This is a genomic window from Micromonospora purpureochromogenes, assembly GCF_900091515.1.
GTDB classification, from domain to species: Bacteria; Actinomycetota; Actinomycetes; order Mycobacteriales; family Micromonosporaceae; genus Micromonospora; species Micromonospora purpureochromogenes.
In genome coordinates this window covers 3,162,615-3,388,776 of record NZ_LT607410.1, presented here as the reverse complement: position 1 = coordinate 3,388,776, position 226,162 = coordinate 3,162,615, and the positions used below count along the sequence as shown (strand labels likewise).

Annotated in this window: 203 protein-coding genes, 3 pseudogenes and 2 riboswitches (2 of these 208 only partly in view); of the genes and pseudogenes, 68 read left to right on the top strand and 138 right to left on the bottom strand. The window is 73.9% G+C overall.

Going from position 1 to position 226,162, the window contains the following annotated elements:
• The 8 genes from GA0074696_RS15695 to GA0074696_RS15660 form a co-directional block, all read right to left on the bottom strand.
• A protein-coding gene (locus GA0074696_RS15695; RefSeq protein ID WP_088961795.1) for a DUF1622 domain-containing protein crosses the window boundary here: on the bottom strand, positions 1-85 show its 5' portion. 290 nt of this gene lie to the left of the window's left edge; 85 of the gene's 375 nt are visible here — the first part of the coding sequence; the start codon lies at positions 83-85; its stop codon lies off the left edge, out of view.
• 110 nt (positions 86-195) lie between these two features.
• On the bottom strand, positions 196-780 hold the full coding sequence (locus tag GA0074696_RS15690) for a TMEM165/GDT1 family protein (RefSeq protein WP_088961794.1): 585 nt from the start codon (positions 778-780) through the stop codon (positions 196-198).
• Positions 781-1,039: 259 nt separating this feature from the next.
• Positions 1,040-2,005, bottom strand: coding sequence for an L-histidine N(alpha)-methyltransferase (gene egtD, locus GA0074696_RS15685; protein ID WP_088961793.1), 966 nt, complete (start codon positions 2,003-2,005; stop codon positions 1,040-1,042).
• A gap of 59 nt (positions 2,006-2,064) precedes the next feature.
• Positions 2,065-2,811 carry an ergothioneine biosynthesis protein EgtC gene (gene egtC, locus GA0074696_RS15680; protein WP_088961792.1) on the bottom strand — a complete coding sequence of 249 codons (747 nt, stop codon included), beginning with the start codon at positions 2,809-2,811 and terminating at the stop codon, positions 2,065-2,067.
• A 16-nt stretch (positions 2,812-2,827) separates the two neighbouring features.
• On the bottom strand, positions 2,828-4,165 hold the full coding sequence (egtB, locus tag GA0074696_RS15675; RefSeq protein ID WP_088961791.1) for an ergothioneine biosynthesis protein EgtB: 1,338 nt from the start codon (positions 4,163-4,165) through the stop codon (positions 2,828-2,830).
• A complete protein-coding gene (egtA, locus tag GA0074696_RS15670) occupies positions 4,162-5,397 on the bottom strand; it encodes an ergothioneine biosynthesis glutamate--cysteine ligase EgtA (protein ID WP_088961790.1) in 1,236 nt (411 codons plus the stop codon). Before egtA ends, egtB begins: the two co-directional genes overlap by 4 nt.
• 152 nt (positions 5,398-5,549) lie before the next feature.
• On the bottom strand, positions 5,550-6,317 hold the full coding sequence (locus GA0074696_RS15665) for a hypothetical protein (RefSeq protein WP_088961789.1): 768 nt from the start codon (positions 6,315-6,317) through the stop codon (positions 5,550-5,552).
• A gap of 16 nt (positions 6,318-6,333) precedes the next feature.
• On the bottom strand, positions 6,334-6,969 hold the full coding sequence (locus GA0074696_RS15660) for an RNA polymerase sigma factor (RefSeq protein WP_088961788.1): 636 nt from the start codon (positions 6,967-6,969) through the stop codon (positions 6,334-6,336).
• A 528-nt stretch (positions 6,970-7,497) separates the two neighbouring features.
• On the opposite strand from GA0074696_RS15660, the pseudogene GA0074696_RS15655 reads away from it, so the two are divergent.
• Positions 7,498-8,885, top strand: a pseudogene (locus tag GA0074696_RS15655) (protein kinase domain-containing protein).
• A 104-nt stretch (positions 8,886-8,989) separates the two neighbouring features.
• Positions 8,990-10,252 carry a nucleotide sugar dehydrogenase gene (locus tag GA0074696_RS15650; RefSeq protein ID WP_088961787.1) on the top strand — a complete coding sequence of 421 codons (1,263 nt, stop codon included), beginning with the start codon at positions 8,990-8,992 and terminating at the stop codon, positions 10,250-10,252.
• A gap of 46 nt (positions 10,253-10,298) precedes the next feature.
• Here GA0074696_RS15650 and GA0074696_RS15645 read toward each other — a convergent pair whose 3' ends face one another.
• From GA0074696_RS15645 to GA0074696_RS15620, 6 genes are all read right to left on the bottom strand, one after another.
• Positions 10,299-12,779, bottom strand: a complete 2,481-nt coding sequence (locus GA0074696_RS15645; RefSeq protein ID WP_088964596.1) for an ABC transporter permease — start codon at positions 12,777-12,779, stop codon at positions 10,299-10,301.
• 5 nt (positions 12,780-12,784) lie between these two features.
• The gene (locus GA0074696_RS15640) at positions 12,785-13,561 is read right to left on the bottom strand and encodes an ABC transporter ATP-binding protein (RefSeq protein WP_088961786.1); all 777 of its coding nucleotides are present in this window, start codon (positions 13,559-13,561) and stop codon (positions 12,785-12,787) included.
• Between the two features lie 149 nt (positions 13,562-13,710).
• Entirely contained in the window at positions 13,711-14,376 is a 666-nt protein-coding gene (locus GA0074696_RS15635; RefSeq protein ID WP_088961785.1) for a response regulator, read from the bottom strand.
• The gene (locus GA0074696_RS15630) at positions 14,373-15,602 is read right to left on the bottom strand and encodes a sensor histidine kinase (RefSeq protein WP_088961784.1); all 1,230 of its coding nucleotides are present in this window, start codon (positions 15,600-15,602) and stop codon (positions 14,373-14,375) included. Before GA0074696_RS15630 ends, GA0074696_RS15635 begins: the two co-directional genes overlap by 4 nt.
• 81 nt (positions 15,603-15,683) lie before the next feature.
• On the bottom strand, positions 15,684-16,331 hold the full coding sequence (locus GA0074696_RS15625) for a pentapeptide repeat-containing protein (protein ID WP_157745961.1): 648 nt from the start codon (positions 16,329-16,331) through the stop codon (positions 15,684-15,686).
• A gap of 92 nt (positions 16,332-16,423) precedes the next feature.
• Positions 16,424-17,101, bottom strand: coding sequence for a DUF305 domain-containing protein (locus tag GA0074696_RS15620; RefSeq protein ID WP_088961782.1), 678 nt, complete (start codon positions 17,099-17,101; stop codon positions 16,424-16,426).
• 138 nt (positions 17,102-17,239) lie between these two features.
• Here GA0074696_RS15620 and GA0074696_RS15615 point away from each other — a divergent pair, with 138 nt between their 5' ends.
• The gene (locus GA0074696_RS15615; RefSeq protein ID WP_088961781.1) at positions 17,240-18,721 is read left to right on the top strand and encodes an LVIVD repeat-containing protein; all 1,482 of its coding nucleotides are present in this window, start codon (positions 17,240-17,242) and stop codon (positions 18,719-18,721) included.
• A 60-nt stretch (positions 18,722-18,781) separates the two neighbouring features.
• Here the strand turns inward: GA0074696_RS15615 and GA0074696_RS15610 are convergent, their stop codons facing one another.
• Positions 18,782-19,777, bottom strand: coding sequence for a linear amide C-N hydrolase (locus GA0074696_RS15610; protein WP_088961780.1), 996 nt, complete (start codon positions 19,775-19,777; stop codon positions 18,782-18,784).
• Between the two features lie 114 nt (positions 19,778-19,891).
• Here GA0074696_RS15610 and GA0074696_RS15605 point away from each other — a divergent pair, with 114 nt between their 5' ends.
• Positions 19,892-20,113, top strand: a complete 222-nt coding sequence (locus tag GA0074696_RS15605; protein WP_088961779.1) for a DUF2188 domain-containing protein — start codon at positions 19,892-19,894, stop codon at positions 20,111-20,113.
• 103 nt (positions 20,114-20,216) lie between these two features.
• Here the strand turns inward: GA0074696_RS15605 and GA0074696_RS15600 are convergent, their stop codons facing one another.
• The 6 genes from GA0074696_RS15600 to GA0074696_RS15570 all read right to left on the bottom strand — a co-directional run bounded on the left by GA0074696_RS15600 (position 20,217) and on the right by GA0074696_RS15570 (position 26,764).
• Positions 20,217-21,149 (bottom strand): PfkB family carbohydrate kinase, encoded by a 933-nt coding sequence (locus tag GA0074696_RS15600; RefSeq protein ID WP_088961778.1) that lies wholly within the window; start codon positions 21,147-21,149, stop codon positions 20,217-20,219.
• Between the two features lie 95 nt (positions 21,150-21,244).
• Entirely contained in the window at positions 21,245-22,846 is a 1,602-nt protein-coding gene (locus GA0074696_RS15595) for an asparagine synthetase B family protein (RefSeq protein WP_088961777.1), read from the bottom strand.
• 5 nt (positions 22,847-22,851) lie between these two features.
• Positions 22,852-23,820 carry a hypothetical protein gene (locus GA0074696_RS15590; RefSeq protein WP_088961776.1) on the bottom strand — a complete coding sequence of 323 codons (969 nt, stop codon included), beginning with the start codon at positions 23,818-23,820 and terminating at the stop codon, positions 22,852-22,854.
• A gap of 98 nt (positions 23,821-23,918) precedes the next feature.
• Positions 23,919-24,719, bottom strand: coding sequence for an isocitrate lyase/PEP mutase family protein (locus GA0074696_RS15585; protein WP_088961775.1), 801 nt, complete (start codon positions 24,717-24,719; stop codon positions 23,919-23,921).
• Positions 24,716-25,693 (bottom strand): cytochrome P450, encoded by a 978-nt coding sequence (locus GA0074696_RS15580; protein WP_157745959.1) that lies wholly within the window; start codon positions 25,691-25,693, stop codon positions 24,716-24,718. The genes GA0074696_RS15585 and GA0074696_RS15580 overlap by 4 nt, the downstream gene beginning before the upstream one ends.
• A gap of 330 nt (positions 25,694-26,023) precedes the next feature.
• On the bottom strand, positions 26,024-26,764 hold the full coding sequence (locus GA0074696_RS15570) for an ArsR/SmtB family transcription factor (RefSeq protein WP_088961773.1): 741 nt from the start codon (positions 26,762-26,764) through the stop codon (positions 26,024-26,026).
• Positions 26,765-26,896: 132 nt separating this feature from the next.
• On the opposite strand from GA0074696_RS15570, the gene GA0074696_RS15565 reads away from it, so the two are divergent.
• Both GA0074696_RS15565 and GA0074696_RS15560 read left to right on the top strand, forming a co-directional pair.
• Positions 26,897-29,122 (top strand): family 43 glycosylhydrolase, encoded by a 2,226-nt coding sequence (locus tag GA0074696_RS15565; RefSeq protein WP_088961772.1) that lies wholly within the window; start codon positions 26,897-26,899, stop codon positions 29,120-29,122.
• Positions 29,123-29,389: 267 nt separating this feature from the next.
• Positions 29,390-29,902, top strand: a complete 513-nt coding sequence (locus GA0074696_RS15560; RefSeq protein WP_231925445.1) for a nuclear transport factor 2 family protein — start codon at positions 29,390-29,392, stop codon at positions 29,900-29,902.
• Positions 29,903-30,004: 102 nt separating this feature from the next.
• Here GA0074696_RS15560 and GA0074696_RS15555 read toward each other — a convergent pair whose 3' ends face one another.
• The gene (locus GA0074696_RS15555) at positions 30,005-30,436 is read right to left on the bottom strand and encodes a nuclear transport factor 2 family protein (RefSeq protein WP_088961770.1); all 432 of its coding nucleotides are present in this window, start codon (positions 30,434-30,436) and stop codon (positions 30,005-30,007) included.
• Between the two features lie 212 nt (positions 30,437-30,648).
• Here GA0074696_RS15555 and GA0074696_RS15550 point away from each other — a divergent pair, with 212 nt between their 5' ends.
• On the top strand, positions 30,649-31,434 hold the full coding sequence (locus GA0074696_RS15550) for an SDR family NAD(P)-dependent oxidoreductase (RefSeq protein WP_088961769.1): 786 nt from the start codon (positions 30,649-30,651) through the stop codon (positions 31,432-31,434).
• Between the two features lie 77 nt (positions 31,435-31,511).
• Positions 31,512-32,057: an acetyl-CoA carboxylase biotin carboxyl carrier protein gene (locus GA0074696_RS15545; protein ID WP_157745956.1), complete on the top strand. Its 546-nt coding sequence runs from the start codon at positions 31,512-31,514 to the stop codon at positions 32,055-32,057.
• Positions 32,058-32,111: 54 nt separating this feature from the next.
• Here GA0074696_RS15545 and GA0074696_RS15540 read toward each other — a convergent pair whose 3' ends face one another.
• Positions 32,112-32,894, bottom strand: a complete 783-nt coding sequence (locus GA0074696_RS15540; protein WP_088961767.1) for an AfsR/SARP family transcriptional regulator — start codon at positions 32,892-32,894, stop codon at positions 32,112-32,114.
• Positions 32,895-33,657: 763 nt separating this feature from the next.
• Between GA0074696_RS15540 and GA0074696_RS15535 the strand changes: the two genes are divergently transcribed.
• Positions 33,658-35,271, top strand: coding sequence for an FAD-binding oxidoreductase (locus GA0074696_RS15535; RefSeq protein WP_088961766.1), 1,614 nt, complete (start codon positions 33,658-33,660; stop codon positions 35,269-35,271).
• Positions 35,272-35,357: 86 nt separating this feature from the next.
• Here the strand turns inward: GA0074696_RS15535 and GA0074696_RS15530 are convergent, their stop codons facing one another.
• The 4 genes from GA0074696_RS15530 to GA0074696_RS15515 form a co-directional block, all read right to left on the bottom strand.
• Positions 35,358-36,707, bottom strand: coding sequence for an acetyl-CoA carboxylase biotin carboxylase subunit (locus tag GA0074696_RS15530; RefSeq protein ID WP_088961765.1), 1,350 nt, complete (start codon positions 36,705-36,707; stop codon positions 35,358-35,360).
• Between the two features lie 2 nt (positions 36,708-36,709).
• On the bottom strand, positions 36,710-38,416 hold the full coding sequence (gene accD / locus GA0074696_RS15525) for an acetyl-CoA carboxylase, carboxyltransferase subunit beta (RefSeq protein ID WP_088961764.1): 1,707 nt from the start codon (positions 38,414-38,416) through the stop codon (positions 36,710-36,712).
• 42 nt (positions 38,417-38,458) lie between these two features.
• Positions 38,459-39,601 carry an acyl-CoA dehydrogenase family protein gene (locus GA0074696_RS15520; RefSeq protein WP_088961763.1) on the bottom strand — a complete coding sequence of 381 codons (1,143 nt, stop codon included), beginning with the start codon at positions 39,599-39,601 and terminating at the stop codon, positions 38,459-38,461.
• Between the two features lie 139 nt (positions 39,602-39,740).
• A complete protein-coding gene (locus GA0074696_RS15515; protein ID WP_197700714.1) occupies positions 39,741-40,364 on the bottom strand; it encodes a TetR/AcrR family transcriptional regulator in 624 nt (207 codons plus the stop codon).
• A gap of 268 nt (positions 40,365-40,632) precedes the next feature.
• On the opposite strand from GA0074696_RS15515, the gene wrbA reads away from it, so the two are divergent.
• From wrbA to GA0074696_RS15480, 7 genes are all read left to right on the top strand, one after another.
• Positions 40,633-41,238 carry an NAD(P)H:quinone oxidoreductase gene (gene wrbA / locus GA0074696_RS15510; RefSeq protein WP_088961761.1) on the top strand — a complete coding sequence of 202 codons (606 nt, stop codon included), beginning with the start codon at positions 40,633-40,635 and terminating at the stop codon, positions 41,236-41,238.
• Positions 41,239-41,303: 65 nt separating this feature from the next.
• On the top strand, positions 41,304-42,317 hold the full coding sequence (locus GA0074696_RS15505; protein WP_157745954.1) for a DUF6081 family protein: 1,014 nt from the start codon (positions 41,304-41,306) through the stop codon (positions 42,315-42,317).
• 59 nt (positions 42,318-42,376) lie between these two features.
• Complete coding sequence (locus GA0074696_RS15500) at positions 42,377-42,838, top strand: lipocalin-like domain-containing protein (RefSeq protein WP_197700713.1); 462 nt, start codon at positions 42,377-42,379, stop codon at positions 42,836-42,838.
• Entirely contained in the window at positions 42,835-43,767 is a 933-nt protein-coding gene (locus GA0074696_RS15495; RefSeq protein WP_088961759.1) for an NADP-dependent oxidoreductase, read from the top strand. Before GA0074696_RS15500 ends, GA0074696_RS15495 begins: the two co-directional genes overlap by 4 nt.
• 86 nt (positions 43,768-43,853) lie before the next feature.
• Entirely contained in the window at positions 43,854-44,789 is a 936-nt protein-coding gene (locus GA0074696_RS15490) for an alpha/beta hydrolase (RefSeq protein WP_088961758.1), read from the top strand.
• A gap of 85 nt (positions 44,790-44,874) precedes the next feature.
• Entirely contained in the window at positions 44,875-45,906 is a 1,032-nt protein-coding gene (locus GA0074696_RS15485; protein WP_088961757.1) for a DUF6081 family protein, read from the top strand.
• Between the two features lie 29 nt (positions 45,907-45,935).
• The gene (locus tag GA0074696_RS15480; protein ID WP_088964594.1) at positions 45,936-46,916 is read left to right on the top strand and encodes an aldo/keto reductase; all 981 of its coding nucleotides are present in this window, start codon (positions 45,936-45,938) and stop codon (positions 46,914-46,916) included.
• Positions 46,917-46,959: 43 nt separating this feature from the next.
• Here GA0074696_RS15480 and GA0074696_RS15475 read toward each other — a convergent pair whose 3' ends face one another.
• The 9 genes from GA0074696_RS15475 to GA0074696_RS15430 all read right to left on the bottom strand — a co-directional run bounded on the left by GA0074696_RS15475 (position 46,960) and on the right by GA0074696_RS15430 (position 57,008).
• Complete coding sequence (locus GA0074696_RS15475) at positions 46,960-48,876, bottom strand: flavin-containing monooxygenase (protein ID WP_088961756.1); 1,917 nt, start codon at positions 48,874-48,876, stop codon at positions 46,960-46,962.
• A gap of 39 nt (positions 48,877-48,915) precedes the next feature.
• Complete coding sequence (locus GA0074696_RS15470) at positions 48,916-49,497, bottom strand: flavin reductase family protein (protein WP_088961755.1); 582 nt, start codon at positions 49,495-49,497, stop codon at positions 48,916-48,918.
• A 33-nt stretch (positions 49,498-49,530) separates the two neighbouring features.
• On the bottom strand, positions 49,531-50,691 hold the full coding sequence (locus GA0074696_RS15465) for a hypothetical protein (RefSeq protein ID WP_157745952.1): 1,161 nt from the start codon (positions 50,689-50,691) through the stop codon (positions 49,531-49,533).
• A 53-nt stretch (positions 50,692-50,744) separates the two neighbouring features.
• Complete coding sequence (locus GA0074696_RS15460; RefSeq protein WP_231925443.1) at positions 50,745-51,689, bottom strand: MBL fold metallo-hydrolase; 945 nt, start codon at positions 51,687-51,689, stop codon at positions 50,745-50,747.
• Positions 51,686-52,657, bottom strand: coding sequence for an aromatase/cyclase (locus GA0074696_RS15455; protein ID WP_088964592.1), 972 nt, complete (start codon positions 52,655-52,657; stop codon positions 51,686-51,688). Before GA0074696_RS15455 ends, GA0074696_RS15460 begins: the two co-directional genes overlap by 4 nt.
• 318 nt (positions 52,658-52,975) lie before the next feature.
• The gene (locus GA0074696_RS15445) at positions 52,976-54,196 is read right to left on the bottom strand and encodes a ketosynthase chain-length factor (RefSeq protein ID WP_088961753.1); all 1,221 of its coding nucleotides are present in this window, start codon (positions 54,194-54,196) and stop codon (positions 52,976-52,978) included.
• Complete coding sequence (locus tag GA0074696_RS15440) at positions 54,193-55,458, bottom strand: beta-ketoacyl-[acyl-carrier-protein] synthase family protein (RefSeq protein WP_172894301.1); 1,266 nt, start codon at positions 55,456-55,458, stop codon at positions 54,193-54,195. The genes GA0074696_RS15445 and GA0074696_RS15440 overlap by 4 nt, the downstream gene beginning before the upstream one ends.
• A gap of 195 nt (positions 55,459-55,653) precedes the next feature.
• Positions 55,654-56,304: a mycothiol-dependent nitroreductase Rv2466c family protein gene (locus tag GA0074696_RS15435; protein ID WP_088961751.1), complete on the bottom strand. Its 651-nt coding sequence runs from the start codon at positions 56,302-56,304 to the stop codon at positions 55,654-55,656.
• A gap of 176 nt (positions 56,305-56,480) precedes the next feature.
• Entirely contained in the window at positions 56,481-57,008 is a 528-nt protein-coding gene (locus GA0074696_RS15430) for a 2'-5' RNA ligase family protein (protein WP_088961750.1), read from the bottom strand.
• 86 nt (positions 57,009-57,094) lie between these two features.
• Between GA0074696_RS15430 and GA0074696_RS15425 the strand changes: the two genes are divergently transcribed.
• Positions 57,095-58,534, top strand: coding sequence for an RNA-guided endonuclease InsQ/TnpB family protein (locus GA0074696_RS15425; protein ID WP_331716540.1), 1,440 nt, complete (start codon positions 57,095-57,097; stop codon positions 58,532-58,534).
• A 40-nt stretch (positions 58,535-58,574) separates the two neighbouring features.
• Entirely contained in the window at positions 58,575-59,003 is a 429-nt protein-coding gene (locus tag GA0074696_RS15420) for a nucleoside deaminase (protein ID WP_088964591.1), read from the top strand.
• Between the two features lie 3 nt (positions 59,004-59,006).
• Here GA0074696_RS15420 and GA0074696_RS15415 read toward each other — a convergent pair whose 3' ends face one another.
• Entirely contained in the window at positions 59,007-59,612 is a 606-nt protein-coding gene (locus tag GA0074696_RS15415; RefSeq protein ID WP_088961748.1) for a response regulator transcription factor, read from the bottom strand.
• Entirely contained in the window at positions 59,609-60,760 is a 1,152-nt protein-coding gene (locus tag GA0074696_RS15410; protein ID WP_088961747.1) for a sensor histidine kinase, read from the bottom strand. Before GA0074696_RS15410 ends, GA0074696_RS15415 begins: the two co-directional genes overlap by 4 nt.
• Positions 60,761-60,893: 133 nt before the next feature.
• On the opposite strand from GA0074696_RS15410, the gene GA0074696_RS15405 reads away from it, so the two are divergent.
• Together GA0074696_RS15405 and GA0074696_RS15400 are read left to right on the top strand one after the other, a co-directional pair.
• Positions 60,894-61,730 carry a hypothetical protein gene (locus tag GA0074696_RS15405; protein ID WP_231925390.1) on the top strand — a complete coding sequence of 279 codons (837 nt, stop codon included), beginning with the start codon at positions 60,894-60,896 and terminating at the stop codon, positions 61,728-61,730.
• Between the two features lie 66 nt (positions 61,731-61,796).
• Complete coding sequence (locus GA0074696_RS15400; RefSeq protein ID WP_088961746.1) at positions 61,797-63,590, top strand: DEAD/DEAH box helicase; 1,794 nt, start codon at positions 61,797-61,799, stop codon at positions 63,588-63,590.
• A 69-nt stretch (positions 63,591-63,659) separates the two neighbouring features.
• Here GA0074696_RS15400 and lon read toward each other — a convergent pair whose 3' ends face one another.
• The 5 genes from lon to GA0074696_RS15375 form a co-directional block, all read right to left on the bottom strand.
• Positions 63,660-65,990: an endopeptidase La gene (gene lon, locus GA0074696_RS15395; RefSeq protein WP_088961745.1), complete on the bottom strand. Its 2,331-nt coding sequence runs from the start codon at positions 65,988-65,990 to the stop codon at positions 63,660-63,662.
• Between the two features lie 38 nt (positions 65,991-66,028).
• On the bottom strand, positions 66,029-66,271 hold the full coding sequence (locus GA0074696_RS15390) for a hypothetical protein (protein ID WP_088961744.1): 243 nt from the start codon (positions 66,269-66,271) through the stop codon (positions 66,029-66,031).
• Positions 66,272-66,325: 54 nt separating this feature from the next.
• Complete coding sequence (locus GA0074696_RS15385; RefSeq protein WP_088961743.1) at positions 66,326-67,663, bottom strand: putative manganese transporter; 1,338 nt, start codon at positions 67,661-67,663, stop codon at positions 66,326-66,328.
• Positions 67,664-67,729: 66 nt separating this feature from the next.
• Positions 67,730-68,599 (bottom strand): manganese catalase family protein, encoded by an 870-nt coding sequence (locus GA0074696_RS15380; protein ID WP_088961742.1) that lies wholly within the window; start codon positions 68,597-68,599, stop codon positions 67,730-67,732.
• Between the two features lie 87 nt (positions 68,600-68,686).
• Positions 68,687-69,421 carry a sensor histidine kinase gene (locus tag GA0074696_RS15375; RefSeq protein ID WP_157745948.1) on the bottom strand — a complete coding sequence of 245 codons (735 nt, stop codon included), beginning with the start codon at positions 69,419-69,421 and terminating at the stop codon, positions 68,687-68,689.
• 65 nt (positions 69,422-69,486) lie between these two features.
• Between GA0074696_RS15375 and GA0074696_RS15370 the strand changes: the two genes are divergently transcribed.
• Together GA0074696_RS15370 and GA0074696_RS15365 are read left to right on the top strand one after the other, a co-directional pair.
• Positions 69,487-70,125, top strand: a complete 639-nt coding sequence (locus GA0074696_RS15370) for a response regulator (RefSeq protein ID WP_088961740.1) — start codon at positions 69,487-69,489, stop codon at positions 70,123-70,125.
• 139 nt (positions 70,126-70,264) lie between these two features.
• Entirely contained in the window at positions 70,265-70,612 is a 348-nt protein-coding gene (locus GA0074696_RS15365; protein WP_088964589.1) for a histone-like nucleoid-structuring protein Lsr2, read from the top strand.
• Positions 70,613-70,742: 130 nt separating this feature from the next.
• Here the strand turns inward: GA0074696_RS15365 and GA0074696_RS15360 are convergent, their stop codons facing one another.
• The 3 genes from GA0074696_RS15360 to GA0074696_RS15350 form a co-directional block, all read right to left on the bottom strand.
• Positions 70,743-71,267, bottom strand: a complete 525-nt coding sequence (locus GA0074696_RS15360) for a DinB family protein (RefSeq protein ID WP_088961739.1) — start codon at positions 71,265-71,267, stop codon at positions 70,743-70,745.
• A 205-nt stretch (positions 71,268-71,472) separates the two neighbouring features.
• Positions 71,473-72,774, bottom strand: coding sequence for a hypothetical protein (locus tag GA0074696_RS15355; protein ID WP_088961738.1), 1,302 nt, complete (start codon positions 72,772-72,774; stop codon positions 71,473-71,475).
• 311 nt (positions 72,775-73,085) lie between these two features.
• Positions 73,086-73,964 carry a hypothetical protein gene (locus tag GA0074696_RS15350; RefSeq protein ID WP_088961737.1) on the bottom strand — a complete coding sequence of 293 codons (879 nt, stop codon included), beginning with the start codon at positions 73,962-73,964 and terminating at the stop codon, positions 73,086-73,088.
• A gap of 168 nt (positions 73,965-74,132) precedes the next feature.
• Here GA0074696_RS15350 and GA0074696_RS15345 point away from each other — a divergent pair, with 168 nt between their 5' ends.
• Positions 74,133-75,221, top strand: a complete 1,089-nt coding sequence (locus GA0074696_RS15345; RefSeq protein ID WP_231925389.1) for a DICT sensory domain-containing protein — start codon at positions 74,133-74,135, stop codon at positions 75,219-75,221.
• A gap of 25 nt (positions 75,222-75,246) precedes the next feature.
• On the opposite strand, the gene GA0074696_RS15340 is transcribed toward GA0074696_RS15345, so the two are convergent.
• Positions 75,247-76,086 carry a phytanoyl-CoA dioxygenase family protein gene (locus GA0074696_RS15340; protein ID WP_088961735.1) on the bottom strand — a complete coding sequence of 280 codons (840 nt, stop codon included), beginning with the start codon at positions 76,084-76,086 and terminating at the stop codon, positions 75,247-75,249.
• A gap of 138 nt (positions 76,087-76,224) precedes the next feature.
• Between GA0074696_RS15340 and GA0074696_RS15335 the strand changes: the two genes are divergently transcribed.
• Positions 76,225-77,004, top strand: coding sequence for a helical backbone metal receptor (locus GA0074696_RS15335; protein ID WP_088961734.1), 780 nt, complete (start codon positions 76,225-76,227; stop codon positions 77,002-77,004).
• Here GA0074696_RS15335 and GA0074696_RS15330 read toward each other — a convergent pair.
• Positions 76,988-77,686 (bottom strand): CBS domain-containing protein, encoded by a 699-nt coding sequence (locus GA0074696_RS15330; protein WP_088961733.1) that lies wholly within the window; start codon positions 77,684-77,686, stop codon positions 76,988-76,990. The genes GA0074696_RS15335 and GA0074696_RS15330 overlap by 17 nt on opposite strands.
• A gap of 234 nt (positions 77,687-77,920) precedes the next feature.
• Between GA0074696_RS15330 and GA0074696_RS15325 the strand changes: the two genes are divergently transcribed.
• Both GA0074696_RS15325 and GA0074696_RS15320 read left to right on the top strand, forming a co-directional pair.
• The gene (locus GA0074696_RS15325) at positions 77,921-78,472 is read left to right on the top strand and encodes a DoxX family membrane protein (protein ID WP_088961732.1); all 552 of its coding nucleotides are present in this window, start codon (positions 77,921-77,923) and stop codon (positions 78,470-78,472) included.
• Positions 78,473-78,651: 179 nt separating this feature from the next.
• Complete coding sequence (locus tag GA0074696_RS15320) at positions 78,652-79,029, top strand: FKBP-type peptidyl-prolyl cis-trans isomerase (protein ID WP_088964588.1); 378 nt, start codon at positions 78,652-78,654, stop codon at positions 79,027-79,029.
• Positions 79,030-79,151: 122 nt separating this feature from the next.
• Here GA0074696_RS15320 and GA0074696_RS15315 read toward each other — a convergent pair whose 3' ends face one another.
• Positions 79,152-79,520, bottom strand: coding sequence for an STAS domain-containing protein (locus tag GA0074696_RS15315; RefSeq protein ID WP_088961731.1), 369 nt, complete (start codon positions 79,518-79,520; stop codon positions 79,152-79,154).
• A 172-nt stretch (positions 79,521-79,692) separates the two neighbouring features.
• Between GA0074696_RS15315 and GA0074696_RS15310 the strand changes: the two genes are divergently transcribed.
• On the top strand, positions 79,693-80,718 hold the full coding sequence (locus tag GA0074696_RS15310) for an SMP-30/gluconolactonase/LRE family protein (protein ID WP_088961730.1): 1,026 nt from the start codon (positions 79,693-79,695) through the stop codon (positions 80,716-80,718).
• Positions 80,719-80,985: 267 nt separating this feature from the next.
• Here the strand turns inward: GA0074696_RS15310 and GA0074696_RS15305 are convergent, their stop codons facing one another.
• The 5 genes from GA0074696_RS15305 to pdhA form a co-directional block, all read right to left on the bottom strand.
• Positions 80,986-82,257, bottom strand: coding sequence for a L,D-transpeptidase (locus tag GA0074696_RS15305; protein WP_088961729.1), 1,272 nt, complete (start codon positions 82,255-82,257; stop codon positions 80,986-80,988).
• Between the two features lie 196 nt (positions 82,258-82,453).
• Positions 82,454-84,133 (bottom strand): right-handed parallel beta-helix repeat-containing protein, encoded by a 1,680-nt coding sequence (locus tag GA0074696_RS15300; RefSeq protein WP_088961728.1) that lies wholly within the window; start codon positions 84,131-84,133, stop codon positions 82,454-82,456.
• A 109-nt stretch (positions 84,134-84,242) separates the two neighbouring features.
• Positions 84,243-85,628, bottom strand: a complete 1,386-nt coding sequence (locus tag GA0074696_RS15295; protein WP_088961727.1) for a dihydrolipoamide acetyltransferase family protein — start codon at positions 85,626-85,628, stop codon at positions 84,243-84,245.
• Positions 85,625-86,641 carry an alpha-ketoacid dehydrogenase subunit beta gene (locus GA0074696_RS15290; RefSeq protein WP_088961726.1) on the bottom strand — a complete coding sequence of 339 codons (1,017 nt, stop codon included), beginning with the start codon at positions 86,639-86,641 and terminating at the stop codon, positions 85,625-85,627. Before GA0074696_RS15290 ends, GA0074696_RS15295 begins: the two co-directional genes overlap by 4 nt.
• A complete protein-coding gene (pdhA, locus tag GA0074696_RS15285; RefSeq protein WP_172894654.1) occupies positions 86,641-87,846 on the bottom strand; it encodes a pyruvate dehydrogenase (acetyl-transferring) E1 component subunit alpha in 1,206 nt (401 codons plus the stop codon). The genes GA0074696_RS15290 and pdhA overlap by 1 nt, the downstream gene beginning before the upstream one ends.
• Positions 87,847-87,918: 72 nt before the next feature.
• Here pdhA and GA0074696_RS15280 point away from each other — a divergent pair, with 72 nt between their 5' ends.
• Positions 87,919-88,425 carry an Lrp/AsnC family transcriptional regulator gene (locus GA0074696_RS15280; RefSeq protein WP_088961724.1) on the top strand — a complete coding sequence of 169 codons (507 nt, stop codon included), beginning with the start codon at positions 87,919-87,921 and terminating at the stop codon, positions 88,423-88,425.
• A gap of 27 nt (positions 88,426-88,452) precedes the next feature.
• Here the strand turns inward: GA0074696_RS15280 and GA0074696_RS15275 are convergent, their stop codons facing one another.
• Complete coding sequence (locus GA0074696_RS15275; RefSeq protein ID WP_088964587.1) at positions 88,453-89,424, bottom strand: DNA polymerase domain-containing protein; 972 nt, start codon at positions 89,422-89,424, stop codon at positions 88,453-88,455.
• Between the two features lie 121 nt (positions 89,425-89,545).
• On the opposite strand from GA0074696_RS15275, the gene GA0074696_RS15270 reads away from it, so the two are divergent.
• Positions 89,546-90,166, top strand: coding sequence for an L-threonylcarbamoyladenylate synthase (locus GA0074696_RS15270; RefSeq protein WP_088961723.1), 621 nt, complete (start codon positions 89,546-89,548; stop codon positions 90,164-90,166).
• Between the two features lie 13 nt (positions 90,167-90,179).
• Here GA0074696_RS15270 and GA0074696_RS15265 read toward each other — a convergent pair whose 3' ends face one another.
• The 4 genes from GA0074696_RS15265 to GA0074696_RS15250 all read right to left on the bottom strand — a co-directional run bounded on the left by GA0074696_RS15265 (position 90,180) and on the right by GA0074696_RS15250 (position 94,644).
• On the bottom strand, positions 90,180-91,415 hold the full coding sequence (locus tag GA0074696_RS15265; RefSeq protein ID WP_088961722.1) for an RNA-guided endonuclease InsQ/TnpB family protein: 1,236 nt from the start codon (positions 91,413-91,415) through the stop codon (positions 90,180-90,182).
• Positions 91,416-91,566: 151 nt separating this feature from the next.
• A complete protein-coding gene (locus tag GA0074696_RS15260) occupies positions 91,567-92,115 on the bottom strand; it encodes a hypothetical protein (protein WP_088961721.1) in 549 nt (182 codons plus the stop codon).
• 137 nt (positions 92,116-92,252) lie between these two features.
• Positions 92,253-92,579, bottom strand: coding sequence for a hypothetical protein (locus GA0074696_RS15255; protein WP_088961720.1), 327 nt, complete (start codon positions 92,577-92,579; stop codon positions 92,253-92,255).
• Positions 92,580-92,682: 103 nt separating this feature from the next.
• Positions 92,683-94,644, bottom strand: coding sequence for a Xaa-Pro dipeptidyl-peptidase (locus GA0074696_RS15250; protein WP_088961719.1), 1,962 nt, complete (start codon positions 94,642-94,644; stop codon positions 92,683-92,685).
• Positions 94,645-94,823: 179 nt separating this feature from the next.
• On the opposite strand from GA0074696_RS15250, the gene GA0074696_RS15245 reads away from it, so the two are divergent.
• The gene (locus tag GA0074696_RS15245) at positions 94,824-97,073 is read left to right on the top strand and encodes a WD40/YVTN/BNR-like repeat-containing protein (protein ID WP_088961718.1); all 2,250 of its coding nucleotides are present in this window, start codon (positions 94,824-94,826) and stop codon (positions 97,071-97,073) included.
• A gap of 63 nt (positions 97,074-97,136) precedes the next feature.
• Here GA0074696_RS15245 and GA0074696_RS15240 read toward each other — a convergent pair whose 3' ends face one another.
• A complete protein-coding gene (locus GA0074696_RS15240; protein WP_088961717.1) occupies positions 97,137-97,376 on the bottom strand; it encodes a hypothetical protein in 240 nt (79 codons plus the stop codon).
• A gap of 138 nt (positions 97,377-97,514) precedes the next feature.
• Between GA0074696_RS15240 and GA0074696_RS15235 the strand changes: the two genes are divergently transcribed.
• The 4 genes from GA0074696_RS15235 (at position 97,515) to GA0074696_RS15220 (ending at position 101,346) form a co-directional block, all read left to right on the top strand.
• Entirely contained in the window at positions 97,515-98,246 is a 732-nt protein-coding gene (locus tag GA0074696_RS15235; protein WP_088961716.1) for a histidine phosphatase family protein, read from the top strand.
• Positions 98,230-99,099, top strand: coding sequence for an NAD(P)H-hydrate dehydratase (locus GA0074696_RS15230; RefSeq protein ID WP_088961715.1), 870 nt, complete (start codon positions 98,230-98,232; stop codon positions 99,097-99,099). Before GA0074696_RS15235 ends, GA0074696_RS15230 begins: the two co-directional genes overlap by 17 nt.
• 145 nt (positions 99,100-99,244) lie before the next feature.
• Positions 99,245-100,729 (top strand): S8 family peptidase, encoded by a 1,485-nt coding sequence (locus GA0074696_RS15225; RefSeq protein ID WP_088961714.1) that lies wholly within the window; start codon positions 99,245-99,247, stop codon positions 100,727-100,729.
• Between the two features lie 116 nt (positions 100,730-100,845).
• The gene (locus tag GA0074696_RS15220; RefSeq protein WP_088961713.1) at positions 100,846-101,346 is read left to right on the top strand and encodes a hemerythrin domain-containing protein; all 501 of its coding nucleotides are present in this window, start codon (positions 100,846-100,848) and stop codon (positions 101,344-101,346) included.
• A gap of 47 nt (positions 101,347-101,393) precedes the next feature.
• On the opposite strand, the gene GA0074696_RS15215 is transcribed toward GA0074696_RS15220, so the two are convergent.
• Both GA0074696_RS15215 and GA0074696_RS15210 read right to left on the bottom strand, forming a co-directional pair.
• Positions 101,394-102,263, bottom strand: a complete 870-nt coding sequence (locus tag GA0074696_RS15215) for a metallophosphoesterase family protein (protein ID WP_088961712.1) — start codon at positions 102,261-102,263, stop codon at positions 101,394-101,396.
• Positions 102,264-102,319: 56 nt separating this feature from the next.
• On the bottom strand, positions 102,320-103,126 hold the full coding sequence (locus GA0074696_RS15210; RefSeq protein WP_088961711.1) for an SDR family NAD(P)-dependent oxidoreductase: 807 nt from the start codon (positions 103,124-103,126) through the stop codon (positions 102,320-102,322).
• Between the two features lie 128 nt (positions 103,127-103,254).
• Positions 103,255-103,344: riboswitch (ZMP/ZTP riboswitch) on the top strand.
• A gap of 18 nt (positions 103,345-103,362) precedes the next feature.
• Between GA0074696_RS15210 and GA0074696_RS15205 the strand changes: the two genes are divergently transcribed.
• Complete coding sequence (locus tag GA0074696_RS15205) at positions 103,363-104,799, top strand: glycine hydroxymethyltransferase (protein WP_088961710.1); 1,437 nt, start codon at positions 103,363-103,365, stop codon at positions 104,797-104,799.
• 184 nt (positions 104,800-104,983) lie between these two features.
• Here the strand turns inward: GA0074696_RS15205 and araB are convergent, their stop codons facing one another.
• The 6 genes from araB to GA0074696_RS15175 all read right to left on the bottom strand — a co-directional run bounded on the left by araB (position 104,984) and on the right by GA0074696_RS15175 (position 111,089).
• The gene (gene araB / locus GA0074696_RS15200; protein ID WP_088961709.1) at positions 104,984-106,642 is read right to left on the bottom strand and encodes a ribulokinase; all 1,659 of its coding nucleotides are present in this window, start codon (positions 106,640-106,642) and stop codon (positions 104,984-104,986) included.
• A 67-nt stretch (positions 106,643-106,709) separates the two neighbouring features.
• Positions 106,710-106,970 (bottom strand): hypothetical protein, encoded by a 261-nt coding sequence (locus GA0074696_RS15195; RefSeq protein WP_088961708.1) that lies wholly within the window; start codon positions 106,968-106,970, stop codon positions 106,710-106,712.
• A 56-nt stretch (positions 106,971-107,026) separates the two neighbouring features.
• Positions 107,027-107,986, bottom strand: coding sequence for a carbohydrate kinase family protein (locus tag GA0074696_RS15190; protein WP_197700851.1), 960 nt, complete (start codon positions 107,984-107,986; stop codon positions 107,027-107,029).
• Positions 107,987-108,040: 54 nt separating this feature from the next.
• Complete coding sequence (locus GA0074696_RS15185; RefSeq protein WP_172894299.1) at positions 108,041-108,883, bottom strand: ATP-binding cassette domain-containing protein; 843 nt, start codon at positions 108,881-108,883, stop codon at positions 108,041-108,043.
• A complete protein-coding gene (locus tag GA0074696_RS15180) occupies positions 108,880-109,908 on the bottom strand; it encodes an ABC transporter permease (protein ID WP_088961706.1) in 1,029 nt (342 codons plus the stop codon). The genes GA0074696_RS15185 and GA0074696_RS15180 overlap by 4 nt, the downstream gene beginning before the upstream one ends.
• A 98-nt stretch (positions 109,909-110,006) precedes the next feature.
• Positions 110,007-111,089, bottom strand: a complete 1,083-nt coding sequence (locus GA0074696_RS15175) for a substrate-binding domain-containing protein (protein WP_088961705.1) — start codon at positions 111,087-111,089, stop codon at positions 110,007-110,009.
• Positions 111,090-111,323: 234 nt separating this feature from the next.
• Here GA0074696_RS15175 and GA0074696_RS15170 point away from each other — a divergent pair, with 234 nt between their 5' ends.
• The gene (locus tag GA0074696_RS15170; protein ID WP_088961704.1) at positions 111,324-113,870 is read left to right on the top strand and encodes a glycoside hydrolase family 32 protein; all 2,547 of its coding nucleotides are present in this window, start codon (positions 111,324-111,326) and stop codon (positions 113,868-113,870) included.
• A gap of 85 nt (positions 113,871-113,955) precedes the next feature.
• Positions 113,956-115,011 (top strand): LacI family DNA-binding transcriptional regulator, encoded by a 1,056-nt coding sequence (locus tag GA0074696_RS15165; RefSeq protein WP_088961703.1) that lies wholly within the window; start codon positions 113,956-113,958, stop codon positions 115,009-115,011.
• Here GA0074696_RS15165 and GA0074696_RS15160 read toward each other — a convergent pair.
• The 5 genes and pseudogenes from GA0074696_RS15160 to GA0074696_RS15140 form a co-directional block, all read right to left on the bottom strand.
• Positions 114,989-116,332: an aminotransferase-like domain-containing protein gene (locus GA0074696_RS15160; protein WP_231925388.1), complete on the bottom strand. Its 1,344-nt coding sequence runs from the start codon at positions 116,330-116,332 to the stop codon at positions 114,989-114,991. The genes GA0074696_RS15165 and GA0074696_RS15160 overlap by 23 nt on opposite strands.
• 3 nt (positions 116,333-116,335) lie before the next feature.
• Positions 116,336-117,484: an alpha-hydroxy acid oxidase gene (locus GA0074696_RS15155; protein WP_088964584.1), complete on the bottom strand. Its 1,149-nt coding sequence runs from the start codon at positions 117,482-117,484 to the stop codon at positions 116,336-116,338.
• 175 nt (positions 117,485-117,659) lie between these two features.
• A pseudogene (locus GA0074696_RS15150) lies at positions 117,660-118,580 on the bottom strand (alpha/beta hydrolase); the annotation flags it as partial.
• A gap of 8 nt (positions 118,581-118,588) precedes the next feature.
• Entirely contained in the window at positions 118,589-119,806 is a 1,218-nt protein-coding gene (locus GA0074696_RS15145; RefSeq protein WP_088961702.1) for a cytochrome P450, read from the bottom strand.
• A gap of 62 nt (positions 119,807-119,868) precedes the next feature.
• Complete coding sequence (locus GA0074696_RS15140; RefSeq protein WP_088961701.1) at positions 119,869-121,179, bottom strand: SGNH/GDSL hydrolase family protein; 1,311 nt, start codon at positions 121,177-121,179, stop codon at positions 119,869-119,871.
• A 332-nt stretch (positions 121,180-121,511) separates the two neighbouring features.
• Here GA0074696_RS15140 and GA0074696_RS15135 point away from each other — a divergent pair, with 332 nt between their 5' ends.
• The 4 genes from GA0074696_RS15135 to GA0074696_RS15120 all read left to right on the top strand — a co-directional run bounded on the left by GA0074696_RS15135 (position 121,512) and on the right by GA0074696_RS15120 (position 134,342).
• Positions 121,512-123,071: a class I adenylate-forming enzyme family protein gene (locus tag GA0074696_RS15135; RefSeq protein WP_088961700.1), complete on the top strand. Its 1,560-nt coding sequence runs from the start codon at positions 121,512-121,514 to the stop codon at positions 123,069-123,071.
• Positions 123,068-124,342, top strand: a complete 1,275-nt coding sequence (locus tag GA0074696_RS15130; RefSeq protein WP_088961699.1) for an MFS transporter — start codon at positions 123,068-123,070, stop codon at positions 124,340-124,342. Before GA0074696_RS15135 ends, GA0074696_RS15130 begins: the two co-directional genes overlap by 4 nt.
• Before the next feature lie 118 nt (positions 124,343-124,460).
• On the top strand, positions 124,461-133,820 hold the full coding sequence (locus GA0074696_RS15125; protein ID WP_172894297.1) for a SpvB/TcaC N-terminal domain-containing protein: 9,360 nt from the start codon (positions 124,461-124,463) through the stop codon (positions 133,818-133,820).
• Between the two features lie 57 nt (positions 133,821-133,877).
• Entirely contained in the window at positions 133,878-134,342 is a 465-nt protein-coding gene (locus GA0074696_RS15120; protein ID WP_088961697.1) for a hypothetical protein, read from the top strand.
• A gap of 49 nt (positions 134,343-134,391) precedes the next feature.
• Here GA0074696_RS15120 and GA0074696_RS15115 read toward each other — a convergent pair whose 3' ends face one another.
• Positions 134,392-134,916: a hypothetical protein gene (locus GA0074696_RS15115; protein WP_088961696.1), complete on the bottom strand. Its 525-nt coding sequence runs from the start codon at positions 134,914-134,916 to the stop codon at positions 134,392-134,394.
• Between the two features lie 204 nt (positions 134,917-135,120).
• Between GA0074696_RS15115 and GA0074696_RS15110 the strand changes: the two genes are divergently transcribed.
• The gene (locus GA0074696_RS15110) at positions 135,121-136,518 is read left to right on the top strand and encodes a BTAD domain-containing putative transcriptional regulator (RefSeq protein ID WP_088961695.1); all 1,398 of its coding nucleotides are present in this window, start codon (positions 135,121-135,123) and stop codon (positions 136,516-136,518) included.
• Positions 136,500-136,973, top strand: a complete 474-nt coding sequence (locus tag GA0074696_RS15105; protein WP_088964583.1) for a nucleotidyltransferase domain-containing protein — start codon at positions 136,500-136,502, stop codon at positions 136,971-136,973. The genes GA0074696_RS15110 and GA0074696_RS15105 overlap by 19 nt, the downstream gene beginning before the upstream one ends.
• Position 136,974: 1 nt before the next feature.
• Here the strand turns inward: GA0074696_RS15105 and GA0074696_RS15100 are convergent, their stop codons facing one another.
• Both GA0074696_RS15100 and GA0074696_RS15095 read right to left on the bottom strand, forming a co-directional pair.
• Entirely contained in the window at positions 136,975-137,304 is a 330-nt protein-coding gene (locus tag GA0074696_RS15100; RefSeq protein WP_088961694.1) for a hypothetical protein, read from the bottom strand.
• Between the two features lie 42 nt (positions 137,305-137,346).
• Positions 137,347-137,697, bottom strand: coding sequence for a hypothetical protein (locus tag GA0074696_RS15095; RefSeq protein ID WP_088961693.1), 351 nt, complete (start codon positions 137,695-137,697; stop codon positions 137,347-137,349).
• Between the two features lie 475 nt (positions 137,698-138,172).
• On the opposite strand from GA0074696_RS15095, the gene GA0074696_RS15090 reads away from it, so the two are divergent.
• Positions 138,173-139,402: an IS110 family RNA-guided transposase gene (locus GA0074696_RS15090; RefSeq protein WP_088961692.1), complete on the top strand. Its 1,230-nt coding sequence runs from the start codon at positions 138,173-138,175 to the stop codon at positions 139,400-139,402.
• A gap of 114 nt (positions 139,403-139,516) precedes the next feature.
• Positions 139,517-140,098, top strand: coding sequence for a GNAT family N-acetyltransferase (locus GA0074696_RS15085; protein WP_231925387.1), 582 nt, complete (start codon positions 139,517-139,519; stop codon positions 140,096-140,098).
• Positions 140,099-140,199: 101 nt separating this feature from the next.
• Here GA0074696_RS15085 and GA0074696_RS15080 read toward each other — a convergent pair whose 3' ends face one another.
• From GA0074696_RS15080 to GA0074696_RS15070, 3 genes are all read right to left on the bottom strand, one after another.
• Positions 140,200-141,387, bottom strand: a complete 1,188-nt coding sequence (locus tag GA0074696_RS15080) for a zinc metalloprotease (RefSeq protein ID WP_231925386.1) — start codon at positions 141,385-141,387, stop codon at positions 140,200-140,202.
• Positions 141,388-141,772: 385 nt separating this feature from the next.
• Positions 141,773-142,987: an RNA polymerase sigma factor gene (locus GA0074696_RS15075; RefSeq protein ID WP_088961691.1), complete on the bottom strand. Its 1,215-nt coding sequence runs from the start codon at positions 142,985-142,987 to the stop codon at positions 141,773-141,775.
• Positions 142,987-143,469 (bottom strand): YciI family protein, encoded by a 483-nt coding sequence (locus tag GA0074696_RS15070; RefSeq protein WP_231925385.1) that lies wholly within the window; start codon positions 143,467-143,469, stop codon positions 142,987-142,989. The genes GA0074696_RS15075 and GA0074696_RS15070 overlap by 1 nt, the downstream gene beginning before the upstream one ends.
• 322 nt (positions 143,470-143,791) lie before the next feature.
• Here GA0074696_RS15070 and GA0074696_RS15065 point away from each other — a divergent pair, with 322 nt between their 5' ends.
• Both GA0074696_RS15065 and rph read left to right on the top strand, forming a co-directional pair.
• Positions 143,792-144,454: a tetratricopeptide repeat protein gene (locus tag GA0074696_RS15065; RefSeq protein WP_088964580.1), complete on the top strand. Its 663-nt coding sequence runs from the start codon at positions 143,792-143,794 to the stop codon at positions 144,452-144,454.
• Between the two features lie 689 nt (positions 144,455-145,143).
• Complete coding sequence (gene rph / locus GA0074696_RS15055) at positions 145,144-147,741, top strand: rifamycin-inactivating phosphotransferase (RefSeq protein WP_088961688.1); 2,598 nt, start codon at positions 145,144-145,146, stop codon at positions 147,739-147,741.
• A 97-nt stretch (positions 147,742-147,838) separates the two neighbouring features.
• On the opposite strand, the gene GA0074696_RS15050 is transcribed toward rph, so the two are convergent.
• Positions 147,839-148,816 carry a DUF1152 domain-containing protein gene (locus GA0074696_RS15050; RefSeq protein WP_231925384.1) on the bottom strand — a complete coding sequence of 326 codons (978 nt, stop codon included), beginning with the start codon at positions 148,814-148,816 and terminating at the stop codon, positions 147,839-147,841.
• A gap of 101 nt (positions 148,817-148,917) precedes the next feature.
• Positions 148,918-149,358, bottom strand: a complete 441-nt coding sequence (locus tag GA0074696_RS15045; protein WP_088964579.1) for a VOC family protein — start codon at positions 149,356-149,358, stop codon at positions 148,918-148,920.
• A 283-nt stretch (positions 149,359-149,641) separates the two neighbouring features.
• Between GA0074696_RS15045 and GA0074696_RS15040 the strand changes: the two genes are divergently transcribed.
• Positions 149,642-149,974, top strand: coding sequence for a TfoX/Sxy family protein (locus GA0074696_RS15040; RefSeq protein ID WP_088961686.1), 333 nt, complete (start codon positions 149,642-149,644; stop codon positions 149,972-149,974).
• 143 nt (positions 149,975-150,117) lie between these two features.
• Here GA0074696_RS15040 and GA0074696_RS15035 read toward each other — a convergent pair whose 3' ends face one another.
• Together GA0074696_RS15035 and GA0074696_RS15030 are read right to left on the bottom strand one after the other, a co-directional pair.
• Positions 150,118-150,597, bottom strand: coding sequence for a hypothetical protein (locus GA0074696_RS15035; RefSeq protein ID WP_157745944.1), 480 nt, complete (start codon positions 150,595-150,597; stop codon positions 150,118-150,120).
• A gap of 86 nt (positions 150,598-150,683) precedes the next feature.
• Positions 150,684-151,193 carry an SLOG cluster 4 domain-containing protein gene (locus GA0074696_RS15030; protein ID WP_231925383.1) on the bottom strand — a complete coding sequence of 170 codons (510 nt, stop codon included), beginning with the start codon at positions 151,191-151,193 and terminating at the stop codon, positions 150,684-150,686.
• A gap of 96 nt (positions 151,194-151,289) precedes the next feature.
• Between GA0074696_RS15030 and GA0074696_RS30800 the strand changes: the two genes are divergently transcribed.
• Positions 151,290-151,436: a hypothetical protein gene (locus GA0074696_RS30800; RefSeq protein ID WP_157745942.1), complete on the top strand. Its 147-nt coding sequence runs from the start codon at positions 151,290-151,292 to the stop codon at positions 151,434-151,436.
• Between the two features lie 45 nt (positions 151,437-151,481).
• On the opposite strand, the gene GA0074696_RS15025 is transcribed toward GA0074696_RS30800, so the two are convergent.
• Positions 151,482-152,477: a S1 family peptidase gene (locus GA0074696_RS15025; RefSeq protein ID WP_088961684.1), complete on the bottom strand. Its 996-nt coding sequence runs from the start codon at positions 152,475-152,477 to the stop codon at positions 151,482-151,484.
• Between the two features lie 266 nt (positions 152,478-152,743).
• Here GA0074696_RS15025 and GA0074696_RS15020 point away from each other — a divergent pair, with 266 nt between their 5' ends.
• Positions 152,744-153,439, top strand: coding sequence for an SGNH/GDSL hydrolase family protein (locus GA0074696_RS15020; RefSeq protein ID WP_088961683.1), 696 nt, complete (start codon positions 152,744-152,746; stop codon positions 153,437-153,439).
• 66 nt (positions 153,440-153,505) lie between these two features.
• Here the strand turns inward: GA0074696_RS15020 and GA0074696_RS15015 are convergent, their stop codons facing one another.
• The 12 genes from GA0074696_RS15015 to GA0074696_RS14960 are packed head-to-tail and all read right to left on the bottom strand — an operon-like array spanning position 153,506 to position 164,736.
• On the bottom strand, positions 153,506-154,864 hold the full coding sequence (locus GA0074696_RS15015) for a hypothetical protein (RefSeq protein ID WP_172894295.1): 1,359 nt from the start codon (positions 154,862-154,864) through the stop codon (positions 153,506-153,508).
• Positions 154,861-155,835 (bottom strand): alpha-ketoacid dehydrogenase subunit beta, encoded by a 975-nt coding sequence (locus tag GA0074696_RS15010; protein ID WP_088961682.1) that lies wholly within the window; start codon positions 155,833-155,835, stop codon positions 154,861-154,863. Before GA0074696_RS15010 ends, GA0074696_RS15015 begins: the two co-directional genes overlap by 4 nt.
• The gene (locus GA0074696_RS15005; RefSeq protein ID WP_088961681.1) at positions 155,835-156,806 is read right to left on the bottom strand and encodes a thiamine pyrophosphate-dependent dehydrogenase E1 component subunit alpha; all 972 of its coding nucleotides are present in this window, start codon (positions 156,804-156,806) and stop codon (positions 155,835-155,837) included. Before GA0074696_RS15005 ends, GA0074696_RS15010 begins: the two co-directional genes overlap by 1 nt.
• Positions 156,803-157,600: a DUF3050 domain-containing protein gene (locus GA0074696_RS15000; protein ID WP_088961680.1), complete on the bottom strand. Its 798-nt coding sequence runs from the start codon at positions 157,598-157,600 to the stop codon at positions 156,803-156,805. Before GA0074696_RS15000 ends, GA0074696_RS15005 begins: the two co-directional genes overlap by 4 nt.
• Position 157,601: 1 nt before the next feature.
• Positions 157,602-158,531: a phytanoyl-CoA dioxygenase family protein gene (locus GA0074696_RS14995; protein ID WP_088961679.1), complete on the bottom strand. Its 930-nt coding sequence runs from the start codon at positions 158,529-158,531 to the stop codon at positions 157,602-157,604.
• Positions 158,528-159,637: a 4-hydroxyphenylpyruvate dioxygenase gene (gene hppD / locus GA0074696_RS14990; RefSeq protein ID WP_088961678.1), complete on the bottom strand. Its 1,110-nt coding sequence runs from the start codon at positions 159,635-159,637 to the stop codon at positions 158,528-158,530. Before hppD ends, GA0074696_RS14995 begins: the two co-directional genes overlap by 4 nt.
• 59 nt (positions 159,638-159,696) lie before the next feature.
• On the bottom strand, positions 159,697-160,950 hold the full coding sequence (locus GA0074696_RS14985) for a beta-ketoacyl-[acyl-carrier-protein] synthase family protein (RefSeq protein WP_088961677.1): 1,254 nt from the start codon (positions 160,948-160,950) through the stop codon (positions 159,697-159,699).
• Complete coding sequence (locus tag GA0074696_RS14980; protein WP_088961676.1) at positions 160,947-162,566, bottom strand: class I adenylate-forming enzyme family protein; 1,620 nt, start codon at positions 162,564-162,566, stop codon at positions 160,947-160,949. Before GA0074696_RS14980 ends, GA0074696_RS14985 begins: the two co-directional genes overlap by 4 nt.
• A complete protein-coding gene (locus GA0074696_RS14975) occupies positions 162,563-163,054 on the bottom strand; it encodes a beta-ketoacyl synthase chain length factor (RefSeq protein WP_088961675.1) in 492 nt (163 codons plus the stop codon). Before GA0074696_RS14975 ends, GA0074696_RS14980 begins: the two co-directional genes overlap by 4 nt.
• Positions 163,055-163,059: 5 nt before the next feature.
• The gene (locus tag GA0074696_RS14970) at positions 163,060-164,232 is read right to left on the bottom strand and encodes a beta-ketoacyl-[acyl-carrier-protein] synthase family protein (protein ID WP_088961674.1); all 1,173 of its coding nucleotides are present in this window, start codon (positions 164,230-164,232) and stop codon (positions 163,060-163,062) included.
• Positions 164,225-164,470, bottom strand: a complete 246-nt coding sequence (locus GA0074696_RS14965; RefSeq protein WP_088961673.1) for a hypothetical protein — start codon at positions 164,468-164,470, stop codon at positions 164,225-164,227. Before GA0074696_RS14965 ends, GA0074696_RS14970 begins: the two co-directional genes overlap by 8 nt.
• Positions 164,470-164,736: an acyl carrier protein gene (locus GA0074696_RS14960; protein WP_088961672.1), complete on the bottom strand. Its 267-nt coding sequence runs from the start codon at positions 164,734-164,736 to the stop codon at positions 164,470-164,472. The genes GA0074696_RS14965 and GA0074696_RS14960 overlap by 1 nt, the downstream gene beginning before the upstream one ends.
• A 17-nt stretch (positions 164,737-164,753) precedes the next feature.
• Between GA0074696_RS14960 and GA0074696_RS14955 the strand changes: the two genes are divergently transcribed.
• On the top strand, positions 164,754-165,383 hold the full coding sequence (locus GA0074696_RS14955) for a 4'-phosphopantetheinyl transferase family protein (protein ID WP_088961671.1): 630 nt from the start codon (positions 164,754-164,756) through the stop codon (positions 165,381-165,383).
• Positions 165,384-165,418: 35 nt separating this feature from the next.
• Here GA0074696_RS14955 and GA0074696_RS14950 read toward each other — a convergent pair whose 3' ends face one another.
• Complete coding sequence (locus GA0074696_RS14950) at positions 165,419-166,810, bottom strand: class I adenylate-forming enzyme family protein (RefSeq protein WP_088964576.1); 1,392 nt, start codon at positions 166,808-166,810, stop codon at positions 165,419-165,421.
• A 123-nt stretch (positions 166,811-166,933) separates the two neighbouring features.
• Complete coding sequence (locus GA0074696_RS30795) at positions 166,934-167,113, bottom strand: hypothetical protein (RefSeq protein WP_157745940.1); 180 nt, start codon at positions 167,111-167,113, stop codon at positions 166,934-166,936.
• 52 nt (positions 167,114-167,165) lie between these two features.
• Between GA0074696_RS30795 and GA0074696_RS14945 the strand changes: the two genes are divergently transcribed.
• From GA0074696_RS14945 to GA0074696_RS14920, 6 genes are all read left to right on the top strand, one after another.
• Positions 167,166-167,873 carry a hypothetical protein gene (locus GA0074696_RS14945; protein ID WP_088964575.1) on the top strand — a complete coding sequence of 236 codons (708 nt, stop codon included), beginning with the start codon at positions 167,166-167,168 and terminating at the stop codon, positions 167,871-167,873.
• A gap of 6 nt (positions 167,874-167,879) precedes the next feature.
• Positions 167,880-168,449, top strand: coding sequence for a MauE/DoxX family redox-associated membrane protein (locus tag GA0074696_RS14940; RefSeq protein WP_088961670.1), 570 nt, complete (start codon positions 167,880-167,882; stop codon positions 168,447-168,449).
• Positions 168,446-168,985 carry a thioredoxin domain-containing protein gene (locus GA0074696_RS14935; protein ID WP_088961669.1) on the top strand — a complete coding sequence of 180 codons (540 nt, stop codon included), beginning with the start codon at positions 168,446-168,448 and terminating at the stop codon, positions 168,983-168,985. Before GA0074696_RS14940 ends, GA0074696_RS14935 begins: the two co-directional genes overlap by 4 nt.
• Entirely contained in the window at positions 168,982-169,995 is a 1,014-nt protein-coding gene (locus tag GA0074696_RS14930; RefSeq protein WP_172894293.1) for a peptidoglycan-binding domain-containing protein, read from the top strand. The genes GA0074696_RS14935 and GA0074696_RS14930 overlap by 4 nt, the downstream gene beginning before the upstream one ends.
• A complete protein-coding gene (locus GA0074696_RS14925; RefSeq protein WP_088961668.1) occupies positions 169,992-170,171 on the top strand; it encodes a hypothetical protein in 180 nt (59 codons plus the stop codon). Before GA0074696_RS14930 ends, GA0074696_RS14925 begins: the two co-directional genes overlap by 4 nt.
• A 114-nt stretch (positions 170,172-170,285) precedes the next feature.
• Entirely contained in the window at positions 170,286-170,756 is a 471-nt protein-coding gene (locus GA0074696_RS14920) for a hypothetical protein (protein ID WP_197700850.1), read from the top strand.
• Positions 170,757-170,767: 11 nt separating this feature from the next.
• Here GA0074696_RS14920 and GA0074696_RS14915 read toward each other — a convergent pair whose 3' ends face one another.
• The 13 genes from GA0074696_RS14915 to GA0074696_RS14855 form a co-directional block, all read right to left on the bottom strand.
• A complete protein-coding gene (locus GA0074696_RS14915; protein ID WP_157745938.1) occupies positions 170,768-171,334 on the bottom strand; it encodes a hypothetical protein in 567 nt (188 codons plus the stop codon).
• Positions 171,335-171,452: 118 nt separating this feature from the next.
• Positions 171,453-172,394, bottom strand: a complete 942-nt coding sequence (locus GA0074696_RS14910) for a hypothetical protein (protein ID WP_088961666.1) — start codon at positions 172,392-172,394, stop codon at positions 171,453-171,455.
• A gap of 267 nt (positions 172,395-172,661) precedes the next feature.
• Entirely contained in the window at positions 172,662-173,288 is a 627-nt protein-coding gene (locus GA0074696_RS14905; protein ID WP_088961665.1) for a TetR/AcrR family transcriptional regulator, read from the bottom strand.
• 84 nt (positions 173,289-173,372) lie between these two features.
• Positions 173,373-173,693 carry a DMT family transporter gene (locus GA0074696_RS14900; protein ID WP_088961664.1) on the bottom strand — a complete coding sequence of 107 codons (321 nt, stop codon included), beginning with the start codon at positions 173,691-173,693 and terminating at the stop codon, positions 173,373-173,375.
• 75 nt (positions 173,694-173,768) lie between these two features.
• A complete protein-coding gene (locus GA0074696_RS14895) occupies positions 173,769-174,872 on the bottom strand; it encodes a hypothetical protein (protein WP_088961663.1) in 1,104 nt (367 codons plus the stop codon).
• Between the two features lie 255 nt (positions 174,873-175,127).
• Positions 175,128-176,378: a beta-ketoacyl synthase N-terminal-like domain-containing protein gene (locus GA0074696_RS14890; RefSeq protein ID WP_088964572.1), complete on the bottom strand. Its 1,251-nt coding sequence runs from the start codon at positions 176,376-176,378 to the stop codon at positions 175,128-175,130.
• Positions 176,379-176,392: 14 nt separating this feature from the next.
• Positions 176,393-177,661 carry a beta-ketoacyl-[acyl-carrier-protein] synthase family protein gene (locus GA0074696_RS14885; RefSeq protein WP_088961662.1) on the bottom strand — a complete coding sequence of 423 codons (1,269 nt, stop codon included), beginning with the start codon at positions 177,659-177,661 and terminating at the stop codon, positions 176,393-176,395.
• Positions 177,658-178,062 carry a cupin domain-containing protein gene (locus GA0074696_RS14880; RefSeq protein ID WP_088961661.1) on the bottom strand — a complete coding sequence of 135 codons (405 nt, stop codon included), beginning with the start codon at positions 178,060-178,062 and terminating at the stop codon, positions 177,658-177,660. Before GA0074696_RS14880 ends, GA0074696_RS14885 begins: the two co-directional genes overlap by 4 nt.
• Positions 178,055-178,765 carry an SRPBCC family protein gene (locus GA0074696_RS14875; RefSeq protein WP_088961660.1) on the bottom strand — a complete coding sequence of 237 codons (711 nt, stop codon included), beginning with the start codon at positions 178,763-178,765 and terminating at the stop codon, positions 178,055-178,057. The genes GA0074696_RS14880 and GA0074696_RS14875 overlap by 8 nt, the downstream gene beginning before the upstream one ends.
• A gap of 21 nt (positions 178,766-178,786) precedes the next feature.
• Entirely contained in the window at positions 178,787-180,388 is a 1,602-nt protein-coding gene (locus GA0074696_RS14870) for an acetyl-CoA carboxylase biotin carboxylase subunit (RefSeq protein ID WP_088961659.1), read from the bottom strand.
• Positions 180,389-180,398: 10 nt separating this feature from the next.
• Entirely contained in the window at positions 180,399-180,935 is a 537-nt protein-coding gene (accB, locus tag GA0074696_RS14865; RefSeq protein WP_088961658.1) for an acetyl-CoA carboxylase biotin carboxyl carrier protein, read from the bottom strand.
• On the bottom strand, positions 180,932-182,647 hold the full coding sequence (locus GA0074696_RS14860; RefSeq protein WP_088961657.1) for an acetyl-CoA carboxylase carboxyltransferase subunit alpha: 1,716 nt from the start codon (positions 182,645-182,647) through the stop codon (positions 180,932-180,934). The genes accB and GA0074696_RS14860 overlap by 4 nt, the downstream gene beginning before the upstream one ends.
• The gene (locus tag GA0074696_RS14855) at positions 182,644-182,985 is read right to left on the bottom strand and encodes a TcmI family type II polyketide cyclase (protein WP_088961656.1); all 342 of its coding nucleotides are present in this window, start codon (positions 182,983-182,985) and stop codon (positions 182,644-182,646) included. The genes GA0074696_RS14860 and GA0074696_RS14855 overlap by 4 nt, the downstream gene beginning before the upstream one ends.
• A gap of 407 nt (positions 182,986-183,392) precedes the next feature.
• Here GA0074696_RS14855 and GA0074696_RS14850 point away from each other — a divergent pair, with 407 nt between their 5' ends.
• From GA0074696_RS14850 to GA0074696_RS14825, 6 genes are all read left to right on the top strand, one after another.
• Positions 183,393-184,196 carry an AfsR/SARP family transcriptional regulator gene (locus GA0074696_RS14850; protein WP_088961655.1) on the top strand — a complete coding sequence of 268 codons (804 nt, stop codon included), beginning with the start codon at positions 183,393-183,395 and terminating at the stop codon, positions 184,194-184,196.
• A 120-nt stretch (positions 184,197-184,316) separates the two neighbouring features.
• Positions 184,317-184,664 (top strand): TcmI family type II polyketide cyclase, encoded by a 348-nt coding sequence (locus tag GA0074696_RS14845; protein WP_088961654.1) that lies wholly within the window; start codon positions 184,317-184,319, stop codon positions 184,662-184,664.
• A 241-nt stretch (positions 184,665-184,905) separates the two neighbouring features.
• Positions 184,906-185,892: a hypothetical protein gene (locus tag GA0074696_RS32420; protein WP_088961653.1), complete on the top strand. Its 987-nt coding sequence runs from the start codon at positions 184,906-184,908 to the stop codon at positions 185,890-185,892.
• A gap of 578 nt (positions 185,893-186,470) precedes the next feature.
• Entirely contained in the window at positions 186,471-187,676 is a 1,206-nt protein-coding gene (locus GA0074696_RS14835; protein WP_088961652.1) for a low temperature requirement protein A, read from the top strand.
• A 102-nt stretch (positions 187,677-187,778) separates the two neighbouring features.
• Complete coding sequence (locus GA0074696_RS14830) at positions 187,779-187,985, top strand: hypothetical protein (protein ID WP_088961651.1); 207 nt, start codon at positions 187,779-187,781, stop codon at positions 187,983-187,985.
• Positions 187,986-188,163: 178 nt separating this feature from the next.
• The gene (locus tag GA0074696_RS14825; RefSeq protein WP_088961650.1) at positions 188,164-189,123 is read left to right on the top strand and encodes a TIGR03557 family F420-dependent LLM class oxidoreductase; all 960 of its coding nucleotides are present in this window, start codon (positions 188,164-188,166) and stop codon (positions 189,121-189,123) included.
• A gap of 33 nt (positions 189,124-189,156) precedes the next feature.
• Here the strand turns inward: GA0074696_RS14825 and GA0074696_RS14820 are convergent, their stop codons facing one another.
• The 5 genes from GA0074696_RS14820 to GA0074696_RS14800 all read right to left on the bottom strand — a co-directional run bounded on the left by GA0074696_RS14820 (position 189,157) and on the right by GA0074696_RS14800 (position 196,436).
• On the bottom strand, positions 189,157-191,130 hold the full coding sequence (locus GA0074696_RS14820) for an APC family permease (protein ID WP_088961649.1): 1,974 nt from the start codon (positions 191,128-191,130) through the stop codon (positions 189,157-189,159).
• 242 nt (positions 191,131-191,372) lie between these two features.
• The gene (locus GA0074696_RS14815; protein WP_088961648.1) at positions 191,373-191,765 is read right to left on the bottom strand and encodes a hypothetical protein; all 393 of its coding nucleotides are present in this window, start codon (positions 191,763-191,765) and stop codon (positions 191,373-191,375) included.
• A gap of 40 nt (positions 191,766-191,805) precedes the next feature.
• Positions 191,806-192,555, bottom strand: a complete 750-nt coding sequence (locus GA0074696_RS14810; protein ID WP_088961647.1) for a phosphotransferase — start codon at positions 192,553-192,555, stop codon at positions 191,806-191,808.
• Positions 192,556-192,628: 73 nt separating this feature from the next.
• Positions 192,629-193,399: a DUF5995 family protein gene (locus tag GA0074696_RS14805; RefSeq protein ID WP_088961646.1), complete on the bottom strand. Its 771-nt coding sequence runs from the start codon at positions 193,397-193,399 to the stop codon at positions 192,629-192,631.
• A 115-nt stretch (positions 193,400-193,514) separates the two neighbouring features.
• Positions 193,515-196,436, bottom strand: a complete 2,922-nt coding sequence (locus tag GA0074696_RS14800; protein WP_088961645.1) for a helix-turn-helix transcriptional regulator — start codon at positions 196,434-196,436, stop codon at positions 193,515-193,517.
• Between the two features lie 190 nt (positions 196,437-196,626).
• Here GA0074696_RS14800 and GA0074696_RS14795 point away from each other — a divergent pair, with 190 nt between their 5' ends.
• Positions 196,627-199,002: an adenylate/guanylate cyclase domain-containing protein gene (locus GA0074696_RS14795; RefSeq protein ID WP_088961644.1), complete on the top strand. Its 2,376-nt coding sequence runs from the start codon at positions 196,627-196,629 to the stop codon at positions 199,000-199,002.
• Between the two features lie 44 nt (positions 199,003-199,046).
• On the opposite strand, the gene GA0074696_RS14790 is transcribed toward GA0074696_RS14795, so the two are convergent.
• The 4 genes from GA0074696_RS14790 to GA0074696_RS14775 form a co-directional block, all read right to left on the bottom strand.
• Entirely contained in the window at positions 199,047-199,631 is a 585-nt protein-coding gene (locus GA0074696_RS14790; protein WP_088961643.1) for a dienelactone hydrolase family protein, read from the bottom strand.
• Positions 199,632-199,678: 47 nt separating this feature from the next.
• Entirely contained in the window at positions 199,679-200,107 is a 429-nt protein-coding gene (gene paaI / locus GA0074696_RS14785; protein WP_088961642.1) for a hydroxyphenylacetyl-CoA thioesterase PaaI, read from the bottom strand.
• Position 200,108: 1 nt separating this feature from the next.
• Positions 200,109-201,416, bottom strand: coding sequence for a phenylacetate--CoA ligase PaaK (paaK, locus tag GA0074696_RS14780; protein ID WP_088961641.1), 1,308 nt, complete (start codon positions 201,414-201,416; stop codon positions 200,109-200,111).
• Positions 201,417-201,576: 160 nt separating this feature from the next.
• On the bottom strand, positions 201,577-202,014 hold the full coding sequence (locus tag GA0074696_RS14775; RefSeq protein WP_197700849.1) for a DUF6766 family protein: 438 nt from the start codon (positions 202,012-202,014) through the stop codon (positions 201,577-201,579).
• A 332-nt stretch (positions 202,015-202,346) separates the two neighbouring features.
• Here GA0074696_RS14775 and GA0074696_RS14770 point away from each other — a divergent pair, with 332 nt between their 5' ends.
• The 3 genes from GA0074696_RS14770 to GA0074696_RS14760 all read left to right on the top strand — a co-directional run bounded on the left by GA0074696_RS14770 (position 202,347) and on the right by GA0074696_RS14760 (position 203,790).
• A complete protein-coding gene (locus GA0074696_RS14770; protein ID WP_088964570.1) occupies positions 202,347-202,835 on the top strand; it encodes a FluC/FEX family fluoride channel in 489 nt (162 codons plus the stop codon).
• Entirely contained in the window at positions 202,832-203,194 is a 363-nt protein-coding gene (gene crcB, locus GA0074696_RS14765; protein WP_088961640.1) for a fluoride efflux transporter CrcB, read from the top strand. The genes GA0074696_RS14770 and crcB overlap by 4 nt, the downstream gene beginning before the upstream one ends.
• Positions 203,195-203,385: 191 nt before the next feature.
• Positions 203,386-203,790: a hypothetical protein gene (locus GA0074696_RS14760; RefSeq protein ID WP_088961639.1), complete on the top strand. Its 405-nt coding sequence runs from the start codon at positions 203,386-203,388 to the stop codon at positions 203,788-203,790.
• 63 nt (positions 203,791-203,853) lie between these two features.
• Here the strand turns inward: GA0074696_RS14760 and cobA are convergent, their stop codons facing one another.
• From cobA to GA0074696_RS30790, 14 genes and pseudogenes are all read right to left on the bottom strand, one after another.
• Positions 203,854-205,515, bottom strand: coding sequence for a uroporphyrinogen-III C-methyltransferase (gene cobA / locus GA0074696_RS14755; protein WP_088961638.1), 1,662 nt, complete (start codon positions 205,513-205,515; stop codon positions 203,854-203,856).
• Positions 205,512-206,108: a precorrin-8X methylmutase gene (locus tag GA0074696_RS14750; protein WP_088961637.1), complete on the bottom strand. Its 597-nt coding sequence runs from the start codon at positions 206,106-206,108 to the stop codon at positions 205,512-205,514. The genes cobA and GA0074696_RS14750 overlap by 4 nt, the downstream gene beginning before the upstream one ends.
• Complete coding sequence (locus GA0074696_RS14745) at positions 206,105-207,190, bottom strand: HoxN/HupN/NixA family nickel/cobalt transporter (RefSeq protein WP_088961636.1); 1,086 nt, start codon at positions 207,188-207,190, stop codon at positions 206,105-206,107. The genes GA0074696_RS14750 and GA0074696_RS14745 overlap by 4 nt, the downstream gene beginning before the upstream one ends.
• Entirely contained in the window at positions 207,187-207,378 is a 192-nt protein-coding gene (locus GA0074696_RS14740) for a 4Fe-4S binding protein (RefSeq protein ID WP_088961635.1), read from the bottom strand. Before GA0074696_RS14740 ends, GA0074696_RS14745 begins: the two co-directional genes overlap by 4 nt.
• Positions 207,366-209,075 (bottom strand): precorrin-3B C(17)-methyltransferase, encoded by a 1,710-nt coding sequence (cobJ, locus tag GA0074696_RS14735; RefSeq protein ID WP_088964569.1) that lies wholly within the window; start codon positions 209,073-209,075, stop codon positions 207,366-207,368. The genes GA0074696_RS14740 and cobJ overlap by 13 nt, the downstream gene beginning before the upstream one ends.
• Before the next feature lie 137 nt (positions 209,076-209,212).
• Positions 209,213-210,565, bottom strand: a complete 1,353-nt coding sequence (cbiE, locus tag GA0074696_RS14730) for a precorrin-6y C5,15-methyltransferase (decarboxylating) subunit CbiE (RefSeq protein WP_407940586.1) — start codon at positions 210,563-210,565, stop codon at positions 209,213-209,215.
• Complete coding sequence (locus GA0074696_RS14725; protein ID WP_088961634.1) at positions 210,562-211,713, bottom strand: cobalt-precorrin-5B (C(1))-methyltransferase; 1,152 nt, start codon at positions 211,711-211,713, stop codon at positions 210,562-210,564. The genes cbiE and GA0074696_RS14725 overlap by 4 nt, the downstream gene beginning before the upstream one ends.
• Positions 211,710-212,540 (bottom strand): precorrin-4 C(11)-methyltransferase, encoded by an 831-nt coding sequence (cobM, locus tag GA0074696_RS14720; RefSeq protein WP_088961633.1) that lies wholly within the window; start codon positions 212,538-212,540, stop codon positions 211,710-211,712. Before cobM ends, GA0074696_RS14725 begins: the two co-directional genes overlap by 4 nt.
• Positions 212,537-213,289 carry a precorrin-2 C(20)-methyltransferase gene (cobI, locus tag GA0074696_RS14715; protein ID WP_088961632.1) on the bottom strand — a complete coding sequence of 251 codons (753 nt, stop codon included), beginning with the start codon at positions 213,287-213,289 and terminating at the stop codon, positions 212,537-212,539. Before cobI ends, cobM begins: the two co-directional genes overlap by 4 nt.
• Entirely contained in the window at positions 213,286-214,650 is a 1,365-nt protein-coding gene (locus tag GA0074696_RS14710) for a cobyrinate a,c-diamide synthase (protein ID WP_088961631.1), read from the bottom strand. Before GA0074696_RS14710 ends, cobI begins: the two co-directional genes overlap by 4 nt.
• The gene (gene cobO / locus GA0074696_RS14705) at positions 214,644-215,255 is read right to left on the bottom strand and encodes a cob(I)yrinic acid a,c-diamide adenosyltransferase (RefSeq protein ID WP_088961630.1); all 612 of its coding nucleotides are present in this window, start codon (positions 215,253-215,255) and stop codon (positions 214,644-214,646) included. The genes GA0074696_RS14710 and cobO overlap by 7 nt, the downstream gene beginning before the upstream one ends.
• Positions 215,256-215,344: 89 nt before the next feature.
• Positions 215,345-217,641, bottom strand: a pseudogene (locus tag GA0074696_RS14700) (VWA domain-containing protein); the annotation flags it as partial.
• Positions 217,642-217,696: 55 nt separating this feature from the next.
• A complete protein-coding gene (gene cobN, locus GA0074696_RS14695) occupies positions 217,697-221,386 on the bottom strand; it encodes a cobaltochelatase subunit CobN (protein ID WP_088961629.1) in 3,690 nt (1,229 codons plus the stop codon).
• A 137-nt stretch (positions 221,387-221,523) separates the two neighbouring features.
• On the bottom strand, positions 221,524-221,676 hold the full coding sequence (locus tag GA0074696_RS30790) for a hypothetical protein (RefSeq protein WP_157745936.1): 153 nt from the start codon (positions 221,674-221,676) through the stop codon (positions 221,524-221,526).
• Between the two features lie 25 nt (positions 221,677-221,701).
• Positions 221,702-221,878, bottom strand: a riboswitch (cobalamin riboswitch).
• A gap of 401 nt (positions 221,879-222,279) precedes the next feature.
• On the opposite strand from GA0074696_RS30790, the gene GA0074696_RS14690 reads away from it, so the two are divergent.
• Positions 222,280-222,909: an MBL fold metallo-hydrolase gene (locus GA0074696_RS14690; protein ID WP_231925381.1), complete on the top strand. Its 630-nt coding sequence runs from the start codon at positions 222,280-222,282 to the stop codon at positions 222,907-222,909.
• 4 nt (positions 222,910-222,913) lie between these two features.
• Here the strand turns inward: GA0074696_RS14690 and GA0074696_RS14685 are convergent, their stop codons facing one another.
• From GA0074696_RS14685 to GA0074696_RS14670, 4 genes are all read right to left on the bottom strand, one after another.
• Entirely contained in the window at positions 222,914-223,249 is a 336-nt protein-coding gene (locus GA0074696_RS14685) for a hypothetical protein (RefSeq protein ID WP_088964566.1), read from the bottom strand.
• Positions 223,250-223,341: 92 nt separating this feature from the next.
• Complete coding sequence (locus GA0074696_RS14680) at positions 223,342-224,238, bottom strand: aldo/keto reductase (RefSeq protein ID WP_088961627.1); 897 nt, start codon at positions 224,236-224,238, stop codon at positions 223,342-223,344.
• Between the two features lie 80 nt (positions 224,239-224,318).
• Complete coding sequence (locus tag GA0074696_RS14675; RefSeq protein WP_088961626.1) at positions 224,319-225,530, bottom strand: MFS transporter; 1,212 nt, start codon at positions 225,528-225,530, stop codon at positions 224,319-224,321.
• A 96-nt stretch (positions 225,531-225,626) separates the two neighbouring features.
• Positions 225,627-226,162, bottom strand: partial view of an FUSC family protein gene (locus GA0074696_RS14670; RefSeq protein WP_088961625.1) — the 3' end only. The gene runs 589 nt beyond the window's last position; only the last 536 of its 1,125 coding nucleotides appear in the window; its start codon lies beyond the right edge, outside the window; its stop codon occupies positions 225,627-225,629.

The following is a 226,162-nucleotide window of genomic DNA, read 5'->3' as shown; positions in this document are numbered from 1 at the left end:
CGACGAAGATCACCACCGCCCCGACGATCTCCACCACGGTCACCGCGATGCGGTCGCCTTGGCGCAGGATCTCGTCCAGGTCCACCCGGGGGCGTTACCCGCCCCCGGCGGCGCTAGGCCGTGTCTCCCGGATCTTCGCCGGCCTGCGACGGACCCAGGCGGCGATCCGGGAGACACGGCCCAGTCTGTGCCGGGTCAGAGCTGGTCGACCGCCTCCAGGATCAGCCAGAGACCGCAGATGGCGAAGAGCACGGCGGCGCCGTACCGGATGGCCTTCTCCGGCAGGTGCCGGCCCAGCATCCGGCCCACCAGGATGGCCAGCGCGTCGGCGGCCACCATGCCCAGCGTCGAGCCGAGCCAGGTGCCGAACCAGCCGTACTTGGTGGCCAGCGTGATGGTGGCGAGCATCGTCTTGTCGCCCAGCTCGGCCAGGAAGAACGCGACACCGACCGCGATGACGGCCGACTTGCCGGTCTTCTCCGCCTTGCGCTTCTCCTCCTCGGTGAGCTTGTCCCCGCGCAGCGTCCAGACGCCGAAGGCGAGGAACGCCAGGCCGGCGATCAGCGAGATCCAGCCGGTGGGCAGGGCCGCGTTGAGCCCGTAGCCGATGGCCACCGAGGCCAGGTGGACGATCGCGGTGGCGACGGTGATGCCGATCAGCACCGGGACCGGCTTGAAGCGGGTGGCGAAGGTCAACGCCATCAGCTGGGACTTGTCCCCCAGCTCGGCGACGAAGATGACGCCGAAGCTGATCACCAGCGCGGCAAGAAAACCGTCCATGAGAACCTTCCCGATCATGCCGGGAGGAGGTACAGGGGCGCCCTCGACCCGGCTGCTACAGCCTGAGTCGAAGGTCTCGCCCGCCCCACCGGGGTGGGGCCGCGTGGCCGGATGCGAAACGCACCAGTGTGTCGACCACGACATTGGGGGCTACTCCCCTTCGCGCCCTCACCCTAGCCGATCACGCCGGCCGCCCGCCCCGACGGGTGCCGCAGGTCACCGCGCGCCGGGCCGTCGAGGTCGCCCCGCGGGCCGCCGGTCAGTCGGCCCGGGCCAGGTTCACCCCGAACAGGCCGTCCGGGTCGGTCCAGAACTGGCGTACGGTGAAGCCGGCCGCCGCCAGCTCCCGGGCGATCCCCTCCGGCCGGAACTTCGCCGACACCTCCGTGCGCAGCTCCTCGCCCGCGGCGAAGTCGACCGTCAGGTCCAGCACCCGGACCCGCATCGCCCGGTCGGCCCGCAGCCGCATCTCGATCCACTCCCGGTCCGGGTCCCAGCGCGCCACGTGGGTGAACGCCGCCGGGTCGAAGTCCGCGCCCAGCTCCCGGTTGACCACCCGCAGCACGTTGCGGTTGAACTCGGCGGTGACCCCGGCCGCGTCGTCGTACGCCGGGACGATCACCGCCGGGTCCTTGACCAGGTCGGTGCCGATGAGCAGCCAGTCGCCCGCCTCCAACGTCGCGCGCATCGCGGACAGGAACGCGGCCCGTTCGACCGGCAGCAGGTTGCCGATGGTGCCGCCGAGGAAGACCACCAGCCGCCGCCCACCGGTGGGCAGCCGGTCGAGCTGGCGGGTGAAGTCGCCGACGATGCCGCGTACCCGCAGACCCGGGTAGTCGGTGGCGATCTGCTCGGTGGACTGGCGCAGCGCGCTGACCGACACGTCCAGCGGCACGAAGGTGCCGAGCCCGCCCCGGCGGGTGAAGGCGTCCAACAGCAGCCGGGTCTTCTCCGACGAACCCGAGCCCAGCTCGATCAGCGTCTTCGCGCCGGTCAGCTCGGCGATGTCGGCGGCCCGCTCGGCCAGCACGGCCCGCTCCGCCCGGGTCGGGTAGTACTCGGGCAGCCGGGTGATCTCCTCGAACAGCTCGCTGCCCCGGGCGTCGTAGAACCACTTCGGTGGCAGCCACTTCTCCTCGGCGGTCAGCCCGGCCCGTACGTCCTCCCGCAGGCTGCGCCCCAGGTCCTGGTCCTCGAGGTAGATCTCCAACGGCTCCGCGCTCATGAGGTGTCCCTTCTCCTTCGGCGAACGTCCCTGTCTCCACCCGCGACCCTGCTGCGGCGTCACCCTCCCGCCAGGGCGCGCACGCGCACCGAGGTCGAGGTCGCCACCACCAGGTGCCGGTCCGGCAACGACCGCCAGCCCGGGTCGTCGTCGTGCGGCTCGGAGGCCAGCAGCACCGAGTCCGGCGTCGCGAGGACGGACATCGCGTGCCCCGCCGCGGTGGCCACCATCGTCCGGCCGTCGGTGAGCAGCAGGTTCAGCCGTGACCCGGGCGCGGCCTCCGTCACCTCCGCGACCGTCTCCGCGACCGCCTCCGCCGGGTCAGCGCCGGCCCGCAACCGGTGCCGGACCAGCGCCCAGAGCAGGGCGGAGTCGGTCGGGGCGTCGAGGGTGAGCAGGTCACGGACGGGCAGGGTGTCGGCGAGCGGCACCAGCGCGTCGGGCCAGCCCCGCACGACACCGTTGTGGCTGAACAGCCACCGGCCCTCGGCGAACGGCGCGGCGGCGGACTCCTGCACGGGCATGCCGACGGTGCCGGAGCGGACGGCGGCCAGCACCGCGCCGGCGAGGGTCACCCCGGCCAGCGCCGGCAGCGTCACGTCGCTCCAGATGGGCTGGGCCCGCCGGTAGCGCACCGGATCGCCCTCGCCGGGGTACCACCCGACGCCGAAGCCGTCGGCGTTGACGGTCCCGCCGCCGCGCATGTCCCGGGGTGCCCAGGACTGCCGGACCAGCGAGTCCGGCGGGTCGTACAGCAGGGCGCGCAGGCTCAGCGGGGGCCCGAGGTAGCCCAGGTGCCGGCACATCAGGCGGGGCCGCCGATCACCCGTGCGCCTCCTCGGGCCGGGCGTCGCGGGCGCAGCGGAAGCCGCTGAAGATCTGCCGCCGGATCGGGTAGTCCCAGTTGCGGAACGTGCCCCGGCAGGCCGCCCGGTCGGTGCCGAACGAGCCGCCGCGCAGCACCCGGTAGTCGTCGCCGAAGAACACCTCGGAATACTCCCGGTAGGGGAAGGCCGTGAACCCGGGGTGGCCCCGGAAGGTGCTCGACGTCCACTCCCAGACGTCGCCGATCAGCTGGTGCACGCCCAGCGGCGAGGCGCCCGCCGGGTAGGCGCCCACCGGCGCCGGCCACAGGTGCCGCTGCCCCAGGTTGGCGTGCTCGCCGGTCGGGTCCTCGTCGCCCCACGGGTACCGGCGGGAGCGGCCGGTGCCCGGGTCCCAGCGGGCCGCCTTCTCCCACTCCGCCTCGGTGGGCAGCCGCCGTCCCGCCCAGGCCGCGAAGGCCTCCGCCTCGTACCAGCACACGTGCACCACCGGCTCGTCGTCGCGGACCGGTGACCACCGCCCGAACCGCCGGTACGCCCAGCCGTCGCCGTCGCGCCGCCAGTGCATCGGCGCGGTCAGTCCCGCCTCGGTGCGGTGCCGCCAGCCCGGCCCGCTCCACCAGCGCGGGTCGTCGTACCCGCCGGCGGCGATGAACTCGCGGTACCGACCGTTGGTGACCGGCGCGGCGTCGATGACGTACGCGGGCAGCTCGACGGTGTGCGCGGGGCGCTCGTTGTCCAGCGCCCACGGGTCGGTGGAGGTGCCCATGGTGAACGGGCCCGCCGGCACCAGCACCTCGTCTTCGACCCGCGCCCGGGGCTCGGGCGGCGAGGGCGCGTCCAGGACCGCGGGCCCGGCGCGCAGCTGGTGGGTGGCGAGCATCGTCTCGTCGTGCTGCTGCTCGTGCTGCACGATCATCCCGAAGGCGAAGCCCTCCGCGACCAGCGGACGGTCGCTGAACCGGATGCCGTCCAGCAGGTCGAACACCTTGTCCCGGACCGTCGACACGTAGGCGCGCGCCTCGGCGGGAGGCAGCAGCGGCAGCGACGGACGGTCCTTGCGGGGCTGCTTGAACGCGTCGTACAGGTCGTCGATGTCGTGGCGGACCGGCTCGCGCCCGCCGACGTCGCGCACCAGCCAGAGCTCCTCCTGGTTGCCCACGTGAGCGAGGTCCCAGACCAGCGGGGACATCAGCGGGGAGTGCTGGCGGGTCAGGTCGTCGTCGTCCACCGCCTCGGTGAGCAGGGCGGTACGGGCCCGGGACCGCTCCAGCTCCGCCACGATCCGGCTGCGCAGCACCTCCGCCTGCGTGTCCGGCTGTTCGGTGGTGGTCATCGGTGCCCCCTCTCCGCGGCGGCCCGTCGCCGCCGGATTCCTCGGCTCGTCTCGTCGTGGGTGCCCGGCGGCAGGTCCAGCCGGTGCAGCGCCTCCAGCGCCAGGTCGAGCAGGGCGGTGGCCGCCGCGGCCAGCGGCGGGTCGGCCAGGCCGTACCGGGCGGCGGCGTGCCAGCGGTCGGCCACCGGCGCGGCGATCGCGCGGGCGGACCGCGCGGTGTCGGCGCGGTCGAGCAGCGCGGTCAGCACGGCGAGCGGGAGGATCCAGCCCGGACCGGGCTGGGCGTCCAGGTAGCGCACCTCCAGGTAGCCCCGCGGGCGGACCGGCGGGAACAGCGTGCTGACGTGGTATTCGAGGTCGTCCGTGGTCGGCGGGCGGGGCAGCGCCCCGTCGATCCAGTCGGCGAAGGTGATCCCCGGTGGCGGGGTCCAGTCCGGGCCGTCGTGGCGCACGCAGAGCAGGGGCGCGGCCAGCGCGTACTCCGTCCAGGCGGCGACCGGATCCTCGTCGGGCCGCCGTGGCGACCAGACCGGCCGGGTGCGGGCCGGGTCGATACCCAGCCAGGCGGCCATCCGCGCGGACGCCCAGCCGGTCCGCCGGCCGGCGTGCCGGTCGGCGGTGGCGAACGCGGCGACCAGCGGCGGCCCGACCATGTGCACGGTGGCCCAGCGGGCGGCCAGCTCGGCCGGTTCGCCCGCGTCCAGGCAGACCTGAAGGCCGGCGGTGCTGTACATCATGGTCCGCCCGGCGGGGCCCCGGCGATCGAAGACGCAGCGCATCGCGCGGTAGCGGGAGGTCTCGACCACCGGCTGCGGGGCCCGCCACGGGTCGATGCCGCTGCGGCCGAGCACCAGCCCGGCGCGCTCCAGCAGCGCTCTCAGCTCGGCCACGTCGGCCTCGGTGGCCAGGATCAGCGCGGCGACCGACGGTCGGGGCGCGGTGGACACCTCCACCTGCCCGCCGGGCTCCACGGTCACGCTGCTGCCGTGCCGGAGCGGCTGGGCGGGGCTGGTGTCGTCCAGGGTGACGGGGCTGTGCCGCCCCAGCGCCGCCCGCAGCCGCTCCCGGTCAACCGGTCGAGCGGGGTCGGCGGCGTCGTGCACGGTCCATTCCAGTTCGACGCCCGTGTAGACCGGTGGCCCGGTCTTGAAGCAGATCCGGCCCAGGTGGGCCGCCGCGGCGGCCTTCTCGCCGAGCACGGTCGTCCGGTGGAGCTCCGGGGACGTCACCACGAGATGGTCTCCTCCCGACCGGGGATCCGGCGGCACTGCCGGCGCGGGCGGCATCGACCGTGATCGGCCGGCCGCCGCGTCTCACCATCTTCTGTCTAGCAGATGGAATCCGTGGCCCCGGGCGGGAAGAAATTTCTGTGAAACCTTTTCGACTAATTATTCCGACTTGGGCGGGCGTCCGGGGTGGGCACGGCCGGGGCCGCGGGTGAGCGGGACGGCTTCGCCGTCGGCGATTCGTCCGCCTCCGGGGCCTGCTCCGGAAGCAGCTCCCGGCAGTACGCCTCGACCTTGCCCGCACCGCCGGCAGCGGCCACCAGATCGGCGAACGTGGGGCTGCGCAGCGCCTTCTCGCGCTGCGCAGCCGGCTTCGCCAGGTACGCCCGGCACTGCCCCGCCAGCCTCCCCTCAGAGGCCGGCTTGCCGGAGGCGCCGGGCTCCGGGGATGCGGCGGAGGGGCCGGCACCGGGTGCGCCGGTCGTCGGCCCGCCACCGGACGAGGACGGCGCCGCCGGATCGGAACCGGATCCGCCCGGCACGGAGGTAGGCGGCCGGGGCGCCGGGGCCGGCTCGTCGCCGCGGTCGAGGGTGACCGCGGCGAAGGCGGCGCCGGCCGTGGCGGTGGCGGCGATGCCGGCGACCCAGGCGACCACGCCCGTGGTCACCCGTCGCCGGCGCCGGGACGGCGGCGCGGGCGCCGGAGCGGACGCGCCCGCCGCGCGGGCGGCCCGGAACGCGGCCAGCGCGGCCTCCTCGCCGGCCAGCTCACCCGGGCGGGCCGGGGCGGCCGCGGCGGAGAGCAGTCGGGCCAGCGGCTCGTCACCGGCGGGCGGCATGTCGGCGGACCGGGCGGCGTCGAGCAGCCGCTCGGCCTCGGCCCGGTCGGCGGGCCGCTCGACGCCGTCGGAGCGGCGGAAGTTCATCCAGTTTCCCCTCACGTCATCCGTCCGCCGGCTCGGCGTGGGACGTGCTCGGCGTCTGCCGGCCCCGCCGCGGGTGGGGCGGGCCGGTCCGCTCGTCGCCACCGGACGGTTGGGGCAGGTCCTGACGTTCCAGCAGCGCGGCGAGCCGGCGCAGGCCGCGGTGCGCGGCGGTACGGACGGCACCCGGGCGACGCCCGAGCACCCGACCGGCGGTCTCGGCGTCCAGCCCGATCACCGCCCGCAGCAGCACGGCCTCGGCCTCCCGGGGCGGCAGCGTCGCGATCAGGGCCAGCGCGGCCTCCGTACCGATGGTCTCGCCGGCCCGTTCGGCCGTGTCGGCGTCCCCGGCCAGTTCGCTCAACGCCTGCACCGGCACCGGCAGCGAGGGACGGCGACGCTGGCGGCGCAGGTGGTCCATCGCCCGGTTCCGGGCGATGGTCACCGTCCAGGCCCGGAACTCCCCGCCGGTGAAGCTGGGCAGGTCGCGGGAGATCTGCAACCAGGTCTCCGAGGCGACGTCCTCGGCGTCGGCGCCGACGAGAGCGGTGAGATACCGCAACAGGCCCGGCTGGAGGCTGCGGTACAGGAAGCGGAAGGCCTCCTCGTCGCCGGCCTGCGCCGCGGCCACCGCCTCGCTCAGCTCACCGGTCATGCGTCCGCCGCCCCCGCCGTGACCGGCAGGCCGAGCGTGACGCACCTCCGGTGCGGCAGCCGAACCCCCTCGCGCACCAACAGCCCCCCGCTGACCCCATCGCACCCTGCCGAGCGGCCGGGCGGCATGTCTGACACACGCCGCGACAATACGGCGGTCGGCCGAATGCCGCACCGGCGCCATGGGCTGGCCCGAGTCGCGCTAACGGTAGGAGTCGATGGACAGGTGGACAAGTCGCCGCCTGGTGGGAAAACAGTGAGAAATATCTAGCTGAACTACCGGCGAGTCCGCGTGACGGAAATCGGCGGCGCGACGCCCCGGGGCAGGTCACAGCGGTGTGGGCGTCCCCGGTGGGGCGTTACGTCCGGCTTGCCGCCGCCACCTGCGGCCATTGTGACAGTAAGTCCGGGTTCCGTCACCCCCCGTTCGCCGGGCCGTCGTGGCGCTGGTACCGGCGCCGCCCCGGTGCCGAACCCGACCGGGATATCGCCGTGAGTTCTTTTCCGCTCCTCTGGGTACGGTATTCGGGTGTTGTCATCGGAGGTCGTGCTCAGCGGTCGCTACCGCCTGGACGAACGTGTCGCCACGGGCGGCATGGGCGACGTCTGGCGGGCCACGGACCTGGTTCTGGGCCGCCAGGTCGCGGTGAAGGTGCTGCTGCCGGCGCTGGTCTCCGACCCCGACTTCATCGCCCGGTTCCGCGCCGAGGCGCGGATCATGGCCGCCCTGCGCCACCCGGGCATCGTGCAGGTCTTCGACTGCGGCGAAGACCGCCTCGACGACGGCGGGCGCGCCGACTACCTGGTCATGGAGTTCGTCGAGGGCGAGCCGCTGTCCCGGCGGATCGAGGCCGCCGGCCACCTGGACGTCGCCGAGACGATGTCGATCGTCGCGCAGGCCGCCCAGGCGCTGCACGCCGCGCACGCCGGCGGGATCGTGCACCGCGACGTGAAGCCCAGCAACCTGCTGGTGCAGGAGGACGGCACGGTGGTGCTGGTCGACTTCGGCGTCGCCCGCTCCACCAACGTCACCAGCATCACCAGCACCAACGCGGTGCCGGGGACGGCGCTCTACATGGCGCCGGAGCAGGCGTCCGGCCGTCCCGTCTCCGCCGCCACCGACATCTACGCGCTCGGCGCGGTCACGTACTGCTGCCTCACCGGCGAGCCGCCGTTCACCGGCGACAACCCGCTCCAGGTCGCGGTGCGGCACCTGGACGACGAGCCGGCGGCGCTGCCGGAGGAGATCCCGGCGCCGGTGCAGGCGCTGGTGTCGCGGGCCCTGGCCAAGGACCCGGCCGACCGGTTCGCCACCGGGGCCGAGATGGCCGCCGCGGCCCGGGCCGCGCTGAGCGACGGCGCGGCGACGACCGCGTTCGTCCCCCCGGCGCTGCGCGGCGCGGCGGGCCCTGCGACCACCACCCAGAGCGACGTGCCGGTGCTCCCGACGGCCGCCACGTGGCGCCGGCGCGGGCCCGCGGTCGGCGCGGCTCACTGGTCGGCGCGCTCGCGGCGGTGCTGGTGGCGCTCACCGCGCTGGGCGCGGCGCTCGGCGCGGCCAAGGAGACCGGCGACGGGGCGACCAACATCAAGAGCACCTCGCCGGCGGTGGTACCGACCTACGAGGGGGAACCGTCGGCGAGCCCTGAGGAGACCGGCGTGGACCAGCCGAGCCGGCCGAACCGCCCCTGGAACCCGGGCAACCGGCCCTCGGCCACCGTCACGGTGACGCCGTCGCCGGGGCCGAGCGGGTCGGCCGAGCCGCAGCCGACCTCGGCGCCGACGACCACGCCGGCGAACCCGCCGACCACCACCACCGCGCCGGGCGACCCGCCGACCACCACCACCGCGCCGGCCGACCCGCCGACCACCACCACCGCGCCGCCGGACGAGGACCCGCCGCCGGCCGGCACCTGACCGGATCCGACACCGCCGCTGCCATTAGCCGCAAAATCGGACTTTAGACCTCATACAAGCCTTAAGCTCCCGGGCAGGAGTCACTTACTGCCACGGGAGCGAACGTGCGCGTTGAGAAGCTGGTCGTCATCGGTCAGGGGTACGTCGGTCTGCCACTGGCGATGCGTGCCGTCGAGGCGGGGCTGGACGTGGTCGGCCTCGACGTCGACGCCGACCGGGTCAAGCGGCTCGCCACCGGCGAGTCGTTCGTCGAGGACATCACCGCCGAACGGCTCGGCCGGGCGCTGGGCAGCGGCCGCTACCGGCCGAGCACGGAGTACACCGACGCCGAGGGCTTCGACATCTGCGTGATCACCGTCCCGACCCCGCTGCGTGACGGCGCTCCCGACCTCAGCTACGTCGAGCAGGCCGGCCACGGCATCGGCCGGTACGTCCGGGCCGGCTGCACGGTGGTCCTGGAGTCGACCACCTACCCCGGGACCACCGAGGACGTGCTCCGGCCGCTGCTGGAGTCGGCCAGCGGCCTGCGCAGCCCCGGCGACTTCCACCTCGGCTACAGCCCGGAGCGGATCGACCCGGGCAACCGCACCTGGCGGCTGGAGAACACCCCGAAGGTGGTCTCCGGCGTCGACGGCGCCTCGCTGCGCCGGGTCGACGACTTCTACCGGCGGCTGGTGGAGCGGACCGTGCCGGTGGACTCGACCCGGGTCGCCGAGCTGACCAAGCTGATCGAGAACACCTTCCGGCAGGTCAACATCGCCCTCATCAACGAGCTGGCGATCGCCTCACATCACCTGGGGGTCGACGTCTGGCAGGCGATCGACGCCGCCTCCACCAAGCCGTTCGGCTTCATGCCGTTCCGGCCCGGTCCGGGGGTGGGCGGGCACTGCCTGCCGATCGACCCGTGCTACCTGTCCTGGCAGGTGAAGCGGACGATGGGCCGGCAGTTCCGGTTCATCGAGCTGGCCGACGACATCAACCACCAGATGCCCGAGCACGTGGCCCAGCGGGTGACGGCCGGGCTGAACCGGGTGGGCCGCTCGGTGAACGGGGCCCGGCTGCTGCTGCTGGGCCTGGCGTACAAGAAGAACACCGGCGACATGCGCGACTCCCCCGCGGTGGAGGTGGCCCGGCGGCTCAACGACCTCGGCGCCGACGTGCGCGCGGTCGAGCCGTACGCCGAGCCGCAGCACATCCCCGGCGGGGTGACCGTGGTCGACCTGACCGAGCGGGAGGTCGCCGAGGCCGACGCGGTGGTCGTGGTGACCGACCACGACAGCTTCGACTACGACCTGGTGACCCGCCACGCCCGGTACGTCTTCGACACCCGCGACCGTTGTCGGGGCGCGGTGGTGGAGCGGCTCTGACCCGTACGGTGGTGGCCGGTCCCGCCCGGGACCGGCCACCGCCGGGTCACTCCGCGCCGAGTGCCTCGACCACCGGCCGGCCCAACGCCCGGCGGGCCGGCAGCACGGAGGCGAGCAGGGCGGCCAGCACCGCCACCGCGAGCATCAGCCCGAGCCGCCCCCAGGGCAGCACCAAAGTGAACTCCCCGCCGATCCTCGCCACGAAGGCCATCGCCCCGGCGCTGACCCCGGTGCCCAGCGCCATCCCGAGCACCGCCCCGACCAGCGCCATCAGCACCGCCTCGACCGCCAGCATGGCCCGCATCCGGCCCCGGGTGAGGCCGACCGCCCGCAGCACGGCGTTCTCCCGGGTCCGCTCCACCACCGAGAGGCTCAGCGTGTTCGCCACGCCGACCAGGGCGATCACCACGGCCAGGCCGAGCAGCGCGGTGACGAAGGCCAGCAGCATGTCGACCGTGCCGGTGAGCATCTTCTTGTAGGCGGCCTGGTCCATCAGGTTGACCGTCGGGTACCGCGCGACGACGGTCTCGACCGCCGCCCGGGCCTGCTCGGCGGGGACTCCGTCCGCGGGATCCACCTCGGCGAGGAAGCCGCGCCGGGTCGGGAAGAGCCGGGCGAAGTCGGCGTCGACCATGTCGACCACATGTCCCTCGGCCACCCCGGGGTCCGCCTGGGCGGCCTCTTCGGCGGTCACCACCGCGGCCACCCGGAAGGACCGGCCGGCGAGGGTCACCGGGGTGCCGACGGTCCAGCCGCGCGCCTCGGCGAGCTGCCGGTGCACCAGCACCGCGCCCGGGCCCAGCTCGCCGTCGTCGCCGGCCACCGTGCCGGTCAGGGTACGGCCGACCAGCGCCGGATGCGCGGCGCGGATCTCCACCCCGTCGACGACCCGGGTGCGCCGCTCGTGCACCACTCCCAGCTCCGGCCGGGCGGCCAGCTCGTCGGCGAGTGCCGCCGGCAGGTCGCTGCCGACGCCGGTGACCAGGTAGTCGACGCCGATCTGGGCGTCCACGGCGCGTTCGATGCCGACCTTCACGCTGCCGGCGCCGACCACGAACGCCGACACCAGACCGATCCCGATCACCAGCGCGGTGGCGGTCGCCGAGACCCGGCGCGGATTGCGGACGGCGTTGGCCACGGCCAGCCCGGCGGTGGCGCCGAGGAGCAGCCGGGCGGGCGCGCCGAAGAGCCGGACCAGGGCGGGCACCAGCACCGGGCCGTAGAGCACGATGCCGAAGAAGGTCAGCATCCCGCCGAGGGCGACCAGCGCGATCTGGCCCACGGTGGCGGCCACCGCCAGCGCGGCGACCCCGGCGGCGAAGACCAGCGCGCCGATCGTCAGCCGGACCCGGCCGGCGCGGCGGGTCACCTGCACGGCGGCGTCGGTCAGTGCGGCCACCGGGGCGACCCGGGTGCCCTGCCAGGCGGGTACGCAGGCGGCGGCCACGGTGATCGCGGTGCCCAGTGCCACGCAGAGCAGCACCGTCGACCGGGTCAGCATGACCTCGCCGGTCAGCGGCAGGTCCAGCGTGGACAGCCCCGCCGCCAGGCCGGCGGCCAGGCCGGCGCCGGCCAGCACCCCCAGCGCCGAGGCGCTCAGCCCGAGCACCGCCGACTCCAGCAGGGTGGCCCGGAAGACCTGCCCCCGGGTGGCGCCGACCAGCCGGAGCAGGGCGGTACGCCGGGTCCGCTGGGCGAGCACGATGGCGAAGGTGTTGGCGATGACGAACCCGGCCACCACCACCGCGACCCCGGCGAAGGTCAGCAGGATCATGCCGAACTGCTCCAGGTCGCGGACCGCGTCGTCCACCGCGTCGTCGAGGATCTGCTGACGGGACTTCACGGTCGCGCCGGTGGTGGTCACCCCGGCCAGCCGCTCGGCCACCGCCTCGCGGGACGTGCCCGGGGCGACGGTCACCATGATCCGGCCGTACCCCCGCTCCCCGGTCACCGCCAGGGCGTCGGCGCCGACCAGGCCGATGAAGGGTCCGCCGACGTCGCGGGCGGTGCCGGCCACGTCGACGGCGCCGACCAGGGTGTACGCCCGGGCGGCCCCGGTGGACCCGCCCACCTGGACCGGCACGCCGAGGGTGAAGCCCTCCTCGCGCACCGTGGACGCGTCGAGGACGACCTCGCCGGGACGGTCCGGCAACCGGCCGGCGGTCAGGTCGTACGAGCGCAGGGCCGGGTCGGTGGGGATCGCGGCGAGCACCCCGTAGCCGAGCACCGGGCGGCCGTCGGAGCCGACCACCCCGCCGGAACCGGTCAGCTCCCCCTCGGCGGCGGCCACCCCGTCGACCGCGCGCACCCGGTCGACCAGGGCGGGCGGGAGGGGGTCGGTCCCGGCGTACACGCCGAGGTCGGTGTGCCGGTCGAAGGTGCCGGCCCGCTCGTACGCGCCGGCCCGCATGCCGTCGGTGAGCATCAGGGTGCCGGCGACGAAGCCCACGCCGAGCACGATCGCCAGGGAGGAGAGCAGCAGCCGCAGCGCGTCGGCACGCAACGAGCGCAGGGTCAACCGGATCATCGCGGTCACCGCCCCCGCGCCGGGGCGACCGGGTCGAGGCCGGCGAGCGCGTCCAGGATCCGCTCGGCGGTGGGCGCGGCCAGCTCACGGACCAGCCGGCCGTCGGAGAGGAAGACCACCCGGTCGGCGTACGCGGCGGCCACCGGATCGTGGGTCACCATCACCACGGTCTGCCCGAGGGTGTCGACGGCCTCCCGGAGCAGTCCCAGCACCTCGGCGCCGGAGCGGGAGTCCAGGTTGCCGGTCGGCTCGTCGGCGAAGACCACCCAGGGGCGGGTGACCAGCGCCCGGGCGACGGCCACCCGCTGCTGCTGCCCGCCGGAGAGCTCGGCCGGCCGGTGCCCGAGCCGGTCGGCCAGGCCGACGGCCGCCACCACCTGCCGCAGCCAGGCCGGATCCGCCCGCCGGCCCGCGATGGCCAGCGGCAGGAGGATGTTCTCCTCGGCGGTCAACGCCGGCAGCAGGTTGAACTTCTGGAAGACGAAGCCGATCCGGTCCCGGCGCAGCAGGGTGAGCCGCTTGTCGTCGAGGCGGGCGGTCTCGGTGTCGCCGAGCCGGACGGTGCCCGCCGTCGGACTGTCGAGGCCGGCCAGGCAGTGCATCAGCGTCGACTTGCCCGAGCCGGACGGGCCCATGATGGCGGTGAACCGGCCGGCGGCGAAGTCGACGTCGACGCCGTCGAGGGCGACCACGCGGGCGGCGCCGCGCCCGTACTCCTTGCGCAGGCCGCGGGCGGTGACCGCGACACCGGTACGGGCCGGGACGGGTGGGGCGAGGGACATGCGGAGGGCTCCCCGTGCAGTCGGTGACCAGGACGTCTCCGACGCTATGGAGCGCCGCCCGCGGTGGCGTCCGCCCGCGCGGTCAAGGTCGGTACGCCCCAGGTCGCCCCCGACCGGGCGGACCCGTACGACCCAGGTCGTAGCGCCGGTCAGCCTCCCGGCGTGACCAGCCCGCTCTCGTAGGCCAGCACCACCGCCTGCACCCGGTCGCGGAGCTGGAGCTTGGCCAGGATCCGCCCGACGTGGGTCTTCACGGTCGCCTCGGCGACGTGCACCCGGCCGGCGATCTCGGCGTTGGAGAGCCCCTGCGCGACGAGCAGCAGGATCTCCCGCTCCCGGTCGGTGAGCTGGGCCAGCCGGGGGTCCTCGGTGGGCCCCGGTCCGAACCGGTCGGCGAACCGGTCCAGCAGCCGGCGGGTGATCGACGGCGCGACCACCGAGTCACCGGCGGCGACCACCCGGATCGCGGCGAGCAGCTCCTCCGGGGGCACGTTCTTGAGCAGGAAGCCGCTCGCCCCGGCGCGCAGCGCGGCGAACGCGTCGGCCTCGGTGTCGAAGGTGGTGAGCACCAGCACCCGGGGCGGGCCGGCCGGGCGGTCCCGGCAGATCCGACGGGTCGCCTCCACCCCGTCCATGGTGGGCATCCGGACGTCCATCACCACCACGTCCGCCTCGGTGCGGGCGAGCAGCCGCAGCGCGTCCGCGCCGTCGATGGCCTCGCCGACCACCTCCAGGTCCGGCTGCGAGTCCAGCACCATCCGGAACCCGGCGCGCACCAGCGCCTGGTCGTCCACGATCACCACGCGGACTGTCATGCCACCACCTCCGTCCCGGGGGCCGACGGTAGCGGCAGCCGCGCCTCGACCCGCCAGCCCCCGGCCAGCCGGGGACCGGCGACGAGGCTGCCGTCGTACACGCTGACCCGCTCGCGCATGCCGACCAGGCCGTGCCCGCCGGACGGCGCGGGACCGACCGGCGGGCGGCCGTGCCCGTCGTCGACCACCCGGACCACGACGGCGTCCGGGACGTGCTCCAGGGTGACCGTGACGCTCGCGCCGACCCCGGCGTGCTTGAGCGCGTTGGTCAGCGCCTCCTGCACCACCCGGTAGACGGTGAGGTCCAGGCCCGGGGGCAGCGCGGCCGGTTCGCCGGTGACGGTGTGTCGCACCCGCAGCCCGGCGTCGCGGAACCGGTCCAGCAGCGCGGGCAGTTCGGCGACCGCCGGCCGCCGGTGCTCCGGGTCGGCGGCGACGGCGGCGTCGTCCGAGGCCTCCGCCGTGGCGGGCGGCTCCGCCGGGCCGGGCTCCCGCAGGACGTCCACCAGCCGGCGCATCTCCTCCAGCGCCTGCCGGCCGGTGTCCGCGACCACCTTGACCGCGGCGCGGGCGGTCTCCGGGTCCTGGTCGAGCAGGTACCGGGCCCCGTCGGCCTGGACGATCATCACGGCCATGCTGTGCGCCACCACGTCGTGCAGTTCCCGGGCGATCCGGGCCCGCTCCCCCGCCACCGCGGCGCGGGCCTCGGCCTCCCGCTCGCGCTCCAGGGTGGCGGCGCGTTCCTCGAGGCTGAGCACGTAGAGGCGGCGGGTGCGCACGTTCAGGGCGGCGAGCCACACCCCGCCGGTGACCAGCGCGAAGTAGATGGCGGTGGCCCACCAGGCGGCGTTGCCGACGGTCTGCGAGGCGGCCAGCAGCACGCCGATCGCCGCGACGATCCCGGCCAGCACGCCGTCACGCAACCGCTCGGCGTACTTGACGACGCTGTAGAGGGCGATCAGCACGCCGATGTCGTAGGCCAGCGGCCCCCACCCGGCGATCACCTGCACCATCGCGAGCGCGGCCACCACGGCCGCCACCGCCGACGGGTGGACCCGGCGCCACAGCAGGGCGATCGCCATGGCGCAACCGACCAGCGTGGCGGGCACGCCGCCCGGCTGGCTGACCACGGCGGCCACGGCGAGCAGCGCCACCACGCCGGAGACGAGGACGTCGAAGGCGAGTGAGCGCAGCGGCCGGCCGAAGGCGGTGCGGTTCACGGTCACCGAGCGTACGGGGCGGGTCGCCGCCGCCGCCCGGCGCCGGCCGGCGGTTGGATCTCCCCGACGGTTCGCCTGACCTGGGGGCTACCGCGGGCGAGGTGCCACCCGCACGTCCTGCGCGTCCTGTGCCGAGAACCATGCCTCGAGTTCGGCACCGTCGAGCGGCCGGGTCGCGGCCTGGTCGACGAGGACCGGGCCGACGATCGTCCCCTTCGCACCCTCGAGCCTGCAGCCGAACATCTTCGCACCGCTGAGCACCGCAGACATGTTCCCCCCGCCCAAGGTGCACCAGCGCAGGCTGGAGAACGCGAGGTCGGCGTCCCGCAGATCGGTCTTGTAGAGCTTCGCCGAATTGAGGATCGCGTGGCTGAGATCGGCTCCCGCCAGAACGGCTTCGTCGAACTGCACGGAAAACAGCCGCGCCCTGGAGAATCGCGCGTTCCGCGCCGAGCAGCCGACCATTTCGGCCTTGGCCAGGTCGGAGAAGGAGAGGTCGGCGCCGTCGAGTTCGGCGTTGTTGAGGTTCGCGTCGCCGAGGTTGGCGTCCTCGATCCGGACACCGACCAGGCAGGAATTGCCCAGGTAGGCGCCCGCCAGGTCGAGATTGCTCAGGTCCGCCCCACGGAAATCGAGATGGTCGCCCGCCAGGTACGACGTGGTGTCCGCGGCAGCGGCGCCGAGCCACTCCTCGATCGCCGCTCTGGCGTCGGGACTGTCCGGCCAGCGGATCACGTCAGCGACGCTCCGCCTGTATCTGCTCACTTGTCGAACACCACCTCGCCGTCGCCCTTCCTTCCGCCGGCGGGGGCTCCCGACCGACCGCCTCAGACCAACTCCCGCAGCCGGTCGATCTCGACCGACTGCTCGGTGGCCACCGAGTTGGCGAACTCGTTGAGCTGCTGGTCGGCGCCGACGGAGAGCAGGTCGGTGGCCATCGTGACCGCGCCCTGGTGGTGCGCGGTCATCATCTGCACGAAGAGCCGGTCGAACTCCGCCCCCCGGGCGTCGGCCAGGCGGCGGATCGCCTCGGGCGACTGCATGCCGCGCATGGTGCCGTGGTCGTGGCCGGGCACCTCGGCCGGCAGGCCGCGGGCGCTGAGCCAGCCGCGCATCATGCCGATCTCCGGCCCCTGCGCGCCCCGGATCCGGTCGGCCACCGCCCGGACCTTCGCGCTCGCGGCCCGGTCCTCGGCGAGTTCCGCCATCTCCAGCGCCTGCTGGTGGTGCGGGATCATCATCCGCACGAACCAGACGTCGAGGGAGTTGTAGCGCGGCGGCGCGGTGTCGCGGACCTCCCCGGCCGGGCGGGCGACGGCCGACTCGCCGGGACGGCCGGGGACGATGACGGCGGGGCCGTCGGCCGGCGCCGGGGTGGCGGCGGCGGTCGATCCGGCGGTCGCCGGGGCGGGGCGGTCGGTGGGCCGCAGCGCGAGCCCGAGCGCCACCAGCACCACGGCCGCGACTGTGACGACGAGCAGGGTCCGTCCACGTCGGGCGGTCATGCGACTCCCCCTCCGGTCGAGGTCGCAGCGATGGTATCCATTGACGACCACCCTTTCATGTGACGTAGATCACATCGATGACCATCGCCGGAAGGTAAGGTGTCCACAATCATCAACCCCTGTCGAAGGGCCCTGCCGATGATCAGATTTTCCCTCCCCCGACGACGCCGGCTGAGAATCGTGAGCCTGGCCGCGGCCGGCCTCCTGGTGGCGAGCGTGGCCACCGCCCCGGCCGGCAACGCCGCCGTGACGCCCGACGCGGAGGCGGTCGCCACGGCCACCACCGCACAGACCGCCACGGCCACCACCGCCGGCCTCGGCGTGGACGAGATCTCCAGCAGCCCCAACCTGCGTCAGATCGCCAACCTGCCGAAGCAGGCGCCGTTCGACACCCTGGCCTCGCTCGGGACGGACATGGCCTTCCAGGGCCGGTACGCCTTCGTCGGCAACTACAACGGGTTCGTCATCTACGACATCGGCCAGCCCAGCGCCCCGAAGATCGTGTCGCAGGTGCTCTGCCCCGGGTCACAGAACGACATCTCCATCTACGGCGACCTGCTCTTCCTCTCCACCGACTCCTCCCGCACCGACGACTCCTGCGCGAGCACCGCGCAGTCGGCCTCGGTCAAGGAGTCCTGGGAGGGCATCAAGGTCTTCGACATCAGCGACAAGGCCAACCCGCGCTACGTCAAGGCCGTCGAGACCGCCTGCGGCTCGCACACCCACACCCTGGTCCCCGCCAAGGACCGCCGCTCGGTCTACCTGTACGTCTCGTCGTACAGCCCGCGGGCCGAGTTCCCGGACTGCCAGCCGCCGCACGACTCCATCTCCATCGTCAAGGTCCCGGTGAAGGACCCGACCGCCGCCGCCGTGGTGGCCACCCCGAACCTCTTCCCGGACGGCGGGTACGGAGGCATCCCGGGGCAGACCTCGGCGACCAGCGGCTGCCACGACATCACCGCGTACCCGGCGAAGGACCTGGCGGCCGGCGCCTGCATGGGTGACGGCATCCTGATGGACATCTCCGACCGCGAGGCGCCCCGGGTGATCAACCGGGTGCGCGACACGGTGAACTTCGCCTTCTGGCACTCGGCGACGTTCAACAACACCGGCACCAAGGTCGTCTTCACCGACGAGCTGGGCGGCGGCGGCGCGGCCACCTGCAACGAGGTCGTCGGGCCGAACCGTGGCGCGGACGCCATCTACGACATCACCGGTCGCGGTGACGCCCGGACGATGGTCTTCCGCAGCTACTACAAGATCCCGCGGGTCAACGCGGACACCGAGAACTGCGTGGCGCACAACGGCTCGCTGATCCCGGTGCTCGGCCGCGACATCATGGTCCAGGCCTGGTATCAGGGCGGCGTCTCGGTCTGGGACTTCACCGACTCGGCCGAGCCGAAGGAGATCGGGTTCTGGGAGCGGGGCCCGCTGTCGGACACCCAACTCGTGACGGGTGGCGCCTGGTCGACGTACTACTACAACGGGCGCATCTACTCCAGTGACATCCAGAAGGGTCTGGACGTGCTGGAGCTGAACGACTGGCGGACCTGGACGGCCGACCTGGTCCGGTTCCGCGAGCTGAACGTGCAGACCCAGGCCGGCTACCTGAGCTGGTAGGGCCACGTCGGAAGGGCCCGGTCCCCGTCGGGGGCCGGGCCCTTGCGGGTACGCCGGGGGTCAGTCCATCGGCAGCCGGTAGCGCCGCTCCTTGCCGGTCGCGGTGACCAGGCGCACCTCGCCGCTGCGCAGCCCGTACGTCACCGACCAGCGGGTGTGGCCCTGCCGTACCTGGTCGAGGATCCGCAGCGCCGCCGGGGCGTCCACTCGGGCGCCGGCGCTCTCCAGCGCGGCCGCGATGGCCCCGTAGCGGCGGTCGGCGCGGCGCTCCTTCTCGGACACCCCGACCACGGGCACGTTGGTCAGCGCCTGCCAGCGGCCCTCGCCGAACTGGACCCGCATCGCCCCGTCCACGAACTCCACCACGGCCGAGCGGCCGGTCGCGTCGGCGAGCAGGTAGTGCAGCGGCGGCCCGCCGTCGAAGTCCAGGTTGTACCGGCCGAAGACGGCCACCGCCTCGTCCACCGTGGCGGCGGAGTCGAGCACCAGCCGCAGGATGCGCACCGAGCCGACCGTGGGGCGGCCGGGCACCGGCGTGACCTTCGCGTGGTCGTCGGCGGCCAGGCCGACCGCGAGCCCGCGCTCGTTCATCCCGTCGAAGGGCAGCAGCGGCGCGTCCAGCAGCCGCCGGTCGCCGGTCGGGTCCGCGCCGATCCCGAGGTACGACAGGTCCACCAGGGACACCGAGGCGTAGCCGTCCGGCGGGTCGGTACGCAGCACCATCGCCGGGTTGGCCGCCCAGTCGAAGTTGCGGGCGAACAGCGGCCGGGCCGGGTCGCCGCTGGCGGCGAAGAGCGAGCAGCCGAACGGGCTCGCCTCCGGCTCCGCGTCGGTGCCGACCGTCGCGTCGTACCGGCCGACGTAGGTCATCTCGTACAACGGCAGTTTGTCGACCCGGCGCAGGCTGGCCAGGGTGCGCCCGACCTCGTCGGCGTCCTGCCGGGACGCGGCCGGCACCTTGTCGCCGGCCGGCGACGGCGGCGTGTCGTCGGTGCCGGCGCAGCCGGTGGTGGCGAGCAGCAGGGCGAGCCCGGCGCCCAGGAGAGTCCTCCGCATATCTCCGGAACGCTATGGGAGGGGCCAGAGGTTGTCCACCGGCCGCGGGCGACACCGGTTTTCCGTTTCGGGCATTCGGGTACCTGGATCCGGACGGACGAGAGGAGAGCGCCCATGAAGCGCAACGAATACCACGTGGTGCCGAACGCCGGCTCCTGGAAGGTCGAGCAGGGCAGCCGGAGCCTCGGCTCGTACGACACCAAGCACCGCGCGGTCGAGGAGGGCCGCAAGGTGGCGCACGCCAACGAGCCCAGCCAGCTCGTCGTGCACACCGCGGACGGGAAGATCGAGACCGAGTACACGTACCAGAACGACCCGTTCCCGCCCGCCGGCTGACCGGCGCTCCCCCTCCGGCGGTCTGCCGGGACCACCTGGTCACAGGCGGTTCCGGCAGGCCGCCGTTGATTTGTGTGGCGGTCATGGGGCCGCCGGTCACGCCTCAGCCGACGGGGATCCGGGCCAGCTGCGCGGCGATCGTCGCCTCGGTGAGTTCCGGCCGGCCCCCGGGCCGGCCCACGGTGGCTCCCGCCGCGGCCACCGCGCGCCGGGCGATCTGCTCGCGCGGCTCGCCCCGCAGCAGTCCGGCGGTGAGCGCGGCGACGAAGGCGTCCCCGGCGCCCGTGGTGTCCACCGTCGGGGTGTCGCTCAGCGGCACGAAGAGGTCGCCGTCGGGCCAGGCGAAGGCGTTGCCCACCCCGTCCACCTCCACGGCGATCAGGGACGGCCCACGCCCGAGCAGTTCCCGGGCGGCGCGCAGGCCGCCGGCCGCATCCGCCGGCGCGGTGCCGGTGAGCAGCCGCGTCTCGCGGGCGTCGGCGCGCAGCACGTCGGCGAGAACCAGCAGCTCGGCGGCCCCGGCCCGGTCCTTCGGCGCCCCATCGAGCACCACCAGGCGGCCCGCCCGGCGGGCGCAGCGGGCCGCGGCCAGCGCCGCGGGCAGGGGTTGCTGGAGCTGCACCATCACCGCCCGGGCGGCCCGCAGCAACGGCGCGGCGGCGAGCACGTCCTCGGCGGTGAGCAGGGTGCCCGGCGGCAGGTCCTCGACATAGTGCCAGCGGCCCTTCGCGTCGACCAGATCGACGATCAGGCCGGTCGCGGTGCCCGGTCGGCGACGCACCGCCCGCACGTCGACGCCGTCGGCACGGGCCAGGGCCAGCAGCGAATCCCCGACCTCGTCGTCACCGACGACGCCCAGCAGTCCGACGTCGACACCGAGCTGGGCCAGGCCGACGGCCTGGTTGGCCCCCTTGCCGCCGAGCAGCTCCCGCCGGCGCCGCACCGGGGCCGTTCCGGAGGCGGCCGGGACCTCGTCGACCAGCAGGACGAGGTCCCGGGCCACCTGACCCACCACCATCACGTCCGGTTCCGCCATGCCGGCCGTACTACCCGCCCGCGCCGCCGGCATGTCCGTCACTCCCGGCGTACCCCGTCATCCTCCGCCCGGGCCGGTCGGCGGGCGGCCGGGACTCAGCCCACCGACGCCTCGCGGGTGGGACGCGGCCCGACCAGCCGGCGGACCAGCGGGGCGGCGTTCCACTTCGCCGCCCCGACCAGGTCCCGGGCGTGCTCCAGCACGGTGTAGTCGGGTCGGGCCAGCCCGTCGGCGATGGCCCGGTCCAGGTCGTTGCCACAGCGGGTGAGCACGCTGTCGAAGTCGCGGCGGACCGGCTCCAGCAGGTCGTAGCCGAACCGGCGGTGCAGCCGGGAGAAGAACGGCTTGTAGAGCCGGGCCCGCTCGTGCAGACCCGAGGAGTACGACATCGGGTTCTTCGGCCGCCGCCGGATGTAGTCGGGCAGGATGTCGGCGAACGCCCGCCGGACGATCCACTTCTCCTGCCCGTCGCGCATCTTGAGCGCCAGCGGCAACCGCATCGCCAGCTCCACCACGCTGAGGTCGAGGAAGGGCACCCGGGCCTCCACCCCGTGGCCCATGCTGGCCCGGTCGACCCGCTGCAACTCCGTACGGCAGAGGTTGCGGATCTTGTGGAGGAAGAGCCGGCGGGCCCGGTCGGGGCCGGCCTGGTGGTACATCGGGTAGCCGCCGAACAGCTCGTCGGAGCCGTCGCCGGTGAGCACCACCTTGATCCCCAGCTCGCGCAGTCGCCGGAAGATCGGCACGGAGACCACCGCGTTGATGATGTCGCCGTACTCGGTCAGCTCGGAGATCCGGATCGCCTGCCGGACGTCGACCAGCCGGATGTCGCGCGGGCGCAGCTGGACCACCTCGTGCGGCACGCCGAGGTCGGCGGCGAGCCGCCGCGCGTACGCGACGTCGGGGCTGTCCGGCACCCCGACGGTCACCGCCACGCAGTCCGGATGCAGCTCGCGGACGTGCAGCAGCGCCAGCGAGCTGTCCAGGCCGCCGGAGAGCACCACCCCGACGGTGAGGTCGGTGTCCACCCGCATCCGGATGCTGTCGCTGATCGCGGCCCGGACGAGCAGGGCGGCCTCGTCCGGGTCGTCCACCTCGGGCAGTCCCTCGCCGAGGGCGAGCAGGTCGAGGTACGCCGCCAGCTCCACCCGCCCGTCCGGGTCGGCCCAACCGTGGTGCCCGGGCGGCACCTCGTCGACCGGGGCGCGCAGCCCGACCAGGGCCTTGACCTCCGAGGCGACGTGCAGGCAGCCGGGCGTGCGGGCCCAGTAGAGCGGCTTGACCCCGAGCGGGTCCCGGGCCAGATAGACCCGGCCGGAGGCGCGTTCGGCGACGGCGAAGGCCCACTCCCCGCGCAGCCGGTGCACCGCTTGCTCGCCCCAGCGCAGGAACGCGGCGAGCACCACCTCGGTGTCGCTCGCGGTGCGGAACGGGTGCCCGGCCCGGGTCAGCTCGGCGCGCAGCTCGTGGTGGTTGAAGACCTCGCCGTTGTAGCAGAGGACGTACCGGCCGTCGGCGGAGGTGAACGGCTGCACGGCCCGGTCCCGGTCGACGATCCGCAGCCGCCGTACGCCGGCGAGCAGGCCGGCCTCCTGCCGGGTCTCGGTGACCTCGCCCCGGGGGGTGAGGACGGCGAGCATCCGGCGGAAGATCGCCGGGTCGGCCTCGGGGCCGGCGCTGAGCGCGATGCCGCACATCCGCCTCAGGCCCCCATCTCCGCCTCGTAGGCCGAGCGCAGCCGGGCGCGGGCGCCCGGTGCCAGGCACACGTGCCAGGCCTGCCCCTCGTCGACCACGTTGATCTCACCGGCGGCCTGCCGGGCGAGCAGGATCTCGGCCAGGGTGTCCCGGACGCCGAAGCGCGCGAACCAGGCCATCTCCACGTCCACCGCCCAGCCGAGGCAGTGCCCGCTGGGCACCATCGCGGCGTACCCGAGACGGCGCAGCTGGTACTGGTGCTCGGCGCTGCGCACCAGGCTGGTCACCCAGAGCGGCGGGGTGGCCGGCGGGGTGGCCCGGGCCAGCTCGCGGGCCAGGTCGTTGAGGAGCGCCACCACCTCCCGCCGGGTGCGCCGGAACTTCACCCCGGCGGTGCGCGGGGTGGCGTCCGGGCGGAGCTTGCGGCGCACCGCCCGTACGCCCCGGCCCAGCACGGTGGCCGGCTGCTCCTGGTAACGGAAGGCGAGCAGCCCGCGCCGGCGCAGCCACTCCAGGTCGACCAGGTCCGGATGGGTGTCGACCTGGTCGTCGGTGAGGAAGGTGGTGGTGTCCCGCCACCACATCACGTCGATGCGGGAGAGCAGGTAGATCCGGACCAGCGCGGTGAGGTCGGTCGCCGAGGTCCGCTCGTTGGGCTGGTAGCGGGCCATCTCCAGCAGCAGCGTCTCGCGGGCGCCGATGAACCCCTGCGGGGTCGCGTCGAGCACCGCGGCGATCGCCGGCTCCCGCAACCGCTGGTCGAGCAGCACCTGGCGGGCCGCGCTGGACGTCGCGTCGGCGAGCGCCCCCACCTCCACCAGCAGCTCCGCCACGGCGTCGCGGTACGCGTCGAGGTCAGGCGGGGCGGTCGGCACCGCGCGGGCCCGGCCCGGCGTGGGCGACCGGCGCGCCGGGGCGGGCGAGGAGACGGACGGGCCGGGCTGGGGGCCGGAACTTCGGCTGGGCACGCGCATGGTCGGGTCCTCTCCCGGTACGACACGGTGCGGATGAACCTGAAACACACCGTAAGCACCCGGAACAGGGAAAGTCCGAGCAATCCTCCCATCCACCCCTAAGGGCGACGACCGGTCGCTGTCATCCGCTGCACGTCCGCGTACGACGGCAGCGCCGGATCCGGCTCCACCGTCCCCGTCCGGACGGCGTCGGCGGTGCGGACAATGGCGGCCAGCGCCGCCCGGAACAGCAGCGAGCCGGTGCTGACCCGGGCCACCCCGAGGCGGCCGAGCGCCGCCGGTGCCGGTCCACCGGGCTGGGCCAGGACGTTCAGCGGTGCGTCGACCGCGTCGGCCAGCCGCCGGACGACGTCCGGGTCGGCGACCCCCGGAACGAAGACGCCGTCCGCTCCGGCCCGCCGGTACGCCCGCACCCGCGGCAGCGCCTGCTCCAGTGGGTCGGGCCGGCCGAGCCACCAGGCGTCGGTGCGGGCGTTGACGAAGAGCCCGGGCACCCGGGCCCGGACCGCCTCGATCTTCGCCACCATCAGGGCGGGATCGGCGAGGCGGCCGTCGGGCCGCCCGTCCTCCAGGTTGATCCCGACCACGCCGAGGGCCGCCAGCTCGGCGGCGTACCCGGCGACGGCCGACGGGTCGTCGCTGAAGCCGGCCTCGACGTCCACGGTCACCAGCACCGGCAGCCGGACCAGCAGCTCGGCGAGGCGAAGGGTCTCCTCGGCGGTGGCCGCCAGCCCGTCCGGCCGGCCGGCGGCCGCGGCCACGCCGAGGCTGGTGGTGCCCACCGCCGGGTGGCCGGCGGCGGCCAGGGCGGCGCCGGAGGCGTGATCCCAGGCGTTGGGCAGCACCAGCGGCCGACCGGGGCGGTGCAGGGCGCGGAAGGCGGCGTGGCGGTCGCTCATCGGAGCACCGCCGGTCGGGTGCGCGCCGGTCCGAGTTCCGGTCGGGTCGCCGTGCCGGGGCGTTGGCGCAGCACGTTCACCACCCCGGCGGCCAGGGCCAGCGCGTGCTGTTCACCCGGGCAGCCGTGCGGCCCGGCGCCGAAGGTCAGCACCGACCGACCCGGCGCGAACCGGTCCGGCGCGGTGACCACCGCCGGGTCCCGGTTCGCCGCGTCGAAGCGCAGCACCAGCTCCGCGCCGGGCGGGACCGGCTGCCCGCCCACCCGGGCCGGGCGGACGGCGATCCGGCGGGTGGCGCGTACCGGTGGGTCGAGGCGCAGCACCTCGGCCAGCAGCGCCGCGGTGGGCACGGACGGGGGCACCGCCGGGGCGTACCGGGCGGCGGTGTCGATCAGCGCGGCGGTGGCGGCGCAGGCCTGCACCAGCAGCCCGATCCGGTTGGCCAGCGTCTCGGGCGGCCCCGCCGGGGACATCGCCACCAGCGCCGCCACCGCGCGGTCCGCGCGGCGCACCGCGGCCGGCCCCGCACCGGGCTGGTAGGCGGCGGCCACGACGGTCACCGCCGGCACCGCCGCCGGATCGGCCAGGCCGAGCCGCGCCGCCAGCACCCGCAGCGGTACGCCCCGAGCCAGCCGCGCCGCCCCGGCGAGCGGGTCGCGGTCGAGTTCCTCGGCGGTCAGCCGGGCGGCGTCGCGCCGCAGCCCGTCCGGCGCGCAGTCGGCGAGCGCGGCGACGGCGGCGGCCCGCCGGGCGGGATGCCGGTCCGGCCCGCTGAACCGGGCGACGGTGCCGCGCAGCCAGGCGAGGGTGTCGGGCGGTCCCGACGCCGCCTCGGGCACCCGGAAGTCCGGATCGGTGAGCACCGCGCAGACGTCGGCGTGGCGGGTCACCGACCAGACGCCGCCGTCGAGGGTCGGCGGGCCGCAGGCCGGGGTGTCGGGGCCGGGCGGGATCAGGGGCGTCGGGTCGCTCATCCGCCCGACGCTAGGGGCGGATCGCTTCGGCACCGACCGAACTCTGCCGGGCCGATGCCGGCCTCGGCGGCACTCTCGGGCCGGTGATGTCGGCCTCGGCCGGGTCAGGCGCGTCGGGGCTGCCCCGGTTCGGGCGGGACGACCGCCCGGGTCGGGCCGGCTCCGCTGGTCAGGCGCGCCGCCGCCAGCGGGACGACCGCCCGGGTCGGGCCGGCTCCGCTGGTCAGGCGCGCCGCCGCCAGCGGGACGACCGCCCGGGTCGGGCCGGCTCCGCTGGTCAGCGCGCCGCCGCCGGCGGGACGACCGCGCGGGTCGGGCCGGCTGGGCCGGTCAGGCGCGTCCGCCGCCGCCACCGTCGCGGCGGGGCGGCACCAGCTCGCCGGCGTCGATCCCCAGCACCTGGTGCAGCGCCGCCACGCCGGCCGGGGTGACCCGCACGCTGCGCCCGGTGCCGCGCGTCGTCCAGCCCAGCTCGGCGAAGCGGCGGCACAGCGCGGCGCCGAGCGCGCCGGCCAGGTGGGGACGGCGCTCCGTCCAGTCCAGGCAGTCCCGCACCAGGGGCCGCCGGCCGCCGCGCAGCGGCGCGACGCCGAGGTCGGCCAGCCAGTCCCGGCCGGCCGGGGTCACCGCGAGACCGTCCGCGCCGTCGAGCAGACCGCGGGTCAGCAGGGCGTCGCGCAGCCGGACGCCGAGCCGCCCGGCGAGGTGGTCGTAGCAGGTCCGGGCGTGGGCGAGGGCGGCGTCGGCGGTGGCCACGCGCAGCGATCCGGCCGGGCGGGGCGCCGGCGACGCGTGCCCGGCCAGGTCCTCGATCAGCTGCGCCACCGCCGGGTCCGCCAGCCGCAGGTAGCGGTGCCGTCCCTGGCGCTCCTCCACCAGCAGGCCGCCCCGGACCAGTCGGGTGAGGTGTTCGCTGGCGGTGGAGGGGGCCACCCCGGCAGCGCGCGCCAGCTCGCCGGCCGTCCACGCCCGCCCGTCGAGCAGGGCCAGGCAGATGCCGGCCCGGGTGTCGTCGGCGAGCAGGGCGGCCAGGTCGGCGAGGCGGCGGCCGTCGGTGGGCGCAGCGGTCATCCGCCAAGGGTGCCACGGCGACCCTTCGGTGGGCACCGACCAGTGCCGACACCTTTACAACGTTGTATTCATCGTTGTAGAACTGGACGGAATGACACACCGACCCCATTCACCCCAACCGAGGCAGGTCTGATGGGTCAACTCCGCCGCGGCGGCGCGCTCGCCGCCGTACTCGGTCTGCTCCTGGCGGCGGTCGCCTCCGCGCCCGCCACCGCCGGAGCCGACACCCCCGACCGCTACCGCAACCCGGTCTCCGCCGGGTTCGCCGACACCTTCGCCGACCCCGTCGTCGTCCGCGGCGACGACGGCTTCTGGTACGCCTACGGCACCACCGACCCGCTGCGCGAGGGCGAGAAGCGGTTCCACCGGGTGCCCACCGCCCGCTCCGCCGACCTGGTCGACTGGACCTACCTCGGCGACGCCTTCGGCCCCGACCAACGCCCGCCCTACGCCACGGCCGACGCCGGCTTCTGGGCCCCCGACGTGCGCCGGGTCGGCGACCGGTGGGTCATGTACGTGACCGTCACCGACACCACCGTCTCCCCCGACGGCGGCGACTTCGCCATCGGCGCGGCGACCGCCCCCACCCCGACCGGCCCGTGGACCTTCGCCGACCAGCCGGTGGTGGCGCCGCGTCCCGGCGGCGGCGGTGGCTGGCTCTGGACCATCGACCCGTCGGAGTTCACCGACGTCGACGGGAAGCACTACCTCTACTACGGCAGCTACTACGGCGGCATCTCGGTCACCGAGCTCTCCGCCGACGGGCTGCGCGCGGTCGGCGCGCCCACCCTGGTCGCCATCGACAACAAGTTCGAGGGCAGCTACGTGCTGCGCCACGACGGCTGGTACTACCTCTTCGCCTCCACCGCCAACTGCTGCGCCGGCCCGGCCACCGGCTACTCGGTCCAGGTGGGCCGCGCGACCAGCCCACGCGGGCCGTTCGTCGACCGCGACGGCATCCCGCTGACCGCCTCCCGGGCCGGCGGCACGCCGGTGCTCACCCAGAACGGCAACCGCTGGATCGGCACCGGGCACAACGGGTTCCTCACCGACCTGTCCGGGCAGGACTGGATCGTCTACCACGCCATCGACCGGGCCGACCCGTACCTGGACGAGCCGTTCGGCATCAACGAGCGGCCGATGCTGATCGACCGCCTCGACTGGATCGACGGCTGGCCGCGGGTCAACGCCGGCGCCGGCCCGTCCGACGGCGACCGCCGGGCGCCGGTGACCACCGCCCGGCTCGACGCCCGCTTCGACTCCCCGGCGCTGGGCGGCTGGACCGGCAGCGGCGCGTGGCACGTCGCTGACGGCCACCTCACCGGCACCGGCGCGCTGACCAGCCGCACGGTGACCGGCGGCGACCTGCGCGCGGAGGCCGACCTGCGGCTCACCGGCGCGGCGGCGGCCGGACTGACCGTCGGCCGGGTCGAGGTACGCCTCGACGCCGCCGCCGGCCGGCTCGTCGCCCGGGAGGCGGGCGGCGCGACGGCAAGTGCGCCCCTGCCCGCCGCTCTCGACCCCGCCGACCGGCACAACCTCGCCGTCGAGGTGCGCGGCCGGCAGCTCGTCGCCGAGCTGAGCCCGGCCCGGCTCGGTGACCAGCTCGCCGTGGTGTCGCTGCGGCTGACCCGGCCGACGGTCGGCCGGCTCACCATCATTGCGACCGGCGGCGCGGCGGAGTTCGACAACGTCAGCGTCGCCCGGCTGCACCGACCCGCCCCACGGGCGGTGCCGGAGCCCCGCGTCGGCGAGGTGCTGCCGGCGTACTCCGACGAGTTCGCCGACGGCCTCGACCCGGCGTGGCGCTGGGTCCGCGAGGATCCGGCGGCGACCGTCTCCGGTGGCGCGCTGCGCTGGCCGGTGCAGGCGGCGGACCTCACCGGCACCGGCAACACCGCCGGGGTGCTGCTGCGCGACGCGCCGACCGGCGACTACGTGGTCGAGACGAAGGTGACCCTCGACCTGGGCGAGGAGACGGTCCGCAACTACCAGCAGGCCGGCCTGGTCGCGTACGTCGACGACGACCGGTTCGCCCGGCTGGCCCAGGTGGCGATCTGGAACACCCGCCAGGTCGAGTACGGCTACGAGCTGCCCTTCGCCGGCCAGCCCGTCTACGGCGGGAACATCGTCGGCACCCCGGCCACCACCACCTGGCTGCGGCTGGCCCACCGGGTCGACCCGGCCACCGGCGAGCACGAGTTCCGGGCCGGCTCCAGCCGGGACGGGACGAGCTGGACGTGGGGCGGGGTGTGGACGTTCCCGGCGGACGCGACTCCACGGATCGGCCTGGTCGCACACGGCGGCGCGCAGCCGCCGGTGACGGCGGTCTTCGACTACGTCCGCTTCCACGGATGAGTCCCCGGCGGGTGCGCGCCGACGTGGCGCCGCACCCGCCGGGCCGGCCCTGCCCGGGCGCGCTTCGAGCCGAATTCGAGTCCGGTCTGGAATCCTGCATCGCGCCACAGCCGGTTCCGACTCGGCTAGAACGGAAGATGTCCACCGGCTCCGTGGGCCGGCCATCCGCGCCCGCGGCCGGCGTCGACCGGTGCCGTGACCGGAGCGCGCCGACGCACCCGACACGGCGGCCGCGACGACTCGACATCCAGGACTCTCGAGGTGACCATGACGCAGAACTCCACCGGCACGATCCGGACCGCACCGACGCCCGACGAGGAACTCGTCGCGCTCCGGCGTGAGCTCCGGGCCCTCACCGACCACCGCGAGATCTCCGAGCTGGTGGCCCGGCTCGGCAGGTGGCTGGACGGCCGCTGCCTCGGCGACGCGGACGCGCTGTTCACGCCGGAAGCGGTCGCCGTGACGCCGGGTGGCACCGACGAGGGCCGTACCAGCCTGGTCGAGCAGGCGCGGCAGCACCACGCCCACTACCACCGACTCCAGCACTCGATGGCGCACCTGCTCGTCGAGCAGGACGGCGACCGGGCGTCGGGGCAGGCGAACCTGACCGCCGTCTTCGTCGAGAACGACCCGCCCGCCGTCCGGGTCCTCGCCGGCGACTACCGCTTCCGCTTCGTCCGCACCGCCGACGGCTGGCGGTTCTCCCGCCTCGAGATCCGACCCACGTGGATGTCGACCGCATCGCAGGTCGTGCTCATCCCCCAGCCCGCCGGGGCCTGACCGGTCAGGCCACCCGGGCGATGGCACGTACGGCGCCGTCGCCCGGGCGGCACGGCCGCCCCACCCGGGCCGAGCGCGCCGGGCGACCGGCACGTCGCCGGTTCAGAAGAGCTGGTCGTGCTCGACCTTGCGGGAGCGCAGCAGCAGACCGCCGTCCTCGCCGCGCACGATCACGTCCCGGACGACGCAGCTCGGCGCGATGTCCGGCTTACCACCCGGGCGCGTCGTGATCACCAGCGCGTAGCAGGTCGAGCGGATGCTCCCGTCGTCCTGCGGTTCCAGGTCGATCATGTTGAACCAGTGCCGGCGCTGCACCGGGTCGTTCTCGAACTGCTTGTGGAACTCGTGCAGGTCGGCGGCGATGCCGGCCCGGGTCCGGGCGGGTTCGCGTCCGGGCGTGTGACCGAACTCCGCGTCCTCGGTGAACGTCTCGGCGTAGGCCTCCAACTTGCGTTCGTCGAGCTGGCGCATCTGCCGCGCGTAGAACTGCTGGACCTCCGTGTACAGCTCGGTGAACGAGGTGGACATCGGCATGGGTGACCTCCGGGATGGCTGGCCTGGACGGGGGCACCGGACGGCGGGCCCCGGCGGCACCACGATGACCGTCCGGACTCGAATCCGGCTCGAAGGCCGGGCGCGCGGCCCGGCCCTCGACGCCCGGCTCTCCAGGCACCCTCGACCGGTGTTCGAGGACGGACGGTGATCCTCGGCGTCGTCACAGTCAGCCGTGCGGTGAAGGGGAGCCAATGTCGGAGCAGAGCCAGCGGGTGGCGATCGTGTCCGGGGCCACCAGCGGAATCGGGCTGGCGGTCGCCCGGTCGATCGCTCGCAGCGGGGCACGGGTCTACATCTGTTCCCGCCGCGAGTCGGCGGTCGCGGACACCGTCAAGAGCCTCCAGTCGGAGGGGCTCGACGTCGACGGCCGTAGCTGCGACGTGCGGTCCTCGGCGGACGTCGCGCGGTTCGTGGGCGCGGCGGTGGAGCGGTACGGGCCGATCGACATCCTGGTCAACAACGCCGGACGCCCGGGCGGCGGCGCCACCGCCGAGATCGACGACGAACTCTGGTTCGACGTCATCAACACCAACCTCAACAGCGTGTTCCTGATGACCAAGCAGGTCCTCACCGCCGGCGGCATGTTGGCGCGCGGCTGGGGTCGCGTCATCAACATCGCCTCCACCGGCGGCAAGCAGGGTGTGGTCCACGCCGCCCCCTACTCGGCCTCCAAGCACGGCGTGGTGGGTTTCAGCAAGGCCCTCGGCCTGGAGCTGGCGAAGACCGGCATCACCGTCAACGCGGTGTGCCCCGGTTTCGTGGAGACCCCCATGGCCGAACGGGTGCGGGAGCACTACGCGGACATCTGGGGCGTAGACGAGGCCGAGACCCACGCCCGGATCACCGGACGGGTCCCGATCGGCCGCTACGTCGAGGTGGAGGAGGTCGCCGCGATGGTGTCGTACCTGATGGGGGACGGCGCCGCCGCGGTGACCGCGCAGGCGATGAACGTCTGCGGTGGGCTCGGCAACTACTGATGGGTCACGGGACACCGGCCCGGCCGGAGCCGGGTCGAGCAGCCGGAGCCGGCACGGTTTCGAGGAGAGGCACCGTCATGACGAGTGACAACACCCGGGCGCCGCACCGGGCGCCGGAGGAGACGCCCGATGACCACGACCCCCGGGCGATGCGGGACATGCAGGCCGCGCTGGAACTGGTCCGCAGCAGCACACTGGAACTGCTGACCGGTTTCGGCCGTACCCCGAGCGCCCTGCGCGTACGGGCCGGCGGCGTGACGGTCGAGGCCGAATGGCCGGTGGAATCGACGACCGCCCCCGCCGGCACCGACGCGCCCGTGGCGGTGGCGGTGGCGGCTGCCCGTGGCTCCACACCCGTCGCCGTCGAGCCGGACGGCCACCAGGTCCGCTCACCGGCGGTCGGGATCCTGTTCCACGCGCCGTCACCCGGCGCCCCGCCGTTCGTCTCGGTGGGCGACACGGTGACCCCGGGCCAGCAGCTGGCGATCGTGGAGGTGATGAAGCTGATGATTCCGGTCGAGTCCACGGTGCACGGCACGGTCAGCGCCGTGCTGCACGACAACGGCGAGCCGGTGGAGTACGACGACCCGCTCTTCCTCATCAACGTCACCGAGGGCTCCTGACCGGCCCGGCCCGCCCGGTCGTCGCCATCGCTGACGACCGGGCGGGCCGGATGGTCACCGGGAGGCCAGTCCGGCCAGCCGGCTGTCCTCCCCCTGCAGGACGGTCAGTTGCAGGCGTTGCACCTGGACGGTCGGCTCGACCCCGAGCTCACGGGCGAGGATGCCGCGCAGGTTCTGATATGCCTGCAACGCCTCCGCCCGGCGGCCCGACTCGTAGAGCACTTCGATCAACTGAGCGTGGAAGGACTCGTTGAGCGGATGGGCGGCGACGAGGGCACGCAGTTCCGCCACGAGCTCCAGGTGGCGGCCGAGCCGGCGCTCCGCGGTGATCCGCAGGTGGGTCGCCTGGAGTCGGACCTCGTCGAGGTGCGCGATGTGCGCGGCCAGCACCTCCCCGACCGCCAGACCGGCGAACGCCGGGCCCCGCCAGAGGTCGAGTGCCGTGCGGAGTTCACGCAGTGCTGCCTCCGGCTCGTCGTCGACCAACAATTCACGCGCCCGCTGCACGAGTCGTTCGAAGACGTTAACGTCCACGTCATGCGCCGCGATCCGCATGGCATAACCGGGCGCCCTGGTCGACACCAGGTCCTGACCGAGCGGTGACAACTCACGCGCCAACATCCGCCGGCCGTGGTAGATGTACGTCTGAAGGGTGGTGACCGCGCTGCGCGGCGGCTTCTCGCCCCACAATTCCCTAATGAGGGTGTCGACCGCCACCGCATCGGGACACCGGGCGATCAGCAACGCCAGCACCTGTCCGGTTTTCGACGGGCTCACATCGATTGGCCTGTCGTCATCCGTGATGATTTCCAGTGGGCCCAGAACGTTGAACCTCATACGTACTCCCCCGTCGCTCACGGTGATTCTGCCGCCGGTCTCGATAGACCGGAAGGACAGCCGGAAAGCGGTCTGATCCTCACCGCTCCGACCCCGATGAGAAGTCGGGACGCGCGGCCGATCCCCTTGTCACGGCCATGGCCACCCCCTCGGACCAGCAAAGTGGAGGGCCCTCCACTTCCCGCTACTGGGCGCCAGTTTACACATGCTCGCCACTCCTCAGCGCCATCTGTTTCGCGGTCGCCGAGGGTCCGGCTGGGACCATTTCCGCAGGAAGAGGCGCGATTTCTGGGCCACGGGCGGGGTGATTGCCCAACTGTGACGAACCGCACTGTCACATCGATGTCTGTATCCATCAGATATCGCGTCCCGACATACGTAAAGAAGGGGAAGATTCGGACACCGGAATTCCTTTCATCGTCAGCTATTCAGCAGATCAACGAAGTGGTGACGGAAAATCAACAGCACTCCCCCATTCGGGTGATCACATCGGACCTTCCGACGCTGTTTCGGAATTGACGTCGCGAATACCGTATTGATTGCGGCTCAGTGTTCCGACAGCACCCGAAGTACACGGGACCGGGCGAGCATCCACGGGGGTGGAATTCGGCACCCGCTCTCGGCCCGATCCGGGCCGACGGGCCTCACGTGCGCCGAAATCACGCGCGAACTCCGCGTCTCTTCCCGAACGGTCCGCCCGTGGCGATCTCCGGTCCCGCCGGACACGTCCGCGCACCCGAGAATGCGAATGGGAAGGAACGGCATGGCACACATCAGCAGGAGAAGCCTGCTCAGCGGCACCGCCGCGGTCGCGGGTACCGCCGTGGCGGGCATGGCCGCGGGAGCACCCGCGCAGGCCGCCACGACCACCACGACGCCCGCGCTGACCGTCACCCCGGGCGACCCGCGCTATCCCGATCTCGTCGTCGGCAACAACCAGCGGTGGGTCGCGACGCCCGACGCCGTACGGCTGGTCACCTCGTCGGCCCAGGTGCTGCAGGCGGTGCAGGAGGCGGTCGACGCCGGCAAGCGGGTCTCCGTGCGCAGTGGCGGGCACTGCTACGCGGACTTCGTCTACCACTCCGCCAGCAAGGTCGTCATCGACATGTCGGCGATGAACCGGATCTCCTACGACCAGAACCGCCAGGCCTTCGCGGTGGAGCCGGGGGCCCTGCTCATCGCCGTGTACGAGACGCTGCAGAAGGGCTGGAACGTCACCCTGCCCGCCGGCGTCTGCCCGACCGTGGGCATCGGCGGACACGCCACCGGCGGCGGCTACGGACTGCTCTCCCGCAGCCACGGCGTCGTCGCCGACCACATCGAGGCGGTCGAGATGGTCGTCGTCGACGCGAACCGCGTCGCCCGGCTCGTGGTCGCCTCCCGCGCCTCCACCGACCCGAACCGGGACCTGTGGTGGGCGTGCGCGGGCGGCGGGGGTGGCAACTTCGGCATCATCACCCGCTACTGGTTCCGCTCGCCGAACGCCTCCGGCACCATCCCCGGTCAGCAGTTGCCCCGTCCGCCACGCGAGGTGCTCGTCAGCAACGTGCCGGTGCCCTGGGTGGCCCTCGACCAGGCCAGGTTCACCACCCTCGTGCGCAACTTCGGTACCTGGTACGCGCAGAACGCCGGCGTCGACTCCCCGTACACGGCGCTGTCCGGGGTGGCGTTCATCCCGCACCGGTCCGCCGGGGGCATGGGACTGCTGACCCAGATCGACGCGGCCGTGCCCGACGCCGAGAAGCTGCTCGCCGACTACCTCGCCGCCGTCACCCGGGACACCGGTATCACCGCCCCGTACCCGCCCCGGCGGCTGCGGTGGCTGGCGGCCACCCGGCTCATCGGCACCAGCAACCCGGCCACCATGTTGGACCCGACGATGCGCAGCGCGGTGAAGTCGGCGTACCTGCGCCGCAGCTTCACCGACACCCAGATCGCGGCCCTCTGGCGGAACCTCACCCGCCAGGACTACGCGAACCCCAACGCGACCCTCCAGCTCACCGGGGTCGCCGGCGGCAAGGTCAACAAGGTGCCCACCACCGCCACCGCGTACCCGCATCGCAACTCGGCGTTCCTGGCCCTCTACGAGAACTTCTGGATCAACCCGGCGGAGGACGCCCAGCACGTGGGCTGGCTCCGCGACATCTACGGCCAGACGTTCGCCGCCACCGGCGGTTACCCGGTGCCGAACGACCAGACCGACGGCTGCTACATCAACTCGCCGGACATGGACATCCGCGACCCCGAGATCAACCGCTCCGGCGTACCGTGGTCGGCCCTGTACTACAAGGAGAACTACCCCCGGTTGCAGCAGGTGAAGGCCCGCTGGGATCCGACGAACTTCTTCCGGCACTCGCAGTCGATCACGCTGCCCTGACGCGATCGGCGCCGGCCCCCGAGAGGGGCCGGCGCCGAGAGCCGCGCCACGAGACGGCGGCGCCGGACCTGAATCCGGCGCCGCCGTTACCGTCGGTCCATCAGCTGGTCGACAAGGGCCGTGGTGTGCGTGGCGGTCCGGAACCGGGGATCGTCGAGCACCTGACGCAGGAAGTCCACCGTGGTGTGCAGGCGGGGCCCGGAGATGCGGAACTCGGCCAGGGACCGCAGCATGCGCGCGATGGCCTCGTCGCGGCGGGGTGCCCAGACCACCAGCTTGGCCAGGAGCGAGTCGTAGTTCGGCGGCACCTCGTAGCCGGCGTGCACATGGGAGTCGACCCGGACGAACGGGCCGCCGGGTGGCACGAACTCCGTCACCAGGCCGGGCGCCGGGGCGAAGTCCCGCGCCGGGTCCTCCGCGTTGATCCGGCACTCGATCGCCACCCCACGGGGCCGGATGTCGTCCTGCGTGAACGCGAGCGGCTCACCCGCGGCGATCTTGATCTGCTCCCGCACCAGGTCGATGCCGGTCTCCATCTCCGTCACCGGGTGCTCCACCTGGATCCGGCAGTTGACCTCCATGAAGTAGTAACTGCCGCCCGGGTCGACCAGGAACTCGAAGGTGCCGGCGCCGACGTAGCCGGCCGCGAGCGCGCCGTCGACGGCGGACCGTCCCATCCGCTCGGTGAGGTCGACGGGCAGCTCCGGCGCCGGCGTCTCCTCCACCAGTTTCTGGTGGCGTCGCTGCACGGTGCAGTCCCGCTCCCCCAGGTGCACGGCGCGACCGTACCGGTCGCAGAGCACCTGGATCTCCACGTGCCGGGCATCGCGGAGGTACTTCTCGACATACACCCGGCCGTCGCCGAAGAGCATCTGGGCCGTGGCCTGGGTCCTGCGGTACTCGTCGAGGAAGCTGTCCCGGTCGTGGACGACCTGCATGCCGCGGCCGCCACCGCCCGCGGCGGCCTTGACGATGACGGGGAATCCGATCGTCGCCGCCAGTTCCTCGGCCGCCTCGGGGCTCAGCGGGTGGACGCTGCCCGGCAGCAGCGGCAGGCCGGCGCGGGTCATCAGGGCCCGGGCCGAGGTCTTGTCGCCCAGCTCCGCCATCACGGAGGCGGGCGGACCGATCAGGGTGACGCCGAGCGATTCGCACGCGTCGGCGAAGTCCGGTGACTCGGAGAGGAACCCGTACCCGGGATGGATGGCGTCGGCGCCCGACTGCTCGGCGGCCTGGAGCACGGCGGCCGCGTTCAGGTAGCTGCGGGTGGGCGGCGCCGGACCGATCTGCACCGCCTGGTCGGCGACCTGGACGACGGCCGAGTCACGGTCCCGGGTGGAGTGCACGGCGACCGTCGGGATCCCGAGCTCCCGGCAGCAACGGGCGATCCGCAGGGCGATCTCGCCCCGGTTGGCGATCAGGATCTTCTTGAACATGCTCAGTGCACCTCTCCGCTGATCGTCAACAGCTCCGCCTCAACGGTCACGGCCGAGCCGAACTGGCGGAAGCGGGCCCGCCGGTCGGCGCCGAGCTGGTCGGGGGCGAGCGCGCCCAGCTCGTGCAGGCTCGCCCGCAGGGCCGCGCCGAGCAGCTCGGCCGCACGCAGCGGGTCGGCCCCCGTGCCGCCCTCCGGCTCCACCAGTACGCCGTCGACCACACCGAGGCGCAGCAGCTCCCGGGCGTCCAGCCCGAGCGCCGCGGCGGCACGCGGGGCCGCGGCCGGGTCCTTCCAGACGATCGCGGCGCAGCCCTCCGGGCTGATCACCGAATAGACGCTGCTCGAGAACATCAGCACCCGGTTGGCCACCGCGAGGCCGAGCGCGCCACCGCTGCCCCCCTCCCCGATGATCACCGTCACCACCGGCACCGACAGGAAGGCCATCAGGCGCAGGTTCTCGGCGATCGCCACCGCCTGGCCCTGCTCCTCGGCGTCCGCTCCCGGGTAGGCGCCGGGGGTGTCCACGAGCGTGACGATCGGCAGGTCCAGCTTCTCGGCCAGACGCATCAGCCGGGCCGCCTTCCGGTAGCCGGCCGGCACCGGCATGCCGAAGTTGCGGCGCATCAGCTCGGCCGGGTCGTGCCCCTTCTGCTGGCCGAGCACCAGCACCGGCCGGCCGTCCAGCCACGCGGTTCCACCCACCACCGCCGGACAGTCGCCGGAGATCCGGTCCCCGTGCAGCTCCTTGAAGTCGGTGAAGGCGAGGGACAGGTAGTCCAGCGTCGTCGGCCGGGTGAGGTCCCGCGCCTGGGAGACGTGCCGCCACGGGTCCGGCTCGGGCAGCGCACGGTGGTCACGGACGACCGGGTCCGCCGGCGCGGGGCCTGCGGAGCGTACGCCGGTGAAGGTGGACGCGCGCAGCAGCCGGCCCAGTTCCTGGCGCAGTCGCCCGCGCTCGACGATCATGTCGATCATCCCGCGGGCCAGCAGGAACTCGGCCGTCTGGAACCCTTCGGGCAGGACCTGGCGGATGGTCTGCTCGATGACCCGGCGACCGGCGAAGCCCAGCCGGGCCCCCGGCTCGGCGACGATCACGTCGGTGAGCGTCGCGAAGGAGGCCGCCACCCCGCCGTACGTCGGGTCGGTGATCACCGAGACGGTCAGCACGCCGGCGCGGTCCAGGGCGCCCAGCGCGGCGCTGGTCTTGGCCATCTGCATGAGCGACAGCGCCCCCTCCTGCATCCGCGCGCCGCCCGAGGCCGTCACGATGATCAGCGGCGTGTGCTCGGCCAGCGCCGTCTCGGCGGCGATGGTGATCAGCTCGCCGACGGCGCTGCCGAGGCTGCCGCCGAGGAAGCGGAAGTCCATCACCGCCATGATCGCCGGGACACCCTCCACCGTGGCCCGGGCGCAGAGCACCGCCTCGTTCAGTCCGGTGCGGGCGCGGGCGTCGGCGAGCCGGTCGGCGTAGGGCACCCGGTCGACGAAGCGCAGCGGGTCATTGCTGGTCACCGTGACCGCCAGCGGCTCGTAGCGCCCCTCGTCGGCCAGCATCCCGAGCCGCTGCTCGGCGGTGAGTGGCAGGTGCAGGCCGCACTCGGGGCAGACCCGGTGGTTGCGGATCAGGCGCTTGCCGTAGACCGGGGTGCGGCAACCCCGGCACAGCAGCCAGTCGGTGTCGGTGGAAACAGCTGTGGAGCGGGACATCGGGTTCTCCTCGCGACGGAAGCCGGTCGGCGGGCGCAGGGCTCAGATCTTGAACACCTGGTCCGCGTAGGCGCTGGCGGCGGGCGGGAACTGCAGCGCCACGTGACTGCTGGCGGTGTTGACGTCACGCCAGGCGCGCTGCATCGGGCTGCTGTTCGCGTGCCCGGACGTGCCGGCCGCCCGGAACAGCCGGTTGACCGCCTCGACGAGCAGGTCCATGGCGAGCGAGCAGTCCCGCAGGTTGCGGCTGGTCTCCAGCGGGGTGATGCCGGCGCCCTGGTCGGCGGCGGCCGCCGCCCGTTCCAGCAGCAGTTCCGCGGCGTCGATCTCGCCGGCGGTCCGGGCGAGGGTGACGTCCTGCTCGGTTCGCCGGGGCGGCACCGGGCCGGACCCGGCGGCGGAGCGGATCTTCTCGGCGACGTGGCCGGTCCAGGCCCGTTCCATCCCGCGCGCCGCGCCGAGCACGGGGGCGACGAACGACAGCCCGTTGACCGCCGGCAACGGCACCACGTGACAGGGCTCGGTGGAGGCGGCCGCGGCGCCGGTGAACAGGTGCGCGCGGTCGAAGGACCTGGCGTCCGGGACGAGGACGTCCCGCACGACGACGGTGTTGCTCCCGGTCGCGGCCATCCCCACGTTGAACCAGGTGTCGGTGATCTCGTAGGCGGCGCGCGGCACGGCGAACACCCGGGCCGCCGGCGGGCCGTCGGAGGGGATCTCGCCGCAGAGCAGGGCCCAGTCCGCGAAGCCCACGGCACTGATGTAGGCCCACCGCCCGGAGAGCCGCCAGCCACCGGAGACCGGCTCGGCACGGCCGGTCGGGCTCAGCGACCCCACCACCACCGTGTCGGGACCGTCCGCCCACACCTCCGCCTGGCCCTCGGCCGGGAGCAGCCCCGCCATCCGGCCCAGGTTCGCCACCAGGGAGGCGCACCAGGCCGTCGCCGTGCAGGCCTCCCCGATCCGGGCGACGGCGCAGGTCAGGTCGGTGAAGGTGCCGGCGTTGCCGCCGTGCCGGGTGGGCGCGAAGTGACGCGCGAACCCGGCGTCGATCAGGGCGCGCACGACGTCCGGGTCGAGCCGGCGGTCGGCCTCGGACGCGGCGGCGCAGCGCGCCGCCACCGCGGCGAGGTCCGCCACCGCGGTGGGCGTGAGACGGGTGGCCGGTGAACTCTGCTCGCGCATGGTGGATGCCTCCTCGGTCCGGACGGGACATCCGACGGCACCGTCGGCGGGGGCGGTTGGTCCCGCCGCCGTGCCGTGTCCCGCTCCGGACCATCGCCGGGGTCGGTCGAAGACGACTCGACCCCGGCTGGAGCACCGACTACAGGCCCAGGCCCAGCAGGTCGTCCAGGCCGGCCTTGATCGCGTCGACCGCGAACCCGCGCTCCCGCCGCTGGAAGGTCAGGAACGTGGCGGAGAGGGGGGCCAGCAGCGCCGCGGCCACGAAGTGGGCGTCCACCCCCGGCCGGGCGAGGCCGAGCAGCATCACCAGGTGGGTGTGGTAGATGGTGTACGGGCCACTGGTGAACCGGGCCGTCGGCGAGCTGGTCTCGGCGGCGACCAGCAGTTCCCGCTGTGCCTCGACCCGGTCGACGAGCGCGTGCAGGAACGCGCGGACGCGTTCGGCGGCCGGGCCGCCGGGACCCAGCGGCGGCGGGCCCTGCATGAAGGCGGACTGGAACTGCCGCTCCTCCTCGTCCAGCAGGGCGAAGATCAGCCCGGCCCGGTCACCGAACCTGCGGTAGACCGTGCCCACGCCCACCCCGGCCACCCGGGCCACCTCGTCGAGCGACAGGGCGGTGATGCCGGCCCGGGACACGATCCCCGCCGCCGCCGCCAGGATCTTGCGCCGGTTCCGCGCGGCGTCGGCGCGCTCGACCGGTCGACCGGCGATCGGCAGGCTGAGCGCCACGGGCGTTCGCTCGGCCGGAGGCTGTTCGGCCACCGTTGGCCCCTCCCTCGGTCGGCGCCGGCCGGTGCCACCCGGGGCGCGGGTTGCTCCATTGTGCCGGTGCTGCGGGAAAACCACCCGCAGGACCCGACCACCGCCGATCGGACGACGCCCGATCGGGCGAGGGAGGGGGACGGCAGGACGAGGGTCGTTGCACGCACGCGCCATGACGGTTACTCTCGGCACAAACGGAGGGGGTTCCGCTTAGCTTCGCGTGCTCCCCGCCGTCCTCTCCCCTCGCGTCGACAGCGGAAGGACGCCCATGACCACGAAGGTCGCCGTCATCTACTACTCCTCCACCGGCAACGTGCACGCCCTCGCGCAGGCCGTCGCCGAGGGCGCCGCCAAGGCCGGTGCGGAGGTACGCCTCCGTCGGGTCCCCGAGCTGGCCCCGGACGCCGCGATCGACAGCAACCCGGCGTGGCGGGCACACCTCACCGCCACCGCCGACGTCGAGGTCGCCACCCACGACGACCTGCGCTGGGCGGACGCCTACGCCTTCGGCACCCCGACCCGTTACGGCAACGTCTCCGCCCAGCTCAAGCAGTTCCTGGACGGCACCGGTCAGCTCTGGGCCGCCGGTGAGCTGTCCGGGAAGGCCGCGACGGCCTTCACCAGCGCGGGCAACATGCAGGGCGGCAACGAGTCGACCCTGCTCGCGCTCTACAACACGATGTACCACTGGGGTTGCCTGATCGTCCCGCCCGGCTACACCGACCCGAGCGTCTACGCCGCCCACGGCAACCCGTACGGCACGGGCCACGCCGGCGGCAGCGGCCTGCCGGGCGAGCAGGTGCTCGCCGCCGCCAACTACCAGGGGTACCGGCTGGCCACGGTCGGCGCCCGGCTGCTCGGCTCCGCCGTCTGACCCACGCCGCCCGCACGTCGCACGGTTCACCGTCGACGGAAACCCCCGGCACGAGGGAGCACCCCATGACAGACGTGGCACCGGCCCGGTCCATCGCGGAGGTTCCGCCTGGCCGCCTCTTCCACGACGAGTTCCACGACGGATTCCGCACCAGCGGGCCGGACGCGCGGTGGTCGCCCACCACCGCCGGCCCGCACGTCGCCGACGACGGCACGGTGCACACCTCGACCGAGGGGCTGCGGGTGGTCTCCGGGGGGCCCGAGGGGCGCCCGGTCTTCACCCGCACCGTCGCTCAGGACACCACGCAGGGCGCGGTCCCCGGCGTCCTCGACCACGTCAAGTGGCTCGTCTACACGACCCACCGGACGGCGGACGGCACCCCGGGCTTCGACGTACCGGCCGGACAGGTCCTCACCGGCACGGCCGTGGTGTCCGGACGCACCCACGGCACCACCGGACACCCCTTCGGTGACCAGGTCACCGACCCGGAGGACGATCTCCGGCTCGCCTCGACGGGGATCAACGCCGTCGATCCGGAGACGTACGTCATCTTCGACTTCCTGCTGACCAACCGGCGGGTGTACGCCTTCTACGAACGCCTCCCGTTCGCCCGCGCCGCGCTGGGCCGCTACGCGGCGTTCTCGTACGGCGTGCCGGTGGCCGACCGGTCACCGGAGGACGAGCACGAACTCGCCCTCTCGTACGACCGGGACGCCGGCGTCGTCCGCTGGCTCCTCGACGGGCGGGAGGTGTTCCGGGTCGACCGGATCGGTCACCACCTGCCCGGCCGGGAGCACCTGATGCTCGACCACGGCGGCACGGAGGCCCTGGTCGTGCCCCGCCAGCTGAACTTCGGCATGGGGATGCTCACCCTGCTCGACGGCGCCCTGCCCGGGCACTCCCCCGTCGGCCTGGTCCGGCTGGTGGCTGATCCCGGCTTCTACGTCGATCCGGTGGCCGGGGAGCCGACTCCCCAGCGGTTCGTCGACGAGGCGAGCCGCCCGGGCAGTCGGCTCTTCGGTCAGGGGGCGGAGCTGTCGGTCCGTCGCTACACGGTGCAGCGCGGTCCGGCCCGATGACCGGGGCCGACACCGCCACGCGGCCCGCGACGCCGGTCCCGGTGGAGAGGTTGGCCGGCGTGTGGCACCTCGTCTCCTACTTCGACGTGGACGACGAGGGACGCCGGTCGCCGGGCCCGCTGGGCGCGGCGCCGGCCGGCGTCCTCGTCTACACCGCTGACGGGCACATGTCGGTCAGCATGATGCGCACCGACCGTCGCCCCGCCGGTCCCGCGTCCGCGGTGGCCGGGCGGGACGAGGCGTTCATGGGGTACGCCGGCAGCTGGCGGCTGGTGGGCGACGAGATCCGCCACACCGTCCTGGTCAGCGCCCACCCGCACATGGTCGGCACCGAACTCGTCCGCGAGGCGGCCCTGGAGGACGACCTGCTCGTCCTGCACGGCACGTCGCTGATCTCGGGACGCGCGCAGCGACGCGTACTCACCTGGCGGCGCGCCGCGCCGCCACACCCGCCCGCCCCGCCGGCGCGGGCGACAACCACCGGTGCCACCGGCACCTCGGAAGGAAGCCGATCGACATGAAGGCCCTCATCGCACAGTCCTACGGACCCGTCGACCAGCTCGTGGTCGCCGAACTCCCGAAGCCCGACCCCGCACCGGGCCAGATCCTGATCCGGTTGCAGGCGGCGGCGCTCAACCCGCTCGACGTCAAGCTCGCCACCGGCGCCATGAAGGAATTCATGCCGGTCCAGCACCCGTTCGTGCTCGGCCTGGACGCGGCCGGGACCGTCGAGGCGGTCGGCGACGGGGTGACCCGTTTCCGCCCCGGCGACGAGGTGATCGCCTTCACCCACCCGGTCGGCGGCGCCGTCGCGGAGTACGCGTTGGCGCTGGACGGGCCCGAGGTGGTGGCCCGACCGCAGGCGCTCAGCCCGGTCGCCGCCGCCGCGCTGCCGGTCGCCGCGATGACCGCGGCGAACATCCTCGAACTGGCCGATCCGGCACCGGATTCCACGATGCTCGTCGTCGGCGCCACCGGCGGGGTGGGTTCGTTCGTCGTGCAGCTCGCCGCGCGGGCCGGCGTCCGGGTGCTGGCCACCGCCCGGCCGGACGAGGTCGACTACGTCCGCGGCCTCGGCGCCGCGGAGGCGATCGACTACACCGCCGCGGACACGGTGGAGGAGACCCTCCGGGCGCAGCCCGGCGGGGTGGACGTCGTGGTCGACCTCATCAACGCCGGGCCGGGGCTCGCCGCCACGGCGGCGGCGGTCCGGCCGGGTGGGCGCCTGGTGTCGCCGGCCGGCGGCCCGCCCGCCTTCGAGCGGGACGTCACGGCCGTCTACGCGCACATCGAGGCGAGCGAGGGGCTGCTGCAGCGCCTCGTCGACCAGGCGGCCGACGGCGGGCTGGCGGTGGAGGTCGGCGCGACGTACCCGTTCACCGAGGCGCAGCAGGCGGTGGCCGACTTCGTCGGCAAGCACACCCGGGGCAAGGTCGTCGTCACCTTCTGAGCGACCACGCTCCCCACGCCGTCCACCGGCCCCACCCGGGCGCCGGTGGACGGCACTTCCGGAACCGACCCGAGAGGCGGTAGGACGTGTACGCCTTCGATCCCGAACTGACCGAGCCGGCCAGCCGGTTGCCGAGAGTCGACTACGCCGACCTCGGAACGGCGCGGGCGGCCGCCCGCGCCATCGCGGCCCACCAGCAGCCGTATCTGCCGGCGGCGCCGGTGCGGGTCACGGACACCCGGGCGCCCGGTCCACCGGACGCCCCCGACGTGCCCGTACGGCTCTACCGCCCCGCCGCCGCCGGGCCGGTCCCGGCGCTGCTCTACCTGCACTGGGGCGGCTTCGTCATCGGTGGCGTGGACGGCGTGCACCACACCTGCGTCCGGATCGCCGACCAGGTGGGGGCGCTCGTCGTCTCGATCGACTACCGGCTGGCCCCGGAACACCCCTTCCCGGCCGCGCTCGACGACTGTCACGCCGTACTGGAGTGGGTGGCCAAGGAGGCCACCGAGCTGGGTGTCGACGCCGACCGGATCGGCGTCGGCGGGGAGAGCGCCGGCGGCGGCCTCGCCGCCGCGCTCAGCCTGGCCGTACGTGACCGTGGCGGCCCGGCCCTGCGGCACCAGTGCCTGCTCTTCCCCGCCCTGGACGACCGGCTCGACACCGTGTCGGCGCGGGCCTTCACCGACACCCCGATGTGGGACCGGGCCAACGCCCTGGTGAGCTGGGGCAACTACCTGCGGGGGCGGGCCGGCGCCGCCGACGTGCCGGCGCTGGCCGCCCCCGCCCGCGCCACCGACCTGTCCGGACTTCCCCCGGCCTTCGTGGTGGCCTGCGAGTTCGACCCGCTGCGCGACGAGGCGATCGACTACGCGCACCGGCTCATCCAGGCAGGGGTCCGCACGGAGCTTCGCTACTACCCCGGCACCTTCCACGCCTCGATCGCGGTCGCCGAGGCGGCCGTCTCCCGGCGGATCCTCGCCGACCAGGTGGCCGCGCTTCGTGCGGGCCTGGCCGCCTGACCGCGACGCCCGGTCGATCGTCCTCGCTTCCACCCCCTCCCTCGGTCCCACCGGTCGCGCGCCGACCGGGGTTAGGAGCACATCCGTGACCACCGTGTCGAACGCCGGCGTCCAGACCGTCGGCGAGGAGCCGTACCGGATCGTCTGGGACGACTTCCGGGACGGGTTCCACTGCGCCGGGCCGGACGCCCGGTGGAGCCTCTACGGTTTCGGCCCGCACGTCGGCGACGACGCGGAGGTCACCACCTCCGCCGACGGCCTGCGGGCGGTCTCGTCCGGCGTGCACCCGAGCACCGGGGAGCCGGCCTTCGTCCGCACCCTCGGGCAGGAGGCGCAGCACGGGCCGGTGGTGCCCGGCGCGCTCGACCACGTCAAGTGGCTGGCCTACCCGCAGCACCTGGCCGGTACGGGCGTGCAGGGCTTCGACGCCGTACCGGGGCGGGTGCTGTCGTTCGAGACGTGGCTCTCGGGGCGCACCTACGGCACGGCCGGCCACCCCTTCGGGGACCAGGTCGCGGACCCCGACGACGACCTGCGGCTGGCCTCCGTCGCGATGCCGGTCCTCGACCACGAGACCGCGATGGTCTTCGACTTCTTCCTCACCAACAAGCGGGTGTACGTGTTCTACGAGCGCCTGCCGCACGCGCGCGGCCAGCTCGGCGACTACGCCGCCTTCCTGCACACCGTGCCGGTGGCCGACCGGACCGTCGACGACGAGCACCATGCGGTGATCTCCTACGACCGGGCGGCCGGCACGGTGCGTTGGTTCCTCGACGGGGAGGAGGTCTTCTCCGTGGACCGCATCGGCCATCCCCTACCGTCCCGCGAGCACCTGATGCTCGACCACGGCGGCGAGCCGACGATCGTCGCCCCCCGGCAGCTCGCCGGAGGGATGGGCATGTTCACCATCCTGGACGGCGCGCTGCCGGGCCACAGCGCCAGCGGGCTGGTCCAGCTCACCACCGCGGACGCCCACTACGTCGACCCGGTCGCCGGCGCGCCGCGTCCGCAGTCCTTCCTCGACGGAAGCAGCCTGCCCGGCAGCCGGCTGTTCGGCCAGGGCGCTGAACTGCGGCTGCGCCGCTACGTGATCTCCAGCCAGCCATCACGACCGTGACGGCCACCGGAACCGAAGGGAAGACCCTGATGCAGAGCAGGACGCTCGGCGAGCGCCTCGTCACCTCCGCGCTCGGCCTCGGCTGCATGGGCATGAGCGAGTTCTACGGCGGCCGCGACGACGCCGAGTCGGTCGCCACCATCCGCCGGGGCCTGGACCTCGGCGTGACCATGCTGGACACCTCCGACATGTACGGGCCGTTCACCAACGAGGAGCTGCTCGGGAAGGCCATCGCCGGGCGGCGGGACGAGGTGGTGGTGGCCACCAAGTTCGGGGTGGAACGCCGCCCGGACGACGGCTACTTCGGCCTGAACAGCCGCCCGGAGTACGTGCGGCGGGCCTGCGACGCGTCGCTGCGCCGGCTGGGGGTCGACCACATCGACCTGTACTACCAGCACCGGGTGGACCCGGCGGTGCCGGTCGAGGAGACCTGGGGGGCGCTGGCCGAGCTGGTGGCGGCGGGCAAGGTGGGGCACCTCGGAATCTCGGAGGCGCCGGCCGACGTGGTGCGCCGCGCCCACGCCGTGCACCCCGTCACCGCGGGCCAGTACGAGTACTCGCTGTTCAGCCGGGAGCCGGAGGCGGACCTGCTGCCGACGCTGCGGGAGTTGAACATCGGCCTGGTCGCGTACAGCCCGCTGGGCCGGGGGATGCTGACCGGGTCGATCGCGAGCCTCGACCAGCTCGAGCAGGACGACTACCGGCGCGGGACCCCGCGCTTCCAGGGCGACAATCTCGACCACAACCTCGCCCTGGTGGCCCGGGTGCGAAAGCTGGCCGCCGAGCGGGAGGTGACCCCGGGTCAGCTCGCGCTGGCCTGGGTGCTGGCGCAGGGGCCGGACGTCGTGCCGATCCCGGGCACCAAGCGCCGCCGGTACCTGGAGGAGAACGTCGCCGCCCTGGGCGTCCGGCTCTCCCTCGCCGACCTCGCCGCCATCGACGCGTCGACCCCGCCCGGCGCCGCCGCCGGCGAGCGTTACCCGTCCGGCCCGCCGGTCGGTCACCGCTGACCCCGCGGCGGCGGCCGATCCGGCCGCCGCCGCGTTGGGGCGGTCAGCGGATCAGGTACTCGGACGGGTCGAACCGGCGGGTGCGACGCCAGTAGTCCTGGGCCGGGAAGGGCCAGTTCTGGGCAGAGCGGCCCGCCCGGTTGATGAACCAGCTGCTCACCTTCGACCAGCCCCAGGCCCGCAGCGCGTTGGCCTCGTCGACCCAGGCGTTGTGCCGCTCGAAGACCTCCGGCCGGACCTCCACGGCGCGGTGTCCGGCGGCGAGCAGCTGACGGACCGCGTCGACCAGGTAGGTCACCCCGCACTCGGAGAAGTAGATGATGCTGCCGCCCTGCCCCGACAGGTTGGTGTTCGGCCCGTACAGGCTGAAGAGGTTGGGGAAGCCGGGCACGGTCAGACCGAGGTAGGCCCGGGCGTCGCCGTTCCACGTCTCGTGCAGGTCCCGACCGTCCCGGCCGGTGACCCGCATCGGGGCGAGGAACTGCGACGCCTGGAAGCCGGTGCCGTAGATGAGGACGTCGACGGGGTGCTCGGTGCCGTCCGCCGTGCGTACGCCGCGCGGCGTCAGCCGCTCGATCGGGTCGGTGACCAGGCGCACGTGGTCCTGCTTGAGCGTCGACAGCCAGGCGCCGTTGTCCCGCAGCACCCGCTTCGCGCCGACGGGGTAGCGGGGCATCACCCGGTCGCGCAGGTCCGGTCGGTCGGCGAGCTGACCCTCCAGGTACGTCGCCAGGGTGGCCCGCAACTCCTCGTTGACCGCGGAGATCGCCCGCTCGGTGGGCGGGTAGTCCGGGTCGACGACCCACCCCTCCAGCACCCCGTGCAACCCCGGCGCCAGCAGCCAGAACCGTTGCCAGGCGGCGTAGTACGGCAGGTGCTCGTAGAGCCAGCGGGCGCCTGCGGGCACCGCGTGGTGGTAGTGCGGCGTGGGCCGCAGCCACGGCGCGTTGCGCTGGAAGACGACCAGTTCCCGGGCCTGCTCGGCCACCTCGGGGATGAACTGGAAGGCGCTGGCGCCGGTGCCGATCACCGCGACCCGCTGGCCGGTGAGGTCGACCGAGTGGTCCCAGCGCGCGGAGTGGAAGGCCGGGCCGGTGAAGTCGGTCCGGCCCGGAAGGTCGGGCACGTTCGGCCGGTTCAGTTGCCCCACCGCGGTGACCAGCACCGCGCATTCGGTGGTCCGCGGGCCGTCGGGGGTGTCCAGCTGGAGCCGCCAGCGGCCGGTCGCCTCGTCCCACTCGGCGCCGCGCACCTCGGTGCCGAACCGGATGCGCTCATGCACCCCGGTCTGCTTCGCGAAGTCCCGGAAGTAGTCCAGCACCGCCTCGTGCGTGGCGAAGTGGTCCGTCCAGTCCAGCCGGGGCGCGAAGGAGTAGCTGTAGAGATGGCTCGGCACGTCGACCCGGCAGCCCGGGTAGTGGTTCTCGAACCAGGTGCCGCCGACGTCGCTGTTCTTCTCGTAGACGGTGACCGGCACCCCGACCTGGCTGAGCCGGTACGCGGCGAGCAGGCCGCTCATGCCGGCGCCGACGATGGCGACCTCGACGTCGTGCCCGGGTGCCAGCTCGTCGCCATGCCACTGCGGCGCCTTCGGGTCCTCCCCGGGCAGGACGACCTCCTGGGCGAGCAGCGGAAGCAGGTCGGTGGTGTCCCGGGCCATCGCCCAGCTGGTGATGTGCCGCAGGGCGGCCGGGTCGAGCGGCGGCACGGGGGCCCCGTCGCGCAGGCCGCGCAACGCCCCGAACGCCAGCTCCCGGGCGTGCGCCTGCTGCTCGGCGGAGAGCCCGCCCTGCGGCAGGAAGAGCCAGCCGTTGGGGCGCAGGTCGTCGCGGAGCACGGACAGGTCGCCGGTCAGGTGGGCCACGGTCATCAGCAGCGCGGGCGCCTCCCCGTCGAGCAGGTGGGCCCGCAACGTCTCGTCGTCGACGGTGACGGGTTTGATCGCCGAGGTGAACGTCATGGCAGGCGCCTTCCGGAAGAAAGTTCGGAGCGGATGAGGTCAGGGCCGGCTCGCCCCGTCGGCCGGATGGCCGGCGCCGGGCTGCGCCGGGTGGGGGCAGTCGCCGCCGCAGAGCGCGCGGAAGCCGCGGTCGAAGTAGACGACCGGCGACCCCTCGTCGGGCAGGACGACCCGCTGGACACCGCCGACCAGGATCACGTGGTCCCCGGCCACGTGGCGGCTGTCGATGACGCACTCGACGGCGGCGAGCGCCTCGCGCAGCACGGTCGCCCCGTCGTCGGTGCGGACGAAGCCGCCGGCGCCGAACTTGTCCGGGCTCTTGCTGGCGAACCGCTTGGCCAGGTCGACGTGGTGGGAACGCAGGAAGCTCACCGCGAAGTGGCGGCTGCGCTGGAAGACGGGGAACGAGTTGGCCGACCGGTCCAGGCAGACCAGCACCAGGGGCGGGTCGAGGGACACCGAGCAGAACGAGCTCGCGGTGAAGCCGTACGGGGTGCCGTCCTCATCGTGTGTGGTCACGATCGCCACGCCGGTCGGGAAGCGCGCCATCGCCTCCCGGTAGGCCGCCGGATCGACCGGGCGGACTCCGTTGTCGCTGATGGTGGAATCAGTTGAGCGCATCGGAATCTCCCGGTCGTCCGCAGAGTGGAGGGGTCAGGAGGCGGGCCGCGACACGAAGTCGGTCAGTGCGACGGTGATCTCCTGCCGGTTGGCCCGGTAGGACATGCAGTAGCTGGTCGGGTACCAGCCGGCCTCCTCCCAGGCCGCGGGGAGCTTGAGCGGCCGGCAGGACGGCTGCACCCGCCCGGCGGCGAGGTCCGCCAGCCAGGCCCTCGTGATCATCGGCTCGTAGAACGTGACGTCGCCGCCGTAGGCGCCGTACATGAAGGTGTGGGTGAACGGCTGGCCGTTGAACTCGGGGGCCGTGGGGTCACCGAGATGGTTGCCCATGCCCGGCACCACGGCGTCGATGTCGAGGTAGTCGGCGGGCAGGTAGCGGGCCGGCACCGGCAGCCGCGCCTCGGCGTAGTCCGCGCAGTCGACCAGGTTGCCGCCGCCGCACGGTCCGGTGCCGATGGCCGCCGTCTCCGCCCGGTCCTGGAGGTAGAAGTGCAGGTCGAAGTGGGGAGCGCCGTAGATCTGGGCCGGGGCGTGCCCGCGCGGGTCCCAGTTCAGCATGGCCCACCGGAACGGGCCGCCGACCACGTCCCGGAAGCGCTGCGGCAGGTCGAGCAGGTACTCGTGCTCGTGGACGCACTCGGTGGCAGGGTCGATCGTGCCGTCGCCGTCGACGTCGTGGCAGTGCGCGCCGTCGGTCGGCTCGGTCGGCAGGCCGCCGAGCGCCCGACGGTCGAGGACGAAGCCGAGGCTCGCCGGCCGGTCACCGGCGAGCTGGGAGTAGATCCGCACCGTCCCGTCGCCGAGCCGCTTCGTCGGGCCGTAGTCGGCGCACGGGCCGGGGTACGAGCGGGTGGCGCGGTAGAGCCGCTCGGCCGCGGCGGGCGGCAGCTTCACCGTCCGCTCCTTCTCCGGTCGCCCGAGGACCAGGCAGACGTCCAGCGGAGCGTCCCCCTTCGCGCCGGACCGCTGCGGGCCGGCGACGAACGCGACCGGCACGGTCCGCGGGTCCAGCGGTGGCGGGGCGACCGTCGTCCGGGACGACTCCCCGGTGGCGTGGCGGTGGGCGGCGCCGGCGGACGGCGCCGTGGGGGCGGCGGACGACCCGCCGTCGGGCAGTTGGGCGGCGAGGGTGAGCAGACCGGCGACGGCTGCGGCTGCCGCGAACACCCGGCGGGCGCGCGGTGCGGTTGTCATGGACACAGCGACCGTTCCTAACGTGAGGGGTGCGGGGTGGCGTGGGCGCCGGGTCAGGCCCGGCAGGTCGGCAACCGGCCGTCGTTGTAGGCGACCATCTCGCCGAAGATCGCGACGACGTCCAGCGGCCGGCCCGGCGGGCCACCGGCGATCTCGGCGTACGCGCGGTGCAGGTTGCCCACGATGCGCTCGCCGTCGAGCAGGTGCGCGAACGGCGCGAGGTCCGCCGACCGCGCGGCCGCCAACGGGGTGAGGCCCGCCGCGTGCGCCGTTGCGGCCAGGTCCCGAACCCAGCGCAGGTAGGCGATGTTGTCCTCGATGGCCTGCGGCCCCGTCACGGGCCCGTGTCCGCAGACCACGGTGCGCGGCTCCAGCTTCCGGAGCCGTTCGAGTGCGGTGAGCGCCCCGGAGACCGAGCCCATGAGGTTGAACGGGGCGGCCCCGGAGAGGACCACATCCCCGGCGAACAGGACGCGCTCGTCGGGCAGCCACACCACCACGTCGTTGGTGGTGTGCGCCGGCCCGACGTGGACCAGCTCGGCGCGCCGGTCACCGACGTGCACGGTGAGCCGGTCGGCGAACGTCACCGCGGGCAGGGTGACCCGCACGTCGCCCCAGTCGACGTCGGGCCAGAGGCCGGTCAGGGCGAGCCCGGTGTCGGCCATCTCGGTACGGGCCAGTTCGTGCGCGACGACGGTGGCACCCGGGCCGAAGACGTGGTTGCCGAAGTTGTGGTCGCCGTGATGGTGGGTGTTGACCACCAGGCGTCCGGGTCCCCCACCGATCCCGTCGACGGCCGCCCGGAGGCGCCGGGCGCGTCGCTCGGTGGCCAGGGTGTCGATCACCAGGACGCCGTCGGACCCGACCACGACGCCGGCGTTGCTGACGCACCAGCCGCCGGGCAGCTGGGTGTACGCGAAGACGCCGTCGGCCACCTCGGTAAGCGCGCCGTCCGCGTCACCTGTCGCCAGGGCGGCGACCACCGAGGGGACGCTCACCGGGACACACCCGCCCCGGTGTGCGGGGCCGGCTGCTCCCGCGCGTACCGGCCGGCGTGCTCGAGCGTGGCCCGGCTGTTGCGGCCGAGCACGTCCCGCAGGTGGCGGCGGGCGTCCGCCGGGGTGCTGCCGGCGCCGAGGACGGCGTCGACCGCCTCCGGGTCGACCGCCACGCTGTGTCGGGCGTGGACCTCCGCGCCGCCCGGACCGTCGGCGAACTCCCACGAGCCGGCGTGCCCGAGGAGCATTCCCGGCGGGACCACCTGCTTGTAGACGATCTGCCCGGGCAGGCAGAGCCGGATCGAGCGGGTGGTGTGCGACCGCCCCTCGGCGGTCACCGTGTCCATCTCCATGTCCTGCACGTCCGGCTGCGGTTCGCTCAGCGACACCCGGCCGACGTGCGGCAGCCGCTGCGGCCACAGGTCGCTGCGCCGCACGAAGGCGTACACGTCGGCCGCGCTGACTCCGGGCAGCACCACCCGGTCGGTGAAGGAGAAGACCAGGTCGTCCACCGGGTGCCCGAGTTCGGCGACGCGGGCCAGCGCGGCGAGTTCCCGGGCGCTGTTGGTGTCCAGCGCCTGGTTCATCCACGCCAGCTGCTCCTCGCCGCCGTCGACGGTGAACCGGTGGGTCAGCACCACCTCGGTCCGCCCGCCGCCCACCGGTCGGAACGTCCAGTCGCCGCCCATCGAGGTCAACGGGGCGTGGCTGCGCTCCTGCCGGAAGGCGACCCGCAGGCCGGCCGGATCGAGGTCGCGCCGGGACGCCCAGGTGTTCACCTGACCGTTGACCTGCGCCCAGAGCTCGAACCGTTCGGCACCCGAGGTGCGCTCCAGGTGCCGTACGTGCACGGTCGGCTCGAAGATCACGGGCCACCGGCGTACGTCGGCGACCAGCTCGTAGACCACCTCCGGGGGCGCGGCCACGACGCGGGTGTGGACGGTCTGGTGCGGCCGGGACGGGCTCATCGGCTCTCCGACGGCCGGGGTCATGACGTCCGGGCCGCGGCGCCGTTGACGAGGTCGACCAGCTCGCGGGGGTGCGCAGGTCGGCGATCCGCTCGTCGGGGATGCGCACCCCGTACTCCTGCTCGATCCGCGCGGCGGTCTCCATCAGTGCCAGCGAGTCGTACCCCAGCTCCTCGAATTCGACGCCGTCGATGTCGCCGTCGAAGGCCGCCGCGTCCGTCTCGCCGGCGCAGGCGACGAGGATGCGGCGCACGTCGTCGATGGTCATCGTGCTCATGGATGGCTCCTCTGTGGTCGGGGTGTGCGAAAGCGGGCCGATCATCCGGCGGCGCGGACGACGACGGCGGAGTTGAACCCCCACCGGCCCCGGGCGAGCACGAGGGCGGTGGAGACCGGGGCCGGTCGGGGCCGGTCCAGGACCAGGTCGAGGGCGTACCGCTCGGGCACCTGGGTGGTGCCGGTGGTGGGTGGGATCACCCCGTCGCGGATGGCGAGCAGGGCGGCGACCAGGTCGGTGGGGCCACCCCCGGCGTAGAGCCGGCCGAACATCGCCTTGGGCGCGGTCACCGGCACGCCGCGCGGGCCGAACAGGCCGCTGATCGCCTCGGCCTCCACCCGGTCCAGCTCGGGCACGCCCGCGGCGTCGGCGAACACCACGTCGACGGCATCCGGGCCGATCCCCGCGTCGGCGAGGGCCAGCTCGGCGGCCCGGCGCAGGGCGGGCGGGCGCGGCGACCCGGGGGGCGGGTCGAAGGTGGAGGCGTAGCCGGCGATCTCCCCGTACCGCTGCGGCACGCCGCGTTCGCGCGCCGCCGCGAGGTCCTCCAGCACCATGATCGCGCCGCCCTCACCGGGAACGTAGCCGGCGGCCCGCCCGTCGAAGGGCAGGTAGGCCCGGTCCGGGTCGGTGGCGGCGCTGACCCGGCCGCTGGACACCTGAGACGTCCAGCCCCACGGGTCGAGCGCCGAGTCCACCCCGCCGGTGACCACGAGCGAGGTGCCGCGGCGTACGGTCCGGCGCGCGTGCCCCACCGCGTCGAGGCCACCGGCCTGCTCGGCCACCAGGGCGCTGCTCGGGCCGCGCATCCTGTTGCGGATGGAAATCTGACCGGTGTTCACCGCGTAGAACCAGGCGAACGACTCGTAGACGCTGACCGCCTGCGGTCCCTGCGACCAGAGCTTGTGGAACTCACGGTGGGTGAACTCGAAGCCGCCGGAGGCGTTCGAGGTGACGACGCCCATGTCGTAGTCGGTCAGTGTGGCCGGGTCGACCTTCGCGTCGGCGATCGCCCAGTCGGCGGTGGCCAGGGCGAGCCGGGTGGAGACGTCGGTCTGCGGCAGCAGCCGGCTCGGCAGGTGCTCCTCCGGCCGGAAGTCGAGGATCTGCCCGGCCAGCGCAGCCGGGTACGCGGAGACGTCGAAGCGGGTGATCCGGCTGATCCCGTTCCGGCCGGCGAGGAGGTTGGTCCAGAACCGTTCGAGTCCCAGCCCGACCGGGGTCGCCACGCTCATGCCGGTGACCACCACCGGGCCCGTCATGACCGCGCCTCCGGCCGTCGCAGCACCATTGCGCTCTGGAAACCGCCGAAGCCGCTGCCGACCGTCAGCACGGCGTCGACGTCCTGCTCCCGCGCGACCAGCGGCACGTAGTCGAGGTCGCACTCCGGGTCGGACTCGCGCAGGTTGGCGGTGGGCGGTACGACACCGTGCTCGATCGCCAGGAGCGAGGCGGCGATCTCGACGGACCCGATGGCGCCGAGCGAGTGCCCGACCATCGACTTGATCGAGCTGACCGGCACCTCGTACGCGTGCTGGCCGAGGCTGCGCTTGTAGGCAGCCGTCTCGTGCCGGTCGTTCTGCCGGGTGCCCGAGCCGTGCGCGTTGACGTAGTCGATCGCCGTGGGGTCCAGCCGGGACTCGTCCAGCGCCACCCGGATCGCCTCGGCCATCTCCCGGCCGTCGGCCTTGAGCCCCGTCATGTGGTACGCGTTGCACCGGGTGGCGTACCCGGAGACCTCGGCGTAGACGTGCGCGCCGCGGCGGCGGGCGCTCGCGTACTCCTCGAGCACGAACATCGCCGCCCCCTCAGCGAGGACGAACCCGTTGCGGGAGCCGTCGAAGGGCCGGGACGCGTGCTCCGGGTCGTCGTTGCGGGAGGTGGTGGCCTTGATGGCGTCGAAGCAGGCCGCCACGATCGGCGTGACCGGCGCGTCCGAGGCGCCGGCCAGCATCACGTCGGCGCTGCCCTCCCGGATCAGCTGGACGGCGTGGCCCACCGAGTCCAGGCCGGAGGTGCAGCCGTTGGAGACCATCGCCACCGGCCCCTCGGCCGCCACCGTCCAGGCCACCTCCGCCGGCATGACGCTGGGAATCAGGTAGTCGAACATGTGCGGCGAGACGTAGTCGGCGTCGACCTCCCACCGCCGTCCGCTGTCGGAAAGCACCAGGTACTCCCGCTCCAGGCTGGTGGCCGCGGCGACCGCGCTGCCCAGGCTCACGCCGACCCGGTGCGGGTCCAGCGCGCCGAAGTCCAGGCCGCTGTCGGCGACCGCCTCCCGGGCGCAGACCACGGCGAACTGCGACGCCCGGTCCATCCGCCGGACCTCGCGGGGCGTCAGCCCCTCCCGGGCCGGGTCGAAGTCGGCCTCCCCGGCGACCTGGGACCGGTACGGCGACGGGTCGAAGAAGGAGATCCGCCGGGTCGCCGTCCGGCCCGCGGTCAACAGGTCCCAGAATTCCTTGGTGCCGTTGCCACCGGGGGCGCGTACGCCTATCCCGGTGATGACGACGCGCCGCGTCACCGGACACCGTCCGGACACGTGCAGGCCCTCGAACTCAACATCGCAGTACGTCCCTCACTGCCGGTCGACTACTACCGCGTCCGTGTTCAGCCGCGATGACGAGGGACAGCGTGCGGGGGCGTACTTGAGGCCGGCTTGAAGATCGATGGGGTCGGGGCGCCGGGCGGCGATGGCCCGGCGCCCCCACCCGGTCGGTCAGTCGAAGGACGGGCCGAGGTCGCGGCTGCGCTTGAGCTCGTAGAAGCCGGACGTGCCGGCGACGAGGAGCACCCCGTCCCAGAGGCGACCGGCCGCCTCGCCGCGCGGCGCCGGCGTGACCACCGGGCCGAAGAACGCCACGGTCTCCCCGGCCACCGGGCCCGGGGCGTGAATGACCGGGGTGCCGACGTCCGTGCCGACCGGCTTCATCCCCGCGTCGTGACTGGCCCGGACCGCGTCGTCGTGCGTGGTGCTCTCCGCCGCGGCGGCGAGGGCCGGGTCGAGGCCGGCGTCGGCCAGCGCCGCCCGGTTGAGCGCGTCGCCGAGCGGCTGCCCGCCCGGGTGGATCCGGGTGCCGAAGGCGGTGTAGAGGTCGCGGAGCACGCCCGGTCCGTGGGCCTGGGCGGCGGCGACGCAGATCCGCACCGGCCCCCAGGAGCGGCGGCGCAGTTCGAAGTACTCGTCGGGTCGGTCCCGGTACGGCTCGGGCACATCGTCGTTGCCCTCGTTGAGCACCGCGAGGCTCATCACGTTGAACCGGACGTCGACCGGGCGGACCCGCTCCACCTCCAGCAGCCAGCGGGAGGTCACCCACGCCCAGGGGCAGACCGGGTCGAACCACATGTCCACGGTTCCGCGGTCGTTCATGCTGATCCTTCCTGCACCGTCGCGGGCCCTTCAGCCCGTCCTGTCGTGATCCTCCCCCGCCGGGCCGATCGGGCCGGACCCTCGCGGACCGCACGCCGGGTGACGTCGATCACCACGCTCGGTCATCGGCGACGGGTCCAGACCAGCGGGAGCGCTGGGGCAACCACGGCCCGGCGTCAGCTTGCCGGAGAGCCCTTTCCCAGCGGGCTGACCGCCCGGGTGTCGCCGTCGTAGCTGCGGGCGGCCACGAACTCCCCCGCCGGCCGGTCGACGCCGGCCAGGGCCCGGGCCAGCCGCCGGTCGTGGTCACGAAAGCGCAGCGCGAGACTCAGGTGCGGGATCCACCGCCCCGGGGCGTGCCACGGGTGCTGCCCGTCGGCGCCGGCGAGCACGTCCCAGACCGCGGCGTGCAGGGCGGTCAGCTCGGGGCTGGGGCGCAGCAGCCAGACCAGCGGGGCGCTGCCGTCGAGCACCTCGATCCGGTCGAGGCGGACCGGCAGGGGCAGCGCGGCGTCGAAGAGGTCGGCGAGGCGTTCGGCGGCGCCGGGCGGGAACGCATCCACCGAGGCGATGGTCAGGTGCGGCCGGTTGGTGGGGTGGTGGTTGCGGGCCAGGCTGGGCAGTCCGGCGGCGGCCAGCCGGTCCCAGGCGGCGCGCACCGCCTGCTCCAGGGGCGGGGAGCAGAGCAGTTCGACGGTACGCACGCCGGCCAGGCTAGTGGGGTGTCCGCTGGCGTTGCCGGGCTGGTGGTTCGTGGGAACTGTCGTAGGGGTGGTGTTGGCTTCGATTCGTGCCTCGTCGTCGTGATCCGTCTGCGCCTCGGGTGGTGCATCGGACTGCGCGGGTGGGGTTGCGGGTGACGTCGGGGCAGCGGCGGCGGTGTTTCGGGTTGTTGCGCTCAGCTGCGGATGTGTGGGCGTGTGTGTTGGAGGTCAACGCGTGGCGCCGCCGCCGTCATGACGGGGCTCTGGTCGGTTATCAGGAGTTGTGTCGGGAGTTGGCGGCGTCGGGGCCGGGCACGTTCGGCGAGTTGGACTCGGCGGGTGCGCGGTCGGTGTTGCGCCGGTTCTCGGATGCGTGGTTCGCGGCGGCGAAACGCCGCAACGACGGTGATCTGTCGGCGCGGTCCCCGCGTCGCCGACGTGGGTTGATGCCGGTGCGCTGGTATCACGGCACGTTCACCATCGACGGGCGTCGGGTGCGGATCCCCACCGCCAGAGGCACAGCGCCGTTGTGGGTGCGGCTGGCCCGGGAGGTGCCGTATCCGGCCCAGCAGGTCCGGTCGATCACCCTGCTGTGCGACGGTAGCCGGCTGTTCCTGGAGGTGACCGCCGAGGTCCCGGTGACGACCTACCGGCCCGGTGAGGAACCGGATCCCGGCAGGGTGGCGGGGGTGGATCTGGGGATCATTCACCCGTACGCGGTGGCCGGCCCTGACGGGGACGGGCTGCTGGTGTCCGGACGGGCGATCCGCGCCGAGCATCGCATGCACCTGGCTGACACGAAAGCCCGCCGCCGGGCCGTGGCCGGCCGGGCGCCGAAGCCGGGCCAGCGGGGGTCGCGGCGGTGGCGGCAGTACCGTCGGCGGGCGCGGCGGGTGGAGGGCCGGCATCGGCGGCGGGTCCGCCAGGCCCAGCATGAAGCCGCCCGTACAGTGGTCTCCTGGGCCGCACGACAGCGGGTGGGCGTGCTGCACGTCGGTGACCCCCGTGGCGTGCTCGACCTGCCTGCGGGGCGGCGGCACAACCTGCGGCTGCGGCATTGGCAGATCGGCCGGCTGATCCAGGTCCTGACCGATAAGGCTGTCCTGGCCGGGATCACCGTGCGACTGGTCGACGAACGCGGCACCTCCTCCACCTGCCCCGCCTGCCAGAAGAGGGTGCCCAAACCCCGAGGACGGACCCTGTCCTGCCCACACTGCGCATTCTCCGGGCACCGCGACCTTGTCGCGGCCGCCAGCATCGCCACCCGCACCCCGGGTGGCGGAACCACCACCAGCGCAGCACCTGTGCTGCCGCAGGTGGTCACGCACCGTCGAGCCGGCCGACACCTTCCCGGTGCTGGCCGGTCCCGGCGTGACCCCCGCCGCCCACCGCACCACCGGCGGCGTGCGGGTCCAGTTGGCCCGCGGAGGCCCGCCCCACCACCCGGTGAGGAGTCGCTCGCCCCACGGCGAGGATCCACAACGCCAAACCGGAAACCCGGCAAACGTCAGTGGACACCGCACTAGTGGGCGTGTGGCGGCCGCCCCGGCGGGGAACCCGGCCGGGATGAGCGTGCTGACCGAGACCGACGAACGACACCTGCGCCGGGCCATCGCGCTGGCCGGCACGTCCCGGGCGGCCGGGGACGGCCCGTTCGGGTCGCTGCTGGTCGCCGCCGACGGGCGGGTGCTGGCCGAGGAGGTCAACACCGAGCGGACCGACAACGACATCACCGCGCACCCGGAGTTGAAGCTGGCCCGCTGGGCGGCCCGGCGGCTGGCCGCCGACGAGGCGGGCCGCGCCACCATGTACACCAGCTGCCAGCCGTGCGGGATGTGCGCCACCGCCATCGAACGCTCCGGGCTGGGCCGGGTGGTCTACGCGCTCAGCGCCGAGCAGCTGGCCGGGCTGCGACCGGCGGACGCGCCGCCGCCGGTGGCGTACGCCGGACCGGCGCTGTTCGACGAGGCGCGGGCGGCGGTGGAGCCGGCCTAGGGCCTACAGCCAGCCGGCCTCGCGGGCGATCCGCACCGCCTCGGCCCGGTCCGCCGCGCCGAGCTTCTGCACGCTCGCGGACAGGTGGTTGCGGACCGTCCCGGCGGCCAGCGCGGTACGCCGGGCGATCACCGCGACCGGGGCGCCGTACTCGGCCAGCCGCAGCGTCTCCAGCTCCCGTGGGGTCAGCGGGCAGGGCGGCAGGGTGAGCGCGTCGGCGGCCAGCGCCGGGTCGACGTACCGGGAGCCGGCGTGGACCCGGCGGATCACGTCGGCGAGTGCGCCGCCCGGGGCGCCCTTGGGCAGGAAGCCGCGGGCCCCGGCGGTGAGCGCCTGCCGCAGGTGGCCGGGGCGGCCGTGGCCGGTGAGGATCACCACCGCGCACGAGGGCAGGGCGCGGCCCAGTTCCGCCGCGAGTGCGATCCCGCCCGGCGCCGGCATCTCCAGGTCGACCACGGCGACGTCCGGCCGGTGCGCCCGCGCCGCGTCGAGCGCGCTGCGCCCGTCGGCGGCCTGCGCCACCACCTCGAGGTCGTCCTCCAGGCCGAGCAGGGCGGCGAGGGCCTGCCGGATCAGCTCCTCGTCGTCGGCGAGCAGGACCCGGATCACGCGCTCACCGGCACGGTCGCCCGGAGGGTGAAGACGCCGCCCACCCGGCCGGTATGCAGCCCGCCGCCGACCGCCGCCAGCCGCTCGCTCAGGCCGCGCAGCCCGTGGCTGTGCCGGTCCGGCCCGGCATCCGCGCCGACCCCGTCGTTGCGCACCGTCATCGTGGCCACGTCGCCCTCCCGGGTGATCTCGATCCGGCACCAACCGGCCCGGCTGTGCCGCAGCACGTTGGTGCCCGCCTCGCGCAGCACCGCGGCCAGCTCGGCGGCGGCGCCCGCCGGCAGGTCAGCCGGCGGCGGCACGACGTCGCACCGCACTCCGCAGGAGCGCAGCACCTCGGCCACCGCGGCGAGCTGCTCGGCGAGGTCGACTGCCCGGTAACCGTGCACCGCCGCGCGGACCCGGTGCAGCGCCGTGCCGGCGAGCCGCTGCACCTCGGCGGCCTCCCGGCCGGCCCGGCCGGCGTCGACCGGGGCGAGCCGGGCGGCCAGTTCGGCCTTGAGGGCGATGACCGTCAGGTCGTGCCCGAGCAGGTCGTGCACGTCCCGGGCGAAGCGCAGCCGCTCCTCGGCGGCGGCGAGCCGGGCCCGGGCCGCCTGCCCCTGCCGGGCCTCGACGAGCAGGTCCCAGAACCAGACCTGCACCCGGTTGACGGCGGCGGTCCCGCCACCGACCAGGCCGGTGACGAGCAGCGTGGTGCCGAGCGCGCCGCCGGTCCAGGCGGCCACGCCCAGCGCGACCGCCACGGTGGACGCGGCGGCGGCCAGCGCGGCGACCGGCCGCAGCAGCAGCGGCGTCATGCCGATCAGCGAGGCGCCGAGCCAGGACCAGGTCGGCCAGGCGCCGGCCGCCACCGGGCCGACCAGCGGCACGCTGAGCGCCGCGACGACGGCGAACGCGACCTCGGCCCGGCGGCGCCGCCGCTGGTGCAGCCAGGGGGTGACCGCCGCGTGCAGCACCGCGCCCTGAGCGAGGGCGAACGCGACCACGCCCACCGCGCCGCACGCCAGCCGGACCGGGTCGGGCTCGCGGGCCAGGCCGATCCCGGGCAGCAGCAGGCTGGTCCAGAGGCTGGTGGCCAGCGACCCGAGGGTCACGACGCGCGCCCGGCGCAGCCGCCGGTCCGTCACCGCCGCGCCGACCGTCATGTCCGCCGATCCTAGGGCGTGGCCGGCTCCGCCCACCCCTGCGGAACGTCACGGTCCGGCCGTGCGCCCCGCACGGGTTCTCCGTGACGGTTGCGCCTGTCGCCCGGGTGCCGGTCGACGGCAGGGTCGAGGCATGTCCGAGACGCTCGCCGTACCCTCGTCCCCGCCGACCCCCACGGACCGCCCCGGCCGCCGCCTGCTGCGGCACCTGGTCGAGATGACCGTCGCCATGGTGGTCGGGATGCTGCTGCTCGGTCCGCTCTGGCGCACGGCCGGCGCGGCGCTGGGCCTCGCCGGCACGCTGGCCCGGCCCGAGGTCGCCGCCCTGGTGATGGCGACCGACATGTCGATCGGGATGGCCGCGTGGATGTGGCACCGGGGCCACCCGACCCGCGCCACCGCGGAGATGGTCGCCGCCATGTACCTGCCGTTCCTGCTGCTCCTCGTGCCCTTCGCCGCCGGGCTGGTCGGCGGGGACGCGCTGCTGCTCGGCGGGCACCTGCTCATGGTCCCGGCGATGGTGCTGGTGGCGGTGCGGCACCGGCACGAGCACCCGGCGCCGGCGCCCCGGCACCCGGTGGTCGCCGCGCTGGCGCGCCGCTGGCCGACCTGGCTGGCGCTGCTGATGACGGTCGACAACTGGGTCTCCCCCACGGTCCCGCCCCCGGTGATGCTGCTCGTGCTGCCGGCCGGCTACCTGCTGATCGGCACCGCCCGCCGGCAGTGGCGCATCCCCGGCACGCTGCCGATGCAGTTGGCCGGCCTGGCCGGCTGGACCGCGCTGGCCGGGCTGGCGGCGGTCGCGGACGACGGCCCGGCGCGCTGGCTGGTCGCCGCCGGCTGGCTCGGGCACGCCGCCTGGGACATCGCGCACCACCGGGCCGGGCGGGTGGTGCCGCGCGGGTACGCCGAGTGGTGCGTCGTCCTCGACACCGTCGTCGGGATCACCGTGGTGCTGACCATCCTCTGAGTGGCCCGCACGACGGTTGTGCCGGTCGCCGGAGCGGACCGGGGCCGGTGATGAAAAGCTTTGCCCATGAGTTCCGCACCCGCACCGACCGACCCGACCAACCCTGACAGCACCGACGAGGCGACCGCCTTCGCGGATCTCGGGCTGCGCGCCGAACTGCTCGGCGCGCTCTCGGCCCTCGGCTACGAGGAGCCGACCCCGATCCAGCGGGAGGCGATCCCGCCGCTGCTGGCCGGTCAGGACCTGCTCGGTCAGGCGGCGACCGGCACGGGCAAGACGGCGGCGTTCGCGCTGCCGCTGCTGCAGCGGATGCCGGACGGGCGCGGCGGCGGCGACCCGGTGTCGCTGGTGCTGGTGCCCACCCGGGAGCTGGCGGTGCAGGTGTCGGAGGCGTTCCACCGCTACGGCAAGGACCTGGGCACCCGGGTGCTGCCGATCTACGGCGGCCAGCCGATCGGCCGGCAGTTGCGGGCGCTGGACGCCGGCGTGGACGTGGTGGTGGCCACCCCGGGCCGGGCCCTGGACCACATCGCCCGGGGCACCCTGCGCCTGGGTGAGCTGGCCACGGTGGTGCTGGACGAGGCGGACGAGATGCTCGACATGGGCTTCGCCGAGGACATCGAGGCGATCCTGGAGCACGCCCCGGCGCAGCGGCAGACGGTGCTCTTCTCGGCGACCATGCCGTCCCGGATCGACGGGATGGCCCGCCAGCACCTGACCGACCCGGTACGCATCCAGATCGGCCGGGAGCAGCCGGTCGCCGGCGAGGCGCCCCGGGTGCGGCAGAGCGCGTACATCGTCGCCCGGGGGCACAAGCCGGCCGCGCTGGGCCGGGTGCTCGACGTGGAGTCCCCCACCGCGGCGATCGTCTTCTGCCGCAGCCGGGAGGAGGTGGACCGGCTCACCGAGACGATGAACGGTCGCGGTTACCGGGCCGAGGCGCTGCACGGCGGGATGAGCCAGGAGCAGCGCGACCGGGTGATGGGCCGGCTGCGCGGGGGCACGGCGGACCTGCTGGTCGCCACGGACGTGGCCGCCCGGGGCCTGGACGTGGAGCAGCTCACCCACGTGGTCAACTACGACGTGCCGTCGGCGCCGGAGTCGTACGTGCACCGGATCGGCCGGGTGGGCCGGGCCGGGCGGGAGGGCGTGGCGATCACCCTCGCCGAGCCGCGCGAGCACCGGATGCTCAAGACCATCGAGCGGGTGACCGGTCAGCGGATCGAGATCGACAAGATCCCGACGGTGGCCGACCTGCGCACCCGCCGGCTGGAGCTGACCCAGGCCGCGCTGCGCGAGTCGCTGCTCGAGGACGACCTGGACCCGTTCCGGGTGATCGTCGAGACGCTCAGCGACGAGTTCGACCTGATGGAGGTCGCGCTGGCGGCGGTGAAGCTGGCCCACGAGGCGGCCGGCCCGACCAGCGAGGACGAGGAGGAGATCCCGCAGGTCGCGGTCCGGGCTCCGCGGGAGGGCCGGCCGGAGACCGGGGGCCGGGGTGAGCGGCGCGGCGGCGCCCGGCCGCGCACCGGCGGCACCACCCAGGTCTTCATCGGGCTGGGCCGGCGCGCGGGCGTCCGGCCGCAGGACCTGGTGGGGGCGATCACCGGGGAGACCGGACTGAACGGTCGGGACATCGGCTCGATCGAGATCGCGGACCGGTTCTCGCTGGTGGAGATCCCGGTCGGGGTCGCCGACGAGGTGATCGCGGGGCTGCGCGGCAGCACCATCAAGGGCCGCAAGGCCGCCGTACGGCGGGATCGTGACGGCGGCGAGGGCGGCGGCGAGCGCCGCTTCGACGGCGGTGACCGGCGCGAGCGCCGGGACTTCGGCGGCGAGCGCCGCCACGACCGGCACTGAGGTACGCCGAGGCCCCCGGTCGGTCGGACCGGGGGCCTCGTCGTGTTCCGCCGCCTCGGGCGGCGCCGGTCAGGCGGCGGCGAGCGCCGGGCCGGTGAGGGTGTCGGCGTCGGCCGGGCGCAGCGCCAGGGCGAGCACGTCGGCGACGTCGGCGAGGGTGTGCACGGTCAGCGCCTCGCGGACCTCGGTGGGCAGGTCGTCCAGGTCCGGCTCGTTGCGGGCCGGGATGATCACCTCGGTCAGGCCGGCCCGGTGGGCGGCGAGCAGCTTCTGCTTCACGCCGCCGATGGGCAGCACCCGGCCGGAGAGGGTCACCTCGCCGGTCATCCCGAACTCGGGCCGCACCGGCCGGCCGGTCACCAGGGACGCCAGCGCGGTGACCATGGTGATGCCGGCACTGGGGCCGTCCTTGGGCACCGCGCCCGCCGGCACGTGCAGGTGGATCCGCCGCCCGGCGAGGGCGTTCGGGTCCAGCCCGTACCGGCGCCCGTTGGAGCGCAGGTACGACCAGGCGATGTGCGCGGACTCCTTCATCACGTCGCCGAGCTGGCCGGTGAGGGTCAGCCCCGGCTCGCCCTCCATGCTGGTCGCCTCGATGAAGAGCACGTCCCCGCCGGCGCCGGTGACCGCCAGGCCGGTGGCCACGCCGGGCACCGCCGTACGCTCGGCCGACTCCGGGGTGAACTTGGGCCGGCCCAGGTAGCGGGCCAGGTTGCCGGTGTCCACCCGGACGGGCGCCGGGTCGCCTGCCAGCTCGACGGCGACCTTGCGCAGGATCTTCGCCAGGGCGCGTTCGAGCTGCCGGACGCCGGCCTCCCGGGTGTGCTCCCCCGCGATCCGGGCGAGGGCCTCGTCGGCCACGGTGATCTCGTCGGCGGTCAGGCCGGCCCGTTCCCGCTGCCGGGGCAGCAGGTGGTCCCGGGCGATGGCCACCTTCTCGTCCTCGGTGTAGCCGTCCAGGGTGACCAGCTCCATCCGGTCCAGCAGCGGGCCGGGGATGGTCTCCACCACGTTGGCGGTGGCCAGGAAGAGCACGTCGGACAGGTCGAGGTCGACCTCCAGGTAGTGGTCCCGGAAGGTGTGGTTCTGCGCCGGGTCGAGCACCTCCAGCAGCGCGGCGGCGGGGTCGCCCGCGTAGCCGGCGGCCAGCTTGTCGACCTCGTCGAGGAGCACGACCGGGTTCATCGAGCCGGCCTCCCGCAGCGCGCGGACGATCCGGCCGGGCAGCGCGCCGACGTAGGTGCGCCGGTGACCGCGGATCTCGGCCTCGTCGCGGACGCCGCCGAGCGACACCCGGACGAAGTTGCGCCCGAGCGCCCGGGCGATCGACTCGCCGAGGCTGGTCTTGCCGACTCCGGGCGGGCCGGCGAGGGCGAGGACCGCGCCGGAGCCGCGACCGCCGACCACGCCGAGGTTGCGCTCGGCCCGCCGGTTGCGCACCGCCAGGTACTCCAGGATGCGGTCCTTCACGTCGGCCAGGCCGGCGTGGTCGGCATCGAGGACGGCGCGGGCCGCGGCCAGGTCGGTGTTGTCCCGGGTACGCGTGGTCCACGGCATCTCCAGCACCGTGTCCAGCCAGGTACGGATCCAGCCCGCCTCCGGGGAGGCGTCACTGGCCCGCTCCAGCTTGCCGACCTCGCGCAGCGCCGCCTCGCGTACCTTCTCGGGCAGCTCGGCGGTCTCGACCCGGGCCCGGTAGTCGGCGGAGCCGTCGGGCTCGTCCTCGCCCAGCTCCTTGCGGATGGCGGCGAGCTGCTGGCGGAGCAGGAACTCCCGCTGGGACTTCTCCAGCCCCTCGCGGACGTCGCTGTTGATCCGCTCGGTGACCTCCTGCTCGGCGAGGTGGTCCTTGACCCAGCCGACGAGCAGTTCCAGCCGGGCGACGACGTCCGGCGCGGCGAGCAGTTCGGTCTTCTGCGCCAGGGTGAGCCAGGGCGCGTAGCCGGCCGCGTCGGCCAGCTCGGAGACGTCGGTCATCCGCTCCATGGCGTCGATGACCTGCCAGGCGCCGCGCTGCTGGAGGACCGAGGTCATCAGCGCGCGGTACTCGCGGGCGAGTTCCCGGGCCCGGCCGGCCGGGGCGGGTTCGTCGAGTCGGGTCGCCTCGACCCAGAGGGCGGCGCCGGGTCCGGGCACGCCGGAGCCGATCCGGGCCCGGGCGAGGCCGCGGATCACGGCGGCGGGCTCGCCGTCGGGCAGCCGACCCACCTTCTCGATGGTGGCGATCGTGCCGACGGAGCCGTACTCGCCGTCGATGCGGGGCACGGCGAGAAGCTGCTTGTCGCCGGTGGCGCGGGCCGCGTCGACCGCGGCCTGGGTGGTCGGGTCGAGGGTCACCGGGATGACCATGCCGGGCAGCAGGACGGCGTCGGTCAGGGGAAGTACCGGAAGAGTTGCCATCGAACACCTGCTATCGCGTTGAGTTGAGCGTGTCAGGCTCAAGTCACAAAGCGTTCCCCTTGTTCCTGGGTGTGACCCAGGCCACCCCGCCGGGCGGGGCGGGACGGAAGCAGGTCGCGGGGCCGCCCACCGGCGAGGGCGACGGCAACCGGGACGGCGAGGCCGGTCAGCGCCAGTGCGGCGACGGTCGGGGCGGGCAGGCCGGACAGTAGCGCGACGACGGTCAGGCCGAGGAGGACGACGAACTTGCGCCGGGCCGCGCGGACGGAGCGGGATGACACGGTGGCCTCCTTCGTACGGCTGGTCGGGGCGGGTCGGCGCCCGCCCCGACCGGGTCAGAGCAGGACGAGCAGGGCGGCGCCGACCGCCGCCGCGGGGATGGTGGTGATCACGGTGGCCAACGCGGCCGAGTGCCGGCGCAGCGCGGCGAGCGGGATCAGGGCGTCCCCGTCCTGGCTGATGGCGTTCGCCACCAGGGTCGGCAGCGGCAGCCCGCCGCTGACGTACAGGCCGGTGAAGACGATCTGGACGGCACACCCGGGGATCAGCCCGATGGCCGCGCCGACGAGCACGCCGAGCAGGCCGGTCAGCGCCAGTTGCGAGCCGTTGAACCCGGTGACGGTGGTGAACACCTGCCAGCCGAGGTACGCCACCGCCACCCAGACGGTGACGAAGGACGCCTCGTGCGCGCTGTGCCGCAACGTCTCGCGCAGCGACTGCGGGTACGCCGTCTCCAGGCTGTCGTCGGCCAGCCGCCCCCGCCCGGCGGCGAAGATCAGCACCGCCGCCAGCGTGCCGAGCACCCCCAGCGCCAGGTACGGGTCGACCCCGCCGAGCGCGCGGGTCAGCACGGTGGGGTCGACCAGCTGGAACACCACCGGCACCGACACCGCGAACGCCGGCGTGGTCAGCCCCCAGAACGCGGTGGCCGGGTCACGCCGGCGCAGCCCGTCGAGCAGCCCCGCCCGACCGGCCACCGTGCCGCGGGACCGCGGGCAGGCGGAGCCGCCGCCCGGGCCGACCGGCACCGCCGGCACCGGCTGCGCCGGAACCGCGTCGACCGGACCGGCCGGGGTCAAACCGACCGCGGCTGCCGGGGCCGAACCGACCGGCACCGTCGGGGCCGGACCGGCCAGGGCCGCCGGGGCGGCGCCGGTGGACGCGGCGGGCACGGCGTGGCCGACGCCGGCGGGGAGGGTGCCGCCGACCCGGGCGGCGCTGGTGGCCGGAGCCGGGACGGCCGCGACCACGGCCGGGATGTCGGGGCGGGCGCGCCGGTGGGCCGGGTCGATGCCGAGCGCGTCGACGACGTACCCGGTGACCAGCCCCACCGCGAAGAGCAACATGTGAATCTTGAGGGCGAAGAGCGGATTCCAGGCCAGCACCACCCAGGACGAGTCCCCCATGGTGGCGGCCAGCGCGGCCACCACCGTGCCGAAGGAGACCTTGCCCCGGGCGTAGAGCGGCATCAGCACGATCGCGCCGCCACAGCCGGGGCTGACCCCGAGCAGCGCGCCGACCAGCGGGCCGAGCCGGGGGCGGTGGGTCAGCCCGTCGGTGATCCGGTCCCCGTACCGCCAGCGCAGCCAGCCGAAGAGCGCCACCATGACGGCGACGTAGACACCCACCTGCATGAAGGCATCCGCCAACGGACGCACGACGAGTTCGATCACAGCGCACCTCCTGCGCGTACGGGTGCCGCCGGGCCGTCCACGCGGGGACGGCCCGGAGCGGCGACCTCAGGTGAGCTTGCTCTTGACCTTGGTGACCATGCCGCCGGCGACACCCGGGTTGGTGCCGTACAGGCGCGGGTCGCCGGGAGCCAGCACCGGCTCGGGGGCGTGGGCCCGCGGGCTGTGGTCGTAGCGGAACTCGCCCTTGCCGTCGGGCGTCGGCCCGGAGGCCCACCGCCCCTCGGCGGCATCGGTGCCCGGCGAGAAGTCCAGGTAGGTGTAGCTGAACTGCTCGGTGAACTCCTTGGAGTCGGGGAAGGCGTCCGGGACCGGCATCTCCTCCAGCCCGTCCTCCTTGAGCTGCTCGATCGCCGCCATCCACATGTTCTGGTGCATGGTGTCGCGGGCCAGCAGGAAGCGCAGCATCTGCTTGACGCCCGGGTCGTCGGTCATGTGGAACAGCCGGGAGACCTGGAGCCGGCCCTGCGCCTCGGCGGTGACGTTGAGCTGGAAGTCGGCCATCAGGTTGCCGCTGGCGGTGATGAAGGCCGCGTTCCACGGCACGCCGTTGCTGTCCGTCGGCAGGGCGCCGCCGCCGCCGTGGATGAAGTGCGCCGGGTTCGACCCGCCGTAGATCGCCCCGACCATCGGGTTGTCGTCGGCGGCCTCCTGCAACGACAGGGGTGCGTTCTCCAGCAGCCGCGTGATCATCGTGGCGATCATCTCGACGTGGCCCATCTCCTCGGTGCCCACGTCCAACAGCAGGTCCTTGTACTTGCCGGGCAGCCGGCAGTTCCAGCCCTGGTAGAGGTACTGGTTGGCGACCGTCATCTCGCCCCACTTGCCGCCCAGGATCTCCTGGAGCCGGCGGGCGAACGCGGCGTCGGGGCCGTCCGGCTTGGCCTCGAACTGCAGGTCCTTGATGTGGCTGAACATTCTTTTCCTCCTCGGTGCGATCGGGGTGACACCGAGCGGGGTTCCCGCCGCGCCGACCCGTCGGGGCCATCCGGCGGCCCTGGAGGGTCAACCCGGTTGGCGGCCGTCCCCGGGCAGCAGCACCTCCACCCCGACGCCGCGCGGACGCAGCCGGTGCGCCCGCACCGACCCGCCGTCGGCGGCGACCAGCTGGCGCGTGATCCACAGGCCGAGTCCGTGCATCCCACCGCCGGGTGTGGGCCGGCGCAGCGCCTCGGCCAGACCGTCGGTCGACCGGCCCTGGTCGGTGACGAGGATGCTCAGCCCGGCCGGGCGCACCGCGGCGTAGAGCCCGACCTCCCCGTCGGCCGGTCCGTGCCGCAGCGCGTTCTGCACCAGGTTCACCAGCACCTGGCGGGTCCGTCGCGCCGGCACGGGGCATCCGCCGGCCGGGCGGGTGACCCGGGTACGCAGCCGGTGCGGCGGGACGAGGGCGACCACCACGGGCACGAGGTCGGCCAGCGGCGCGATCCGGTCCGGGCGGGCGGCCGGGGTCAGCGCGCCACCACCGGCGGTGACCGCGCGCAGCAGTCCGTCCAGGTGGGCGGCCTGTTGGCGAGCCAGCTCGCTGATCGCCCGGCGTTCCTCGGCGGGCAGCCGCCCGGTGTCCTCCGCGAGCGCCCGGGTGAGCGAGGCCAGCGAGCTGACCGGGGTCCGCAGCTCGTGGCAGAGCACCCGCAGCATCAGCCCCGGGTCGGCGGGTTCGCCGAGGGATCCCCCGTGGTCGGGACCGGCGGGCCGCCACCGCCGCACCAGCTTCCTGTTTCCGTGTCGCGCGCGCACCCGCCCAACTCCCCTCTATCCACACAAATCCGCATGATCCCTACCCGTTCGGGAAGGAAACAGGCATGCTCGACGCCCCCATCCGGCTGGTCGTCGTGGACGACCATCCGCTCTTCGTCCGCGGCCTGGAACTGCTGCTGCCCGCCAGCACCGACGGACGCGCCCGGGTCGTCGACTCCACCGGCGACGCCTCCGCCGCCGCCTCGCTGGTCGGCCGCACCCAACCCGACCTCGCCCTGGTCGACCTGCACATGCCGCCACCCGGCGGGATCCGCGCGATCGCCGCCATCCGCCGCACCACCCCACGGGTACGGGTGGTGGCGATGTCCGGCGGGGACGACCCGGCGCCGGCGCTGGAGGCGCTGCGCGCCGGGGCGGAGGGCTTTCTGCCCAAGAGCAGCGAGCCGGAGGAACTGCTCCCGCCGATCCTGGCCGTCCTCGACGGCTGGGCGGTGCTGCCCGGTCCCCTGCTGCGTGGCCTGCTCCGGCCGGCCCGCAGCAGCTCGGTCGACCTGGACTCCGAGGAGCGGCGGCTGCTGCGGTCCATCGCGGCCGGTCGCAGCACGGTGGAGATCGCCGAGCAGTTGCACGTCTCGGAACGGACGGTGAAACGGATGACCGCCGCGCTGCTGCGCAAGCTGCGGGTGTCCAGCCGCGCGGAGGCCGCCGCGCTGGCCGGACACGCCGGACTGCTCACCGACTGACGGCGCCGGCCCATTGGCCGCTTGGATTTTCCACGATTGGCGCGACTCGTCAAATGAAAGCGACGCATATTGTTGCGGATTAGCCGGCCGATACGTCAAACTCTTGACCACACCCCGCCCGACACAGGGAGCAATGGCGATGGCAAGGAAAGTAATCACCGTTCTGAGCGACGACCTGGACGGCGGAAAGGCCGACCGGACCGTCGAGTTCAGCCTGGACGGGGTGGCGTACACCATCGACCTCTCCGACGAGAACGCGGGGGTGCTGCGCAAGGCGCTCGACCCGTACATCAGCGCTGGCAGGCGAATGGGGCGGGGCAACGTCGACGCCGGCCGCCCGGTCCGCCGCCCGGCTCGCGCCGCGGTCTCCGGAATGGACCGCGAGCAGAACCGGGCCATCCGGGAATGGGCCGCCAAGAACGGCTACGAGATTTCCGAGCGCGGCCGCATCCCGGTCAACGTCGTGGAGGCGTGGAAGAACCGCTGACCGGCGTCGCCGGGGGCATCACGATCCGCCGCGTAGGGGTCACGCTGAGAAATCAGCGTGACCCCTACGCTTTTCGCCGCGTTCACAATTTCCACCCGCTGGTGCGCCCCGGCCGGTGCGCACCGCCCGGTCACTCGCCGGTGACCCCGTCGAGCAACTGCCGGGCCACGTCGAGCTGACCCAGGTGCCGGGCGTACTCCTGCAGGAGGTGGAACAGGATCCGGCCCAGCGACGGCACGTCCGCGGCGGCGGGGAACCGGCCGCCGAGCGCCGCCCGCCGCGACAGCGGCACCCCGGCGACGATCCGGCGGGTGTGCGCCACCTCCGCCCGGTACGCCCGCCACACCTGCTCCGTCGACAGGGCGTCCACCCGCCACTCGGCGTCGTCCTCGCCCGGCGGGCACGGCGCGACCTGCTCCGCGGCGAAGCCCCACCGGATCCAGCGCCGCTCCACCCAGCCGAGGTGCCGCACCAGCCCGAGCGGCGCCCAGCCGAGCCCGTCGACGGGAGAGCGCAGCTGCTCCTCCGACAGGCCGGCGGTCTTGCGGGCCAGCGCCTCCCGGTACCAGTCGAGATAGCCGACCAGCAGCTCCCGGGGGTCGTCGACGTGGTTGCCCGGGCCGTCGAGCAGGACCGGGAAACGGGTGGCGGACATCCACCGACCCTACGGGCCGGCCGTGCCGCTCGCCACGGTCACGATCGACCGGTGGACCGGGGCCGCCGGCAACGTGGCCGCCGGCCCGGCCCGGCGACGCCGGTGCACCGCGCTACCCGCCAGCGGGTCGCGACGCTGGTCCGAAAACACGGCCGCGGGCCGCCCGGATCTCTCCGGACGGCCCGCGACGGTGTCGTACGACGGGTCAGTCGACTTCGATCCGCACCACGTCGAAGGCGGGGGTCTGGTTGGCCCGCTCCATCATCGGCACCCGGTGCGAGCCGTCACCGGCCCAGACCGCGCACTGCGCCGTGCCCGACTGCGGCAGGCCCGGGATCTGGATGGTCACCTCGTCGGCCTGGCCACCGCCCCGACCGTCCTCGGTGGCGACGAAGAACGCCGGCACGTCCTGCGGGTTCGACGGGGCCTCGTCGGTGCTCTGCAGCATCCGGCACGCGGTGTGGAAGTGACCGCGGGTCAGCCCCTGGTCGTTGAGGACCGAGCTCTCCAGGTAGTAGCCGCCCTGGCCGGCGGCGAGGAACCGGTCGCGGATCAGGTTCCGGGTCGAGACCCGCAGCGCGAACGCCTGATTGCGCTGCACCTGCTCCGGGAACTCGGTGATCAGCAGGGACGGGTTGTTGGCGGCCGCGCCGACCTCACCGAAGGCGGTGCTCACGCAGCGGTTGCCGTTCTGGAAACCGTCGTGGGGCTGCAGCCTGCTGTTGGTGCAGTCCTTGGCCAGCACGCCGAGGTTGTTCCCGCCGTTGTTGTTTCCGCCGCCGTTCTGGCCACCATTCTGACCGCCGTTCTGGCCCCCGTTGGTCGGGGCGGCGGTCGGAGCACCGGTCTGACCGCCGTTCTGGCCACCATTGGCGCCGCCGTTGTTGTTGTTCGCGGCGACGGTGCATTTCGCGAGCTGATCCAGGCCCTGCGGGCGCGGCCCCACCCGGTCGATGGCGGTCGCGATCCGGTTCAACGTCGCGCGCCGCTTGTCCTCCAACGGACGCAGAATGGCGTTGTTGATGAACGTCTGCCCGTTGCGGCCCTCGGCGGCCAGCCGCCGGTCGGCCTCGGCGATCTGGGTCTGCAGCAGCGCGAGGTTCCGGTCGACCTCGGCCCGGGCGCGGTCCGGGACCCGGGGCAGCTTGTCGGCAACGTCCGGGCAGATCACGCCGGAGGCGACGGTGTTCACCGGCGCGTTGCCGTCCTTGACGGCCTGGCACTCGGCGACGGACATCTGGCCGTCGCCCCAGTGGTTGCGGACCCAGTGCCCGTTCTGCCACGTCTGAGTGGTACTGCCGCGTCCGCTCGGCGAGGTGGCGCCGGGACTCGGCGCCACGCAGGCGGACGAGACGTTGCGGGTCGTCGTCCGCCGATTCTCGTGGGCCGACGAGATCTGGGTCACCGCGGCGATAGCGCCGAAGACCGCGAGCGCGCCGACCGCCGCCAGCAGCCGCTTGCTCCGCGCGTTACCGGATGACCGGCGCGCCCCTGTGGACCTGCGCATCGAATTGCTCTCCTTCTCGATCCGGTACCTGACTCGTGACCCGTCGGGCGAACGGAATTCGGGGTGGGACGCCCGTCGGGATCACTGCGACGTTCCGGTCGCGCGTCGATGGCCGACGATGCCCTTTCCGCACCGTCCGCCGCGTCGGGTGGCGCGGCTGGGAAGAACTCTGTCCATTCCCGCTTAGGTACGGAGCGCCGCGGGCGATGGTTCAACGCGGATCGGGGAATTCGGAACGGGCTGGTGACGACCGTCCGATCGGGGGTTCGGAAAGACGCGGAGTCACCGCGCGGCGACGCTACGGTCGAAGGTCACTCGACGCAGAGGTGGTCGAAGGCGAAACCGCCGACCAGTTCGTCCCGGCGGGCGCGCAGCCCCCGGATCTCGCGCCGCAGCTCGGGCCGGTCCACCAGCGGCGGTTCGTCGGCCTCCAGCGCCCGCAGCCGGTCCCCCACCGCGACGGCGGCCAGGTCCTCGGCCAGCCGGGCGGCGTCCACCCCGCACCAGAAGCGGTGCTCGCGGACGGTCACCCGCTCGACCAGGCAGCGACCGGGCCGCACCTCGACCCAGCTCCACCCCTCGGCCGTCCCGTCCCGCCACCGCACGTGCAGCCCCCGCACGATGGGGTCGGCCAGCCGCCGGGACACGTACGCGTCGACGGCGGCGGCGCGGGTCAGCGCCCCGAGGTCGTTGACCGGGCCGGTGCGGCCGTCGGGCAGCCGACCGACGATGTCGCGGAAGGCCACCGCGCTGTCGTACCCGTCGCCGTCCTGGCCGGTGGACGGGCCGGCGTACGCGCGGGCGTCGATGACGTACCCGACGATCCGCGGGCCGTGGGCGGCGGGCCGCAACGTCGGCGACTCGACCCGCAGCACGGGCAGGTCGACCGCGGCGCAGACGGCGTCGCGCATCCGCTCGGCGCGCTGCCGGGCCGAGCCGGGCGGCGCCGGCGCGCCGAGCACGACGGCGAAGAGCGGCCGACCGGTGTCCGCGGCGCAGACCACGTGGTCGAACTCCTCGCGGGTCGCCGAACTCCACTGGTGCCCGGTGATGCCCTCCGGGCGCCGGTTCACCAGGTCGCCGAGCCGGCGACCGGCGTGCACCACCTGACCGGCCCGGACGGGCAGCGCGGCACCGTCGAGCGGCAGCGGCCGCAGCCGGGAACCGTCGTCGGTGGCGGTACGCGTCATGGTGGTGCCGGATCCTCACGTGGTCGGTCGACCGGCCGAGTCTAGGACCTCGATCCCGCTCGTCGCCTCGCCGGTGCGGTCGGATCCGGGTCCGGAGCCCCGTCAGGTGCGCGGACCGACCGGTTTCTCTAGGCTCGGCGGGTGCGGCACAGCGGACACACACCGGAAGTGTTGACCAAGCGGAGCCTCGTCACGGTCTCCCACGCCATCGAGCGGGCCGCGCTGGCCACCGCCGAGGACGGGCCGCTGGTGGTGATCGCGCTCTTCCAGCGGCTGCCGTACTTCGCCCGGGAGCGGGCCCGCTACGAGCGGATCGCCGCCGGGGCGGCGGTGACCGTGGTCGGCCTGGTCGGGGAGACGCCGCCGGGGCTGCCCGCCGGGGCGTACGGGGTGGCGCTCGCCGAGGCCGAGGAGCTGGCCCGGGAGTGGAGCGTGGTGGCGCTGACCCCGCGCTTCGGCGCGACCCTGGTGGCCCGGGACCGCCGCGAGGTCGAGGTGGCCGAGACGCTGGAGGCGGGGCGGCTCTTCGACGGTCGGTGGGGTTTCCGCCGGGACGAGGCGCTGCACGAGGTGCTGCGGCTGCGGTCGCAGCTCGCCGACCGGCTGCCGGCGGAGGCGCTGGCGGCGATCGACGAGGTGCTGGCCCGGGTCCGTGACCTGCCGGCTACCCCGGGCGAGAGCCGCGCCGAGGCGGCGATCCGGCTGATGGCCGGCCGGGTCGAACGGGCGTACCGGCCCGGGTCGCCGGGGCGCCCGGACGGGGAGCCGGCGGACGCCCCGGTCGCGCTGGTCGACGAGCCGGCGCTGCGCCGGTGGACCGGGCTGGCCGGGGTCACCGCCTCCGGCACCCTGCCGGTGGCGCTGATCGGGGTCCGGGTGGCCGAGCCGGCGGGCACCCCGGAACGCTTCGGGCGGCGCAGCGCCGCGCGCGAGGCGCAGGCGGTGATCGGGGCGCTGACCGGGCCGCTGCGCGCGATCGACCGGGCGGTACGCCTCACCCCCGACGAGTACCTGCTGATCCTGCCGTCGGTGACCGAGGAGGAGGCGCTGGCCGTCGCCGGCCGGGTGCACGCCGCGCTGGCCGGGCTGGCCCGCTCGTACCCGTTCGTCGCCTACGCGGTGCACGCCGCGGTCACCGTGACCGACCGGCGGCCGCTGCCGGTCACCGAGGTGCGGCACGCCGTCGAGTGGGCCGCCCGAGAGGGTGTCCCGGTGGCCACGGTGGCCCGGGAGGCGGCGCCGGTCGGCCGGGCCTGACGGCGCCGGGGTCGGCGCCGGCGGCTCAGGCGGCCCCCATCACCAGGCCCTCGATGGTGTGCTTCTGCCGGATCGGGGTCAGCCGTTCCACCACCGGGCACGGCAGGTGGGCGCGGGCCAGCTCGGGCAGCCCGTCCCGGTACTCCCGGGTGACGGCCATGTCGTGCCGCTCGGCGTTGCCGGCGCCCGGGGCGTCCACGCCGAGCACCAGCACCGGCCGGGCCAGCGTCGAGACGTTCGGGGTGCCCCGGTGCACGGTCAGCGCCGACCGGACCGAGATGTCGCCGCGCCGCGGGTACTTGCGCACCGCCCGCTGCGCATAGCGGGGATACCGCTCCTTCGGCGGGAACATCCCGTGGTCGAAGTCGGTGCCGTCGTCCCACTGGGTGCCGGGGGCGATCTCGAACGGGCCCATCTCCTCGACCGTGTCCACGGTGGTCAGGTTGAACGCGAGCGAGGTGAGCCGCCGTTGGCGTCGGGTCTCCTCGGGCATCGGGAAGTCCCGGTGCCAGGGCTGCATGACGGCCCCCGGGAACGGGATGTCGAAGCCGAGCTCGACGATCTCGTAGTCGGGGCCGAGCACCGCGCGGCAGACCGCGACCACCCAGGGGTGGGTGACCAGGTCGGCGAAGCCGCGCAGCTGCTCGGGGTGGATCTCGACGTACCAGCGGTTGGGGCCGCGGCCGACCGCGCCGTCCGGGCGGGAGCGGGCCTCCCGGAAGGCCGCGTCGATGTCCTCGCCGACCTGGTCGACCCAGTCGACGTCGAAGGCGCCGCGGCAGGCGGTGATGCCGTCGCGGTAGAGGTCGCCGAGCGCCTCCACCGGCGTCTCGTCCTGAGTGGTCTGGGTGGGCTGGGCGGTCATCGGTCCTCCTCGGGTGCCGGACCACCCGAGTATTACAACGTTGTAGAAGAGCGGCAAGGGGGCCGGCCCGACGGGACCGGCCACCGCGGGGACGATGGATCGGACCGGCGCGGTCCGCGCCGGGGAGGGAGGTACGCCGTGCGGGTGGTCTCGCTGGTGCCGTCGCTGACCGAGGCGGTGGCGGTGACCGTGCCGGAGGTGCTGGTCGGCGCGACCGACTGGTGCACGCACCCCGCCGGGCTCGACGTGGCGCGGGTGGGCGGCAGCAAGTACCCGGATCTGGACCGGGTGTTCGCCCTGCGCCCGGACCTGGTGCTGCTCAACGTGGAGGAGAACCGGCGTGCCGACGCCGACGCGCTGGTCGCGGCCGGGGTGCCGGTCCGGGTCACCTATCCGCGTACCGTGCCGCAGGCGCTGACCGAACTGGCCGACCTGCTCGCCGCGCTCGGCGTGACCGCCGAACCGGACTGGCTCACCGCCGCCCGCCGCGCCTGGGCCGCCCCGACCACGACGCCGGTGCCGCGCCGGGCCGTCATACCGGTGTGGCGCCGCCCCTGGGTGGTGCTCGGCGGCGACACCTTCGCCGGGGACGTGCTGCGCCGGCTCGGCGTGGCGAACCTGTACGCCGACGACGCCGAGCGGTACCCCCGCCCGGACCTCGACGCGTTGCGGGCCCGGGAACCCGACCTGGTCGTGCTCCCCGACGAGCCGTACGCGTTCACCGCCGCCGACGGCCCGGAGGCGTTCCCCGGCACGCCCTGCGCGCTGGTCTCCGGCCGCCACCTCACCTGGTACGGCCCGTCGCTGGCGGAGGCGCCCGGGCTGCTGGCCGCCCAGCTCGCCGACCCGGTGACCCACCCGCGCCTGGACCCGGGGGGCGGCCCCGGGTCCAGGCCACGGTTCAGGCGACCGGGGTGACCTGGTCCGGGGGCAGCTCGACCAGGACGGTGTCGTCCACGTCGTACCCGATGGTGTCGACCACCCGGACCACCCCGCTGACCTGCCCGGCGAGCCGGACCGCGAGGTCGGCGGCGCTGCGCCGGTCGAGCCGGCCGTCCAGGGTCACCTCACCGTCGCGGACCCGCACGGTGACCAGCCCGTCCCGCACCGCGAGCACCCGTCGCAGCACCTCCTGCACCACGTCCTCGCGGATCTCCGCGTCGCTGCGCAGGTGCACCCGGAGCAGGTCGCTGCGGGTCACGATGCCGACCAGCCGGCCGAGGTCGTCGAGGACGGGCAGCCGCTTGACGACCTCCCGGTCCATCAGCCGGGCCGCGGCCGGCAACGGCGACTCCGGGTACGTGGTGACCGCCGGCGCGGTCATCAGCTCCTTCGCCACCAGCGCGTCGGCCTTCTCCCGCGCCACCCGCCGGCGCCGGCCCTCGAAGACCCGCCGCTCGTCCGGGTTGCCCGCCCGCTCCACCTTGTGCAGCAGGTCGGCCTCGGACACCACGCCCAGCACCCGGCGGAACCCATCCACCACCGGCACCGCGCTGATCCCCCGTCGGATCAGCACGTCGACGATGTCGCGGTACGGGGTCTCCGCCCCGACCGTCGCGACCTCCCGGGTCATCACGTCGCCCACCTGCCACGTCCTCATCACGACCTCCTCGGCTGGTCTCCACCCGCACGGTATGGCCGTCCTGACCAGGCGGGTCAGAGGCGGTGGACCGGGCCCGGCGGGGGCCGAAGGTCCCGTCCCGGACGTCCCGTTCGGGGTCCAAGGTCCCGGTCCGGGACGGCCCGACCGGCCCTGCCGGCGACCGGCGCGCGGCGGTGCAATGAATGTGCCACCGGAAAGCGCGGTGCCAGGCAGAGAAGGGACGTGGACACCATGACCGCGACGATCGAGCGGAACACCACCGCCACCACCATCGCTCCGGCGGCCGAGACCCCCCGTGAGCGCGCCGCCCGGTTCGTCTGGGCCGGCACCCGGATCGCCCTCGGCTGGATCTTCCTCTGGGCGTTCCTGGACAAGGCCTTCGGCCTCGGCCACGAGACCGCGGCGAAGAACGCCTGGATCAACGGCGGCAGCCCGACCAAGGGTTTCCTCACCTTCGGCGCGACCGGCCCGTTCAAGGGCATCTACCAGGACATCGCCGGCGCGACCTGGGCCGACTGGCTGTTCATGGCCGGTCTCGCCGGGATCGGCGTGGCGCTGCTGCTCGGCATCGGGATGCGACTCGCCGCCACCACCGGCGCGCTGCTGATGGTGCTCATGTGGACCGCCGTTCTGCCTCCCGAGAACAACCTCTTCATGGACGACCACCTGATCTACGCCGCGGTGCTCGCCGGTCTGGCCCTGGTCGGCGCCGGCAACACCCTCGGCCTCGGTCGGGTCTGGGCGAACCTCCCCGTCGTCCGGAAGTACGGCTGGCTGAAGTGACCGCACCGACCCGCAGGGGGCGCCACCGACCGGTGGCGCCCCCTCCGGCGTGTCCGGGTCCGCGACGGCGCGCCCGGCGCGTCGTCGTCGGGACTGCCGGGGATCGGTCGGTCGCGATCCGGCAGGATCGGAACCGACCGGACGATCGAGCCAGAACGGCAGGAGATCAGCAGATGAACATGCCCCAGGCAGCCAAGCCCGAGATCGGCCCGATCGAGGGCGCGCCCCCGGCCGACCTCGTCATCGAGGACATCACCGTGGGCGACGGCCCGGAGGCCCGGCCCGGCCAGCTCGCCAACGTCCACTACGTCGGGGTGTCCCACTCCACCGGGCGCGAGTTCGACGCGTCCTGGAACCGGGGCGAGGCGTTCGAGTTCCCGCTCGGCGGCGGCCAGGTCATCGCCGGCTGGGACCAGGGCGTGGTGGGCATGAAGGTCGGCGGCCGTCGCCGGCTGACCATCCCGCCGCACCTGGGCTACGGCAGCCGTGGCGCCGGCGGCGTCATCAAGCCGAACGAGACGCTGGTCTTCGTCGTCGACCTGCTCGGCGTCCGCTGACCGGAGGCGGGGCCGTCGGCGCCGTGCCGGCGGCCCCGCGCCATCCGGTGCGGCGTCGGTGCCGTGGCTGCGGCGCCGCGCCATCGGGCGCGGGGTCGGTGCCGTGCCGGCGGCGAGGCGTCTCAGGCGCAGGCGACCAGCTCGCCGCGGGGGCGGGGCGGGGTGGGGTGGCTCTGCACGACGGAAACGACCCGGTGCAGGCCGGTGGCCCGGAGCACCCGGGCGACCACCGGATCCGGGTCGGCCAGCACGAGCTCGCCACCCCGGGCCCGCACCCGCAGGTGCGCGGCGACCAGCGCGCGGACCCCGGCGGCGGAGAGCAGCCGGACACCGGAGAGGTCGACCCGCAGCACCGGACGCGCCGGCGCGGCCCACAGCGCGGCGCGCAGCACACCGACCGAGGCGACGTCGACCTCGCCGACCACTCGCACCCCGACCACGTCGTCACCCACGCTGAGCTGCACGTGGAGCCGGTCACCCCGTTGTCCCATACGGACGAATCTAGCCCCGGCCACCGACATTTCCGCCGTCCGACAGACCGAATCCGGGTACGTCCAGGGTCGCCCCCGGGGTAGTCCCCCATCCGCCTCAGGGACGATGCGCCGCCGGCGCGACACGCCCGACGGGGGGACGGCACCGGCATCGGCGGGTGACAATGACCCGATGGTCGTCCCACGCCAGCGCCCCCGCCCGCCCCGCCTGATCCGACCCGTCCGCGAACCGGCCACCGTCCCGCCCCCGCTGGACGGGGTGTGGGCGGCCACCGACCGGCGGCTCGACACCGTCGAGCTGCTGCCCCTCCCGTCCGGCGCGCACGGGCCGGAGGACGTGCTGGTCGACCCGGACGGGCGGGTGGTCAGCGGCGACGAGGACGGCCGGCTCTGGTGGTGGTCCGCCGACGCGCCCGCCGGCACCGCGCCCCGGCTGCTCGCCGAGACCGGCGGGCGACCGCTCGGCATCGAGCTGGACCCGCGCGACGGCAGCCTGGTGGTCTGCGACGCGTACCGGGGGTTGCTGCGGGTCACCGCCGACGGCGCGGTGCGCGAGCTGACCGGCAGCGCGCCGCCGGTGCACCTGGCCGACAACGCCACGGTGGCACGCGACGGCACGGTCTACTTCACCGACAGCTCCGACCGCTACCCGCTCTCGCACTGGAAGCACGACCTGCTGGAACACCGCCCCAACGGGCGGGTGCTGGCGTACGACCCGCGCTCGGGGCGCACCGAGGTGGTGACCGACGGGCTCTACTTCCCCAACGGGATCGCGCTGACCCCGGACGAGTCCGCGCTGATGCTGGTGGAGACCAGCACCCACCGGCTGGTGCGGGTGGCCCTGCCCGACGGGGCGGTCACCGTGCTCACCGACCTGCCGGCGTACCCGGACAACCTCACGGCGGTCGGCGACGGGACGTACTGGATCGCGTTGCCCAGCCCCCGGTTGCCGGTCGTCGAACGGCTGCTGCCGCACCCCCGGCTGCGCCAGCTGGTGGCGCTGCTGCCCGACGCGGTACGACCGCAGCCGCAGAAGTACGGGCTGGTCGCCCTCGTCGACGGCGAGGGGACGGTGCTGCGCACCCTGCACGGCCCCGACGGCGCCTACTGGATGATCACCGGGGTCCGGCAGCACGGCGACCGGCTCTGGCTGGGCAGCCTGATCGGCGCCGGTATCGCCCGCGTCGACCTCACCTGACGTCCGCGTCACCGGCACCGACCGTCGCGGGCGCGCCGGCGCACACCGGGACTCGGGAACGCTACGAATCTGATGTCGTCGATGACTCACGGATGAGTCGTTGGCGACATCAGATCCGTAGCGTCTGTCGGGAGCCCTTCGAGGAGGCCATCGAAGCTGGCTGGTGCCCACCTCGACCGAGGAGCGGCCCCGAACCTGCCCGGGCCGACGCACGACCGGCCCGCCGCGCGGCGGGCCGGTCGTACCCCGGTCGTTCCTCCCCTGGTTTCAGCCGCCGCTGGCGGACGGCCCGGGTGCGGGCGACGATCCCCCGGCCACCGCCCCCGGGTGCCCCGGGCTCAGGGTGGGCGCCGGCTTCAGGCCGGGCGGCACGGGCAGCGCGCTGCCCTTGGCGAACTCGTCCCAGCTGACGTTCCAGGCGGTAAAGCCGTTGCCCTGGTCCAACTGCACCTCGGTGCTCTTGACGGTCACCAGGTCGCCGACCTTGGTGATGCCCATCAGCCACTCCGCCGCCGCCACCGACACGTTGGTGCAGCCGTGCGAGACGTTGATGTTGCCCTGGTCCCCCTCCGACCACGGCGCGGCGTGGATGAACTCGCCGCCCCAGGTGAGCCGCTGGGCGTCCTCGACGTCGACCACATAAGGGTCGGCCGAACCCCGGGTGTCGAACGTGGTGACGTCGTGCTTCTCCATGATCACCATCTTGCCGCTCGAGGTCGGGGTGCTCGACTTGCCGAGACTCACCGGGATCTTGCGGAGCAGCTTGCCCTCCTGGAAGACCGACATCTGCTTGGTGGCGTTGTCGATCTCGAGGGCCAGCTGCCGGCCGATCTTCGAGGTGGACCGGCGGTCCTCGTCACCGATGAACTCGTTGCCGATCGGAAGTCCCGCCAGTCCCGACCGCACGCTGATCTTCGTGCCGGGCTTCCAGAAATCCGGCGCCCGGTATTCGACCTGCTTGCCGTCCGCCATCCATGACCAGGTACCCGGCTGCGGCGGGTCGGTCTTCACGAACAATCGCCGTTGCACGGCCGCCCGGGCCTCTTTGGGAATTGGCGGATCGAATGCGACGGTCACCGGCATCGCGGTGCCGTACGTCTGATTCCCGGCGAAATACAACGTGCTCGTTATCGCCTGTCTGGTCGATTTGGGCGACGTGGTGAAGGTCGTCCGTCCGACGATGGTCCGCCCCTTCTTCCCGGTGGCGGTCACCTCCGCGGTGTAGGTCCGGCCGTTCTCCAGCGAGGTGCTCGGCACCCAGCTGGACCCGTCCTCGCGCGGCTCCCCCGCGACCTGCTTCCCCTTGTCGTCGGTGAGCTTGACGCCGGTGACCTTCCCGTGGCTCACGCTCGTCCCGACCTCCGCGCTGACCGGGATGTCCTTCGCCCGGTCGGCGGGGGTCAGCGTGACCGCGGGGTCCGCGACCCTGCCCGGCGCCGAGCCGGTGGCGTCCTTCCGGTCCGCCGTGCACCCACCGAGGATCAACGGTGTGGCTGCGATGGTCACCGCCAATAGCGTCAGTCGCCGCCTCACATCCATATTCGGCCCCCCGTTTCCATTTCCCTTGGCCACATTCTGTACGGCGCTTCTCGGGCCGTGGCGCACTTTCCCGAGAAATGCTCGGAAACGGCTGGGCTTTTGGACGCCGATGTGCTCGGCCGCGAATTCGCGACCCGGCCGTCCCGGAACAGGAGCCCTGGGTGGTCCGTGTCCCCGGCGTACCGACTCGGGCCGTTCAGTCCCAGTCCTCGTCGCCGTGGTTGCGGTCCCACCGGCCGCCGACCGGCGGGGTGTCCAACCGGGTGGCCGCCTCGGCGTTGCCGGCGAGGTCGTTGTCCTCGACCCGGCAGTCCACGCAGCTGCCCTGTTCGGTGATCCAGAGCCCGTGCGTCTGGGTACGGGGGGGCTTGCTGTCCCAGATCCGGTTGCCCCGAATGCTGGCCGAGCCGATGGGCGCATTGATCGTGATGCCGGCCCGCGTCACCGGCGCGTCCGGTAGCTCGTACGCGGTGCCCGGGTCCGGGGTGTCGCCACTCCACCCGGTCAACGAGTCGGGGCGGATCGGCGCAAGGGTGAGATCGGTGGAGGTATTCGCCGCCACCACGGCGATCCGGTGCCCGACCTTGACCACCTTTCCCCGGTGCGCGTCGTGCTGCCAGGTCGCCTGCCGGTCGATCACCATCTTCTCGCTGTACCGGACTGAGGGGCCGCCCCCAGAGGCGGCACCCGCGCACTGCCGTCCGTTGCCCCGGATCCGGTTGTTGACGAGCATCGCGTCGTCGATCGGCCGGTCGACCCGGATCGCGTCGACGCTGTTGCCGTAGAAGTCGTTGCTCTCGATGACGATTTCCCGCGCGGTCTCCGCCTCCTCGCCACCGAGGCTGCGCTGGTGGTAGCCGTAGCGACCGTTGCCGCTGATCCGGTTACCCCGGATGGTGTACGGCCCGGGGGTGTTGCCGATGCTGACCCCGTCGCGCACGTTGCCGTCGATCACGCAGTCGGTGAGGATGCCGCCCCGCCCCGCGGTGCCGGTGGTGCCCTTCGCCGAGACGTGGAAGCCCGCCTCCAAGTTGCCCGTCATCGTGCAGGCGGAGACGATCAGGCCGTTGGCGCCCCAGTCCGAGATGCCGAAGCGGTTGCTCTGGGCGTGGCAGCCGATGATCCGGATGCCACGCGGGCGCAGCTCCCCGGCCTCCTGCAGCTCCAGGAAGATGCCGTTGGTGGCGTTGGCGACCGCCGAGCAGTTGATCACGTTGAGCCGCTCGACGCTGCCCCACCCGCCGATCCCGATGCCGATCCCGGCGCCCCCCATCTCGGTGCCGGTGTCCAGCCGTCCGCAGCCGACCACCAACACCCCGTCGATCAGCGTGTCCTGGAGGAAGTCGCAGCCGAGGCCGGTGGCGGCCGTGTGGTGGATGTAGAGGTTGCGGAAGACGCCCCGCACGACGTACTGCAGCCCCAGACCCTTGGCCAGCGGGTTGTACTCGGCGGAGGCCACCCCGGAGCCGTCGATCTCGAAGTCGGCGAAGGTGCAGTACGCCAGGTGCCGTTCCCGGTCCGCGCCGTGCAGCTTCGCGGTGTAGAAGGCCAGCGGGGTGGGGTCCGCCCGGTTGCCGGCGTTGCTCAGCACGAAGCGGGTGGCGCCGGGACCGGCGCCGACCAGGGAGACTCCGGTGCGCCACACCGTGCCGGAATCCCGGATCGAGTAGACCCCGGGCGGGCAGTAGATCACCCGGGCCCGCCCGTCCGCGGCGAACGCGTCGCCGAGCCGGTCCACCAGCGCGGCGAACGCGGGCTGGTCGTTGGTCGTCCCGTCGCCCGTCAGGCCGTGCTCGCGCGCGTTGCACATCAGCGGCGCACCGGCGACCGGGTGCAGCCGCACGCCGCCAGCGGAGGGCATGCCCGGGTCCGTCATCTGATTTCTCCCCTCGGACCACCGGGCTCGCATTCCCGGTCCGCCAGGGGGGAAACAGGGCCGGAACGGCCCCGGCCCCGGACGACGGGCCGGGGCCGGGGCCGGGCGGTCAGACGTTCGCCACCAGCAGCGCCGGCTGCTCGACGCAGTCGGCGACGTGCCGCAGGAAGCCGCCCGCCACGCCACCGTCACAGACCCGGTGGTCGAAGGTGAGGCTGAGCTGGGTCACCTTGCGCACCGCGAGCTGCCCGTCGACCACCCAGGGCTTGTCCACGATCCGGCCCACCCCGAGCAGGGCCGCCTCCGGGTGGTTGATGATCGGCGTCGAGCCGTCCACCCCGAACACCCCGTAGTTGTTGAGGGTGAACGTGCCGCCGGTCAGCCGGGCCGGCGGCAGCGTGCCGGCCCGGGCCGCGGCGGTGGTCTCCACCAGCGCGGCGGCCAGCTCCCGGGTGGTGAGCCGCTGGGCGTCGCGCAGCACCGGGACGACCAGGCCCCGGTCGGTCTGCGCGGCGATGCCCAGGTGCACCCCGGCCGACTGGACGATCCGCTGCCCCTCGGTGTCGACGTGCGCGTTGAGCTGCGGGAACCGCCGCAGCCCGCTGAGGCAGATCCGGGCCAGCAGGGCCAGGATGCTCACCGGCGCGTCCGGGGTGGCGGCGTTGATGGCCGCCCGGGTCTCGAGCAGCCCGGTGGCGTCCACGTCCACCCAGATGGTCACCTCGGGAATCTCCCGCCGGCTGCGGGAGAGCTTGTCGGCGATCACCTTGCGGATGCCGGTGAGGGGGATGACCACGTCCTGCCCGTCGGCCGGGGCGAGCCCGACGTGCGCGGCGGGCTGTTCCGGCACCGCCGCGAGCCGGGTGGCCGGCGCGGCGGCGGCCGCCTCCACGTCGGCGCGGCGGATCACGCCGCCGGTGCCGGTGCCTCGGACCGAGGCGAGGTCCACCCCGCGTTCCCGGGCCAGCCGACGCACGATCGGCGAGATGACCAGCGCCGCCGTCGGCGCCCGGTCCGCGGGCGGTCCGGCCGGCGCGGCGTGCGCCGGCGGGTCGGTCCGCGCGGCGGTCGGGTCGCCGCTCGACGGGGCGGTGGGCTCGGGGGCCAGCGCCAACCGGGGGCGGCGCCGGCGCCGGCCGGCGCCGGCGTGCCCGGTGCCGTACCCGATCAGCACGTTGCCGGAGCCGGCCCGCTCCTCCTCGCGGTAGGTGGCGTGCCCAACCGGCTCGCCGCCGTCGCCGTCCAGCGGCGCGATGGTGATCAGGGGTTGGCCGACCGGGCGCACCTCACCCGCCGCGCCGTGCAGGGCGACCACCCGGCCGGCGTACGGGCAGGGCACGTCGACGACCGCCTTGGCGGTCTCCACCTCGACCACGCTCTGGTCCACCGTGACCACGTCGCCCACGGCGACCCGCCACTCCACGATCTCGGCCTCGCTCAGCCCCTCGCCCAGGTCAGGCAGGAGGAAGACCTGCGTCCGCTCCACCGTGGTCACGCCGCGCTCCCCTGCGGCAGCCAGCGCGGGTCGGGCTGGTCGTCCCACTGGAGGCGGGCCACCGTGTCCAGCACCCGGTCCACCGAGGGCAGGTGGGTGTGCTCCAGCATCGGCGCCGGGTACGGGATGTCCAGGCCGGACACCCGCAGCACCGGGGCGTGCAGGGCGTGGAAGCAGCGCTCCTGCACCCGGGCGGCGATCTCCGCGCCGACACCGGCGAAGCCCTGCGCCTCCTGGATCACCACGCACCGGCCGGTCCGGCGGACCGAGGCGGCGACCGTCTCGTCGTCGAACGGCACGATGGTGCGCACGTCGACGACCTCCAGGTCCCAGCCCTCCTCGCGGGCGGCCTCGGCGGCCTCCAGCGCGACCGGCACCGCCGGGCCGTACGCGACCAGGGTGGCGTCGGTGCCGGGCCGGCGCACGACCGCGCGGCCGAACGGCGCGGTGGTCGTGGGCAGCTCCGCCTCGGCGCTGGAGAAGTAGAGCTTCTTCGGCTCCATGAACACGACCGGGTCGGGGTCGTCGATCGCCTGGCGCAGCAGCGAGTACGCGTCCTCGACGGTGGCCGGGGTGACCACCTTCAGGCCCGGGGTGTGCGCGTAGTACGCCTCGGACGAGTCGCAGTGGTGCTCCACCCCGCCGATGCCGCCGGCGTAGGGCACCCGGATCACGATCGGCACGCTCAGCGCGCCGCGGGTACGGTTGCGCAGCTTCGCCACGTGCGAGGCGATCTGCTCGAAGGCCGGGTACGCGAACGCGTCGAACTGCATCTCCACCACCGGGCGCAGCCCGGACATGGCCAGCCCGACGGCGAAACCGACGATGCCGGCCTCGGCCAGCGGGGTGTCGAAGCAGCGCTTGTCGCCGAAGCGGGCCTGGAGCCCGTCGGTGATCCGGAAGACGCCGCCGAGCTGCCCGACGTCCTCGCCGAAGACGACCACCCGGTCGTCGTCGAGCATCGCGTCGGCGAGCGCGGCGTTGAGCGCCTTCGCCATGGTCATGGTGGCCATCAGGCGTCCCCCTCCTCGTCGCGGGCGGCGGCCAGCTCGGCGCGGACCTGCTCGCGCTGCTCGACCAGCTGCGGGGTCGGCTCGGCGTAGACGTGGTCGAAGAGGCTGAGCGGGTCGACCGTGGGCTGGGCGTTCATCCGGTCGCGCAGGTCGGCGGCGTACGCCTCGGCCTCCTCGGCGATCGCGGCCACCGCCGCGTCGTCGAGCGCGCCCCGGTTGCGCAGGTACGTCTCCAGCCGGGCCACCGGGTCGCGGTCGCGCCAGGCCTCGACCTCGTCGGCGTCGCGGTACCGGGTGGCGTCGTCGGCGTTGGTGTGCGGCTCCATCCGGTAGGTGTGCGCCTCGACCAGGAACGGCCCGTGACCGGCCCGGGCGTGCGCCACCGCGCGGGTGAGCACCGCCAGCACCGCCACCGGGTCGTTGCCGTCGACCTGCTCGCTGGGCACCCCGTAGCCGACGCCCTTGTAGGCCAGGCTCGGCGCGGCGGTCTGCCGGGACAGCGGCACGCTGATCGCGTACTTGTTGTTCTGCACGAAGTAGACGACCGGGGCCTTGAACACGGCGGCGAAGTTGACCCCCTCGTGGAAGTCGCCCTCGCTGGTGGCGCCGTCGCCGATGAAGGCCAGCGCCACCGTGTCCCGGCCCTGGTACGACTCGCCGTAGGCGAGCCCGGCTGCGTGCACGCACTGGGTCGCCAGCGGAGTGCACTGCGGCGCGGTGTGCACCTGCGTCGGGTCGTACCCGCAGTGCCAGTCGCCGCGCAGCAGGGTGAGCACCTCGACCGGGTCGATGCCCCGGCTGACCAGCGCCATCGACTCGCGGTAGGTGGGGAAGACCCAGTCGGTGTCGCGCACGGCGAGGGTCGCCCCGACCTGGCAGGCCTCCTGGCCGCGCGAGGACGGGTAGACGGCGAGCCGGCCCTGCTTGGTCAGGGCGGTGGCCTGGGTGTCGAAGCGACGACCGACCACCATCCGGCGGTACATCTCGCGCAGCGCCTCGACGGGCGGCTCGGCGTAGTCGGCGCGGGACGGCAGCGGCGTGCCGTCCGGGTCGAGCAGTCGGACCGGCTCGGCCTGCGGGAGCAGGCCGGCGGACTTCTCGGGCGCGGCCGGGGTGGCCGGCCGGCGGGTGCGCGGGGATGCCCTGCGGACCGCCTGGGGTGTGGTCGTCACGGCGGGGACCTCCTGGACGTGTGGTGGCCTTATGCTCCTGCTGTCGGATGATTGACTCAAGATGCGCGGTGAACGTGGGATGAATGGCATCCCGAGGAGGCTGATGTGAGCCAGGAGACCTCCCCGGAGGCGGGCCTGCCCGGTGGAACGGGACGTTCGGCCGGTCCGCTGGACGAGGTGGACCGCCGCATCCTCGACGAGCTGGTCCGCGACGGCCGGCTCTCCATCCGTACGCTGGCCGAACGCGTGCACGTCTCGCGCACCAACGCGTACGCGCGGGTGGAGCGGCTGGTGCGCGAGGGGGTGATCACCGGGTTCCGGGCGCAGGTGGCGCCCGAGCCGGCCGGCCTGGGCACCTCGGCGTACATCGCCCTGACCATCCAGCAGAACACCTGGCGGGAGGTGTCGGCGGAGCTGGCCCGGGTGCGCTACGTCGAGCACGTGGCGCTGCTCAGCGGCGAACACGACGTCCTCGCCCTGGTCCGCGCGCCCGACAACGCCACCCTGCGCGACGTGGTGCTGGAGCGGGTGCAGGGCATCGCCGGGGTGCTGTCCACCCGCAGCTGGCTGGTCTTCGAGGAGTTCACCGGCGCGCAAAACCCCTGGCAGTGATCCCTCAGCGCCCCTGGCGGTGACCCGTCAGCGCTCCGGCGGGGCCGCCAGCCCCTCCCGGTCGGCCAGCTCCAGCAGCGGCTGCAGCGAGAAGCGCCGCTCGTCCAGGCCGGCGTGCGGGTCGCCGCGCCCGGCGAACCGGGCCGGCATGCTCACCACGTCGAAGTCCTCGGGCCGGGCGTCGTCCAGCTCCGACCAGTCCAGCGGCGCGGAGACCAGCGCCGCCGGCGTCGGCCGGATCGAGTACGCCGAGGTCATGGTGTGGTCGCGGGCCATCTGGTTGTAGTCGACGAAGACCGGCCGGTCCCGCTGCTCGCGCCACCAGGTGGTGGTGACCAGGTCGGGGCGGCGGCGCTGCATCTGGAGGCCCAGCGCCAACACCGCGCGCCGGCACTCGCCGAAACTCCACCTCGGCTCGATCGACAGGTAGACGTGCAGGCCCCGCCCGCCGGTGGTCTTCGGGTAACCCACCAGCCCCAGCTCGTCGAGGAAGGCACGGACCTCGTGCGCCACCGGCACCACCTGGTCGAAGCCGACGCCCGGCATCGGGTCGAGGTCGATGCGGAGCTGGTCGGGGCGTTCCACGTCCGCCGCCGAGACCGGCCAGGGGTGGAACCGCAGCGTCCCCAGGTTCGCCGCCCAGATGACCACGGCCAGCTCGCTCGGCGCGACCTCGTCGGCCGTCCGCCCGCTGGGAAAGGTGATGTGGGCGGTGCGGACCCAGTCGGGCGCGCCGGCCGGCAGCCGCTTCTGGTAGAAGGCGTCGCCGCGGTTGTCCTGCCGGGTGCCGATCTTCGCGCCCTCGAAGACACCGCGCGGCCAGCGTTCCAGCATGGTCGGCCGGTCCCGCAGCGCGCGCAGGATGCCGTCGCCGACGGCGATGAAGTAGCGCACCACGTCCAGCTTGGTCAGGCCTCGCTCCGGGAAGTAGGGCTTGTCCGGGCTGGAGACCCGGACCACCCGCTCCCCGACCCGGATCTCCTCCGCCGCCGTCGCCACGCTCACACCGTAACGGCAGCGGCCGACTCCCGCGCCCGGCTCACCGGCACCGCCCGGTGGAAGGAGACCCGCCGAGAGGCCGGCGGTGCCGGGTGGCGGGGCCGCGGCCTAGGCTGCGGCCATGGCGACGTACTTCGACGTGCACCCGGACAACCCGCAACCACGGACGATCAGCCGGGTGGTGGACGTCGTCCGCGGCAACGGACTGATCGCCTACCCGACGGACTCGTGCTTCGCCCTCGGCTGTCAGCTGGGCAACCGGGAGGGCATCGACCGCATCCGGGACATCCGCCAGCTCGACAGCCGGCACCACTTCACCCTGGTCTGCCGGGACTTCGCGCAGCTCGGCCAGTTCGTCCAGATCAACAACGCCCTGTTCCGGTCGTTGAAGGCGGCGACCCCGGGCAGCTACACGTTCATCCTGCCGGCGACGAAGGAGGTGCCGCGCCGGCTGCTGCACCCGAAGAAGAAGACCGTGGGGGTCCGCATCCCCGATCACGTCGTGACGCAGGCGTTGCTGGCCGAGCTGGGCGAGCCGCTGGTGTCGAGCACCCTGCTGATGCCGGGCGACACCGAACCGATGACGCAGGGCTGGGAGATCAAGGAGCGGCTCGACCACGTGGTCGACGCGGTGATCGACTCCGGTGAGTGCGGCACCCTGCCCACCACGGTGATCGACTTCTCGGAGGGCGAAGCGGAGATCCTCCGTCGCGGCGCCGGCGACCCCTCCCGCTTCGATTGACGTTCTCTCCGACCTAATCGGCGGAGATTCCCTCAACGCTGCACCTGGAACACGCAGCGTCCGGGTGGATTACCGCTTCGCCGCGCGGTGCCACCATCGCTGGTGGTCTGACCCGCGCTCCACGGTCGTTTTTGTTGTCCGCCCGTCCGGCGGCCAACACGTTCATCGCCGCGTTGAGGTCCCGGTCATGGATCGCCCCACAGGGGCAGGTCCACGACCGGACGCTAAGCGACAGTTTGTCGTTCATGCGCCCACACCGCGAGCACATCCGGGTTGACGGGAAGAACCGGTCCACTCGGGCGAAGGTCCGGCCGTATCGGGCGGCCTTGTACTCCAACATCGCGGTGAAGCTGGCCCAACCGGCATCGTGCACCGACTTGGCGAGCCGCGTGCGGCCGAGACCAGTGACGCACAGGTCCTCGACGTACACCGCTTGGTTGTCGCGGATGATCGCCGTGGACAGTTTGTGCTGCCAGTCCCCCCGAGTATCGGAAACCCGGGCATGAGCGCGAGCCACCCTCACGACGGCCTTCCTTCGATTCGCGCTGCCTCGCTGCTTCCTAGACAGGTCTTGCTGCAACCGCTTGAGCTTGCGCGCGGCCCGGCGCAGGAACTTCGGCGCCACCACCTTGGTGCCGTCGGACAGCACGGCGAAGTGGGTCAGGCCCAGGTCGATGCCGACCTCTGACTTGGCCGGTGGCAGGCTCTCGTCCTTGGTCGTGGCCACCACGAACGAGGCAAAGTACCGACCCGCCGCGTCCTTGATGATCGTCACGGAGGACGGAGCCGAGGGCAGCCGACGCGACCAGCGCACCCGGACGTGGCCGATCTTCGGCAGGCGTAGCCGGCCGTTGTCCAGCACGGCGAAGCAGGAGTTCCTGGTGAAGCGGATCGCCTGCCTGTTGTCCTTCCGGGAGCGGAATCGGGGCGGAGCAACGGCGCGGCCCTTACGCTTGCCGGTAATCGAGGCGAAGAAGTTGCGGTACGCCACATTCAGGTCCGCCAGGGCCTGCTGGAGAACGACCGACGACACCTGAGTTAGCCACGCACGTTCCGGGTTGCACTTAGCCTGGGTGATGACGCGCTTGGACAGTTCCCCGTCCGACACGTACGGCTCGCCGTTCTCGCGTGCCTGCTGTCGCACACGCAGCCCGTCGTTGAACACCACCCGGGCACACCCGAACGCCTGCGCCAACGACACCTGCTGCTCCGGAGTCGGATAGACGCGGTAGCGGTAACGAAGCTGCACACCGGACAGCCTGACACCGGCATACGACAGAATCCGAAATCCGCACCGACAGAGACAGCGTCTGCGTCTTCACCCTGTACGCCGACGTGCTCTTCGTGACGGACTCTCGGCGAGGGGGTCTGTGGTAATTGTTGGGAGCGCGGCGGGTGGCTCAGGGCGTCTCGTCGTCCAATGCCGCTAACGGCAGTCGCACCGCGACCGTGTCGCCGACACCCTGCGCCGAGTGCTCGGGGGGCGACCGATGGGTGCCCGGGGTGCGGGTGTGGAGACGACCGGCGCCCGGCGGTCCGTTGCGCCGAACCACCTCGCAGGTCACCTGATGGATCGGCGCGGGCGCGGTGCCGAACCGCCCCGGTCCCCAGCGCACCCAGATCGCGACGCGACCGGCCGCCGCCTCCGCCGCCAGCTTGTCCCAGGTACGACGCCGGTCCGTGTGGTCGACCTCGATGACCACGGGCGGCCCGTCCGGCCGGGCACACGCGACGTCGAGTACCGACTGCTGACGGGACAGCGGCGGCGGTAGGGGCAGCACGCTCGGCGCCCGGCGATAGACCCGCCAGCCCTGGTCACCCGCCCAGGCGACCACGGATTCGATGATCCGCGCCGTCACCGCGTCCGTGGTCAGGTCGACGAAGGTGAGCCGGGCGAGAGCGTCCCCGAGCGACGCCGCCAGCCGTTCGCCGTCCGCCACGCCGTCCATCAGCGCAGGGTAGCGGCTCGCCGGGCCTCCGCCGTGACCGGCGGCCCCAGCCGGGCGTCCCCGCCAGTCGCGGACCGCCGCGTCGGGCCGGTGGTGCCGGCGCCATGACCGTGTCCACCGCCAGGCTGCCTTAGCGGTCAGACGATCAGCAGGATGCCCGCCACGACGAGCGGAACGGAGACGAACAGAGCGATGCCGATGCCGGTGAGCACCCGCCCACCGCCGGCGTCCTCCCGCTCCGGCGCCAGCCCGAACGTCGACCGGGCGCCCAGCATGCCGATCCGGCTCAGGGTGAGGTCTCCGGTGACGGCCAGCAGGACGCCGACCACCACCAGCGCGATGCCCAGCCGGTGGCGGAAGTCCCCACCGCTGACGGCCACCCAGATCCCCACCCCGACCGCGGCGACCGCCACCGCGATCACGAAGAGCACCAGCGCCTCGCCCAGACCCTTGAGCACTGTCATCCGGCGTCACCCTTCCGGTGGTGGTCGACCGAAAGGCATCCTTCCCGGTCGATCGGCCCGCCGCTGCCCCGCAAGGCGGCGGCGGGCCGGTAGACAGCCGCCGTCAGGAGCGGTCCGGGAGCTGACGGTTGTCGGGCGGGGCGGCGCGGCCGGCCGACGGGGCGGCGGGAGCGGTGACCACGTCCGGCGCGACCGGGACCGACGGCAGGGTGGCGCGGCCGGTGACGGGCAGGGTCAGCGTGCTGCGCCCGAGGTCCACCGAAACGGTGGCGTCCCGGTCGTCGGTCTCGGTGAAGCCGGGGTCGCTCTGGGCGAGGACGAGACCGAGCACGTGGCCGGTCGGCAGCACCGCGTCGTACGCGTTGAGCTGCAGGGTGACCGTGTACCAGCGGTCCGGGCGCAGCGGGCTGGTGAACCGCAGGGACCGGTGGTGCGCCGCGTCGAGCCAGCCGCGGGTGAGGACGCCGTGGTCGGTGACCGCGGTGATCTCGGCCGTGTCCCGGTAGCAGGCGTCGTCGGCCGCGGTCGACTCCCCCCAGCACGACTCGGTGGCCAGCGTCCGGACCCCCTCCGAGCTGCGGTACTGGATCCGTTCCGCGGTGCCGTAGTCGACGAGTCGCGCGCTCAGCGCGGTGGTCGGCCGGTCGACCCTGATCCGCAGGCGCACCGACGGCGTCCCGGAGATCCGCAGCGGCGCGGTCAGCGCGCCGGAGAGGAACACCAGCCGTCCGGCGCGAGCGGTCGTCGGCTCGGTGACCACCTGCGGCTCGGTCAGCGACTCGTCGGTGTACGCCCGCACCACGCCCGGACGGGCGCCAGGACCGCCGAGCGTGCCGGTCGTGCCGTCGCCGGCACCCAGGGCCACCGGAACGTTGCGGGTACCCGGGGCCGGCCAGTCCCGCTGCTCGGTCCACACCCCGGGGACGGTCTCCAGGGTGGCCCTGGGCTCCCGCATGACCCCGTTGGGCAGGCCCTGCAGCCAGTAGTCGAACCAGCGGTGCAGGGTGGCCACCCACTCGGCCCGGCGGACGTCGAACGGATCCTCGTGCCCGGCCTGGTAGAGCCAGAGCTTGCGGGGCACCTGCCGGTCGGCGAGCGCGTCCCACCAGCGGGCGAACTGGCCGGTGGTGACGTTCAGGTCGTTGACGCCGTGCGCGACCAGCACGCTCGCCCGGACCTGGTCGGCCGAGCGGCGGTAGTCCCGCTCGGCCCAGTAGGCGTTGTAGTCGCCGGTGTCCTCCGCGCTGTCCGCGCGCAGCCGGGCGAGCATGGCGGCGCACGCTTCGGCGGGCCGACCGTTGACCACCTGGTGCAGGTAGGCGGGGTAGTCCGATGCCCGCAGCAGGCCCCGGTAACGCTGGTAGTCGTACCAGCTGGAGATCGCGGAGATCGGCACGATGGTCTCCAGGCCCCGGACGCCGGTGGCCGCCACGCCGTTGGCGACCGAGCCGTCCCACGACTTGCCGATCATGCCGACCCGGCCGGTGCTCCATGACGCGGTGACCGGCTCGCCGTCCAGCGTGAAGCCGCGCGCCCGGCCGTTCAGCCAGTCCACCACCGCCTTCGCCCCGGCCACCTCGGCCCGGCCGCCGACGTCCTCGCAACCGGTGGCGCGGGCGGTGCCGCTGAGGTCGACCGCGGCGAAGGCGTACCCGCGGGGGACGAACCAGTTGTCGTAGAAGAGCGGGGCCTTGGCGATCACGCCGTTCGCGTCGTACGTCTTGCGTTCGCTCTCGTTGCCCCGACCGCAGCAGTGGTAGTACGGCGAGGCGTCCATGATGACCGGCACCCGGACGCCGGCCTGCGCCGCCTCCCGGGGCCGGACCAGGTCGACCATGACCCGGTCCCGCACGCCGTCGCCGTCGGCGTCGGTCGGTGTCTCGACCTGGACGCTCTCCCGGACGGCGTCGGCGTAGGAGTAGACCGGCACCGTGCGGTCGCCGGCGATGTGCGGCGGAGCGGCCGACCGGCCGGGCGCGGCGTGGGTGGGGGCGGCGGGGGCGGCCGTGAGCAGCAGCGCCGTGAGGGTGGCGGCGGCCAGCGCCCGGGTCCGGGCAGGCGTCATCGTGATCCTTCCGACGGGTACGGCAGGTCAGGCCATTCCACCCCATCGATATGCCTGCTGCCTAGTGTCCAGTGTCGACCCGGTCACTTTCGGCGACGCCGGAGGGTTGACCATCGACATTCGTCTTCGTAACGTTCGGCGGGACCGTCGACCCTCCCTCCACCGGCGAAGGGACCTCCGTGGCACGACGACGTACTCTCTCCCTGATCCTGGCCGCGACGCTGCTCTCCGGCGGCACCGTGGCCCTCTCCCCCACCGGCGCCGGCGCCTCACCTCCGCGCCCCGAGGACGAGTACCGGCCGGTGCGCGGGCCCTCCGCCCCCGCCGAGTACCGGTACCTGCAGAAGACCGTGCGCGGCGAGACGCTGCCCCGGCACGCCTACGACACGGCGGCGAAGGCCGGGGCGCGGCTGCCCGCGGTCGGCGGACGCTGGACCTCGGTCGGGCCGACCAACATCGGCGGCCGGATCACCTCGCTCGCGCTGGACCCGCACCACCCCGACACCGTCTACGCGGCCGCGGCCAGCGGCGGGGTCTGGGTGAGCCGGGACGCCGGCAACCGCTTCGAGCCGGCGTGGCCGGACGGCTGGACCCAGGCGATGGGCGCGGTGGCGACCGGCCCGGACGGCACCCTGTACGCCGGCACCGGCGAGGTCAATCCCGGTGGTGGCAGCGTCACCTACGAGGGCACCGGCCTGTACGCCTCCCGCGACGGCGGCCGGAACTGGCGGTCGCTGGGCCTGCGTGACTCGGGCGCGATCGGCGCGATCACCGTCGACCCGGCCGACCCGAAGCGGATCTTCGTGGCCGCCGCCGGATCGCTGTACAACGGCGGCGGTGACCGGGGTGTCTACCGCTCCACCGACGGCGGTGCGACCTGGCAGCGGATCCTCGCCGGGGCCAACGAGTTCACCGGCGCGACCGAGGTGCTGATCGACCCGCGCGACGCCGACCGGCTCTACGCCGTGCTCTGGGACCACCGCCGCACCCCCGACCTGCGCACCTACGGCGGTGTCGGCTCAGGGGTCTACCGCTCCGTCGACGGCGGAGCGACCTGGGCCCGCCTGGCGGGTGGGCTGCCGGCCGCCGGGCCGGAGGTGGGCCGGATCGGCCTGGGCCAGTCCGTCTCGGACCCGGACCGGCTCTACGCGATCGTCAACTCCACCGCCGGCCCGTTCGCCGGCTTCTACGGCAGCAGCGACGGCGGCGACGCCTGGACCCGGCTGCCGGACACCCCGGAGCTGACGACCTCGCAGTCCACCTTCGGCTGGTGGTTCGGCAAGGTCTGGGTCGACCCGGACGAGCCGCAGCACGTACACGTCGCGGGCGTGCCGCTGCTGACCACCAAGGGCGGTGGGCGGACCTGGACGGCGGACAGCAGTTCCACCCACGTCGACCACCACGCGATGATCTGGGACCGGCGTCATCCGCAGCGGGTCTACCTCGGCAACGACGGTGGGACGTACCGCTCGGACGCCGACGGGGACGGCGGCTGGGTGAAGGCCACCCACGAGCCGTACACCCAGTTCTACAGTGTGGCGATCACGCCGCAGGACGTCAGCCGGATCTCCGGCGGCGCCCAGGACAACGGCTCGCTGCGCTCGTGGGGCGGCCCGGCCTTCAACGAGTACCTCGGCGGGGACGGCGAGGAGAACCTGATCAACCCGACCGACAAGGAGAACGTCTACGCCTGTTACCAGTACGGCAACTGCTTCTGGTCGACCGACGGCGGCGAGACGATGACGTACTTCGGCAACCGGGTCACCGCCGCCCGGCGCAACTGGTTCACCCCGGTGGTCTTCGACCCGCGCGACCCGGCGGTGATGTACTACGGCGCCAACGTGCTCAACCGGTCGACCGACGGCGGCCGGACCTGGACGGCGATCAGCGGCGATCTGACCGGCGGACCGGGGCGCGACCCGATCTACACCAACTACGGCACCATCACCACGGTCGCCCCGGCCGGGGACGGCCGGACCGTCTACGTCGGCACCGACGACGGGCGGGTCTGGGTGACCCGGGACCTGGGCGGCTCCTGGCAGCTGCTGCTCTCCGGGCAGCCGTGGGTCACCCGCGTCGTGGTCGACCCACGGCGGGCCGACCGGGTGTACGTGACGCTGTCCGCGTACCGGTCGGGCTCCCACCGGCCGTACGTGCTCGGCTCGCGCGACGGGGGCCGGCACTTCCACGACCTCAGCGGCACCCTGCCCGAGGCGCCGGTCAACGACCTGGCCATCGGCAGGGGGCTGACCCTCTACGTCGGCACCGACCAGGGCGTGTTCGTCAGCCCGACCGGCGGCGGGGTCTGGCTGCGCCAGGGCCGGGGCCTGCCGTTGGTCCCGGTCGACGACATCGAGTACGACGGCACCAACCACCGCCTGGTGGCGGGGACCTTCGGCCGGGGCATCTACGCCGTCCAGGTCCCCTGAGTGGCACGGCTGCCAGGGCCGGACGCGGCGAGCCTGCTGCGTCCGGCCCCGGCAGCGCGGGTGTCAGCGCCCTTCCTGCTGCAAGCGCTGCATGAGCATCTGCTTGGCCTGGTCACCCGCCTTGCGGTTGTTCTCCTGAATCTTGCTGAACCAGGTGACCAGTTCCGAATCGCCCCGCTGCTCCGCGTCCGAGATGTAGGTGTCCATCCGGTAGATGTTGTCCAGCGACATCTGCAGGACGTGGATCAGGTCGTAGTTCTTGTCCCGTACCGGGCTCTTCTGTTCCTTGACCGCGGTCGCCACGGCGTACCTCCCCTGTCTCGGCTTCCGAACGGGCCAGCGCTTACCCGGCCTCGGCCCGTTCACGCCCGGGGCGCGGGGTCGGGGCTGCCGGCCGAGCCGAACGGTTACCCGGCGGCCCCCTCGGGTACGGGTGGCCGCATGGCGGAACTGGCAGCCCTCTGGATCGTCCGGCACGGCGAGAGCACGGCGAACGTCGCCGCGACGGCCGCGGAGACGTCCGGCGCCGAGCTGATCGACCTGACCCACCGGGACGCGGACGTGCCGCTGTCGGACACCGGCGAGGAGCAGGCCCGGGCCACCGCCCGCTGGCTCGCCGGCCTGCCGGCCGAACGCCGCCCCGACGTGGCGGTGGTCTCGCCGTACCTGCGGGCGGTGCGCACGGCCGAGCTGGCGCTGGCCGGCACCGGCATCCCGGCCAGCCGGGACGAACGGCTGCGCGACCGGGAACTGGGCATCCTCGACGGCCTGACCGGGCACGGCGTGCAGCGCCGCTTCCCCGAGGAGGCCGCCCGCCGCCGCCGGCTCGGCAAGTTCTACTACCGCCCACCGGGCGGCGAGTCCTGGACCGACCTGGCGCTGCGGCTGCGGGCCCTGCTGGGCGACCTGCGTCGGGACCACGAGGGACAGCGGGTGCTGCTGTTCGGCCACGACGCGCTGGTCTTCATGCTCCGCTACCTGGTGGACGGGCTGACCGAGGCGGAGCTGATGGCGCTCACCCGGGAGCACGTGATCGCCAACTGTTCGGTGACCGGCTGGTCGGCCGACCCCGAGGGCCGCCTCGTCCTGGACACCTTCAACGACGTGACGCACCTGCGCCGGCAGGGCGCCCGACCGACCAGGGAGGACGAGGTCCATGCCGAACCGGTCTGAAACGCGGGTGATCACCCCGGCCCTGCTGCGCGACTGGGCGCTGCCGGTGCCCACCGGCGGCAAGGAGCACCGGGGCACCGTGCTGGTGGTCGGGGGTTCCCGCTTCACCCCCGGCGCGGTGCTGCTGGCCGGCGTGGCCGCGCTGCGCGCCGGCGCCGGGGTGCTCCAACTGGCCGCCGCCGAGTCGACGGCCGCCGCGCTGAGCATCCAGGTGCCGGAGGCGCTGGTGATCGGCCTGCCGGAGACGGGGGACGGGGCGGTCGCCGGCGATCCGGGCGACCGGCTCGGCGAGCTGGTCGGGCAGGCCGACGTGGTGGCGGTCGGTCCCGGCCTCAACGACATCGACGAGACCCGGGCGCTGCTGCGCCTGGTCCTGGACGCCGCCGCGCCGGAGACGCCGCTGGTGCTGGACGCGTACGCGCTCGGCGCGCTCAGCCACCAGCCGGACCTGCTGGTCGGCGCGGGCCGGCCGGTGGTGCTCACCCCGAACGTGACCGAGGCGCGACACCTGCTGGGCCGCGAGCCCGGCGCCGACCTGGACGCCGAGGCGCGCGAGCTGGCCCGCCGGTACGACGCGGTGGTCTCCCTCTACGGCCACATCGCCACCCCCGCTGGCGAGTGCTGGCGGGAGGAGAGCGGCGACGCCGGCCTCGGCACCTCGGGCAGCGGCGACGTCCGCTCCGGCCTGCTGGCCGGGCTGCTGTCCCGCGGGGCGACGCCGGCGCAGGGCGCCTGCTGGGCCGCCTGGGCGCACGCGGTCAGCGGCCAGCGGCTGGTTCCCCGGTTCGGGCGGATCGGCTTCCTCGCCCGGGAGCTGCTGGACGAGATACCGCACACCCTCGCCACCGTATGACGGACAGCGACCAACCGAACGGATGTGTGTAACGACACACCGCGCTCCTACGCTGTTGGTTCGGAAGCGGGCATCCCGCCCCCTTCCCGCCGGCCGCTCCCCACCAGGGGGCGCACCCGGCTGGAAACAGCCCCTGGGAGTCTGTGTGAAGAACCTCCGTCGCAAGACACTGGCTGCCGCGTCCGCCGTCACCCTCGGCGTCGGCCTCGCCGTCGCCGGCGGCCTGGCCCCGGCGGCGGCCACCGGGCCGGACACCACGTTCCTGGTCCTGGCCCCGCAGGGGGCCGCGACCGACAAGGCGGCGGCCCGCGTGGCTTCCGCCAACGGCACCGTGGTGGCCACGTACAACCAGATCGGCGTGCTCGTCGTCCGCTCGACCAACCCCGACTTCGTCACCGACGTGGCGGGCGCGGGCGTCGAGTCGGTCGCGTCCACCGCCGGCCTGGGCACCGCGCTCGAAGAGAGCGAGACCGTCGAGGTCTCCGCGGCCGAGGCGGCGAACATCACCGCCGACCCGACCAAGGAGCCCCTCTACGGTCAGCAGTGGGACATGCCGATGATCGGCCTCCCGCAGGCCCACGCCGTCAACGCCGGCAACTCCGGCGTGGTGGTGGGCGTGCTGGACAGCGGCATCTCCAGCAGCCACCCCGACCTGGCCACCCAGATCGCCAAGGACAAGAGCACGTCCTGCCTCGGCGGCACGGTGGACACGGCCGAGGCGGCCTGGAACCCGACCACCTCCGACCACGGCACCCACGTGGCCGGCACCATCGCCGCCGCCGTCAACGGCGTCGGCGTGGCGGGCATCGCGCCGGGCGTCAAGCTCGCCGCGGTGAAGGTGGTCAACGACGCCGGCTACATCTTCCCGGAGGCCGCGGTCTGCGGGTTCATCTGGGCCGCGGAGCACGGGTTCCAGCTGACCAACAACAGCTACTACATCGACCCGTGGGAGCTGAACTGCCGCAACGACGCACGCCAGCGTCCGGTGTGGCAGGCGGTCCAGCGGGCCATCCGTTACTCGGCGAACAAGGGCGTGCTGAACGTGGCGTCCGCGGGTAACTCGAACTACGACCTCGCGCACAAGCTCGACGACTTCGGCAGCCCGAACAACGGGACGCCGGAGGAGCGCGAGAACCTCACCAACGCCTGCCTCGACCTGCCGGCCGAGGCGCCGGGCGTGGTGACGGTCGGGGCGGTCGGCCCGACCGGGCAGAAGAGCTACTACTCCTCGTACGGCCAGGGTGTCATCGACGTGACGGCGCCGGGTGGCGACACCCGCTTCCGCACGCAGGGCGTCCGCTCCACGCTCACCGACGGGATTCTGTCGACCACCTTCAACACGGCGACGAAGACCAACGGCTACGGCTACAAGCAGGGCACCTCGATGTCCGGCCCGCACGCCGCCGGCGTCGCGGCGCTGGCCGCCTCGGCGCACCCGGGCATGAGCCCGGGCGAGCTGGCCTCGTTCCTGGAGACCACGTCGGTGGCACAGTCCTGCCCGGAGGGCGTCTACAACCCGGTGCCGCTGATCTCGAGCGGCCCGCACGCCTACGACGCGACCTGCTCCGGCGGCGAGCGCAACGGCTTCTACGGCGCCGGCATGGTCAACGCGTACAACGCGGTGAAGTAGCAGCAGCACGGCACGACAGTGGTGGGGCCCGGCGGAACACGCCGGGCCCCATCCGTTTTCGCAGCTCACCCTCGGGGTACCGGGGCAGACGTCAGTCGAACCAAGGAGGTCTGCCGGTGTCCACCGATGCCATCGTCCTGCTCAAAGAGGACCACAAGGAGATGCGCCGCCTCTTCAAGGAGTTCCAGAAGGCCGAGGAGGGCCTGGCCAGCAAGCGCCAGCAACTGGTGAACCAGATCCTCGAAGCCCTGACGGTGCACACCTATCTGGAGAACGAGGTGATGTACCCGGAGGTCCGCAAGCTCCTGCCCGACCTGGAGGACGACATCCTCGAGTCGTACGAGGAGCACCACGTGGCCGACCTGCTCTGCGCGGAGCTGGCCGCGATGGACGCCTCCGACGAGCGCTTTGTCGCCAAGACCACGGTGCTGATCGAGAACGTCGAGCACCACGTCGAGGAGGAGGAGCAGGAGTGGTTCCCGAAGGTGCGCGAGGCCCTCGGCCGCAACCAGCTCCAGGAGATCGGTGAGCGGATGATCGCGATGCGCAAGGACGCGCCGCGTACCCCCACCGCCCCCAAGGCCATCAAGAAGGCCGTCGACGCGGTCACGGCCTGAGCGCTTTCCCGCACGGGGCCTGGCCGTCGGCCGGGCCCCGGCGCGCGTCACCAGGCGGTCGGCGGCACCCCGTCCGGCGCCGGCAGGATCCGCCGCACCTGCCCCGGGGGTACGCCCCGACGCCGCCACTCCCGCGGGTAGCCCACCGAGACCTCCTCGAAGCGGACCCCGTCGTGCCAGGTGGTCCGGGGGATGTGCAGGTGCCCGTAGACCACGGCGGCGGCGTCGAAGCGGCGGTGCCAGTCGGCGGTGACCTCGGTGCCGCACCACTGGGCGAAGATCGGGTAGCGCAGCACCCGGGTCGGTTCCCGCACCAGCGGCCAGTGGTTGACCAGCACGGTCGGCAGGGCCGGATCCCGCTCGGCGAGGCGGCGGGCGGTCTCGGCGACCCGGGCCGCGCACCACTCGTGGCGGCTCGGGTACGGGTCGGGGTGCAGCAGGAACTCGTCGGTGCAGACGATTCCCGTCCGGTACGCCTCGGCCAGGGCGGCCTCGCGGGTGTCGAAGCCCGCCGGCCGCCAGCTGTAGTCGTAGAGCAGGAACAGCGGCGCCACCAGCACCGGCCCGCCCGGCCCCCGCCACACCGGGTACGGGTCCTCCGGGGTGAGCACGCCCAGCTCCCGGCACCGTCGCACCAGGTGCTGGTAGCGGGCCACGCCCCGCAGGGTGACCGGGTCGCCCTGCGGGGTCCACAGCTCGTGATTGCCGGGCGCCCACACCACCGTGTCGAACCGCTCGGCCAGCAGACCCAACGCCCACTCGACGTCGGCGGCGGTGTCGCCCACGTCCCCGGCGACGATCAGCCAGTCGCGGGGCGAGGCCGGGCGCAACGCCTCGACCAGCGCCCGGTTCTCCGCGTACCCGACGTGCAGGTCGCTGATGGCGACCAGGCTGCCGTCGGCGTCCTCGGCTGGCATCCGCCGATCGTACGCAGACCGCGCCGCGGGCGTGGGGGCCGCGCGGCGGCGGCGCGTCAGTCCGCCGAGCCCGGCTCGGCCATCTTCCGGTGCTGCTCGGACTTGAGCCGGTCCGGGGTGAACCGGGCCGCGGCCGCCTGCACCTTGTTCTTCAGCGAGCCGGCGACGACCTTCTCCTCCCCCTTCATCATCGCCTCGAAGCCCTGTGCGGCGACCGTGGCCGGGTCGTCCTTGCTGCCGGCGCCGACCCGGGTGTCCGTCATGTCGGCGCGTTCGAAGAACTTCGTGTCGGTCGGGCCGGGCATCAGCGAGGTGACGGTGACTCCGGTGTCCTTCAACTCGTTGCGCAGCGCCTCGGCGAAGGACTGCACGAACGACTTCGAGGCGTTGTAGACCGCCTGGAACGCCCCCGGCATGGTCGAGGCGATCGACGAGGTGAACAACACCCGACCGGTGCCCCGCTCGACCATCGCCGGCAGCAGCCGCTTGGTCAGGTGCACCGTCGAGGTGACGTTGACGTCGATGATGTTCAACTCGTCGCGCAGGTCGGTGTCGCCGACGAACGCCCCGCCGGCGCCGCGCCCGGCGTTGACCGCCAGGGCGTCGACCGGCCGCCCGGTCGCGTCGACCGCCTCGGCCAGCGCCGCCACCCCGTCGAAGGTGGCCAGGTCCACCCGGACCGGCTGGACCTGGGCGCGTCCGTCGCGGCGCAGGTGCTCCGCCGCCTCCCCGATGCCCGGGTCCTCGGCGGCGATCACCACGTCGTACCCGTGGGCGACGAACTGTCCGGCCAGTTCGTACCCGATGCCACTGGAGGCCCCGGTGACCACGGCCAGCGGCCGTCCGGTGGTCGGTGCGCTCATTGCCTGTCTCCTCTCGTCCGCGGACCGCGCGTGCCGGCACGGCCCCACCCGCTGCTGTGCCCACCACCGGCCCGCCCAACCACTCCGGCGAGGTCGGGCGGGCCCCGCCGGGGCGACCCGGTAGGATCGGCGCGGGCCGTGACTGGCGCGTGGGGATGGAGCACCATCGGGAAGCGGTCCCGTCATGAGGACGCACGCCGAGCGCCTGGGCCTTCCGCACGTCTGTAGGAGGTCGCATGTCGCTGAACGCCGAATCCACCGCATTCCGCAGCGCGCTCGAGGTGATCCGCGCCGTCGAGCCCCGGGTGGCCGACGCCATCGGCGCCGAGCTGGCCGACCAGCGCGAGTCGCTGAAGCTCATCGCCAGCGAGAACTACGCCTCTCCGGCCACCCTGCTGGCCATGGGCAACTGGTTCAGCGACAAGTACGCCGAGGGCACCGTCGGCCGCCGCTTCTACGCGGGCTGCCAGAACGTGGACACCGTCGAGGCGCTCGCCGCCGAGCACGCCAAGGAGCTGTTCGGCGCCGCGCACGCGTACGTGCAGCCGCACTCCGGCATCGACGCCAACCTGGTGGCGTTCTGGGCGATCCTGGCCGACCGGGTGGAGTCCCCGGCGTTGAAGAAGGCCCAGGTACGCCAGGTCAACGACCTCACCGAGGCGGACTGGTTCGCGCTGCGCCGGGAGCTGGGCAACCAGCGGATGCTCGGCATGTCGCTGGACGCCGGCGGCCACCTCACCCACGGCTTCCGACCGAACATCTCCGGCAAGATGTTCGACCAGCGCAGCTACGGCACCGACCCGGCGACCGGCCTGATCGACTACGACCGGGTGGCCGAGGCGGCCCGCGAGTTCAAGCCGCTGATCCTGGTCGCCGGCTACTCGGCGTACCCGCGGAAGGTGAACTTCCGGATCATGCGGGAGATCGCCGACTCGGTCGGCGCCACCTTCATGGTGGACATGGCGCACTTCGCCGGCCTGGTCGCGGGCAAGGTCTTCACCGGCGACTTCGACCCGGTGCCGCACGCGCACATCGTCACCACCACCACCCACAAGTCGCTGCGCGGTCCGCGCGGCGGCATGGTGCTCTGCGGCCCGGAGCTGGCCGACCAGGTGGACCGGGGCTGCCCGATGGTGCTCGGCGGTCCGCTGCCGCACGTGATGGCGGCCAAGGCCGTCGCCCTGGCCGAGGCCCGCCGCCCCGACTTCGCCGACTACGCCCAGCGCATCGTCGACAACGCCCAGGCGCTCGCCGAGGGCCTGGTGCGCCGGGGTACGAAGCTGGTCACCGGCGGCACCGACAACCACCTGGTGCTGCTCGACGTCTCCGGCTACGGCCTGACCGGCCGGCAGGCCGAGCAGGCGCTGCTGGACTCCGGCATCGTCACCAACCGCAACGCGGTCCCGCAGGACCCGAACGGCGCCTGGTACACCTCGGGCATCCGGATCGGCACCCCGGCGCTGACCACCCGGGGCCTCGGCGTCGCCGAGATGGATCAGACCGCCGAGCTGATCCACACCGTACTCAGCCAGACGCAGGCCGGCAGCAACGCGGACGGCACCCCGTCGAAGGCCAAGTACGTCCTCGACCCGGCGCTGGCCGACAAGATCAGCAAGCAGGCCAGCGAGCTGCTCACCGGCTTCCCCCTCTACCCCGCGGTCGACCTGGGCTGACCCCACCCGCACCCCCGACGCCCCGCCCGGCCCCGCCCGGCGGGGCGTCGCCGTCCCTCCCCCTTTTCGCCGGCCGGCCCAGGCCCCGTGATCAAGAAGTTTCGGTCACGGGAACGCGCTCTCCCCGACGCAAACCTCTTGATCACCGAGGTCGTCGGGCGGGATGGGCGCGGGCCGGGGTGGGTCAGGGGGTGTGGTGGGCGCGGTTGCGGAGGGCGCGGAGGCGGTGCAGGACGTCGGTGCCGCCCCGGCCGAAGTGGTCGTGCAGGGCCCGGTACTCGGCGTACAGCTCGTCGTAGGCGGCGGCGCGGGCCCGGTCCGGGTGGAACGTCTCGCGGTGCGGCGCACCCATCGCCGCCGACGCGGTCGACACGTCCGGGTACGCCCCGCCGGCCACCGCCGCGTGGATGGCCGCGCCCAGCGCCGCCGGCTGCGCCGCGTCCAGCACGTGCAGCGGCCGGCCCAGCACGTCGGCGTAGATCCGCAGCAGCAGCCGGTTGGCGGTGAGGCCACCGGCGGCGGTCAGCTCGCGCACCGGCACCCCGGCGGCGGTGAACGCCTCCACCACGGTCCGCGCCCCGAACGCGGTCGCCTCCAGCAGCGCCCGCCAGATCTCCTCCGGCCGGGTGGCCAGGGTCAGGCCGACCAGCACCCCGCTCAGCTCGTGGTCCATCAGCACCGAGCGGTTGCCGCTGTGCCAGTCCAGCGCGAGCAGCCCGTGCCCGCCCACCGGCTGCTCGGCGGCGAGCGAGTCCAGCAGCTCGTACGGGCTGACGCCGCGCCGCCGCGCCTGTTCGGCGTACGACGCGGGCAGCGCCCGGTTGACGTACCAGGCGAAGATGTCGCCCACCCCGCTCTGCCCGGCCTCGTACCCCCAGCTGCCGGCGCTCACCCCGCCGTCGACCACCCCGCACACGCCGGGCACCTCGTGGCAGTCGTCCGCGTTCATGATCAGGCAGGTGGAGGTGCCCAGCACGGCGAGCATCCGCCCGGGCGCGACGCAGCGGGCGGCCGCCGCGGTGACGTGCGCGTCGATGGCGCCGACCGCCACCGGGGTTCCCTCCGGCAGGCCGGTCCAGCCGGCCGCCTCGGCGGTGAGCGTCCCCGCCCGGGCACCCAGCGCTGCCAGCGGCCCGTCGACCTTGGCCAGCAGCCCGGGCAGCGCCGGGTGCAGCGCGGCGAGGAACTGCGGGGACGGCTCGCGGCCGTCCTGGCGCAGCCCCTTGAAGCCGGCGGCGGAGACGTTGCGGGTCTCCCGTCCGCAGAGCCGCCACACGATCCAGTCGGCCGCCTCGATCCAGCGTTGCGCGGCGTCGAAGACCTCCGGGTCGGCCTCCAGCAGCTCCAGCGCCTTGGCCAGCTGCCACTCGGCCGAGACCCGGCCGCCGTAGCGGCCCAGCCAGGGCTCGCCGCGTTCCCGGGCGATGGCGTTGATCCGGTCGGCCTGGGGTTGGGCGGCGTGGTGCTTCCACAGCTTGGGCCAGGCGTGCGGCCGGTCCCGCAGCCCGGGCAGCGTGCAGAGCGGGGTGCCGTCGGCGAGCGTCGGCAGCACCGTGCAGGAGGTGGCGTCCACGCCGACGCCGACCACGTCGCGCGGGTCGACCCCGGCGGCGGCCAGCGCGGCGGGCACCGCGATCCGCAACACCGCCAGGTGATCGGTCGGGTCCTGCAGGGCCCAGTCCGGGGGCAGCGGCGGGCCGTCGGGCAGCCGGTCGGTGAGCACCCCGTGCCGGTATGGGTGCACCGCGCTGCCCAGCTCGGCGCCGTCGTCGACAGCGACCACCACCGCCCGGCCGGACAGCGTGCCGAAGTCCACGCCGACGACGTACCGCTGCCGCACCATCGCCCTCCCGTCCCCGCCGGCGACCCGCCCGCGCCGGTAGGTAGGTCACGCTAGCAACAGCGCGGGATCAGGCGATCGGACGCTTCAGGTGGTAGCGGTGCACCTCGGTGCTGCCCTGCACGTTGTTCACGTCCTCGACGGCCGAGACCAGCTCCCAGCCCTCCCGGCCGGCCCGGTTGAGGTGCGCGATCGCGGTGTCGCCGTACGCCGTGATGTCGGTGCGTGACCCGTCCGGGGCGTACCAGACGAACGAGACGTGGAAATTGCGTCCCTGTCCCTGGTAGCGGCGGACCAGCAGGGCGTACTCCCAAGCGACCATGACGTCCATTATGGTCGCTACGGGCCGGCCACCGGAACCGCGACCGCCCCCTTGCGCCGCCGGTGTCAGCCGGCCACCGGGGATCCCGCCACCGCGGAGGAGCCGGCCGTCAGGTCGGCACGGGTGGGTGGATCGGCGCCCCGTCGGCCGCAGGTCCACGCGGCGACGCGAGCGGCCTGGCGGAGCACGGCGGTGAGGGCGTCCGGCCCGACGGCGCGCAGGGCCGGCCGCCGCACCGCGCCGAGCATCTCCCGGTCGTCCAGCGCCGCCAGCAGCCCGGCCGTGAACGCGTCGCCCGCCCCGACGGTGTCCACCACGGTCACCGGCAGCGCGGCCACCCGTACGGCACATCGACGGGTGGCCGCCCACGCCCCACCGTCTCCCTGGGTCACCACCACGAGGGACGCCCCCGCCGCCAGCCAGTCGTGTCCCGCCCGCTCGTACCGGCGGCCCGGGTAGAGCCAGGCCAGGTCCTCCAGGCTCACCTTGACGATGTCGCTCGCCGCCACCAGTTCCTCGACCCGCTGCCGGGCCGCCGCCGGGTCGCCCATCAGCGACGGCCGGCAGTTCGGGTCGTAGCTGATCGTCGCGTGGTACCGCCGGGCCCGCACCAGCGCCAGCACGTCGTCGGCGCCCGGGCGCAGCACGGTGGCGAGGGAGCCGGTGTGCAGGCAGACGTCGGCCGGGCCCGGACGCGCGGTGAGCGCGCCGTCGGGGAAGGACCGCCAGGCGATGTCGAAGTCGTACGCCGCCTGTCCGTCCGGGCCCACCCGGCTCCGGGCCACGCTGGTGCCCGGCAGGTCGACCACCGAGGCCGGATCCAGCCGTACGCCGCTGCCGCTCAGATGAGCGCGCAGCGTCCGCCCGTACGCGTCGTCGCCGAGCTGGGTCAGCAGGCTGGTGGGCTGACCGAGCCGGGCGAGCGCGACGGCGACGTTCGCGGGGCTGCCCCCGGGACGGGCCACCGTCTCCCCCGGCTCGTGCTCGATCAGGTCCACCAGAGCCTCGCCGACTACCGTGATCACGTCGTTCCTCTCCTGCCGGGGCATCCTGGCGCCCCGTCCACCGCTGCCACCGACTCAGCCCGCCGCCCGGCCCGGTGTCTCCTCGAGGGTGGTCGCACCGGTCATGATCGCCACCGCCTCGGGCATCGTGTGCGACCGTGGGGTCACCACGCCGGCGCAGCGGCCCAGCCGCTGGATGTGGATGCGGTCGGCGACCTCGAACACGTGCGGCATGTTGTGGCTGATCAGGATCACCGGCAGGCCCCGCGAGCGGACCTCCTCGATCATCCTGAGCACCTGGTTGGACTCCTTCACGCCGAGCGCCGCGGTCGGCTCGTCCAGCACGATCACCTTGCTGCCGAAGGCCGCGGCCCGGGCCACCGAGACCGCCTGCCGCTGGCCACCCGAGAGGGTCTCCACCGCCTGCGTCACGTTCTGCAGGGTGCCGATCCCGAGGTCGGTGAGGGCCTGGCTGGCCTCCCGCCGCATGCCCTTCTGGTCGAGCATCCGGAACACCGACCCCAGCACCCCGCGTCGCCGTTTCTCCCGGCCCAGGAAGAGGTTGCTCGCGATGTCCAGCGCCGGCGCCACGGCCAACGTCTGGTAGACAGTCTCGATACCGGCCTCGCGCGCGTCCTGCGGGCGCTTGAACTGCGCCGGCCTGCCCTCGAGGAAGAGCTCCCCGGAGTCGGGGGTCAACGCTCCGGTCAGGCACTTGATAAGCGTGGACTTGCCCGCGCCGTTGTCGCCGATGACGGCGAGCACCTCACCGGGGTACAGGTCGAGGTCCACCCCGTCGAGCCCGACGACCTTGCCGAACGTCTTGACCAGGCCCCGGGCCGAGAGCACCGGGGACCGCTGCGCGCTGTCCGGCGGACCCGACCGGTCGGCCGGGGTGTGCGTGGTGGTGGCGGTCATGACCTCACCTTCCTGATCCACTGGTCCACGGCCACGGCGAGGATCACCAGCAGGCCGACCGCCAGTACCCGGTACTGGTCGTCGACCCCGGCGAGGGAGAGGCCGCTGCGGAAGAACCCGACGATCAGCGCGCCGAGCAGGGTGCCGAGCACCGCACCCCGGCCGCCGAAGAGGCTGGTGCCGCCGATGACCACGGCCGTGATGCTCTCCAGGTTGGCGTCGGTGATGGCGTTCGGACTGGCCGCACCGGCACGTCCGATCAGGATCCAGGCGGTGATGCCGTAGATGGCGCCGGCGACGACGTAGACGCTGAGCAGGACCCGGTCGATCCGGATGCCGGCGAGCCGGGCGGCCTCCTTGTCGTCGCCGACGGCGTAGACGTGCCGGCCCCAGGCGGTCTTCGCCAGGGCGAAGCCGACCGCGAGGTAGAGGACGACGACCGCGACGACACCGGCGGTGATCCGGAATCGCCCCACCGGGAAGGACTCGCCGGTCCAGCTCAGCACCGCCGGCAGGTCGGTGGCCTGGACGCTCTGGCCGCCGGAGTAGAGCAGCCCGATGGCGGTGAAGACGCTGAGCGTGCCGAGCGTGACGATGAAGGGCGGCAGCTTCAACCGCGTCACCAGCGTCCCGTTGAGCGCTCCCGCGCCGGCGCCGACCGCGACGGCGAGGACGACGGCGAGGAGGCCGGGTAGCCCCTGACCCTCGGCCAGCTTGGCCGCGAGCATCATGGCCAGGATCGTGATGGCGCCGACCGACAGGTCGATGCCGGCGGTCAGGATGACCAGTGTCTGCCCGACGGCGAGCGCGCCGATGACCGCGACCTGCTGCAGGACGAGCGACAGCGAGTTCGGCGAGGCGAACCGCGGGTTGAGGGTCGAGAAGACGACGAACGAGATGACCAGCACGAGGAACGGGCTGATCGCGGGGTGCGCGTGCAGCAGGTGCTGGACGCGTTGCAGTGGCGACTGCCGGCGCAGGGCGAACTGCTGTGCGGCGGTGGTCGGTGGTGTCGTGGTGGTCACGGCGGGCTCCCTGCCGTTGTCGACGGTGGCGGACGGGCCGCCCGGCCGAAGGCCCGGGGTGGCGTTTCCCCGGGCTCCTCGGCCGTGGCGGTGGTGGCTCAGCCCCAGCAGCGCTGCGCGCCGTCGGTGCTGGTAATGCTCTCGACGCCGGTGGCCGCCTTGTCGGTGACCAGGGTGACGCCGGTGTCGAAGAAATCGAGGCCCGCGGAGGTCTTCGGCTTCTCCCCGTCGTTCGCGATCTTCTTGATCGCCTGCACGCCGAGCTCGGCCATCTTCAGCGGATACTGCTGGGAGGTGGCGCCGATGATCCCGTCCTTGATCTGGCGGACGCCGTCGCAGCCACCGTCGACGGAGACGACCAGCACGCCCTGGGTCCTGCCCGCCGCCTGGAGGGCCTTGTGGGCACCGACGGCGGCCGGCTCGTTGATGGTGTAGACCACGTTGATGTCCGGGTTCCTGGTCAGGCAGTTCTCCATCGCGGTGCGACCGCCGTCCTCGGCGCCGTTGGTCGGCTCGTTGCAGGCGATCGTGTAGGTGCCGCCCGAGTAGCTGCCCGTCTTCGCCTCGTCGCCGTTCTTCTTCCGGTCGGCGGTGGCGATGCCCATCCCGGTCAGGAAGCCCTGGTCGCGGTCGTAGTCGACCGAGACGACCTTGTCGTTGAAGAGGTCCAGCAGAGCGATGGTCGCGGGCTTGCCGGCGAGCTGGGCTGCCGTCCACTTGCCGATCAGCTCACCGGCCTTGAAGTTGTCGGTGGCGAACGTGATGTCCACGGTGTCCGCCGGGTCGGGCAGGGTGTCCAGCGCGATGACGTAGAGCCCGGCGTCGCGGGCCTTCTTGATGGCCGGGTTCACGCCAGGGCCGTTCGGGGTGATGAGGATGCCCGCGTCACCCCGGGCGATCGCGTCCTCGATGGCCTGCACCTGGCTGGCCTCGTCGCCGTCCTCCTTGCCGGCGGCCAGGGTCAGCTTCACGCCCTCCGCGTCGGCGGCCTTCTTCGCGCCCTGCTGCATGGTGACAAAGAACGGGTTGGTGGAGTTCTTGGTGATCAGCGAGACGGCGACGGTCTTGCTGCCCGAACCGCCGTCGCCCGAGCTGTCGCCGCATCCGGTGACGACCAGGCTGGTTGCTGCCGCGGCGGCGACCAGCAGGGCCGCGCGGCGGCGGACGATGCGCTGGAACATGTGTTCTCCCTCGATGACGCCCGGCGGAACCGGAGAGTCGATGACAACGATGTCAGCGCAGTTTCAAGTGAGCACCACAGGGATGTCAATGGGCACATGCCTGGTTTTTCCTAACCGAGGCGTAACTCCGGCGTAACCCTTGACATCGATGTCAGCCAGCCACACGATTTCGGCCACGGGCGAACCCCGGCACCGGCAGCGGGTGCCGGACGCTCTGGACGGACGGAGGACGGGATGAGGATTCGCCGATGGCTGGCCGTGGCCGCCGCGACTCTCGTGGCGCTGGTGCCGGGTGCCGCCGGGGCGTCGACCGCGACCAGGGACGAGCCGTACCGACCACAGGTCCATTTCAGCCCCGAGCGCAACTGGATGAACGACCCCAACGGGCTGGTGTGGTACGAGGGCGAGTGGCACCTCTTCTACCAGTACAACCCCGAGGGCGCGCAGTGGGGCAACATGTCCTGGGGCCACGCGGTCAGCCGAGACCTGCAGCACTGGGAGGAGCTGCCGGTCGCCATTGGGTACTCGGCGGACGAGCACATCTTCTCGGGCTCGGTCGTGGTGGACGAGCGCAACACGTCCGGCTTCGGCGCCCCGGGCGCCCCGGCGATGGTCGCCGTCTACACCAGCTGGTACCCGGCCACCGGCATCCAGGCCCAGTCGCTGGCCTACAGCACCGACCGCGGTCGCACGTGGACGAAGTACGCCGGCAATCCCGTGCTCGACCTCGGTTCCCGCGAGTTCCGCGACCCGAAGGTCTTCTGGGACACCAGATCCGGGCAGTGGACCATGGCGGTCGTGCTCGCCACCGAGCACAAGGTGAGCTTCTACGGCTCGTCCGACCTCCGCTCGTGGCGTCACCTGAGCGACTTCGGCCCGGCCAACGCGGTCGGCGGCGTGTGGGAGGTGCCGGACCTGTTCGAGCTGCCGGTCGACGGCGACCCGCAGCGCCGCAAGTGGGTCCTGGTGGTCAACCTCAACCCCGGCGCGGTGGCCGGCGGCTCGGGGGCGCAGTACTTCCTCGGCGACTGGGACGGCACCACGTTCACCGCGGAGACCGTGGTGGAGGGCGAGCCGGCGCCGCCGGCCGGAAAGGTCTTTGCCGACTTCGAGGGCGACTACGCGGGATGGACGGTCCAGAACGATCCGGCGTCGGGGCCCGGCCCGTTCGGGACCGGACCGTATCCCGGTACGGTGCCCGGCCAGCAGCAGGTCAGCGGCTTCCAGGGCCGGGCCCTCGTCAACAGCTTCCTCGGCTTCGACGCGCCCCGGGGTCGGATGGTCTCCCCTGACTTCAGCATCGAGCAGGACTACCTGAACCTGCTCGTCGGCGGCGGCGCCCACCCGCACCTGGCCGGCACCACCACCGACGCCGTGCCCGCCGGCGCCGAGCCGGTGCTCGACTTCGAACTGCCCGACGGGCAGACGTACGAGCAGGCCGGCTGGACCGCGACCGGCGGGCTGCGCGGCCGCGCGCCGGTGGTGGGTCCGACCCGCTCGGAGCGGGGCCACGTCGGCGAGAAGCTGCTCACCACCTTTTACGAGGCCGACTCCACGACCGGCACGCTGACGTCACCCGAGTTCACCATCGACCGCAACCACCTGGGCCTGCTCGTCGGCGCCGGTGGCCACCTGGACGCCGGCGCGGGCCGTACCGTGGTCGAGTTGCTGGTCGACGGCGAGGTGGTGCGCACCGGCACCGGGAACTTCTCCGGCTTCATGAACTGGCGTAGCTGGGACGTGACCGAGTTCCGGGGCCGCAGCGCCCGGTTGCGGATCGTCGACCAGCACACCGGGGGCTGGGGGCACCTGCTGGTCGACCACCTCGTCGCCACCGACGAGCCGGTGCTGCCCCGGTCGGTGGAGACCGCGGTCAACCTCGTCGTGGACGGCGAGGTGGTCCGGACCGCCACCGGCAGGGACAGCGAGCGCCTGGACTGGGTGAGCTGGGACGTACGCGACCTGGCCGGCCGGCGGGCCCATCTGGAGATCAACGACTTCAACTCCGGCGGCTGGGGACACATCCTCGTCGACCACGTCATGTTCGCCGACCGGCCGGCACCCGGCGAGCTGGAACGCTACGACTGGGTCGACTACGGCAAGGACTTCTACGCGGCGGTCTCGTACGACAACGTCCCCGGTGGCCGGCGCGTCGTGATCGGCTGGATGAACAACTGGCAGTACGCCGGCAGCATCCCCACCTCACCCTGGCGCGGCGCGATGGCCCTGCCCCGGGAGTTCGGGCTGAAGACCGTCGACGGCGAGGTGCGCCTCGTCCAGCAGCCGGCCGGGCGACCGACCGCCCTGCGCGGTGGCGGCGCCGCGTTCACGCTGCACGACGCCACCGTCCCGCCCGGGGTGCTCGACCTGCCTGCGGCGGCGGACGGCAGCGTGCTGGAGATCCAGGCGGAGTTCGAGCTCCGCGACGCGGACCGCTTCGGCCTCCAGGTCCGGGCCGGTGACCAGGAACGCACCCTGATCGGGTACGACGTCGGTGCCCGCCGCCTCTTCGTCGACCGGACGCACGCCGGCCTGGTGGACGTCGGTCCGCTCTTCCCCGGTGTGCACTCCGGCCCGCTGTCGGTCGACGGGAACCGGGTGCGGATGACGGCGTACGTGGACCGCTCCTCGGTGGAGGTGTTCGGCGGGGCGGGTGAGACCACCATCACCGACCAGGTCTTCCCGTCGCCCACCAGCGATCGGACCCGCCTCTTCGCCGAGGGCGGTGAGGTGCTCGTACGGTCGCTGACCGTCCGGCCGCTGCGGTCGGTATGGGGATAACCTGGGCTCGATCATGTTCGGTCGGGGCCACGGCGGACGTCGTGGCCCCGCCCGCGCCGCCGCACCCGTCCCGGTAGGAGCGCCCATGCACGTTGCCGCCTCCGCAACGACGAGCACCGGCAAGGCCCGACCGACGCTGCGGGACGTCGCCATGCTCGCCGGGGTCAGCCCGAAGACGGTCTCCCGGGTCGTCAACGGCGAGGCCGGCGTGTCGGCACCCAAGACCGCGGCGGTGCAGCGGGCGATCGCGCAACTGGACTACCGGCCCAACTTCACCGCGAGCAGCCTCCGCCGGTCCAGCGGTCGCAGCGCGGCGATCGCCGCCGTGCTGGAGGATCTGGCCAACCCGTTCTCGGCCGCCCTGCACCGGGCACTGGAGGACGCCGCCCGGGACCGGGGGGTCCTCATCTTCGCGGGCAGCGTCGACGAAGACCCGGAGCGGGAACGCGAACTCGTCCGCGCCTTCACCAGGCGGCAGGCGGACGCCCTGGTCGTCGTCCCGGCCAGTGACGACCAGCGGTACCTCGCCGGCGAGGTCGACACCGGCACCCCGGTGGTGTTCGTCGACCGGCCGCCGGTCGGTCTGCCGGTGGACGCTGTCCTCACCGACAACCACGAGGGCGCGGCGGCGGCGGTGCACCACCTGATCCGACACGGACACCGCGACATCGCCTACCTGGGCGACCTGCGGAGCATCCCGACGGCGCGTCAACGGTTCCAGGGCTACAAGGAAGCGCTCAGCGACCACGGCATCCGACCGTCGCCCGCGACCATGGTGCACGACCTGCACACCGAGCGGGCCTCGGAGGAGGCCGTGCACCGACTGCTGTCCGCCGGCTCACCGCCCACCGCGCTCTTCACCGCGCGGAACCTGGTCACCGTCGGGGCCATCCGGGCGCTGCAGCAGCTCGGCCGGCAGCACGAGGTCGCCCTGGTCGGCTTCGACGACTTCCCCCTCGCCGACCTCCTCCAGCCGGCCGTCACGGTCGTCGCGCAGGACCCGTCCGAGATGGGTCGGGTCGCCGCGTCACTGATCTTTCGGCGGCTCGACGGGGAACAGTGGCGGCCGACGACCCACCTGGTGGCGAGCCGGCTGATCCCCCGTGGCTCCGGCGAGCTCAGCGGACCGCATCGGAATTGACCAGCGCGCTCGGCGAGCCGGTGGTGGTCAATTCGTCGGCGACCAGCGCGGCGAGCCGGTCCAGGCCGAGGTCGATCTGGTCCGGGGTGACCGCGCTGACCGACAGGCGCAGCGCGTCGACGGGCGCGCCGTCGTCGTAGAAGTGCGCCATCGGGGTCCACAGCACGCCGTAGCGCTCCGCCGAGCGGCGCAGCAGCGCGTCATCGACCGGGAACGGCACCGTGACCACCGCGAAGAACCCGCCGGCCGGCGCGTTCCAGCGCACCGGCGAGGGGGCCGGGAACCGCCGGGCCAGACCGGCGAGCAGGTGGCGCAGGTTGCGGCCGTACGCCGCCCGTTGGCGCACGTTGGCGGTGACCAGCGAGCAGTCGTGTTCCAGCAGCGCCCCGCCGATGATCGCCTGGGCCAGCGGCGAGGTGTTCACGGTGACCATGCTCTTGATCTTGGCGAGCTGGTCGGCGAGGAGCCCGACGGTGCCGTCGCGGCCGGCGACCCGCTGGTCGGCGACCACGTACCCGACCCGCGCGCCGGGCAGCACCGTCTTGGCGAACGAGCCGAGGTAGACCACCCGACGCCGGGTGTCCAGCGCCTTGAGGGTGGGCAGCCGGCCCTGCTCGCCGGCCGGGAAGAGGCCGTACGGGTTGTCCTCGATCAGCAGCAGCTCATCCTCGGCGGCCAGGTCGAGCAGGCGCCGCCGATCCGCCAGGCTGACGCTGGCGCCGGAGGGGTTGGCGAAGTCCGGCATCACGTAGCAGGCCCGGGGCCGCAGTCCCTCGGCACGGGCCCGACGCACCTGGTCGCGCAGGTCGGCCAGGTCCACCCCGGCCGGGCCGCCCGCCACCGGCCGCACCGGCAGGTCCAGCAGGCGGGCCGCGCCGGTCAGCCCCACGTACGTCGGGGCCACCGCGAGCAGCACGTCCCGGGGCCCGGCGCGCAGCGCGCGCAGCACCAGGAACATCGCCTCCTGGCAGCCCACCGTGACGACGACCGCCTCGGGGTCGACGTGGACGCCCTCGTCGACGGCGAGGTTGCGGGCGACGAGCTGGTGGACGACGCCCTTGGTCCGGCCGTACTGGAACAAGGTGCGTCGCGCCTGCTCGGGACGCTGCCCGAGGTCCTCGACGAGGTGCCGGCGGAACCGGTCCAGCCAGCGGCGCGGCGCGTCGTCGTCGAAGAACTCCTCGCACGGGCGGCCGGCGGCCAGCGACACCGCGTCCGGCCAGTGCTGGGCCACCTCGTTGAGGAAGTTCATCGAGTTCAACGCCGGGTCGTCGACGGCCGGGTGCAACGAGGCGAGGTCCAGGTCCACCGGTTCGTCCACGGCTCAGCCTCCGATCAGGGTACGCAGGTCGCGGGCCGCCGCCGGGTCGGCGCAGCCGGCGAGGGTGAGCGCGTCGCGCAGTTCGGCGGCGAGCAGCGCCAGCGCCGTCTCCGCGCCGGCCCGCCCTCCGGCCGCCAGGGCCCAGAGCATCGGCCGGCCCAGCAGCACCCCGGTCGCGCCGAGGGCGAGCGCGCGCAGCACGTCGGTGCCGCTGCGGATGCCGCTGTCCAGCAGCACCTCGGCGCGGCCGGCGACGGCGGCGACCACCTCGGGCAGCACGGTGGCGGTGGCGGGAGCGCCGTCGAGCTGCCGGCCGCCGTGGTTGGAGACCACCACGGCGTCCGCGCCGACCTGCACCGCCCGCACCGCGTCGCGCGGGTCGAGGATGCCCTTGACCAGCAGGGGCAGCGGGGTACGGTCCCGCAGCCAGTCCAGGTCGGCCCAGGTCAGCGCGGGGGCGAAGACCGCGCCGGTGTGCGCGGCGATCGCCGACACCCCGGGCGTGCCGGTGTGGGCGAGGTCGTCCCGGCCGCCGGGCAGGTTCGCCGCGGTGACGTCCGGCGGCAACGCGAAGCCGTTGCGCACGTCCCGCCGCCGCCGGCCGAGCACCGGCACGTCGACGGTCACCATCAGCGCGGCGCAGCCGGCGGTGTGGGCCCGGTCCAGCAGGTCGGCGACCAGCGCCCGGTCGCGCAGCCAGTACAGCTGGAACCAGACCGGCCCGGCTCCGGCGGCGGTCACCTCCTCGATGGTGGTGCTGCTCAGCGTGCTGAGCACGTAGGGCACCCCGGCCGCGCCGGCGGCCGCCGCCAGCGCCGACTCGCCGTCGGGGTGCAGCAACCGCTGGTACGCCATCGGCGCGACCGCCACCGGCATCGCCTGCTCCCGGCCCAGCAGCGTCGCCGCCGTGCGGGGATCGTCCACCCCGGTGAGCATCCGGGGCAGCACGGCGACCCGGTCGAGGGCGGCCCGGTTGGCGGCGAGGGTGGTCTCGGCGCCACTGCCGCCGTCGACGTAGTCCCAGACACCCGGCGGCACCGCCGCCCGGGCCAGCTCGGCGAAGTCCCCCAGGCAGACCGGCGGCCCGTCGTCGGTGGGGCCGGCCGGAGCGGGCCGGGGCGTCGGCAGGTCGGAGCGCACCGGATCAGCCATCGGCCGGCCCACCCGGTCCCGTTCCGGCGGCAGCGACGTCACCGGCCGACTCGCCGGCGGCAGGCTCGCCGGCCGGCCACGGGCCGTCGGCCCAGCCGCCGGGCGCGAGTGCACCGGCGGCAGGCTCGCCGGCCGGCCGCGCGTCGCCGGGTGGTGATCCCGCGCCGCCCAGCGCGAAGCGGTCCCGCAGGAACGCGGCGGCCTCGTCCTGCGCCCGCCGGCCGGCGTCGAAGACGCCGGGCATCGCGAAGAACCCGTGGATCATCCCGGGATACCGGCTGAGCGTGACCGGCACGCCCGCCTCGCGCAGCCGCTCGGCGTACCGCTCCCCCTCCTCGCGCAGTGGGTCGTACTCGGCGGTGACGACCAGGGCCGACGGAAGGCCGGCGAGGTCGGCGGCGAGCAGCGGGGAGGCGAGCGGGTCCGCCGCGTCGGCCTCGTCGGGCAGGTAGTGCCGCCGGTACCAGTCGACGGAGTGCCGGTTGAACAGCAGCGGGTCCTCGTCACCGGCCGGGGCGCGGTCGGCCCGCTGGTCGGTGTTCGGATAGACCAGCAGTTGCCCGGCGAGCCGGGGGCCGGTGGCGCGGGCCAGCAGGGTCACCGCCGCCGCCAGGTTGCCGCCGGCGCTGTCGCCGCCGACGACGAGGTGGTCCGGGTCCGCCCCGAACTCCTCGGCGTGCCCGGCGATCCACGCCGTCGCGGCGTGGCAGTCGTGCACCGCGGCGGGAAACGGATGCTCGGGGGCGAGCCGGTAGCCGACCGTGACGACCTGGCCTGCGGAGGCGTTGGCGAGCCGGCGGCAGATGCCGTCGGCGGTGTCCACGCTGCCCAACGTCCAGCCGCCGCCGAAGAAGTACAGCAGGGTGGGCAGCGGGCCGTCACCGGCCGGCCGGTACACCCGTACCGGAAGGTCGCCGGCCGGGCCGGGAACGTGGGTGTCGCGTACCTCGTGGACCGGCTCGACGTCGCCGCCGCCGGCGCGGATCGCGGCGAGGTCGGCGGCGCGGGCCTCGGCGAGGGTCCGGGTGTAGAGCGGCGGCGTGCCGGCCGCGGCCCGCGCGGCCCGGTACGCCACCACCTGGGGGTCGAGGGGCATGCCGTCTCCTATCCGCCGGTCGAGACGAAGAGCTTGTCGATGCCGCGCAGGAAGAGGCTCCCACTGTAGGTCGGTGTCCGGGTGACCGTCAGCCGCGGGAAGCGGGCCAGCAGCCGGGGCAGGGCGAGCCGCCCCTCCAGCCGGGACACCGCGGTGCCGAGGCAGAAGTGCGGGCCGACGCCGAAGGCGAGCGAGGGCGGCCCGTCCCGGCGCGGGTCGAACCGGTCGGGATCGGGGAAGCGGGCCGGGTCGCGGTTGGCGCCGGCGATCATCAGCAGGACGTTCTCGTCCCGCCGGACCGGTACGCCGCCGAGTTCGGTGTCGTCCGGCGCGGCCCGGGCCAGGAAGTGCACCGGGCTCGCCAGCCGCAGCACCTCGTCCACGCAGCCCCGGGCGAGCGCGTCGTCACCGGGCAGCGCCGCGACGACGTCGGGCTGCGCGAGCAGCAGCGGCAGGCCGTTGCTGAACATGTAGACGGTGGTCACGAAGCTGGCGTTGAAGAGCACGATCAGGTTGCTGATCAGCTCCTCCTCGGTCAGCGGAACGTCGCCGGCGTCCACCGCCTCGACCAGCCCGCTGATCAGGTCCTCGCCGGGCCGCGCGCGGCGGTGCGCGATCAGGTCCCGGTAGTAGGCGCGCAGCTCCTCGGCGGCCTGGTTGGCCAGGGCGAGGCGCTGCGGGGTCTTCCCGGCCACGTCCAGGAACTCGTCGATCCAGTCGACCCGCTGCCGGTACCAGGCGAGGTCGGACTCGGGCAGGCCGATGAACTCGGCCATCACCAGCGCCGGCACCGGGTACGCGAAGTCGGCCACGAAGTCGGTCTCGGCGCCGTCGGCGCCCGCCTCCGCCATCCGGTCCAGCAGCGTGTCGACCACCCGGACGATCACCGGTTCGAGGGCGCCCAGCCGGCGCGGGGTGAAGGTCTTGGCGAAGACCGAGCGCATCCGGGTGTGGTCCGGCGGGTTGACGAACATCATCGAGGAGTTGAAGGTGCGCAGGATCTCCTGCTCCTGCCAGCCGGGCGGGGCCTGCTTGTACCACTGCGGGTCGCGCAGCACCTGGTCGACCAGGTCGTACCCGGTGGCGACCGCGGTGATCGTGCGGTGTTCGGCGCGGGCCGGCACGGTGCTGATCGGTCCGTGCCCGTGCAGCGCCGCGTACCACGGATAGGGGTTCTGCCGACCCTGCTCGCTGTAGAGGCCGGTCAGGATCTCGTCGACGTCCACGGTGGTGCTTCCTCCCAGGATGGACGGTGGGGCGGCGGGTCACCCCCGCCGCCCCACCGGTGTCACAGTCCGAGCAGTCGTAGTGGTACGGCGTCCGCCATCGCCTGGTTGCCGGCGTCGTTCGGGTGGATGTGGTCACCCGAGTCGTACGCGGGCAGCAGCCGGCTCGGCTGCGCCGGGTCGCGGAGCACCGCGTCGAAGTCGAGCACCCCGTCGAACTCGTGGGCGCCCGCGCCGCGCAGCCAGCTGTTGACCGCCTGCCGGGTGGCGTCCTTCTCGGGCGTCCACACCCCCGGGTTCCCGTGCCCCTCGTACGGGGTGAGGGTGGCCGCCAGGCTGCCCAGGCCGCGCGCCTTGACCTGCTGGTTGACCTGGCGCAGCGCGGCGATGATCTGCTCCGCGGAGTCGCCGGACATCCAGATGTCGTTGATGCCCAGGTGGGTGACGACGGTCTTCACCCCGGTCTGCGGGAAGACGTCCTCGTTGAGCCGGGCCAGGGCGTTCGGGCCCAGCTCGTTATAGCCGGGGAAGCCACCGGCGCCCGGCTCCGGGCCCTCGTGGTTGAGCCGGTTGCCGGCGAGGCTGAGGTTGAGCACCCCCGGGGTGCGCACCTCGGCCCGGGCGTCGACGAGCCGGTCGGCGAGCAGGTCGGGCCAGCGCTTGTTGGCGTTGACCGTGCTGCCGTTGCCGTCGCCGATGGAGTCGCCCAGGACGACGATCGAGCCCGGGGTGTGCCGGCGCTCGACGTCCAGCCCGGAGAGGAACATCCAGCAGCAGTTGGGCCGGATGGTGAAGCCGGCGCCGTCGGCCGCGGTGGTCAGGTCGGTGGCGCCGATGAAGTTGGTGACCTTGGACTGGCCGTGGAAGGTGACCGGTCCGGTGAGCACCGGGAAGTGCAGGGTGACGACCAGGTCCTCCTGCTCCTCGACGGCGAGGTCGAGCGGGTCGCTGAGCAGCTCGGCCCCCTTGTTGATGGTGGCCGAGGTCGCCCCGCCGAAGGTCAGCTCGCGCAGCGTGCCGGCGTCGATGTCGGACCGGTCGTCGGGGGTCGCGGTGTTCGGCCGGGCGACGGTCGCGTGGCCGACCTTGACGGCCTGGTCGCCGTAGAGGTTGGTCAGTCGTACGCGCAGCCGGTCACCGCCGACGCTGGTGTGCACGATCATCCGGATGCTCTGGTTGTTGAGACCGGTGTTGGTCAGGCCGACGGTGTTGCCGCGGGTGACCGCCGCGGCCCAGCTGCCCGCCCACTCGCCCTGCCCGTGCCGGGTGGTGTCGGTGTCGGACGGGCCGGCGCTGGCCACCACTGCCGGGGTGGCCACGACCAGCACGGTGGCCGCGGAAGCTATGACGTGCCATCTCTTCGGGGTCGACATGGAACCTCCATCGTTGGCAGCCCGGAGTCGGCGTCCATGATCGGCACCGCCCGGACGATGGTCCAGAAACCTAGCCGCTGGCGCTGACGGGCGTCAATCAACCCGATCGACCAGATCAAATGTCCGGGGAGAGCCGGCGGGCACCGTTCGGCTCTGTCCGGTCAGGACGTCCCGCCCCTAGGCTCCTATCCGGCGGCGGTGCGGTCGCCATGCCGCGCACCCCGTCGCGTCCCGGGCTCTGACCTGCCCGGATGCCATTGTCTGCCGGTCGCCGCGACGCGTCCCACCGGGCAGGTCGCGCCGGCCGCCACGCATCGACTGGGGGCTGTGCGATGACCGATCGACCGACCAGCTACGTGCACCAGGCGTTGGAGTTGTTCGCCGGTTTCGGCGACCGGGAGGCGCTGGTCGGCGACGGCCGGCGGCTCAGCTACACCGAGGTCACCGACGAGGTGCGCGGGCTGGCCGGAGCGCTCGCCGCGCACGGCGTACGGCCCGGCGCGGCGGTGCTGGTGATGCTCGGCAACGCGGTCGAGGGGCCGCTGCTCCAGCTCGCGCTGCACCTGTTGGGCTGCCGGACGATGTGGATCGCCCCGGTCACCTCGCGCCGGGAGATCGACGAGTTCGTCCGGCTGGCCCGTCCCGACGTCTTCGTGCACGACGCCCGGGCCACCGACGGCCTGGGCGTCCAGATCGCCGCCTCGCTGCCCGGGGTGCCGGTGCTGCGCCTCGGCGCCGAGCTCACCCCCGGCGGCCCGGTCGACCTGCCCGCCGCCCCGCCCGCGCCGGAGTCGTTCCTGCAGACCAGCGGCACCACCGGCACGCCCAAGCTGGTGCACCACCGGGAGAGCTTCTACCGGCAGATCCTCGCCCTGGCCGCCGACTTCCGGGCCGCCGGGTTCCCGCTGCTGCGGCACCTGTCGCACTCGCCGATGTGGCTGGCCAGCGGGCAGATCACCACGCTGTTCAACCTCTTCACCGGCGGCGTGCTCTTCCTGCGCCAGCAGTGGGACCCGGTGGCGTTCATCGGCACCGTGGAACAGGAGGCGATCAACTCCACCTTCGTCACCCCGCCGATGCTCTACCAGGTGCTCGACCACCCGGCCCTGGACGGCGCGGACTTCTCCGCCATGTTCATGTTCAACGTGGGCGCCGGGCCCGCCGCGCCGGCCCGGCTGCGGCAGGCGATCGCGCGCTTCGGCCCGGTCCTGCGCATCGTGTACGGCCTCAGCGAGGCCGTCGTGATCACCGCGCTGCCCGGCCTGGCCGAGGATCCGGCCCACCCGCAGCGGCTGTGCTCCTGCGGGAAGCCGTACGGGGACGTGGCGATCGAGATCCGCGACGCCGACGGGCGGGTGCTGCCCCCGGGCGCCGACGGCGAGGTGTGGGTGCGCACCAACCTGAGCTTCGCCGGGTACCACGGCCAGCCGGAGCTGACCGCCGAGACGCTGGTCGACGGCTGGGTCCGGACCCGCGACATCGGCCACCTCGACGACGAGGGCTACCTCTACCTGGTCGACCGGCTGCAGGACCGGATCCTCACCCGGCAGCGCAGCTGGCCGATCTACTCCCGCCCGATCGAGGACGTCCTCGCCGGCCACCCCGAGGTACGCGCCGCCGCGGTGATCGGCGTACCCGACCCGGTCGCCGGCGAGCTGCCCTACGCGTACGTGGTGCGCGCGCCGCGGGCCACGGCGACCGGCGACGAGCTGATCGCGCTGGTGACCGCCGAGCTGAGTGAGACCTGGGCACCCGGCGGGGTGGAGTTCCTCGACGCGCTGCCGCTCAACCGCTCGGCCAAGGTGGACAAGCTGGCCCTGCGGGCCCGGCACGCCGCCGCGCACCCACCGGCGCCGGAGGCCACCGGAGCGGGGATCGGCAGCCCGGCGTGAAGCCGCGGCGGGAGCTGACCGTCCTGGTCGCCGCCGACCTGATCTCCAACCTGGGCAGCCGGATCTCGGTGGTGGCGATCCCCTGGCTGGTGCTGGAGACCACCGGCAGCCCCACGAAGATGGGCCTCGTCGCGGCGGCGGAGACCTTGCCGTACATGCTCTCCAGCGCGCTGGCCACCCCCTGGGCCGACCGGTTCGGGGTGCGCCGTACCTCGATCGTCGCGGACGCCGCGAGCGCGGTGGCGATGGCGGTGGTGGCGCTGGCGCCCTGGCTGGGGTTCGGCGCGCTGGTCGCGCTGGTCGCCGTCGCCGGCGGGCTGCGCGGCATCGGCGACCGGGTCAAGCACGTGATGTTCCGCCCGGCCGCGCAGCGCGCCGGGGTGCCACTCATCCGGCTCACCTCCGCCTACGACGGGCTGGTGCGCGGGGTGACGCTGTTCGGCGCGGTGCTCGGCGGGCTGCTCATCGACTGGGTCGGGGTGACCCGGGCGATCTGGATCGACGCGGCGACCTTCGCGGTCTGCGCGCTGCTGATCGGTGTCCTCGTGCGGCCACCGGCGCCGGCGGAACCGGCGCCCCGGGAGAGCTACCTGCGGGCGCTGCGCGGCGGCTTCGGCTACCTGCGCACCGACCCGGTGCTGCTGACCATGCTGGTGGTCGTCTCCGCGCTGAACATGTTCGCCAACGCCAGCGTGGCGGTCTACATCCCGCTCTGGGTGGCCGAGGTGTTCGGCGACCCGGCCGGCTTCGGCCTGGTGCTGGGGGTCTTTTCCGGCGGCGCGCTGCTGGGCAACCTGCTCTTCACCGCCGCCGGGCCGCGGCTACCCCGCCAGCTGACCTTCGCGGTGGGCGCGGCGGCCAGCGGTACGCCCCGGCTGCTGGCGCTCGCGCTCAGCGACGAGCTGGTGGTGGTGCTCACCGTGACGTTCCTGTCCGGGATGGCGATCGCGACGGTGAACCCGCTGCTGGGCGCGGCGCTCTACGAGCGGGTGCCGGAGGCGTTGCAGACCCGGGTGATCGGCATCTCCGGCTCGCTGGCCTTCCTGGGGCTGCCCGTCGGCGCGCTGCTGGGCGGCTGGTCGGCGGCGGCGCTCGGGCTGATCCCGGCGCTGTTGGTGATGTCGGCGGCGTGCCTGGTGCTGACGGTGGCTCCGCTGCTGGTCGGCGGGCTCCGCCGGGGGGCCCGGGAGCCTCGGCCGGCGGTGCCGCGCGGAGCCGAATCCGGGGCGGGCGTGCCGACAAGGGAAGCCGCAGCGCCTCACGCTGAGTAGGCGTTACATCTACTATCCGACAGTTTAAATACAGCGATGGCCAATGTCGCCCGGCACTGAGACCTGTCGATACTGCGTGAGCCCTCGTCCCACGTGTGCCGCCGAAGGGGTCTCGACCATGTGGCATCCTCCCCTCCCCGGGTTCCGCCTCCACGCTCTGACGAGCCGATGGACCAGGCTGCTGGCCGTCCTCGCGGTGCTCGCCCTCGTCACCTCCGGACTGTCCGCCTCGGTGGCGCGCCCCAGACCGGACCGCACCAGCACCCAGTCGGCGACCACCCCTGGCCCGGCCTGCGGCGAGAGCGCCGACACCGCGGCGATGACCGACGTGGCGGCGACCCTGCCGGACTACCAGCAGGTGGTCGCGCCCGGGATCGCCACCACCGTCTCGTACGGCGGGGCGAAGCTGGCCATCGGGCCCAAGGCGGTCCGGCTGCCGACCGGGATCGGCGTCACCGTCCTGCCGCCGGGACTGACCCCGAAACTGGACAGCGGCATGACCAACGTGACCGGCAAGACGAAGGGGGGTGGCTACCGGTTCACCCCGCACCCGCAGCAGTTCGCCGCCTCGATCCAGGTCACGCTGCCGTACGACCCGGCGCTGCTCACCGACGAGTTCACCGCCCAGGACATCTACACGTACTTCTTCGACGACGTGCAGACCTGCTGGCAGGTCCTGGAGCGGGTGTCGGTGGACGAGGTCAACCACACCGTCACCTCGCTGACCGACCACTTCACCGACATGATCAACGCGACGGTGACGGTGCCGGAGCACCCGGAGGGCGTGCAGTTCAACCCCAACCAGATCAAGGGCATCCAGGCCGCCGACCCCGGATCCGGGATCAACCTGATCGCCCCGCCGTCGGCGAACAACCAGGGTGAGAACCACCTGGCGTACCCGATCCAGGTGCCGCCGGGCCGGCAGGGCCTGACCCCGCAGCTCGGCCTCTCCTACAGCTCCTCCTCCGGCAACGGCTGGACCGGCGTCGGCTGGGACCTCTCGGTGCCCAGCATCTCGGTGGACACCCGGTGGGGCGTGCCCCGGTACGCCGGCGCGACGGAGACCGAGACGTACCTGCTCAACGGCGAACAGCTCACCCCCGTGGCGCATCGGGGCGCGCCGGTGCCCCGCAGCGCCGAGAAGGTCTTCCACACCCGGGTCGAGGGCAGCTTCGCGCGGATCGTGCGGCACGGCACGAACCCGAAGAACTACACCTGGGAGGTCACCGACAAGAACGGCATCCACTGGCACTACGGGGCGGTGGCGGGTGCCGGCGGGCCGGCCACCGACGCCAGCCTGGCCGACGACGCGGGCAACGTCTTCCTCTGGTCGGTCCGCGAGGTCCGTGACCCGCGCGGCAACTTCATGCGCTACCACTACGCCAAGGTGGACGACACCGGCCTGGCCGGCGGCAGCGTGCCCGGTCGCAACCTCTACGTCGAGAAGATCACCTACACCGGCCAGGGCACCAGTGAGGGCCGGTACGCGGTGAGCTTCGACCGGGACCGCGAGCGGGGCGAGGCGCTGCGCGTCGACACCTCCATCGACGCCCGGGGCGGCTTCAAGCGGGTCACCGCGGACCTGCTCCGCGAGGTGCGGGTCACCCTCGACGACAGCCTGATCCGCCGCTACGAGTTCACCTACAAGCGGGGCGCGTTCGCCAAGACGCTGCTCGACGCGGTGATCCAGTACGACGCCGACGACCATGAGTTCAACCGGCACCGGTTCAGCTACCACGACGACATCCGCGACTCCGCCGGGCAGTACCAGGCGTTCCGGGCGCAGCCGTGGACCTCGCCCGGTGACGGGCTCAGCAGCGCCGCGTTGAACCTCACCCCGGAGCAGGCCGGCAACGCCAGCGCGCTGAACGCCAACACCAACACCAGCGGCGGCGGCCACCTGTACGTCGGCGTCGGCAGCTCGCCCAGCAAGTCCGGCTCGGTCGGCGTGAAGGTCGGCTTCAGCCACGGCAGCGACAAGGGGCTGCTGGCGCTGGTGGACGTCGACGGCGACTCGCTGCCCGACAAGGTCTTCCGCGACGGCGGGTCGGTGAAGTACCGCAAGAACCTCTCCGGCCCGACCGGCGAGGCGACGTTCGCCGCCCAGGCGCAGCCGCTGAACCTGCCGGGGATCATGGGCGAGTCCAGCAACACCCTGACCCTGGGCGTCGAGGGCTACCTGGGCGCGGCCGCCGCCCAGCTCGACTACGTCAACTCGTTCGCCACCACCGAGCAGTACTTCAACGACGTCAACGGCGACGGCATCCAGGACCTGGTCGACGGCGCCAGCGTGCTGTTCGGCCGGGTGGGCGCCAACGGTGTCCCGGTCTACGGGGTCAGCGGCGACACCCCCGTCCCGATCGGCCAGGGCGAGGTCGACGCGACCGGCCTGTTCGACTCGTTCAACGCCGACCGGGACCGGCTGACCGACTCGTTCCCGCTGCTGGACAGCGTCCGCCGGTGGGTGGCGCCGTACGACGGCACGGTCAAGGTCGAGGGCGCGGTGCAGCTGGCCCCCGGCACCGCCGCCGCGCGCGCTGAGTCGCGTACCGCCGACGGGGTCCGGGCGGCGGTGCAGAAGGAGGGCACCGAACTCTGGTCGGCGCGGATCGAGGCCGACGACGACGGCGCGAAGACGCCGACCGGCGTGGACGCGGTCACCGTGTCACGCGGCGACCGGCTCTACTTCCGGGTCGGCTCGGCCGCCGACGGCGGACTGGACGAGGTGACCTGGGACCCGAAGGTCAGCTACGTCGGGGTGGGCGACCCGCTGGACGTCAACGGGCTGGCGTCGTACCGGTTCCAGGCCTCGCGCGACTTCACCCTCGGCGGCCGGGCCGCCACGGTGAAGGTGCCGCTGACCGGCACCATGCACCTCTCCGGCGACCTGGTGAAGGCCGGCGCCACCTCCGACGACGTGACCGTGCTGATCACCCGCAACGGCACGCCGGTGCTGGAGCAGACGCTGGCCGCCGGCACCACCGGCAGCGTGCCGGTGAACCTCGACGTGGACGTCCAGCAGGGACAGACGCTGCAGTGGCGGATCCGGGTCGACTCCCCGGTCGACGTGGACAAGCTGACCTGGACGCCGCGGGCCTACTACACCGCCGCCCCGGGGGTCGACCGGCTCACCGACGCCAACGGCAAGCCCTTCATCGACGTGCACCCGCCGTACACCCTCGACCTGTACCCGGTCGACGGGCTGACCGCGCCGCAGCCTACGTACACCGTCACCAGCGGCGGGACGCTGAGCGTGGAGCCGACGGTGAGCTTCGCCTTCGGCGCCGAGCACCCCACCGCCCGGGTGGCGTTCACCGTCAAGCGCCGCGGCGAGCTGGTGGCCAAGCGGTACTTCCAGGTCACCAACGGGGTGCTGACTCCGCCCGGAGCGTTCGACATCACCGCCGACACCGGTGACGAGCTGTGGTTCGACTTCAGCACCACCGACCCGAAGCTGCGCGCGTTCCTCACCGGCCAGTCGGTCACCGTGGGCGGGTCGGGCGCGCCGAGCGCCTTCCACAGCGCCGCCGAGGAGGGGGCGTTCCCGCAGCCGTACCGGGGTTGGGGCGCGGTCGGCTACAACGGCAACAGGGACCGGGCCACCCAGCCGATCAACCAGGACGACCTGGTGGTCGACGAGCACTACGGCGACCAGCTGCCCGACAGCGTCGACCCGCAGGCGCAGAAGGACGACTTCGCCGCCGACCCCCGGGTCGACCCGCCGAAGGTCACCCCGTTCACCCCGTCGCCGCAGGACGGTCGGTGGGGCGCCGGTGAGCACTCCTGGATCGCCCGGAGCAGCGTCAGCAGCTCCCGGCTGGGCGTGGACTCGATCAACCTGCCCCGGCCGCAGGACTTCGCCGGGGCGACCGCGGTGCCCCGGCTGTCCCGGTCGCAGCAGGTGTCGCTGACCGGCAGCGTCGGCGGCGGCATCGGGTCGATCGGTGGCAGCCTGGCCACCGGCGACAGCACCGGGCAGGTCGACTTCCTCGACCTCAACGGCGACCAGTTCCCCGACGTGGTCGGGGCCGGCGCGGTGCAGTACACCGACCCGGACGGCGCGCTCGGCGACACCAAGGGCACGCTGCCCGACGGCGCGGTGCGGCGCAGCACCAACGTCTCCGGCAACGCCAGCGCCGGCAGCGCGGCCCGGACCATCTCCACCGGCCGCGGGTACGACAGCCCGCCCGGCACCTCCGCGGCCACCAGCGCCCAGTCCGGCAACGACATGCCGCCGCTGGGCGTGGGCGGCAGCTTCGGCGGCACCCGCTCCGACGGGGCGTTCGACCTGCTCGACGTCAACGGCGACAGCCTGCCCGACCGGGTGTACGAGAACGGCAAGGTCGCGCTCAACCTCGGGTACGCCTTCGCCGCCGCCGAGCAGTGGCGCAACCCCGCCGGCCTGAACAAGGGCAGCGGCACCAACGCCGGGCTGAACATCGGCTTCAACACCGACTTCTACGGCTTCGCCGGTGGCGCCTCGTTCAGCCAGGGCCGGTCCTCCTCCGCCGGGACGCTCGCCGACATGAACGGCGACGGACTGCTGGACCAGGTCCTCTCCGGCAGCCCGATCCGGGTCGGCTTCAACACCGGCAACGGGTTCGAGCCGCCGGTGCCGTTCCACGGCAGCCTCACCGACGTCAACGGCGACCGCAACGCCAAGCTGGGCGGCGGCGTCTACTTCACCTTCGGCATCTGCTTCACCGTGGTCTGCGTCGTGATCAACCCGGGCGCGGACATCGCCACCGGCGCCAGCCGTACCGAGCAGGCGCTGCGGGACATCAACGGTGACGGGTACGCCGACCACCTCTCCTCCACCCGGGACAACCAGCTCGTGGTGGCCGAGAACCGGACCGGCCGGACCAACCTGCTCGCCGCCGTCGACCGTCCGTTGGGCGGCCGGATGGAGTTCGACTACACCCGCGACGGCAACACCTACGGCCAGCCGCAGTCGCGCTGGGTGCTGACGAAGGTCTCGGTGGACGACGGCCGGCCCGGCGACGGCCAGGACGTGCAGCTGGTCACCTACGACTACGACGGCGGCGTCTACGACCGGCGGGAGCGGGAGTTCCGCGGCTACGGCACGGTGGTGGAGAAGCACCGCGACCACGCCAACGGCGACGCCGTGGGCCGCAGCGTCACCCGCACCTTCCGCACCGACAGCTTCTACACCAAGGGGCTGTTGGAGCAGGAGCTGACCGCCGACGGCGCCGGCAAGCCGTACCAGGAGACGGTGCAGACCTACACCACCCGCAACGTCTCGTCGCCGGGCTCCCCGGCCGACCTGGCCAGCACCACCGCGACGCTGTTCCCGCAGAACTCCCGCACCGACGTGAAGTACCACGAGGGCGCGGCCAGCCCGGGCAAGACCACCTACGTCACCCGGGAGTACGACGACGTCGGCAACCTGACCCGGCAGTTCGACGCCGCGGACGCGGGCGCCGCCGACGACCTCGACGCGCGGATCGTCTACACCTCGCAGGATCCGGCCTGCCAGGCGGCGTACCTGGTCGGCATGCCGAAGCAGATCGACGTGCGCGGCGACGGCACGCTGATGCGGCACCGCGAGTCGACGATCAGCTGCACCACCGGCGACCTTGCCCAGGTGCGGGTTTCCCTCGCCGACGGCACCACGGCCACCACCGACCTGGAGTACTTCGGCGACGGCAACCTCAAGTCGGTGACCGGCCCGGCCAACAAGACCGGCCAGCGCTACCGCCTGGACTACACCTACGACGACGTGGTCAACACCCACGTCGAGTCGATCAGCGACAGCTTCGGCTACCGGTCGACGGCCACCCACAACCTGAAGTTCGGCCTGGTGGAGACCACCACCGACTTCAACAACCAGCAGATCCGCAACACCTACGACGCGGTCGGGCGGCTCGACCAGGTCGCCGGGCCGTACGAGATCCCGGAGAACCGGTTCACCATCGACTTCGAGTACCACCCGGAGGCGGCGTACCCGTACGCGGTCACCCGGCACGTCGACCGCGAGGCCGGCGGCGTCCGCGACGACACCATCGACACGATCACCTTCGTCGACGGGCTGAACCGCACCACGCAGACCAAGAAGGACGCCGCCGTGCCGGCCACCCCGGACGGCGCGCCCCAGGACGTGATGGTGGTCTCCGGGCGGGTGGCGTACGACTTCCTGGGCCGGGCGGTGAAGAGCTGGTACCCGGTGACCGAGCCCAAGGGCGCCGGCAACCTCACCTTCAACCCGGCGTACGACCCGGTCACCCCGACCGAGGTGCGCTACGACGTGCTGGACCGGACCACCCGCACCACCTTCCCGGACGGCACCGCCACCACGATGGAGTACGGCTTCGGCCCGGACCGGGACGGGGTGACCCAGTTCGAGACGGTGGTCACCGACGCCAACGGCAAGTCCAAGCGCACCTACACCGACGCCCGGCAGATCACCACGGCGGTGAAGGAGTTCAACCCGGCCGGCGGCCAGCCGGTCATCTGGACCAGCTACCGCTACAACCCGATCGGTGAGCTGGTCGCCGCGACCGACGACAAGGGCAACGTCACCCGCTCGACGTACGACAACTTCGGCCGGCGCACGTCGCTGACCAGCCCCGACTCCGGCACCGTCACCTCCACCTTCGACCTGGCCAACAACCTGGTCCGCAAGGTCACCAGCAAGCTGGCGGCGGTGTCTAAGGCGATCGAGTACGACTACGACTACACCCGGCTCAAGGCGATCCGGTACCCGGTCTTCCCGGCGAACAACGTCAGCTACACCTACGGGGCTCCGGGCGCGCCGGAGAACGCGGCCAACCGGATCACCGACGTGGTCGACGGCGCCGGCAAGGTCAACCGCCGGTACGGCCCGCTCGGCGAGCTGGTCAAGGAGACCCGCACCACCCCGGCCCAGGGCAGCCACATCCAGAGCTTCACCACCGAGTACCGGTTCGACTCGTTCAACCGGATGCTCTCGATGACCTGGCCGGACCGGGAGAAGCTCTCCTACCACTACAACAGCGGCGGCCAGGTGGACTCGGCCCGGGGCGTCAAGGGCGAGTTCAGCTACGACTACCTGAAGCGGCTGGACTACGACAAGTTCGAGCAGCGGATCCTGCTGGACACCGGCAACGGCACCCGCACCCGCTACTCGTACAACGCCGAGGACCGGCGGCTGAGCAACATCCAGGCGAAGCTCTCCAACGGCTACGTCTTCCACAACCTGGACTACAGCTACGACAACGTCGGCAACATCATGTCGATCGCCAACGACACGGTCGCGCCCAGCGGCCCCGAGGTCGGCATGCAGGTCGGCGGCCCGAGCACGCAGAGCTACACCTATGACGACCTCTACCAGCTCACCCACGCGGAGGGCAGCTACCAGCCGCGTACCCCGCAGACCGACCGCTACCGGGTCGACCTGAAGTACGACAGCCTGCACAACCTCACCAGCAAGAGCCAGACCCACGAGCTGGTCAGCAACGGCAACACGATCGTCGAGGGCAAGCTCAGCTACAACTACGGGTACGCCTACGGCAGCGCGAAGCCGCACGCACCGACCAGCATCGGCATCTACACCTTCCAGTACGACGAGAACGGCAACCAGATCAGCCGGTCGCAGCAGCCCAAGCCGCGCCGGCAGATGATCTGGGACGAGGAGAACCGCCTCGCCTGCAGCCACGAGAACGTGCAGAGCCAGACGCTGCCGCAGACCCCGGCGTCCTGCGACAACGCCGGCGGCACCCCGAACAGCGCCCGCTACTACTACGACGACCAGGGCAGCCGGGTGGTCAAGGACGGGGCGCAGTTCCACATCTACCCGAACCAGAACTACTCCACCCGGGGCAACCAGGAGTTCAAGCACGTCTACATCGGCCAGGACAAGCTGATCACCAAGCTGGTCGAGCCGGACTTCCGCCGCGAGGACCGGCAGTACTACTCGCACAGCGACCACCTCGGGTCGACCGGGTTCGTCACCGACGACCAGGGCGGCATGGCCGAGCACCTGCAGTACTTCCCCGGTGGCGAGACCTGGGTCGCCGAGCACTCCTCGCAGCCGGTGCCGCACCAGTTCACCGGCAAGGAGTACGACCAGGAGACCAACCTCTACTACTACGGCGCCCGCTACTACGACCCGCGTACCCAGGTCTGGCAGACGCCCGACCCGGTGCTGGAGAACTACCTGGAGGGCACCCCGAACGGCGGCGTGTACGCGTCGATGAACCTGGCGCTCTACACGTACGCCTACAACAACCCGATACGCCTGGGTGATCCCGACGGCAGGTTCCCCTGGAACAGGGTGCTCGGCGGGGTGAAACTCGTCGGCGGTGTCGCCGAGGCCGCCGCGGGCGTGGCACTCGGGGCCGCGACGAGCTGGACGGGTGTGGGCGCGGTCGCCGGTGGCGCGGTGGCGGTGCACGGCGTGGACGTCGCCATCAGCGGCGCCCGGCAGTTGTTCAGCGGCGAGGAGACCAGCTCCTTCACCAGTTCGGGCCTCCAGGCGGCCGGGGTCAGCAAGTCCAATGCGGAGCTGATCGACGCGGGCATCTCGATCGTCGGCAGCGCCGGCGCGAGTATGGCCACCTCGGCGATCAAGGGAGCGGCCACTGCCGCGCCGAAGGTGGCGGCGGCCGCCGCGGACGACGTCGCGGCCCGCGCGGTGCCCAGCACCGCCGAGAAGGTGGTCGAGACGGCCGCAAAGATCCCCTGTGTCGGCAACAGCTTCGCCGCCGGCACCCGGGTGGTGATGGCCGACGGCAGCACCAAGCCGATCGAGGACGTCCGCACCGGCGACCTGGTCCTCGCCGAGGACCCGGAGACCGGTGAGCGCGGACCCCGCGAGGTCACCCACCTGATCATCGGCCAGGGCGTGAAGCACCTGGTCGACGTGGAGGTCAACGGCGAGGTCATCACCGCCACCGACAAGCACCCGTTCTGGGTGGCGGGGGCCGGGGCCTGGGTCGACGCTGGTGATCTCGCGCTCGGGGACGTCGTCCGGCTGGCCGACGGCCGCACCGCCATGGTGGACGGGATCGCGCCCTACACCCGGGTCGACCGGGTGCACAACTTGACCGTCGCGGGCATCCACACCTTCTACGTGGTCACCGGCGACGGCCGGGCGGCCGACGCGGTGCTCGTCCACAACTCGGGTCCGTGTTCGGTGAACGCGAAGGCCCTGGCGGGGAGCCTCACCGCGGCGAACGTGGTCCGCCCGGCGGAGACCGCCGCGCACCACATCGTGGCCAGCGGCGCCAAGGCAGCGGCACCGGCCCGGGCGCACCTGGCCAGCCTCGGGGTGGGCATCAACGAGGCGGCCAACGGCGCCTACCTGCCCCGGTTCGTCAGCTCGGCCAACCCGCTCGGCGCGGCCGTGCACTCCACCACCCACAGTCCGGCCTACTACGCCGAGGTCAACCGGTTGATCCTGCAGACGAAGACCGCGGCCGAGGCACGCAACGTGCTGGCGTACATCGGTAGGCAGTTGGCGGCGGGGCCGTGGCCGTAGGCCGACCCGCCGACGCCCGGGCCCGCGCCGGCGGGTCCGGGCGGGCAGGATGACGGCATGACCCGACGACTGCCGATCGAAGCCGCCGAGGCCGCCTTCCGCGACCTCGGCGGCTTCGCCGCGCCAGACTCCACCGTCCCGCCGCCGGCCCGGCTGCTGGACGCCGTGCGACGCTTCGCCGCCGTCGAGTTCGAGGTGTCGACCGAGCTGCCCGACCAGGACGGCCTGCTGTTCCAGTACGCGACGGTCGGCGCGACCGGCGACGCCGCGTTCGTCCTGAGCGTCGTGCGCCAGTTCGAGGTGGTCGACGCCGACGGCGACCACGAGGAGTACGTCCAGTTGCACGCCGAATACCGGTTCGGGCCGGACCCGGAGTGGACCGGGCACCACGAGGACTGGTGGTTTCGGGGCGGGCCGGAGCCGTTCGACGACTGGTTCGCCCGGATCTCGGCGCACCCGGTCTGGGGCCGTTTCACCCACTCGCCGCCGACCGGGTTCGAGATCTCGCAGGAGACCGTCTGAGCCCGCGTCCCCGGGCGGCCGACGGCCACCCGGGGACGCGGCGGGACGATCAGTCCAGGTCCTCGCAGACGTTGTGCGTCGTGCCGTGGACCATGGTGAGGGTCTTGTAGAACGTCGGGCTGAACTCCATCACGTACTGCCCGTCGATGAGCCAGAACCCGCGCGGCAGCGTGCCGCCGTCCTGCCGGAACCCGAAGAGCGCCGGGCCGTTGGCGTACCAGGTCTGCGACCCGTCCGGGTGGAACTCGATCAGGGCCATGCCGCTGGCGTCCACCTGGGTGCTCGCCCCGCTGTCGGTGTTGGTCACCTTGACGATCAGGTCCCCCGCGTACAGCTCACGGCGGGGCGAGCCGTCCGGGTTGGTGTCCAGCACCAGCTTGCGGACCTCGTCGCGCACGGGCTCGCTGCGGATGGCGAAGTCGCACCGGGCCCCGGCCGGCTGTTCGAAGGATCCCTGCGGAGCGGGCACCCAGCCCCCCGTACCCCCGGTGCTCTCGGCGGCCGCCGGGCTCGCCCCGCCCGCGACCACCGCAACCACGGCCGCCACCAGGGCGACACTCGTTCTCCTACCCATCTCTACTCCTCCATCGGCTCGTCAAACCGCCCCCACCCTCACCCCCTCCCCTCACCACCCCCTGACCACCACCCCTCCCCCACCCTGTTGATCATGAAGTTATCGCCCCACCCCCGGCGTGTCGTGGCAACAACTCCATGATCAACGGGCGATGGGGGTGTCGGGGTGACAACCGGGGTGGGCGGTCAGGGGGTCAGGACGGGTATGGAGTTTCTTCTGCTCGGGGCGTTCGAGGCGCGGCGGGACGGGGAGCCGGTCGAGTTGGGGTGCCGGCGGCAGGAGCGGTGCGTCCTCGCGGTGCTGCTGCTGGATGTCGGCCACCTGGTCAGTACCGACCGGCTCATCGACCTGGTGTGGAACGGCGACCCGCCGGCCTCGGCCCGGGGTGCCGTGCATACCTACATCGGACGGTTGCGGGCGTCGCTGGCCCCGTACCAGGTCCGGATCACCACCCGGGGCGACGGCTACCTGGTGGAGCCCGACGGGCACCGGGTCGACGCGGTGGAGTTCGTCCAACTGGTGGACCGGGCGGCCACCACCACCGACCCGGCCGACCGGGTCCGGCTGCTGGACCGGGCGCTGGCGCTGCGGCGGGGCCGGCTGCTCGCCGGCACGGCCGACGACATGCTGAGGGAACGGCTGGACGGGCCGCTGGAGGAGCGCCGGCTCACCGGCGTCGAGCTGCGCGCCGAGGCGCGGCTCGCGCTGGGGCAGCACGCCCGCGTGGTGACCGAGCTGACCCCGGTGGTCGGCCGGCACCCGACCCGGGAGCACCTGGTCGCCACCCTGATGACCGCGCTGTACCGGGGCGACCGGCAGGCCGACGCGCTGCGGCTGTACCGGCGCACCCGCCGCACCCTGGTGGACGACCTGGGGATCGAGCCGGGCGACCGGCTGCGGGAGGTGCACCGGCGGATCCTGCGCGCCGACCACCGCCTGGAGCGGACCGGCCGACCGGTGTACGAGGTGCGGGTCCGCGGCGAGTCCCTGCCGTGGAGCGTCGGCGGGCATCCGGCGCTGGAGTTCTGCAACACCTTCGCCGGCTGGGGCCACCAGCCGCCGATGCCGGGCGCGGAGTGGCTGCGCGGCTACCGCACCCTGGCGGTCTGGACCGGCCACGTGGGGCTGGCCGACGAGGTGACCGTGGGTCGCCTGCTCGACCTGGCCCGCCGGAATCCGGTCGGGGCGAACGCCGCCCTCGACGAGGCCCGCGCGCTGCGCGCCCGGCTGTACGCCTGCCTGACCGACCCCGAGGACCAGCGCACCTTCGACGCTGTCGCCCGGTACGCCGAGGAGGCCGCGAAGACGCTGGTCTTCCGACGCGACGCCGACGGTCGCGGCCGGTGGTGGCCGGACCTGAGCGCCGGGCTGCGACTGCCCGTGCACGCGGTCGCCTGGAGCGCCGCCGAGCTGCTGGCCGACCCGCGCCGGCTCACCGTGCGCGTGTGCCCCGACGAGCGGTGCGGGTGGCTGTTCCTCGACGAGAGCGGCCTGCGGCGGTGGTGCAGCCTCGCCACCTGCGGCCGGTCCGCCACGGACGCACCCTGCCAGGGCGCGCCGGCACCCTCTGGCAGGCTGGCCGGGTGGACGCAGACGAGGTGACGGCGCTGCTGACCGAGTTCGCCGCGCACGGGCTGCGGGCCTGGGTGGCCGGCGGCTGGGCGGTCGACGCGGTGGTCGGCCGGCAGACCCGACCGCACGGCGATCTCGACCTCGCCGTCGATGCGGCCCAGCAGGCGGAGGTCCTCGCCCTGCTGGACCGGCTCCGCTTCGTCATGACGGTCGACTGGTTGCCGGTCCGCGCCGAGCTGACCGCGCCGGACGGCCGGCGGGTCGACCTGCACCCGGTGGCGTTCCGGCCGGACGGCACCGGGGTCCAGGAGGGGCTGGACGGCGCCAGCTTCGGCTACGCCGCGGACGGCTTCACCGAGGGCGCCATCGACGGGCGACCGGTGCCCTGCCTGTCGGTGGCCCAGCAGTTGCGCTTCCGGGAGGGCTACCCGCCGCGCGCCGTCGACCAGCACGACATCGCCCTGCTCCGGGCCGCGGTCGGCTGAGTCAGCCCACCGCCCCCTGGCGCTCGTGGCCGGTGTCGAAGAACCGGGTCAGGTACTCGTCGGGCGGCAGGTGGCTGTCCCGCATCAGCGAGTAGACCTCCGCGCCGTGGCCCGGCTCGTCGAACAGGTGGAACGCCTGGGCGAGCCCCGAGTAGGTGAAGGAGATGCCGTCGGTGTGCTCGACGGCCTCCGCCTCGGCCAGGGCGATCGCCTCGTCCAGGCTGCCCGCCCGCCAGATCGTGATGCGCTCCTCGTAGACGATGGGCTCGCCGGCGTCGTTGTGGAACACGCAGCGGACCGCGTACCACTGCCCGTCGGCATCCTCGTCCACCGGGCCAGTCTGCCACCGCGCCGCGACACCCCCGGGCGGGAGTCAGAGGTACGCCCCGCCCTCCTCGGTGATGCGGGCGACCAGCAGACCGATCCGGGCGGGGCCGGGCAGCCAGGGGTCGCTGCCGCCCACCTCGGCGCGCAGGTGCTCATCCTCGACCCGCACGCCGCCGTTCCAGGCGGCCGGCCAGGTGGTGAACCGCCGCACCTCCACCAGACCGTCGGCGGTCAGGCTCACCAGCGCCCCGGCGAGCGTCGGCACGGCCTCCTCGACCGTCGGGGACCTCGCCCCGTTGGCGAGCCAGGCGTCGGCGATCTCGGGCAGGGGCGTGTCGCCGTCGGACTCGTGCAGTACGAAGTACTCCACCTGGGTCAGGCCGGCCCGCTCCCTCATGCGTCCATTTTCTCCTGTTCGCCACCGCACCCGCATTCGCCCCCGCCGCGGGCGGGATCGCGAGGCTTCTGCATTTTGCGATGCCGGCCGGGGTGAGCCGAGGACCGTGCCGGCGGCACCGTCGAAACCACTACCACGGCGGCGAGATGGGCATGCACCACCAGTTCACGAAGGCGACCGCCAAGCCCCGTAAATCCGCTCACTGCGCAGACTCTTCCTGTCGGCGGTCTCGTCGGGCACCGTGTCTGGTGCCGGCGATTTCGGGTCGTCGGCGCACCTGGTCCCCACCGGGCCACCGCCTCGTCCGCTCGACCCTGAGAGGTCCGGCATGAGTTCCGCGGGGCCCGGTGGTCCCAGGACACGTATGACTGGCGACAGGGCTGAGCGCCGTCGAGCGCCGATCAGTGAGCGACTGGCTTCCGTGTCCTGAGACCACTGGGTGCCCACCTGCTGCTGCAACAGCAAGGAGGACACCATGAGTGTCGAACACGACCCCTCGATGCGTCGACCAACCGCGGGCATCGACTGGGCCAGCACTGAACACGCCCTCGCGATCGTTGGCCCCGACGGTGTCGAGGTTCAACGGATGATCGTCGAACACACCGCTACGGGGCTGCGGAAGCTGCTGCGCTGCCTGCAGCAGACCGGGGTACTCGAGGTCGGTATCGAACGTCCCGACGGGCCCGTCGTCGAGGCCCTCCTCGAGGCAGGACTCACGGTCTTCGTGATCGCCCCGAACCAGATCAAGCACCTGCGCCGCCGCTACGGGGCAGCCGGCAACAAGGACGACCGCTTCGACGCCTACGTCCTGGCCGACACCGTCCGCACCGATCACCACCGCCTGCGTCCCCTCACCCCCGACTCTCCCGCGACACTCACGTTGCGGATGACCGTCCGCGCCCGCAAGGACCTCATCGCCGCCCGGGTCGCGATGGCCAATCAACTCCGAGCCCACCTCGAACACGTTCTCCCCGGCGTGATCGGGCTGTTCCGCGACATCGACTCCGCCATCACCCTGAGCTTCCTCACTCGGTTCCCGACTCAGGACAAGGTCGACTGGCTGTCGCCACGCAGACTGCAGAACTGGCTGCACGCCGTCTCCTACCCCAACCCGGCACGAGCCGGGCTGCTGCACGCCCATCTGCTCGCGGCTACCCGCGGAACCACCGGTCCTGAAGCCACCGCCCGGGCGCACGTCACCGCCGCGTTGGTGGCTGGGCTTACTACCCTGCGCGAGCAGATCAACGCGCTGGAGGAACAGATCGAGGTCCAGTTGCTCCAGCATCCCGACGCGGAGGTGTTCACGTCCCTGCCCCGGGCGGGAATCGTGCGAGCGGCCCGCCTTCTGGCTGAGATCGGTGACGCCCGCGGCCGCTTCCCGACACCGGAGGCACTCACCTGCCTGGCCGGCGCCGCACCCTCGACCAGGCAGTCCGGGAAAGTGAAAGTCGTCGGCTTCCGCTGGGCCGTCGACAAACAACTCCGTGCAGCGGTCATCGACTTCGCCGGCGACTCCCACCACGCCAACCCCTGGGCCGCCGACCTCTACCAACGAGCCCGAGCGCGGGGCCACGACCACCCCCACGCGACACGAATCCTCGCCCGCGCCTGGCTGCACGTGATCTGGCGCTGCTGGCAAGACTGCGTCCCCTACGACCCCATCCGCCACCGAGCTCTGCAGGCCGTCCTGGCGACCACCGCTTGACACAGGGCTACTCATGCCGGCGAGCGGGCACGTCACTCTCCCGCCCGCCGAGAAAACCCGTTGCGAGTCGCCGGCATCAGATGTCTGGTTGATCGGCCAATCATGGGAGGGAACATGACGCGCATGTCGCTGCCCACCCCCACGCTGCACACCACTCGCCTTAGACTGCGTCCCTTCGACGACGCGGATGCGAACGACCTCTTCGCGCTGCACAGCAGCGCCTACGTGTTGCGCTACTGGGACGCGCCGCCGTGGAGCGAACGGGTGCGCTCCGAGCGGTTCATCACGGCTTGCCGGCAGATGGCAGAGGGGGGCACCGGAGCGCGGCTGGCCGTGGATCGTGTCTCCGACGGGGTGTTCATCGGCTGGTGCAGCCTGAACCGGTGGAATCCGGACTACCGCAGTGCATCGCTGGGCTACTGCTTCGACGATGCAGCGTGGGGCCACGGCTACGCGACGGAGGCCGCCCGCGTTTTGCTGCGGTGGGCATTCGACACGCTGGACCTGAACCGCGTCCAGGCTGAGACCGATACACGCAACGTGGCATCTGCCCGCGTGCTGGAGAAGCTCGGGTTCGTGCGTGAAGGGACGTTGCGGGAAGACTGCGTCGTGAACGGCGAGGTCTCTGACTCGTGGGTCTACGGGCTGATCAGGCGGGAGTGGCGGCCGTCGTCCGAGCCGGCTCCCGCCCGCTGAGTCCTCGCTCGCTCGCGAGACGTCGCCCGGCATCCGGGTGCTTCGCTTCGCCGCGTCGAGGGGCCGGCACCGGGCGCTCTCTGCTGGCGCAGGCAGGTCGGTTACGTGTCGGCCATCGGTGCCAGGGCGAACAAGGGCGGCACCGGATCGGCTGCCTGGATCGCGGCAACGACCCGTGTCAGTTGCTGGTAGTCGCCCCCGGCCGCCCTCACGAGGGTGTAGGCATCGGCGTGGTTGCCGAGGTAACGCTCGGCGATGGCCCGCAGGAGAAACGCGACGCTGCACAGGTCCGGCGGGTCAACACCCGGCCGAATGTCGAGAAGCAGCGACCGCGCATGCTCCGGCCGCTGGTTGAGCAGGTGAGCCAGGCTCATAGCGACACGCGCGGACAACATGTGCGGCTGCACGTGGAAGGCGAGCTGGGCCAGTTCCGAGATCTCCAACACCTCTTGGTGTTCGACCGGCGATCCGTTCACCACTGCGGCGTACAGGTACCACAACCCGAACTGGACGGTAAGCACCTGCCCGATTGCGGCGGCGGCCATGGGATCGGTGCTGTCGGCGCGAGCCAGCGCCGCGAGCCGCTCGGCGTCGGCGATGAAGTCCGCCGACGACTGCGCGTGTCCCGTGCCCCAGCGCCGTTGGAAGGCAACGAGCGCGAGTCGCGGGTCGTTGCCGTCGCGAACCGGATCTCCGAGACGATCGTCGTCAACCTCCCCTCGGGCAATCGTCCGCAACGTCCTGCTTACCTCCTCCTGGTAGTAGCCCGCCCGTAGCGCGGCGCGGGTGGCTGTTGGCGCCAAGAGCCAGCGAAGCAGGTTGCGGCCGTCACTGCGGGGCGATATCCCGGGAATGAGATTGACCACCCCGAGCAGCGCCGCAAAAAGCGCTGCGCCGAGCAGTGCGAGGCGTGTCAACGCCGTACTCGTCAACGCCGTTGCGGTAACGAGCACCGTCGCAGTGCACAGGTTCGCCATCGGGCCACCGAGGTAGAACAGCACCATCCGCAGCGGCAACGCGGTCGCCGACGGCGCCGGCCGGACCCACACTTCGCTCCGCCACCCGGTAAAGGGTGCGATACGGACCGCGATGACCGGCAGACGCAGCAGCTTCGCCACGACGAGGTGCCCGCACTCGTGCAGGACGACATGCACCCACAACGACACGCAGGTGAAGCCAACGGCGGCGATCGCACCCGTCACGGACTCGGTGACGAGTAGCGCGAACGCCACCGCCTCGAACACCAAGAGGATGGACGCGGCGACCAGCCGTCGGCGAGGGGAGATCACCGGGAGATGGTACGGCCGGACAACTCGTGGCCCAGGTCCTTACCGTACGCGCGTCGCAGACCGCGACGCCGATCCACGTTCGCGATGCCCGCCCGGCTTCACCATCCTCTTCTGCCGCCGATCGCTTGTGCGGATCCATCCCGATGATCAACGAGCCCATACCGGCCTCCTCGCTTCGACCGGACAGCTGTCAGCGAGGAGGGCAGCGCTTCTTTGAGCTGTGTCAAGGCGCTTACCTACCTCGCAATGCTTCAAGTCCCTGACACGATCTACTGATCGTCGCGGGCGCCGGCATGGCAGAGCCGCCGCTGCGCCTGACCGCCGGGCCGACGCGATCGACGGCATCCGGGCCGCGCTCGAATCCCGGCCGGCCGAGTTGGAGAAGTCAGCCCAGCGCGGCCGCCTTGCGCAGCAGCACCGAGCGTTCGCGCTGGTTGGCGCACAGCCGGGCCGCCAGCTCCAGCTCGGCGCGCGCCTCCGGTCGCCGGCCGAGGCGGGCCAGCAGCTCTCCGCGTACGGTCGGAACCAAATGCGAACCGGGGAGCCGGTCCAAGGCGATCAGTTCGTCCACGATGGTCAGGGCTTGCGCCGGACCCGAGGCCATGGCCACGGCGACGGCCCGATTCAGCTCGACCACCGGCGAGGGCGCGACCCGGCCGAGCGCCTCGTAGAGCACCACGATCCGGTCCCAGTCGGTCGCCTCCACCGAGGGCGCCGACGCGTGGGCGGCGGCGATCGCGGCCTGCAGGCCGTAGGGGCCGAGGCCGCGAGTCGATGCCCTGGCCAGCGCGGCCAGCCCACGGCGGATCGCCGAGAAGTCCCACCGCCGCCGGTCCTGGTCCGCCAGCAGGACCGGTGAACCGTCCGGGCCGGTCCGGGCCGGGAAGCGCGCGGCCGTCAGCTCGCACAACGCCAGCAGGCCGTGCACCTCCGGCTCGTCCGGCTGCAGCGCGGCCAGCGTGCGGGCCAGCCGGATCGCCTCGTACGCGACGTCGGGGCGCAGCAGCCGGTCGCCCGACGTGGCCGTCGACCCCTCGGTGAAGATCACGTAGAGGACGCTGAGCACGGCGCCCAGCCGCTCCCGGCGCTCGCCGGCCGCCGGCAGCTCGAACGGCACCCCAGCCGCCGCGATCGTCTTCTTGCCCCGGGTGATGCGGGCCTGCACGGTCGGCACAGGCACGAGGAACGCGCGGGCGATCTCCTCGCTGGACAGGCCGCCGACCACGCGCAGGGTCAGCGCCACCCGGGCCTCGCGGGAGAGCACCGGGTGACAGCTGACGAACATCAGCGCCAGGACGTCGTCGTCGATCCTGTCGAGGTCGATCTCGTCGTCGACCGCCGGGCCGGCCGCCAGCAGGGCGTACCGGTCCTGCAGGGCGGTCCGGCGGCGGATCGCGTCGATCGCCCGCCGCCGGGCCGTGGCCATCAGCCAGCCGGCCGGATTGGCCGGAGCGGCAAGCGGCCACGACACCAGCGCCTCAGCCACCGCCTCCTGCGCCGCATCCTCGGCCAGCCCGAAATCGCCGGTGAACCGGGTCAGCGCGGCGACGATCCGCGCCGACTCGATCCGCCAGACGGCCTCGACGTCGGCCGTACCCATCAGATCTGGCCGCTGCTCTCGCGCAAGGCCCCTTCCTTGACGAACTTCGCGTTGTCCTGCGGGACCTCGTCCTCCCCGGGCACCCGCCGGATCTCGATCTTGGACCCGGGGACCGACGGGACCCGCTTGGCCCACTCGACCGCCTCCTGTTTCGAGGCGACATCGAGCAGGAAGAAGCCCCCGAACAATTCCTTGGTCTCTCCGTACGGCCCGTCCGTGACCACCGGCGCCTCGTCGCTGAAGTGCACCACGACGCCCTGGCCCGGATCGTCCAGGCCTTCGGCCGCGACGTAAACGCCGGCCTTGGCCGTCTCCTCGATGAACAGGCGGGTCGCGGCCATCATCTCGTCGATGTTGGCGATCATGGCCGTGTTCGTCTCATCGGTGCCCCGCATGATCAGCATGTACTGCGGCATCGCGTTCTCCTCATCCGGCGGGGCCGCCTCTCGGCCTCGCACCCCCACGTCGAACGAGCGGCCCACGGATCGACACGGCCCCGGAGAAACTCTCGCCGCGACGCAGCCGATCCCTCCGACCCGCGTTTCGCCCGTCGGACCGGCCCCTGAGCGATGGCTGACGCGGACGGCCTGCTGATCCGAAAGCTTATCGTCGCAGCTTTAGAGGCGGCGACGCTCACACGGAGCTGGGGAACGCATTCGGGACGCGCTCAGTGAGCCTTTTTCCGCTAGCTGGCTGAGCGGACCGGAAGAGGAGGCATCCGTCGCAGCCGATCCAGATGATGACAGGTTGCCCCGACTAGACTGCCGGATCCAGCAGGTAGTGGCGATGCCAACGGGGGCGGCGATGAGCACCGACGATCGGATCGAACGGGCCAGAGAAGCCTATGAGCGGGCAGTTTTCGGCGGCGATACCAGCGGGCTGGTCGACGCCGAACAGGGCCTGGACGCGGTCGAGGCCGATGCGGCGTTGGCGCGTGGGCTGATTCTGCATGCGCGGTTTCAGAGCGCGCCCGCCGACGCCGGTTCGTTGCCCGCCGAGGATCCCGCTGAACTGCCGTTGTTCGAGCGCGCGCTCACGTTGTACCGGGTACTGGGGGACACGGGCGGCGAGGCCGAGGCATTGTTCTGGATCGGTTGCCTCCACCAGTTCATCCGGCGTGACGACGAGACCGCGGTTCCGTACCTCGAGCAGTCCTGCCGACTGGCAGCGCAGACCGGCGACAAGCCGACCCGGTCCGAGGCGCTGCGGCACTTAGGCATCGCGGCGCACGCGGCTGGCCGGCTGGACGAGGCGCGCGAGCGGCTGGAGGAGTCGTCCCGGCTGCGCCGGGAGGTCGGGGCTCTGCCGGGCGTGGCCTCCAACATGATCGGGCTGGCCTACATCGCCGCCGCCCAGGACCGCCGTGCGGACGCGATCGCAACACTCGACGAGGCGCATGCCGTCGCACGCGCGCATGGTGCTCACGCCATCGTGCGGCACATCGAGCAGGCTAGAACGCACATCTGACGCGCGCGGCCACGGCAGAGGTTCCGTCACCCTGTCGCGGGCGCGCTGCCGCAATGCGGCGCCGAGACGCTGAGCGTCCGTTGCTGTGGAAGGGGCTGCTAGCGCCTTCAGCGCAGCAGGTACGCGCGCGGCGTGATGGGCGGACCGACGATCGCGCTGGCCAATCCCACCCGGGCGAGGCGGCCGTGGCCACCGCCTCTGAGAGTGCCAGGTCGCTGCGGCGGTCGTGGGGGCCCGGCACCCGCCGGAGGTACCCGGCACGCTCAGGCGGTCGAAGGATCTCAGCCCGCGGCGGACGACAAAAGCAAAGGCAAGAAGATCACTCCTTGCCACTTCTAACGTATAGCGCGCAGGGGGGCTTGCGGCAAGACCCGGGTCTTGCCGCAGAATCGGCGGCCGGACCAGCACCGACGAGCGCATGGGGGGCACGACGTGGGTGTGTTGTCGACGTACGGGGGACGCGGCGACCTCGAACCGCTGATGAGATCGGCGGTGCAGTTGCGGACGCTTGACGCGGAGGTGCGGGGGTGCGCGCCGCCCGACCAGCGGCAGCGGCTGGCCGACTCGTCAGAGGGAAGCCAACCAGACATGAGGACGTGCTTGACAAGAGGTTCGACACAGCTCGAGGCGCCGGTGACTCGATCGGCCGGTGCAGTTCAAGGGAGCACGGCTGCCTCGGAGGTATCGCAATGATCGAGCAGTACGTGTTGGATCTTCAAGAGGTTGACGAGACGCAGGTCGCGATCGTTGGCGGCAAGGCCGCGCACCTGGGCGGGCTGTCGCGGATCGAAGGCATCCGCGTACCGGCTGGGTTCTGCGTGACGACGGCCGCCTTCCGGCGGATCATGGCGGAAGCGCCGTCGATCGACGATCGGCTCGATCAGCTGACGCGCCTGAACCCGGATGACCGGGGGGCGATCCGCACGCTCAGCGCGGGGATCCGCCGGACCATCGAAGGGATCGCCATCCCGGGCGATCTGGCGGCGGCGATCACCCGCGCGCTCGCCCAGCTCGGCGAGCAAGCCGCCTACGCCGTGCGATCCAGCGCCACGGCAGAGGACATGCCGACGGCCTCCTTCGCGGGCCAGCAGGACACGTACCTGAACGTCGTGGGCCGGGCGGCGATCCTCCAGCACGTCAGCCGGTGCTGGGCGTCGCTATTCACCGAGCGGGCCGTGACCTACCGCCTGCGGAACGGCATCGACCACCGTACGGTCCACATGGCCGTGGTCGTGCAGCAGATGGTCTTCTCGGATGCGGCCGGCATCCTGTTCACGGCCGACCCCGTCACGGGCAACCGGAAGGTCGCCACCGTGGACGCCAGCTTCGGCCTCGGCGAGGCCCTGGTCGCCGGCCTGGTGAACCCGGACGTCTTCAAGGTGCGCGACGGCGAGGTCGTCGCCGAGGCGGTCGCCGCCAAACAGCGTGCCGTCCACGCCCTGCCGGCTGGCGGGACGCAGGAAGTGGCGATCGACCCGCAGCGGCAGGAGCAGCCGGCGCTGACGGGTGCGCAGGTCGTGCGGCTCGTGCAGCTCGGGCGGCGGATCGAAGCGCATTTCGGCCGCCCGCAGGACATCGAATGGTGCCTGGCCGACGATGACTTCCAGATCGTGCAGAGCCGGCCAATCACCACGCTGTTCCCCATCCCCGCGGCCCGCGACCGGGAGAACCACGTCTACGTCTCCGTCGGTCATCAGCAGATGATGACCGACCCCATGAAGCCACTGGGCGTCTCCGTGTGGCAGCTGACGGCCATGGCGCCGATGCACGAGGCCGGCGGGAGGCTGTTCGTCGACGTCACCCGGCGCCTGGCCTCGCCCGCGAGCCGAGCCGGCCTCCTGGAGATGGTGGGGAGGGGCGATCCGCTGATCAGGGACGCGCTGGAGACCGTCCTCGACTGCGGCGACTTCGTCCCGACGCTCCCGGAGGCTGGTCCCGGCGGACCGCCGGCCAGCGGTGCGTCCGCCCCGATCGAGACCGATCCGGCCATCGTCACCGAGCTGATCCAACGCAGCCAGGCCTCCATCGCGGCCCTGCGGCGCGAGATCCGGACGAAGACCGGACCGGCGCTGTTCGACTTCCTGCTGGAGGCCTTCCAGGAGCACAAGCGAGTCCTCGGTGATCCATTGAGCATGCAGGCGATCATGGCGGGGATGGAGGCCACCTGGTGGCTCAACGACCAGCTGCGGGAATGGCTGGGCGAGAAGAACGCGGCCGACACCCTCACGCTGTCCGCCCCCGGCAACGTCACGTCGGAGATGGGACTGGCGCTGCTCGACGTCGCGGACGTGATCCGCCCGCACCCGGAGGTGGTGGCGTTCCTGCAGGGCGTGGAGGACGACGGCTTCCTGGACGAGCTGCCGAAGCTCGCGGGCGGGACCGAAGCGCGCGACGCCATCGAGGCCTACCTCGACCGGTACGGCATGCGCTGCGTCGGCGAGATCGACATCACGAGACCGCGTTGGCGCGAACGCCCCACCACGCTCGTGCCCGTGATCCTCGACAACGTCAGGAACTTCGAGCCGGGCGCCGCCGAGCGGCGCTTCGAGCAAGGACGGCAGGAGGCGCAGAAGAAGGCGCAGGTGGTGCTCGAACGCCTGCGGGCACTGCCGGACGGGGAGCAGAAGGCCGACGAGACGAAGCGCATGATCGACCGGGTCCGGACCTTCATCGGCTACCGGGAGTACCCGAAGTACGGCATCGTCAGCCGCTACTTCGTCTACAAGCAGGCCCTGCTGGGAGAGGCCGAGCGCCTCGTGCAGGCCAACGTGCTCGCTGAGAAGGAGGACATCTTCTACCTCACGTTCCAGGAGCTCCACGACGTCGCGCGCTCGAGCCAGGTGGATGACCAGCTCATCCAGCAGCGCGAGGACGCGTTCCGGTCGTACCACGCGCTCACGCCGCCCCGGGTGCTGACATCGGATGGCGAGGCCATCGCCGGGGCGTACCGACGCGACGACGTGCCGACCGGCGCCCTGATCGGCCTACCCGTCTCCGCCGGGACCATCGAAGGGCGCGCCCGCGTCATCCTGGACATGGCCCAGGCTGATCTCGAACCGGGTGACATCCTCGTCACGCCCCACACGGACCCGAGCTGGACGCCCCTCTTCGTCGCCATCACAGGCCTGGTGACGGAGGTCGGAGGATTGATGACACACGGCGCAGTGATCGCGCGGGAGTACGGCCTGCCGGCTGTCGTCGGTGTGGTGGATGCCACCCGGCTGATTCCCGATGGGCAGCGGATCCGCGTGCACGGAAGCGACGGGTACGTCGAGATCCTGCCTTGACTGACCACTCACCGAGATGGCCCGTCTGCCTCCCAAGCACATAGTTTCCAAGCGGCACTGACCTGCTCGGCATCCGGAGCTGCCGCCCTGCGGGCGTTCAGTGCGGAAATGCGCGGGGGATGCGTGCGTTGAGCAGTTCGTCGCGGAACGCTTGGATGCGCGTGATGACCTGTCGCCTGCCGATGGTGTTTTCGATGCGGTCGAGGTACAGGCATCGGGCGGCGAGTTTGTCGAGGTCGACGGTGAAGTAGATCGCCATCAGCGGGTTGACGAACAGGTCGCCGCCGCCGGTGCGCCGGGTGAACCGGACGTCTCCGAACGCGCCGCTGGTGGCGGCGGCGATCTGTCCTTGGACGATGCTCGGCCGGTCCGGGGTGGCGGCCCGGGCGTCGGCGACGGCATCGCGGTACAGCGCCGCCTCCCGACTGGAACCGGGGATGGACAGGGCACCGAGGTAGCCGCCGTCGCGGTCGAGTGCGGCGAGGTTCTCCAGCACCTGGACGTGGTTGACGCCGTCGTAGGCGTCGATGCCGAAGCCGAGACTGGTCACCAGCTTGACCGGCACGTCCAGCGCGGCCACGGCGGCCAGGCTGGTGATGTCCTCCACCGGGGTACCGAGATCGCTTTCGTCGCCGCGCAGCAGGACATCGGTGCCGCCATCGACCAGCACCACCGCATCGATGTGGAGTTGCTCGACCAGGTACCGGTACGCCGCCCGTAACGGCTGGACACCCAGCGGCGGAAAGGCGTACACGGTCGACGGCAGCTCCTGAGCCGCCAGCCACCGGGCGAGCGTCCGTTCGGGGAAGTACCAGTCCGGGCTACCAGTGTCCGGCTGCACCGCCGCGACGTGCTCCGCTACCCACGCGTCCCGGTCGATCAGTTCGAGTTCAGAGAAGGACAGGCTGGCCAGGTGCACCTGTGCGCCGCCGCGAGACAGGGCGAACGCCAAGGGCAGGCCGGCGTACACGTCGAACCCCCCGCCCGCTCCGGCGATGAGGATGCTGCGCGCCGGAGCCAGCGCGGCAAACAGCGGCGGAACGGCCAACGAGAACGCACCGGGGTCGGCCGGCAACGCGGCAGGGTTCATCACCGCTCAATGATCAGCCACGCCCGTGGTGGCCTTGGCCCATCGGCGGTCGGGCGCGGTTCGCTGCACGGTCCCTTCGGCAGACCTCAGCTGAGCTGTTCGGCCAGTCCGACGATGATGTCCTCCGGGCCGCGGACGTAGCACAGACGATAGGCGTCCTCGTACTGCGCCAGCTCGCCGACGAGCTCGGCGCCGTGGGTACGCAGGCGGGCGACGACGTACTCGATGTCGTCGACGGCGAACATGATGCGACGAATGCCCAGCGTATTCGCTGGTGCATCCTTCGGCTCGGCGCTGATCGCCTTCGGCGTGTGGAACCTCGCCAGCTCGATGCGACCGTGGCCGTCCGGGGTGCGCAGCATAGCGACGTCCTGCCGGACGTCGTCGATCCCGATGACACGCTCCACCCAACGTCCCTCGATCGGCCCTTTGCCCTCCAGCTCCATGCCAAGTTCGACGAAGAATGCAATTACCGCGTCGAGGTCGTCGACAACGATGAGGACGTTGTCCATCCGCTGGATCGCCATGCTGGCCCCTTTCTGTACGACCACGGGTGGCCGGCTCCACTGCTGAGACGAAACCGCCAGGGCGTTCTCGACAGACTGTGCACCATCTTCTGCGGGGAAACCTCGTGAAGCGGCGCTGCCCCATCACGCGCCAGTCGTACCGCTGCGGTGCACCGTCATGGTCGCGTACCGGTCTTCCCTCGGTTGACGCGCGTTCCGGCGGCCGTACCTGGCCCCGACTTCGCGGGCTGTCGCGACGCGCCAATCCGAAAGGTTGTCCACTGCATGGTGCCAGGATGTAGGTATGGCATATGACGAGGATCTCGCGAACCGGGTGCGGGCCCTGATCGGACGTGAGCCCGGGATCGGCGAGAAGCGGATGTTCGGTGGCCTGGCGCTGATGCTCAACGGCAACATGGCTGTGGTCATCCGCGGCGCAGGCGGCTTGATGGTCCGGGTCAACCCAGCGCTGTCTGAGCAGCTGCTGACCGAACACGGCGCTCAACCGGCGCAAATGCGCGGTCGAACCATGCGCGGTTGGATCACGGTCGAGCCGTCGGCATGCGCGAAGGACGCCGACCTTCGCAGCTGGGTCAAGCAGGGCGTCACCTACACCCGGTGCCTGCCGGCGAAGTGACCGCCGGCAGGACAGGCCGACTCGGGTAGGCGAGCTCGTTTCCTGTCCTGGCTCCGTCCGCCCGGCTGACCCTCCGCACGGACCCGCCGGTGCCCGGGACGGGTCTCCGGCCGGGTGGTGCCGACGAGGGCAGGCCGTCGACATCAGGGGCCGGGGTCGTAGTCCACGTCGGAGCGGAAGTAGACGACACCGCTGGCCCGGTCCAGCCAGTACCAGGCCGACGCGTAGTCCGCCCCCGCGTCGAAGCGCGCGTCCAGTGCCGGCCCCGACCACCAGTCGGCGCGGGACGGCAGCCACGGCGAAAGCCGCGCGTCGGGCGCGACGGGATCCCCGGCGTCCGGTGCCGTCAGTCGGGTCAACGTGGCCACGTCAGCGAGCCGGGCGACGCCCTCGCGGGCCAGGCGCCGGGCACCGGGGCTGAGATCGCAGAACCCGCCGTCGACCCGCTGCACCCAGTGCACCTCCAGGATCGTGCCGAGCGGTGCCAACTCCCGGGCGACCGGCGCGACGTCGGTGTGCAGCGGCGCCGCGATCGCCGCCGCCCGCTCGGCGCAGCTCGCCCCCGAGAACGACGGGGCGAGTCCGACCGCGCAGAGCCCGACCAGGCAGACGGTCCAGAGCACGACCGGCCACCCGCCACGGGCCCACCGCCTCACCGACACGGCCGCCGGGGAATCGCCGACCGACAACACCTGATCATGGGAGGAGGCTACGCCCGGCGTTCCGGACCGGAGCCACCGTCGCCCGGCCGGTCCGCCAGCGCCACACCGACCGCCTCCTCGGGCGTGTCGACGTGGCGCGGGCCGAACACCGGCGCACCGGCAGCGTCCACCACCCGCCAGCCGCCGAGCACCACCACCGGCACCTCGCCCCGGCGCATCGCCAGCGCCACCTCGCTGAGGGTGCCCCAGGAGCCGCCCACCGCGATCACCGCGTCGGCGCTCCACACCAGGACGGCGTTGCGGGCCTGTCCCAGGTTGGTCAGCAGCGTCGCCCAGGCTTCGGCGACCGGGCCGGGGGCGGTGCCGTCGTCGGGGCGTACCGCGATGACCAGGCCGTTGTGGGCCCGGGCGCCGGCGGCGACCGCGGCCATCACCCCGCCGCCGCCTCCGCAGAGGACGGTCGCGCCGCGCGCGGCGAGCAGCTCCCCCACCCGGCGGGCGTGGGCCAGCTCGGCCGGGGTCGCCGACGCCGGGCCGCAGACCGCCACCTGCACCACCCGGCCTCACCTCCACGGCGAGGTTAGCGCCGGGCGCGACCACCCCGTCGGTACGCCACGGGAAAGGCGCACCGTGGACCGGCGCTCCGTCTGGGGGTGTTCCGTCCCGGCGACCCGGAGGAGGACCTGTCGAAGCGGGCCCGCCGGCGCCTGGAACGGCAGCGGCGCGACCCGGCCGGCCCACCGCAGCTGGGCAACCGGGCCCGCAGCCGACGCCGGAGGCGACGCCGCTCGGCGACGTGAGGTGGCTCCCCGGTGTGCACACCGGGGAGCCACCTTCGGCAGGGGTCAGAAGACGGCGACGCCGTACTTGCTCAGGGCCTCCCTGACCGGCTGGAAGAAGGTCTGGCCGCCGGTGCGGCAGTTGCCACTCCCGCCGGAGGTCAGGCCGAGCGCGGTGCTGCCGGCGTAGAGCGGGCCGCCGCTGTCACCCGGCTCGGCGCAGACGTTGGTGGCGATCATGCCGCGCACGGTGCCCTCGGCGTACCGGACGGTGGCGTTGAGGCCGGTGACCGTGCCGCTGTGGGTGCCGGTGGTGCTGCCGCGGCGGGTCACGGCCTGGCCGACGTACGCGTCACCGGCGGCGGTGATGTCCTGCGAGCCGACCGAGCCGTCGATGGCGATCGAGGTGTTGGTGTAGCGGACGATGCCGTAGTCGTTACCGGGGAAGCTGCTGCCGGTCCGGTCGCCGAGTTTGGTGCTCAGCGCCGAGTTGGCGTACCAGCTCGCCGACAGGTTGGTGCAGTGCCCGGCGGTGAGGAAGTAGTAGGTGCTGCCGCTGCGCACGTTGAAGCCGAGCGAGCAGCGGTAGCCGCCGCCGTAGATGGCGTCGCCGCCGGAGATCCGCATGCTCAGCGTCCCGGCCAGGTCGGTCGTGCGCGCGCTGCCGCCGGAGGCGGCCACGGCGGCCCCGATGCGGGCCCGGTCGGCGGCGCTGACCGTGCTGTCCACGCCGACCACGACCTGGTTGGTCACCGGGTCGACGTACGTCGCGGTGCCGGTCACGCCGAGGTCCACCCGGGACTGCGCGCGCTCCAGCGCGGCGGTGCTGCGGGTGACCAGGCGGGCCTGCCCGCCGGCGGCCCGGACCGTGGCGGCGGCCCGGGCGTCGGTCACGGCGACGACGGTACGCCCGGAGGCGTCGACGTAGGAACCGGCGGTGCGGTCGGCGCCGAGCGCGGCCGTGAGGGTGGCGGCCCGTTCGGCGGACAGGGGTGCGGGGGCGGCGTGCGCCGGTGCCGCGGCGACGGCGCCGCTGACCACGGCGGCGGTGACGGCGGACATCACACCACGTCGAGTGAGTCTCACGCGTTCCTCCCGGGGAGGGCTGGACGGCCCGATCGGCCGATCGATGAGTGCCCATGTTTCTCGCGACACCGGGCCGGATCCAGGCCCCCGGCGCGGTTGTTTCACCCCGGGCCGGACCGGACGTGGCCGCGTAACGCATCGACATCGATCGACGCTGGTGGAAGTGGGGCCACTGTCAGCTCACGGTCGTGCTCCCGACGCGGTGTCGACGCCCGGCGACCGGGTCGGCTAGCCTGCCGGCCATGCCATCGACGCTGACCGAAGCGACCGATCCGTACTGCCTGCGCGAGGGCGAGAGCGCCGCGCTGCTGGCCGGGCATCCGTGGCGCCGGTTCGTGGTGCTGGGCGACAGCGTCGCCGAGGGGATGTGCGAGCCGGTCGACGGGTATCCGCCGGTGCAGTGGGCGGACCGGATCGCCGCCGAGCTGCGCGCGGCCCGCCCCGGACTGGCGTACCTCAACCTGGGCCGGCGGGGGCTGCGGGCGCATGAGGTGCGCGCGGCGCAACTGGACGCGGCGCTGGCCTTCGACCCCGACCTGGCGCTGGTGGTCTGCGGCGGCAACGACGCGTTCCGCCCGGCCTTCGACCCGGCCGCGGTCGACGCCGAGCTGGCCGCGATGATCGGTGCGCTGCGGGCGGCCGGGGCGGACGTGGTCACCGTCGGCATGTTCGACGTCTCGCACAGCCCGGCCGTCCCGGAGCAGGTCCGGCCCGGACTCGGCCAGCGGATGCGACTGCTCTCCGCGCACACGGGGCGGCTGGCCGCGCGACTGGACACGGTGCACGTGCACCTCACCGACCACCCGGCCGGCGCGGACGCGTCGCTGTACAGCAGCGACGGCCGGCACGGCAGCGCCCGTAGCGACGCCATCGCGGCGGCGGAGACGGTACGCCGGCTCGGGGCCCACCTCGCCGCCCGACGCGCGCCCCGGCCGTGACCCGGGATCGTCTGCCGTCTCCCGACGCCGACCGCGACGGGAGACGACAGACGACCCTCGGCCGGGTCAGTCGGTGAGCAGGATGCCGGTCATCAGCACGCCCCGGGCGAGGTTGAGCACGCCCTCGCAGCCGGGGTAGCCGACCCGGGCCAGCGCGCCGGAGCCGGTGCGGCCGAACAGGTAGGGGGCGATGCTGTACGGCACCTTCGCGGTGACCACCTCGCCGGTCTCGATCTGCACGAAGTCCATCGCCACCCGGTCGGCCGGCATGTACCGCTGCAGGATGTTGCCGCCCCGTGCCACGGCGGCGCGGACCCCGTCGGCCCAGGCCGCCGCGCTCAGCTCCGGGCCGATCAGCACGTCGTGGCCGGCGGAGCCGTCGGCCGGCTTGGCCACCAGCTCGGCCTGCTCGGCCAGCGCCCGGTCCAGCTCGGCCTCGGTCAGCACCACCGTGTGCGGCACGTACCGGCGGATCAGGGCCTGGTCGTCGGCGGGGAGCTGGTCCAGGTCCTCGTAGAGCCAGGCAAAGTTGACCTTGTTGCCGAGCAGCCAGGCGGCGGCGCTGACGAACATCGGCAGGGTGCCGGCGGCGAGCGCCCCCGCCACCGCCTCCAGGCCCGCGCTCGGCGTGACCCGGTTGGGCACGAAGAGCCGGAACAGCGCGTCCACCGGCGCACCGTCCACCACCAGCCGCCGGTCGGCGTCCAGGGTGGCGGTGGCGACCGGGGCGATGACCAGGTCGATGCCGAAGCGCCGGCCCTGGTCCACCAGGGGCGAGAGGATCCGGATGAAGGTCTCCGGGTCGTCCAGCCCCGGGTACTCGGCGTCGAAGTCCATCAGCAGCGCCACCCGGGCCCCCTCGGCCAGGCCCAGTTCGTCGCGGATCGCCACGAACCGCTGGTCCAGCAGGGACGGTGCCGGCCGCGCCGGCACGCCGTCGAGCAGGCCACGCTCCCGGTAGAGCTGGGCGAACCGCTGGATCACCGTGTCGGCGTCGAAGCCGCCGCCGAGGCTGCTGTCGATGTTGTACTCGACGATCCGCGGTTCCCCGCCGGAGAGCAGCACGTCCGGCCGGTACGCGGCGAGCAGCGCCTCGGTCAGCGGCTCGTCCTCGTCGAGCAGCCGGGTCTCCCCCGCCGGTACGCCGAGCAGCCGCCGCAGCTCCCCCGCCGTACGGGCGCGTCGCCGGCAGGCGTCCAGGATGAGCTGGGCGATCCGGTCGCAGACCTCGTTCAGCTCGCGGAAGGAGTCGGCCGTCAGCACCGTCGGCCGGGCCAGCCGCCACTGCTTGTTGTACGTCGCCCGGCCGTGGAAGATCCGCTCCCACTCCTGCGCCCCGGCGGCGACCATCGCCCGGCGGGTAGCCTCCGGCAGGTCGGTCCACGCCCGGCCGGCCGCCGGCCACGGGTAGTTCACATCGATCATGATCCGTCCTTGGTCACGTGGTGGATGGCGGCGGTGAGGGCCGCCCGGCCGGGCTGTACGGCCCGGTCCAGCGCGGGCGCGAAGGGCAGCACCGCGCCGTCCGGGCGGGTGACCCGCCGGGGCGGGGCGGCCAGCGGCACCCGTTCCACGACACTGGCGATGATCTCCCCGGCGATGCCGCAGGACCGGTTGGAGTCGTCGAGCACCACCAGCCGCCCGGTCCGGGTCACCGAGTCGACCAGCCCGTCGAGGTCGAACGGGTAGAGCGTGCGCGGGTCGAAGACCTCGACCGACACCTGGTCGGCCAGCTCCCCGGCGACGGCGAGCGCGTCGTGCACCAGGTGCCCGACGGCGACCACGGTCACGTCGTCGCCGGCCCGGCGCACCACGCCCCGGCCCAACGGCACCGGGGCGAGGCTGGCGAAGTCGACGTCCTCGCGGACGTCCAGCGCGCCGGCCGGGGCGAAGACCACCACCGGGTCGTCGTGCCGGATCGCCGAGACCAGCAGCCCGTACGCGTCGGTCGGGGTGGCCGGCACCGCGGTGACGATCCCGACGTGGGCGAAGAGCGAGTACGGGTGGTCGGAGTGCTGCCCGGCCCAGCCCGTCCGGGAGCCGGAGCCGGGCACCAGGTAGGTGACCGGGGCGGCGCACTGCCCGCCGGTCATCAGCGGGAACTTGTGCGCGTGGTTGACGATCTGCTCGAAGACCAGGAAGAGCAGCGACGGGATCTGGAACTCCACCACCGGGCGCATCCCGGCCAGCGCCGCGCCGGTGGCGAAGCTGGTGAACGCCTGCTCGGACAGGGGCGTGTCCAGGACCCGCTCCGGCCCGAACCGCTTGAGCAGGCCGGCGGTGATGTTCGACGCGGCCACCCGGATGTCCTCGCCGAGCAGGAACACCGCCTCGTCGCGGGCCAGTTCGTCGGCGAGCGCCCTGGTCAGCGCCTTGCGGTAGGACAACCGTGGCATCAGCCGCCTCCCGTCCGGGCGGTCAGCCCGCTGGCGTACAGGTGGTCCAGCGCGCCGGCCGGGTCGGGCTCGGGACTGGCCAGGGCGAACGCGACGGCCGCGTCGAGCGTCGACTCGACCTCCGCGTCGACCGCCGCCCGGTCCGCCGGGACGAGCCGCGCGCCCTGGATGTGCACCGGATCCCGGGAGCGGCCCTCGGCCACCTCCTCCGGCGGGCGGTAGTCGAGGCGTACCGCGTGTTCGAAGGTGTGGTGGGCGTCGAAGCGGTAGGTGCGGGCCTCGACCAGCTCCGGGCCGCCGCCGGCGCGCATCCGCGCGACGGCGGCGGCCGCGGCGTCGCGTACCGTCTCCGGGTCCTGGCCGTCGACGACGGCGGCCGGCATGCCGAACGCCTCGGCCCGGCCCACGATGGTGCCGGCCACCGCGCCGGCGACCGGCATGGTGGTGGCGTAGCCGTTGTTCTCGCAGACGAAGAGCACCGGCACCCGCCAGAGCGCGGCCAGGTTGAACGCCTCCAGCAGCATCCCCTCGTTGACCGCGCCGTCGCCGAAGAAGGTCGCCCCCACCACGTCGTCGCCGCGCCGCCGGCGGGCCCAGACCGCGCCGGTGAGGATCGCCCCGGAGGCGCCGACGATGGCGTTGGCGCCGAGCACCCCGCGAGCGAAGTCGGCGGCGTGCATCGAGCCGCCCCGGCCCCGGTTCAGCCCGGTCTCCCGGCCCAGCAGCTCGGCCATCATCCGGGCCGGGTCGGCACCCTTCGCCAGCACGTGCCCGTGCCCGCGATGGGTGCCGGTGACCAGGTCGGAGTCGCGCAGCGCGGCGCACACCCCGGCGGCGATCCCCTCCTGACCGAGGTACGGGTGGATGCCGCCGACGATCGCCCCGGAGTGGACCAGCTCGACGGCCCGCTCCTCGAAGCGGCGGATCAGCCGTACCGTGCGGTAGAGCCGGACCGGGTCGGCGTCGGTCACCGGTCGCGCCCCTCCTTCACGGCGACGAGGATGTCGTCCCACAGCGCGGCCCGGGCGGTGAGCGCCAGGTTGACCGTGTCGGCGCACTCCTGCCACTTGACGTCGTCGTCGCCGCAGAGGTCGGCGAGCATCTGCATCGCCATCGGGGTGTGCTGCTCCCCGTCGACCTCGATGTGCCGCTCCAGGTAGTCGACGAACGTGTGCAGCCGGTTGCTGCGCTCGTTCACGGCGACGACCTGGGTGAACATGTCGGGGATCAGGTCCTCACGGCCGAAGGCGAAGGCGGCGGCCTGGCAGTGCACCGGGGTCGACTCGATGATCTTCCAGGTGGTGGCGGCGAACCGCGCCGACGGCGCCGGGACAGCCGCCTCGGTCAGCGCGGCGGTCACCGGGCGACCGGCCCGCAGCAGCCCGACCAGCGCGTCCACGGCGGTGGTGTCCGCGCCGGCCTCCCGCATGCCCCGCACGTAGAGCTCGAAGTGGCTGATGAAGGCCTCGCCGAGCTCGTCACTCTCCTCCACCATCACGATGTCGTTGATCAGACGGCGGCTGCCGGTCGGGCCGGTGGGGATCCACGGCACCGTGACGCAGGTGAGCTGCCGCTGCAACGACTTCAGCAGGGACATGAAGTCCCAGACCGCGAAGACGTGGTGCTCCATGAAGGTGACCAGCGCCTCGTGGGTGTCCAGGTTGGCGTAGAGCGGGTGCCTGACCACCACGTCGCGGCGGTCGGTCACCGCCTGCTCCAGCCGCTCGATGCCCGGATGGGTCCTACCCCAGTCGTACCGTGACATGTCAGCCTCCCTGCTGGGCGCGGTCGCGCCAGATGACCGGGCAGTATTCGGGGTCCGCGTAGTCGGGCCGCCCCTCGTGGGTGCGGCGGACCAGCACGTCGTGGTTGTACGCGGCGAGCGTGCCGTCGGAGAGCGGATACTCCCGCCACGCGTTGTCGCCGTCCTGCAGGTGCAGCGAGACCGCCTGGCGCGGGCGGCCGCTGACGTTGGCGCCGCTGCCGTGGTAGGTGCGGCAGTGGTGGAAGCTCAGGTGTCCCTTGGGGATCACCATCGGGATCTTGCGGATCTCCGCGCCGTTGTACGCGGCGTTCTCGGCCAGCATCTCCTCGAGCTGGTCGCGGTCCCGGTCGGCGAAGTGCCGCACGACGGTGTCGTCGGCGCCGATCTCCTGCCACCGGTGCGAGCCGTCGACCATGGTGATCGTGCCCATCTCCTCCCCGCAGTCGTGGAACGGGATGAAGGCGGTGAGCATCTTCTCCGACGACGAGGACGCCCAGTAGTGCTTGTCGAAGTGCCAGGGCACGATGTTGGACGGCTCGCCGGAGATCGGCGGCTTGTAGATCAGCGTGGACTGGAAGATGCGGATCTCGTCGGCCTGCGCCAGCCGGGCGGCGACCGCCCCGATCAGCGGCTTGCGCAGGATCGCCGCCAGCCCGTCGTGCTCATGGTGGACGTAGTCGTTGTGCCGCTGCACCGGACCCTTGGCCGGCTCCCAGTAGGCGAGCTTCGGCGGGCGCACCGGCAGGCGGCGGTCCCGCTCGCCGGCGTAGTAGCGGTCGGCGGCGGCGGTGAGCGCGTCCACCTCCTCGTCGGTGAGCAGCTTCTTCGACAGGTACCAGCCGTGTTCGGCGTAGCAGCGCACGTCCTCGTCGGACGGGAGCAGCGCCTCCTCCTCGGCGGTCAGCGTCGGATGGAACTCCGTGGTGGTCATGCCCCAACCCCTCGTGCCGTGCCGGCCACGACGGCGGGGGTTGCCCCCGCCGCGGCCAGCTCCCGTTCCTTGGCCTCGTAGAGCGCCTTGATGTTGCCGCTGCCGAAGGTGCGCGCCCCGCGCCGCTCGATCAGTTCGAGGAAGAGGGTGCGGCGCACGTGCATCGACTCGGTGAAGATCTGCAACAGCTGCCCGCCGTGGTCGGAGTCGACCAGGATGCTCAGGTCGCGCAGCCGGTCCAGCGGCGCGGCGATCGGGCCGACCCGCCGCTCCAGGTCGTCGTAGTAGGCCCCGGGGGTGCCGGCGAAGCGCACCCCCCGCTCGGCGAGCGCCCCGACGGCGGTGACGATGTCGTCGGTGCGCAGCCCGAGGTGCTGCACCCCGGCGCCGTGGTGCTCGGTGAGGAACGCGTCGATCTGGCCGGGGCGGTGGCCCGCGTCCGGTTCCAGCAGCACCAGGGTGACCCGCCCGGACGGGCTCTGCACCACCTTGGAGTTCATCGCCTGGCCGGCGACCTCGATGTGCTCCTCGAAGATCTGCGCGAAGCCGAAGACCCGCTCGTAGTGCGCGACGGTCTCGTCGAGCTGCCCCGGCGGCACACAGACCGCCAGGTGGTCGATCTCGGCGAGCAGCTTGTCGTCGTCGGTGACCGGCGGCGTCGTCTCCACCGCCCCGGGCAGGAACTCCGTCCGGTCGCCGCGCCGCTCCACCAGCCGGTGCAGCACGTCGCCGAAGCCGCCCACCTCGGCGGTCACCACCTCGGCGTCCGCGCCGGTCCAGGTCCGCGGCGCGCTCACCCCGGTCGCACCCCGGGCCACCAGCTCCGCGTACGCCCCGGCGGCGTCGCCGACCTCCAGCGCCACCACCGCGATCCCGTCGCCGTGCCGCTGCACGTACGTCGAGGCGGAATGCCCGGCGGTCAGCCCCGAGGTGAGCAGCATCCGGATGTCGCCCTGGCTGAGCAGCAGCGAGCGCTGCCCGGCCAGCCCGGTCTCCGGGCCTCCCTGGCCCCGCAGCTGGAAGCCGATCGCGGTGCCGAAGTAGAAGGCGGCCTGCCGCGCGTCCCCCACGTACAGTTCGATGTGGTCTATTCCACGGATGTCCATCTCCAGCCCTTCCCCATGTCCCCCCGTGAGTGCGGTCCGGGCGCGTACGGCCCGGGTGGTCACCTGTGCGGTCCGGCGGCCCGCGCCCCGGCGGTACGCCGCAGCAGCAGGCTGACGTTCTGGCCGCCGAAGCCGAACGAGTTGGTCAGCGCGAACTCCGTCCCGGTCGCCCGGGGCTCGACCCGGATGTGGTCCGCCGGGCAGGCCGGGTCCGGGTCGTCGAGGTGGTACGTCGGCGGCAGCAGCCCCGCGCCGAGGGCCAGCGCGCAGGCGGCCGCCTCCACCACGCCGGACGCGCCGAGCAGGTGCCCGGTGAGCGCCTTGGTGGAGCTGACCGGCACCCCGCCGACGCCGAAGACCGTCGCCAGCGCGGTGGTCTCGGCGATGTCGCCGAGCTTGGTGCCGGTGCCGTGCGCGTTGACGTAGCCGACGTCGCCCGCCGACACTCCCCCGCCGGCCAGCGCTCGCCGCATGCACTCGGCCGCGCCCGCGCCGTCGGGCCGGGGCGCGGTCGGGTGGTACGCGTCGGTGGTCGCGCCGTACCCGGCCACCTCGGCGTAGGCGGTGGCGCCGCGCGCCGCGGCGTGCTCGGCGCGTTCCAGCACCAGCAGCGCCGCCCCCTCGGCGAGGACGAAGCCGTTGCGCCGGGTGTCGAACGGTCGGCTGGCCCGGGTCGGGTCGTCCCAGCCGCGGGCCAGCGCCCGGGCGTTGCCGAAGGTGTCGGCGAAGGTCGGGAAGAGCGGCGCCTCGCTGGCCCCGCAGAGCACCACGTCGGCCTCCTCGGCCCGGATCAACCGGACCGCGTCGGCGACCGACTGTGCGCCGGAGGCGCACGCCGTGCCCACCGCGGAGCTGTAGCCGCGAATGCCGTGCGCGATGGCGATCCGCGCCGACGGCATGTTCGGCAGGATCCCGGTCAGCAGGTACGGGCTGACCGCCGCCCGCCCCCGGGCGGCCCGCGCCACCACCTGCGTCTCCAGCGTGGACATCCCGCCGACCCCGCCGACGATGACGCCGATCCGCGCCGGATCGACGTCCCGGCCGACCTCGATCCCGGCATCGGCGAGCGCGTCGGCGGCGGTGAGCAGCGCCAGCACCACGATCCGGTCGAGCACCTTGGTCTCCGGGCCGGAGGCGACCGTGCGCGGGTCGATCGGCGGCAGCAGCCCGGCGACCTCCAGCGACTCCCGGGCGGGGTGCCCCTCGGGTGGCCGGGCCAGCCCGGACTTCCCGGTGGTCAGCGCGTCGAAGGTGGCCGCCACGCCCCGCCCGACCGGGCTGAACAGCCCCATTCCGGTGATGACGGCGGTCATGACGCCGACTCGGTCAGGTAGCGCTCGCGCAGCGCCACCTTGCGTACCTTGCCGGTGACGGTGACCGGGATGTCGGCGGAGGCGACCGGCACCACCCGGCGTAGGGTCGCGCCGACGTCCGCCCCGAGCGCGGCGCGCACGGCCCCGGTGCGGTCGGTCCCCGGGTCGGCGCCGGCGGCCAGTTCCAGCAGCACGTCGGTGACGACGATGCCGTCGTCCTGCTTGACCATCACCACGGTGCAGTCGGTGACGTCGGGGCAGGCGGCCAGGATGCGCTCCTCCGACAGCGCGGTGAAGAAGCGCCGCCCGTCGGCCAGCTCCACCGAGTCGACGGCCCGGTCCAGGTGGTAGTAGCGGCCCTCGGCGTCGGCGTGGACGAGGTCGCCGGTGAGGTACCAGCCGCGTAGTCGGGACCGGTAGGTGGTCACCGAGTCGTTCCAGTAGCCGCGGAACAGCGACGGCGAGTCGATGCCCAGCCAGCCCACCTCGCCGGGCGGCAGTTCGTTGCCGTCGAGGTCGAGCACCGCCACCCTGGTGAACCGGTAGGGACGGCCGACGCAGCGGCCGTACCGGTCGGTGTCGGCGGTGTGGGTGAGGTGGAACATCGAGTGGCCCATCTCGCTGGAGCCGAGCCCGTCGATGAAGACCGAGCCGGGCACCCGCACCACGCCCTCGCGGGTGACGGTGTCGCGGGAACCGACCGCGACGAGACGCCGCACGTGCGGCTCGTGCGAGCAGTCCCCGGTGTTGAACCACAGCCGCACCGAGTCCAGGTCGTACCCGGACAGGTCGAAGCGGGCCAGCTCCGCCCAGGTGACGGAGAAGCCGAACACCCCGTCCGGGCGCCAGCGCTGGATCGCGTCGAGCACCCGCTCGCCGCCCTGCTCGGACAGGAGCAGCATCTCCGCCCGGTTGCCCAGCGCCTGGTTGACCATCAGCACGGTGGCGGTGTGCGGGGCGGGCAGCGCGTTGAGGATCCGGCTGGTGCCCTGCGCCTGCGGCATGGACAGCAGGTGCCGGGTGGCGGCGAAGAGGCTGGCGTGCGAGTGCAGCACCGCCTTCGGCACCCCGGTGGTGCCGGAGGTGTGGGTGATGACGATCGGGTCCTCGTCGTGGTGGCGGTAGTGCGGCGGCGCGTCGGCCGGGTCGCCCGCGCCGGCCTCGGCGGGCTGCCCGAGCAGCGGCGCGCCCAGGTCGTGTCCGGCGAGGGCCGCGGTGTGCGCGGCGTCGGCGAGCACCCCGGCGGCGCGCAGCCGGCGGATGTACTCGGCGGCGATCTCCGGGCGGAGTTTGCCGTTCATCAGCGCGGGGATCGCGCCGAGCCGGGTCAGCGCCAGGAAGCCGAGCACCATGTCGGCGGCGTCGGTGGCCCACACCGCGATCGGGTCGCGGGGCCGCACGCCGCGCCGGTGCAGCCAGGCCGCCCGGGCCGCGACCCGCTCGTCGAGCTGGCCCAGGGTGAGTGGCCGCTCGGCGGGGTGCCCGTCGACCGGGGTGTCGAAGGTCAACCCCGGTCCCGTCGGGTCGGCCCCGTGCGCCAGCACCCGGGCGAGCACGTTGCCGGCGCCCAGCGCGGTGTCGGCGGCGAGCGCCCCGCGCAGTCCCTTCGTCCTCATTGCCTCGTTCCTCCCCCCAGCAGCACCGCGACCGCCCCGGTGGGCGTGCCGTCCGGTGCCTCTTCGATTCCGACCAGCAACGCCTCGTCGGCGTCGCCGTCGTGCAGCAGCAGGTCCGCCTGGGCCAGGCCGTCCGCGCGCGGGTCACCGGTGGGGCTCAGGCACACCACCGGGCCATCCAGTCCCCAGCGCGCCGCGACGTGCCCGGCCACGCTGTTCGGCACCGACTGGAAGAAGAACAGCGGCCCGACCCGGCCACCGGCGGCGACCGTGGCCCGGACGTGCGCGGCGCTCGGCCGGTCACCGGCGGCGCTGACCAGCACCACCGCGCAGGTGGTGCCCGCCGGCGCCGGGCGCGCGCCGTACCGGCGGGTCAGGCAGCGGTCGGCCACCGCCGCCACCAGCGGCGCGAACGGCGAGTGCACGAACCCGGGCAGCGCCGGCGGCGGTCCGTCGCCGGGCTCCGGCCAGCGCGCCTCGGCCAGCACCGCCCTCACGGGGCCGCCACCAGCAGCGCGGTGTCGGCCCCGCCGAAGGCGGCGTTGAGGCTGAGCGCGTACGGGGTGCCGACCGGCCGGGGCGCGTCGATCACCACGTCCAGCGGGCAGGCCTCGTCGGGGCCCAGCCAGCCGGCGTTGACCGGCAGTTTCCCGTCCCGCAGCGCCTGCACGGTGACCACCAGTTCGAGCAGGCCGGAGGCCTCCAGCGCGTGCCCGTGCACCGACTTGGTGGAGCTGACCGGCACCCGGCCGGCGAGGTCGCCGAGCGCCAGCCGCAACGCGGCCGCCTCGGAGGCGTCGCTGAACCCGGTGCCGGTGGCGTTGGCGTTGACGTAGCCCACCGCCGCCGCGTCCAGCCCCGCCCGGCGCAGGGCCGCCTCCACCGCCCGCGCCAGTCCCCGCCCCTGCGGGTCCGGCTGGCACGGGTGGTACGCGTCGCCGGCCCGACCCCACCCGCACACCGTGGCGACCGGCGTGACGCCCCGGCGACGGGCCGCCCCGGCGGACTCCAGCACCACCGCGGCCACCCCGTCGCCGAGCAGCAGCCCCTGCCGGCCGGCGCTGAACGGGCGGACCGCCCCGTCGGCGGCGAGCGCCCGGCCGGCGTCGAAGAGCGCGAACTGGTCCGGTTCGACCAGGTAGCCGGCGGCGACCACCACCCGTGCGACGCCGCCCCGGCCGATCATCGTGGCCGCGTCCGCGACCGCCGTGCTCGCCGAGACGCAGGCGCTGGTGTAGACCCGGGCGGGCCCCCCGAGGCCGCACCGGCGGGCCAGGTGCCCGGCGAGCGCGGGCACCTCGACCTCGGCGCCGCTCGCGGCCCCAGCGTCGGGTCCGGTGAGCGGACGATCGTCGGCGAAGGCGACGGGCTGGGACAGCGGCCCGCCGTGGGTGGCCAGCAGCAGGGCCGACTCCGCCCGGATCGCCGCGTCCAGGCCGGCGGCCCGGCAGGCCGCGTCGATCGCGTCGGCCAGCTCGTCGGGCAGGGTCCCGACGTCGGGCAGGGTGGCCGCGACGGTCACCCGGCGGCCCGTGGTGTCGAAGCGACGTACCGGCCGGAACGCCGGCGTGCCGGCGAGCACCCCGGCGAGCTGCGCGTCGACGCCCCTGCCCAGGGCGCTGACGGCGTAGCTGCCGACGATCGGTACGGGCCCCCGCTCAACCATCTGCGGGGCTGGTCAGGGAGGTGCGGAACACCGCCAGGGCGTCGTCGACGGTGCGGATCCCGGCGAGCTGGTCGTCGGTGAGGTCCAGCCGCCGGTCGTAGCGCTGCTCGACGAGGTGCACGAGCCAGGCGAGTTCCATCGAGCCGACCCGGTGCGGCACCTGGTCGACGGGTTTCGCGGTCAGTTCGGCGAGCATGCTCACCAGGTCAGCTCGCCCCAGGTCGGGCTGACCGGACATCAGCGGTTGTCGCTGGTCGACCCGGCGACCCGGTCGGCGACCATGCGGGTGAACTCGCCGACCGTCATCAGGGCCAGCTTCTCCGACTCGTCGTCGGCGAACGTCAGGCCGTACCGGTCCTCGACGCGGACGGACAGGTCGGCCAGGGCCAGGGACTCCAGGTCGACCCCGGACGGGCCGAGGGTGGTCTCGTCGTCGATCCCCTCGACGTCGTAGTTCATGTCCTCGAGCTGCTCGATGACGAAGGTGCGGACCTCGTCTCGCATGGCTTTAACCTCTCTTCGTGGGCGAGCTACCGGTGTCCGGTCGGGACACCGTGCACGTGTGGGTGGACGCTGCCCCCGGCGGTCGGCCGGAGGTGGCGCGCCGGCTGCTGCGGCGGGCGGGGTGCGCGCTGCTCGGCCGGGCGGAACGGGAGGTCGGGGTGGGCCGCCGGCCCGACGGGCGGCCCTGGGTGCGGGCCGGCGCCGTGTCGCTGCCGGTCAGCGTCAGCCACGCCGAGGGCGTGGTGGTGGTCGCCGCCCGGCGGACCGGTCCGGTCGGGGTGGACGTCGAGCGGCGTCGTCCGCTGCCCGCCCTGGCGCTGGCTCACCGCTGGTACGCCCCGCCCGAGGCGGCCTGGCTGGGCGACCTGCCGGACGCCGCCCGGATCGAGGCGTTCCTGCTGCTCTGGACGGCCAAGGAGGCGGTCGGCAAGGCGCTGGGCCGGGGGCTGCGCGCCGGTGGCCTGCGCCGGCTGATGCCGGTGCCCGAGCACCCGCGCCAGCTGCTGCGCCCGCTGCCCGACCGGGCCGGCGTCCGGGTCGGCCACCCGGAATGCGGTGCCGGGCTGGTGTTGGCGGTCGCCGTCGGCGCGGCCGGGGCGGATCCGGTCGGCCGAGGCCAGGTCGAGGTGTCGGTGGTGTTCGAGTAGTGGGCCGGTGCCCGGGTGTTCGCCGAGCGGGCCGGTCACCGGGCCGCCGCCCGCAGCGTGCTGACCGAGCGGACCAGCTTGCCGGTGGTGGTCCGGGGCAACTGGTCGACCAGGTGCAGGGTGCGGGGGCGCTTGTAGCCGGCGAGCCGCTCGGCCAGCAGCTTGTCCAGCACCTCCTCCGACAGCGGACCGTCGGGTTGCACGTACGCGGTGATGCCGTCGTCGTACACGACCACGGCGGCGGCCACCTCGGGCAACCCGGTGAGGGTGGCCTCGACCTCGGTGAGGTCCACCTTCAGCCCGCCGACGGAGACCTGCGAGTCGAGCCGGCCCTTGACGGTGACCAGGCCGGTCGCCGGGTCGACGGTGCCGGCGTCGCGGGTGTGCAGCCAGCCGTCGGCCCAGCGGGTGGGGTCGCTGAGGCCCACGTACGGCGACGCCGGGCAGCTCACCCAGAGCTCGCCACCGGACTCGCGGACCTCGATGCCGGGGGCCGGCGCGATCGACGGGCGGTGCCATCCGTACAGGTCGGTGCCGATCACCCCGACCTCGGTCATCCCGTACATGTTGCCCAGCGGGACGCCGAAGCGGTCGGCGAACGCCTGCGCGGTGGCGGCCGGGACCAGCTCCCCGCCGGTGGTCATCCGCTTGAACTGCGGCAGCGGGCGGTCCGGTCGGGTGGAGGCGAGCAGTCCGATGTGGAAGGGCACGCCGAGCACGGTGGCCGGGGTGTCCTGGGCGGCGACGGCGGCCAGGATCGCGTCGCCGCCGAGCCGCTCCGGCGGGACCAGCTCCACACCGGCGTGCAGGCCGTAGAGCAGGCCGCCGACCAGGCCGAGCACGTGCACCATGGACGGCAGCAGGATGATCCGCTCCCCGGGCAGCGCCACCCCGTCGATCCGGGTGTAGCGGCGCACCTCGGCGACCAGGCCCGCCGCGGTGCGCCCGATCACCTTCGACGGTCCGGTGGAGCCGGAGCTGAGCTGGATCACCGCGTGGCCGCTGGTGGCCGGGGCGTCCGAGTGGGGCGTGACGCCCTCGGTGACGTCGACGAAGATCCGCAGCGCGCCGCCGCCGGTGCGCACCGGCGCGACGACCACCTGCGGGGTGAGCCGCTCCAGCGCCCGGTCCACCTCGTGGTCGGTGAGCCGGTGGTCGAGCAGCACCGCCTGGGCGCCGGTGCGCCAGGTGGCCAGCAGGTTCACCACGTACGCCAGCGACGGCGGCAGCCGCAGCGCGACGGCGCCGCCGGGGCGTAGTCCGGCCGCGGCGAGACGGGCCTGCGCCTCACCCACCAGGCGGCGCAGGGTGCCCCGGTCGACCGGCTCCGGTAGACGGAGACAAATGTCGGCCGAATTGCCTGTTAACAATATTTCGTCAACCCAACCCGGGTCTGTCGCCGCGGAATCTTCCGTCGGACGATTCATGGTCACTGCCGCCCACCGCCCAGCGTCAAATAGGGCCGAACCCGCCCATCAGGTGCGTCTTTCGGGGTGCTGTCGGAACCCTACGACAGGCCGGAAACCCATTGCTAGATGCAAATGGCTAGATCAGAAAGAGCGGCCGGCCGGATTGCCGACAATCGATCGGACAGGCAGGATCGGGCGCGTCCGCCGGGTCGGGACACCGCCGGTCCCCACAGGACGGTCACGAGCAGAACCGCCGGCACTGGTGATCACCAGGGGATGCGGTGACACGAGCAGCACATCGGGCTTGTCAGCGCTGGTCATGGCGCGGATGATGTGAGGCCACCACATGTACCCACGGGGGGAGGTGGTGGGGATGGTAGCCGCGGCGGCGCCTGTCGCACACCGCGCCATGGACGGCCGGCGGTTCCGGCTCAGTGGCCCACTCGACTTCAGCGCGCCGTTCACCTCGGTGGTCGAGCTGACCATCGCCGGCCGGCGCCACGAGTTCACGGCCGGCTCGGTCGGCCTGGCCGACGAACTGGCACCGGCGCTCGGCGTCGACGACTTCGACGAGAAGCTGACCTATCAGGGCGGCACCCTGCTGACGGCGCGCGCCCGGTCGTACGACCCGCAGATCCGGCTGACCGAGGACCGGCTGGTGGCGGCGTGGCGAGGGCGCCGGTACTGCTTCGTCACCCAGTTGTACGGCGCCTCGACGGCGCAACTGCTCGCGATGCTGCGGACCCTGCGGATCACGGAACACGACGACGGCGTCATCGTGCGCCCCGACACCAGGGCCGGCAGCCGGTTCGCGGCGCCGGCAACCGTGATCAAGCAGGTGCCCGGGCTCGGCCTGCTGGACATGGCGCCGCTCACCGCGGAGCGCACGCGACAGTTGCCGTCGTGGCGAGGGTTGCGGACCCAGGCGGGAGAACTCTTCCGGGACACGCTGTCGGACGGCCGGCCCTACTTCGTGCTCGCCGCCGCGGACACCTGGGTGACCGTGCTGCCACTGGCCGACACGGTGCTCGACCGGGTGCCGGACCAGGTGGACCGGCTACGCGTCCAGTCGGCCGAGTAGGTCGTCGTGTCCGCTCTGGTGGCCGGCGTCGCGGCGTACACCGTGCTGCTCACCCTGCTCCTCGCCTGCGGTGAGCACCTCTCGAAGCCGGCGGCGCTGTCGACAGCGCTGGCCGCCCACCGGGTGGTTCCCGCGCCGTCCACCGTCGCGGCGGCGGTCATCGCGGCCGAGGGCCTGCTCGGCGGGGCCGGAGTCGTCGCCCTGCTCCGCGACGACGGTGGCCGCCTGCTGGGCGTGGTCCTGGCCGGCAGCGCCGCACTGCTCGCCACGTACGCGGGTTACGGCTGGTACGTCCGGTCGACCGGGCGGGCCGTCCCCTGCGGGTGCTCGCGGGTCGAAGTGCCGATGACCGGCTGGGTGGTGGCGCGCGCGGCCACGCTCGCCGGCCTGGCTCTGCTCGGATCACTGCTGTCCGGCGCGGTCGTGCCGGCGGGGCGAGCCGGCACCGAACTCATCATCGTCCTGCTCGCCGCGGCGACGTTCACCGCGCTCCTGGCGCACCTGCCCGCCGCCATGCACGACCCGACCCCGGACCGCCCGGCGGCCGGGGTGACCCAAGGAGGCGTACCCGGATGAGCTTCCAGACGAGCGCGCTGATCCTGAGCTGGATCGCGATCCTGCTGCTGGCCCTCGTGGTGTCCGGCCTGGTACGTCAGGTGCACGCCCTGTCCACCGGCACCGTCGGCCGCCCCGGGTCCGTCGGCCTGCGGCCCGGCTCGCCGGCGCCCCGGTTCCGCGACCTGGCCCCGCCGTCCCCGGCCACCCTGGTCCTGCTCTTCCTAAATCCCGGCTGCGCGACCTGCGAGCACCTGCTCGACGCGGCCGCCGAACACATCCACCGGACCGACGTCGTGCTGCGGGTCCTCTACCGCGACACCGTCCCGGCACGAGCGGCGGACCTGCCGATGACCGTCCTCGGCGAGCAGGCGGACCTGTTCGACCGGTACGACGCGATCGCCACCCCGTTCGCGGTCGTGATCGACGCGACCGGCCGGATCCGACGGTCCGAGCCGGTCGGCTCCGGGCTGGCACTGCGCCACCTGCTCGACGACGTCGACAACCTGTCCGGCGACGACACCGTCCACTCGACTCGACGGGGAGGCACCCGGTGACCAGCCTCGACGCGGTGCCCGCGCTGCGGGGAACGGACCCGGGTACCGGCACCGCGTCCCGGCGGCGGCCGCCGGCGAGCCGGACCAGGAGTGGTCTGACCATGTCCTGGGCGCTGTCCCGCCGCACGCTGCTGCAGGCCGGCACCGCGCTGGGGATGGCCGCGCTGAGCATCTTCCCGGCGGCCCGCCGCGCCTACGCCGACGGATACACGATCTACGGCGGCTGCCCGACGTACGCCAGCGACCACAACTGCTCCCCCGGCTGCGGTCCGAGCACGATTTTCGCCGCCGCCTGCAACACCAGCGGGACGAACACGGGCTTCCACAAGAACGACGGCACCACCTGGATCCTGCGGCCGAACCAGTGCTACGCCGGCACGTACGACGGCTGGCTGTGGCGCTACCAGGGCGCGTGCGGCGCGTGCGCCTGCTCGGTGGAGCGCCGCTGCCACGACGGGTACCGGCAGACCAGCTCCGGCTGGGTGCGGTCGATCTGCCGCTGGAACACCGACTGCGGGTGCCTCACCTCGGTCAGCTGGCCCACCATCCGGCGTGGCCAGGCCGGCCCGAACGTCTACACGGTGCAACACCTGCTGACCGCGTGGCACTATCCCACCACCGTGGACGGCAGCTTCGGCAGCGGCACCGAGACCATGGTGAAGCAGTTCCAGTCGGCCAGGGGAATCCCGGCGACCGGCGTCGTCGACGCCCAGACCTGGTCCGTCCTCGTGGCCACCGTGTCGGCCAGCGGGATCACGGTGAGCCGGGAGGTCGACCCCCGGCCGCGGCTGCCCATCATCGGGGCCACCGTGCACTATCCGTACGCCGGACACGTCGTGCGTGGCGTGCAGCGGCAACTCAACAAGCACGCGTACGGGCTGGCTGTCGACGGGGTCTTCGGTTCGGGGACGGAATCCGCGGTACGGGACTTCCAGCGGCAGAGCGGGCTCGACGTCAACGGCGTCGTGGGACAGAGCACCTGGCGTACGCTCACCGGCGGCGCCGTATGACGGGTCAGTCGCCACCCGTACGACCCGTTCGGCGGCTGCGCCGCTGGGCCACCGACCCGCTCGTACCCGTCCTGCTGCTCACCGCCGGCGCGATGCTCGCCGCCGTCGCCGGGCACGTGCTCACCTGGGCGGTGGTCGGCGGGCTGGCCGGCTACACGCTCTCCGGCTCGGTTTGAACCCGCAACAGCGCGTACGCGCTAGCCTCGCCCGGGCGGCGAGATCGGCATCCCCAGGGGAAGCTCCTCACCCTGTTCGTCCTGGGGCTGCTCGCCGGTGGCCTGCTCAGCGGGGTGGTCCTCGGGACGCTCTCCGGGCTGTCGGCGCCGCTGCCGGTGTCCTGGCGGTACGCGGCCGTCGTGGCGGTGGCGCTGCTGGGAGTGCTCCGGGACGCCAAGGTGGTGAGCATCCCCCTGCCGCAGAACGCCCGTCAGGTGCCGCAGGACGTGCTGCGGCCCAGCCCGCGGCGCGGAGCGCTGCAATTCGGCTTCGAACTCGGCACCGGCGTGCGGACGTACCTGTCGGCCACCGCCCCGTACGTGCTCGCGGTCGCGGTCCTCCTCGCCGGTCAGCGCCTGCAGCTCGCCGCACTCGCCGGTGTCGGTTTCGGCGCGGGGCGCGCCGTCACCCCGCTCATCCGCCGCGCCTCCGGGGCGGTCGAGGGCTGGGACAGCGACCTGCCGGCACGACTTCGCACCATCACCGTCACCGGGTGCGCCGCGCTCGCCGCCGCCTTCGCCCTGCTCTTCCTGCCCCAGTTGTAGGCAACTGACCTTCACCGCTGAGCGTTGAGAAATCCGATGGCGGTGGCGGTCCACCAGCCGGCCTGCGAGGTCACCATGACCAGGGTCGCCGTCAACAGGACCCCGCGCGGTGGGGCGGTTCCGTTCAGTTCCGCCAACCGCTCCTGCACCTGCCGCGCGTAGAGACCATTGATCGCCACGGCCAGCACCGCGACCAGCTTGACCACGGTCCACGGTGCGGACGTGTCGGGGGCGAGAACCACACCGCTGGCCGTCAGTCCGCCCAGGCCGAGCCAGACCGGCGTGTGGACGCCGTACGCGACCTGCACGACGGTTGCCAGCTCCCGGCGTCCCAGCAGCCACATCAGCGCGAACCAGTCCAGCGTCAGCACCGCGCCGAAGCCCAGCACCATCGCGGCCAGGTGGGCGAAGAGCGCGACCTGCCGGACGCTCGCACTCGTGCGCAGGTGCGGGGCGACGAGGAACATCGCCGTCCAGACGACCAACAGCGCCAGCGCCAGGAGGTAGCACGTGGTCCGGCGCCAGGGCCGGGAGCGGCGCAACCGGGTGACGGGGGCGCTCCCATCCAGAGCTGACATGGCACTCTCCGCAGGTCGAAACCGTCGTACATCTGGATGTCACGATGTGCTGGATGGCCGCGGATGGGCGGGCCGTGCACGCGCCGGCCCGCCCACCCGACGTCCGTCGATCGCGCGGTCAGCCCTTCGCGATCCAGCCGGTCATGATGCCCATGACGTTCTCGTGGGGATGGTCGGCGACGTAGTGGGCCGCGACCTCCAGGACATCACCCCGGCGGATGGTCGTGATCGGAGAGCCGGCGCAGGGTGGGGCGCTGGAGATCTCCGGGTTGCCGTGGGGGTCGATGAACTCCGGTGAGCCACCTGAGACCACGGTGACCGCGCATATTCGTTGACCCGTGGTGACGTTGGTGGTCGTGATGGTCCTGCCGCCGTGGTGCAGGTGACCCTTCATGTAGACGATCCGACCGTTCACCGTCGACGTCCACCGTGCGGTTCGGGTGACGCTTCCGGCGGGGATGTCGAAGGTGGGGTTGAGGCAGCTGACCACGTCCAACCACATCGGGGTGACCGGCGTCAGTCGCCGCGCGGCCGCTCCGGTGACGTAGGTGTACTCGAGGGAGATGTAGACGCTCTTCTCCTCGTGGGCATGGTTCATCAGGTCGTACACCATGCTCCAGCGGTCGCCCGAGTCGATCCGCATGCCGTAGCCGGCGGGCAACGTCACCGGGGTCCGTTCGTTGCCCGTCGAGAACACGCGCTTCGGACCCAGTCCGCCGAGACGGCACACCAGGTCGGGCTCGCCGAGCTGGCCGATGACCGCGTGGTGCAGCATCGGACCGGTGTTGACGTTCGCGTTGCGGCCGTCCTCGTACACCAGGTTCGGCTTGATCGCCGTCACCATGCACTGCACGCACGGCTTGGCGATGTCGAGGGTCAGTCGGTTCCCGGTGCTGCCCATCTCGTCGTGGGTGTGGCCGGTGGCGGCGGGAAGGGTCCACGGGCCGTACCGGATGGTCCTCGTCTCGGTCGCGCCGACCTGCTGCTCGCGACTGTCCCCGGCGCTCGCTGCCGGGATGTCGACGACCGCGGTACCGGCGACGGCGACCGCGAGAGCCACTGTCAATGTCAGCCTACGCACAGACACCATGTCCTCCTCTGCTGGCTCCACCGAACGGCTCCATATACGGACATATATGGCTACTGACCGTTCGGTAACTGGCATCTGCCAGGATGACCACCACAACGATCGATGTCAATGGATGGCGAGGTGCCGACACGGCGGACGGAACCGTCGGGGCCCAGGACCCGACGTCATGCGGGACCAGGGTGACGAGAGGCGGGAGGCGCCGGGAGGCGAGGACGGCGAGCCTGAGGTCCTGCCCGCCTACCCCCGATCCTCGTCCACCGGCAGCCCGTGGTGGCGGGCGAGCGCCAGCAGGGCGACGCACAGCTGCGGTACGGGCAGCGGCGTCACCGGACCGTCGAACCAGCGCGCCATCGCGGTCCCGCCGACCACGCTCAGCATGAAACGGGCGAGTTCGTCGGCGATGGCCGGGCGGTCGGCGAGGCCGAAGACGTGGCCGAGCGAATCGGTGGCCCACTGCCGCAGGGCCAACCGGTACTGCCGCAGCTCCTCGATGGCCGCGGCGCCCATGCCCTCCTCGAGCATGCCGAGACCGAGCACCAGCCGTAGGTCGTGTGGATGATGCTCGAACGCGGCGCCGGCGCCGTCGAGGAACGCGGTGAGCCGCTCCCGCACCGTGTCGCCGGGCGGCCGGGTCCCCGGGAGCGAGCCGACGAGGTACTGGCGGGCACGGCGGAGCACGGCGAGGTAGATCCCGTCCTTGCTGCCGAAGTGCCAGTAGATCGAGCTGACCGGCGCCCCGGAGGCGGCGGAGATCTTCGAGATCGAGGTGCCGGCGTAGCCGAGCCGCGCCATCAGTGCCGTGGCGGCGTCGAGGATCGCGTCGCGGGAGGGCACCTGGGCGCCGTGGAGGGCGGCGTCCTGCATGGCCTCGAGCCTAGTGCCGTGGCCGTTCACCGGCCCGCTCCGCCGAGGGTCACCTGATCCGATCGGCGATCGACGGCACCGTCCTCAGTGCGCGCCGCCGAGGTTGAGCACCACGACACCGGCGATGACCAGGCCGACGCCGACCACCTTGGTCACGCTCAGCGGCTCGCCGAGGAAGACCGCGCCGATGGCCACGATCGCCGCGGTGCCGAGCCCGGACCACACCGCGTACGCCACCCCGACCGGGATGTCCCGCACCGCCAGGGCGAGCAGCAGGAACGCCGCCAGGTACGACCCGGCGAGGCCGACCGTCGGCCAGAGCCGGGTGAATCCGTCGGTGGCCTTGAGCAGGCTGGTGCCGAACACCTCGGCGGAGATCGCGAGCAGCAGGAACAGGTACGCCATGCCCGCGATCCTCCGCCATGCCCGCCGGCGGCGGACCACCTCGGGGGTCCGGGCGTGGATGAGGGCCCGCTGAGGTCAGCCGGTGAACCGGACCCGACGGCGCCGGGCCAGGACGACCAGGGTCGCCCCCACGGTCAGCAGCAGGCCGGCACCGGCGAGGAGGCCGCCGGTCGGCGTGCCGGTCACCGGCAGCCCGCCGCCTTCGCCTACACCGCTGTCGCAGTCCGCCGGCTGCTTCCACGCGTACGGGCCCTTCTGGGTGCCCGGCGGGTCGAACTGGTCCGACCGCAGCACGACGGCCAGACCGGCGACGGCCCGGAACGACACCTCCACCTTGGTCTCCGGCTCCACGGTCCGCTGCTGTTCCCGGCCGTGGTTGGGGTCGAAGGTGACGACCAGGGTCGGGCCGTCAGCCGGGTTCGCCACCACGATCACCAGTTCGTCGCAGGTGGAGCGGCTGCGGATGTCGGCGGTGCCACAGCGGCCGGGACGGGCCCACGCGTAGGACGTCTGCGGTTCCGGCGTACCCACGGGGGCCACTATCAACCCGTAGTACCCCGCGGGGACCAGGATGTCCGCCACCGTCCGCCCCGGTCGCAGGGTGACGGTCCGGGAGAAGCCTGCGGGGATCGAGGAGATCGCCATGTCGACCGTCCGGCCGCCGGGCGGGTTGGCCAGGTCGACCAGCATGCTGCCGTCGCACCTGGACTCGAAGGCGGCCGTCGGCTCGGTGGGCTCCTGCCCGCACCTGCCGTCGAGATACTGGTAGCCGCTGTAGCCCGAGGGGTCGGTGTAGCCGTTGTCCCACTGCAGCCATACGATCAGCTGGGCCCCGGTGGCCGTGCCGGGCACCGTCTGGGTGCCGGTCAGGGTCTCGCCCACCGCGTGTGGGAAGTCGCCCTCGGGACTGGCGGCGATGCCGTCTAGGGTGCTGTCGGCGGGTTCCAGTTCGACCGAGACGAACCGGAACCGCTCGACGCCGGTCGGAGCGCTCCCGACGAGTACGGTCCACCGGACCTGGTAGGTGCCGTCGGCCGTGCAACTGGCCTCGTGATTGACGCTGATGTCAGCGGGATCGGCCCGGGCCGGGCAGACGAGGATCAGGGCTCCGGCGAGGCCGACCAGGGCCGCCCCGAGCGCGGTCAGTGATCGCCGCCACCAGGATCGATTCATGATCATGGGCACTCCTGCGTTGAGGTGAGCCGGCATGGGTTGGTCCGGCCGGCGCGGTGCCCTGGTGGTGGATGCGATGCGTACCGCCGCGTCAGTCGGGCAGGAGCGGCCGATGGCCGATCCACCCGGATCGATGGTAGCGATGATCGCTCACGGTGATGACTCCGCCGTCCTCCCGCCGGCCGGATGTCGCTCAATCGTGATGCGACCGGCGGCCCTGGTCGCTGGCCGGGTTCCAGCCCGATCCGGGCCCCTTACCCGCTACTCACCCGCCGCTCTCGGCGCCGGTGGCGCCCCGCGCAGCACCAGTGCGCTGTTGAACCCGTCGAAGCCGCGCGCGCCCACCAGGGCGACCCGGTTGCGCGGCTGCCGGGGCGTACGCAGGAAGTCCAGCTCGCAGCCGGGGGCCGGCTCCCGGGGCCCGGCCGACGCGGGCAGTTCGTCGTGCCGGAAGGCGAGCAGCGCGGTGGCCACGTCCAGCGCCGACCCGCCCTGGTGGGCGCGCCCGGTCAGCGGCTTCTGGGTGGTCACCGGCGGCGGCCGGTCGCCGAAGACGGCGCGCAGCGCCTCGGCCTCCCCGCGGTCGTAGCGGGGCACGCCCAGCGCGTCGGGCAGCACCACGTCCACCTCGTCGGCGGTGACGCCGGCCCGGTCCAGGGCCAGCCGCATCGCCCGGGCGTACTGGCCCGGGTCGCCGGCGGTGTCGGGGCCGGTGTGCGCGGCGTCGTGGGTGGCCGCCCACCCGCTGACCTCGCCGTAGATCCGGGCACCCCGGGCCAGCGCGTGACCCAGCTCCTCCACCACGAAGACCGCCCCGCCCTCGGCGGGCACGTAGCCGCCGGCCGAGCGGTCGAACGGCCGGTACGCCGCCTCCGGGTCGGCGACGTCGCTGAGCAGCCCGGAGCGGAGCTGGCAGGCCAGCGCGTACGGGCTCAGCGGGCACTCGGTCGCCCCGGCGATCACCACCGGGGTGCCCCGGCGCACGGTACGCACCGCGTGGGCGAGGCTGTCCAGGCCGCCGGCGGTCTCGGCGACCAGCACCCCGCACGGTCCCTTGAACTGGTGGTGGATGGAGAGCTGCCCGACGCTGGCGGCGTAGAACCAGGCGATCGACTGGTACGCCCCGACGGTGCGGGTCGAACCGCCCCAGAGCCGTTGCAGCTCCCGCTGCCCGAACAGGTTGCCGCCGGACGAGCTGGCCAGGGTGACCGCCCACGCGTACGGATCGGGGGCCCGCTCGGGCAGGCCGGCGTCGGCCAGCGCCAGCCGGGTGGCGGCGAAGCCGAGGTGGGTCCACCGGTCGGTCTGCACCAGCTGCCGGTTGTCGGCGTACGCCGCCGCGTCGAAGTCGGCGACCTCGCCGGCGACCCGGGTCGGGTAACTCGCCGGGTCGAACAGGGTGATGGGACCGGTGCGCCGGATGCCGTCGCGCACCGTGCGCCAGTGCGCGTCGACGCCGATCCCGCTGGGCGCCACCACCCCGATGCCGGTGACCACGGCCCGGGCGCTCACCCCGCCCGGGCCGGTCACGCCGCCACCGCCAGCCGTCGGAAGAGCATCGCGGACTGGAAGCCGCCGAAGCCGCTACCCACCGAGAGCGCCACGTCCACCGGCGTCTCCCGGGCCACGTTGGGCACGTAGTCCAGGTCGCACTCCGGGTCCCGGGTGGCCCAGTTGGCGGTGGGCGGCACCACGCCGTACTCGATCGCCAGGGCGCAGGCGGCCATCTCGATCGAGCCGATCGCGCCGAGCGAGTGCCCGACCATGCTCTTGATCGAGCTGACCGGCACCCGGTACGCGGCCTCGCCGAGCGCCCGCTTGAACGCCGCCGTCTCGTGCCGGTCGTTCTGCCGGGTGCCGGAGCCGTGCGCGCTGATGTAGGAGACGTCCGACGGGGACAGCCGCGCCTGCCGCAGCGTCTCGCTGATGGCCAGCCCCATCTCCACCCCGTCGGGCCGCAGCCCGGTCATGTGGAAGCCGTTGCTGCGGCTGGCGTACCCGGCCAGCTCGCAGTAGACGTGCGCGCCGCGCCGGCGGGCGTGTTCCCACTCCTCCAGCACCAGCACCGCGGCGCCCTCGGCGAGGACGAAGCCGTGCCGGTCAGCGTCGAACGGCCGGGAGGCGTGCGCCGGGTCGTCGTTGTCCGGGCTGGTCGCCTTGATCGCGTCGAACGAGGCGACGGTGACCGGGGAGATGGGCGAGTCGGCGGCCCCGGCGAGCACCACGTCGGCCTCGCCGTCGACGATCAGCTGGTGGGCGTACCCGATGGCGTCGATGCCGGAGGTGCAGCCGGTCGAGATGACCTGGGCGGGGCCGTGCAGCCCGTGCCGGCAGGCCACGTCGGAGGCCAGGCTGCTCGGCACCAGGGCCTGGTAGAGGTACGGCCCGCCGAGGGAGTGGTCGACCAGCCAGTGCCGGCCGGAGTCGCTGACCCGGACGTACTCCTGTTCCAGGGCCATGGTGCCGCCGACGGCGGTGCCGAGCACCACCCCGGTCACCTGCCGGTCGGCGTCGGTGAGGTCCAGGCCGCTGTCGGCCAGGGCCTCGGCGGAGCAGGCCAGGGCGAACTGCACGTACCGGTCGGCGCGCTGCCGCTCGGCGAGGGTGAGCCCGGCGGCGTCGGCGTCGAAGTCGCACTCGGCGGCGATCTGGGAGCGGAACGGCGACGGGTCGAAGAAGCTGATCCGCCGGGTCGCCGTCCGCCCCTCGGTGATGGTCTTCCAGAACCGGTCCCGGGTGGCGCCGCCCGGTGCGACCACCCCGACGCCGGTGACGACCGTGCGGCGCCCGGTCACGACGCGCCCCGCTGCTCGACCAGTTCGGTGTCGACGTGGCCTAGTTCCGGGCGGGGTGCCAGCGGGCCGAGGTGGAAGACCACCTCGGCGGGCTCGTCGCCGGTGTTGCGCAGCCGGTGGCGGACGTTGCGGGGCACGAACAGCGCCTCGCCGGCCGCCAGCTCCACCGGCTCGTCGTCCAGGTCGACGGTGATGGCACCCCGCGCGACGTACAGGAACTCCTCGCTGTAGGGGTGGTAGTGCTCGGCGATCCGCTCCCCTGGCGCGAGCGCCGCCACCCCCATGAAGCCCGACGTGCTGCCGACGGTCTTCGGGCCGAGCAGCACCCGCAGTTCCGCGCCGCGGCGCCGGTCGGCCGTCACGTCGCGGGCGGCGACCAGCCCGGTGGTGATCTCACTCATCGTCGCCTCCCGCGTACGCCCGCTCGATGCGCTCCTTGATGACGGCCAGCTGCACCCGGCTGTTGGCGTTGATCCGGGCGGTCATGCCGGCGTTGTCCACCGGCGCGGTGGGCTTCATCGCGAAGTCCTGCACCCAGGTCATCCGGACGCCCTCGGGTTCCTCGGTGTAGCGCCAGTGGATCCGCATGTACTCGAACGGCCCGGTCTCCACCCGGTGCGCCCGCACCTGCCGGCTGGCCGGGTCGGTGGTGCGTTCGCTGACCCAGCTCCAGGCGATTCCGTTCTCGTCGGGGTGCATGGTGAGCCGGAAGCGGACGGTGTCGCTCTCGCGGTGCAGGATCTCCACCGCGGCGTACTCGGTGAACAGGTCGGTCCAGTGCGCCACGTCGTTGGTGGTCTCCCAGACCAGCGGCAGGGGCGCGGCGATGACGATGCTGTTCTCGGTGTGCCCGGGTGGCTGGGCGCGGCGGGCGACCAGGTCGGCGACGGCCGGGATGCTGAGCTGCCCGGCCTGCTCGGGGATCTGCACCCGCCACCGGTCGGCCACCACGGCGGAGAGTTCCAGCAGGGCCAGCGAATCCATGCCGAGCTCCTCCAGGGAGGCGGCGGGGGCGCGGGCGGCCGCGTCGGCGTCCAGGCCGCAGTGCGCCACCAGGATGTCGGTGATCTCGGTGGTGAGCGGCTGGCCGTGGGTGACGGTCATCGGGGTCCTCCTCGGAAGCGGTCAGGACTGGTCGGTGGCCGGTGCCGCGGTGGCGGCGACCGGACGGGCGGTGGGGCGGGGACCGGGTACGGTCGCGCCGGGTCGGGCCGGGAGCGCGGCCCCGACGACGGCGGGGCGCGCGGCGGGGTGCGCCGGGGGTGGTGGCGCGGCCGGTGCCGCCGGTGCGCCGGCCTCGGGCGGCGATGCCGGTGGCGGGCCCGCCTCGGGCGCAACGGCGGCCGTGGGCGCCGGCGGGGTGGTCCCGGCCGGGTGCCGTTCGGCGAGCAGGCGGTCGACCAGGGAGGTGGTGTAGCGGCCCTTGCGGAAGGCGGGGTCGTCGAGCACCCGCCGGACGAACGGGATGGTGGTGCGCACCCCCGGCCCGGCGATGTCGAACTCCTCCAGGGCGCGTTCCAGCCGGTTCAACGCCAGCTCCCGGTCCGGCGCCCAGACCGCCACCTTGGCCAGCAACGAGTCGTAGTACGGCCCGACCAGGTAGCCGGGGTACCCGTGGGTGTCGACCCGGGTGAACGGGCCGCCGGGCGGCAGGAAGCGCTCCAGCCGGCCCGGGGTGGGGGCGAAGTCGCGGTCGGGGTCCTCGACGTTGACCCGGCACTCCACCGCCACCCCGTGCGGCCGGACGTCCTCCTGCCGCAGCCGCAACGGCAGCCCGGCGGCGATGTGCAGCTGCTCGTGGACCAGGTCGATGCCGGTGATCATCTCGGTGACCGGGTGTTCGACCTGGATCCGGCAGTTGATCTCCAGGAAGTGGAACGCCTCCTCGGCGTCCACCAGGAACTCCATCGTGCCGGCGCCGGTGAAGCCGACCTCTAGCGCGCCACGCAGGGCGGTCTCCGCGATGGTCTCCAGCGTCCGGGCGGACAGCGCCGGCGCGGGGGCCTCCTCCACCAGCTTCTGGTGCCGCCGCTGCACCGAGCAGTCCCGGGTGCCCAGGTGCACGCCGTTGCCGTGCCCGTCGCAGAGCAGCTGCACCTCGACGTGCCGGGCCTCGGTCAGGTAGCGCTCGACGTACACCCGGTCGTCGCCGAAGGCCGCCTGCGCCGCCGCGCGGGTCCGCGCGTACGCCCGGGGCAGCTCGGCCGGGCACCGGACCACGGTCATCCCCCGGCCGCCGCCGCCGGCCGCCGCCTTCACGATCACCGGGTAGCCCACCTCGGCGGCGACCTCGGCCGCCCGTTCGGCGGTCGGCACCGGGCTGACGCTGCCCGGCGGCAACGGCAGCCCCGCCCGGCTCATCAGCGCCCGGGCCGAGGACTTGTCCCCGAGCGCGGCCATCACCTGCGGCGGCGGGCCGATGAAGACCAGGCCGTTGTCGGCGCAGATCTCGGCGAAGTCGGCGTCCTCGGAGAGGAACCCGTAGCCGGGGTGCACGGCCTGCGCCCCGACCAGGCGGGCGGCCTCCACGATGGCGGCGGCGTTGAGATAGCTGCGCCGGCTCGCCGCCGGTCCGATCAGGACCGCCTCGTCGGCCAGCCGGACCGGGGCCGAGTCGGCGTCCGCGGTGGAGTAGACCACCGCCGTCCGCACGCCCAGTTCCCGGCAGGCGCGCAGCACCCGCAACGCGATCTCACCCCGGTTGGCGATGAGCACCTTCTCGAACATCCCCACCACCTCAGGCCGGGTCCAGCGCGACCAGCGGCTGGTCGTACTCCACCGGTCGACCGTCGTCGACCAGGACCTCGGTCACCCGGCCGGCCCGCTCGGCGGTCACCTCGTTCATCAGCTTCATCGCCTCGACGATGCCGACCACCTGCCCGGGCCGGACCAGGTCACCGACGGTGACGAAGGGCGCGGCACCCGGCTCGGGCGCCCGGTAGAAGGTGCCGACCATCGGCGAGCGCACCTCGATCCGGCCGGCCGGCGGCGCGGGCCGGGGCGACGGCGGGGCGACGGGGGCCACCGCCGGGGCGTCCGGGACGCGGCCGGTCTCCGTCGCGCCGACCCCCTGCCCCGCGGCGGCGTCGTGCCACTCCACCTCCAGCACCGTGTCGCCGCTGCGCAGCCGCACCCGACGTACCGGACCGGCGACCTCGGCGACGAGCTGCCGGGCGTGCCGGCGCAGGCCGGCCAGCACGGCGTCCACCTCGAGCGCCGCCTCCGCGCCGTCGGCGGCGGACGACCCGCCGGCCGGGACCGTCCCGGCGCTCACCGGGCACCCGCCCGGGCGCCGGCACGGGCCGCGCCGAAGCGCCGGAAGCGCTGACGACGGCGGCGCACCAGGGTGGCGGGCGGCACGTCGAGCAGCGGCAGCAGGTGCGCCAGCACCGCCTCCCGCAGCGCGCGGGCGGCCGCCTCCGGGTCGTGGTGCGCCGCCGGTACCGGCTCGGGGACGAGGTCGTCGACGACGCCGAGCCGGCACAGGTCGGGGCCGGTGAGCCGCAGCGCCCGGGCGGCCTGCGGAGCGGCCCCCCGGTCCGGCCAGAGGATGGCCGCGCAGCCCTCCGGGCTGATCACCGAGTAGACCGCGTGCTGGAGCATCAGCACCCGGTCGGCGACGGCCAGCGCGAGGGCTCCGCCGCTGCCCCCCTCACCGGTGATCACCGCGACCACCGGGGTGGGCAGCATGCTGAGGGAGAGGATGTTCTCCGCGATCGCCGCCGCCTGCCCCTGCTCCTCCGCACGCACGCCCGGGTCGGCCCCCGGGGTGTCCACCAGGGTGACCACCGGCAGGCCGAGGCGGGCGGCGAGCCGCATCAGCCGCAGCGCCTTGCGGTGCCCGGCCGGGCTGGCCATGCCGAAGTTGCGGGCCACCAGCTCGCCGGTGGTGTGGCCCTTCTGGTGGCCGATCACCATCAGGTGCCGGCCGTCGAGGCGGGCCAGGCCGCCGACCACCGCCGGGCAGTCCCCGGCCAGCCGGTCGCCGTGCAGCTCGACGAACCCCTCGAAGGCGGTGTCCAGGTAGTCCAGTGTGGTCGGCCGGCCGGGGTGCCGGGCCAGCCGTACCGTCTCCCAGGCGTCCGCCGGCGCCGCGTCGGCCGGGGGCGACCCGACGGCGGCCGGGCGCGCGGCGGGGGCGGGCTCCTGCCGGGGTACGGCGGGACGCGACGTCGGGCGGCGGCCGGCCCGGGCGGCGGCGAGCAGCGCCACCAGCCGCCCGCGCAGGGCGTGCCGGGGCACCACCATGTCCACCTGGCCGTGCCGCAGCAGGAAGGCCGCGGTCTGGAAGCCCTCCGGCAGCTCCCGGCCGGTGACCTGGCGGATGACCCGGGGACCGGCGAAGCCCATCCGCGCGCCGCTCTCGGCGAGCACCACGTCGGTGTTGGTGGCGAACGACGCCGCCACACCCCCGTACGTGGGGTCGGTGAGCACGCTGACGGTGAGCAGCCCGGCCTCGCGCAGCGCGGCGATCGCCTGGCTGACCGTGGCCATCTGCATCAGCGACAGCGCGCCCTCCTGCATCCGCGCCCCGCCCGAGGCGGTCACCAGGACCAGTGGGACCGCGTCCGCCAACGCCCGCTCCGCCGCCCGCGTGATCAGCTCACCGACGGCCGCGCCGAGGCTGCCGCCGAGGAACCGGAAATCCATCACGGCCAGCGCGCACGGGTGCCGGCCGATGGTCGCGGTGCCGCAGACCACCGCCTCGGCCAGCCCGGTGCCGGCCCGGGCCGCGCTGAGCCGGTGCGGGTACGACAGCACGTCGACGAAGTCGATCGGGTCCACCTCGGCCGCCCGGTCCGGCAGCGGGGTGAACGAGTCCGGGTCCACCAGCTGGCGCAACCGCTCGGGGGCGGCGAGCCGGGCGTGCTCCCCGCACTCCGGACAGACGTCGAGGTTGCGGCGCAGTCGCTTGCGGTACAGCAACGAGGCGCAGCCGGCGCAGCGGGACCACAGCTCCCCCTCGCGCGGGGCGGTGGCGGTCACGGCCGCCGCCCGACGGAGGCGTCCGCGTCGAAGCGGTAGAAGCAGTGGGCCATCGCGTCGCGGGGCTCCCGCCAGGTCGGCAGGTACGGCGAGATGTACGGGCGCAGCCGCGCGCTGACCCGTTCGAACTCCGGATGACCCCGGGCCGCGTCGACCGCGCCCGGCGTCGGTGACTCCGTCTCCAACAGGTGCACGTAGAGGTCGTGCAGCCGGTAGAGCGAACGGTGCCGGACACCGACCAGGCGCGGCAGCTCCGTCGCGTCGGACTCGGCGAAGATCTCGGCGACCTGCGCCTCGGCGCTGGGTACCACCTTCGCGACGATCAGCGAACGGTCCATGGATGGGCCTCCCCCCACGGCCGCCGGCGCGGTGTGGACCGCGCCGCGAGCCGGACGACTGCCGACACGATGCGCGCGGCGGCGTCACGCCGGCGTCACCGACCGGCCCCGACGGGCGCTGCCGCATCGTGACGGTGCGTTGACGCAACCTGTGCAACCGCTGTGCGACGCAAGGGCCGTGACCACGGCGTGCGCACAGTTCAGAAGGGGTTTCACAGTTGAGCGCGGCGAACGCCGGCCGGAACCTCGACATTGACCGAGAGTGACCACAATTGATAATCTTCGTCACGGTCAGCCCGGTGGCCGTGGCCACACCGCCACGGCGCAGCGACCCGACAGTGCGGTCACGGGTGCCGCACCGGGGACACACGAGGAGTCGGGACGCGCGTTCCGCAGGGGGTGCCGCCGTGGCCGCTGATTCGTCCATGCCGACGACCGGGCGCCCACCCGGCACGGACATCTCGCTGCACCTGCTCGGCGGCTTCCGGCTGCTGCACGGCGACACCCCGATCGTGGTCCCCCGCGGGCTGCAACGGGTCATCGCGCTGATCGCGCTGCGCCCGGGCGCCACCCGCAGCCACCTCGCGGGCCTGCTCTGGCCGGACGCGCCGGAGGACCGGGCGTTGTCGTCCCTGCGCACCGCCCTCTGGCGGCTGCGCCAGGACCCGTGCTGCCCCTTCACCACCGCCGGCGACACCGCACGACTGGACCCGGTCGTCCGGGTCGACGTCGACGCGCTGGTCGGCACGGCCGACCGGGTCCGCCACGGCGAGGACCCGTCCGCCGCGCTCGCCGCCGGCCGGCACGACCTGCTCCCCGGCTGGTACGACGACTGGGTCCTCGCCGACCGCGAGCGGCTGCGCCAGCTGCGCCTGCACATGCTGGAGGACCTGGCCGGCCACCACCTGGCGGCCGGCCGGCACGGGGAGGCGCTGCAGGCCGCGCTGGAGGCGATGTCCGCCGAGCCGCTGCGGGAGACGCCGCACCGGCTGGTGGTGCGCATCCACCTCGCCGAGGGCAACGCCTTCGAGGCGGTGCACGCCTTCTACGTCTACCGCGACCTGCTGCTGCGGGAGCTGCGGCTGGAACCCTCCGCGGCGATGACCGCGCTGCTCGACGACACCCTCGCGCCGATTCGCGACGCCACCCGGGAGCGACCCGACCCTCCCGGTCGACCGCCGGCCGCCCGGGTCGCGCCCCCGGGCGGCTGACCGCCGTCACCACCGGCGCGGCACGCGTGACGGTCAGGTGACAGCCGTCCCGGCAGGGTGGGCCGCACAGCAGTCCGTGGGCTCCGACCTCGACGGAGCGCCACCGGCGAGAGGGGTCCCATGAGCCGTCTACTGATCGTCAGCAGGATCCTCCCGGGCTCGGAGGGCCGGGTGGCGCAGATCTTCGCCGAATCCGACGCCACCGAACTGCCCGCCCTGACCGGCGTCCGGCACCGGTCCCTGTACTGCCTGCACGACCTGTGCGTCCACCTGATGGAGACGGCGGACGTGGACCCGGACGCGCTGGCCGGCGCCCGCAACCACCCGCTGTACCTCCAGGTCAACGAGCGACTCTCCGCGCACACCTCGCCGTACCTGCCGACCTGGCATTCCCCTCGGGACGCCATCGCCGGTTGCTTCTACCGCTGGGACGCCGCCGACGTCCCGGCGCCGCGCCCGGCCGGGTGAGCGGGCGGACGCCGAAGAGGACCGAGCCACCGGCCGGGTCGGACGACGGCACCTCGTCGCGGCCCGGCCGGGTCCGCCCGCTTTCCGTACCGTCGGTCATGCTGCCGCCACCCGCCGACACCGTGCATCCCACCTGCGTCGCGATGACCCATCCTCCCTGTCGTCCGCCATACGCGTGTGCGAAGCTGCCGGCGAGTTTTCTTCGTGACTTTCACCGACATATGCAAGAGGGAGGTTTGCCGTGCCGTCGACTTTCGGGCAGTGGCTGATCGTGATCCTGGCCCTGGTGCTGGGCGGAGCCGGGGGCTGGGTGGCCCGCGGCCGGCAGGCCGCGGCGACCGCCGAGCGGCCGGAGCCCATGGTGGAGGGTGACCCGGTCGTCGGGCTCTCCGAGGAGGAGAAGGCCGCCGCCACGGTGACCGCCACCGTCGACACCCCCCAGCCGGCGGCCACCGTCGACGTCGCGCCGGCGCCCGCCGCCGCGATCGACGCGCCCACCCCGCACGACCTCGACGCCCCGCCCGCCGCCGCGTCCCTGGCCGCCAGCCACACCCCGCTGACCGCCGATGACGACAGCGCCGCGTCGGACACCGTCGCCGGCCCGGTCGACGTGGCGGCCGAAGGCACCGACGTGCTCGACGTGGGCGAGGACCGGACCGACGTCGCCGCCGAGGCCGACGAGGAGCGGACGGTGGAGCCGGTCGGTGTCGCGCAAACTGCCCCCGACACCACCGCCACCGCGCACGAGGCCGACGCCGAGGCCGTCGCCCCCGCCGCACCGGTCGAGGCCGTCGCCCCGGCCGAGGTGGAGGCCGTCGCCCCGGCCGAGGTCGAGGCCGTCGCCCCGGCCGAGGTGGAGGCCGCGGAGCCGGCCAGCCCGGCGATCCCCGCTCCCCGCCGCGCACTGGATGACGAGGCGCCGGTCGCGTCCGACGAGCCGGCGACGGCCGCCGTGGACGTCGTGGCCACGCCGGACGTCGAGGCCCCGGACGACTTCCGTCGGATTCAGGGCGTCGGCCCGAAGATGGCCGCCGCGTTGCAGGCGGCGGGGATCCGCACCTACCGCCAGCTGGCCGAGCTGGACGAGCCGGCGCTGCGCGAGACCATCCGGGCCGCCGGGCTGCGTGCCGCGCCGAGCCTGGCGACCTGGCCGCAGCAGGCGAAGCTGCTGACCGGTGCCGGCACCGAGGCCGGTGCGGTGCTGCCGGAGCCGGCCGACCAGGCCTGAGCACCACGTGGGCCGGTGGCCGCGCCTCGGCGCGGACACCGGCCCACACCGTTTCCCCCGGACCGTCACCGACCCGGGGCGCGGCGCCAGCTCCCAGATCCCGGTGACCAGATCCCCCGCAACCCGGTCACCCGGTCCGGCGATCGCGGACCGGGTCTGCGCGTCGTACGTCCGAAGTGGCCCCCGCGCCCGTCGCTGTGCTCGCCGGCGACCGGACCGGAGGTGGCGTCGATCCGGTGCAGGCCGCGAGATCATCTCGTCGCCGAGGTGGAGGGTCCGGTTGTCCCAGCCGCCCGCCGCCACCGGGCGGACCGGCAGGTCGGCCCAGTGCGGGAACTGGCCCGCGACCAGGCGGCGCACCAGCGCGACGTCGATGCGCGGCAGCGGCGCCGCTCGCCCGGCGGGGGGCGGGGTGCGCGTCCATCCGGTCCAGGCTGGCCTGGCCGGCCCCGGCCGGGCAACCGGGATTCGCCGGGAAAGCGCCGAACCGGACACGTCGCCCGGCGGCCGTCGCTACGGTCGGTGAGGGGGCCGACGGCGGCCCGCCGCGCCGACGACCCGGTACGCAGGAGCAACACGTGCAGCCAGCCATGCCGGAGCCGCCCGCCCGGCAGGCCGGCGTGCCGTTGCGTGACCCCGAGGGTCCCCGCCGGGTGACCCTGCTGGAGCTCTTCTTCGACCTGGTCTACGTCGTCGCGCTCGCCCTCATCTCCAATGGCCTGGTCACGGACCTGACCTGGCAGCACGCCGGCCAGTCCCTGATCATCCTGATGGCGATCTGGTGGACCTGGGCGATCACCACGCTGGTCACCGACATGTACGACCCGCAGCGCCGGGAGATCAAGCTGCTGATCACGGCGGTGATGTTCGGCGCGCTGCTGATGACCACGGCAATCCCGCACGCCTTCACCGACCGGGGCATGGTATTCGCCGGCACCTACGTGGCGATCCACCTCGGCCGGGGCCTGTTCCTCATGCCCACGGTACGCGGACACCGGCCCACCCAGCGCCGGGCGGCACGGATCTTCATCTGGTTCGGCGTCTCCGCGGTCCCCTGGATCATCGGCGCCACGGTGAGCGGGCACGCCCGGGAGGCGTTCTGGGCGCTGGCCCTCGCCATCGACTACGGCGGCTTCCGGCTGGCGTACCCCGTGCCGGGGCTGGGGATGATCCCCGACCGGCAGCGCAACGTCACCGCCGAGCACCTGTCGGAGCGCTTCCAGCAGTTCTTCATCATCGCGCTCGGCGACGCCATCCTGGTCATCGGCACCATGTTCAGCCTCGAGCACTCGGAGGCGGAGAACATCGGCGCGTTCGCCATCGCCTTCGCCACCACCCTGCTGCTCTGGCGGATCTACGTGCACCGCTCGGGTGAGCTGCTGCCGCACGCGATCCAGGCGGCGAAGGCACCGAGCAGGTTCCTGCTGACCGCGCCGTACACCCACCTGGCGCTGGTGGCCGGGGTGGTGACCACGGCGGCCGGCTTCGAACTGGTGCTGCACGAGCCGCTGGGGCACACCCCGCCGTCGTGGGCGGCGGTCATCCTCGGCGGGCCGGCGCTCTTCCTGGTCGGCCGGTCCGCCTTCGAGTACGAGGTGTTCAGCCGGGTCTCGGCCTCGCGCACCGGTGGGTTGCTGGCGCTGCTGACGCTCGCCCCGGCGGTGCTCTTCCTGCCGCCGCTCTTCGCCGCCGCGGGCGCGATGGCGGTGCTCGCGGGTGTGGCCGTCGCGGACACCCTGCGCAGCCGGGGCAAGCCGCCGGAGACCCCTTCCCCGCCACACTGATCCGGCCGGTACGCCGGTGACCGTTCCGGATGTCGTTTATCCGCTCGTCGCCTCTGGGTACAGGTGCGTCACCTCGACCCACCACGACTCTGGAGGCACCCCATGCGCGGCACGTCGATTTTCGGAGTTCTCGTCGTCATCTGGTTGCTCATCGGCGCGATCGCCGCCGGGCAGCGCGGCTACTACAGCAACGACGACACCAACTGCGCCGAGGCCGGCACGATCCTGGTGACCATCGTGGCCGGGCCGCTGAACTACATCGGCGCCAACCCGAAGGTCGACTGCAAGCTGCCCGAGCCGTCCAAGTAGGTCCGCCGACGCCTGGCCCGCGCCCGCACCCCCGGGGCGCGGGCCGTTTCGTGTCCGCTCCCGATCACGTCCGTCACCGCCCCTACGGCATCCTAGGAGGCTGGGTCGAGGGGGGCGTTTGCCGGCGGACGGGTCGGGAAGGGCAGCGGCCCAGCGCCCGACGGGACGGAGACGCGGCATGCAGATCGGCTACAAGCTGGCCTCGGAGGGTTACGGCCCGCAGGAGATCATCCGCCAGGCGGTCCGCGCCGAGCAGGCCGGCTTCGACTTCGTGGAGATGAGCGACCACTTCCACCCCTGGCTCGACGTGCAGGGCCACTCGTCCTTCACCTGGAGCGTGCTGGGCGCGATCGCCGCGAAGACGAGCGGGCTGGGCCTGGCGACCGGGGTCACCTGCCCCACCCTGCGGTACCACCCGGCGATCATCGCGCAGGCCGCGGCGACCATGGCGCTGATCTCCGACGGCCGGTTCACCCTCGGCGTCGGCGCGGGGGAACGCCTCAACGAGCACGTGGTCGGGCAGGGCTTCCCGAGCGTGCGGGGGCGGCACGAGCGGCTGCGCGAGGCGCTGGAGATCATCCGCCTGCTCTGGCAGGGCGGCTACCAGTCGTACGAGGGCAGGTACCTCCAGCTGGAGGACGCCCGGGTCTTCGACCTGCCGGACACCCCGCCGGTGATCGCCGTGGCGGCCAGCGGCAGGTCCTCGGCCAGCATGGCGGCCGAGCTGGGCGACGGCCTGTTCGCCACCGAGCCGAAGTCGTCCATCGTCGAGCACTACCGGGCGGCCGGCGGCGCCGGACCCCGCTACGCCGAGGTGCCGCTCGCCTGGGCCGGCGACGAGGAACAGGCGGTGCGGGCCGCGTGGGAGACCAGCCGCTGGGCGATCACCGGGTGGAAGGTGATGAGCGAGCTGCCCAACCCGGTGAACTTCGACGCGGCGACCTCCTGGGTGGAGGACCACCACATCCGGCGCCAGTTCGCCGTCGGCCCGGATCCGCAGGTGCACGTGGCGGCGGTCAAGGCGTTCGTCGACGCCGGCTACGACCACATCGTCCTGCAGAACGCCGGCCCCGACCCGGACGGCTTCCTCGACTTCTTCGCCGGCGACCTGGCCGGGCGGCTGCGGTCACTGGGCTGAGCCGCGGCCCGGGCCCATGACCCGGGGGTGCGCTCAGCCGCCGACGTGGATGCCGGGCCGGCGCGACGGGTCCGGCTCACTCTTGCGGATGATCTCCCGGACCACCGGCGGCGTGTCGCCCCGACCGAGGATGAGGTAGCGCAGCAGGTGGGCGAGCGGGTTGCCCTCGGACCACTCGAAGTGTGCGTGCGGGCGTACGCCGGTGCCGTCGCGCAGGGCGAGCAGGATGGCGGCGATGGCGTTCGGGACGGCGGGGCTGCTGGCCCGCAGCACCCGGTAGCCGCCGACCTCCACGCCGTACACCCGTAGCACCTGGCTGAACTGGGAGGGGTCCACCACGTCGATCTCCAGGAAGAGCACGTCGGCCGCGCCGGGCACCGGGTTCATGCCGCGCTGCGCCCGCTCCTTGACCCGGTACTCCTTGAGCGCCCCGCTGTCGCGCTTGTTGGCGATCAGGTGCAGCCGGCCGTCGTGGGTCAGTGAGTCGGCGATGAACCGCCGGGCGGCCGGGTCGAACTCGATCCGCTCCGCCCGCAGCTCGGTGGTGCGGGACACCCGGGAGATCAGCGAGACGGCGATGATCCCGGCGATGAACAGGGCCGAGATGGCGAGGCCATCCGGCTTCTCGATCACGTTCTCGGTGAGGGCGTAGAGCAGGACGGCGGTGAGCAGGCCGAAGCCGGCCCCGGCGATCCGGTGGTGGGCCCGTACCGCCGCGATGGTCACCGCCACCGCGCCGGAGACCATCATCGCCAGGATCCCGGTGGCGTACGCGCCGGCCTGGGCGTTGACGTCCGCCCGGAAGGCGACCGTGATGGCGATGCTGATCAACGTGTAGACGATGACCACCGGCCGGACCGCCCGGCCCCACTCCGGCGCCATCCCGTACGACGGCAGGTAGCGCGGCACGATGTTGATCAGGCCGGCCATCGCCGAGGCGCCGGCGAACCAGAGGATCAGCACGCTGCTGATGTCGTAGACGGTGCCGAACCCCTCGCCGAGGTGTTCGTGGGCCAGCCAGGCCAGGGCCCGTCCGTTGGCGGCGCCGCCCGGCCGGAACTCCTCCGCCGGGATCAGCACCGTGGTGACGAACGTGGTGGCGATCAGGTACACCGACATGATCAGCGAGGCGGCGGTGAGCAGCTTGCGGGTGTTGTGGATCCGCGCCTCCAGGCGCTGCCCGGAGTCCGCCCCCGCCCCCTTCACCAGCGGCATCATGCTGACCCCGGTCTCGAAACCGGACAGGCCCAGCACCAGCAGCGGGAAGGCCAGCACCGCGGGCCCGAGCAGGTCGCCGAGACCGGTGCCGCCGGCGGTCAGCGCCTGCGTCCAGTCGCCCACCAGGGACGGGCTCGCGGCCACCTCGGCCAGCCCGGCCACGACGATCACCGCGTTGAGCCCGAGGAAGACCGCGACCAGCGGGATGGCCACGGTGACCGCCTCGCTGAACCCCAACAGGAACACCGCGCCCAGGACCAGCAGCAGCACCACGGTCACCACCACGGCGGCGGCCGTGCCGTCCGGGAAGGACGCCGGCAGGTACGGGTTCTCCAGCAGGTGGACCGTCGCGTCGGCGGCGGAGAGGGTGATCGTGATGATCCACGAGGTGGCGACGAAGCCGAGCAGCACCAGGACGAAGATCTTGCCGCGCCAGAACGGCAGCAGCCGTTCCAGCATCGCCACCGAGCCCTGCCCGTGCGGGCTCTCCCGGGCCACCCGCCGGTACATCGGCAGCATCCCGAACAGGGTCAGCGCCACGATCAGCAGGGTGGCCAGCGGGGAGAGCGCCCCGGCCGCCAGCGCCGCGATGCCGGGCAGGTACGACAGGGTGGAGAAGTAGTCGACGCCGGTCAGGCACATCACCTGCCACCAGGGGTGGCGCTTCTGCGTACCCTCCTCCGCCTCGGGGCCGACGGGCTGCACCTGGTGGGTGAAGAGCCAGCGCCGCAGCGGGTCGGCGACCGGGCGGGGGCGGGCGTGGCTCTCCACGCACTCCGGGACCGTCACCGACCCGGACCGGGTGCGCTCCCCCTGGAGCGGATCGCGGGCCGCCCGCGCCTCGGGCCCAAGAGCCGCCGGCGTGCCACGCCGCCCCCGGGTACGCCGTGGCGTCGCCCCGTCCCGCCCGTCCACCATGCCCGTCCCACTCTCTACGGTCCTGCACCGACCGTAGGCGGTACCCACGGCACCGCTCGGCGGAACCGGCAAGCCGGGAGATCATCGCGGGCGCCGACCGCGCGGCGCTCGCCTCAGCCGGGCGGCGTCCGCAGGGCGTCGCGCAGGGCCGCCGGGTCGGAGACGGTGACCGTAGCGCCGGGGTGGCGCGGCCACGGTCCCGGCGCCAGGGCCGCGACGGGCTCGGCGAACCGCACACACACCCCGGCGGCGGTGCTGCTGCCGAAGGTGACCCCGCCGTCGGCGAACGACAGGTGCGGCCCGATCGCCCGCCACCACCGGTACGGCCCGCCGAGCTCCGCCCCGGTGACGTTGGCCCGGGAGGTGCGCAGCCGCCACGGTCCGTACCGGATCTCGAGCGCCTCGTCGTCGACGAGCACCCAGGAGGTCTCCGGGCGGACGCCGAGCAGCGCCAGCGGGGCCCGGAAGGCGGGGTCGAAGCGGAACGCGGAGCGGTGCACGGTCATGACCCGCGCGTACCCGGTGCCGGCCGGCCGACACCCCGGCTCACTCCAGCGCGCGGGTCCAGTCCTCGACGTGCGCGTCCAGGTGCGCGGCGGTGGCCCGCCAGTAGGGGCCGTCGACGGTGAAGATCCGGGCCCAGGGCTGCACCCCGTCGCGGGCGCCGTCGCGCAGCAGCGCGTACATCGCCCGGGCCCGGCGGCCCAGGGTGGCGGCCAGCGCCGGGCGGTCCGCGCCGGCCAGGCCGTACCCGTCGACCAGGGCGCGCAGCCGGCGCGCGGACTCGGCGACCGGCCGGTCCGGCCGCATCCCCGCCATGGCCTGCGCGGCGTACGCCAACTCCCAGCGCCGGGTGCCGGGGCCGGCGCCGTCCCAGTCGATCAGCACCCAGCCGCGGTCGGCGCGGACCAGGTTCCAGGGCGCGGCGTCGTGGTGGCAGACGAGGTCGGTGCCGTCCGGGGCGATGGCCACCCGCCAGCCGGCCGGCTCCGGGGGCACGAACCCCGCCACCGCGTCGTGCAGGTCGGCCAGCAGGCGGCCGATCGACGCCAGCTCCGCCGGCGGGTACGTCCCGGCCTCCGGCCCGCACTCCCCCGGCACGTACTCCAGCACCTGGCGGCCCCGCGCGTCGCGGCCCAGCGGCCGGGGCGCGCCGGTGAAGCCCACCGCGTGCAGGTGTGCCAGCAGCGCGTCGACGCTGTCCGTCCACGGGCCGACCGGTCGGCGCACCGTGTCGCCGACCCGGACCACGCCGGTGGTGACGTTGCCGGGCAGGGGCTGTTCGGTCAGCGGCATCCGGCCATCCTGCCCGGCGGGGACGCGTCCCCGCGCCCCGGTTTCCCGGAGCGCGGGGACCCCCCGTCCCCGGCTACTGCAGGAACGCCCCCAGCGGCGACAGCAGTAGCCGGCCGAGTGCCGCGGCGTTGTCGTCCAGCCGCGTGCGCTCGCAGTCGCGGGCGTGCGGGTCGTGCCGGCACCGCCAGATCCTCTGGGCGTTGCGCCAGGCCACGTCCCGGGTGTATTCCACCAGTTCGCCCTGGTACCAGTCGTCGACGTCCCCGTTGAGCATGTCGATCAGCAGCTGCCACCGCTCCAGGTAGCCGCGCCGCAACGAGGGGATCTTGTCGGCGAAGATGTCGTTGATCTTGAGATAGTCGCGGTGCTGCTCGCTACCGTCGACCGGCTCGGACTCCAGGTGGTCGAAGGTCGTCACCAGAGCGAACGGCAGGTCGAAGTTGATGTGCGCGTTCACCCCCGCCGCCGCCGACGGCAGCGGCCGGGCGTCCGGGCCGCTCATCCGCTTGAACAGGCACGACCAGGCCTTCGGGGTGGTCGGGCTGGACTCCGACCACAGCCGCAGCGCGTCGAAGTAGCGGGTGGCGAACTCCACGTCGAGCCGGGACAGGAAGACCGGGTCGGCGAAGAAGTCGTCGTACAGCCCCTCCAGCACGCTGGTGGTGATGGTCAGGTACAGCTCGTTGAAGTCGGCCAACGGGCAGCTGCGCTCCAGCGGAGGCAGCCGCACCAGCAGGTCCTGGAGCTTGGTGAGGTGGTCCACCACCGCCGGCACGTCACCCGGATGGTCCGCCAGCAGCCCGACGATGTCGGCGTGGACCGGGCCCCAGACCGGTTCCGTCATGTCTCCTCCACAGTGGTCGGGGCACCCCCGTGCCGTCGGCGTCGCTGGACAGCCTTGCAGCGACACCGACGTACGGGATCAGTAGAACGACGTATTCGTCTCGGCTCGGTGTGCGTCAGTCGGCGCGGTTCCGCAGGTAAATCGCGCTGGCCTGGACCCGGGTGCGCACCTGGAGCTTGTCGAAGATGTGCGAGACGTGCACCCCGATGGTCCGCTCGCTGATGAACAACCGCTGGCCGATCTCCTTGTTGGTCAACCCCTCGGCCACCGCGGCGAGCACCTCGCGCTCCCGGGCGGTCAGCACCGCCAACTCGTCGCTGACCGGCTCGCTGCCGGTCGCCCCCGGGCCGCCGGCCGGCTGGACGCGCTCCTCCAGCTCCACCCGGGCCCGCCCGGCGAGGGTCTTGATCTCGCTGGTCAGCGGCACCGCGCCCAGCCCCTGCGCCATCTCGTACGCCCGGCGCAGCAGCTTGGCCGCGGTCGCGCTGCGGCTGCGTCGGGCGAACAGCGCCTCGGCCTGCCGCAGCCGCGAATACGCCGCCGGGTACGGGTGGTTGCGCCGGTCCCACTCGGCGGCCGACCGGGCCCACAGGTCGGGGTCGCCCCGCCCGTCGAGCCGACTCAGCTCGGCCGTGCAGAGCACCAGGAAGCCCTCCGCGCCCAGGCGTACCGGCCGGGCGGCGTGGGCGCTCTTGCGGGCCACCCGGTCGACCACCTCGCGCAGCCGCCGGACCACGGTCTCGTCGACCGGCACCGTCCGGCTGGCGTGCGCCTCCGCCTCGGCGCGCAGGCCGTGCCAGGCGAGGGTGGCCAGCAGCACCACGTCGTCCGAGCGGCTCTCGGTGAGGCCGCGCTGCACCGCCTGCCGGGCCACGTCGGGCCGGCCCTGCCACATCGCCAGCCCGGCCCGCAGGATCAGCATCGGCAGCACGTGCCGCGCCCCGCCACCGGCCAGCACCGTGGCCACCGCCTCCAGGTCGCGGTCGGAGGCCTCCACGTCGCCGTAGCCGACGGAGAGGCGGCACCGGGCCAGCAGCAGCTCGACGGCGTCCGCGCCGGACGGACGGTGCCGCAGCGCCGCCGCGACGACCTTCTCCGCCTCGGCCCACTGCCCCACCCGGAACAGCCCGTTGGTGGCGATGGCCAACAGCCGGGTCTCGTAGGTGCGGCCCAGGCCCAGCTCGGCGACCCGCTCGGCGCCCCGGCGGGCCACCACCACCCCCTCCTCGAGGATGTTCAGCGGCCCGGTCAACAGCTCCGCCAGGTGCAGGTACGCGCACGCCACGTCCTCGGGCCGGCCGGCCCGCTCGGCGATCTCCAGCGCCCGCCGCACCACGGCCAGGCCGGCGTCCGGGTCCTCCAGGAACGCCTCGCTGAAGCCGAGCGCCGAGCTGGCCAGCACCACCTCGGTGGTGCTGCCGTCGACCTCGGCCGCCAGCGCCAACGCCTCCCGGGCCCGGGCGCCGGCGTCGGCGTACCGGCCCAGGTGCAGCAGCAGCTCGGCGAGGTGGGCGGCGGCGGTGGCCCGTTCCCGGGAGGTGCAGTCGGCGGCCTCCAGCACGCGCTGGTACTCGGCCTCGGCGGGGGCGGAGCGCCCGGCGGCGGCGAGGTAGCGGGCCCGCCGGATGCGCAGCGCGCAGGACGGCTCGGCGTCGTCGCCACCGGCCAGCTCGGCCAGCAGGGAGAGCGCCCGGGCGTGCTCGCCGCACTGGTGGGCGGTCTCGGCCGCGTGCTCCAGCAGCGTTTCCCGGTCGACCTCCACCGGCGCCGCCTCCGTCGGCCCGGCGGGCGGGGTGTCGGCCAGCTGCAACGCCACCGACCAGTGCCGGTGCGCCTCGGCGAAACCGTGCAGCCGCTCGGCCTCGCGGGCCGCGGCCATCGCCGCCGGCAACGCCCGGCCGGGCTCGCCGGCCAACCGCCAGTGGTGCGCCAGCCGGGCCTGGTGCAGCTCCGCCGGCGCCCGGGTGAGCGCCTCGGCGTAGCGCCGGTGCAGGGCGGAGCGCTCGGCGGGCAGCAGCTCGTGGGCGAGCACCTCGGCGACCAGGCGGTGCCGGAGCCGGTAGCCGTCGTCGGCGCCGACCAGCAGCCGGTGCGCCACCGCGGCGCGGACCGCCTCGATCAGCTCCTGCTCGGGCAGGCCGAGCACCTCCGCCAGCAGCCAGTGCTCCACCGGCTCCACCCCGGCGGCCACGGCGTGCACCACCGCGTGCGCGTGCTGGGGCAGCGCGTCGACCCGGGACAGGAAGATCTCGCGCAGCGTGTCGGAGAGCCCGTCGCGGCCGTCGCGCAGGTCGCGCGCGAGTTCCTCGACCACGAAGGGGTTGCCGCCGCTGCGCTGCCAGACCTGCTCGGCGGCCTCCGGGGTCGGCGGCGCGCCGACGATCGCGGCGACCAGCCGGTCGGTGTCCGCGCGGTCCAGCGGGGCCAGGTCGACCACCCGGACCGAGCGCAGCCGGCGCAGCTCGGTGAGCACCCGGCGCAGCGGGTGGGCGCCCTGCAACGACTCGGCCCGCACCGCGGCGAGCACGGAGAGCTGCAGGTCGCCCAGGCCGGCGAGGAGGTAGAGCAGCAGCTGCCGGGTGCTCCGGTCGACCCACTGCAGGTCGTCGAGGACCAGCACCAGGGGACGGCCCTCGGCGATCAGGCTCAGCCCGCGGGACACCCGCTCCAGCAGCGCGCCGCCGTCGGCCGTCGCCGTCTCCTCGGCGAACGTCCGCAGCAGGCCGCGTACGGCCGACGAGGTCCGCGCCTGGGTGGCGGTCAGCTCGGCGTCGAAGCGGCGCAGCGCCTGGATCACCGGGTGCAGCGGCGAGGCGTCGCCGATGTCCAGGCAGGTGCCGGTCAGCACGACGGCTCCCGCGTCGCGCAGCCGTGCTCCGACCTCGTGCAGCAGCCGGGTCTTGCCCACCCCGCTCTCACCGCTGACGAAGACCGCCGCCGTCTGCCCGGGCCCGAGTTCGTCGAGCAGCGCGGAACGCAGCGCCGTCAGCTGGTCGGCACGGCCGACGAGCGGCGCATTGTCCACATCGCTGGCCATGTCCGCAGCCTAGTCACAGGTCCCCGCACCGTTCTACGGGCTAGATCCCGCTGTGGTACTCCTCGCGTCGACATTGCGACTAAAGGTTGCGACCGGCCGACATACGTCGTTCTGCAGATCCCCCGACGGCCCGGTGGTGACAGTGTCCGGATGTCGTAAGGCACCGCTGCTGGGGGGAAAGGTGGGTGCGATGCCACTGTCCACGGTCGCCACCGGTCGGGAGGACGTCACGTCACCCTGGCCGGTCCGGGAGGAACGGCGCGTGGTCAGCGTGCTGTTCGCCGACATCGTCGGTTCGACGGCGCTGACCGAACGGCTCGACCCGGAGGACGTCCGCGCGCTGCAACGCGCGTACTTCGACACCGTCGCCGGAGTGCTGCGGCACTGGCACGGCGTGGTCGAGAAGTACGTCGGCGACGCGGTGATGGCGCTGTTCGGCGCGCGCCGCTCCGACGGGCTCGACGCGTACCGGGCGGTCCGGGCCGCGCTGGAGATCCAGCGTGCCCTGGACCGGCGGCCCATGCCGGGGGGCGTGCGGCTGCGGGTCCGGGTCGGGGTGGCCACCGGCGAGGCGGTGGTCGACCTGGCCGCCGCCCGTGACGGCGGGCACGGCGCCGCGAGCGGCGCGGTCACCACGACCGCCGCCCGGTTGCAGGAGTACGCCCCGGCGGGCGGGGTGGTGGTGTGCGCCGCCACCCACCGGGCCACCGCCGACCTGGTCGACCAGCGCGCGCTCGCCCCGGTGGCGCTGGCCGGCAAGGCGCTGCCGGTCGACGCCTGGCGGGTCACCTCGCCGGCCCGGCCGCGCCGGCCCCGGCACGAGGGCCCGCTGGTGGGCCGGCGCCGGGAGCTGGCCACCGCCCAGGACCAGCTGGTCCGGGCCGCCCGCGAGCACCGGCCACGATGGGTGTCGCTGGTCGGGCCGGACGGCATCGGCCGCAGCCGGCTGCTGCACGAGCTGCGCCACGGGCTGCGGGAGGTCGACGGGGTGGCGGTCCGCTGGTGCGTGGCGCACTGCCCCCCGTACCCGCGGGGGGCGCTCGGGCCGGTCGCCGAGCTGGTGCGCGACCTGGCCGGGGTGCGCGACAGCGACCCGCCGGCGGTGGTCCACCGGCGGCTGACCGCCCTGGTCGACGGGCTGATCGCACCGGCCCGGGCCACCCCGACGGTCGCCGCGCTGGCGGCGCTGCTCGCCGCGCCGGAGGGCACGGCCCCGGCGACCGGTGGCCCGGCGGCCTGCCGCCAACTGCTGCTGGCGCTCGCCGCCCGGCAGCCGGTGGTGGTCGCGGTCGACGACCTGGACCGGGCCGGGCCGGAGCTGGACCGCTTCCTGCGGGCCCTCTTCGCGGCGGCCACCCTGCGCGGACTGCCGCTGGCCGTGGTCGCCACCCACCGGCCGCAGCTCGCCGACCCGCTGCCCGTGCCCGACGACCGCCGCTGCCGGGTGGCGCTGGCGCCGCTGGGCGCGGTCGACACCGGGCGGCTGCTGCGCCGGCTGCTCCGCCGCGCCGGCCGGCCGGCCGCGCTCGCCGGCCGCCTGCTGCCGCTGGTCGGCGGCGTGCCCGGGTACGCCGGCGCGTACGTCGCGGCGACCGGCGACGGGGAGCCCGGACTGCCGGAGGCGGTGCGCCGGATGGCCTCCGCCCGGCTGGACCTGCTCGACGACGCGCGGCGGGCGGTGCTGACGGCGGGCGCGGCGCTGGGCGTCGGCTTCACCGCGCCGGCCGTCGACCGGCTGCTCGGCTGGTCGCCCGGGCGGGCGGCGGCGCTGCTGCGCCGGCTCACCACCGCCGACGTCCTGCTCCGGTGTGACCGGCACGGCCGGTACGAGATCGTGGACCGGGCCCTGCGCCGGACCGCGTACGACCGGCTGCCCCGGGCCGTCCGCGCCGAGTTCGCCCGGCGGGCCGCGCAGTGGCGCGCGACGGCATCCGGACGGGTGACGTCCACCCGCTCGGGCACGCCCGCTCCCCGCCTGGCCACGCCCCGCCCGGCCGACGCCGAGTCGGCTCCCGCCCTCGCCGTCGAGCAGGTGTCCGCTCTCGCCGCCGAGCAGATGGCGGCCGTCGCCCCGGAGCCGGTTGCGGCCCTCGCCGCCTCGGCGGCAGCCTCGGACGGTGGGCGGGACCACCACGGCGCCGGAACGCGCCGCGACCTGATCGCACCCGACGTCCGGTCCACGGTGGACGGCGCGGGCCGGTGGTCGACGCCACCGTCGTCGGCCCGGAACCGGGTACCGGACGGGGGCACCCGGGCGGTCGACGGCCGCCGCCCCGACCTGGGGTGGGCTCCGCGCTCCGGCGGCGGCCACGAGGACCGCGTCGTGCCGATCCTCCCCCGGCTCGCGGCCGGGCCGCGTCGGCTCGGGCGAGCCTCCGACACCGTCGCGGGCCACGACCGGCACCTGCGCGGCGCTCCGGACGGGCGGGCGCACCGGCCGCCGTCGCCTCCCGCCCCCACCGGCCGGGGCAGCGCCGCCGCCGTGCTGGCACTGGTTCACGCGGCAGCGGAACGCGCCGACCGGACGCCGCCCCACGGTGGCCCGTCGGTGAGGCGGGTGGCCTGAACCGCCCCACCGGGCACGCGCCGTGGCGCGGTGGACGGCCGGAGTCAGTCGGCCGACGGACCGGCCAGCCCGGCGAGGAAGGTCAGTGCCCGCTCCCAGGTCTGCTCGGCGGCCCGCGGATCGTGGTCCGGCACGTCCGGGTCGGTGAAGAGGTGCCCGGCTCCCGGGTAGCGGAACACCTCCAGCCGCGCCCCCGCCCCGGTCATCGCCCGCTGCCACTCGGCGACCTCCTCCGGCGTCTCGTACTCGTCGGGGTCGGCGAGGTGCAGTTGCACCGGCAGGCCCGGGCGGACCGCAGCCGGGTCGGCGCCGGTGCCGTGCAGGAGCAGCAGCGCGGCGGCGTCGGGCCGCTCGGCCAGCAGCGCCCCGGCCACTCCCGCGCCCATCGACCAGCCGGCCAGCACCGTCTCGGGCGGCAACGGGGCCAGCGCGGCCCGACCCCGGCGCAGCACCTCGTCGCGGCCGATCTTGTCGAGCAGCGCGAAACCCGCCTCCACGGTGTCGGCCGGCGGCTCACCGTAGAGATCGGGGGTGACGACCCGGTGCCCGGCCGCGCGCAACCGGTCGGCTTGGGCCAGCACGGCCGGCCGGAGCCCGTACACGGAATGGAAGAGCACGATGTGTGTCATCGGGTCATCGTGCCGGAGACCGCCGACAGCGGCGGCGCGCCGCGCGGTCAGCCCCCGGTCCCGCGGGCCGGCGTCCGGCTGCGGCCCCGGAACTCGGCGACCACCTCGTCGCCCCGGGAGACGGTGACGTCGTAGATGCCGCTGCGGCCGTAGCGGGCCCGTTCGGTGGCCCGGGCGGTCAGCAGGTCGCCCTCGCGGACCGGGCGCAGGAAGCTGATCTCACCGCCGGCGGCGACCGTGGCCGGGCCGTGGCTGTTGCAGGCCAGCGCGAAGGCCGTGTCGGCGAGCAGGAAGACGAAGCCGCCGTGGCCGATGGCGTGTCCGTTGAGCGTGGTCGCGGTCACCCGCATCCGGGCCACCGCGGCGCCGTCGCCGGCGGAGACCAGCTCGATGCCCAGGGCGCGGGAGGCCACGTCCGCGTCGAACATGTCGTGCGCGGCGGTACGCCCCGCCGCGACCCGGCCGTTCTCCGCCATCTCAGCCCACCCGCCGCTGGTCGACGATCCGCCGCATCTTGCCCATCGAGCGCTCCACCCCGTCCGGCGCGATCACCTCCACCGCCACGCTGACCCCGATGGTGTTCTTCACCTGCTCGACCAGTGCGCGGCCGGCGCGAGCGGCCTCCTCGACGTCGACTCCCACACGGCGCTCCACCTTGACGGTCAGGGTGTCGAGCCGCCCCTCGCGGGCCAGCACGCACTGGAAGTGCGGCGACAGCGCGGGGGTACGCAGGATCAGCTCCTCGATCTGGGTCGGGAAGACGTTCACCCCGCGCACGATCATCATGTCGTCGGTCCGGCCGGTGATCTTCTCGATCCGGCGCATCGGCCGGGCGGTGCCGGGCAGCAGGCGGGTGAGGTCGCGGGTGCGGTAGCGGACCACCGGCATCGCCTCCTTCGTCAGCGAGGTGAGCACCAGCTCGCCCTGCTCGCCGTCGGGCAGCACCGCGCCGGTCACCGGGTCGATGATCTCCGGATAGAAGTGGTCCTCCCAGAGGTGCAGCCCGTCCTTGGTCTCCACGCACTCGGTGGCCACCCCCGGGCCCATCACCTCGGACAGGCCGTAGATGTCCACCGCGTGCAGGTCGAGGCGCTGCTCCATCTCCCGGCGCATGTCCTCGGTCCACGGCTCGGCGCCGAAGATGCCGACCCGCAGCGAGGTGGCGCGCGGGTCGACGCCCTGCCGCTCCATCTCGTCCACGATGGCCAGCATGTAGCTGGGGGTGACCATGATGACCTCGGGCTGGAAGTCGCGGATCAGCAGCACCTGCCGCTCGGTCATCCCCCCGGAGACCGGGATGACCGTGCAGCCCAGCTCCTCGGCGCCGTAGTGCGCGCCCAGGCCGCCGGTGAACAGGCCGTAGCCGTACGCCACGTGCACCCGGTCGCCGGGCCGCCCGCCGGAGGCGCGGATCGAACGGGCCATCAGCCGCGCCCAGGTACGCAGGTCCTCGCGGGTGTAGCCGACCACGGTGGGCCGGCCGGTGGTGCCGGAGGACGCGTGCAGCCGCGCCACCTGCTCGCGGGGCACCGCGAACATGCCGAACGGGTAGTTCTCCCGCAGCTCGGCCTTGCCGGTGAACGGGAACCGGGCCAGGTCGGCCAGCTCCCGGCAGTCGTCGGGGTGCACGCCGGCCGCCTCGAACGCCTGCCGGTAGTGCGGCACGTTGTCGTACGCGTGCCGCAGCGACCAGCGCAGCCGGTCGAGTTGCAACGCCCGCAGCTCGTCGACCCCCACCCGCTCGACGGGTTCCAGCTCCTCCGGCGCGGGGGTGCGGTCGTGCACGGTGCCTCCTGCGGTCGTCGACGACGACCGGGACCCACGCCGGCCGCCGTGCGTACCGTACGCCCGCCGGCCGACACCGCACCGCGCGGCGCCGCCTGACCCGCACGCGTACCCCGCCGAGGCCGCCCCCCGCGGCCCGGTGGGGTACGCGCTCAGACCGTCACGGGTTCTCCGGGTCGAGGTTCCGGTCGCGCAGCAACGCGTCGAGCTTGGCCTCGATGCGCTCGTCGGACTCGCGGGACTGCGACGAGCCCCAGTAGTAGAAGAGCGCCAGCCCGGCGGCCTGCCAGACCAGCTGAAGGAACTCCGACTGCCAGTTCTCCAGGGTGCTGGCGAAGAACTGGGGCAGGAACTCGCTCCAGGCGAAGGACTGCCCGTGCTGGCTGGCCTCGTTGCTCTCCACGGCCAGCTGGAAGAAGAACTGGCCGACCCAGGAGAGGAGGAAGAGCGCGCCGGTGACCAGCGCGAACGCGTACGCCTTCGGCCAACGTGGCTTGCGGAACGGTGGCCCGTCGGGCCGGCGCGCGGCGCCGGTGGACCCCTTCGCGGAGCGACCGTTCGACGCCCGCGTCCCGGTCGAGGTGCTGCCTGCCGCCATCACGAACCCCCTCTCGACGATATTTCTCGCGGTGGAATGTGCCCCGGCGGGCGCCGGCCAAAACGACGCAGCCGGCAACCGGTGGCGACCGCCAACCGAATCGACGCAATGGGGCGACTGCGCGGGTCGGCTCGTCAGTGCCGTGGAGTCGGACGGACGGTCAGCGGGCGGGTGCGGGCAGCCGGTGCGGCGCGGCCACCAGCGGCGCCAGCTCGGCCGGCGGCGCCGGATATGCTCGCGGGCGGGTCCGGTGGTGGGGCCCACCGTCCCGGCACCGACCGGGAGAACCGCGCACACCGCGCCGACGGTCCCTGCCAGTGACCCGCGTACTGGTGGGAGGAGAGGTGACCGGACCGGCACCGCGCCGGGTCGACCCCGACGTCGACCTGCACGTACCCGCCGACCGGGGCGAGCTGCCCGCGCACCCGGCGGCGGTGCTCGGCGCCATCGCGGCCGGCGGGGTGCTCGGCGCGCTGGCCCGGGCCGGCGTCCAGACCGCCCTGCCGCACCCCCCGGCCGGATTCCCGTGGGCCACCTTCGCCGTCAACGTCACCGGCTGCCTGCTCATCGGGGTGCTGATGGCCGTGATCGGCCGGCGTCGCGTCGCCCCGTTGACCCGCCCGTTCTTCGGCGTCGGCGTCCTCGGCGGCTTCACCACCTTCTCCGCGTACGTGGTGGACGTCCGGCTGGCCGTGGCGGCAGGCGCGGCCGGCACGGCGCTGACGTACCTCGCGGCCACCCTGCTGGGCGGGCTGCTGGCGGTCGCGGCCGGCGACACCGTCGCCAGCCGGCTGCTCGACCGGGCCGGAGACGGCCGGTGACCGTGCTGCTGATCGCGTTGGGGGCGGCGCTGGGCGCCCCGCTGCGCTACCTGACCGACCGGGCCGTGCAGGCCCGGCACGACTCACTCCTGCCCTGGGGCACGCTCACCGTCAACGTCGTCGGCTCGCTGCTGCTCGGGATGCTCGTCGCGGTGCCGGCCGGACCGGCCGTCACCGCCGCGCTGGGCACCGGCTTCTGCGGCGCGCTGACCACCTGGTCCACCTTCGGGTACGAGACGCTGCGGCTGACCCGCGACGGCAACCGGCTGGCCGCGCTGGCCAACGTGCTGCTCAGCGTGGTCGCCGGGCTGGCCGCGGCGAGCCTCGGCTACGCGCTGGCCCGGGCGGCGACCGGCTGATCCGTCGGCCTGCCGGGTGTCGCGCGCGACGGACCCGGCACCCGGTCCCGGCTCCGCGGCGCCCCCGTTCCCCTCTCGGCGCCGCGGCCGATGCCCGCGCCGAGCAGGTGGAGCGTGACGTGACGGGGGCCGCGACTGTTCACCAAGTGGTGCCGACGGGCAGAGCGGACAGCGACGAGACGGAGACGACGATGTCATCGGACACGCGCACCACTGCGGGAATCCTGCTGATCACCGTCGTCGCGGTCGCGTACGGCGGGCTGACCCTCCTCGTCCACCTGGCCCGAAACCGGCCCGGCTACCTGGACAATCCGGTCCGGCGGGGGCTGTGGACGGCCGGCCACGCGCACGCCGGCGTGCTGGTCATCCTCGTCCTGGTCGCCCTGCCGTACCTCGACCAGGCCGAGGCGTCGGACGGGATGCGCTCGCTGATCCGGACGCTGCTGGTCGCCGCGCCGATCCTCATGCCGCTGGGCTTCTTCCTCTCGGTACCCCGGCCCACCGACACCCGGCCGAACAAGCTCCTCTGGCTCACCGTCGCCGGTGGCGTGAGCCTGAGCCTCGGCGCCGTCCTGCTCGGTGTCGCCCTGCTCTGACCGGCTCCGAGCGCCCCGGTCACCGTGCTGCTCGGGCCGGCCGCCTGGGAGAACCCCGGCGGCTCAGCCCGCCGCGACCGCCGCGACCGGGGCGAGGGCCACCACCGGCCCGACCACGAAGACCGCCGGCGGCCGGACGCCCTCCCGGGCGGCCAGCTCGCCCACCTCGTCCAGCGTGGTCGGCAGGGCCCGCTGCCCGGGGTGCCCGGCGTCCTGCACCATCAGCACCGGGGTGTCCGCCGCGCGGCCCTGGGCCACCAGCGTCTCGGCGATCCGGCCGATGGTGTCGACCGCCATCAGCAGCACCAGCGTCCCCCGGGACCGGCCCAGCGCCGCCCACTCCACCAGCGACCCGGGATGCTCCGGCGGCAGGTGTCCGGAGACGACGGTGACGTCGTGCGCGACACCCCGGTGGGTGACCGGCACGCCGGCCAGGGCGGGCGCGGCGACGGCGCTGCTCACCCCGGGGACCAGCACCGTCTCGACCCCGGCGGCGGCGCAGGCCTGAACCTCCTCGTGGCCGCGCCCGAAGACGTACGGGTCGCCGCCCTTGAGCCGGACCACCCGCTTGCCGGCGCGGGCGTGGCGGATCAGGGTGTCGTTGATGGTGTCCTGCCCCATCGACGGTCCCCGGGGCACCTTCGCCGCGTCGACCACCAGCACGCCCGGGCGCAGCCCGGCGAGCAGGCCCTGCGGGGCGAGCCGGTCGGCCACCACCACGTCCGCGGCGTGCAGCATCGCCCTCCCCCGTACGGTGATCAGGTCGTCGGGGCCGGGGCCGCCGCCCACGATGGCCACCTGCCCCGGGCGCAGCGTGGGCTCGTGCCGCTGAGGATGGTGGTGGTCGTGGTGGTGGTGATGGTGGCCGCCCACCGGGTCGTCGGGGTGGTCGTGCGGGGTCTGCGGCCGGCCCACCTTGTCGGCGAAGCCCGGCATCAGCACCCGGTACGCGCAGGTGTCGCAGTTCATCCGGATGTCCCCGCGCAGCGCCTCGGCGTGCCGTTCCAGCACCAGGTCGGCCAGCGCGTCGCAGTCGCCGATCAGGTCGGCCACCCGCACGTCCAGGTCGGGGTGGGCGGCGGCGAACTCGGTCGACCGGGCGACGATCCGGTCCGGCAGCACCCCGGCGAAGAGGAAGTACGGGGCGACCACGATCCGCCGGGCGCCGAGCCGGCGCAGCCGCTCCAGCACCGCCGGCACGGACGGCTCGGCCAGGGAGACGAAACCGGGTTCGACCCCGGCGTAGCCGCGCCCCTCCCAGAGCAGCCGGGCCACCTTCGCCACCTCGGCGTTGGCGTCCGGGTCGGTGGAGCCCCGGCCGATCAGCGCCACCCAGGTGCCGGCCCGGTCGGCCCCGGCCAGGGCGGCGTCGATCCGCTCGGCCAGGGCGGTGAGCAGCAGCGGGTGCGGCCCGAGCGGCCGCCCGTAGCGGTAGGTCAGGCCGGGGTGGCGGGCCTGCTCGCGGGCCATCGCGGCGGGGATGTCGCCCTTGCCGTGCCCGGCGGCGGTGAGCACCAGCGGCAGCGCCACCAGCGACCGGTGCCCCCGGCCGGCCAGCGCGGCGACCGCGTCGGTCAGCGGCGGGCGGGACAGCTCGATGAAGCCGCCCTCGACGTCGCCGACGCTGCCGGCGGCGCGCCGGCGGACCCGGTCGACGAGCGCGGTGAACTGGTCGACCCCGGCCGCGCTGCGCGTGCCGTGCCCGACGATGACCAGCGCGCTCATGTCGCCTCCTCCTGGTACAGCAGGGCGTTGAGGGCGGCGGCGGCGACCGCCGAGCCGCCCTTCTCGCCGACGTTGGACACGGCGGGCAGGCCGCCGGCCCGCAGCGCCGCCTTGCTCTCGGCGGCGCCGACGAAGCCGACCGGCAGCCCGACCACCAGGGCGGGCGCCGCGTCGAGGGTGAGCAGTTCGGCCAACGCGGTCGGCGCGCAGCCGACCACCCAGACGGCGCCCGGCCCGACCCGGTCCAGGGCGATGCGCACCGCCGCCGCGGAGCGGGTCAGGCCGGTGTCGCGGGCAAGTTCGGCGGCGGCCGGCTCGGCGACCGGGCAGACGATGTCCCGACCGGCCCCGGTGATCCCGGCGGCGACCATCCAGACGTCGGCCACGATGGGCGCACCGGCGCGCAGCGCGGCCAGCCCGCCTTCCAGCGCCGCCTCGTCGCAGACCAGCTCGGTGACGTAGCCGAGGTCGGCGCTGGCGTGCACCACCCGCTCGGTGACCGCCCGGCTCAGCGGGGGCAGGTGGCTCAGGTCGACCCGCTCCCGCAGGATGCGGTACGACTCCCGCTCGATGGGGTGCACGACGCGGGTCACGGGTGGTCCCCGGCCGCGCCGCCGTAGCGCCGGTCGTGGCCGCGCAGCTTCCACAGCACCACCGCGCCGCCCCAGGCCAGCACGAAGAGCAGCACCACCGCGTAGCCGAGCTGTTCGAAGTGGTCGCCCAGCGCGGCGTACCCGGCCAGCGCGGTCACCCCGAGGTGGTCGACCAGCAGGCTGGCCAGGTAGACGCTGGCGACCAGGGCACCGACCAGCACGGTCATCGCGGTGGTGGCCAGGTTGTACCAGAGCCGCCGGGCCGGGTGCCGGTACGCCCACGAGTAGGCGCGGGCCATCAGCAGGCTGTCGGCGGTGTCCATGGCGGACATCCCGGCGGCGAAGAGCAGCGGCAGGGTGAGCAGGGCCAGCACCGGCAGGCCGCCGCCGGCGGCGGTGCTCGCCGACAGCGACAGCAGGGTGACCTCGCTGGCGGTCTCCAGGCCCAGGCCGAAGAGGAAGCCGATCGGGGCCATGTGCCAGGAGGAGCGCACCAGCGACCGGGCCCGCGAGCCGAGGATCCGGTGCACCAGGCCCCGGTTGAGCAGCAGCAGGTCCAGCTCGGACTCGTCCAGCGCGCCGGCCCGCAGCCGCCGCCACAGCTTTGCCAGCCCGGCCAGCACCGCCGCGTTGAGCACCGCCACCAGCAGCAGGAACGCGGTGGCGGTGGCCGCGGCGACCACCGCGCCGACCTGGCGGACCCCGGCCAGGCCGCCGTCGGTCATGGTGGCCGAGGCGAGCCCGATCACCAGGGAGAGCAGCAGCACCACCGCGCTGTGCCCGAGGGCGAAGAAGAACCCGACGCCGACGGCGCGGCGGCCGCGCAGCAGCATCAGCCGGGTGGTGTCGTCGATGGCGGCGATGTGGTCGGCGTCGAAGGCGTGCCGCACCCCGAGCGCGTACGCGAGGGTGCCCGCCCCGGCCAGCCCGCCGGCCGCCGCGGGCTGGTCGTTCCAGTACAGGTAGAGGCTCCATCCGGCGACGTGCAGGGCGGCGACGGCGAACACGATGCCGCCGAGGCGTACCCGCTCGGCGCGGCTCCACCGCCCGATGGGCGGGGCGGCGGTCGGGGTGGAAGTCATCGGTCTCCTCGTGGTTCGGCGGTGGCGCTGATGGCGTCCACCGGGCAGATCTCCAGGCACTCCAGGCAGCCGGTGCAGCGGTCGTCGCGGACGGTGAGGCCGCCGGGCGTCGGCCGGATGGCGTGCGTCGGGCAGGTGAGCAGGCAGGCGCCGCAGCCCTGGCAGGCGCCGATGGTCACCGCCGCCACCGGTACCCCCGGGGCGTGACCATCCGGCCGGCGACCAGCCGGGTTTGGGTGCTGCCGACGACCACCACGCCGTACATGTCGACCAGGGCCGGGTCGAAGGTGGCCAGGGTGGCCAGGTGGACCCGTTCGCCGGCGCGGCTGGCATTGCGCACCACCCCGACCGGGGTGTCCGGCGGGCGGTGCGCGGCGAACAGCTCCAGCGCCGCGCCGAGCTGCCAGTCCCGGGCCCGGCTGCGCGGGTTGTAGAGCAGCGCCACCAGGTCGGCCTCGGCGGCGGCGGTGATCCGCCGGACGATGACCTCCCACGGGGTGTGCAGGTCGGACAGGCTCAGGTAGACGTGGTCGTGCCCGAGCGGCGCGCCGAGCAGCGCCGCCGCGGCCAGCCCGGCGGTCACCCCGGGCACGCCGACCACGTCGACGCGGGCGTCGGCGTACTCCAGGGCGGGGCTGGCCATCGCGTACACCCCGGCGTCGCCGGAGCCGATCAGCGCGACCGCGTGACCGGCGGTGGCCTCGGCGACGGCGGCGCGGGCCCGCTCCTCCTCCGCGCCGAGCCCGCTGGCGAGCACCCGGGTGCCCGGCCGCAGCAGGTCGCGGACCTGCGCGACGTACTGGTCGAGGCCGACGACCACGGCGGCCCGGCGGAGCTCGGCCACCGCCCGCGGGGTGCGCAGGTCGGGCGCGCCGGGGCCGAGCCCGACGATCGCCAGCCGACCGCGCGGGGCGTGCCTGGCGACGGCGACCGTCGCCATCGCCGAGGCGGTCTTCGGCACCAGCAGGGTGGCGTCGCCGCGGCGCAGCGCCGCGGCCTCCGCGACGCTGGGCGTGCCGACGGCGGCGCGGACCACCTCGCTGGGGTGCGGCACGTCGACGGCGGCCAGCTCCGCCGCCGGCCAGGTCATCAGGGGTACGCCGAGCGCGCGGGCGGTGTCCACGATGCCCGCCTCGTCGGCCTTGAGGTCGACGCTGGCCAGGCAGCGCAGGCTGGCCTCGGCCAGCCCGGCCCCGGCGAGCGCGCGGCGCAGCAGCCCGGCCACCTCGGCGGCGGCCACGCCCCGGCTGGAGCCGATCCCGGCGACCAGGGACGGCGGGCGCAGCACGGCGGTCCGCCCGTCCAGCGGCACGACCCGGTCGGTGACCAGCAGCCGGTACCCGCCGTCCGGCGCGTCGGCGCGCACGTTGTCCGGCAGCGGCGGCAACGGCCAGGTGGCGTCGGCGTCGAGGCGGACCGGCTCGCCGTCGAGGATCGCCCGGGAGACGGCGGCCACCGCGCCCTCGACCGGCCAGCCGAGGGTGTCCAGGCCGGGCAGGCCGACCGCGTCGGTGGCGGTGGTGACCACCGGGCGGGCGTCGAGCAGCGCGGCCACCTCGGCAGCGAGGGCGTTGGCGCCGCCGGCGTGCCCGCCGAGCAGCGCGACGGCGTGCCGGGCGGCCTCATCGACGACCACCACGGCCGGGTCGGTGCGCTTGTCGCCGAGCAGCGGCGCGAGGATCCGGACCACCGCCCCGGTGGCGAGGAACGCCACCACCGCGTCGCACTGCGCCCAGGCCGTCCGCAGCGCGTCGGCGACCGTCTCCCCCGGGACCTCCCGGGCGTGCGGCCAGGCCTCGGCGAGGGTCCGGGCGTGCCGCCGCCCGGCGGCGGTGGCGGCGACGAGCCCGACGGTGGCGGGGCCGGTCGCCGGGCCGGCCGTCACACTCGTGTTGGCCGCAACGGTCGTGGCCCCGGCCGAGCCGGGCGCGGCGGCGGGGTCGGTCGGGGCGGTGTCGGGTGGTGCGGTCTGGTGCACGTGCGCTCCCCGCGAGGGTCCGGTGTGGTGGGTGGGTGGCGTGGTCACCGGCGCTCCCCGGTCAGCACGACCACCGGGTTGGTGGCGGCCAGGCGCAGGGAGCCGCCGGGCAGGTCGGCGAGGCGGGCGGCGGCGAGCTGGCTGCCCTCGACCGCGTAGCCGGCGGCGCGCAGCAGGTGCACGGCGGGGGCGACCCGGTCCAGCGCCGCGAGGGTGACCACCACCCGGTCCGGCCGGCGGGCGGCCACCGCGGTCAGCACGTCGGTGCCGCCGCCGCCGACGAAGACGGCGTCCGGGTCGGGCAGCCCGCGCAGCGCCTCGGGGGCGTGACCGGTCACCAGCCGGACGTCGACGCCGTGCCGGGCGGCGTTGGCCCGCACCGGCGCCTGCGGGTCGCGTTCCACCGCGATCACGGCCGCGCCGAGCAGGGCGCACTCGATGCCCACCGAGCCGCTGCCGGCGCCCACGTCCCAGATCAGCCGGCCGAGCCGGGGGCGCAGCCGGGCCACCGCGAGGGCGCGTACCTCCGCCTTGGTGATCATCGAGTCGCGGTGGGCGTACCCGGACTCGGGCAGCGCCCAGCCGCCGGGCGGCGCGGCGGCCGGCTGGTTGTCCGCCCGCATCGGGCCAGTCCCGCCGCCGGCGGCCCGATCCGAAGCGAGACTGAGCAGGACGTGCGGGTCGGCCCAGGGGCGGCTGGCGGCGTCCTCGGGGGTGGTCCAGGTGACTCGCTCGTCGGCCGTGCCGAGGTGCTCGGCCACCACCAGGCGGCGGGACCAGCCGACCAGGCCCGCCCCGAGCTCGGCCGCCCCGGCGCCGGGCGCGGTGAGCACCGCGACGGCGGGCAGTGCGCGGCAGGCGTTGAGCGCCGGCCGGGGGTCGCGCCCGTGCGCGGTGACCACCGCCGCGCCGTCCCAGGGCAGTCCGGCACGGGCGAACGCGGCGGCGACGCTGGAGACCGCGGGCAGCACCCGCAGCGGCAGCCCGGCCGCCCGCAGCCGCCGGACGATGCCGAAGAAGCCGGGATCGCCGCTGGCCAGCACGACGGCGTGCGCGCCGGCGGCGACGGCGGAGCGCAGCCGGTCCAGGGCGGGGGTGAGCGGCCCGAGGGTCACGGTCGGGCAGCCGGGCGGCACCGGCACGGCGGCGAGGTGCCGGGCCGCCCCGACCACCAGCTCGGCCGCGGCGAGCGCCTCGGCCAGCCCGGGGTGCGCCGGCCGACCGGCGGCGTCGATCCCCACCACGGTCACGGCCGCGCCGGCGGACAGGTCTTCGGTGAGCGGTATTCCGGTCAGGCATGAATATGACTGGGAGTCATCTCGGTCGCCGGTGGATTGCCGGGGCCGGCCACCACCCTGAGTGACCGGGTCACCGTTCCGCGACGGCGTGGCGGTCACGCCGCCCACCGGCCCGAAGAGGCGACGACCCGGGAGCCGGCGAAGTCGACCATGGCAACGTCGACGGTGACCGCCCGCTCGGCGAAGCGGAGCAGCACCTGGCGGACCCGCTGACAGAGCAGGTCCCCGGCGGGACCGAGCAGGCCGGCGGTCTCCCACAGCTCGTACGCGTGCCGCCCGGTGTTCGCCGCGGTGACCGCCGCGACCAGGTCGGCGTCGCCGCCGGCCTCGGCGGTGACCGCGCCGAGCAGTGAGAGGTCCACCTTGGAGCGGGTGTAGTGGGTCATCAGGATGCCGGCGGCGAGCTTGGCCAGCTTGCCGGCCATCCCGACGAAGACCACCCCGGTCATCCCGTCGCCGACGGCGGCGGTGACCGCGGCGCCGGTGAAGTCGCCGACCTCGACGAAGCACACCTCCGGCAGCTCCGGCAGCAGTTCCCGGGCGGCGCGCTCGGTCCGCCCGCCGGTGCAGAGCACCACGGTGGACTCGCCCTGGGCGGCCATCACGTGCACCGCCTGCACCACGCTGGCCCGCCACGAGGCGGTGGAGAAGGGCCGGACGATCCCGGTGGTGCCGAGGATCGAGATGCCGCCGAGGATGCCGAGCCGCCGATTGGTGGTCTTGCGGGCCATCACCTCACCGCCCGGCACGCTGATCACCACCCGGACGCCCACCTCGGTGAGGTCGACCACCTCGGCCACGGCCTGGCCGATCATCCGGCGCGGCGTCTCGTTGATCGCCGGGCCGCCGACGGCGAGGCCGAGCCCGGGCTTGGTGACGGTGCCGACGCCGAGGCCGCCGGCGAGGTCCAGGCCGGGCTCGGCGCGCCAACCGACGGTGGCGGTGAGGTGCGCGCCGTGGGTGACGTCCGGGTCGTCGCCGGCGTCCTTGACCACCACCGCCTCGGCGCGCGCCTCGGGGGCCGGGGTGAGGTCGCACCGGGCGACCGGGAAGCTGACCCGCTGGCCGCCGGGCAACCCGATCTCCACCTCCGGCTGCGGCACGCCGGTGACCAGGGCGGTCACCGCGGCCTTGGCCGCCGCCGTCGCGCAGGCGCCGGTGGTCCAGCCGGTACGCAGCGCGGTGGGCCGGACCTTCGCGGTACGCGGCAGGTCCGGCTCGCGCAGCGGCGGCTCGGCGTACGTCACCGGGGGCCGTCCCCCGACCCGGCGGCGCGGGCGCGGCGCAGCTCGGCGCGGGCGGCCGGCTCGGCCCGGCGGAAGGTGTGGAAGTGCCCGGGGTGGTAGAGGTGCGAGCGGGTGCCGGTGGCGGCGAGCGCGGGGCCGACCAGGAAGAGGGTGTGCTTCCAGAGCCGGTGCTCCTTGACGGTGGCCTCCAGGTCGGCCAGCGCGCAGCGCACCACCAGCTCGTCCGGCCAGGTCGCCTGGTACGCCACCACGACCGGGGTGTCCGGCGGGTAGCCGCCGGCGAGCAGCTCGGCCTGCGCCTGCCCGGAGCGGGCGGCGGAGAGGAACAGCGCCATCGTGGTGCCGTGCCGGGCGAAGTCGCGGACCCGCTCCCCCGGCGGCATCGGCGTCTTGCCGCCTTCGAGGCGGGTGAGGATCACCGACTGGGCCACTTCGGGGATGGTCAGCTCCCGGCCGACGATGGCCGCCACCGCGGTGAACGACGACACCCCGGGCACGATCTCCACCGCCAGGTCGAGCGCCCGGCACAGGTCGAGTTGTTCCTGCACCGCGCCCCAGAGCGCCGGGTCGCCGGAGTGGATCCGGGCCACCGTCAGCCCCTCGGCGGCGGCGCGGCGGTACAGCGGCAGCACCCCCTCGATCGGCAGCTGCGACGAGTCGACGATCTCGGCGTCGGCGCGGGCGTGGGCGAGGACGTCGGCGTGCACCAGGCTGGCCGCCCAGATCACCACGTCGGCGGCGCCGATCACCCGGGCGGCGCGCAGGGTGAGCAGGTCGGCCGCGCCGGGTCCGGCCCCGACGAACCAGACCTTTCCGGTGGTCGTCACAGTTTTCCTCCCCGGCGGTCCCGGCGCGCCGGGACCAGCAGTGTCGACAGGTACGGCAGGTCGTCGGCGGCGGCGTCGACCGGCCCGATCCGCTCCCCGGGCAGGCCGACCGACCGGCCGAGCACGGCGTCCGGCAACCGGTCGTGGCGGCGCAGTTCGTCGACCAGCTCGGGGTGCCGCCGCCAGCCCTTGTAGACGACGACGGTGCCCGGCCCGGCCAGCGCGTCGGAGACGAGCGCCAGCCCGGCGGTGGCCGGCAGCAGGGTGAGCGGTTCGCGGCCCTCGCAGAGCGGCACGCCGCTGCGGGCGGCCAGCTCCTGCATGGCGGTGACCCCGGGCACGGTGCGCACCTCGACGGCCGGCCGCAGCGCGCGGACGCTCTGCGCGAGGTAGCCGAAGGTGGAGTAGACGTTCGGGTCGCCGATGGTGGCGAAGGCGATCGAGGCGGCGCCGCCGTCGAGGGCGGCCACCACGGCCCGGGCGGCGGCGTCCCAGGCCCGCTCCCGGCGGGCGGTCACCCCGCCCCGGTCGTCCAGGGCGAACGGCAGCCGGCGCAGCCGGTCCGCGTCGACGTGCGCGAGCACGGTGGTCTCGGCCCGGCCCGGGGGCGCGTCGCCGTCCGCGGCCAGCCGGTCCATCACCGGTACGACCACCAGGTCGGCCTCGCGCAGCACCCGCACCGCCTTCAGGGTGAGCAGTTCCGGGTCGCCGGGGCCGACGCCCACCCCGGTCAGCGTCGGCGCGCTCACCGGGCGGCCGCCTCGACCAGGCGGCGGGCGGCCGACGGGTGCGCCGCCCAGTGGGTGTGCAGGTAGGAGGCGTGCACCCGGCCGTCGACGAAGCCGTGCCGGCCGCCGTCCCAGCGCCACGCCGCCCGGTCCCCGTGGCCGGGGTCGGTGGCGGTGCGGTGGAACTCGTGGCCGCGTACCGGCTCGCCGGCCCGGTGCGGTGGGGAGTCGGCGGCCGCGACGGCCTCCCGGTAGCCGAGGGTGAGCCTGCCGGTCATCCGGGCGGTGTGCGGCAGCCGCCCGCACATCGGCACCCCGTCGAGGGAGCGCCCGAGGTAGAGCAGGCCGGCGCACTCGGCGACGATCGGCCCGTCGAAGTCGGCCAGTTCGGCGCGGAGCGCGGAGTTGGCCGCGAGGGCCTCGACGTGCACCTCGGGGAAGCCGCCGCCGACGACGACGGCGCGGGCGCCGGCGGGCAGGGCCGGGTCGCGCAGCGGGTCGAAGCGGACCACGGTGGCGCCTGCCGCGGCGAGCAGTTCGGTGGTCTCGGCGTACGAGAAGGTGAAGGCCGGTCCGCCGGCCACCGCGACGACCGGCCGGTCCCGGCCGGCGGGGCCGCCGACGGCGCTGGCCGGGTCCCAGGCTCGGACGGTCAGCGGCGGGGCGGTCCGGGCGAGGGCGAGCACCGCGTCGAGGTCCACGGTGGACTCGACCAGGTCGGCGAGGGCGGCGACGACGGCGAGCGACTCGGGGGCCCGCTCGGCGACCGGCACCAGCCCGAGGTGCCGCGACGGGGCGGCCACCTCGGCGGCCCGGGTGACCGCCCCGAGCACCGGTACGCCCACCTCGGCGAGGGCGTCGCGCAGCAGGGTCTCGTGCCGGGGCGAGCCGACCCGGTTGAGCACCACCCCGCCGATGCGCACGCCGGGGTCGAAGGCGCGCATGCCGAGCACCAGCGCGGCGGCCGAACGGCCCTGCGCGGTGGTGTCGAGGACCAGCAGCACGGGCGCGTCGATCAGCCGGGCGACGTGCGCGGTGGAGGCGTACGACCCGCGGCCGACCGCGCCGTCGTGCAGCCCCATCACGCCCTCGACGATCGCCACGTCGGCGGGGGTGGGGACGCTCGCGCCGTGCCGCAGCAGCGGGGCGATCCGCTCCTCGCCGACCAGCCAGGGGTCGAGGTTGCGGCCGGGCCGGCCGGCGGCGAGGGCGTGGTAGCCGGGGTCGATGTAGTCGGGGCCGACCTTGTGCGGGCTGACGGTCAGCCCGCGCCGGCGCAGCGCGGCGAGCAGGCCGGTGGCCACGGTGGTCTTGCCGTGCCCGCTGGCCGGGGCGGCCACCACCAGCCGGGGCAGCGGCCACGGCGCGTCCGGGCTCACCATTCGATGCCCTTCTGACCCTTCTGGCCCGCGTCCATCGGGTGCTTGACCTTGGTCAGCTCGGCGACCAGGTCGGCGGCGGCGACCAGCCGCGGGTCGGCGTCCCGGCCGGTGATCACCACGTGCTGGAAGCCGGGACGGTTGGCGAGGGTGTCGACGACCTCGTCGACGTCGACCCAGCCCCACTTCATCGGGTAGGTGAACTCGTCGAGCACGTACAGGCCGTAGCGTTCGGCGGCCAGGTCGCGCTGGATCTGCCGCCAGCCCTCCAGGGCGTCGGCGGCGTGGTCGGCCTCGCCGCCGCGCTGGATCCAGGACCAGCCCTCGCCCATCTTGTGCCAGGCGACCGGGGCGCCCTGGCCGGTGCGCTCGTGCACCTCGCCGAGGGCGCGGAAGGCGTTCTCCTCGCCGACCCGCCACTTGGCGCTCTTGACGAACTGGAACACCCCGATGGGGAACCCGGCGGTCCAGGCGCGCAGCGCCAGCCCGAACGCGGCGGTGGACTTGCCCTTCATCTGTCCGGTGTGCACGACCAGCAGTGGGCGGTGGCGCCGCTGCCGGGTGGTCAGCCCGTCGGCGGGCACGGTGGACGGCTTGCCCTGCGGCATCAGGCGCTCCTTCTCGTCGTGGTGGCGGGTCCGGCCGCCGCGGTCGCGCAGGTGTGGTGGGTGCCGCCCCGGCAGCCGCAGGCCGGACCGCTGGCGAGCCGGCGGAGGGGGTCGGTGGCGACCGCGTCGAGAGGGTGGTGGTCCGCGCCGAGCTGGGCGGCGAGGCGGCGGCCGAGGCCGAGCCGGACCGGGCCGGACTCGCAGTCGACGACCACGCTGGGCGCGCCGGTGGCGGCGAGCACCGCCGCGGCCCGGGCGGCCCGGTCCAGCGGGCGGTCGCCGGCGGTGGCCCGCCCGTCGGTGACGACCAGCACCAGCGGGCGGCGCTTCGGGTCGCGCAGCCGCTCCACCCGCAGCAGCTCGGCGGCGGCGAGCAGCCCCTCCGCCAGCGGGGTGCGCCCGCCGGTGGGCAGCTCGGCCAGCCGGGTGGAGGCGGCCAGCACCGAGGAGGTGGCGGGCAGCAGGGTTCGCGCGCCGGCGCCCCGGAAGGCGATCACGGCGACCTTGTCCCGGCGCTGGTAGGCGTCGGTGAGCAGGGCGAGCACCGCACCCTTGACGGCGGACATCCGCTGCCGGGCACCCATCGATCCGCTGGCGTCGACCACGAACAGCACGAGGTTGCCCTCGCGTCCCTCCCGGACCGCCTCGCGCAGGTCGTCGGGGCGCAGCAGCAGCGGGCCGCCGCGCCGGCCCCGGCCCGGCTGGTGCGGGGCGGCGGCCCGCAGCGTCGCCGGCAGGTGCAGCGCTCCGGGCCGGCCCGCCGGCACCCGCGCACCGGTGGTCCGGCCGCGCCCGGTCCGGGCGCGGGAGCGCCGTCCCGGCACGCCGTCGCCGATCCCGGGCGCGGTGAGCAGCCGGGCCCGCAACCCACCCCGGGGTACGGCCACCGGCTGCACCCCGGTCGCCGGGCGGCCCGCGGTCCGGCCGTCTCCCGTGTCGCCGCCGGGGCGCGCGCCGTGGCCGTCGTCCGGCGAGCCGCCGTCGGGACCGTCGCCGGGACCACTGTCGGCACGGTCCGGCCACCGGTCGTCGTCCGTCGGCCAGCCGGCATCGCTGCGGCCGGCCGGGTCGGGACGCCCGCTCCGTTCGCCGGAGCGTCCGTCGTCGCCGCTCTCGGTCGACCCGGGTTCGCCGCGGTCTGCCGGGCCCGCGTCGCCGGGACGGTGGTCGTCTGCGTGGCTGCCGGTCGGGTGGCCCCCCTCGCCCCCGCCCGGGCCGGGGCCGTCCGGACCGCCGTCGGGGCCGCCGCCCGGGCCGCCGCCGGGCGGGTCGTCGTCGGGGCCGGTGCCGCCGGGCGGGTCGTCGTCGGGGTGCTCCTCCTGGGCGCGCCGCAACGCCTCGTCCAGGCGCTTCTCGTCCAGGTCGGGGCTGTCGAACGGGTCGCGGCGGCGCCGGTGCGGCAACGCGAGCCGGGCGGCGACCCGGACGTCCTCGGCGCCCACCCGGTCCCGGCCCCGCCAGGCGGCGTGCGCGAGCGCGGTACGGGCGGTGACGATGTCGGCGCGCATCCCGTCCACGTCGAACGCGGCGCACACCTCGGCGATCTGGCGCAACGCGGCGTCGGGCAGCCGGACCCGGTCCAGCCGTCGCCGGGCGGCGGCGACCCGGCTGGCGACCTCGGCGTCGGCGTCGGCCCACCGGGCGGCGAACCCGGCCGGGTCGGCGTCGGCGGCGAGCCGGCGGCGGACCACCTCGACGCGGACGGCCGGATCGCGGCTGGCACCGACGGCGACGGTGAGCCCGAACCGGTCGAGCAGCTGCGGGCGCAGCTCCCCCTCCTCCGGGTTCATCGTGCCGACCAGCAGGAACCGGGCGGCGTGGCTGACCGAGACGCCTTCCCGCTCGACGTGGCAGCGGCCCATCGCGGCGGCGTCGAGCAGCAGGTCGACCAGGTGGTCGTGGAGCAGGTTCACCTCGTCGACGTAGAGCACGCCGCGGTGGGCGGCGGCGAGCAGGCCCGGCTCGAAGGCGCGTACCCCCTCGCCGAGGGCCTTCTCCAGGTCGAGCGAGCCGACCACCCGGTCCTCGGCGGCGCCGACCGGCAGCTCGACCAGGCGGGCCGGGCGGCGCTCGGCCGCCGGCTCGGCCGGGTGCGGCCCGTCCGGGCAGGCGGGGTCGGCGGCGGCCGGGTCACAGGCGAAACGGCAGCCGGCGACCCGGTCGACCGGGGGCAGCAGCGCCGCGAGGGCCCGCACGGCGGTGGACTTGGCGGTGCCCTTCTCGCCCCGCACCAGCACCCCGCCGATGGCCGGGGAAACGGCGTTGAGCAGCAGGGCCAGGCGCATGTCGTCCATGCCGAGCACCGCGCTGAACGGGTACGCGCTCACTGCGCCTCCTTCGATCGCGACTGGGGGGCTCGCAGAACCGGCTCACTCCTCGCGCTCACTGCGCCGCCTCCGATCGCGACTGCGGGGCTCGCAGAACCGGCTCACTCCTCGCGCTCACTGCCGGTCCTCCAGGTCGCCCTCGCTGGCCAGGTACGTCTCGCGGAGCCGGTCGAGGGTGGCCGGTTCGGGCGCGGCCCACAGGCCCCGGTCGGCGGCCTCCAGCAGCCGCTCGGTGATGCCGCGCAGCGCCCACGGGTTGGACTGCTCCAGGAACTCCCGGGTGGTCTCCTCGAAGACGTACGCGGCGGCCAGGTGCTCGTACATCCAGTCGTCGACCACGCCGGCGGTGGCGTCGTAGCCGAACAGGTAGTCCACGGTGGCGGCCAGCTCGAACGCGCCCTTGTAGCCGTGCCGGCGCATCGCGGCGATCCACTTCGGGTTGACCACCCGGGCGCGGAACACCCGCCGGGTCTCCTCGCCGAGGGTGCGGGTGCGTACGTCGTGCGGCATCGCCGAGTCGCCCACGTACGCGGCCGGCGCGGCGCCGGTGAGGTGGCGGACCATCGCCACCATCCCGCCGTGGTACTGGAAGTAGTCGTCGGAGTCCACGATGTCGTGCTCGCGGGTGTCCTGGTTCTTGACGGCGACGGCGATGCGGGCGAAGGAGCGTTCCATGTCGGCGCGCGCCTCCCGCCCGTCCAGGTCCCGGCCGTAGGCGTAGCCGCCCCAGACGGCGTACACCTCGGCGAGGTCGGCGTCGGTGCGCCAGTTCCGGGCGTCGATCAGCGGCAGCAGCCCCGCCCCGTACGCCCCCGGCTTCGAGCCGAAGATCCGGGCGGTGGCCCGCCGCTCGTCGCCGTGCTCGGCCAGGTCGGCGTGCACGTGGGCCCGGACGAAGTTCTCCCCGGCCGGCTCGTCCAGGGCGGCGACCCGGCGTACCGCGTCGTCGAGCAGTGCCACGACGTGCGGGAAGGCGTCGCGGAAGAAGCCGGAGATGCGGACGGTGACGTCCACCCGGGGGCGGCCCAGCTCCGCCAGCGGCACCACCTCGACGCCGGTGACCCGCCGGGACCGGTCGTCCCAGAGCGGCCGGCAGCCGAGCAGGGCCAGCACCTCGGCGATGTCGTCGCCCTGGGTACGCATGGCGCTGGTACCCCAGACGGTGAGCCCGACCGAGCGGGGGTACGCGCCGGTGTCGGCGAGGTGCCGGGCGAGCAGCGAGTCCGCCAGCGCCACCCCGACGTCCCAGGCGTTGCGGGACGGGATGGCCTTGGGGTCGACGGAGTAGAAGTTGCGGCCGGTGGGCAGCACGTTGACCAGGCCGCGGGTGGGTGAGCCGGAGGGGCCGGGCGGCACGAACCGGCCGTCGAGCGCGCCGAGCACCCGGTCGATCTCGTCGGTGGTCCGGGCCAGCCGGGGCACCACCTCGCGGGCGGCGAAGCGCAGCACGTCGGCGGCGTCGGCGATCGCCCGGCCGGTGACCTCCTCGACCACCGCGTCGACCTGGTCGGCGTCCCAGCCGAGGGTCTCCATGCCGACGACCAGCCGGCGGGCCAGGGCCTCGATGAGGTCGACGGCGTCGGCGGCGGTGGCGGCCGGCCCGTCCGCCGCCTCGGTCAGCGACTCCGGCACGGCGACCCGCCGTCCCGGCTCGGCGAGCAGCTCCTGCTCGTCCAGCCCGTACGCGGCGGCGAGCGCCTGGCGCAGCCCGGGCAGGGCGCGGGTGCCGCCCCAGACCTGGGGGGCGCGCAGCACGGCGAGGACGAGGTTGACCCGGGCGTCGCCGGTGGGCGCCTCGGCGAGGATGTGCAGCCCGTCGCGGATCTGGACGTCCTTGACCTCGCAGAGGTACCCGTCGAGGTGCAGCACGAAGTCGTCGAAGTCGTCGGCGGCCGGCATGTCCGCGGTGTGCAGGTCGTGGTGCAGCTCGGCGGCCCGGACGAGGTCCCAGATCTGCGCCCGCACGGTGGGCACCTTGGCCGGGTCGAGCGCCTGGACGGTGGCGTACTCGTCCAGGAGCTGTTCGAGTTTGGCCAGGTCGCCGTACGTCTCGGCGCGGGCCATCGGCGGGACGAGGTGGTCGACGACGACGGCGTGCGCCCGGCGCTTGGCCTGAGTGCCCTCGCCGGGGTCGTTGACGATGAACGGGTAGACCAGCGGCAGGTCGCCGAGGACGGCGTCGGGAGCGCAGTCGGCGGCGAGCCCGAGCCCCTTGCCGGGCAGCCATTCCAGCGTGCCGTGCTTGCCGAGGTGTACCACCGCGTCGGCGCCGAAGCCGCCGTCGGCCACCGGCGCGGCCAGCCAGCGGTACGCGGCCAGGTAGTGGTGGCTGGGCGGCAGGTCCGGGTCGTGGTAGATGGCGATCGGGTTCTCGCCGAAGCCGCGCGGCGGCTGGATCATCAGCACCACGTTGCCGAAGCGCAGCCCGGCCAGGACCAGGTCGCCGCCGTCGGCGTACAGCTCGCCGGGCGGCTCGCCCCAGTGGGTGCGCATCCGGTCTCGCAGCGCCGCCGGCACCCGGGCGAACCAGCGCCGGTACGTCTGCCCGGGTACCCGCGCCTCGGCGGCGGCGAGCTGCTCGGGGGTGAGCCACTCGACGTCGTGCCCACCGGCGGCGATCAGCGCGTGGATCAGCGCGTCCCCGTCGGTGGGGACCGGCCCGTCGCCGAGGTGGTAGCCGGCGTCGGCGAGGGCGGCGAACAGTCGTACCGCCGAGGCGGGGGTGTCCAGGCCGACCGCGTTGCCGACCCGCGAGTGCTTGGTCGGGTACGAGCTGAGCACGACCGCGAGGCGCTTGTCGGCGTTGGGCACGTGCCGCAGCCGGGCCTGGCGGACGGCGATGCCGGCCACCCGGGCGGCCCGCTCCGCGTCGGCGGCGTAGACCGAGAGCCCGTCGGCGTCGACGCGTTTGAACGAGAACGGCACGGTGACGATCCGCCCGTCGAACTCGGGGATGGCCACCTGCATCGCGGCGTCCAACGGGGACAGTCCGGCGTCGCTGCCGGCCCACTGCTCCCGGGTGCTGGTGAGGCAGAGCGCCTGCACGATGGGCACGTCGAGGGCGGCGAGCGCGCCGACGTCCCAGGCGTCGTCGTCGCCCCCGCCGGAGGCGTCCGCCGCGACGGCGCCGCCGGCGGCGAGGACCGTCACGACCAGGGCGTCGCAGCGGGCGAAGAGGGGCAGCGGCCCGTCGCCGGGGGTGAGCCCGCGCAGCGAGCCGCAGAAGATCGGCAGCGGGTCGCCGCCGGCCGCCTCGACCGCGTCGGCGAGCACGTCGACGAAGCCGGTGTTCCCGGCGAGGGCGTGCGCCCGGTAGAAGACGATCCCGACGGTGGGGCGGGTCGCCGTGGCCGCTCCGGCCGCCGTCGACACCGCCCGGTCGCCGTGCACCCCGTACGCCGGGGTCGGCGCGGGCGGGTCGAAGCCCTCGCCGGTGAGCAGCACCGTGTCGGAGAGGAACCGGGCCAGCTCGGCCAGGTTCGCCGGACCCCCCTCGACCAGGTAGGACAGCGCCTGGGTGGCCACCCCGGAGGCCACCGTGGAGGCGGCCATCAGCTCCGCGTCGGGCACCGCCTCGCCGCCGAGCACCACCGTCGGCATGCCCGAGGCGAGCACGGCGGCCAGCCCGTCCGGCCACGCCTGCCGGCCGCCGAGCAGGCGTACGACGGCGAGGTCGACGCCGTCGAGCAGCGCCGGCACGTCGTCGGCGGCGACCCGGGCGGGGTTGGCCAGCCGGTAGTCGGCGCCGCTGGCGCGGGCGGCGAGCAGGTCGGTGTCGGCGGTGGAGAGCAGCAGGATGCGCACGGACGGCTCCGGAGAGTGACGCCCGGACCGGCGCGGTGCCGGTCGGGCGAGGCGAGGGGATGGGCGCGGTTCAGCGGGTACGACGGGCCGCCCGGCGGGTCACCGGCGGTGGACCGGTGGGCGGCGCGGTGCGGCGGTCAGCGGTGAACGGCGGAACGCGGGGCGCGGGCGTCGGCCGGGGTGTCCGGGCCGACGGCCGGCGCGACAGCGCGGCCGGACAGGGGCGCGTCAGCGCGCCCGGAACGGGTACGACGGAGCTCGTCGGCGGTGGTGGGGACGCTGCGCGTCATCGGGGTCCTCCTCGGGTGTCCACGCCCTGGGGTCGCTCCGACGGCCGAAGTATCCTGGCTTCCGGATCAACGCTCTCCCCCGGCCTTCCAACCGCAGGAACACGGCCGTGACTCGCAAGGGGGGATCGCTCCCCGGTGACAGTGGCGGGACCGCGCCGGAATCGCACCGGCTTCCTTCACTGCCGTCAGGCCGCGAATGCTGCCACACCCCTCGGCGCCGGGTCAACGCCGCCCCCGCTCGCGCCGGACGGGCCGACCCATCGACGCCTGACGATCATGAGCGACCTTTCCCGCACTTCGGGCAATGTCCGACCTCGATGCCGCACCCGCTTTGCTCTGCTGCCCCGGAGGCACCACTGGGAGCGCTCCGCTGTCGCCGGGGCGGCAGCAGAGCAAAGGGGACGGTGCGGGCGGGTATCCGCCGGTCAGCGGCGCACCGGGGCCACCGGCCGGGGAGCCGGCGCCTACCATCGGCTCCGACGACCGAGAGTCGACCCCGATCGGGAAAGGACCACCGCCATCACCGGGACGACGTTCCACCACCTCGCCGGCCGGGTCTGGCGCTACCCGGGCGATCCTGACCCGGGCACCATCCAACCGAGCGTGGCGTTGATCACCGACGAGCGCGGCGGGGTGCTGGTCGACGCCGGGCACAGCCCGGGCCACGCCCGGGAGATCCGGGCCGCCCTGGCCGCGGCGGGGCTGCCGGAGCCGCGCTGGCTGGTCTACACCCACCACCACTGGGACCATGTGTGGGGCGCCTGCGCCTGGCCGGGTGTGGAGATCGTCGGCCACGTCGCCGGGGAGGCGCCGCTGCGCGCCGAGGCGGCCCGCCCGTGGAGTCACCGCTACCTGCGCGAGCAGGTCCGTGCCGAGCCGCGACTCGGCCCCAGCTTCCGGGCCCGCGCCCTGGCCGTGGACTCCTGGGACGACTTCGCGGTGCTGCCGCCCACCCGCACCTTCACCGACGAGCTGGAGCTGCCCACCGGCGTACGGCTGCGCCACGTCGGCGGCCGGCACGCCCCCGACTCGACCGTGGTGCTGGTGCCCGACTCGGCGGTGATGCTGCTCGGCGACTGCTTCTACCCGCCGCCGGTACACCTGCGCCAGGACGGGGACGGCCCCGACCTGGCGCTGGTGCGCCGGCTGCTCGACGACCGCTACCACTGGTACGTCTCCAGCCACGCCGACCCGATGACCCTCGACGAGGCGCGCGCCGCCGTCGAGGGGTGAGCGGTCAGCGCATCCGGCGTTCCGGGTGGGCCCGGTTCCAGACCCGCATCCGCTCCGGGTAGCCGGTCCGCGCCGCCTCGTAGAGCGGCACGGCGTGCCGGCCGGCCAGCTTCGCCGCCACCTGCGGCGAGCCGGTCCGGCGGCGGATCCACTCGCCGTCGTGGGCGATCGCCACCACCGTGGTGTCCGTGGCGGTGGTCTCCGGCTCCAGGTAGAACTCCACGCCCTGCCGGCTGATCACGAACTCCTCCAGCGCGGCCAGGTCCTCGCGGGTGGCCTCCCGGTCGAGCTTGGTCGGGGTGGGGACGGCGGCCCGGGACCGCCGGCTGAACCAGCCCATCTGCCCGCTCCTCTCCTCGGCGTCCCTCCAGTGGAGCACCGTCACCTGACAGTCGGCTGCGAGGCCGGTGAGCGCGAGCTGACCGGGCACGCTCAGTCGAGCGCGGCCAGTTCCTCGGCGGAGAGCCGCAGCGCCCCGGCCGCGATGTTCTGCGTCAGGTGCGCCTCGTCGCCGGTGCCGGGGATGGCCAGCACGTGCGGCCCCTGGTGCAGGGTCCAGGCGAGGCGTACCTGGTGCGGGGTGACGCCGTGCGCCCGCGCGATCTCGTGGACGGCGGCGGTGTGCTCGGCCGCCGCGCCCGCCTCCCGCCGGGCGCCGGCGAGAGCGAAGAACGGCACGTACGCCACCCCGCGCGCCCCGCACTCGCGCAGCAGCGCGTCCTGGTCGCCCCGGTTGTCGACGGCGTAGCTGTTCTGCACGCACACCACCGGGGCGATGGCCTGCGCCTCGTCGAGGTGGTCCAGGCGGACGTTGGACAGGCCGAGGTGCCGGATCAGCCCGGCGTCGCGCAGCTCGGCCAACGCGCCGAAGGACTCCGCCACCGAGTCCCGCCCGGGGCGCTTCACGATCCGCAGGTTCACCACGTCGAGGTGGTCGCGGCCCAGCCGGCGCAGGTTCTCCTCGACGTGGGCGCGCAGCCCGGCCGGCGTGGCCTCCTCGCGCAGGCCGGTCGCCGGGTCGTACCCGAAGCCGACCTTGGTGGTGATCACCAGCTCCTCCGGGTACGGGGCCAGCGCGGCGCGGATCAGCTCGGTGGCGTACCGGGCGGGGCCGGTGCCGACGTTCAGGGTGCCGCCCGGCGAGACGTAGAAGGCGGCGGTGTCGATGTGGTTCACGCCCAGCTCGACGGCACGGCGCAGCACCCACACCGCGCGGCCCGGGTCGGGGTCGACGGTGGTGCGCATCGAGCCGAACCCCATCCGGCGGACGACGCGGTCGCCCAGGGTCCAGCCGCCCGCGGCGGCGGCGGTGATCTCTTCGGTAGGCATCCGGCGACCTTAGCCAGCACGGCTGGGCTGCGCAGTCGGCCGCGCACCCGATACCGCGCGCGGCCGGCCGCTGTTAGGTTCTATGTGCTGGCGGGGTGCGCCGGCGGCCGGGTCACCGGCACCAGCGCCAGGGTGGGCAGCAGCAGCAGCGGCACCACGAGCAGCGCGTGCAGCGTCCCCACCCGGTCGCCGAGCAGGCCGAGCAGGGGCGGCCCGGCCAGGAACGACGTGTAGCCCAGCACCGCCACCACGCTGACCCGCGCCGGCGCCCGGTGCTCGTCGTCCGCGGCGGCGCTCATCCCCACCGGGAAGCCCAGCGAGGCGCCGAGTCCCCAGAGCGCCACCCCGGCGATCGCGACCGGCCCCGAGCCGGCCAGCACCGCCACCGCCGCGCCGAAGGCGGCGAGCAGGATGGTGGCGAACAGGACGGGCACCCGCCCCCAGCGGTCGAGGGCGACGGTGCCGGCGGTCCGCCCGATCGTCATGCCGGTGACGAAGACCCCGAAGACGGCGGCGCCGACGGCCTCGCTCGTGCCGTACCCGTCGACGAAGGCGACCGCGAGCCAGTCGTTCGCGCTGCCCTCGGCGAACGCCATCACCAGCACCAGCAGGCCGAGCAGCAGGGTGCGCGGCTCCCGCCAGGCGGCGAGCAGGCCACCGCGCCGGGTGGCGGCGGTGTCCGGCGCCGGCTGGGCGGGCAGGAAGGCCCGGGCGCCGAGGATCGTGCCGCCGAGCACCACCGCCGCCAGCACCGCCAGGTGCGCGCCGATCGGCACCCCGACGCGGGCGGCCACCGCGCCGATGCCGGCGCCGGCCACCGAGCCGAGGCTCCAGGCGGCGTGGAAGCGCGGCAGGATGGTGCGCCCCAGCCGCTTCTCGACGGCGGCGCCCTCGACGTTCATCGCCACGTCACAGGTGCCGGAGCCGTAGCCGAGGGCGAACAGGGCCACCGCCACGCCGGGCAGCGAGCCGGCCACCCCCGCGGCCACCCCGACGCCGGCCATCCCGACCGCCACCAGCACGGTCGACGCCACCACCGTGCGGGCCGCGCCGAGGCGCTGGGTGACCAGCCCGGCGGTGGTCAGGGCGAGCACCGCGCCCCCGGACATGGCCAGCAGCAGCAGGCCGAGCCGGCCGGCGCTGAGCCCGAGCGAGTCGCGGACCGCGGGGACCCGGGAGAACCAGGACGCCACGGCGAGGCCGTTGAGGGCGAAGACCACCGCGACGCCGGTGCGGGCGGCCAGCACCTGCCGGGGTACGGCGGGGCTCGGCGCGGTGACGAGTGGGCTCACGGCGGGCGGTCCTTCCGGTGGTACGGCGTCTCGCCGTCGATCACACACCGGTTTGGTCACGACCACAAGCCAGATGCGCTCCTTACCACATGCTGGTCAGAGCGCGGGCAGCCCGAGCGCCTCGTCGACCCGGGCCAGCACCGCCGCGTCGTCGTCGGCCCGTACGCCCCGCAGCAGGTCGATGGCGGTGGCTCGGACCTGCCCGACGATCATCGCCAGCGGCAGGGTCTGGCCGGGGGTGAAGAGCCGCCCGGCGCCGCGTACCGCGGCCAGGGCGGCGGCCTCGGCGCGGGCGGCGTGCCGGTCGCCGGCCTCCTCCGCGCCGTCGAGGTCGGCGGCGAGCGCCTCCCCCGCCGCCCGGACCGCCTCGGCCAGGTCCCGCAGGGCCGCGCCCAGTTCGGGCGGCACCGGGGTGGGCAGCCGGTTGAACGTCACGCCGGCCCGGGCGAGAACCCGCACGTTGCGGACCGCGTAGTCGAGCTGGCCGACCGTGGCGTCGACGGTGCGCAGCCGGCCGATGTGCCGCCGTCGCCGGACGTTGAGCCGGACCGCCTCCCCGGCGGCGAGCACCGCCGTGCGCAGCCGCTCGACCGTCGCGTCGAGCTGGCGGGCCCGGTCCAGCGCGGCCAGCG

Excerpts from the sequence above, each read along its gene's own strand:
- GA0074696_RS15475 (WP_088961756.1), bottom strand. The coding sequence starts at position 48,876 with ATGACGTTCACCTCGGCGATCAAACCCGTCACCGTCGACGACGAGACG.
- accD (WP_088961764.1), bottom strand. The coding sequence starts at position 38,416 with ATGTCCCGCTCCACAGCTGTTTCCACCGACACCGACTGGCTGCTGTGC.
- egtB (WP_088961791.1), bottom strand. The coding sequence starts at position 4,165 with ATGACCACCACCGAACAGCCGGACACGCAGGCGGAGGTGCTGCGCAGC.
- GA0074696_RS15250 (WP_088961719.1), bottom strand. The coding sequence starts at position 94,644 with ATGACGCCTGCCCGGACCCGGGCGCTGGCCGCCGCCACCCTCACGGCG.
- GA0074696_RS14775 (WP_197700849.1), bottom strand. The coding sequence starts at position 202,014 with ATGGCGGCAGGCAGCACCTCGACCGGGACGCGGGCGTCGAACGGTCGC.
- GA0074696_RS15325 (WP_088961732.1), top strand. The coding sequence starts at position 77,921 with ATGACCGCGACGATCGAGCGGAACACCACCGCCACCACCATCGCTCCG.
- GA0074696_RS15615 (WP_088961781.1), top strand. The coding sequence starts at position 17,240 with ATGATCAGATTTTCCCTCCCCCGACGACGCCGGCTGAGAATCGTGAGC.
- GA0074696_RS15350 (WP_088961737.1), bottom strand. The coding sequence starts at position 73,964 with ATGACGCGTACCGCCACCGACGACGGTTCCCGGCTGCGGCCGCTGCCG.
- GA0074696_RS15255 (WP_088961720.1), bottom strand. The coding sequence starts at position 92,579 with ATGACAGTGCTCAAGGGTCTGGGCGAGGCGCTGGTGCTCTTCGTGATC.
- rph (WP_088961688.1), top strand. The coding sequence starts at position 145,144 with ATGATCGAGCAGTACGTGTTGGATCTTCAAGAGGTTGACGAGACGCAG.
- GA0074696_RS15110 (WP_088961695.1), top strand. The coding sequence starts at position 135,121 with ATGGAGTTTCTTCTGCTCGGGGCGTTCGAGGCGCGGCGGGACGGGGAG.
- GA0074696_RS15365 (WP_088964589.1), top strand. The coding sequence starts at position 70,265 with ATGGCAAGGAAAGTAATCACCGTTCTGAGCGACGACCTGGACGGCGGA.
- GA0074696_RS15535 (WP_088961766.1), top strand. The coding sequence starts at position 33,658 with ATGGCACACATCAGCAGGAGAAGCCTGCTCAGCGGCACCGCCGCGGTC.
- GA0074696_RS15620 (WP_088961782.1), bottom strand. The coding sequence starts at position 17,101 with ATGACCGCCCGACGTGGACGGACCCTGCTCGTCGTCACAGTCGCGGCC.
- GA0074696_RS14880 (WP_088961661.1), bottom strand. The coding sequence starts at position 178,062 with ATGAGTGAGATCACCACCGGGCTGGTCGCCGCCCGCGACGTGACGGCC.
- GA0074696_RS15085 (WP_231925387.1), top strand. The coding sequence starts at position 139,517 with ATGACGCGCATGTCGCTGCCCACCCCCACGCTGCACACCACTCGCCTT.
- GA0074696_RS15155 (WP_088964584.1), bottom strand. The coding sequence starts at position 117,484 with ATGGCTGATCCGGTGCGCTCCGACCTGCCGACGCCCCGGCCCGCTCCG.
- GA0074696_RS15125 (WP_172894297.1), top strand. The coding sequence starts at position 124,461 with ATGTGGCATCCTCCCCTCCCCGGGTTCCGCCTCCACGCTCTGACGAGC.
- GA0074696_RS15550 (WP_088961769.1), top strand. The coding sequence starts at position 30,649 with ATGTCGGAGCAGAGCCAGCGGGTGGCGATCGTGTCCGGGGCCACCAGC.
- GA0074696_RS14795 (WP_088961644.1), top strand. The coding sequence starts at position 196,627 with ATGCCACTGTCCACGGTCGCCACCGGTCGGGAGGACGTCACGTCACCC.
- GA0074696_RS15480 (WP_088964594.1), top strand. The coding sequence starts at position 45,936 with ATGCAGAGCAGGACGCTCGGCGAGCGCCTCGTCACCTCCGCGCTCGGC.
- GA0074696_RS15120 (WP_088961697.1), top strand. The coding sequence starts at position 133,878 with ATGACCCGACGACTGCCGATCGAAGCCGCCGAGGCCGCCTTCCGCGAC.
- GA0074696_RS14960 (WP_088961672.1), bottom strand. The coding sequence starts at position 164,736 with ATGCGAGACGAGGTCCGCACCTTCGTCATCGAGCAGCTCGAGGACATG.
- GA0074696_RS15025 (WP_088961684.1), bottom strand. The coding sequence starts at position 152,477 with ATGTCCGCCGTCACCGCCGCCGTGGTCAGCGGCGCCGTCGCCGCGGCA.
- GA0074696_RS15195 (WP_088961708.1), bottom strand. The coding sequence starts at position 106,970 with ATGGACGTCATGGTCGCTTGGGAGTACGCCCTGCTGGTCCGCCGCTAC.
- GA0074696_RS15300 (WP_088961728.1), bottom strand. The coding sequence starts at position 84,133 with ATGACGGACCCGGGCATGCCCTCCGCTGGCGGCGTGCGGCTGCACCCG.
- GA0074696_RS14760 (WP_088961639.1), top strand. The coding sequence starts at position 203,386 with ATGTCATCGGACACGCGCACCACTGCGGGAATCCTGCTGATCACCGTC.
- GA0074696_RS15400 (WP_088961746.1), top strand. The coding sequence starts at position 61,797 with ATGAGTTCCGCACCCGCACCGACCGACCCGACCAACCCTGACAGCACC.
- GA0074696_RS15445 (WP_088961753.1), bottom strand. The coding sequence starts at position 54,196 with ATGACGGGCCCGGTGGTGGTCACCGGCATGAGCGTGGCGACCCCGGTC.
- GA0074696_RS15305 (WP_088961729.1), bottom strand. The coding sequence starts at position 82,257 with ATGGATGTGAGGCGGCGACTGACGCTATTGGCGGTGACCATCGCAGCC.
- GA0074696_RS15115 (WP_088961696.1), bottom strand. The coding sequence starts at position 134,916 with ATGGGTAGGAGAACGAGTGTCGCCCTGGTGGCGGCCGTGGTTGCGGTG.
- GA0074696_RS14805 (WP_088961646.1), bottom strand. The coding sequence starts at position 193,399 with ATGACGGAACCGGTCTGGGGCCCGGTCCACGCCGACATCGTCGGGCTG.
- GA0074696_RS15660 (WP_088961788.1), bottom strand. The coding sequence starts at position 6,969 with ATGACCGGTGAGCTGAGCGAGGCGGTGGCCGCGGCGCAGGCCGGCGAC.
- GA0074696_RS15135 (WP_088961700.1), top strand. The coding sequence starts at position 121,512 with ATGACCGATCGACCGACCAGCTACGTGCACCAGGCGTTGGAGTTGTTC.
- GA0074696_RS14995 (WP_088961679.1), bottom strand. The coding sequence starts at position 158,531 with ATGACCACCACGGAGTTCCATCCGACGCTGACCGCCGAGGAGGAGGCG.
- GA0074696_RS15310 (WP_088961730.1), top strand. The coding sequence starts at position 79,693 with ATGGTCGTCCCACGCCAGCGCCCCCGCCCGCCCCGCCTGATCCGACCC.
- GA0074696_RS15560 (WP_231925445.1), top strand. The coding sequence starts at position 29,390 with ATGACGCAGAACTCCACCGGCACGATCCGGACCGCACCGACGCCCGAC.
- GA0074696_RS14845 (WP_088961654.1), top strand. The coding sequence starts at position 184,317 with ATGAGCCGTCTACTGATCGTCAGCAGGATCCTCCCGGGCTCGGAGGGC.
- cobO (WP_088961630.1), bottom strand. The coding sequence starts at position 215,255 with ATGCCGCAGGGCAAGCCGTCCACCGTGCCCGCCGACGGGCTGACCACC.
- GA0074696_RS15435 (WP_088961751.1), bottom strand. The coding sequence starts at position 56,304 with ATGAACGACCGCGGAACCGTGGACATGTGGTTCGACCCGGTCTGCCCC.
- GA0074696_RS15270 (WP_088961723.1), top strand. The coding sequence starts at position 89,546 with ATGGCGACGTACTTCGACGTGCACCCGGACAACCCGCAACCACGGACG.
- paaI (WP_088961642.1), bottom strand. The coding sequence starts at position 200,107 with ATGGCGGAGAACGGCCGGGTCGCGGCGGGGCGTACCGCCGCGCACGAC.
- GA0074696_RS15370 (WP_088961740.1), top strand. The coding sequence starts at position 69,487 with ATGCTCGACGCCCCCATCCGGCTGGTCGTCGTGGACGACCATCCGCTC.
- wrbA (WP_088961761.1), top strand. The coding sequence starts at position 40,633 with ATGACCACGAAGGTCGCCGTCATCTACTACTCCTCCACCGGCAACGTG.
- GA0074696_RS15185 (WP_172894299.1), bottom strand. The coding sequence starts at position 108,883 with ATGACCGCCACCACCACGCACACCCCGGCCGACCGGTCGGGTCCGCCG.
- GA0074696_RS15545 (WP_157745956.1), top strand. The coding sequence starts at position 31,512 with ATGACGAGTGACAACACCCGGGCGCCGCACCGGGCGCCGGAGGAGACG.
- GA0074696_RS15690 (WP_088961794.1), bottom strand. The coding sequence starts at position 780 with ATGGACGGTTTTCTTGCCGCGCTGGTGATCAGCTTCGGCGTCATCTTC.
- GA0074696_RS15095 (WP_088961693.1), bottom strand. The coding sequence starts at position 137,697 with ATGAGGGAGCGGGCCGGCCTGACCCAGGTGGAGTACTTCGTACTGCAC.
- GA0074696_RS15590 (WP_088961776.1), bottom strand. The coding sequence starts at position 23,820 with ATGCGCGTGCCCAGCCGAAGTTCCGGCCCCCAGCCCGGCCCGTCCGTC.
- GA0074696_RS14790 (WP_088961643.1), bottom strand. The coding sequence starts at position 199,631 with ATGACACACATCGTGCTCTTCCATTCCGTGTACGGGCTCCGGCCGGCC.
- GA0074696_RS15605 (WP_088961779.1), top strand. The coding sequence starts at position 19,892 with ATGAAGCGCAACGAATACCACGTGGTGCCGAACGCCGGCTCCTGGAAG.
- GA0074696_RS15595 (WP_088961777.1), bottom strand. The coding sequence starts at position 22,846 with ATGTGCGGCATCGCGCTCAGCGCCGGCCCCGAGGCCGACCCGGCGATC.
- GA0074696_RS14830 (WP_088961651.1), top strand. The coding sequence starts at position 187,779 with ATGCGCGGCACGTCGATTTTCGGAGTTCTCGTCGTCATCTGGTTGCTC.
- GA0074696_RS15065 (WP_088964580.1), top strand. The coding sequence starts at position 143,792 with ATGAGCACCGACGATCGGATCGAACGGGCCAGAGAAGCCTATGAGCGG.
- GA0074696_RS15235 (WP_088961716.1), top strand. The coding sequence starts at position 97,515 with ATGGCGGAACTGGCAGCCCTCTGGATCGTCCGGCACGGCGAGAGCACG.
- GA0074696_RS15640 (WP_088961786.1), bottom strand. The coding sequence starts at position 13,561 with ATGTCCCTCGCCCCACCCGTCCCGGCCCGTACCGGTGTCGCGGTCACC.
- GA0074696_RS15520 (WP_088961763.1), bottom strand. The coding sequence starts at position 39,601 with ATGCGCGAGCAGAGTTCACCGGCCACCCGTCTCACGCCCACCGCGGTG.
- GA0074696_RS14815 (WP_088961648.1), bottom strand. The coding sequence starts at position 191,765 with ATGACCGTGCACCGCTCCGCGTTCCGCTTCGACCCCGCCTTCCGGGCC.
- GA0074696_RS15170 (WP_088961704.1), top strand. The coding sequence starts at position 111,324 with ATGAGGATTCGCCGATGGCTGGCCGTGGCCGCCGCGACTCTCGTGGCG.
- GA0074696_RS15260 (WP_088961721.1), bottom strand. The coding sequence starts at position 92,115 with ATGGACGGCGTGGCGGACGGCGAACGGCTGGCGGCGTCGCTCGGGGAC.
- GA0074696_RS15230 (WP_088961715.1), top strand. The coding sequence starts at position 98,230 with ATGCCGAACCGGTCTGAAACGCGGGTGATCACCCCGGCCCTGCTGCGC.
- cobA (WP_088961638.1), bottom strand. The coding sequence starts at position 205,515 with ATGAGCGCGCTGGTCATCGTCGGGCACGGCACGCGCAGCGCGGCCGGG.
- GA0074696_RS15540 (WP_088961767.1), bottom strand. The coding sequence starts at position 32,894 with ATGAGGTTCAACGTTCTGGGCCCACTGGAAATCATCACGGATGACGAC.
- GA0074696_RS15600 (WP_088961778.1), bottom strand. The coding sequence starts at position 21,149 with ATGGCGGAACCGGACGTGATGGTGGTGGGTCAGGTGGCCCGGGACCTC.
- GA0074696_RS15610 (WP_088961780.1), bottom strand. The coding sequence starts at position 19,777 with ATGCGGAGGACTCTCCTGGGCGCCGGGCTCGCCCTGCTGCTCGCCACC.
- GA0074696_RS15410 (WP_088961747.1), bottom strand. The coding sequence starts at position 60,760 with ATGACGGTCGGCGCGGCGGTGACGGACCGGCGGCTGCGCCGGGCGCGC.
- GA0074696_RS14935 (WP_088961669.1), top strand. The coding sequence starts at position 168,446 with ATGAGCTTCCAGACGAGCGCGCTGATCCTGAGCTGGATCGCGATCCTG.
- GA0074696_RS15175 (WP_088961705.1), bottom strand. The coding sequence starts at position 111,089 with ATGTTCCAGCGCATCGTCCGCCGCCGCGCGGCCCTGCTGGTCGCCGCC.
- GA0074696_RS14875 (WP_088961660.1), bottom strand. The coding sequence starts at position 178,765 with ATGACCGTCACCCACGGCCAGCCGCTCACCACCGAGATCACCGACATC.
- GA0074696_RS14810 (WP_088961647.1), bottom strand. The coding sequence starts at position 192,555 with ATGCCGCTGACCGAACAGCCCCTGCCCGGCAACGTCACCACCGGCGTG.
- GA0074696_RS15505 (WP_157745954.1), top strand. The coding sequence starts at position 41,304 with ATGACAGACGTGGCACCGGCCCGGTCCATCGCGGAGGTTCCGCCTGGC.
- GA0074696_RS15040 (WP_088961686.1), top strand. The coding sequence starts at position 149,642 with ATGGCATATGACGAGGATCTCGCGAACCGGGTGCGGGCCCTGATCGGA.
- egtD (WP_088961793.1), bottom strand. The coding sequence starts at position 2,005 with ATGAGCGCGGAGCCGTTGGAGATCTACCTCGAGGACCAGGACCTGGGG.
- GA0074696_RS15015 (WP_172894295.1), bottom strand. The coding sequence starts at position 154,864 with ATGATCGATGTGAACTACCCGTGGCCGGCGGCCGGCCGGGCGTGGACC.
- GA0074696_RS15340 (WP_088961735.1), bottom strand. The coding sequence starts at position 76,086 with ATGACCGCCCAGCCCACCCAGACCACTCAGGACGAGACGCCGGTGGAG.
- GA0074696_RS15495 (WP_088961759.1), top strand. The coding sequence starts at position 42,835 with ATGAAGGCCCTCATCGCACAGTCCTACGGACCCGTCGACCAGCTCGTG.
- GA0074696_RS15290 (WP_088961726.1), bottom strand. The coding sequence starts at position 86,641 with ATGGCCACCATGACCATGGCGAAGGCGCTCAACGCCGCGCTCGCCGAC.
- GA0074696_RS15555 (WP_088961770.1), bottom strand. The coding sequence starts at position 30,436 with ATGCCGATGTCCACCTCGTTCACCGAGCTGTACACGGAGGTCCAGCAG.
- GA0074696_RS15465 (WP_157745952.1), bottom strand. The coding sequence starts at position 50,691 with ATGACAACCGCACCGCGCGCCCGCCGGGTGTTCGCGGCAGCCGCAGCC.
- GA0074696_RS15320 (WP_088964588.1), top strand. The coding sequence starts at position 78,652 with ATGCCCCAGGCAGCCAAGCCCGAGATCGGCCCGATCGAGGGCGCGCCC.
- GA0074696_RS15665 (WP_088961789.1), bottom strand. The coding sequence starts at position 6,317 with ATGAACTTCCGCCGCTCCGACGGCGTCGAGCGGCCCGCCGACCGGGCC.
- GA0074696_RS15635 (WP_088961785.1), bottom strand. The coding sequence starts at position 14,376 with ATGACAGTCCGCGTGGTGATCGTGGACGACCAGGCGCTGGTGCGCGCC.
- GA0074696_RS15090 (WP_088961692.1), top strand. The coding sequence starts at position 138,173 with ATGAGTGTCGAACACGACCCCTCGATGCGTCGACCAACCGCGGGCATC.
- GA0074696_RS15140 (WP_088961701.1), bottom strand. The coding sequence starts at position 121,179 with ATGTCGACCCCGAAGAGATGGCACGTCATAGCTTCCGCGGCCACCGTG.
- GA0074696_RS15215 (WP_088961712.1), bottom strand. The coding sequence starts at position 102,263 with ATGCCAGCCGAGGACGCCGACGGCAGCCTGGTCGCCATCAGCGACCTG.
- GA0074696_RS14855 (WP_088961656.1), bottom strand. The coding sequence starts at position 182,985 with ATGGACCGTTCGCTGATCGTCGCGAAGGTGGTACCCAGCGCCGAGGCG.
- GA0074696_RS14680 (WP_088961627.1), bottom strand. The coding sequence starts at position 224,238 with ATGCCTACCGAAGAGATCACCGCCGCCGCCGCGGGCGGCTGGACCCTG.
- GA0074696_RS15330 (WP_088961733.1), bottom strand. The coding sequence starts at position 77,686 with ATGAGGACGTGGCAGGTGGGCGACGTGATGACCCGGGAGGTCGCGACG.
- GA0074696_RS15530 (WP_088961765.1), bottom strand. The coding sequence starts at position 36,707 with ATGTTCAAGAAGATCCTGATCGCCAACCGGGGCGAGATCGCCCTGCGG.
- GA0074696_RS15210 (WP_088961711.1), bottom strand. The coding sequence starts at position 103,126 with ATGAGCGCACCGACCACCGGACGGCCGCTGGCCGTGGTCACCGGGGCC.
- GA0074696_RS30795 (WP_157745940.1), bottom strand. The coding sequence starts at position 167,113 with ATGACCAGCGCTGACAAGCCCGATGTGCTGCTCGTGTCACCGCATCCC.
- GA0074696_RS30790 (WP_157745936.1), bottom strand. The coding sequence starts at position 221,676 with ATGACGCGCAGCGTCCCCACCACCGCCGACGAGCTCCGTCGTACCCGT.
- GA0074696_RS14945 (WP_088964575.1), top strand. The coding sequence starts at position 167,166 with ATGGTAGCCGCGGCGGCGCCTGTCGCACACCGCGCCATGGACGGCCGG.
- GA0074696_RS15580 (WP_157745959.1), bottom strand. The coding sequence starts at position 25,693 with ATGAGCGACCCGACGCCCCTGATCCCGCCCGGCCCCGACACCCCGGCC.
- GA0074696_RS15000 (WP_088961680.1), bottom strand. The coding sequence starts at position 157,600 with ATGTCACGGTACGACTGGGGTAGGACCCATCCGGGCATCGAGCGGCTG.
- GA0074696_RS15405 (WP_231925390.1), top strand. The coding sequence starts at position 60,894 with ATGTCCGAGACGCTCGCCGTACCCTCGTCCCCGCCGACCCCCACGGAC.
- GA0074696_RS14710 (WP_088961631.1), bottom strand. The coding sequence starts at position 214,650 with ATGGTGAGCCCGGACGCGCCGTGGCCGCTGCCCCGGCTGGTGGTGGCC.
- lon (WP_088961745.1), bottom strand. The coding sequence starts at position 65,990 with ATGGCAACTCTTCCGGTACTTCCCCTGACCGACGCCGTCCTGCTGCCC.
- GA0074696_RS15360 (WP_088961739.1), bottom strand. The coding sequence starts at position 71,267 with ATGTCCGCCACCCGTTTCCCGGTCCTGCTCGACGGCCCGGGCAACCAC.
- GA0074696_RS14985 (WP_088961677.1), bottom strand. The coding sequence starts at position 160,950 with ATGACCGCCGTCATCACCGGAATGGGGCTGTTCAGCCCGGTCGGGCGG.
- GA0074696_RS15045 (WP_088964579.1), bottom strand. The coding sequence starts at position 149,358 with ATGGCGATCCAGCGGATGGACAACGTCCTCATCGTTGTCGACGACCTC.
- GA0074696_RS15165 (WP_088961703.1), top strand. The coding sequence starts at position 113,956 with ATGCACGTTGCCGCCTCCGCAACGACGAGCACCGGCAAGGCCCGACCG.
- GA0074696_RS14980 (WP_088961676.1), bottom strand. The coding sequence starts at position 162,566 with ATGAGGACGAAGGGACTGCGCGGGGCGCTCGCCGCCGACACCGCGCTG.
- araB (WP_088961709.1), bottom strand. The coding sequence starts at position 106,642 with ATGGTGCGGCAGCGGTACGTCGTCGGCGTGGACTTCGGCACGCTGTCC.
- GA0074696_RS14800 (WP_088961645.1), bottom strand. The coding sequence starts at position 196,436 with ATGGCCAGCGATGTGGACAATGCGCCGCTCGTCGGCCGTGCCGACCAG.
- GA0074696_RS14825 (WP_088961650.1), top strand. The coding sequence starts at position 188,164 with ATGCAGATCGGCTACAAGCTGGCCTCGGAGGGTTACGGCCCGCAGGAG.
- GA0074696_RS15470 (WP_088961755.1), bottom strand. The coding sequence starts at position 49,497 with ATGCGCTCAACTGATTCCACCATCAGCGACAACGGAGTCCGCCCGGTC.
- GA0074696_RS15585 (WP_088961775.1), bottom strand. The coding sequence starts at position 24,719 with ATGAGCGACCGCCACGCCGCCTTCCGCGCCCTGCACCGCCCCGGTCGG.
- GA0074696_RS15565 (WP_088961772.1), top strand. The coding sequence starts at position 26,897 with ATGGGTCAACTCCGCCGCGGCGGCGCGCTCGCCGCCGTACTCGGTCTG.
- GA0074696_RS14745 (WP_088961636.1), bottom strand. The coding sequence starts at position 207,190 with ATGACTTCCACCCCGACCGCCGCCCCGCCCATCGGGCGGTGGAGCCGC.
- GA0074696_RS15205 (WP_088961710.1), top strand. The coding sequence starts at position 103,363 with ATGTCGCTGAACGCCGAATCCACCGCATTCCGCAGCGCGCTCGAGGTG.
- GA0074696_RS14895 (WP_088961663.1), bottom strand. The coding sequence starts at position 174,872 with ATGATCATGAATCGATCCTGGTGGCGGCGATCACTGACCGCGCTCGGG.
- GA0074696_RS14965 (WP_088961673.1), bottom strand. The coding sequence starts at position 164,470 with ATGTCCGGTCAGCCCGACCTGGGGCGAGCTGACCTGGTGAGCATGCTC.
- GA0074696_RS14870 (WP_088961659.1), bottom strand. The coding sequence starts at position 180,388 with ATGTTCGAGAAGGTGCTCATCGCCAACCGGGGTGAGATCGCGTTGCGG.
- GA0074696_RS15645 (WP_088964596.1), bottom strand. The coding sequence starts at position 12,779 with ATGATCCGGTTGACCCTGCGCTCGTTGCGTGCCGACGCGCTGCGGCTG.
- GA0074696_RS14685 (WP_088964566.1), bottom strand. The coding sequence starts at position 223,249 with ATGGGCTGGTTCAGCCGGCGGTCCCGGGCCGCCGTCCCCACCCCGACC.
- GA0074696_RS14905 (WP_088961665.1), bottom strand. The coding sequence starts at position 173,288 with ATGCAGGACGCCGCCCTCCACGGCGCCCAGGTGCCCTCCCGCGACGCG.
- GA0074696_RS14915 (WP_157745938.1), bottom strand. The coding sequence starts at position 171,334 with ATGTCAGCTCTGGATGGGAGCGCCCCCGTCACCCGGTTGCGCCGCTCC.
- GA0074696_RS15010 (WP_088961682.1), bottom strand. The coding sequence starts at position 155,835 with ATGCCACGGTTGTCCTACCGCAAGGCGCTGACCAGGGCGCTCGCCGAC.
- GA0074696_RS15420 (WP_088964591.1), top strand. The coding sequence starts at position 58,575 with ATGAGCGTGCTGACCGAGACCGACGAACGACACCTGCGCCGGGCCATC.
- GA0074696_RS15380 (WP_088961742.1), bottom strand. The coding sequence starts at position 68,599 with ATGTTCAGCCACATCAAGGACCTGCAGTTCGAGGCCAAGCCGGACGGC.
- GA0074696_RS15570 (WP_088961773.1), bottom strand. The coding sequence starts at position 26,764 with ATGACCGCTGCGCCCACCGACGGCCGCCGCCTCGCCGACCTGGCCGCC.
- GA0074696_RS14925 (WP_088961668.1), top strand. The coding sequence starts at position 169,992 with ATGACGGGTCAGTCGCCACCCGTACGACCCGTTCGGCGGCTGCGCCGC.
- GA0074696_RS15075 (WP_088961691.1), bottom strand. The coding sequence starts at position 142,987 with ATGGGTACGGCCGACGTCGAGGCCGTCTGGCGGATCGAGTCGGCGCGG.
- GA0074696_RS15455 (WP_088964592.1), bottom strand. The coding sequence starts at position 52,657 with ATGAGCCCGTCCCGGCCGCACCAGACCGTCCACACCCGCGTCGTGGCC.
- GA0074696_RS15355 (WP_088961738.1), bottom strand. The coding sequence starts at position 72,774 with ATGCGCAGGTCCACAGGGGCGCGCCGGTCATCCGGTAACGCGCGGAGC.
- egtC (WP_088961792.1), bottom strand. The coding sequence starts at position 2,811 with ATGTGCCGGCACCTGGGCTACCTCGGGCCCCCGCTGAGCCTGCGCGCC.
- GA0074696_RS15315 (WP_088961731.1), bottom strand. The coding sequence starts at position 79,520 with ATGGGACAACGGGGTGACCGGCTCCACGTGCAGCTCAGCGTGGGTGAC.
- GA0074696_RS14900 (WP_088961664.1), bottom strand. The coding sequence starts at position 173,693 with ATGGCGTACCTGTTCCTGCTGCTCGCGATCTCCGCCGAGGTGTTCGGC.
- GA0074696_RS15020 (WP_088961683.1), top strand. The coding sequence starts at position 152,744 with ATGCCATCGACGCTGACCGAAGCGACCGATCCGTACTGCCTGCGCGAG.
- GA0074696_RS14950 (WP_088964576.1), bottom strand. The coding sequence starts at position 166,810 with ATGAATCGTCCGACGGAAGATTCCGCGGCGACAGACCCGGGTTGGGTT.
- hppD (WP_088961678.1), bottom strand. The coding sequence starts at position 159,637 with ATGGACATCCGTGGAATAGACCACATCGAACTGTACGTGGGGGACGCG.
- GA0074696_RS14970 (WP_088961674.1), bottom strand. The coding sequence starts at position 164,232 with ATGGTTGAGCGGGGGCCCGTACCGATCGTCGGCAGCTACGCCGTCAGC.